This window comes from Butyrivibrio sp. AE3006 (genome assembly GCF_000424165.1).
Classification (GTDB): Bacteria; Bacillota; Clostridia; order Lachnospirales; family Lachnospiraceae; genus Butyrivibrio.
In genome coordinates, this window is sequence record NZ_KE384145.1 from 1 (window position 1) to 230,686 (window position 230,686).

The following is a 230,686-nucleotide window of genomic DNA, read 5'->3' on the forward strand; positions in this document are numbered from 1 at the left end:
AACAAGAGCAGCCTCGCTTCGGGAATAGTTTTCAAATATAAGTGTTTTGAAAGGCTGATTGCGATGCCTGGGCACAGACAGGGTGATTGTACCTATACGCGTATTGAGTTTGCGTTCGCGGGAACCATTCCGGCTATCCATGCGTTCATCGCTGCGCTCGTAACGTTCAGCACCAAGCTGCTCAGTTGATTCAGCAACCAGGACAGCATTAAGGCTGTCAGTTAAAAGCTTACGAAATGCCTCATCATGGTCTGATGACAATAATTGTAGAATTTCATCCTGATTTAAAGTAATATTGAGTTGAGCCATTGTGTTCTACCTCCGGTATTATTTAGGGTTGTGGTGATTCTATTATACCTAAAGGTAAGAGCCAGTGGCTTTTGCTTTTATAATACAATATTCAATTTACACCATTATAAGGACGTTACTATATGATGCACTTTTATATACTTTTTTCTGTGCTTTATAAGTACCCGGGGTGAGTGTTACAGGAAATGCTTATCGAAAAAGTATATAAGTCAAATTATCATTTTCAATTTATATACCGAGCGAAGAAGTTACGGGAGAAATAGGTATATAAATTTGACTTAAGAGCTTTTCTTATATATGTTGTGCAAAAAGGCGCGTTACAAATATTTTAGTAACACTTTTGTAAAAAGACAGAATCGAGATTTGTGGAGGATGTTATGTTAAAAGATTATGAAATAGATAAACCAATTCTTGAAACGGACAGATTGATTATTCGTGTGCTTAACGAAAATGATGTGCCTGATTTAAAAGAGTGGCTTGGGAGAGATGAAATCTATACATATTGGGGCAGAAAAGCAATTAAGAATGAGAAAAATCCTGAGCTTATGTTTATTGATCCCCGCCCTTGGGTAAAAAGAAAACCTTCTCCTGATTTTGATTGGGGAATTGTACTAAAAGAATCCAATAAAGTGGTGGGTATGATTTCGGTATTTAATATCCAAAATTCCAGAATGGGTGATATAGCATACAGAATCAATCCTGAGTACTGGCATATGGGAATTACTACAGAAGCTTTAAAGGAAGTGGTACGGTTCATATTTGAGAACACAGAAATAGACCGTTTGAACGGAAATGCGGATGTAAGAAACATTGCTTCAAATAAGGTTATGGAAAAATGTGGTTTTATAAAAGAAGGGACCGTTCGCCAAGGAAAAATGGTTTCTGTTTATTGTGATTATAATATTTATGGCATGCTCAGAGATGATTATGTGAGCTTGCATAGTATAAACGATTAAATTAATCCCAGGAGTGATATGTACCCCTTTCACTGGTTGTCCAGTAAAAAGGGTACACATCACTCCTGGGATTTTTATTACTCAAAAATATTCACCATAATGATCTCGTCGCGGTAGGTTCCGTCCAGGAGCTTGAAGGCTCTAGGGTTGATGCCGTACTCCTTGAAGCCGCTTTTCTCGTAGAGGTGGCGGGCTCTTTCGTTGTCGCTGTAGACGCCAAGCTCAAGCTGTTCGAAACCGTTGAGTTTTGCCTGCTCGATGGCAAGGGACATCATGTAGCTGCCAAGTCCCATTCCGGTGTATTTCTGACGGATAGACATTCCAAGATAGCCTCTGTGCATATATTTAAGATGAGGGCGAACCATGAACACACCGAGATCGCCGACAATCTGATCTCCGAGGAAAGCATTGATCATGAAATCTGTCTTACTTGCTTCGAACGAATCAAGAAAGCCTTTCATTCTCTCCAGATTGAATGGGCCATCTTCAGGTTCTCTTGCCAAGAAATGAGTCTCTGCCGCAGTGGTCTCCCTAAGGTCTTTTAGAAGCGGCGCATCTTCTGAACGAGCACTTCTTATTATCGCTTCTTCCCCATTTGGAAAAACAAATTTTCTTTCTTCAATCAACATCTCTTATTCTCCCATTTCTCTACCATTCTTGTGTTATGCCAGATTGCATGCAGCACTGCATTTGCCGAATTCTTTTAAGCTGCCTAATTCCTTAGATATCCCACCACATCAATGAGACTCTCAAGCACTGTTTCAGAAAGCTCCTCCATCTCTTCATTAGAAGGCAAAAGATCAGGCACCATGATGGGCCTTAAGCCGCCAGCGTTAGCAGAGCGAATTCCGTTGTAGGAGTCCTCTATAGCATAGGCATCCTCCGGCTTTACGCCAATCTTTTCACAGGCAAGAAGGAAAATCTCCGGATCAGGCTTACTCTTTGAAACCATGTCGCCTGTCACCAGCTCATCAAAATAATCCAGAATTCCTGCATCTCTTAGCTGATTCTCCACGGTCTCCCTTTTGGTGGAGGAAGCAAGCGCTATCTTCTTTCCTTCATATTTAAGAAAATCCAGAATCGCATGTACGCCGTTTTTCATAGGAAGACGGCCGCCATCATATTTTTCGTGGTACATCTTAGAAGCTTCCTTAGCGTAAACATCGTATGGAAAATCATCGCCATAGGCTTTAAGCATTATTTCTCTGGTCCTTTGATCCGTTGTCCCGGTGCAGGCAAGATATGGCTCTTCCATATTTTCAATACCATATTTTTCTGCCAGCTCAAGCCAGCAATTCATAGTTGCTCTTTCTGAATCGAAAATAACTCCGTCCATATCAAAAACAACCGCTTCAAATTTTTTCAAATCCACGTCCTCCCATCAATCCATTTCTACCCACAAAAAGACCTATGCTTTTGAAACAGGTCTGTCACAATCAGTATGGAAAGCCCTTTTCATTTCAGAAATTACACCTGGATCTATCTATTCTTTCTCTAAAATAACCCATGTGTTCTTCATTGATACAATAGATATAACACTTCTTTAGCCCTCTGGTCAGAAGCATTCTGTAGCGGTTCTTAATGAGCTCAATTTCTTTTGTCGCCTTATTCTCCTGCTTAATTTCACTGAAATCCTTACCTATAATGACAAGAACCGTATCATACTCAAGCCCTTGAACCTCAGAAGGATTCAGTACTTCAAGCATGCTTTTTTTCCTGCTTTCATCCACATTTGGATTCAGTTTCCAATAAAACAACTGTTTTCCATCAATCTTGATGTCTTTCTCATATCCACTATCAAATTTATTAGTAGAAACGACCTGCAATTTGGGCTCTTCCCTTGCCACCTTCAAAATATCAGCTGCATTCTCGATCAATTCAACATCAAAATCGAACTCTATGTCGTCATCAAAAGCCAATGTTGAGCGCTCCATGTCAAGCAGGTCTTCAACCCAGCTTAAATAGCCTTCATCCTGATTACACCTGAACTGGGACCATAATCTGAAAACATTTGCATTGGGTTTGTCTGTTGCTGCCACACCCTCATTTTCTATATAGGGAATCACCAATTCTTTGTAGGCTGATTCGGAACGTTCCTTCTTATCAACAACTAAAACGCCCTCATCTATTCCTTTATCTTCCTCTAGAATTTTCTGCTTGCTGTCGTTAAAAAATACTGTGTACTTACTACTGTTTATCAGTCTTTTCAGCTGGTCAGCATCCGTTCCGTTAAAGCAGTGGGCCTCATCAAATATGATAACATCATAGGCAGGAGCACCTTCCTTCGCATTATCTAATTTCTCCCAATACTCCATCGATACACCCTTTTTCTGAAATTCTTCTCTCTTTTCTTCGATCAGACTTTTCAGCATGCCAACGGGTGCAAGCCTCTTATAAACAAACGCAATTTTTATCTTGTTTTCTTCTGAAACAGCATCATTAAAGTCCATACAATATCTTAGAAGAAACATTGCCAAAAGGGTCTTACCACTTCCCGGGCCGCCCTCTATCACATCAACTATTCTCTCATTTTCAGAAGTGATACTCTCCCACAGCTTTACATTTTTATCGTTTTTAAGCTTCTTTAGCGCTTCAGTCTCATCACTTCCAAAAAGGAACTCCAGTCTCTTTTCCAGATAATTGTCGTATTTCTTTTTAATGTTTCCACCTTCAAAATCATATCCACTCAAAAAGAAGGCCTGGTCCGGACGTAGAAATTTCCTGTATTCTATTACCTGATCCGGTTTACAAACAAGGATGTCAGCCAGTTCCGCCGACGATAATATACGATATTTGCTCTTTAATTTTATAAACACATTACGTGCATTTGAAGGAGCCTCATCTGTCCCGGAAAACTCCTCGCATATAAAATCAACTAATCTTTCTTTATCTTCTTTCAGGAATACATGATCAGCTTCGGTTATACCCAGCTCTGCGTCTTTTGGCACCTCCAGATTATGCATATACACACATGAGATGAGCTCTATAAAATCCGCATCACCCGGTATGTTTTTATTTTCCACAGAGCGCATTATATTATTTCTATATGCCGTCACCTGCCCCACAACTGTCTTTAATTCTACAAGTTTATTCCAGGCATTATGAACCCTGAATAGTCCTTCTTTTATTTTGCCTTTGCTATACTGCTTTAACTCAATAAGCAGTATTTTCATTTTATAGCCTGTTGCCTTGTCACCATAATAGCCACCTATCAGCATGTCCGCACGAACACCCGGCTCGCTATTATCACCTTTCATGTCCGTTTCACGATAATATTCCAGACCTACAGATAGATTATCAGGTATTTTTTCATCGCTAAGAACCTCTCTCATATAAAAGCTAACTGACTGGCACCAGGCTCTTATTTCACTATTACTTACAGGGTAGAGATAATTAGCCCTTTTTATATATTCTTCCAGCCACTTTACCACCCTGGATTTCATGCTGCAGTCTTTACACCTTTTATTTTCTTCTTCATTACAGCATTCTGTGTTTTTGCAATCTGACAAAAAGGACTTTTTACTTTTTAGATATGGAAACATATATATCCTCTACGCAAAGAAAGAATCAGAAATTATTGCCATTCCAGCCCCAATCATGGGATGCTGCATATTTAATATACATGTGATCTGGAGCCACTCCCAAAACTTCGCCGTAAATCTTAGTGAGCTCTGCTGTCATTTTCTCGAAAGCAGCGGGATTGGGATCGCCGTAAATATTAACTGCGATAAAAGCAGTGGGGGCATCTCCCTCACCTCTAAAGAACATGTTCTGATCGTCTGCAAGATCGATCATGAGCCAGCTCTCACTTTTTCCGGGAATAAGAGCTATAGCCTGACCAAGTCTCTCCTTAAGCTCTTTTCTCTGCTCGGGTGTTGTCTTAACGCTTACCTTTGAATCAATAAATGGCATAATTTATTCCTCCTTCATATTGTTAAATATCCAGTGCTTTTGCCACGGCGCCTTCAGGGATAGGGCACACATATCCTGAAGCTGTGCGCTTCTCAAATTCCGCTCTTGCTTCCTGCAAAAGATCACTGTTTTCATACAAATCAATCGCTGCCATGCACAAAACTTTTCCCGCATGTATTGCAGCCTTATGTCCTATGGAAGAACCGGCTGATGATACGTTCTGCCAGCTGTGGCCGGGACATCCGTTGGGCCATGCTGCCACGTGAATCTGCGCTGTAGGGCAAACCCAGCTCACATCTCCCACATCTGTGGATCCGGGTTCAAATGCATATCCCATATAGTGAGGAAGTAGAAAATCATTCATGGGACATGCAGCGCCCTCCTGGGTTCCGGTGCTGTTCGCATCATACACTCCAACGCATTCAAGCTTCAGCTCTTCACCTAAGGTCTTACGAAGCGCTTTCACACTATCCGCATACTCTTCGTCAAAATCAGAACCTATTCCCGGCACATCTCCAAAGCCTTCGTAGCTTCTTCCAAGTCTGCCTGCAAAATCAAGTTCTTCCGGAGTATGCTCAGGAACTCCAAGCTCCTCGAAATTACTGTATAAAACCTTCTCAAGACTTCTATTGGTAACCGTATCTGAAAGGCCGTCAATGAACTCTCTGTCATAGGTTGTCTCAGTCATCAGCGCTGCGCCTTCTGCAATCTTGTCGACTCTCTTTTGAAGTTCCACAGCCTCACTTACATGATTGGACCTGACCATATAAAGGACCTGAGCTCTTGGCTGAACCACGTTAGGACTCACACCGCCGCCATCTGTAATGGCATAGTGCACTCTCGCCTTCTCGCTCATGTGCTCACGTAAAAACTGAACGCCCACATTCATAAGTTCAACTGCATCAAGGGCGCTTCTTCCCATCTCCGGAGCTCCGGAAGCGTGGGATGCCTTTCCATGAAAAGTGTACATAACCTGAATGCAGGAATTGGATGAACCAGTAACCACCTCATTGCAGTCTGCCGGGTGCCAGGTAAGAGCTGCATCAAGCTTTTTCCACTCGCCATCCCTTGCCATAAAGGCCTTGGATGCACAGCCCTCTTCTCCGGGGCATCCATACAAAATCACTGTGCCTTCAGAACCCGATTCACTCAGATACTTCTTTATTCCAATAGCCGCTGCCATGGCTCCTGCCCCAAGTAGATTGTGTCCACAGCCATGTCCTGTATTTCCTTTTTCAAAAGCCCCGCCACATGACTCTGCACTGCGATCGCAAGCTGCATCTGAAGCCTCCACGCTCTTAGGAACAAACTCCTTTTTCTCAGCTACACCTCTCTCCTGAGAAAGCCCGGAAAGTGCATCATACTCAGCAAGGATTCCGATAACCGGCTTACCTTTTCCAAAGCTTGCTTTAAATGCTGTGGGAATATTGCAGATGCCCTTCTCCACTTCAAAGCCTTCCTGGGTCAGCTTATCACAGTACAGATCGCATGACTTATATTCCATGAGGGAAAGCTCTGCGTATTCCCAAATCCTGTCTGCCACCTCGCATATTAAAGATGCCTTATTTTCTATTTCTTCAATCGCTGTCTTTTTGTTCTCTTTCATCCCATTTCCTGTTCGTAGTAGGAACTTTTGTAAGTTCATATTATTGAAAAAGCAGTGTACTTATCCCACTGCTTTCTCTTATCACAAATCTAATTTTATACGTTTACAGAACCTTACTCAAAAACTCCTGAAGTCTTGGATGTTTCGGATGTTCAAAAATCTCTTCAGGCGTACCCTGCTCAAGAAGCTTACCGTCAGCCATGAAAAGAACGCGGTTTCCAACTTCTCTTGCAAAGCCCATCTCGTGAGTAACAACAACCATGGTCATGCCTTCCTCAGCCAGCTGCTTCATAACATCAAGAACCTCACCTACCATCTCAGGGTCAAGTGCTGATGTGGGTTCATCAAAAAGCATAACCTCAGGCTCCATCATAAGTGCACGAACAATAGCAATACGCTGCTTCTGTCCGCCGGAAAGCTGAATTGGATATGCATCTGCTCTATCCTCAAGGCCAACTCTCTTAAGGAGCTCAAGCGCCTTTTTCTTTGCTTCTTCTTCTGAAACCTTCTTCACCTTAACAGGTGCCAGAATCATGTTTTCCATAATGGTCTTATGAGGGAAAAGATTGAAATGCTGGAAAACCATTCCCATCTTCTGTCTGTGAAGATCCATATCCACTTTAACCCACTTACCGTTTTCATCTTTATATTTTTTCTTGGTGATATCCACGTTGTCAAAAATGATGGCACCGCCTGTAGGCTCCTCCAGCAGATTAAGTGAGCGGAGGAAAGTAGATTTTCCGCTTCCTGAAGGGCCGATTACAACCATTACATCACCCTTATCGATATCTACTGTCACGCCATCAAGGGCTTTGATGGCACCAAAATTATAATGTTTTTCAAGATCAGTTATCTGAATAAGCTTATCTCTTGTCGCCACGGCTCATCCTCCTTTCAAAATATGCAATCAGCTTACTTGTAGGGAAGCACAGGCAAAAGTAGATTGCCGTAGCCACAAGCAGAGGCTCGATTATGATGAAAGTTGCACCGCGAACAGCGTTTACCGCTGACATAATATCCTGAACACCGATTGTATAAGTGATCGCAGACTCCTTGATGATTACAACGAACTCGTTTGCAATTGCAGGCAGGATATTTTTAATAGCCTGGGGTAAAATGATGTATCTCATATTCTGGAACTGGCTCATACCAAGGGATCTTGCAGCTTCAGTCTGACCACCGTCAATTGACTGAATACCGGATCTCATGATCTCACAAAGATATGCACCGGAGTTCATGCCAAGAGCAACTACGCCGGGGAAAAATCTCTCAAATTTGATGAATCCCAGAAATGTAAAGCTGGGAAGCTCAATAAGAGTACCAAATACGCCATAGTATATGATGGCAACCTGAACAATTACAGGAGTTGATCTGAGGATTTCAACGTATGCTGTCGCAAGAAAACTAATGGGATTAAATTTGCTTAGCGTAACGCCGAATCCCTTTTCCTTTTGATGTCCGTCCTTATCAAGACCAAGAAATGCCAAAGGATAGAATCGTGACATCCTCATGCTTGATAAAATCAGCGCCAGCACAAAACCGATCGCCACTGTAAAAAGTGAAAGCATTACGGTTACTACCATGCCCTGCCAGAAAAGGCTTGAGTATGATGAGATTTTGGGGAAATTCTCCCACTTAATAAAACTGTCCATAACGTATTTTTCTCCGAAATATTGTTAATAGTTTATACTAATATACCATAAAAACAGACTCGGAAATATATGCATTTCCGAGTCCGCATTTTCTTATATGCATCTGGTCATAACGGAATTACTGATCAAGAAGACCCTCAATGATCTCTCCGCTTGCCTGCTCGTTAGCTGTTGCAACAAATTCGTCCATTTTACCCTCTGAGATAGCCTTAGCGATTGCTTCGTTAACGCCTGCCTTAAGAGCATCATTACCCTTGCTTACGCCGATTGCAGAACCCTCTGCTCCGTCATAAGGAACATCAAGTACTACGCAAAGCTCAGGATAGTTCTTAGCATAGCTCTCAGCAACTGCTGTCTCGATGTAAGCACCATCAAGCTTGCCTGCGATAAGCTCAGCAACGATATCTGTAACCTTTGTAAGCTGAATGATATCAGCATCAGGGCTGTTTGCCTGAGCAAGGTCTACCTGGATGGCACCTGTCTGAGCACCGATCTCATACTCAGCATTGTTTGTATCCTCAAGGCTTGTGAACTTGTCCTTGTTAGCCTGTGTGCAAACAAATGACTGTCCGCCTTCATAATAGATATCTGAGAAATCCATGATGGATTCACGCTTCGGGTCAGGTGAAAGTCCTGCAACACCAAGGTCAACTGCCTTGGTCTGAAGCTCCATGAGAACGCCGTCAAAATCAACAGGTACAACTTCAAGCTCAAGTCCAAGATAATCAGCGATGTACTGAGCAAGTGCAATATCAAAACCTGCAAGAGTGGGTGTTCCATCCTCTCCTACTGCATAAAACTCATAGGGAGCAAAGTCAGGAGAAGTTGCTACTGTGAGCTTACCGGGAGTAACTGTTGTGATCTCAGCCGTTGCCTCTGCTGCATCACCTGCATCCTCGCTCTCCTGTGCTGTATCACCTGCTGCCTCTGTCTCCTGAGCTGTATCAGCTGCTGCCTCTGTAGAAGCCTCTGTGCCGGGTGCGGTATCTGATGATGAGCCGCCACATGCTGTCATGCTAAATGTCATTGCTGCTGCCATAATAACTGCCATAATCTTCTTTTTCATAATATGCCTCCTTCTTGGTTATGTTTATTCAAAACCGTGATGTATATTTATTCAATTAATCTTGCATAATATACATACTAATACATAAATAAAATTAATTCAATACCTAATTTGTTGATTTTTTATTTGTTGAAAAAAGCCCGTAAAATAGCACAAAAAAGGAACACCCGCCACAGTAGTGGCAAAGTGCTCCTATATAATTTTCATATCAGATACTGCAAATATGCAAGCATAATCGCATTATGACCTTTTGATCCTATCATCAACAGTACTCATCTCAGATTATCCAAAAAATCTTTTTTGACTTTTTCCTGATAAGCACCATCATAGCTGCCATCAAGAAATTTTGGCAAAACATTCGGAACGAAGTCAGCCCAGGATGCTTCTTCATGATTTACGCAAATAGGATAGAAAAGAACCCCATTGGAATTAGCAGCATCCAGATCACCTACAGCATCGCCGCACATGATTATTTTTTTCTTATCATAACCTTTATCCGCAACACGGCCAATGCAATAAGCCTTACTTCCCATATCCTGAGTGCAAAGAAGATCAACGCTGTCAAGAAGCCCAAATCGCTTCCACTCAGCCTTTACAGCCTCCGGATTAGCACTGGATACTACCACTACATCACAGTGTTTATGTATCTCCAAAAGAGCTTCCTTTACTCCTTCAAAAGGCTTTATATCATCCTCCGGAAGAGCTTCTATTTCTTTATTTACAGCTATGCTCCAGCTTAAGGCCTTGGCAAAGATTTCATTTTCAGTGATCTTTTTTTCTATTGAATTATTACTGAGTTCATCTGCTTTTTCTGCCCAGTCTGAAAACTCTTTGATGCCTTCTATATGTGTATATTTTTCATTCACTTCTTTAAGCGCAATTGCCAGACCCTTGAACCTGTTGATTCCCCTTGTGACTGTATAAAGGTTCACCCTATTCCAGCTTTCAAGGATTGCGTTCTGCCATTTCTCAAGATGCCACTCTTTTATCATGCATGGTCCAAAACATCTTATATGCTTGATATTCATGGTATCCATTGCGCAGCCATCTGAATCCACGCATACCACGAAGTCTTTCTTTTTCTCAAAACTATTCCATTTCATAATTAAAGTCTCGTATCCCATCTTCCGCACCACACAAGCTCGTTGGCACGGCCTTTGAATTCAGATTTTCCTGTGAGCTTGTCCACAAGTGCATGTAAGTATTCCTGAGTATCTGAATAAGCATTTACGAAAGTCTTCATCATTGGTACATCGATAAGATGATTGGTGTAATTAAGTGATACTGCTACCGTAGGCACTTCACCCGCATACCAGGGTATCTGTACTGAATGTGATGCATCATACTTAACGCGCACGTTATTCTCCTGGGCATACCCCTTCATATTGATGACCAAAAGTACAATATCCGTTTCCGCCTTAAACTTTTCTCTGTTCTGATGAACCATCACCTTGAATCTGTTTATGGGACTTGGCTGTTCCATTTCATATTCATAGATATCCTTTGGTGCATTTACGTTAAATCCTGCATCCTCAAGTTCCTTAATGAGCCATGCTTTGGCTTTATCTGCCCCATCTGTAAGAGACACCGGTGCACTTTCCAGGAAAAACAAAGTCAGATTTTTCTTTTCCTTAGGATTTATAGGAAGGAGTCCCTGTGTATCTTTTACAAGGGTAATGCTCTCATCTGCAGCCTTTGATGCAAGGGCGTGATGTTCAGAGCACCCTACAATATCAAGGCCTTCCTTTGAAGGGAACTTATACTCATTAAGATTAAGCATAGCCTTCATCCCAAGAATCCTGTAAACAGCATCATTAAGCCTGTCTTCAGAGATTATTCCTTCCTCAAAACCATTCTTTACATACTGAATATCCTCTGCCGGGTCGTTGAAAAACAGTATCATATCACAACCTGCAGCGATTACTCCCGGAATGTAATCTTTTCTGGGTGCAGCGGCTGTCAGACCTGCCATATGGGTTGCATCAGTTACTATAAGCCCGTTAAATCCAAGTTTTTTTCTAAGAAGATCCTGAAGAAGCTCAGGGGATAAAGTGGCCGGCTTAATATCGCTGTCCTTCATTCCGGGGCAAAGCTTTTTTGAATATGCTCTCTGAGCGATATGCCCCACCATAATACTGGGAAGTCCTGCATCAATAAGAGTCTTGTAAACATATCCAAAACTTTTATCCCACTCTTCTACTGACAGATCGTTGCAGCCCATAACCAGGTGCTGGTCTCTTTCTTCGGAACCATCCCCCGGAAAATGCTTTGCTGCACAGGCAACGCCCCTTTTCATATTCTCTTCCATGTATGCGACTGACCTGTTTGCCACGAGCTCCGGATCATCGCCAAAAGCCCTCGTATTTACAATGGTATTTCTCCAATTGGATACCACATCACAAACGGGTGCAAAGACCCAGTTACAACCTATGGCTTTTGCTTCCACCGCGCCAACCTTTGCCATATCTCTCACGGTTTCTTCTGTCGTGCTTGCTCCGCAGGCAGCTCCGGATGCTACCATAGTCCCTTCAGAAACAGCACCGTTTCCTCCTGCTTCTGTGTTCGCTGCTATGAGAAGCGGCACCTTACTGTTTTCCTGAAGAAATCTGTTCTGCTCATACACTTCTTCCAAAGTCCCGCCCTGCCAGCGAACACCACCGATGTGGTATTCGCTTACAAGCTTCGACAGGGTCTCTTTATCCCGTTTTAGTGTAAGATTGATGAAAAGCTGTCCAATCTTCTCATCTTCAGTCAGAGAATTATAGGTATCTTCCACCCATCTGATCTGTGATTCATTTAAATTAAAGGGCTTTGCCTTAAGATCTATCATTTAATTTATTGCTCCATTCATACTGCTTTTTTATTTAATTCAATGTTCTCAATACTCTGAGATTCTTTTTTTATTTTTGCAATGTCCTCTGCTATCTCTTCCATCTTCTCTTTTGTAAGCGGATAGAAATGCATCGCTATCACATTACATACATATCCAAGAAGGATAATGCCAAACATACAGAAGATACCAACTGCTGCAAGACCTGTTGAATAAGGTGTTTCAGCTGTAGGAAGCTCTGATGATGAGCTTACCATTGCGCAAAGCACGCCTACGATAAGAGGTGCAAGTGAAGATACAAGCTTATCGATGAAACTGAATACTGTTCCGATAAGTCCCGGTACATACTTTCCGCTGCGATATACTTCATAGTCTGTGCAGTCAGCTGTCATAGGATAAACAAGGTTTCCTGCAATCTGCTTAAAGCCTGTATACAGGATCATCAGTCCTACGAAAGCAAGTGAAAATGCGTTCCAACCTGCAAATTTTCCATCACCGGGAAGTGAAAGCGCTGTAGGATCACCGAAAACAAATAATCCGATGAGTGCAAGCATGATAACGATTGATGCATAACTTGAGTATTTAAAGCTCTTCATCTGACCAAATTTTCTTGCGAAGAATCCGATACCAAGGAAAATAATTACAATTGCAGGGATAGTTGTATATGCGCCTACAAGTCCTGCTGCGCCTGCATTTTTACAGATGATCGCATAGATGATTATTGATACAGTAGCGCTGCCATTCATCTGAGTAGCAAGTTTGTCTGTTGATGCACTGATAACAAGCATCTGAAGAGCCTTGTTCTTTTTAAGCACCTCAACATAATCCTTAAATCTGATCTTCTGTGTCTCTGTATTACCTGCGCCATAAAATTCAGGTCTGTCCTTCTGCCTGATAGCAAGATAAGCAATTACTGTAAGTGCAAAGGATGCTACTGCAAATACTTTCCACATCTCCTGGAAGTATCCCATATCAAACTGGTACATGTGCTTCTGCAGAAGATATGTGTAGGAATACATCGGTGCAAAAGTAAAGAACAGTGTTCCACAGATTCCTGAATAGATACCAAAAGTAGGTCTTTGCTTAGGATCACTTGTAAGGCAGGTCTGTGCTGATTTTGTAACAACACACTGGCATGTGTAACCAATGATATATAATGCATAGAAAAGCACGAAAATCAAAAACTGCGCTGCTTTAGGAAACATCGGTGTTACAAAAAACATCAGTGCAGATGTGCCCAGCATCACAAGCTGTCCTAACACAAGGAACGGTCTGTTCTTTCCAAATTTTCCATGAGTTTTATCTAAAATAATTCCAATTATAGGATCTGTTATACCATCCCACAGTCTCATGACTGTTGCCAAGGATGATGCGATAACTACGCCCACGCCAATGATTCCGTTGAGGTAATAAGAAATAAAGATCATTTCCCACATATACAGGTTAGTAGCCACATCATTTAGCGCCAGTCCCGCAATTTGCCACCATTTTGCTCTGTTAATACCTTCTAGTTTCTGTTCCATTTCTTCCTCCTTAGCTGCCCCCAATTGCAGCTCTTACGTTTTTTGATAGTGAAATAATAGAAGGATTTGAGCTTTTCCTCAATGACTATATTATGTTTTAGTAGTACTATATTTTCTTACGCGTGTTTTTAGAGAATATTGTATTATAATAAATAAATATAATATGTTTAGTGCATTAAAAAAGACTACCATAATAAGAATGTTCGGGAGGACCGGTTTTATATGGAAAACACATACCTTAATTTTCTTACCAGCTTCTTCTCAAAACTGAATGTGGGATATCATGTCACGGATATGAACTCGCCTCTGTCTTCTGATATTGACCTGGGTCTTAGAAGCGCAATTACATATGACGCTCCGGAGTGTCTTAATTCTTTTAATGAAATAGAGCATGATTTTGCGACATCACAGATTATCTACCTGACCTGTGACAGGTATGAGTGTCACTACATACTTATGCCAATGCTTGATGAAGCAGGCCACATAATGATTATTGGACCGTATCTAACTGAAAACTCAGGCATTAACAGGACAAATGATATCTGTAAAAGAAATGGCATTCCTGAAGGGTTGGCCTCTTTTTTGCACCAGTATTATGCAACTCTTCCATGCCTTTCGGATTCTTCTGTAGTAGAAAATCTGCTGCTTACGATTGGTGAAAACTATTTCGAAGGTGGTAACTTTAAAATTGAATATATTAAAGAGAGTTCCATTCCGGTGACCACCTATACCACATCGGCAGATTCTGGTACAGGTACCGATGATATAATGGCCCGTCTTGAATACAGATACAGCTTGGAAGAAAAAGTACTGGAGGCCATATCCCGAGGTGACTTTAGCTCAGCCATGCACTATAGCTCTGATCAGGCCCTTAGAAACATCGACAATCGATCCTCAAGCACTCTTCGCAGCAAGAAAAATAACCTTCTTGCCTTTAATACTGTATGCAGAAAAGGGGCTCAGAGGGGAAATGTCCATCCCATCCATCTTGATGAAATGTCCAGACGTATGGCTATAAAAATTGAAAATATGACTGCCCCGGATCAGGACAAGGAAATGCACAGAGAAATTCTAAAAAGATACTGCACAATGGTCCAGCAAAATTCCACAACCGGATACAGTCCCACCATGCAGCGAGTGATAAATCATATATATCAGCATCTTTTTGAGCAGGAGCTCACTCTCCAGAGTACAGCTCTTGGCCTTTCCCTCAATAAAAGCTACCTTGCTACCATATTCAAGAGAGAGACAGGTAAAACTTTCACGGCATATGTGAACTCCAAAAGGCTGGAGCACGCCATTTTCCTGCTTAACACCACAGACCTGCCAATCCAGGAAATCGCCGGTTCCTGCGGTATTCCTGATGTTACTTATTTCACCCGAATTTTCAAAGCAGACAAAGGCATGACCCCAAGCCAGTACAGAAATATGCTAAAAGGGTAAATATCGTTCAAAGTTTAAACCGTTCTGTCTTATAGACAAAACACCGTAACCAGTATGAGTAAATGAAATCTTATGTTCTGTCCGCACGTATCATTGAATGCCAGACTTCATCACATATACCGCAGTTGTTTTTTCCTGCAGCTCTAAGGATTCCCTCCTGCTTCATTCCTACCTTATCCATTACCCGGCCGGATTTCGGGTTATTAGCATCATGGCAGGCCGCAATTCGGTTAAGTCCTACCTCATCAAAAAGATAATCCATAACTGCCTTCAGTACTTCAGGCATGATCCCTTTTCCCCAAAAGGCTTTCCCCATACAGTAACCCATATCCGCAGCTTCTGTGTTTTCATTTAAGTGCACAACAGAGATATTTCCAATAACACTGCCTGTTTCCTTAAGTTCAATTGCCCAGTTAAAATAGCCACCATCCTCGTACTTTGATACCCAGTCGCTTACCAAGGCCTTTGTGGTTTCAACACTGGTATGAGTAGCCCATGTCAGATATTTTGTAACCTCAGGATCAAATGCCCAGTTGTCGAACATATCCTGCGCATCTTCTGCTTTAAATCTTCGAAGAATCACTCTCTGGGTCTCTATGGTCTTTGTCCCAATCTTATTCATACCTGCCTCCTCATCCGCTATATTAAGCGTCTTTTTAATAAAAGATAATAATATGAAAATTGAAAAACGTCCAGTACTCTGATAAATTAACTATAGCCTGCAAGCAAGGCACTTTCAGCAGGTATGAATAATTAAAGGAGAATGTCTGAAATGGTTAAATTTAGTGAGATCGAATATCGACGCCCGGATATCGAGGCGCTTAAGAAAGCTGTGGAAGATGCTACCACAAAGATTCGCGAGGCCAAGAGTTATCAGGAAGTCAAAGATGCATATTATTCCCTGCAGGAGCGTGAGCAGTCGGATGAAACAATGTACACTCTTGCTTATGTGCGCAATACCATCAACATGAAGGATGAGTTTTACGAAGGAGAAGTTAGATGGCTTCAGGAAGCATTTGCCAATACCATTCCTCAATACAATGCTTTTCAGAAGGCTCTTACACAGTCAGAATTCAGACCTGAATTTGAAGCTGAATTTGGTGCCCAACTCCTTAGAAAACTTGATGCTTCTTTAATGACCAGTGACGAGAAGATCATTCCCGAAACAATACGCTGCGAACAGCTTGGCCAGGAATATAGTAAAACAACAGCTGAGGCAGTTACAGATTTCAGAGGAGAAGAATGTAATTTTTACGGACTTCTTAAGCACATGCAAAGCACAGACCGCACAGAGCGTAAGGAAGCCTTTGAAGCCTGGGCTGCACTTTATGAAAAAATCAGTCCCAAGCTCGAGGAACAATATGGAGAGATGGTTAAGCTCCGTAACGAAATGGCTCTTAAAATGGGATTTAAAAGCTTTACTGATATGGCATATATCAGCAGAAACCGTTTTGATTATAAACAGGAAGATGCAGCCAAATTCCGTGAGCAGGTAAGAGAGATAATCACCCCGGCTGTTGCAAAAATACGTAAAGCTCAGCAGGAGAAGCTTGGTGTAGATAAGCTTTACTATTATGACGAAGAGCTGAATTACCCTGACGGAAATGCAGCGCCTATAGGAACTGTCAAGGAGCTCGTAGACAAGGCACAAAAGATGTACCGTGAAATGAGCACTGAGACCGGCGAGTTCTTTGATTTTATGAAGGAATATGAACTCTTTGACCTAGAGACTAGACCGGGAAAACGTATGGGCGGCTATATGACATCCATGCCTCTTTTCAAGGCTCCCTTCATATTCAGTAATTTCAATGGTACATCAGCAGATGTAGATGTCCTTACACACGAAGCAGGTCATGCATTCCAGGGCTTTCTTGCCATGAGATCAATTGATGTGGATGCTCTCCGCGGTTCTACAGCCGAGATCAACGAGATACATTCCATGTCCATGGAGCATTTTGCATATCCCTGGATGGAGCTGTTCTTTGGTGAAAATACAGAGAAATATATTACCTCTCATCTTATGGGAGCGCTCTGTACTATCCCTTACCTTGTAAGCGTTGATGAATTCCAGCATGAGGTTTATGCACATCCTGAATACACCGCTGCTGACTGGAAAAGAACATGGCATGAGATTGAACAGAAATACATGCCTTGGCGCGATTATGATGGAAATGAATTCTTGGAAGCCGGCGGTTTCTGGATGCAGAAGCAGCACATCTTCCTTTATCCTTTCTACTACATCGAGTATGCTATGTCACAGATCTGTGCTCTCCAGTATTATGGTCGCATGAAAGAGGACAGAAAGGCAGCCTGGGAGGATTACCTTAGCCTTTGCCGCGCAGGCGGAACCAAAGGATACCTTGAACTTCTGAAAATCGGAAACCTCCTAAGTCCTTTTGAAGATGGAACAGTTGAAAAAAGTACAAGTCACGTAATCGAAGAACTAGAAAAACGTTACATGGAATAAAATCAGAAAATAAAAAGACCGTTCAGCCAATCGACTGAACGGTCTTTTCTAATGAGACACGTAGGAATCGAACCCACAAGTACTTTTTTAAGAGATTCAGTAAGAAAGGAGCTTCCCAGCATCGGTTGTGTCTCATGGTAATCAAGTTGGTAATCAACCCAAACAAATAAAAAGCCCTCAATTAAGAGAGCTTTCCATGTGCTTTTCAGGGTTACCCCATTTTCAATATTTCTTTATCGTATTCCTCAATCTGCTTAATAAGTTCTTCAGGAACATCCTTATCCTGATTTATCATTACCATCGCCTTAATTCTATACGGATTCTCTGTTTCACCATCCTCATATTCCTCGCTTTTGACAACGGTATGATTTTCACCAATCTTTTCAAGTCTTTCAAATCTAACCTGACGCTTCTTGAGTTCTTCCTCTGTAAGCTTCTTTTCTGATCCAGGTGCGATAAAAGGTTGAGGCTTTGATATTTTATTCTGTTGCTTCTTCATATCTTTTTCCTACCTTTCTTGTACTTCATATTATACTTCTCGGCATTCTTTAAAATATACTTTACAGCCATTGTTGCATTATACTTCTTTCCCTGCGCCTTATACTGTTCTGCAAGTTTACCATATTCAATCAATACACCGCTGGGATCAAAGCCAACATCCTTGACCAATACATATACTGATCCATCATTCCCAACTACGGTCATAATATATAGTGAATCATTATTACAAAAAGTTCTTAAGTCCTTTGCTGAAAATGTACCAGTACTTGGATGATTATGCAACAAAATCAGTGAATTTTTCGTACTCGTATCAAGAATGGCTTTTGCTTCCGGATTATCCTTAATATCTACGATATTGTCCTTCTTTCCTTCAACAATCCAACTGTCCCATGTATGAGTATCCAGCAAAATGACAACTTCCATGCTTTTGCTATTATTCTCTTTACAAAGATCTTTAGCCTTCCTTAATACCTCCTTATGCATTTCCTGTATGAACATGTTCTGTTCATTTGAAAAGCCAAATATATGAGTCTGTGGTACCTTATTTATAGCTACATCTGTTATTGCTATAGGCCTGTTTCTTTTCTTCTGTGCAATAATACTTCTTTGCATTCAAAACTACATCCTTTAAAAAATATTACTACTTATATTATATCATGTTGTGCAAGAATCTAATTGTTTTTGTTAAAATCAAATTGCACTGATATATAATCAGTAATCACAGGGAGCACAAAAAATCATAAATGAATCCAACACATATATATAAACCCGTTCACCATAATCAGTATCGTAAATCGCGATTCTTGTCCTTTAACCATCTTAATATCAACTTTTTCATTGATATAGCCTTCTATATAGCACCAATTTACAAACGTTCTTAAATCTCTTAAATAATGGTTAATTGAAGCAAGATGTAGATTTTCAGGCTTTTGAAGATAATTCATGTAATGAAGCACCATACCTTTGTCTATTTCTTTAGTGCTCATTTCTTCATCAAAGCAAAAGAAGAATTTTTTAAAACTGTTATTATAGCTTTCTATTGTTTGGATAGACCTACCTTCTGCCCTCTTTTCAGAAATAAAGTTCTCCATCAACTCTTTAACTGAATACTCTTCATCTTGCTTTACATTCAGACGCTTACTCATTTTACTTCCTCCTCGATTAGTGTAGTCAAGCAGCATAATCAAGCGCCCTTAATTTAGGCTACTTGATTATTCCACGTTTACGCACATAATCAAGTAAAGAAAAAAAACGCTGAAAGCCTTGTACTTTCAACGTTTTTGCAAAAGTAAATGAGACACGTGGGAATCGAACCCACGACAACTTGATTAAAAGTCAAGTGCTCTACCAACTGAGCTAGTATCTCATATATATGAACTGCCTTAGCAGTGATATATCAAAAACTGGGCTAGCGGGATTCGAACCCACGAGTGCAGCAGTCAAAGTGCTGTGCCTTACCGCTTGGCGATAGCCCATCATACACAGCAGATGTGCTTACTTTATGATAACTCGAATTAAATCTTTTTTAAATATCGAATTACCGCCCTAAATAAAAAAGGGTGGATAGTGGGACTCGAACCCACGGTCTCCAGAACCACAATCTGGCGCGCTAACCAACTGCGCCATACCCACCATATATATAAGACTAAGATTGATCTCTTAGTCTTAAATGTGCCCGAAGGGATTCGAACCCCCGACCCACGGCTTAGAAGGCCGTTGCTCTATCCAGCTGAGCTACGGACACATATTCGCAACTCATAGCGACATCTACAGATTATATATTAGAGATTAAATACTGTCAATAAGTAATTTTGAATTTTTCAAAAAACTTTTATAAAGCTTTTAAAAAGGCACGTAATATGATGCCACGCGCCTTGCAATAATCAGGTCTCCCTCACTTGTTTACTGGCTTCGCAAGATGGATTTTGTTGGTCAACGATTGGTCAACAAATAGAAATTTTGATAAAGCTTATTGATGATAATTAATCTGATTTATGGTGATATGCCATTACTTGATTTCGCAATGCTCAATGGCATAATCAAGCATGATGGAGATCAGCTCATTGCGACTTACGTTTGCTCTCTGGGAAATCTCATCTAATTTATTAACAATCTCATTAGGAACTCTGATACTGAAATTCTTGAAGCCTTCTTCTCCGGCTCTTTTTCTTATTACTAATTTTGATTCTGAATTCATGCGATTATACCTATTTCCAACACCTTTCAAATATATTTTATGACCACATTTGAATATGTTGTATGATAGAAATATGCCATAAACGCAACTACAATATGGCATGGTAAAATCGATAATATAATAGAAATATATTGTAAATATAACATTAATATGTTATTGTGATTTTGGTTTGAAGAAAGAGTTGGTGTAACTATCACTATTTTCATATCATGAGGGAATATAAAATGAACAAGAACAGCAAAAACAACAGAATAAGGAACAGGCTTTTAGCCTTTAGCCTTGCCTTTGCACTTTGCATGGGAGCATTCGCAGGGTTTTCTATTACATCCCATGCATCGGCAGACGCCTATAACCAGCTTAAGGCTGGACTTGAAACTATAAAAAGAAAAGACAGCTATGATACTGAAGATGTACAGTATGTATGGTTTGACAGCTACCTTGTTAACCATCCGTATGAATTATATTGTCTCCTGGAACAGCTTACCGAGGATGAGTACAACCAGCTTGCTAAGGATATGGAGTATAATGCACTATTTCATTACTCCAATGACACTTACAAATGGTCAGACAAACCGGAAGATAAGAAGAGCAACCTATATGAGGAGTATGGAACATACAGTGAATGCATGAAGTATGTTGGCGAGCAAAAAAAGAAGCTCGAAGAAGAGGAAAAGGCACGTCAAGATGCTATATCTAAGGCTATAAGTCAAACAGATGAGGCAATTCCTGGCTATCAAAATAATTCTAACAATAATTCTAATGCAGCTAATAATCAGTCAACATCCAGTTATCGCGAAGGTTCACCAAAATCTATACTCGGAACACCAAACTGGGCAGATGCGGACAGCAAGGAAGCTATGTTTGGAATGATACGTGGCGAAAGCTGGGATTGGACTGCAAAAGAACTTGAAGAAGATGGATGGCTTGCACCTGTTGGAACACAGTTTTGGGAAAAAGGAGATATGATCCATTATCGCGTGACCAAAGCCGGAACAGGAAGCACCTTCGGTGAAGTGCAAATTATCGGATATGAATCATGGGACATACCCAGTGATCTAGAATGGGAAGACGCGAGTGCTTTTAATCTTTGGGCGTTTTCAGGGCCACAAAGAGGTATTGCGTCTAACTCAACAGCGTTCAGCGTTTATGCAATCTCAGATTATATCGATGACAGACGTATGGATAATAGTCGGGCGGGCGGCGGAATGGTCTGGCTGAACGATCCCAGTAACAGATATACGTCTCTTGAAAATAACAAACTTGCAGAGTTTGATTTCAGAATGTTCGCATACTGCCGTTACAACCATGAATGGTTTATTGTAACCAGTATCGCACCCGGAGCTTTCAAGAACAGAAGCGATATACATTATGCGTATATTCCCGATTCTGTAAAGGAAATTCCTACTGACTGTTTCAAAAACTGTAAGAATCTTAAAGTCGTTGCATGGGGATCCAATGCGCTCAAAGCTTATGAAAAAGATGATATCTTCAAAAGAAGCTGCCCCATCACCTCAAAGACCAAGAAACGCATAAGTAAAGGTGCCTTCTCCGGATGTACAAAACTGAAAGAGTTCCAGCTTTACGGAGCTTATGCTGAAATCAAAATCGACAAGAACGCTTTTAAGAAAGACAAAAAGCAGATTACAGTAAAGACTTACGAACAAGGATCTTATGCCAAGAAATTCATCAAGAATATTTCAGCTAAAGGCAAAGCTAAAAAGAAAGCTAAGACCAAATGGGGTGTTCCGATTAGTGAAGGTTGGGATACGGCTACACATGCGGACCCCCTCAAAGGGAAATCTGATAAATCTAAGAAGTCTTCAAAGAAAAAGTAATTCTTACAGAGACAAGGAAACGCTCACCGTTTCCTTGTCTTTTTCTTTACTGAACGACTATTTTTAAGTAAACATGTGAAGCTACAAAAACCTTGAGTGTACTATAAATATAGGCTTTTTCGACTTTAAGTGTGATATAAGTACCCCCGGAGAGTATCACATGATTCGGAGTATTATATGATTATCTAAAGAAGAGCAGATAGTAGCTGATGCACCAGTTTCTATCTGCTTTTCTCTTTGAAGGTATCTGATATTAGAATGTAAGGGGAAACAGTATTTTCTTTATGTTTTTTATTTTGCAATATTGAGCGTGATCAATTGATGTGAGACTTAATAACTGCGATAATGTGAGACTAAAAGCAGGGTTCAGCCACCATTCACATTGGTCAACGCATAAAAAATGCCCTCAAATCCGCATGGATTCTGGGCAAACAAAAAAGCGGGTGATGGGTTGCTGCGTGCCGGTGGCACGCGTTTAGCAACGACCGTTGCTAGAGGTCCGGGGGACCTCTGCTCAGCAACGACCGGAACGGAGTGTAGACACGAAGCGGAGACTCGAACCTTGGGTTCGAGGTTTCTTTTGTTAAGCGGGTGATGGGGCGCTAGAGGTCCGGTGGACCTCTGCTTAGCGCCGACCGGAGCGAAGCGGAGACTCGAACCTTGGGTTCGAGGTCTCCCCCGCTTACAAAAATACTCCTCAGGATAAATCCTGAGGAGTATTTTGTAAGCGGGTGATGGGAATCGAACCCACGTATCCAGCTTGGAAGGCTGGTGTTCTACCATTGAACTACACCCGCATGTATTTAATTCTGCGTTACTCAATCGGGGTGACAGGATTCGAACCTGCGACCTCCTGGTCCCAAACCAGGCGCTCTACCAAGCTAAGCCACACCCCGTCTTGGAAGCGTTCTGTTTACTACCGGACCCGCAACGCAAGAAGAATTATATAATGGATTTGCGTACATTGTCAACACTATTTCCAAAAAAAATTTATATTTTTTTCAAATACTTCGAACATCCAGTAACCATGCGGCTTTCCGACTATGAAATCCTGTTGATTTTTCAGAACAGCTCCAAATATTTTATCTCGTAGGTAAGCTCACCCTCATCATCAATAGTAAGAATCAGATAGGATGGCTTCCTGCCCTCCTGCCTGGGATAAGAAAGGCTTCCGGGATTAAATACATAAATCCCGTCAATTTCAGCCGCTACTGGCTTGTGCGTATGCCCGTAGATCACCACATCAGCGCCACGGACCAAGGCCTCGCGTCTGATATCTGTACTGCCCATATTCACAAGATATCTGTGCCCATGGGTTACAAAAAATCTATGGGGCCATACTTCAAACTCCTGCTCATCGGGAAGGTTGCTGAAAAAGTCATTATTCCCTTTTACTATCCTCATAGGAGCCGTGCTTAACTGCTGCATCTGGGTCTCAGAGCCTTCTGTGTCCCCACAGTGAATTATCAGATTAACATCTTTTTCTATATCTATTACTCTGTAAAAATTCTCGTCCTTGCGATGTGTATCGCTTACTACCAATATCTTATGCATTAAAAGTTTCCTTCAGCTTTTCTTCCATCATTCTAAGAGCCTTGCCTCTGTGGCTAACCGCATTTTTCTCCTCAGGAAGGAGCTGAGCAGATGTTTTGCCATATTCAGGCAGGAAAAAAATAGGATCATATCCAAATCCGTTCTCTCCGGCTATCTCATAACCGATTCTGCCCTCCATGGTACCTCTTACGATAATCTCCTTACCACCGGGAAGGCATGCAGCTATAGCGCACACGAATCTTGCTGAGCGCTTTTCATCGGGAACATCCTTAAGCTTTTCCAAAATGATGCCATTTTTCTCAGGATAAGGTGTCTCTCTTCCAAGATAGCGGGCAGAATAGATTCCCGGCTCTTTGTTAAGAAAATCAATCTCTAAGCCTGAATCATCGGCAAGAACAATTGCATCCTCACAATACTCATGCACAGCCCTTGCTTTTATCATGGCATTTTCTTCAAATGTGGTGCCATCCTCGACGATATCAATATCGATCCCCGCATCCTTCATGGATACGATATCCTCAGTGAATCCGCCAAGGATCTGGCGAATCTCACGCATTTTATCATTATTACCTGTAGCGAATACTATTCTCATAATCTCCTCCATAAAAAGCCAGCGGCTTAATTACCGTTAATAATCCCCTGCAAAGCATCTGTAGACTCTTCTTCAGCCACGGGATTGATTATCTGGAAAGATGCTTTTATGCCGTTTACAATTCCGGCAGCACAATTCTCTATATAAAAATCCTGTCCAAATCTCTTGCTGTCTCCGGGGCTGTTAATATTGCCTATAGACACAAATGCCGATGGGATAACAGAATTCATGATTACCTCATTGTCACGGGACACTTCTTCAAGACCAAGAGCATTGGTTGAAGCAGCTTCCGCAGTGCACCTCTCAAGCATATCGGAGAACTTGATATTTCCAAACTCTCTTATAAAAAATACGCCGTTATAAAATGTACGAATACCCTCATCAGCTGCATCTGTATCCTCTGTACCTATCTGAACATACAGATCTGCCTCTGAATCTGCTATAAGAGCCTCCACCTTTTCAGTAGATGTCTCCTCTTTTGACTGCCTTGTGTAGAAAACCTTGATAGTGTCATCACTGTCCATAATCTTCTTAATATATGGCACAAGCTTTAGTCCGATATCATCCACAGGATCGATTACTACAACATTCTCATATAATCCCTCTGGCACATTAAAAGAAACTGTTATCTCAGAATCACCAAGCTCTGTTTCGTTTTCATAAAGTCCGTCAAGACTGAATTCCAGACAAACATTACCCTTGTCATTTAATGGCTTGCATGTAGCACTCGTTATCATTGCAAGATCAGAGAAAACCTTGTTCTGATGATAAAAATCAGGATTCCTTCCGTTTATAAAAAGAAGGAACTTATGCTCTGAATGCTTTTCTTCAAATGTTATAAGATCTGAGCTGACGCCTGCTTCAAGAGGAATAACAAGTGTTCCCTCTCCTTTTCCGCCCACAGGAGCACTGATATCCAAGTCGAAGGATTCCGTACTTACCGCTGACTGCGCCTGTTCCTGAGTAGCTTCAGCAATAAGAATGCTCTTGGTGGCCGCTCTGTAAAACATGATTCCAAATGATATGACTGCAAAAATAGCCGTATAAATAGCAGTCTTTTTTAATCTGTTCTCAATCAATTCTGTCACCCTTATTCTCGTTTCTTCTGGGAGGCTTAGGTCCCATGTATTGATAAAAATATGTCTTGATCATTCCGTTATATATCTTACGGTTTTTATCTGCTTTTCTTCCGATATCGCGCTCTGCCTTCTCATAGGCTGTAATAAGATACATAGACCATGAATCCAAGGCCTTATAGCGCTCTCCAAGGGTCTTATAAAGCGCAGGAAGCTCAGCCTCTTCACCAATTCTCTCACCATAGGGCGGATTGGTAATGATAAAGCCGTACTTTTTCCTATGGCTAAGATCTGCTACATCCCTTGCCTGGAAATGGATAAGCTTGTCAACGCCTGCCTTTTGAGCATTTATCCTGGCTATTTCAATAACATCCGGATCTATATCGTAGCCCTGAATATCGGTCTCAATATCCATATTGATTTCTTCAGCGCACTCCTCGCGGACATCGCGCCAGTTATCAGGTGTTATTATATGTGTCCAATTTTCAGCTGTGAAATGTCTGTGCATACCGGGTGCTATTCCTGCTGCAATCATAGCAGCCTCTATAGGAAATGTTCCGCTTCCGCAAAAAGGATCAATCAGAATCCTGTCTGCTCTCCAGGGAGTCAGCATTAAAAGCGCCGCAGCAAGGTTCTCAGCAATAGGCGCCTTGGCTTCCAGCTTACGGTATCCTCTCTTATGAAGAGAATCGCCTGTGGTATCAAGTGCTACCGTAACCTCATCCTTAAGCAAAAACACTCTTACAGGAAAGCTTTCACCGCTTTCTTCAAAACGCCTGATATGATAAATGTCTGAAAGTCTGTCAACCATGGCTTTTTTCATAATTGACTGAATGTCGGAAGGGCTAAAAAGCTTACTCTTTACGCTGCTGGCTTTCTTTACCCAGAATTTTCCATCCTTTGGAATAAACTCTTCCCAGGGAAGTGCCTTGGTCCCCTGAAAAAGCTCTTCAAAAGTAGTAGCACGGAAAGAACCCACTTTAATAAGAACTCTCTCTGCGGTTCTAAGTCCGATGTTGGCTCTGACAACAGCATCGGGATCACCTGCGAAGGTTACTCTTCCGTCTGAAACCTCTACTATTTCATAACCAAGGTTTATAATTTCTTTTTTTAAGACTGCCTCCAAACCAAAATGGCATGGCGCAATAAGGTCAAATCTCTGCATTATTATTCTCTTTCATAAAAAACACATGGAAATATATACAATCCGTAATATGATACAATAAAAATCCTTTGCTTGTCCAATTTGAAAAAAATTTAAAATCTTGAAAATCTGCTCTAAAGTTTTTCAGGGTGCTGACGATATAAATAATGTAAAAAAGAAGGACAATCTCCTTTTCTTAATGACCGGTATGGCGTCCCCACCCATGCCGGTCTCCTCCCATTAATAAGGGATTTTTTATTAATTTTTGTGATATAATAATTTTGTGTTGACAATTCTTATTTTGATGTTATAATTATTTTCGTTGCACAGCTAATAAGTGCATACATGTGTGTGTAGCTCAGCTGGATAGAGCGTCTGGCTACGGACCAGAAGGTCGAGGGTTCGAATCCTTTCACACACGCTAATAAAAAAGCAGCTATGGCAAATGCCATGGCTGCTTTTTTGTTCGAGTCTATCGGACTCGAACGGGTTCGATCTCCACTTCGTTTCGGTCAGCGCAAAGCCGAGGTCCCCCGGACCTCGTGCGCCCTTTCACACACGCTAATAAAAAAGCAGCTATGGCAAATGCCATGGCTGCTTTTTTGTTCGAGTCTATCGGACTCGAACGGGTTCGATCTCCGCTTCGCTACGGTCGTTGCTAAGCGTTCGTCCACTGGACGAACAGCAACCTTTCACACACGCTGTAAGGATGGCTGCTTTTTTATTAGCATGTGTGAAAGACCTTACAATAATCGATCTCCACTTTGCGTTTTTATTTTCTCTTATGTCTGTGGCGACGTCTTGCCGCTATTTTCAAGGCTATATTCCTTATTACCAGGAAGCTGCTGACAGCCATGGCGAAGGAGAAGCCAAGGGCTCCAAGGAGAGGTATTCCGAATATTTGGGGCTTCATCTGTGTCAGGCACATTATACTTGAAGAAATCAAAAGTGCCGCTACTCCAAGGCCGATTACCACATTTCTAATGGATGAGTATATGAGCTCGTCCAGTTCCTTTGAAGAATTCAGGGTCAGATTTACCTTACTTTGCCCTGCCAGATATTCCTTCATAGCCTGTGCTGTGAGAGATGGAAGCTCGATGCTCTTATCGGCGGCGCGATATAACGCTCTGCCATACTTCATCAGTTCTTCCCTAAGATCCATATTCTCTATGAATTCATCTGTTATACGGGATGTGGCTATCTGCATCATATTTATGTCGGGGCTGATTGTAGCCAGAACGCCTTGCACATGAGCCAGTCCTCTGCACAGCATCGTCATTCCGTGAGGAAGTGATATGCCGTTTTCCTTCATTATATCCATCAGGCACTGAAGTGCTGCTGCCAAATCGAGACTTCCAAAGGATACTGAACCATACTGATCTATGAAAGCTTTTAAATCCTCATACAGCTTAGCTCTGTCAGGTGTCCCGCTTACTGCACCCAGATCCAGAACCGCATTTTCTACAGCCTGAATATCATGAAGAGCAATTCCTCTGACACCTCGTACCATAAGGCGTCTGTCCTTTTCAGATAGTCTGCCCATCATTCCCATATCAATCCAGATGATCTTTCCATCACGGATCTTGACATTTCCCGGATGTGGATCAGCATGGAAAAAGCCGTCATTCATGACCTGTTTTATAAAGTTATTAACAAACTTTTCACCTATCTCATTAAGGTCATAACCATGTGCCGTAAGGTATTCCACATCATCAATTGAGCATCCATGAACATATTCCATAACAAGGACTTTATCGGTGGAGTACTCGGGAAACATCTTAGGACATCCCACATAACGGATATCCTTGTTGTTACGGGCAAATTCTGCCATATTGCAGGCTTCACGGAAGAAATCCATCTCCTCTCTTGCAACTGCCCACATCTCATCAAGTACCATATCCAGGTCCACAATATTTTTCAGATCACCCACAGGCGGCATAAGCTTTACAAGACGATGAAGAAGACTGATGTCTCTTGACATTATTTCGTAGACACCTCGCCTTTGAACTTTGATTATTACATCATCTATGCCTTCTTTTTCGTCGCTGTTTCTTAGCTTTGCCCTGTGAACCTGAGCAATAGAAGCTGATCCAAGAGTTTCCTCTTCAATCCACTCATAGATGTCCGTATAAGGGCATCCGTAGGACTCCTCGATAACTTCGATCACTTCGCTAAAGGGCATTGGCTGAACATCAAAATTCAGCTTTGCAAGCTCATCACAATAGCGCTTCGGCAAAATGTCCGAATGCATCGACATTATCTGCCCAAGCTTAATATAAGTCGGCCCCAGCTCCTCAAGGATTATCCTTAATTTTTCCGGAGATATGCCCCTTGTTATTTTATTCCTTGCAAGAACAGCGCGGATTTCTTTGAACCTCGCGCTGTCTTCTGCATTTTTCTCTTTACTATTTTCTTCGGAATCTGCGTGTTTTAATGCCTCTGCTTTATCTGCCTGTGCATCGGCAATCTGTCGCATTTTTCCTACCAGATCCGTTAAGTCTGCCATCTGCTCACTCTTTATTCTCAGCAGCTGCTATAAGCTCTTTTAGCTTTGCAAGCTCATCTGCTGAAAGTCCCTCAACAACCTTGGAGAGGTCTTTTTTATCCTCTTCCTTTTTCTCTGTAGTCTCCTTTACCGTGCGCTTAAGCTCCTTATTCAGAGCCTTACCCTGCTCAACGGTAATCTCTCCTTTTTCAACCATTTCGCCAAGAATTTCACCTGCTTTTTCAGCTGAAAGAGCAACAGCTCCAACACTGGCAAGTAAAATTTTCTTAAGTCCGTCTGTAAGAATGTCCATGTTCTTGTCCTCCTTTATATAGCTTCCCGAAAAAGTGGTAATTAAAAAATCAGCACCCACAATTTAGGAAAGAATATTATGCCGCCTATTATTGCGGCCATAATAGCACTCATCAAAACAGCTCCCGCCGCAGCATCCTTGGCTTTCTTGGCCAGTGGCTTGCGCTCCTGTGTCACAAGATCAACCACCGCTTCAAGGGCCGTATTTACAAGCTCAAGGCTCAATACCAATCCAAAAAGCACTATGCAGAAAAGCCATTCTACAAGGGAAATATGAAGAAAAAACCCAAATATCACCACAAGTACAGTGACTGTGCAGTGAATCTGCATGTTTCTCTCATGCAAAATGGTATTTCCGATGCCCTCAAATGCATACCCAAAGCTTTTATATAACTTATTTTTCTTTGATGTATTATTTTCCATGTCCATATTTTCAGTAATCACTGGCTCATCATACCTGCGCCGCCTGCTGCCGCATTAGCTTCTTCCTCAGCCTTGGTTCTTGCAACCATTGCTTCCATCTCAGGTCTTGCAATATCAAAGCAGGCCAGCATCTTGGTCGAAAAGATTCCACTTTCACCGTTTTTTATCATTTCGTATGCTTTGCTGGGAGTAAATGCCGACTTGTAAACTCGGTCACTTACCAGCGCATCATAAACGTCCGCCAGGGATGTGAGCTGTGCTGCGATAGAGATTTCCTCTCCCTTAAGGCCGTCCGGATATCCCTTGCCGTCATATTTTTCATGATGATGTCTGCAGATATCGTAGCTGACTTCCAGGTACTCCTTGTCCTGAAGATCTGCCAGCATCTTAACAATCTCACAGCCTCTGGTGGTATGGGATTTCATGATATCAAACTCATCAGCCGTCAGTCTTCCGGGCTTCAAAAGAATTGAATCGGGAACCGTGATCTTACCGATATCATGCATTGCACTGGCCGTTGTTATTACTTCAATCCTGTGAGGAGTAAGCCCAAACTCGGGATAATTCCTCATGGCCGTATTCGCCAGTATCTGTACAAATCCTTTAATCCTCTTTAGATGATATCCGGATTCCAGATTACGGAACTCTACGATGGTACAGATAGTATCGATAATTCTGGCATTGGTCTCGCGAAGCCTTTCTTCCTGCTTCTTAAGAACCATGAACTGCTTTTTCAGGACTCTTGTCTGATCGTTTACCTTCTGCTCAAGCCCGCGTCTGCTTTCATAAAGCTCAATAGCTCTCAAAACTCTGTGCTTTACAACCATTGGATCGAAAGGTTTATGGATAACATCAGCGGCACCTTTTTCATAGCATTTTCTCTCAGCGTCAGTACTGCCGTCTGCCGTTATCATCAAAACCGGAATCCTTGCGGGAATCTTGTGCTCGGAAAGCTTCTCAAGGAGCCTGTAGCCGTCCATTTCAGGCATTACAATATCCAGAAGGATTGCAGATATCTTATCCTTCTTGGTTGCTATTATCTCAAGCGCTTTTCTGCCGTTTTCGGCTTCAAGAACATCATACTCTTCCTTGAAGATCTCGCTGAGAATCCCTCTGTTTATTTCCGCATCATCTACAATAAGTATGCTCTTATCTGCCACTTTTAACTCCTTGCTACAACTTTCTCGCCATCAAGCATTAATACTGCACCTTCTGTAGCTTTGAAGGTAAATCCTTTTGTCGATTCATAAGTGTCATTTAGCTTCAGCATCCTGCTGCCCATCATGATCACTGTGCCGTCAAATACAAGCCTCGCCACAAGTACCTTAGAGTCCTTAACGGCCGCCATCTCATCTTCAATTTCTTTTTTACGCTTATTGAGCCTCTCAAGTTCCGCTTCTTTTATCGCTGATTCTGCATTTATCTTAATCTTTACCTGAAGGGCCTGTTTATTGGTCGTATCATTAAAGGATGCCAGCTTGGCTCTCTGACTCTCGTATACCTTTATCTCCTGATAGGTTCTGGAAAGGTTCCTCATGAGATTTTTATACTCATAATCAAGGTCTTCAGTGATACCGGTCCTTATAACCGTTTCTTTAACAGTTTTGCTGCCAAGAACGGCTGTCTCAATTCCCTTAAGAGAAGTAACCTTACCACCGTTTACAAGTCCTCTGTCACCAAGCATCAGTACCTTGCCGCCTGCCGATACATTGCAGTTTCGGCAGTCATTGGATATAAGATCCTCTTTGCACTTAATATCTGCATTATCAAGATGCGCAGCTGCCACTATACCGTTTGCATTAATGCTTGTTCTCTCACTTAGATTCCCGACTATGCTCTTACGGACTACAATTCTTCCGCCGGCCGTAAGATCGGCGCAGGTCACACTTCCATCAACTACGATATCTCCCTTTGCCTGGACATAAGCGTTTTCTATATCACCTTTTACCCAGATCGTACCATCATAGTTTATCTTATCCCTTACATTTACAAGAGATTCATAGACCTTAGCCTTGTCTATCCATATTTCTCCGCTATGGATTCTTCCAACTCCTGCATAAGATGAAACATAGGTCTGCTTATCTGCAAGAAGCATGAAGCCGTGTCCCTTTAGGATAGGTTTTCCTCTGCCTGGTTTTGCCTTCAATATCTTGCCCGTAACGTCAAACCCATCAACCCCGGGTGTTGCAGGATGGTATATTGCCAGCTTGTCTCCAAGCTTAACCTCATCAAATATTTTTACTTTGGAAAAATCGGCGCCATCTGAACTTTCCATGTCGGGAAGTATACTCTCACCCAGCTGAAGGAGATATTCATAATAACCATCCTTGCCGTTTTCCGGCTCCCTTCCGGTGGCTACAAGAGTTTTTACACCGAACTTTTTATTTTCAATCATCTCCGCGAGAACCTTTTTGCTGATTCCACGGCGAACCCTGGCCCTATACAGGAGCTTTGCAATATATTCAATTGTGAATTTCGCTGCCTTTGTTCCTACAGGTATCGTGAAATATACCTTCATCATATCTTCCGATATGTCTATGAGGCGCCCTTCCTCTGTCTGTAAAAACTGCCATGCCTTTACTTCTTCGTCGGCAGGCTTAGACATCTCTTCCTGAAGCTGGCCTGTGAAAAGCTTACTCAGGTTGCTTGGAAGGGCCTTGCCGTCTTCCAGCCACTCACGCATGATTCGCATTTCCTGCGCGGGATGAACCATGCTGCTATATTTGCTGACATCCAGATTAGCTTCAAGACCAAGCCTTATCTCGCGCATCTGATCTGCACGGTAAAGAGGCTTAGCATAAACTGAAACATCCACCTGGTGTTCAAGTCCCAGCCTAAGCTCTTTCATCTGCTTCCAGCCATACTGTTCATCTGCATAAATGCTTACATCAAGATTCTGCTCAAGTCCAAGCAAAACCTCATGCATACATTCGCCACGCATGCCAAAAAGAAAATACCTGTCGATATCCTCAATTCCTGCCATTTTGGCTTTTCTCACCTGCTCAAGCTGTTCTGCATCAAAATTCTTTTTTATATATTCATCTATGTCTATTTTATCTTTATAGGCTATATGAATCTGTTCCAGCGTCGCCGCATCCTTGCGTCTTACAAGTGCCTCATCCAGCTCAAGGCCATCCTCAAGGCTCTCCCTTATAACACGCATCTTCATATATGGCATATCAACCCTTGCATAAGAAGATATGTCTGTGCCATTTTCAAGGCCTTTGCGTATTTCTGCCATCTGAAGCCAGTTATAACTTGCGTTCTGATAAAAAATTATGGGAATATCGGCTTCTAATCCAAGCCTGATCTGACGCATCTGATCTGCGAAAAATTCAGGCCTTGCATACTCAGTTACATCAAGTCCCTTCTGAAGTCCCTCGCGAATCTCTGCGAGCTGCATGATGTCAAAACCGGCATCACGATACATGGACATATCTATCCCTGACTGCAGTTCAAGGCGGATTTCTTCCATTTCATTCCATGGAAGCTCAGGGTCCAGATACTCCAATACATCTGCCCCTGTTTCAAGGCCTTTTCTAATCTCTGCAAGCTGATAGATATTAAAACGCTTACCTTCAAGCAGATTGATATCGAAACCATGCTTCTTTATAAGCAGCATCTCATTCGAAATCAGATCAGGTGCATATAAAGTTTTGTCCTCATCTGCAGCAACAACAGCCATTTACGAATCTCCATTACACCTTATCAGTGATAATATATTCCAACACGCAAAAGCCCATTAATATCTACAATAACTCATATTTATTCTAACACTTTGAAATATCACCCTCAACGAAATAGCGAGAATTTATGGATATTTTATAAGTATATAGCTAAAATTCAGATAAGCTTAAACATAAAAGTGCACATCCTGATATCTCTATCTTACAAGGGTGTGCACTGTGTTTTATTTATTTTCGTCGAATATCTTCTTTATACTCTCATCATACGGAGCTCGAAGAACTCCATATTCTGTAACTATACCTGTTATAAGTTCATGATCTGTAACATCAAAGGCTGGATTGTATACCTTAACTCCATCAGGAGCCATACGCTCACTGTACCACATCTCAGTCACTTCTTCAGGCTTTCTCTGCTCAATATTGATGTCATCACCTGTTTTGGTGTTCATATCGATAGTGGATGTAGGTGCGCATACATAGAAAGGAATTCCGTAATGCTTAGCTACAGTTGCCACAACGCTGGTACCGATCTTATTTGCAGCATCGCCGTTTGCCGCAACCCTATCACATCCTACGAATATTGCATCTATAGCCCCGGTCTTCATAAGGGAAGCTGACATGTTATCACAAAGAAGTGTTGTATCGATTCCTGCACTGTGAAGCTCAAAGGCTGTAAGTCTTGCTCCCTGTAAAAGAGGTCTGGTCTCATCACAATAAACTCTGATGTTCATGCCTTTCTCATGGGCCAGATACATGGGAGCTGTTGCTGTTCCATACTTACAGGTTGCAAGCTGTCCCGCATTGCAGTGGGTAAGAAGTCCATAGCCGTCCTTTATAAGGGTAAGTCCGTTCTCACCGATTCGCCTGCAAACATCGATATCCTCAGCCTTTATCTTTTCTGATTCCTTTCGCATAGCTGTGATAAGGAGATCTCTGTCAAAAGCCTCTGCATTTGCTGTGGCTACCTCTCCGCTTTCGCTAAGCTCCATGGCTAATTCTTTTCTAGCAACGTCCTTCACATGCTCTTCCATACGTTTAAGTGCCCATGAAAGATTAACTGCTGTAGGTCTTGAAGAGTTCAGGTAATCACTCTTTTCCTTAAGCTCCTTCATGAACTCATCATAGCTTTCAGCCTTAGAATGCTTCATGAGTACATAAAGCCCGAACCCTGCAGCCACGCCAATAGCCGGTGCGCCTCTCACCTGGAGAAGATAAATCGCATTCCAAATCTCCTCACCGGTGTGAAGTCTTATAATTTCAATTGTTCCCGGAAGCTTAGTCTGATCTATAATCTCTAAAGCGTCATCCTCATCTATAAGTGACACTGTTTCGTAATCTAGTATGCTTTTCATTAGTTCCAAAATCTCCTTATAAATACACTCAAATTATATAGACTATATTTTATCAGAATGCCTCTCTTTTGTCGCTAGCTCATCGGCTTTTACATTAACAGGGCTACCGCGAACAAAGAGTCGCTCGCGACTCTTTGCGCGCTGGTGCGCGCAAGCTTTAGCTTGCAAAATTCATCTGCGCACCAGTCGCATCCTTAGCGGAGCGCTTTTTATTCAATAGGAAATCCGAAGGAATTTCCTATTGAATAAAAAAGGTTGACTACATCAAATCGATTATGGTGCGTCGAAAAGCGTCACCCGAATGATTTGAAGTAGTCAACCCAATATTTTTAGCGGTTGCCCGTACTAATTATTTTGCTGCGAGAGCTGCCTCGAGCTTCTTTGTAAGTGCAGGAACGATCTTGTTAAGGTCGCCAACTACGCCGTAATCTGCTACGTCGAAGATAGGAGCGTTCTCATCCTTGTTGATAGCGATGATGAGATCTGATTCTTCCATACCTGCTACGTGCTGGATAGCTCCGCTGATACCGATTGCGAAGTAAACCTTAGGACGAACAGTCTTACCTGTCTGACCAACCTGGAGATCCTTCGGCTTCCAGCCTGAATCTACAACTGCACGTGAGCATGATACTGTTCCGTGAAGAACCTTTGCAAGGTCATCAAGAAGCTTGAAGTTCTCAGGGCTTCCAACACCACGTCCACCAGATACAAGAATCTTAGCTTCCTGGATATCCTCAACCTCTGAAACTGCCTTAACGATCTCAAGGATCTTTGTATAGCAAGCGTTCTCTTCGAATCCGGGGTTGAACTCAACAACCTCAGCCTTAGCGCCCTTTACAGGAGCGATCTTCTGCATAACGCCGGGACGAACTGTTGCCATCTGAGGACGGAAGTCAGGGCAAGCGATAGTAGCGATTGTGTTACCACCGAATGCAGGACGTGTCATAAGGAGCTGCTTATGCTTCTGCTCCTGGCCCTCAACTGCGTTAAGCGGGAAGTCACCGATATCAAGCTGTGTACAGTCAGCTGTAAGACCTGTGTGAACACGTGAAGATACGCGAGGACCAAGGTCACGGCCGATTGCTGTAGCACCAACCAGAAGGATTTCCGGCTTGTACTCATTGATAACTGATGCAAGTGCATGTGTGTAAGGCTCTGTACGATAATCCTTAAGCTCAGGATCATCAACAACGATTACACGGTCAGCGCCGTACTCAGCAAGTGTGTCTACCAGGTTACCAACCTTGTCACCAAGCAGAACTGCTGTAACTTTTTTCTCATCAAGATCATTTGCAAGATCTTTTGCTTTGCCCAGGAGCTCAAGTGCGATACCTGAGAGCTCATTGTCTACCTGCTGAGCAAATATAAATACACCCTTATATTCTTCTAAAGACATGTTTTGTTCTCCTTTATACTATATTGCTGCTTACGCAGGTTTATTAGATAACGTGCTTCTCCTCGAGCTTGCCGAACAGATAATCAACAGCCTCATCAGCTGAATCAGCAACGATCTTCTCACCAGCGCCCTTCTTTACCTTATCAGAAGCCTTAGCGATCTGAGTAGGTGATCCCTTAAGACCAAGGTTAGAATCCTCAACATCCTTAAGGTCTGCTCTTCCCCAAACGGTTACTTCCTTCTCGAATGCATCGAAGATTCCGCCGGGTGTCATGTATCTGGGCTCGCCCAGCTCTGCAAGAGCTGTGATAAGGCAAGGCATCTTAGCCTCTACCATGTGATAACGATCCTCGAACTGACGCTTAACAACAACAGTCTTAGCCTTCTCGTCAACCTTGATCTCCTCAGCGTAAGAAATTACGGGAAGTCCAAGGTGCTCAGAGATCTGAGGACCAACCTGAGCTGTATCACCATCGATAGCCTGACGGCCTGTGATTACGAGATCATACTCAAGGTTTCTGAGTGCGCCTGCGATTGTAGAAGATGTTGCCCATGTGTCAGCACCACCAAGTACACGGTCTGTAACAAGAACTGCCTTGTCAGCACCCATAGCCATAGCCTCACGAAGAACTGCCTCAGCCTTGGGAAGACCCATGGTTACAACAGTAACTTCTGCGCCGTATTCATCTTTAAGACGAAGAGCTGCCTCAAGACCTGCTTTGTCATCAGGATTCATGATTGCAAGCATTGCTCCTCTGTCGAGTGTTCCATCGGGTTTAAACTTAACCCCGCCCTTTGTATCGGGCACCTGCTTTATGCAAACTACAACTTTCATGTGTATTCTCCTTTATCAAATTAAGATGATTACTTAAGTAATGCTCCAGATATAACCATTCTCTGAACTTCAGAAGTACCCTCATAGATCTCTGTGATCTTAGCATCACGCATCATGCGCTCTACTTCGTACTCTCTGATGTAGCCATAACCACCGTGAAGCTGTACAGCCTTTGTAGTTACATCCATTGCAACCTCTGCTGCAAAAAGCTTAGCCTTAGCAGCTTCGATTCCGTAGTAATCCTTGTTCTTCTTAGCATCTGCTGCCTGATAAACAAGAAGTCTTGCTGCTTCACACTGTGTAGCCATGTTAGCAAGCTGGAACTGTGTGTTCTGGAAAGCACCGATTGCTCTGCCGAACTGCTTTCTCTCTTTTACGTACTCAACTGTTCTGTCGAGAGCGCCTTCTGCAATACCAAGAGCCTGAGCAGCGATACCGATACGTCCACCATCAAGAGTGTGCATAGCGATTGCAAAGCCCTTGCCTCTTGTTCCAAGAAGGTTCTCTGCAGGAATATGGCAATCCTGGAAAATAAGCTCGTATGTGGATGATCCACGGATACCCATCTTGTTTTCCTTTGTACCAAATGTAAATCCGGGTGTATCCTTCTCAACGATGAATGCTGAGAACTTCTTCTGCTTTCTACCCTTCTTATCTTCTACAACATCTGTGTAAGCGAAGATGATATAAACATCAGCTTCCTTACCGTTTGTGATGAAGCACTTGGATCCGTCAAGAACCCATTCTTTTCCATCTTCTGTAAGAACAGCCTTGGTCTGAACACCCTGAGCGTCTGTACCAGCCATGGGCTCTGTAAGACCGAAAGCACCGAGCTTCTCACCCTTTGCAAGGGGAACAAGGTACTTCTGCTTCTGCTCTTCTGTACCGTATGTCATGATAGGATCGCAGCAAAGTGATGTGTGAGCAGATACGATAACTGCTGTTGTACCACAAACCTTTGCAAGCTCCTCTACACACATAACGTATGTAAGAGGATCACAACCCTGTCCGCCGTATTCCTTCGGAACCGGGATTCCCATGAAACCGTACTTCTGCATTAACTTAACAGTCTCTGTAGGGAACTTCTCTGTCTCATCCACGTCAATTGCGTGGGGCTTAACTTCTTTTTCTGCGAACTCTTTGAAAAGAGCTCTCGCCATTTCATGTTGCTGATCTAACTGAAAATCCATGAAAAAAATCCTCCATTCGTATTCTTAATACCCTCATCCGTCAGCTTCGCTGACACCTTCTCCCTCTGGGAGAAGGCTTTATCAGGCGATTTAATTCCTTAATAGGAATAAGTAAGCGTATTATTTCTTGTCAGTGGGTACCTTGCCACCGTCGCTGTAATCGTAGAAACCGATACCAGTCTTAACACCAAGCTTCTTACCACGAACCATCTTACGAAGAAGAGGGCAAGCACGATACTTGGAATCGCCTGTCTCCTTGTAAAGAACGTCCATGATTGCAAGAACGATATCAAGTCCGATGTAGTCACCGAGTTCAAGGGGTCCCATAGGATGGTTGCAGCCAAGCTTCATAGCTGTGTCTACACCCTGGATATCTGAAACGCCTTCTGAATATACGAAGATACCTTCGTTGATCATAGGAACAAGGATACGGTTTACAACGAAACCAGCTGCCTCGTTAACCTGTACGGGAGTTTTTCCAAGGTCTTCAGAGATTTTCTTGATCTTCTCAACATCAGCCTCAGGTGTGTTTGCACCCTGGATAACCTCAACCAGCTTCATAACAGGAGCGGGATTGAAGAAATGCATGCCGATAACCGGCTTAGGAAGTCCTGCACCGATCTCTGTGATTGAAAGAGATGATGTGTTAGATGCAAAGATGCAATCAGGATTCTTTACGATGTTCTCTTCAAGCTCCTTGAAGAGGTTCTTCTTGATATCCATAACCTCAAGAGCTGCCTCAACTACGAGATCAGCATCTGAGCAGATATCGTTAAGACCTGTTGTGATCTTGCCGAGAATAGCGTCAGCCTTTGCCTGATCGATCTTTCCCTTTGTAACCATCTTGTCGATGCTCTTCTTGATCTTTGCAAAGCCGCCTTCTGCGAACTCTGTCTTAATGTCACACAGATAAACCTTGTCTACTGTGTCTGCCTGTGCAAATGTCTGCGCAATGCCTGCGCCCATTGTACCTGCGCCAATTACTGCTACCTTCATTTATATATCCTCCTAATCTTTATTTATCTAATCTTAATCTTCGAATGATGATCATGCATTATGCATTCTTAAAGTCTACTACTTTAACCTTCTTAGGATCATCTTTCTTGCGAAGGAAGTTAGCCATACCTTCACGCTGATCTTCTGTCTCGAAGCAATCGCCGAAGATCTTCTCCTCAAGCTCGATAGCCTTATCGATATCAAGCTGAAGTCCTTCATTTATAGCCTTCTTGCATGCACGAACTGCGATAGGAGCATTAGCTGCGATTGTGTTTGCCATCTTCTCAGCTGCAGGAAGAAGCTCTTCCTGAGTATAAACCGCATTTACAAGACCGATTCTGAAAGCTTCGTCAGCCTTGATGTTACGTGCTGTATAGATAAGCTGCTTAGCCATTCCAGCGCCTACGAGACGAGCAAGTCTCTGTGTGCCACCGAATCCGGGTGTGATACCAAGACCAACCTCAGGCTGACCAAACATAGCATTGTCTGAACAAATACGGATATCACAGCTCATAGAAATCTCGCATCCGCCGCCAAGAGCGAATCCGTTTACAGCTGCGATTGTAGGAATAGGGAATGTCTCCAGCTTTCTGAAAACATCATTACCCTTCTTACCGAAAGCTTCGCCTTCTGCCTTTGTAAGGGTACTCATCTCTCCGATGTCAGCACCTGCTACAAAAGACTTCTCTCCTGCACCTGTAAGAACAAGAGCTCTTACTGTGTTAACATCAATGCTATCAAGAGCAGCGTTGAGGTCATCAAGTACTGCGCTGTTAAGAGCATTGAGTGCTTCAGGACGGTTGATTGTAAGGACAGCGATCTTATCCTTTACTTCAACATTAACAAATCCCATTTTCTTTTCCTCCTTTTTTACGTGTAATAAGCGCTGTGAGAAAATCCCTCACAGCGCTTAATTTATTTAATTGGTAGTTCTGTACTCGGACTCAAGCCCAAGTCAAATGCTTACCTCTCAACGATAGTTGCACAACCCATACCACCACCGATGCAAAGAGTAGCAAGACCACGCTTCTTGTCAGATCTCTGCATCTCGTGAAGCAGTGTAACAAGAATACGGCATCCTGAAGCACCTACAGGGTGTCCAAGTGCGATTGCACCACCGTTTACATTAAGTTTTGAAAGATCGAAGCCAAGATCCTTACCAACAGCTACTGACTGAGCTGCGAAAGCTTCGTTTGCTTCGTAGATATCGAAATCCTCAATCTTGAGGCCTGTACGATCAAGAACCTTCTTTGTAGCTGCAACAGGGCCAACACCCATGATAGAAGGATCAACACCGCCAAGAGCACCGCATACCCATGTAGCCATAGGTGTAACGCCGAGCTCCTTAGCCTTCTCTTCGCTCATAACAACGATAGCTGCAGCACCGTCATTGATACCTGATGCGTTACCAGCTGTTGTTACGCCGTCAGCGTTGATAGGACGAAGCTTTGCAAGACCTTCCATTGTAGAACCGGGACGAGGACCCTCGTCTGTATCAAACATAACTGTTTCCTTCTTAACCTTTACAGGAACGGGAACGATCTCATCCTTGAACTTGCCTGCCTTCTGAGCTGCCTCAGTCTTCTGCTGGCTCTTAAGTGCAAACTCATCAAGCTCTTCTCTTGTGAGCTTCCACTGCTCTGCTACGTTATCAGCAGTCTTGATCATGTGGTAATCGTTGAATGCATCCCAAAGAGCATCGTTTACCATACAATCCTTTAATACACCATTATTCATACGATAACCGAAACGTGCCTTGTCAAGTGCGAAAGGAGCCATTGACATGTTCTCCATACCACCTGCAACTACGATGTCAGCACTACCAGATAAAATCTTCTCAGCAGCCATGTTTACGCAGTTAAGACCTGAACCGCAAACAACGTTGATAGTAACAGCCGGTACCTCAACAGGAAGACCTGCTTTGATAGAAGCCTGACGAGCTACGTTCTGTCCAAGACCAGCCTGGATAACACATCCCATAAGAACCTCGTCAACCTGCTCCGGTTTAACTCCTGCTCTGTTAAGAGCTTCCTTGATAACAATTGAACCAAGATCTGCTGCCGGTGTGTTTGAAAGAGCGCCGCCCATCTTACCGATTGCAGTTCTGCAAGCACCTGCTAAAACTACCTTTTGTGCCATAGATGATACCTCCGTTTCGGGACTTTAAGTCCGCTATTTTATTATAGTTTTGTTGCTTGTTATTTTTTTGTCACAACGAATATATTATAGCATGTTGGCTTTTTTCTGCGCAAGAAAAAGGCACAGATAATATACTATTTTTTTATTAAATTTTCATAAAGCTGTCACAGATGCACATAAATTGAAAAGTCAACATAAAAAATTAATATTTTATAAAGAGATTTTTTAAAAGTTATCCACAATCTTAAAATTATAAATGCCTATTTTACGACTTATACACGAAGTTATCCACATTACCCACAATTATCCACCAAATACACTTGTTTTCTTGTCTCAAAAACAGAACATATTTTTTGTCTATTTTGCACGAAAACAGTGATATCTATGAAAGATTTCTAAACTTATCTCTTATGTTTGATTTAATCTGTCAGAAAATGATATAATTTGTTTATAAAAATATATGGGAAAAGGGGATGATTGCATGAATTTTACGATTATTGGAAAAAACATTGATGTAACACCCGGACTTAAATCCGCAGTAGAAGAAAAGATCGGCAAGCTCGAGAAGTATTTTACTCCGGAGACTAATGTCAACGTAACTCTTACAGCTGATAAGGATCGCCACAAAATAGAGGTGACCATTCCCGTTAAAGGTAAGATTATCAGATCTGAGCAGGTAAGCAGTGACATGTATGTATCTATCGATCTCGTTGAGGAGATCATAGAACGTCAGCTCAAGAAGTACAGAAGCAAGCTTGTTGACAAACACCAGACTGAGATCAGCAACTTCAAAAAAGAGTACATTGAGAATGAACTTGATGATGATGAAGAGATCAGAATCGAGCGTTATAAGAAGTTTGACCTCAAGCCGATGTATGTTGAAGACGCTGCCATTCAGATGGAGCTTCTCGGACACAACTTCTTCGTATTCATCAACGCTGATACAGATCAGCCGAATGTAGTTTATAAGAGAAAGGGTAATACCTACGGTTTGATTGAGCCGGAAGAATAAAACCTGAAACACTTAATGAGGTTATTGCGAATTTAGTGTTTCAGCGTTGTTCCGTCGAGCGAATGCGAGAGCGGAACTTCATTACAAGAATATAAAAAATCGGAAAGCTTACGCTTTCCGATTTTTTATTCTTATTAGAAGATCCTTCGAACTGCAAGTACCTGTCTGTAGCTTGCATCTGAAATCTTAATACCTGTCTTAGCTGTTGAAGCATGTACGATCTGTCCGCCGCCGATGTAGATACCAACGTGACCTGAGTAACATACGATATCACCGGGCTGTGCATTTGCAAGACCATCAACTGCTGCACCAACGCTTCTGTCAGCACCGCTTGAGTGAGGAAGACTAACACCGAAGTTAGCATATACACTCATAACGAAACCTGAACAGTCTGTTCCGTTTGTAAGACTGGAACCACCATATACATAAGGGTTACCAACGAACTGAGTTGCAAAGGATGCAACAGCAGAACCGATGGAACTTGACTGTGTAGTATAGCTTCCTGCTGAATTGTAGCTCTTGGAACCTGATTTATCAGATGAATTCTTTGTACCCTTCTTAGCCTGAGCAAGAGCTGCGAGACGAGCCTCCTCTTCCTTCTTAAGACGAGCTTCCTCTTCTGCCTTGGACTCTGCTTCAACGAACTCTGTAGAAAGATCTACGAATTCTCTTGATACGTATCCTTCACCTTCCTCGATACTTACCTTAACCCATTCTTCTAATTCTTCGGTTACGACAAGTTCATCCTCGATAGGTACGAGACCTAGCACTTCATCATCTGTGCTGGGGCCACTTCTTACTTTAAGTGTTGTGGTATTAACTGTAGCAATTCTCTTACCAACTTCCTTGGCAAGCTCTACTGCATCTTCACCGGTTACGCAATACTCGCCCTTTACATAACCTTCTACTGAACCGGATTTGATCTTGTACCATCCGTCAGTCTCTTCAATGAGAGTACCAACAGAATCGTCATAAAGCTTACCGATGACCTCGCCATCCTCTTCACTCGGGTTATCTCTTACATTTACATAATCATTAACCTGAGCGATAACAAGAGTCTTAAAACGCTCTTCCTCTTTCTCCTCATCAGTCATAGCCTGAAGCTTCTCTTCGTTGGCTTCATCATAATCTGCTATTGAAATGTTTGCACCTGTAGCCTTCTGAATATCATTAAGGATATTCTCCTGAAGTGTAGATGCAAGTGGTGTAGTCTCTGTAATGTCTGCATTGTCATTCTCAGCTACATCAGTGCTGTCAGAATCACCCTGTAAATTAGAAAGTGAAACAGAATCCTGAGTCTGAAGCGCATAGCTGATTCCTGCTGAAGGTAATACGCTTGTTACCTTTGAGGATGAAGCAGATGCATTTATTCCAGTTCCTCCAACTGTTAAAGCAGCAGCAACCCCCATTGCCACAAGCTGCATTCTAGTCTTTCGCAAAATGGACCTCCAAATAATTGTTACGATTTTGTTACATCTTTTACAATATACCCCTTTAATATAATCTTGTCAACCTTTCAGGCCTTTTAGAAGCAAATTTAAACCGCATAAATATCATATTTTTCATAATTGTGCATTCTATTACATCATATTAAAAGCCAGTGTTTTTGCGGACACTGGCTATTTTTTAACAGTTTCCTTATTCTTTTTTTCGAATAATTTTATCTATGAAATCACTTGCCTACCAAAAAATCCTGAACAGCGGTAACGGCATTTGCACCATCAGCTACTGCTGTAACAATTTGACGAAGTCTCTTTTTCCTGGAATCGCCTGCAACAAAGATTCCGGGCGTAGATGTGGCTCCATCCTCTCCTGCAATGATATATCCGGTCTCATCCATTTCAGCAAGCCCTGTAAAAGCCTCTGTAAGGGGATGAATTCCAATTGCTACGAAAAGTGCATCTGTTTCTATCTCTTTTTTTTCATCTGTCTTAACATTTTTAACGGTTATGGAAGAAACCTTGGCATCGCCCTTGACCTCTTCTACGATGCTGTCCCATACAACCTCTACATTAGGAAGTGATAAAAGCTCATCCTGAAGGATCTTGGCAGCGCGAAGCTCATTTCTTCTGTGAACCAGGTAAACCTTGCTACAGCCTCTTGCAAGGAAAATTGCATCCTCAACGGCAACATCACCGCCGCCGTTTACAACAGCTACCTTATTTCTGAAAAATGCACCGTCACAGGTTGCGCAGTAGGAAACACCCTTACCAGTAAACTCTTCCTCGCCCTTGATTCCAAGCTTATTGTGTGATGCTCCAGTTGCAAGGATTATGGTTTTTGTCTCGTACTCTCCATTATCTGTAATTACCTTGAATGTAGGTGCTTTGCTATCACTGCCGGGATCTACGGTCTCTATAGCAGTGACTGTTCCCTCAGCGAACTCTGCGCCAAGCTTATCAGCATGCTCACGGAACTTCATTCCCATATCAAAGCCGTTAATACCCGGAAGTCCAAGGTAATTATCTACTTCATAAGTAATAAGTATCTGTCCGCCGCTTACAGGGTCCTTCTCAATGACAAGAACATCAAGTCCTGCTCTCTTTGCATAAACAGCTGCAGATAAGCCTGCAGGGCCGGAACCTATAATAATCAGATCACGCATATTATTTCCTCCTTTGAAATATATATCTAAAATTAGATTGTGTGCAATTTGTTATAAACAATATACTTCTTTCCCAATAAAATGTAAAGAGTTTTTTGTGGTATGATAAATAAAATAATTATGAACTTTTTGGAGGTAGGGCTACATGCAGACAGATTCTGTAAAAACCTATGTTTTGATAACAGGAGCTTCAAGAGGAATCGGAAAAGCTATCGCAAAGGCATTTGCAAAAAACGGTTACTCACTGATTTTATGCTGCAAAAACCATATAAGCGCTTTAACAGACTTCGCCAGAGAGCTCGAAAACGAATATAAAATAAAGGCGAAAGCCTTTGAATGCAACGTTGGTGATGAAGCCTCCGTAAATGAATTATTCATGACTATCGAAAAGGAAGGTCTTATCCCAGGCATACTTATTAATAATGCAGGTATAGCTCACTACGGACTCCTTACCGATATGCCCGCAGAAGAATGGCACGAGCTTATGGCAGTTAATCTTGATTCTCTTTTCTATACATGTAAAAAAGCCGTTCCACTTATGCTTAGAAACGGATACGGTCGTATCATAAATATTTCTTCTGTATGGGGTAATGTAGGTGCATCCTGTGAGGTAGCCTACTCAGCATCAAAGGGCGGTGTCAATTCCTTTACAAAGGGCCTTGCAAAAGAGCTTGCCCCTAGTGGTATCCCGGTAAACGCCATCGCCTGCGGTATGGTAAATACGGAAATGAATTCATCCCACTTATCGCAGGAAGAGATTTCTGAAATCGCAGCTGACATTCCTGCGGACAGAATATGCGAACCGGAAGAAGTGGCAGACTTTGCAGTTAAGCTTGCCAAGTCGCCCACCTATCTTACAGGTCAGATTATAACAATAGACGGAGGCTGGATTTAAGCCTCCGTCTATTATTTTAGAATCACAAAAGTGCTTCCTCTTCACCATGTCTGGTTGTTACCACATAAAGCAGAGCACCTATAGCAACTATTCCAAAGGAAATAATCTGTGAGGTAGAGAACACTCCAAGACTTCCTCTGTGATCTGCTCTGAAAAACTCTAACAAAAATCTTCCTATTCCATAGAGGATCAGATACATTGCTGCACTTCTTCCTGGCACCTTATTTTTTCCTGAATAATATATAAGGAAGAAACCGATCAAAAAATCTCCCGCAGAAGACATTAACTGTGTCGGAATAAGTGGCACATTGTTAGGTGCAAACTGAGAATGAGTGAAAACAACGTGGAACCAGGAATCTGTCTCAGCACCATAACAGCAGCCGGCGCAAAAGCATCCAATTCTGCCAAAGCCCTGTGCTATGGCCACAGCAGGCATTACCATATCAAAATACGGAAAATACTTTTCTTTCCTTTTCAGCTTAACATATAGCATACTGGTGAGTATTCCGCCGATAATTCCGCCATACACAACATATCCGTTTTTAAAATCCCATAAAATTGAAGGATCTTTCATTATCTGCGGTATTTCTACTATATAAAATAGAAGCCTGCATCCAAGCAGGCCTCCAATAATAGCACAATAGAAAATTCCATAAATAGTATCTTCTGAAAGTCCCCGCTTTTTTCCTCTCCTTAGCACTATCATAAGTGCGCTTAAAAAACCTACAGCTATCATCAGCCCGTACATGTGGAATGTAAGCGGACCGATATGAATATCATTGAACATAAATCCCCATTTCTTATCGGTTTAAAACTTTCTCAATGGCCTCGATAACGACCTTTTCATCCAGAGGCTTTGTAACAAACTCTGCTGCGCCGTTCTCGACAGCTTCCTTAACCTTTTCATTCTGACCCGCTGCGGTTATCATAACAACCTTCGCATCAGGATAAGATCTGTGTATAAGCTTAAGTCCCTCTATGCCATCCATTACAGGCATTGTAATATCCATGGTAACTATATCAGGCTTAAGTTTAACGTAGCTGTCAAAAGCTTCCTGTCCGTTTGTAGCCTCGCCTATAACTTCATGTCCATGCCTCTCAAGCATGTCCTTTAAAACTCTGCGTGATGTTCTCGAATCATCTACCATCAATATGTTTGCCATATCCCGTCCCCTCACTTAATGTCAACTTCACTGTTTATAGAAACAATAAAATAAACTACTTCTTCGCCACTGTAAATAGGAATAACATGCATATCATCCCCGGACAGCTCTGAAAATCTGGTGATAAATGTCGGTGGCTCAAGCTCAATCTTAAGTGCGCTCTTACTCTTATCAGTAGCGTAAAGACCATTGATACAGTTAATAAGCTCGCACATTGCATCAAGTGCATCTTCCTGGGTCTCAATGAACTCTTCTCTCGTATAGCTCTTTGCCATCTTCTGAATTGCGCTTGCTGAACCTGCAAGAGCAACAGTAGCATTGATATCGCCTTTAAATCGCTGATAGCTTACACATTCTTCTTTAAGGTCATGCTTAGTACATGCCTTGTCAATACAGATGTGCGCATCCACAAGTCTGTACATATTCTTTATGCCATACTTGAAAAGTGATACATACTCAGGCTCCAGCTCATCAAGGAAAATAGGAACTATCGCGTCAAGGTCACCTCTTTTCAAGGATTCCATCTGACTATCGTTAAGTCCCTTGTCATGCTGATAATCAGCAATAACCTGATTCACATCCTCAAGAGATAAATAGCCTCTCTCAACAATTGCGGATGTAAAGGTCAAGAATTCATCTCCCTGAAGAGAAAGAAGTCTTCCAACCTGAATATTGGAAAGGTATCCCCTTTCAATGGCAAGATCACCAAAACGCTTATCCATAGTAGCCTGAAGGGCATTAATCTCTTCTGCCTGCGCAACCGTCATAAGCTTTTCAGTAACTGCTATTACACCGAGCTTAGCTCTCTTTGATTCCTGAATCTGATACACGACTGATAACTGGTCTTTGGACAATCTACCCTTACTTACAAGGTATCGTCCCATGATTCGATCAAACATAACCCCTCCATATCCCGTGTGCCTTAGCACTGAAATTATATTAATTCTACTTCATAAATACACCCTTAACAAGATTGAATTACTTGCAACCAATTAATCCTCAGGGGCAAATTCAGATGTAGTATCGCTGTCTGCTCCACCTTCCATAAGCTCGATATTGCTATCATTATCTGCAGGAATATCGGTCATGGAGGAATCCTCTGTAAGCTCTACAAAGCTGTCCTTTTCATCAGGCTCGGCCTTAGCTGCTATTCCTTTTCCCTTCATGGCTGACTGAATTGCTGCTTCTGTCTCGGTGAGCTTTTTCTTAGCGGGCTTTTTACCTGCCTGCTTAGCAATAGCGACCTGCTGAGCAGCCATCTGAAGTGCCAGCATACGGTCCCTGGGAATCATTATCTTTTGGCCGCCCGGATTGATGATAACGCCGTCCTTTTCTCCTACGAACTTAAGGATGTCAGGGAAAGTAAACACAGCACCCTTGAATTCGGAATTGGCAAACATCTTGGTAAATTCCATTCCGTCAGTAAATATAGGAAGGAAGTGCTTTTCATCCTTGCTCTTTATCTCAGGGAAACGGATCTTGGTGTCCTTTGTAAACTTGAATCTGCCATCCTCCATTATGTCCACAGGGCCTTCATGTACCATAGGTACAATATAGGTTGCAGCCTGCGCTGCCTGAGCCATGCGTATTTCCTTTATTGTAAGAATCTCGTTTCTCTTTTCATATTTAACGGGCCATCTTGCCTCTCCAAGGAAATCAAGTATTGCAAAAACAAGCGCCGGGTTCTTGGGTGAGTTGTCAGTTGTTCCACCCCAGTCACCGGGAGCAGCCACTATCTCATTTCTTCTGAAGTGTGCCCTGTAATATCCGTTTTCAATGATAAAGTTCTCAACACCAAGATAATACAGATAATCAAAGAAGCTTCTTCTGTCCTTTGCTGACTCTGCCTCGTTGTCTGCCTTGCAGGGGCGGGCAATGAGTCTTCTGTACTGGGTTTCAAATACCTTTACAGCTGCCTCCGCATGATCCTGATCAAGATAAATGTTGATGTATCCATGATCGATGAAAGGATAACCTGTCAGCTGATCATATAATACATAAAGCATCTTTGCGTCGCGGACTCTTCCAAGAATCTCGTTATAAATCTTTCTGTGGTTTGCTTCAAATCCCGGCAATGCAGCTTTTTTCTGAAAATGCTCCTGTGCAGTAATAAGGAAAAGAAGCTCCTGAAGTGAAAGGAATCTAAGAGAATCCACACTGATCTCATCCTCGTAGAGAATCTCACCAATTTCTTCCTTGCGATCTTCTGTAAGAGGATCGTCTAAAATAGTGTCCTCTTTGCCTGCAACTCTTACAGGATTTATCTTTGAAGGAACAGGCCATCCAAGCTCCATGTGAATCTCTTTAAGCTCAGCCTTTTCCCGTTCTTTTCTTTCAAGCTCCTCCTGCTCCAAAAGAAGAGCTTCCTCTTCTTCACGTTTTTTCTTTCCACCCAAAAAATCAAATAATCCCATTTATACAACTCTCCTCTTTATTGCTAACATAATACGTCTTAATCCGGTCGGATACGCTCCTGCCAAACTAAGTTATAAAGGCATTTTACTCAATAGTGAAATCTGCCTCATAGAATGCCTTTGAAAAATCTATAAGGTAATCCACATCCTTGACACCTGCAGTCTCATAGGGTGAGTGCATTGCAAGCTGTGCCATTCCGATATCCACTGTGTTGATCGCAACCTGAGTACCGGAAATGTTTCCAAGGGTTGAACCACCTGCCACATCAGATCTGTTGGTAAAGGTCTGATAAGGAACCTTTGCTTTGTCACAAACCATTTTGCAAATTGCAGCTGAAACAGCATCTGTAGTGTACTTCTGATTGGCATTGTACTTAATAACGATGCCGCCATTCATCTTAGGTCTGTTTACAGGATCAGCTTTCTCAACATAGTTTGGATGAACCGCATGAGCATTGTCAGCTGATATCATAAAGCTCTCAGACAAGGATACCAGATACTCACTCGTGCTCTTTCCAAAGCCCTCGTTGATCCTAAGAAGCGTATCCTTTAAGAAGGTGGACGCAGCGCCCTGCTTGGTTGTGCTTCCAACCTCTTCATTATCAAATACTACATGCATGATGATATTCTTCTTATTGGTAGCCGCCATAAATCCCTGAAGTGATCCGTATCCGCATTCAAGGTCATCAAGTCTGCCTGCAGAAAAATACTCATTTGCTGCTCCCCATACTGTGGGCTTTACACGATTATACAGGAAAAGATCATGACTTACGATATCACTTTCCTTAACGCCTGCTGCCTTGGCAACCAGCTTCATAAATCCATCCTTACCTGACTCATCACTGAAAACAGGAAGCAGATCCTTTTGTACATTGTACTTATAACCGTCGTTGGCTTCACGATTCATATGAATTGCAAGTGAAGGTATCATCAGAAGATCTCTGTCGATATCAACAAGCCTGCTCTCAATGCCGATTCCTCTGCCGCTCTTTTTGACCATAAGTCTTCCTGCAACTGACAGCGGTCTGTCAAACCAGGGAGCGCAAAGCATTCCACCATATTTTTCCACATTGAGTGTTACATAAGCACCTGCTGCCTCAATTTCAGGGTTCTCCTTGATTTTAAAAGCAGGCGAATCGCTATGACTTGCTATTATTGAAAATCCCTTATAATTTGTTGTTGGAACTTTAAATGAAATGATTGATGATCCATTTCTTGTAACGAAGTATTTTCCACCCTTTTTAAGCTTCCATACTTCTTTTTCGGAGAGCTCCGTAAAGCCCTCTCCAAGCAGCTTTTCTCTAATAAGGTTTACAGCATGGAAAGCTGTAGGACTCCCTTCGATAAAATCTGCCAATCCTTTGATCTGTGTTTTCATGTCTTTATCTCTCCGACTTTCTTCTATCATTTAGGTGATGCTTCTGTTTTTCCTCATACATCAGCCTATCTATATTTTGCTGAAATTCCTCTGCTGACAGAGCCCTTTCAGGATCATAAATACTGTAACCGCTGCTCACGTCTATCATTTCAGGCCAACCGTTGCGCTCTTTAATGTCGCGCTTAATGGCTTCGTGAACCCTGTTTATTTTCTCTTCAACCTCTTCGACTTCGGTCATGTTCGTAACAATGCAGAACTCATCACCACCGAATCTTCCGATATAGGCTTTTGACCCAAATGTATCAACCAAAACCCTTGCTACATCACGGATAGTATCATCACCGGCACTGTGTCCGTAGTGATCATTTATCTCCTTGAAATGATCCACATCCATCATTATTGCAGAAAACCTGTTGCCCGATGAAATACTCTGCTTTACCTTTTCCTCAAGCCTGATATCCAGACCACGCCTGTTGAGTACACCCGTAAGATAATCCACATTTATATCCCTGCTCTGCAATGAGAAAAACAGGATCAGACATCCGATAGAGATACCTGCATAGGTAATATCCATATTTGCCAGGAAAATCTGCAGCACTGCGCCGAGGAATGAAAGTATCGGCAGCATAAGAATAGCATTCTGATATTCCTTATAGATATTTTTTCGGAACATAATCACATACACAGTAAGCAGCACAATAAAAATCATCATCAGCACTGCTCTCACCATGAAATAAGGTCCTCTGAAATACAAGCCATCTTCAAAGAAATAAAACAGCTTAAGATCCAGAACCTCTGAAATGGTGATCATCACAACGTTTACAAAGGCAAAAGCCTGAAATGAATAAGAAAAAATCGCTCTTTTAAACCGGTTCTCCTTATCCATCCAACAATCAATATAAGTAAGCGCAAAAAGAATATCAACAGGATCCAGCAAATAAATCATGAAATATCCTATTTTTGCAAGAAACATCAGGTTATCCGGGTTCGCCTCACCGATTCTTCCAACAGTCTCGGAAGCCAACAGAACAAGCGTCATTATAAGAAGCGCCGAATAACGTCTACCCGATGTGATACTTGATGTACTGCGCTGAAAAATCAGTAACAATACAAGGAGTAGACCACAAAAGAAATTTAGTACTACCCAACCTTCAACTACCATAACATGCTCCTATTATTTTCCGGCTTTTATTTTTTCCTGAAGAGCCTTAAAAACCTCAAGCATTGCTTTCGTGTTAATTAGTTTTCCGCTTCGTAATACAGGTCTCTTGAACCTAAAGTTCTTAATACTTTTGAGCTGATATTTCTGTCTGAAATCAAGCATTTCAGCTGTAGCATTTACTTTTTCTCTAGCTATCTGTACCGCGCCTTCCATCTTCTCATCAAAACCTCCCATGGTCTTTTCGACCATGGTAAGAAGATGATACAGGCTGGATACCGTAAGAACCAAATCCGCTGCGAGATACGCCATCAGTAAAAGTGCTATTACCTCTGCAACATAGGGATTAACTGTCTCGCAAAATCTGAATGAAAAGGGAAGTACGAATCTTGTAACAAGTATGCCCGCTACTCCAAATCCCAATGTAGCAGGAACACATACTCTTCCGTTTATATTCAGCGGCATATCGTTGTAATCCCACCATACCGCGTGAAATCTCTTTTCCAAAAAATAAGATGTTCCATATTCAAGAAAAATACTTCCAACCGAGCAAATAAGAAATATCTGCCATATGGGTATTTCATTTACAGGGACCCTGCTGAAAACCGGAACGTATCCGAATATGATCAGGGTAAGCACGGTACCTGTTCCATAGATGGGACATATAGGGCCAAATAAAAATCCTCTGTTGGACCAGTGTCCCTCCTTCACGGTGCAATATGTACATTCGTATATCCAGCCTATAAAGCTGAACATCACAAATTCTATAAACAGCTTACTGATAAGCATTTTTTCATAATCTCCAGGTTAGTTCTAAGATAAATTTTTCCTGCCGAATTTGCATATCTCTTTTAGGCAGCACTCGGCACAATTAGGTCTTCTGGCAACACAAACTGCTCTGCCATGAGTTACAAATCTGTGACAAAGCATATTTCCCTCCTCAGGCGGAATTATCTTCCAGAGAGCCTTTTCGACCTTGGCAGGTTCTTTAATATTATCCACAAGACCAATAAGGTTACTTAATCTGATACAGTGTGTATCCGTGACTATAGCAGGCTTTCCAAAGACATCGCCCATAATGAGATTGGCACTTTTTCTGCCAACACCGGGCAGAGCAAGAAGCTCTTCCATATTGTCCGGAACGTTACCGTCATATTTTTCCTGCAGCATCTTCATGCATGCGGAAATATCCCTTGCCTTGGAATTGCCAAGGCCGCAGGGTCTTATTATCTCTTCAATCTCAGATACATCTGCTTCAGCCAAAGCTTTAACCGAAGGAAACTTTGCATAAAGAAGAGGCGTAGTCTGATCAACTCTTGCATCTGTGCACTGAGCCGCAAGTCTCACACTTACAAGAAGCTGCCATGCATCCTTATAGTCGAGAGTGCACTTTGCATCAGGATATTCTTTTTTCAGTAATTCTATTACTTCTAGTGCAAGTTGTTTTTTTGTCATATCAAACTCATGTTGTAGTTAATTACCTAGAAAGTCCGAAGAGCATGAACACACACTCTTCGGACCCTGTCATCTTTACTCAGCGATATCGTCTTCCTGATCGCCCTGCTTAAGTGCAGTTCCCACAAGCTTAAGTAGCTCAAGAACACTGCGGAAATATACTTTCTTTTTCCTCTCAGCCCAAAGTACCTGACCCTGCCATGAAGTATTCTGTCTGAACTTCACGTGAATCAAAAAGGTCGCCTTCTCACCCCTGAATGATTTAAGAGTTCTGATAGGTTCTCTTTTTCTGATAGAATTCGGATTGTGATAATCCTTGGTCTTATCCTTTTTGCCAAATGTTCTGTAAGATGTGGTCCTCTGAGGGAAATCCCAATGATCATAGAGATCATCCATCTCCATTATAAGTTCGTATGCACTTCCAAAGCGGATAGCTTCCTCCTCATAGGGAGTCCACATCTCACCCTGAATGTCATCATTTTCAGTACTGTTTACGCAAACACATACAAGATTTTTGCCATAAATTCTAGCTTCTGAATCACTCATTCTTCTTCTTTTTTCCCCATATTATTGTAGTCAGCATCATACATGCTGCCATTACCAAAACTCTTCCATACCAATCGGCCGTAGAATCATCCGTTGCACTGTTTCTGGCTCCCGCTACTGCCTTAGCTATATCAGCGCCTCTTCTTGCACCAAGAACTTCTGCGCCTGTATCGTTTGTAACCTCTGCTGAAGTATTATTTGATGCTGAAGTAGCTGCCGCAGAGCCTGATGAATCACTTCCCGTGTTATCACCTGACTCCTCGGAGCCTGAGCTTCCCTGGTTATTATCAGGTTTCTTATCGGCTTCTTTTACTTTAAGCTTGCCGGGTACTACGGTTATATCGTAGTTACTCTCAAGGGTTCCTTCATTCATGACGTAGGTGAAATAATTGAAACTCTCACCCACTTCCTTCTGCTGTCCGGTGAATTTGTATGTAACACCTTCACCTTCTGCAAAACCGTCACCTGAAACGGTAACCTCATGATTCTTAAGGGCTTTACCGTCATATTTCTTTTTATCGCTTGCAGACTTAAGTGTTACCTCTCTGGGATTGATGGTAAACTTACCTGCAAAATACTCAAACTGGAACTCATCTGTTACAACGGCGCCTGATGAATCTCTTACAACAGGTGCTCCCGATATATTAAGGAAATGTGTTCCTGCATCCTTAGCTGTCACAGAAGCGCTGATACCGCTTACGGTAAATGCAGCATCTCCTATGGTGAATCCTATGCTCTCATTAGGATCACCGCTTGCTTCTATTCTGAACTCTGAGTAGCTTCTTCCATTTACAATGAATCCGCTAAGTGTCTGCTCACTTCCGGTATACTTGGTCTCTCCGCTTACACCTGTTATCGTGAGGATGTATTTAAGATCACCCTCTCTCTCAATAACTGTAAGATCGCCAAAACCAAGATCAACTTCATAATCATTCAGATCAGTGCCTTCCCAGGGTATTACCTCAAAGGTATTAAATGCATGTCCTGTGGTAATGCTGGTTGTAAATTTATAATCAGCGCCGTCACCTTCAAGCCATCCCTCTTCTACTTCAAGAGGCTCATTTCCATTCTCAAGGGGCTTACCATCATAAACCTTGGCAAGACTCTGGGATTTAAGTGTGAGCTTTGGCTTATCAGTAGTTGTCCCCTGTGTGCCTTCTCCTGTGGTAGGATCTGCTGCATCATTAGTTAATGCAGGATCATCAGAAGGATTAGCATTCTCTTCTGGATTCTCTGCCGGTTCGTTCTTTGTTAATGCACCGGTGCCATCTTCAGGGCTTGCAGCATCATCGGAATTCTCATCATCTGAAGGTGTCTCACCCTCTGCCGGTTCTGCAGGTTGTGCAGGTGTTCCTTCATCATCAGGAGTCACTGTAATGTCATCCGAAGCAGGTGCTGCATCATCTGCCGGGGCACCTCCATCATCCGATGTGTTATCTCCGGCTTCCGGTTCTCCCTCATCCCCATTTGTAGCATCAGGATCCGCTATAGGCTCGCCCTCATCATCTGAAGGAGTATTGTCATCCTGTTCGCCTACCGCAGGAGCATCAGGCATCTCATCCGGATTCACATCATCTATATTCTCACCGGCCTCGGCCGTAACAACCAAAGTCGGCAGATTGAATGCTATATTACCGCTGATCAAAGCTGCTGATAATGCTGCAGCTATTACAGCTTTTTTAATAAAAAACTTACTTCTAATCAAAATTAAAACCCTCGATACAAAAAAGACCTATTTCAACACTTTAATTTTAGCCTTTTTTGGTGTTAAAAGCAACTGAAAAAGGGGATTGGCTCCTTCTGCAAAGAGCACTTCTAAAGGTCGCGGAAACGCCCTGTAATCCACACTTGCACAAAAGCTATTTTTGTAATTATTCCCGCAATTATTGATTAGTAGCGCAGCGAAAATAATTCCATAATTTAAAAAGGCCAAAGGATGCGGCTTTGAGGCTTTATCCGACGGTATATTATATCATTTACAAATCGGAGAAATATATGAGAAGAAAAACATTATGGGGAATTATTATGATGACAGCATTACTTACTGCCTGTGGCACCACAGCCAAAAACACTAAAACAGCAGAAGTGGCAGCGGAGGAAGTCTCTGTAGCAGAATCAGCTGAAGCAGAAGAATCCACAGAAGAAACAGATAACGAGGCAGAATCAGCTGAGGCTGCAACCGAAGCTGAAGAAGCCAAGGAACCAGAAGAAAATCAGGATGAGTCTGCAGGTTCCATCGAAGACGCAATTGCACAAGAAACCTCTTATCAGGAAGAAGCCACAGAAGCTGAAGAAACCGATTCTGAGGATGCAGCTGACGACGAAGGGCCAACCGCAGAAATAAGCGAGCATGTTCCGCCAAAGTACACTAACCTTCGCACTGAAGGTGCAGGTACAATCGAGCGCATTTCATACACAGCTCACGATTATGCAGGAGATGAAAGCGAGATAACAAAAGAAGCCAACGTATATCTCCCCGCAGATTATAGCGAGGATAAAAAATATAACGTTCTTTACCTTCTTCACGGAATCGGTGGTGACGAAGATGAATGGGGAATGAATAAGAATACTTCAAGAGTAAAGACAATAATGGATAACCTTGCATATTACGGTGACATTGACGGCTTCATCGTTGTAACACCTAACGGCAGAGCCGGTGCCGAATACAAAAAGGATAGCTCCATGATAGATGCCTTCTACCTTTTCGGTCAGGAGCTCAGAAACGATCTGATTCCCTATATGGAATCCCATTACAGCACCTATGCAGATTATCAGGAAGGTGGCTATGACATGGCTGCCACCAGAGCTCACAGAGCTATTGCAGGTCTCTCCATGGGCGGCATGCAGACCATCAACATCGGCCTTGATGAATGCACGGATCTCTTTGGATACTTTGGTGCTTTTTCCGCTGCTCCCACAAGTAACATCGCATCAAAGACTGCCAGCATTTTAGAAGACAGTGAATATGAGATTTACTACTTCTATAATATCTGCGGTCTTCAGGATAAGGTTGCTTATTCCAGCGCATCAGCAGCTGCCAAAACCCTTCCCGCCCTCAGCGATAAATTCACTGATGGCGAGAACTTCATGTGGCAGGAAATGTCCGGCGGACACGACTTCCACATCTGGTATCAGGGCTTTTACAATTTCGCTCAGATCGCCTTTAAGCACGATAGTGAAAACCTTGCGAATTAGGATGCTCGATTGTATATCTTTTTTACGTGTTTGCTGCTGCCACCGATTATAACGATGGCGGCAACAACACTTACCATTTCAAACACAAGCAGTACCGCTCTCTGATCCAGGTACAGTGTCATCACTCCCGCAAGGAGCTCTGCCACAAGTGAGCCTGACGTACTAAGCACCTGAAAGGCTCCGTTAAATCTTCCCTTTTTCTCATCGGGAACATAGCTCTGAGTAGCTGAAATTCTAATGGTGTAACTGGTCACACCGCCAACTCCCACTACAAAGGACATAAGCATCGCGAGTGGAATCGGAACATACAGATACAGTCCTTCAAACAGGCCGATAATTATGTACACTCCAATTGCCAGACAGTACTTGTATTTTACCGGTATCTTTTTCCTGTAATGGAACATTCCGCCCAGCGCCCTTCCTACAAAGGCAGTTCCAAACACAAGCTGAAACAAATACTCACCGTTTTGAAAATTACTCTTATAATAAGGCAGAGCGATTACGTTTGCTGCACCGCCTGCCATGGTACTGAACAGGAAATAAAGTGCAATGGCAAGAAGTCCTTTTTCTGAAAAGAGGTATTTAAAGCCCTCTTTGATATCCAGGAGCATCCTTGATATCTTGCCCATGTTCTCGCCTTCAATGCTCTTTTTCTGCTTCTCGATGTACTTCTCTTCTGCGCCGATCCTGGTCTCAAGAGTAGCTGCAATTGCAAAGCACACTGAATCAAAGATCATAAGCGGTGCCATTCCAAACTTGTTATAAAGGAATGTTGCAACAGGGATCATGAACATGGACATGGTCTCAAGTACGCTGGCTATGGAATAGGCCTTTGAATAATTACCCTCAGTTATAAGAAGAGGATAAAAGCTGTCATAGGCAACCATATAGATACTTGAAACTGTTCCGATTGTAAGTGAAAATAACGCAAACAGCGGAAAACTAAACCAGCCGCTAAGCACAAATATACCAACAAGCAGGTACAGCGCCCCCATGAAATAATCCAGTGTATATATCATCTTTTTCCTGGAAAATCTGTCCAGGATTGCGCCTGAAATAATAGGCATTATAAGCTGCGGTACAGTGTATGTCATAAGGTAAATGGCATACATCATATTGGATCCCGTGTAGTCAAGAACCATAAGGCTCATTGCAAATCCAGCCATGCTGTTACCAAACATAGACACAACGCTGCCCAGCGTTATTATCGTAAAGTCCCTTGTCCATAAGGGATTTTTAGTTTCTTTTACTTTTTCCATGATGTCCTCCTAAGTTGTCATTAAATCTTGTAAAACAAAAAATCCGCCTGCGTTACGCAGACGGATCCAATAATCTATTAATGCCGCAAATACAGAACTATTCTGCCGGCACTCAGCATATAAAGAGGCAGTACATAAGTTGAAAATATGTTACCGAAAATGCTCTAGATTGATATGATTCATCTTTCATAAGACTTCCTGTTTATGGATAACAAAACAGGCCTTACGAAATAACGTAACGCAGCTCAGCCGATATGGCTGTCAATATGCATTAGAATCAATATCAAAACTTCGTCATCTCCTTAACCTCCGCTTTTTTCAAAAACTACTATTTAGTTTTATCATCCTAACTAAATTACGTCAACTATTTTTTGTTTAAGTTTTTGAAAAATCAATTTGCAAAAACACCCTCAGTTTACAGTTCATAAAAATCAGCATTGATATACTTGGTGTCACTGGACTCTGAAGCATCGGAGCCAGGTCTTCCAAAAATTGAACCAAATACTCCCATTACGCCCCATGGACCGATAAAAGCAACATCCTGTGAAACCTCTGATATTACCGCTTTTTGCTGATCAGCGCAGGTTACCTTTGCACAGTCTTTTATCTTAAGTCTCTCACGGATAAGCTCTGTGGGTATATCATCACCTATGCTTACCAGAGCACAGTCCCTAAGCACCACACCTTCAGGATGATTCTCAAGCATCTCTCTGTCCAGTGATACCATTGCTCTGTCTTCAATTGCAAAGCCGTCAAGAACGACTACCTTTGCGCAGTTCACATTAAGCTGATTGAATCTCTCAAGGCAGGATCTATCGATTTTCACTGTACCGTCCACAGCTAGAGCTGAGAGTTTTTCAAGAGCGGACAGGCTGTCCTTCTTAATTGTCACATCTCCTGACACGTAGATATTGCTACCTGCAGAAGAAATCAGTGCATCATCAAGATGGAAATCGTCACTGTTCATGATTTTACATTCATCCGGAATCTCGACGATTTTTGCTTCAATGTTGAAAAGCTGAAGAGCTTTTTCCAGGTGGCTTTTCCTTATGTATACTTTGTCCGTGTAGAATTTCACGTTCTTTTCAGCAAGCCTGCCAAAGTCCGTCTCAGCATCAACATCAAATATGCAGGTGGATGCGAAATATCCGCTGTTCTCCGCTGCTCTCATAGGGAAATACTTATCAAGTTTATACTTGTTATCAAGCATCACATAATCATCAGGGTAACCCTTTACCATGCCGTTAAGGGAAATGCTGTGCATGGGGAGTTTACCTGTGAGGCTCTTGGGACAAAGTATCACTCCATTTATGCATATCTTCTCATACCTGTTCAATGTCTCTTCGCAGCCTGGCACGATTTTAAGAAAGCCGTTTACATTCAAAATCGTTCCTTCCTTAACCACTGTCTCAGGTCCGATCTCATATACTCCGTTGACATTCTGAACATCCTTCTGAGGTCTGTCCTCCTCATCGCTTCTAATCTCATCGGCCTTGATATTAAAGGGAAGCTTACTGAGAATCTGCTTACTTCTCTCATCCACAATGACCTTGTCGGCGGATATTATGATCTCCTCATACTCCTTGTAGTTGTCTTCGTTAACTTTTCTTGTGTCACATACATCGCAGTTAATCTTAAGTCGCATACCATAATCCCCTTTTCTTTTTATTTCAGTTCATAAATTCCTATAAACATTTCACTGCTTTTGTTTCAAACCAGTAGCGCTTTATTTTAGCAATTCTCTAAGGTGCATTTTCGCATCATGGAGCTTACTTCTGACGGTCCCTGCCGGCATCCCCAGCATCTCTCCGATCTGTCCCGAAGTAAAATCTTCAAGATATCTCAAAACAAAAACTTTGCCCTCATCCTTTGGAAGGGAGTTAATAAGCTGCATCCACTCGGTCTCCGTATATTCTCCTCGAAGGTCTCCGATATCAGGCATATCATCAAACAAATCTTCCCTCTTCTTTTTCCTTAAATCATCTATGAAAAGATGCTTGATTGTCTGATACATCCAGGCTCTTTTCTTAAAAAAATCCATGGATTCCAAAGTCTCAAAGTGATTGATTGCCCTTAGGAACCCTTCCTGCACAAGCTCCTGGGCCTCATATCTGTCCCCTGTCATGGCGCTGCACCAGGATAATAATTCTGCATTCAGTTGTTCATATAATTCTGTTATGTCCCGGTACATTTAAGTCTCTGCTCCCCGTGCTAAGTATACCATTTAAGCGCTTCTGTACATATAACGGATGAGTCATCAAAAGTGTTGGAAATTTTTTAATTTTTTGTGTAAAAAATGCGTACCGCCATTTATAAAGGCAATACGCACTATTTTCTCTCGTTACATATAAACGATTTCCGCATCAAAAATGCTTCTATCATTTCAGCGACATTACATATATCTGGCAGGGATTCGCCTCATCCCACAAAAGAGGGAACATCTCGAACTCCTGAAAACCAAGGCTTATATAAAATCTGTTGGTAGCATCATAGTCATCGTAATGTCCCATCTCGACAGTTTTTACCTGCATGAAGGAATATCCCTTCTTCTGTGCAATTCGCTTTGCTTCATTAAAAAGCTCTCGGCCGATGCCCTTTCTGTGATACTCTGCAAGAACTCCCATAACAGCAAGCTCAATGGTGGCATTACCTGTCTGCTTAAGGCACAAAAAGCCGACTGCCTTGCTACCCGGTTCGCCATCTTTTGCAGGAATATCCTCATCTTCAGCCACAAGCATTATCTGGTCTGCACTCTCTCTAATGTACTGCTCCCTTGATTCCTCAATTCCAAACCAGTCAGGAAGTGCTTCCAAAATCTTTCTGACTACTCTTCTCTTTTCATCCTTATCTTCAAGTAAACGTACCATTATTTTTATCCCGATAATTTTATATTATAAAAACTAATCCCACCAATAACTTCCATAAAATCTGTCTATATGATCCCCTGTTATAGCCACATCGAATATACCCAAAAGCGCAGGGCCGTCATTTGAATAACTGTCAGCATCTTCCTTTGCCAGCTCGTCGTTTTTATTAAACCACTCAAGCACCGACTGACCTTTTTCATAATTTCCAAAAAAGCTCATATTACAGGAGGAATCAAAGGTCGTATCCTTATCAACGATAAGAGTCATCTCTTTTTCATCATCACCCATAAGTGAAGAAGTGCTTACACCGCTGATGACAACTTTATCCTTTGAAAAATCCATAACATCATGGGAATACACTGTGTAGTAAATTCGATGCATCACCCTTTTGCCGGAAAACTTGATATACGCTCCGTCATAGCCCGAGGTTTTTGCATTAACAAGCGCTGCTTCCGCGGAGGACTCCGTCTCAAATCTGTCGTAAGTCACACAGTAAAAGGGCTTCGCATTCAGATTCTCCCATTCTGGTGAGAAAACAACCGTTGCTACAGCTCCCTGATCCTCTATTTTCTGAGCAAGCTCTTTTGCTTCCTCAAGATCCTCATACGCACCGACCCACACACCGTAAAAACCACCATCATAGTAGTCACTTGGCAAAGCATAAGCATCATAATTATAATCGTCAGTCAGCACCTCTCTGACCTTATCTATTGTCACAAAAGGCACGTCATCCTCATCTATTTTCTCAAGAACCATGTGGCTCTTATCATCTTTTGACAGGGAATTATCATATATGAAATCAAGCTCTATGGTATCATCATCCTTCATGCTAAACTCCGCTTCATACTCCATAGGCATACTGCCGCTGCCAAGAACGCTATATGTTCCGCAGAACTTATCCGCATCAATAAAGTGATATTCACCACCTGCAAAGAAAACCTCAATGCCGGGAGTCTCTCTGTAAATCTTGAATATTCCCCTCTCACCGAATTCAACATAAAGAGGACTATCAGAGTCTGTCTCTCGCCATATTCCTATCATTTTTTCTGATGGATTTCCTGAACCTGCTTCCTCACTGAACATATAAGGAAAAGCATCCTCCACTTTGTTATCATGTTCAAAATGAAGTGTCTCCTCTTTTCCGGAGAAAAATGCTCCTGTAAAATCTATGCCCTTATCCGTAAGCATCAGTCTGCAGGATTGCGGCGCACTCTGATATTTTCCCATATTGGACATAACGGAAAAAGCAAGAATGTCACAACTAAAAACATCATCATTCTGATTTTTGGCAACATCTTTATCATCAGGAATAAGCTCGGCGCCCCAGAATGTATATGCGCCAAGATAATCGGAATTCTCATCATCTTCGGAGATTCCCACATGAGCATAGAGATTGTCAGCAAACTCATAGATATCAAGAATATAATATTCACCTTTGCTGCTTTTACAACTGTATTTTCCGCAAAGGCGTTTAGCCAAAGAAAGCTTTACATCCGGCGCTGTACCATCAGGCTCGCCCGGATTCTCCGGCTTATCATCTGTAAAAACGTCATTCCCACCTTCAGATGCGGTCTCATCATCCGGCGAACCCTCCTGGGGCTTATCTGCCAAGGGTTCCTGCTCTGATGTATCCTCCACTACCTTTGAAGGCGCTGCGAAATCACCCTCAGTCCCTGCATTATAGGCAGACTTAGAGCATCCCGCCACAAGTATCAATGACGTCACAAGAAACGACAATAATGCTTTTCTCTTCATTAATCCCCCTACTCGAAAAATACCAGAAACTCCACCTCGATTATAACAGATATACTCTGTTAAAAGTAAAGATAAAAAATGCATTAAACCGGATATCATAAAAAACTTTAATTTTGATAGGAAGGCATAATGAACGAATTATTAAAGATTGATTTTGACAAGCAAACAATATCAGCCAGAGAACTTCATAGAAAGTTGAATATTGCTACAAGGTTTAATGACTGTTTCCCACGTATGTGTGATTCAACATGTCTTTTATGGATGCTTGTGAGTGAATATCCGGCGAAAAACTGACTAATAGGACCAGACGCGCTTTTGCTGTAGCTGATATCTCTACCTCTTCGCCGAGGTCGTTAGTTCCTTTTAAAACTCTGCCTGTATATCTGATGTTTTTACTTTACTCGACGGATTTTATCTCGCTTTCCAGATCCTCTTTAAGAGAATAGGTATCAAAAGCCGCTTCTTTTGGAAGATTTATGTGGATACTGGTAATCTTATCTACTCTGGCTGCTCCTTTGATTATACTTGCATCAAAAACATGCCCGCCTTTCGTTCTGTCCTCGGAAAGAAAATGAAGATGCCAGCCCGGTATCATCATGCTGAATTAGTTTGTCTACATTTATCACCGTCCGGCTGTACCCAAGAATTAGCGCCTGAAGTGTCGACACCTGATACATAGTATTTTCCATTTGGTATTTTTCCTCGTATGATCAGTTTTGTAGTCCTCCTATAGAGGCTACTGACTTATCATTTTTTGTTGTGTAGATATTGCTTTTAATTCCAGATTTCAGTTGGCTTTTTATTATTTTTGCTTCCCCATAGATAAACTTTAATACAACTTACTATTAAAAGTGCTATAGCTACTATTGTAGCTTCAACACCAAATCCTACGTCATATGCAAAACTACCCCTGGCTGTAGATGCATCTAGTTTAAAGATTGAAACTGGCGATACGTTACCACTGTTTGGAAGTCCAAATATAATGTTCTGGGTGAAATTCCAGGCTGCGTGTGCTGCCATCGGCATCCATATTGAATCGCAATAATAAACCATAAGTGAATAGATAAGTCCAGCAAAAAGGATACTAAGAAGAGCAAGTGGAGACACTCCCGGATTAGCTGCATGCAGCAGTGAAAACAGCAGAGCATTTCCTACAACCGCTATAGCAGGATTTTTATATCCCCTTCTTAGTCTCTGATACAGAAAGCCCCTGCAAAGTAATTCTTCTGCACTGGACTGTATAAATACAACTATAAAAAGTGGTATTACCTTCGATAGATTTAATGAATCAAAAGAAATATAGATATCTTTATGCAGCAAAGCCACCATAATGCAAAATGCATTTTGGGCAAAACCAATTAAAAGACCTAAAAGCAGGTATTTCACTGTATTTCCTTTGCAAAAAGGTGTTAAAGCATTAATTATTGGTCTGTTTTTTTTGGTAAAGTAGCAATAAAGTAAAGCTATAATCCAAATTCCCGTGAAGGTGAAATATTGTTGAAATATTGTTAGAAAATCGACATTGTTATCGTTGATAATCGGTTTCATTAGAATTCCAGAGATTACGAGAACTCCCGTCTGCCCGACAAACATCATCACAATTGTCACTATAAGCGGAATAAGAAAGAAATCATTCCATTTATACTGATCCGTGTGCAGGTTCTTAAAAAAGTTTTTCTGTTCGTTGCTTCTTTCTGCCATATTAAGATCCTCTCTTCAAGTGAATCATTTCTACATATATAAATTGTAACACATAATACCGTTAAAAAATTAAATGTTTTTCCGCCTAGATAAGCGCGATTAAACTTTTAAGATTACTGTTCAGAGGTTAGCTTGAGATAAGAATACCGGTGATCTAGACTGAAATCAGCCAGACCACCGGACGCTCAGATTCCTCATCCACCATCTTTTGTACGCAGTATTCTAAAAAAGACTGGATCAAAAAGCTGGGTGAAGGAGTCTATGCGGAGGCGATAGTAGACAGATTTGCTTATACAACAACCTGGGTAGAAACAGGAAAGACAAACATGCGCAGATACTGCAGTAAACGCGAATAATCTGCCAAGTGGGGCTGAATTGCGAACCGGTGGTTCGCAATAAAAAAAACAATGGTGCTGAGCGATGCTCAGCACCGGTGCCCTTGGCACGAAATAATCAGCTTTAGCCTGATATAAAGAAAGCTCTGGGGAATTAATCATCTTTCCTGTCATAAAGAACCTCCCCATTATTTATATCGTTAATAAGAATACCAGTATAATCATTTCCTGTCTTAAAATAGAGCAAATCATAAGACTGATTAAAATCATCAAATGAATATAGTTCCTCAGCAAAACGTCTATATTCCTTTGAATTTAAACATTTATACTTGGTTTGATTACCGAATATTGCCAGGTCAATGTCAGAATCATAGGTACATCTATCTTCAATACTTGAACCAAAAAGGATTATTCTGTCGATAAAAGCACACTTTTTTTGCAGCATCAATAATATTACTGATATACTTTTGCTTTATATCAGCAACATGAATTGTTCTGTTATCTATGCGCATTTCTTTAACCTGACACATATTCATCAATCCTTCCATAGTTTTACTAATTGCTTATATTATACCATTTTTATCTGATTAAATGAGCAAAATACTTTTCTCATTTTATATAATCCGCAAAAAACTTTACATCAGCTTGAACAACTTCAAAGTCATCAGGTAAAAATGCATCTGGAATCATTTTCAAATTATGTATCATTTTAAAATACTGATCATCATTTCTGGCGGGCTGCTCTTTGTTATAATCATCATCCCTAAGTACTATTATGTGCTCTGGCATTACGATGTTTTCAGTCTTCCAATATGGCAGAGATGAAGCCTTGCATGGATCAGTAATATAGTCATTGGCATTCATATGTCGTCTCCTCAAAGTAATATGCTAAGATAATACCTTTTAAAAATCTATATCCATTTATTTGATATGTTCCCTAATTTAGCTTGGATTGATCATTTTATGATTACTTCAATTATTCTGCAAGTAAAATAATTAAGAGGGCTGGTAATCAGCCCTCTCAGAGTTTAAGCTTTCCCACTTATATGGCAGGGACTCTCCCGAGTTGAAACTTCTCCACTTATATGGCAGGAGCTCTCCCGAACGATCTTATTGTAACATTAGTAATCCATTTGTCAAAACGCATGTCTGCATGAGGTTATAAACCTCCTTTCAGACTTATTATTCTGAATTGAAATATATTATAATACGTGGGTGTGTTTGAAGCACCCACGTGCTATAATTTAATTATTATAATATGACTGAATTTCTATTGATGTGATAGACGCTCTATCATCCGCATAACACAGCTTACCATCTTTTATAATAAGTGATGGACTGTCTTCTGTATCCCAATAGCATTTTAAATCATCACCATGGTTTGCATCTGTGACGTAGATATAATTATTATTCACATTTGTAACAACAACTGCATGCCCTGCACTATCATCATCATTTCCCCAAGTATAAATAATTATATCCCCAGCTTTTAATTTTGATAGGTCTTGATGTTTTGCTATAGGAAATGACATTATACCATATAGTTCTTGCGCTATTAAGCTTGTATAAGCTGAACAAATACCTACTTTTGTACCTTCTGGATATTTCTTTTTGAGTTCAGCTAATTTGTTTTTAACTTCTGATTCTGTTAACCCTGCAGTTGCAGGATTAGTATATCCTGATGAATCATTGTTAGAATCACCTTCATCATCAGATTCTTCTTCATCTTCATCATCAATTATAGGAATTTCTTCATGTTCAGTCTCAAAGCCACATACTACGCAAACCTTACACTTTTCTCCACTCTTCCTGCTTGTGGCTTCTCTAATTATTTTCTCTTCAAATTGATGCTTATTGCAAATAACATTAACTACACACTTTAATGTCTTTTTACCAACTTTTGCTTTAACTATTGTCTTGCCAACTTTCTTAGCAGTAACAACACCTTTCTTAGAAACCTTAGCAATCTTTTTATCAACAGAAGACCACTTAACCTTATTGCTAGTTCTTTTGACTTTGAGTTTATAAGTTTTACCTACTTTAATCTCAATCTGTTTCTTATTCAGTTTTGGAGCTGCTGATACTTTCATCGGAGTCACAAAACTTATAAGCATCACAAATACTAATGCAAAGAATACACTTATAAAATTTATTCTTTTAAGACTATTCTGCATAAACTTTTCCTCTCCAATCATACATTATATGATTCAATCATGATACCTGAGAATCCATGTTGCTACTTGATACTTATTCTGGTCTGTAAACACCAAATATTTTTCCCCATTAGAATTATATATTTTAAATGTTGGATACCCTTCTTCATCCCAACATGCTACTTTGTAATCACCTTCCTTGTTAGCAACAACATATACATTATCACCATCAACTTTTGTAATCATATAATTTCTATGATAACCAGAGACATCCTGATACGTAAAATCTACACTGATTATATCACCAGCTTGTGCTGCAGATGGGTCCTCAATAACTGCTTTAGACCCTAAATCACTATCACCAAATAACATTCCCTTGGCAAAGTCAACATAATAAGCTCCTTTAGCACAGACAACCCCTTCCCAGTAAAATTCTTTTGTTTCCGGATAGTACATCTTAAGTTCTGCCAGTCTAGCCTTAATCTCTTGTTCAGTTAGTCCTTCAGTTCTAGGTACATAACCTGAAGGGTTGTATCTTATATACTCTTCACGCTTCTCATTCTGCCTAGTCAATTTTGGGATTTCTTCATGTTCAGTCTCAAAGCCACATACTTTGCATACTTTACATTTCTCACCAGCTCTCTTATATGTAGCTTTTTTAATTATCTTCTCTTCAAACTGATGGTGTCTACAAAGAACAGTGACTTTACATTTTAAGGTCTTTTTACCTACCTTAGCTTTAATTGTAGCCTTACCTGCTTTCTTTGCTGTGATAACACCATTCTTAGAAACTTTTGCAATTTTCTTATTAGAAGTTGACCACTTAACTTTACCACTTGCCCCTTTAACTTTTAGCTTACAGGTTTTCCCTATTTTTAACTCAACCTGTTTTTTGTTAAGTTTTGGTGCCGCTGATGCTTTGAGTGGTGTGAAACCAACCAGAATCATCATTGCGAGTGTAATTATAACACCCATAAAACTTGCTCTTTTGAAATTAATTCTCATAATCTTTTCTCCATTTTTGAACTTTTGTTTCAAATGTTAAGTCATGTATTATTTTTTCTAGCACAAATACTATATCGCGTTTTGTTGATTTTTCCAACAGTAAACGATTAAATTTTTATACGGAATTTCTTACGATATTATAAACATCAAGGAGGTCGCATTCTTTGCAAGACACAGATCTTTGTTTACAACAAATCGGAGAACGTATAATTGAACGTAGAAGGAAAATGGGATTGACGCAGGAAAAGCTTGCTGAAATATGCGGTGTCACCACTCAATTTGTATCTTACGCTGAATCTGGTAAACGTGCCATGAGACCGGAAAACCTATCTAAACTTGCTGAAGGTCTTGAAGTTAGTACAGATTACCTCCTCACTGGAAGTATTATTGACAAGGATCAATTATATTTGTCAAAGAAGCTCACCAGTTTAACACCTAATCAATTCCGACTTATAGAAAATATCATAGATGACTTCATTAAATTCAATAATAATGAATCAGAATAGCAAAATGGTTTTGAGCTTTCTTGGCTCAAAACCATTTTAATTATCTACACAAAATCAGATTTTGGAGTGTATCTGAACTTGCAAGAGCTACAGGTGGTGATCTGCAAACTGTTATGTATGTAGCAGGTCATGTGGACAAAACACTACTCTTCACTACATCAGAGCTGTTCAGAAGGATACAAAGCTTGACGTAATTCGGTCATGTTTTGGTTGAAATTACGAAAAAGACCACTCGAAGACCACTCATTTTAGACATAAAAAATCCCTTAAACCCAGATAAATACTGGATTTAAGGGCGAGCTGGCAACGGGAATCGGACCCGTGACCTCCGCACTACCAATGCGACGCACTACCGACTGTGCTATGCCAGCAATCCGTGACTTCATCAGTCACAACGAATATAATACCAAGCACTTAAGCGCTTGTCAATCACTGATTTTATATTATGTAAATATTCTGCAGGTTATCTAAAATACTATCTCAAACATAGTAGAATGGCCGCTTTCAGCCTTATCCATCAATCTGATCGTACCGCCGTGAGATTCCACTATTATTCTTGCTATAGAAGATCCAATCGCAGCTCTGTTTTTACCGTAAAATGGCGTATTGCCACCGGCATAGGGTTCGAAAAGATATTTGGTCGCTTCCTCAGGAATGCCTTCTCCATCATCTCCAATATGGATCACGACCTTATTTGAGCTGGCTGATATATCAGCATATAACTTAGTGCCACGCGGATTGAGACTGAGAGAATTTGAAATCAGGTTCTCAAACACACGCTTTATCTGAACTCTATCGAAGGATTTATACATACTCTCATCCGGCACATTTACATCCATGAAAAATCCTAGAAGCTCTACCTCTTCTTTCTTTGGCAGGAAGTAATTTCTGAAAAATTCGAATATATCATCATTGGACTTATCCAGCTTAAACTCTGCTTCCTCCAGGTCTGCATAATCACCAAGATCATCAATGAACTCTGTCAGATCGTCTGTATGAAGAGCTATAGCTTCGATGTACTTTCTTCTATTTTCCTCCGTTGCATTTCTATCAAGAGCAAAATTGGTGTAGCCCTTAATAGCTGTAATAGGTATGTTCAGATCATACGAAAGGTATGTAAGCATCTTCTGACGCTCATTTTCAAGATGCTCCCGAGCTTTCTCTGTCTCATGAAGCTTATCTGCCATATCATTAAAAGCATCTACGATCTGTACGAATTCCTTAGGCCCTGAGTAGGAAATAGCCACATCTTTCTTTCCTTCCGTAAGATCATCCATGGAATTCTTAAGCATATCCATAGGACGTTTAACCGATATGATAATTCTCAATACAAATATTAAGAGAAGGACCGCGAATATACCAAGAAAAACAAATAATCCCGTCGTATAAATCTTTTTCTCTTCTTCGTCATTCGATATTGCATAGGCTGAATGAAGCAGCATTACTCTCTCTTCACCGTCCGCCGTCACGAAAGAAAATCTCTGCAAATATGTCCCATCTGCTGTATTTTCCATGGCGTAGGCCAGCTCGTTCTCAGACAGATAGCTGCGTTCCTCATCATAATTGCTATATATAATATTTCTGTCCTTATCAAGGATCGCGGTCTCAGTAGCTCCATAAAAGGCTCCATCCCTACTCCCATCGCCATCCTTAACGTAGTTGTATTTTTGAAGTATATATCCGTCTACAACATTATCCTTATAAATCTTTCCGACATAATAATATGAACTGCCTGAAACAGGTGGAATAAATGAAAGCTCATCCATGTTGTACACATTCGACACACCGGATTTGCTTATAAATATTACATTAGCTTTATTGTCAAGAATCTCGAAGTAACCGTCTTTACCTATTACCTTTTCAAGATTCAGCCTATAGTATCGTTCATTCTCTAAATCCGTCATCTGGCCGGTTATGACTTCACTGCTACTAAAAAAATCCACATCATACATGGCTTTTTGCGTAAAATACTTTACACCGTATGCAAGCAGCAATACTGCAATTGCAAACAGCACATAATATTTTGAGACAAGGGAATAAATACTGCCTTTTTCCCTCCTCATGCTGTCTAAGAACTTAGCCATTTATACGCCCCTCAAAATGTGCATCAAAATTCATTACATAAGCTCTTTTATAAGATATTGATAAATACTTTGATTCTTCTTTTTCCAATTCTCACAGATGGACTCCGCCATTGATTCAGTCCATACAGGAATAGACATCTCGATAAGAGAACTGTTTCCTTCAGAAGCCGAAAGATATGCCACATATTCATTCTCACCGGTCTTCTTGAAATGAGCATTTATCGCAGAATCATCCCGGATCTTCATGCCATTTTCCTTGAAGTATTCATCTATCTGCGTTCTGATATCGGGATTGATCCTATTCTCGAAAAATCCCAGGGCTTCATCTCCCTCTTTAGTCATTCTCAGATAGGTCCTGCTGCCCTCATTGGACTCGGTTATAAGCCCCGAATCTGCAAGCTCGCTGAAAACCTCCTGCAACGTAAGAAAATTGGTGTATTCATTTTCCAAAATAAAATCATAGATCTGCGCCTTGCTGAGTCTGTCACCGGACTTCTTAAGCATGTACAGCACGATCATCTTATATAAAGTAAGATACTGTGAACTCATAAAACTTCCACCGTTTATCTTTATTTATTCGCAAATCTCTTAACCGCTTCCGAAACCGCCTCTGCGCATCTGGGATCAAAGGCTGCAGGAAGAATATTCTCATCTGACAGCTCCTCATCAGAAATAAGGTCAGCCAGTGCATTTGCAGCAGCAAGCTTCATATCCTCTGTAATCTGAGGGACTCTAGCCTCTAAAGCACCTTTGAAAATACCGGGGAAAACAAGAACGTTATTAACCTGGTTAGGGAAATCCGAACGTCCTGTTCCAACAACCCTTGCTCCTGCTTCCTTGGCAAGATCAGGCATGATCTCAGGTGTAGGATTAGCCATTGCAAAAAGGATTGCATCCTTGTTCATGCTTCTGACCATATCCTGACTGACAATGCCCGGTGCTGATACTCCTACAAAAATATCTGCTCCAACCAGCGCATCTGCAAGCTTTCCGGATACGTCCTTTTTATTTGTCTGCTCAAGCATCTTCTTCTGCATCCAATTAAGATTGGGATATCTGCTGCAGATAATTCCTTCCTTATCACACATTGTAACGTCTGTAAAGCCATATCTGAGAAGGAGCTTTGTGATGGCAATTCCGGCACTTCCTGCACCATTTACAACTACCTTGCATTCTTCCTTCTTCTTGCCTGTTACCTTAAGAGCATTTATAACACCTGCAAGTACAACTATGGCAGTTCCGTGCTGATCATCATGAAAAACAGGAATATCAAGAGTCTCTTTAAGTCTCTCTTCGATTTCAAAGCATCTGGGTGCAGCGATATCTTCAAGATTGATTCCGCCATAGTTGGGCGCAAGATATGTAACTGCCTTTATTATCTCTTCCGTATCCTGAGTATCAAGACAGATCGGAATAGCATTAACTCCCGCAAACTCCTTGAAAAGAACTGCTTTACCCTCCATAACAGGCATACCTGCTGCAGCTCCGATATTGCCAAGTCCCAAAACCGCACTTCCATCTGAAATAACAGCTATAGTATTGGCTTTCATAGTATATTTGTAAGCAAGTTCTTTATCCTCTGCAATCTTCTTACAGGGCTCTGCAACACCGGGGGTATATGCAAGAGCCAGATCTTCTCTGGACTTTACTTTTGCCTTGGAAGATATCTCCAGTTTACCGTTCCATTTCTCGTGAAGCTCAAGTGCTTTTTCTGCATTAGTCATAATATTTTACTCCTCCTCTGTAAACTACAGTTTATACCTCACCGGGTGATCACTTAAAAATTGACACCTACAATCGACCTTGCAAAGGAAATATATTCTTCCCTCTGTGGTGTGTCCATGTATTTGAAAACATTATACGAATATTTATGTCCGCCGCCTGCATCACAAAGTCCCATGGCAAGACCATCATGAGCAATCTCTTCAGCAGCATCCGTCTGCCTTGAAAACATAATGGCATGAATACTTCCGTTAGCTGCAACCTTACTGTATGCATATGCAATCGCTGCTGCCTGTAATGTATCTCCGTTGGTTGAAGTATAACCCACTTCACTTAATATGATTGATCTGACTCCGCCATTATACAGCATCGCCTCGCTATTCATGTAGCTCGTCAGAACATTTATATTTTTCATGGTTATAAAAGAAGTATCTGCGGAATCCGTAACAAGCTTATTGCCATTCCAAAATGCCGTCTCATAAAGAGGTACTGTATAAGGATGATGAGCAAGTCCCCATCCTATATCACCATAGTTTCTAAGGGAAGTTGCAAAAGCATCAAGCATATCCCTTCCGTCATAGTCGGGATTTCCCTTAAGATTCCTATCCCACTGCTGATCCAGAGATATATAAACATTGGCTCCTGCATTGGTACTCTTTATAGCATTGTAGAATACTCTGAATGCTCTTGTGTAAGCAGCAGTATAGGTCGCAAGATCTGTCTGCTGCATATAATTCCATTCTTTTCTGGCATTGACTTCGTTTCCGAAGATCCACATAGCCACATTTCCATGTCCTGCGCCTGAATATCTGCCTGCAAGAAATGAACCGATGGCGGCAACTGCATTAACACCGCTCTCATCAGATGCATTGAACATATAATATGGAGCTGTTGATCCGCCCCTTGCGCTTGGATGAGTCACTTCAGGGAAAGTTGAAGGTGATACGTCATTCAAAACAATCGCTGCAACATCAATTCCCTTAGCATTAAGCGTAGTAAAAAGATAATCGTATTCCTGAAGAATCCTTCCATTGAAATGATAGGTCACTCCGTTATAGGAATATGATACAGAGCCCTCTGCACTTGGCGAAAGAAGTCTGTTAAGCGGAATATTGTAGGTTGCATAATTCACTCCAAGATCCACTGCATCATTAAGTCTTGAAGGATCGATCAAAAGTCCCTTCTTGGAACTCTGCTGCATTCCGCCGTAATTATATGAAGCAACCGCTTCAGGATTTGTCACATAGCTTGCATGAGAAACAGGTGTGAAAACACCATCCTTCTTAACTGCTACTGTGAACTTCCTGTAAAGTCTTGACCCCGGTGCTCCTTTATTAAGAGATGCATCAAGTCGTATCTCTTTATCCTTATAGACCTTGGATATTGGTTCTGCTTCACTGTTGAAATCGTCTTCATAAGTGGCAGCATCAAACAGATAATAATATTTATCATCGGAAGTGGGGATTGCTTCTGCAAGCCCCTTTACCTCTACTGCACCGCTTTCCACTATAGTGCAGCTGTCTATTTTTACATACTCCGATAGCTGTTCTGTCGGAACATCCACCGTAGCAGGCCTTGCATCAAGCGCATTTTTTACCTGTTCACCTGAACCTGTGATAGTTTTTAATATGTCAGGATCAAGGTAGCTCTTTTCCTTCTCTGTCTCCTTAACTTCAAAAACAGGCTCTTCCTCTACTACTTCTTCCGGCTCTTCCTTTTTATCAAAAGCTCCTGAAATACCTGCCACAGTCATAACAAGTGCCATTATGGCCACAAGACTGCATACAATACTTATTCCTTTAATCTTGTCAGACAGCTCCCTGTCCATTTTTTCAAAAAACTTACCGGGTAAGAGTTTCTTCAAAATCCTATCCTCTTGCCTTTCTAACTTATTTATTCTTCTGATTCTTTAGCATTTTCCTTAAGGAACTTCATGTGCTCCTTGATTTTAACCTCATAGCCGTTACCGGAAGGGCTGTAAAACTCCTTTCCATTCAACTCATAAGGAAGATACTGCTGTTTCACATAATTATTGGGATAATCATGGGCATATTTGTAACCGATTCCATGGCCGAGCTTAGCAGCTGACTTATAATGTGCATCCTGAAGATGTGTGGGAATAGGAAGATTTCCTGTGTTTTTAACTGTATCCATAGCTTGAAAAATCGCCTCCACCGCTGCGTTACTCTTAGGTGCTGTTGCTATGTAACTTGCTGCCTGGGATAGATTGATCTGACACTCAGGCATGCCGATTCTCTCTGTTGCAAGGAATGCTGCAACTGCTACCTGCAGCGCCTGGGGATCTGCATTACCTACATCCTCGGATGCACAGATGACCATACGCCTTGCAATAAATTTAGGATCCTCTCCTGCATTGAGCATTCTCGCCAGATAATAAACCGCAGCATCAGGGTCTGATCCTCTCATGCTTTTAATAAATGCAGAAATCGTATCATAGTGATTGTCGCCATCCTTATCGTATCTGGCAACTCTCTTCTGAATGCACTCCTGCGCCACCTCTCTTGTAATGTGTATCTTACCGTCCTCACTTCTCTCGGTGGTAAGAATACCAAGCTCTATGGCATTAAGCGCATGCCTTGCATCTCCTCCCGCTATGTCCGCAAGAAAATCTGCAGCATCAGGTTCAAGAACAGCATTATAAGAGCCCATACCGTTTATGCTGTCGGTAACGGCTCTCTCCATCAGTATCCTGATATCATCTTCAGAAAGGGGCTGCAGTTCGAAAATAACTGACCTTGAAATAAGAGCCCCGTTCACCTCGAAATAGGGGTTCTCGGTAGTTGCTCCTATCAGAATAACCGTTCCATCCTCAACAAAAGGTAGGAGATAGTCCTGCTGCCCCTTATTAAAGCGATGTATCTCGTCTATAAAAAGAATAGTCTTCCTGCCAAATCCTCCAAGATTCTGCTTGGCCTTGGCTACTACCTCCTCCATATCCTTTTTTCCGGATACGGTGGCATTAAGCTGCATAAACTCTGCCTTGGTTGTATTGGCTATTACCTTGGCCAGTGTGGTTTTACCGGTTCCCGGCGGGCCATACAAAATGATAGAGCTTATCTTATCTGCCTTTATTGCACGATAAAGGAGCTTATCCTTGCCGATGATATGCTGCTGCCCCACAACCTCATCCAAAGTCTTGGGGCGCATCCTTGCGGCAAGGGGCGACTCCTTTTTCATGCTGTTTTCTCTTGCGTACTCAAATAAATCCATAATTATCTCTTAAAACAAAATCTTAAACCTGCTAAAGTAAATCTCACTTGCAGGCATCAATTGCGAGCTTTACAGCTCCCATAATACCCTGATCATCATTAAGACTTGCGGGAACAATGTAATTATCGAGATCTTCCATCTCTTTAGTCACAATGTAACCATTTACAAGTTCCTTGAACTTTTTCCTGATAAGAGGGAATAGCTGTTCCTGATGCATAACACCGCCACCAAGAATTATCTTCTGGGGGCTTAAGATAAGAGCATAGCTCATAAGTGCATTAGCAATGTATTCACTCTCAATCTCCCATACTTCTGCTCTGTCTGCCAGCTGATCAGCGCTGACACCCCAGCGTGCCTTGATTGACGGACCTGCCGCAAGACCTTCAAGGCAGTTGTCATGGAAGGGGCATACACTCTTACCCGGATCTCCCTCTACTCGTGGAAGTCTGATATGACCAACCTCCGGGTGCAGCATTCCGTGAAGAAGTTTACCATTTGAGATAACTCCGCCGCCTACACCTGTTCCAATAGTAAGATAGATGGCATCGCTTACTCCCCTGGCACATCCCCATGTCGCCTCGCCAAGCATGGATCCGTTAACGTCTGTGTCAAAACCTACAGGAATTCCCAGCGCCTTCTTTGTCTCTTCTACGATATTATAACCGGACCAACCCTTTTTGGGGGTAGAAGTGATACTTCCGTATGTCTTGGAATCCTTGTTTAAATCTATAGGTCCAAAACATGCAATACCTATAGCTGCTATACCCTTATCTTTGAAAAAATCAAAAATCGGGGGCATAGTTTCCTCAGGAGTAGTAGTAGGAATTTTTGTCCTCTCAAGAATCTTACCGTTTTCATCCCCAATAGCACAAACCATCTTGGTTCCGCCTGCTTCTAACGCTCCATACAACATAGCTTAAACCTCCTCAAATATTATGTTATTTATTGTCACGATTTTGACCTGATACCTATTTGCCTTACATTATCTTCTGCTTAAACCGCAATATAGTAATTATAGACCAAAAACACCAAAGATTAAAATAGATTTTCGCGCAGAAATAATGACAAAATGGCCACCGCTAAATCTGCGGTGGCCAAATCTACATGTATAATAATTATATTTAAAATACTTTATCTCCCTTAGTCCTCATCAGTGCTGATTCCGGCTGTACGAATAATGAACTGTACTGAGCTGGGTTCATCTTCATTTGCACCGGAGAATGATGTATAACTCTGTGAAGCTTCATCAACTGCTCTGAGTCTGTCCTTTACTGAAAGAAGATCCTCATCAACTGTGCTTGTTAGCTTCTGGATTCCATCCTCATCAAACTCTACCATTCCGTCTGCAAGCTTCTTAGCACCATCATTAAGATCTACAGCGCCATCCTTTAATTCGTTGGCACCATCATTAAGCTTACCTGCGCCGTCATCAAGCTCAATAACACCATCATTTAGCTCTCCTACGCCGTTATCAAGTTTGATTGTTCCATCTGAAAGCTCTGTAGCACCGCTTGCAAGCTTGCCTGCTCCTTCAGAGAGCTGGTATGCGCCGTTCTTAAGCTCATCTCCCTTGCTGCTAAGAAGTGCTGCACCTGATGAAAGCTTCTTGCTTCCATCCTTGAGAGACTTGATGCCCTTATTGAACTTTGTACCGCCCTTATCAAGCTTCTTAAGACCGATATATAAATCATCTGTTCCCTTAGCAAGTGTCTCAGCGCCGGTCTTGATATCCTTAAGTCCGCCTGCTCCTACTCCGTTGTAGAGCTGATCAAGCATGGTCTTTGATGTTGAAAGTGAGCTGTACGCCATGTAAATTGTCATAGCATACTGTGTTGCATTCTGTGCAGGAGTAACAACATTCTGTGAAAGTAAAGTCAGGGCCTGTGTATAGCATGTCTTAGCCTCAGTGGCTTTCTGCTGTGCCTCTGCCTGCTTTGCCAGAAATGTATCACGATCTCCTGTGGCTAATGCCTGCTTTGCTTCCTCACCAGCTGTAGATGCTGCCTTCTTAGCTGCTTTTCCCTGAGTTATAAGGGTGCCGGCAGCTTCAAGAAGATTACCAAGCTGTGTAACCTGCTCATCGCTTCCGCTTGCAGCCTTGGCCGTAATTACTGCCTGATACATAGCATCCCATTTTGCTTTAGGAATCTTTGTGAGGCTTTCTACTGCTGCCCAGCCGGCATCATTTGCATACTCTACAGTTCCGTCTACTGTTTCCTCTGAAGATGCATCAAGACTTACTGCCTCAGGGCTCTCTACTGATTCCTCAGGGCTCTCTACTGATTCCTCTGTGCTCTCGGCAGAAGAATCACTTACCTCTTCGGTATTCTGAGAAGCCTCTTCATTACTTCCATTATCATCTGATGAGCTGTTATCAGCAGCTTCTGTACTAGAACTATTATCCTCTGTGCTCTCAGCACTCTGGGCGCCATTGTCTGATGCGTTATTTTCATCTGAAGCAGTGTCAGGCTGTGTGTTCTGCTCATCACTGGCGTTCTTTGCATCCTGATTATCATTCTGAGAACTGTCCTGACTGTTCTCATCTGATGCATTATCGGAATCGTCTGCTGCATCTGAAGAAGGTGTATCTTCTTCATTTATCTCATTCAGAGCCTTTTCAGCATCATTTGCACGAGTCTCTGCTTCTTCTGCTCTGTTCTCTGCCTGCTCAGCGCGATTCTCAGCTGCCTGCGCTCTTGCAGCTTCAATATCTGCTTCTATTGCATATACGTCAGCCAGTTGATCTGTAATACTTGATATAAGAGCACTTACATCTGTACCATTTGAATTGGTAGTTGCTACTGTAGGAGAAGATGCTGATGTATCTTGATGTGCAACTTCATCTATTACAGCTTTGTAAGCGGAATAGAAAGTACTCTCTGCCAAAGTAACAGCTGTAAGATTTGTATTAACCGTTTCAGCTAATGTACCAATTCCCTTACTAAGCTGATTGGCACCTGATGAAAGCTGCTCGGCGCCATCCTTCGCTGAAGTGATTCCTCCTGTAAGATCCTTTGAACCTTTTGCAAGAGTAGCAACACCATCTTTAAGGTCTGATGCACCGCTTGCTACTGTGCCAACGCCATCTGTGTATGCTTTTACACCTGCGCTTAAGGTGTTCGTTCCGTCAGCCAGTGTACCTGCACCTGATGCAAGTGTTCCTGCACCATCGCGAAGCTGTGTTGTTCCATCCTTAAGCTCTGTAGTTCCATCCTTAAGCTTCTTTGTTCCATCCTTAAGATCTGATGTACCGTTTGCAAGCTCTGTTGTACCATCCTGGAATTTGCCTGTGCCGTCTGCAAGATCGCCTGTTCCGTCACGAAGCTCTGTAGAAGCATCAGAGAGCTTATCCATATCATCATTAAGAGTATCTACTTTATCTGAGTTATAAATCTTATCAAGGCCAAGGTCTGATACTACGTTTGCACTTGCCATAGAAATTGTCATGGGAAGTTCAAAATCATTTACATCAGCTGTAATTTCCACATAATCGGGAATACTAACATCCTCTTCATCGATGTCGTTTTCTTTAAGCTTTTCATCATCGATCTTGAGTGATTCCTTGAGACCAGGCATTGCAACACCAACTACTACGTAATTGTTGGCATCTGATATAACCTTACCGTTAGAAACCTTTACGTTGGCGAACTTATCGCTGTCAAGCATTGTTCCGGAAATCATTGTAAAAGGAACATCAATGTTTTCTTCCTGACCATCGATATTTACTTCCTTTTTGAGAGTGTTTGTATAATCAAAACGGATCTTCACACTTCCGCTCTGACCTGCGATCTCATCGGCAGTCATCTCTTTTCCGTTAAGTGTATAGGTAACTTTCACACCGATGGGAACTTGCTCTGTAGGTGTTCCCTGATAGTAAATATCTGAACCCTCTGCGTCCCATGTAACTGTGCCATCGGAATTCTCAGTGTAGGTCTCTTCACCCTTTACATTTACAATATCTTTAAGATTGGTCTTATCTGTAAGTGTCTTACTGCCATCCTTGTTCTTAAGCCAGTTGCTTACAACAACATCATCAACGTTACCACTGGCATCTGTCATTACATATACAGTCTCTTCTTTTCCACTCTCGGCATTTTCGGATGAACCTGTGTAGGCTGTCTTGGTCATTGTATCTACAAGCTCATCTGCCTCTGCGTTTTCTACTGTATCTTTTCCTGTCTCTGCCTGAGTCTCTACAGCAACTGTATCTTCTTTTTTATTAAGGCCGCATCCAGACATTGCCATTGTAGAGCACGCAAGAGCAAATGCTGTGAATACTGATGTGGCTTTGAGTAAATTCTTCTTATACATAACATAACCTCTTTTCTATGATTATCTCTATAAACCCGAACGCTACTTTATTAGCTTAAACAGCTTTAAAATGGACAAGCTTATGTTTCTGATCGTTGTCCTGTTTCTTATCCTGATTCTTCCTGTCTTTATCCATCCTGATGCATTCGCGCATTCCCCATGTTGAACGAATGATAAGTCCATCAAAGATCATATACATTGAAGGAAGAACAAGTATAACAACTGCCATTGAGATAAGGGCACCTCTTGCCATCAGGAAGCAAAGGGATCCGATCATATCAACGCTTGATACAAGTCCTACGCCGAATGTCGCAGCGAAGAAGCTAAGTGCGCTGACAATAACTGACTTCATGCTGGTGGAAAGAGCAATTCGTGTAGCCTGTTTCTTACTCTGACCATCCTTTCTCTCTTTGCAATAACGTGTAGTCATCAGGATAGCATAGTCGACTGTAGCTCCCAGCTGGATGGTACCGATTACAACCGATGAAATGAACGGTATTACTGTACCTGTAAATCCGGGAATACCCATATTGATGAAAATCGCAAACTCGATTACCGCTACAAGTATAAACGGAAGTGATATTGACTTCATAACAAGAGCGATTATAAGGAATACACATCCTATGGATACTATGCTGACAGTCTGGAAATCCTTTGCTGTGATATTGATAAGATCCTTTGTACAAGGAGCTTCACCAACTACCATCGCGCCGCTGTCATATCTTTTTACTATTTCATTTATTGATTCTATCTGTGCATTGACTTCATCTGATGCTGTCTTATATTTACTTGTAACCATCAGCATCTGGTAGTCATCGCTTGTAAGCTCCTCTCGAAGCTTCGCAGGGATCATTTCTTTAGGAAAAGTAGGTCCTATTAGTGCTTCAACACCAAGAACTCCGTCAACGCCCTTTACTTTCTTTAATTCTCCGATCATGCCCTGCATGGTTGCAGTATCTATATCGGCATCTGCGAGAATCATATAAGTCGTATTTGTCTCAAAGTTTTTCTCAAGCTCTATCATCGCCTGTCTGCTTGAAAGATTCTCAGGCAATGTCTCTGAAAGGTCATAATAAACTGCTGTGTGCTTGTATCCCCATATTGCGGGAGGAAGCAGGCACAGGAAGATAAGTCCGAATATAAGTGCATGCTTGGAAATCCATCTGGGAGTCTTAACAAACTCCTGAATAACCGGCTTATGCTTGGTCTTTTCAATAATCCTGTCAAATACGAGGATCATTGAAGGAAGGACTGTTACACAGCTTATAACGCCGAAGATAACACCCTTTGCCATAACAATTCCAAGATCCAGACCGATTGTGAAGCTCATAAAGCAAAGAGCTACGAAACCGGCTATTGTCGTAATGGAAGATCCAAGTACTGACTGGAAGGTTGCTGTGATGGCATTCGCCATGGCTTCCTTCTTATTTTCTTCTCCCTTTTCAAGCTCTTCCTGGTAGCTGTGCCAGAGGAAAATCGAATAATCCAGTGTAACACCAAGCTGAAGAACCGCACTTAAGGACTTTGTAAGGAAGGATATCTGCCCAAGGAAGATATTCGTTCCCATATTAAACATTATAGCAATACCGATACTTGCGAGAAAGAAAAACGGTACTAAATATGAATCCATTGTCAGTGAAAGAACTATTGTGGCAAGGAGTACTGCCATACCTACATATATAGGAGTTTCTTTCTCTGTAAGGTTCTTGGTATCAAGGACTATTGCTGCCATTCCGGAAAGGAAACATTTCTCATTGGCTATCTTCCTTATATTAGTGATGGCTTCCATGGTACCGTCACTTGAAGTCGTATCATCAAATATGATGAACATCAGCTGCGTATCGCCTTTTCCAAGAGCTTCCTGTATTTCATCGGGAAGCATTTCCTTAGGTACTGTGTAATCCATGAAGGTGTCATACCAGATGACCTTCTTTACATGCTCAACCTTTTCAACTTCCGTCTTCAAGGCTGCGATGTCTTTATCAGCCATTCCCTCAACCACAAAAAGGGAATAGGCTCCGGTTCCGAACTGATCCATCAGGATGTCCTGACCCTTCATAGTCTCAATCTCTCCCGGCAGATATGAGAGTATGTCGTAATTAACTCTTGTAGCTGCCATACCTGCAAAGCAGGGAATCATGAGTGCTATGCTGGCAATCAGTATTATGAACCTTGATTTTACTATTGCCTTAGACAAATACTTCATAACAATCACCTCATTAAAAAATAATTATGACCGGTAGTCATTTTTTACACTTTATGTTATACTCTAAAAATGACCGGTAGTCAATATTTCAAAATGAGAAAAGTGAAATAATTTATAAAACAGGACGAATGCTCGCATTCAGGCCTGATTTTATAAATTATTTCATTTGGCGAACCGCCAAAGCGAGGAAAAATCTTTGATTTTTTCGAGCCTTTTCTCATTATGTAAGATGTATGTGTGATGCAATTAAGTTGCATGTATGATATATGTAAATGAATGTAGTTGTGATAGGATAAAGCTATGGGAAAATGGGATGCTAATAAGAAATTAAAAAGAGATTCTTTGTTAAACACCTCCTTTGAGTTGTTTACTTCACAGGGAATCAATCAGACTTCAATATCTGATATTGTAAAAAAAGCCGGTGTGGCAAAGGGTACCTTCTATCTGTACTTCAAGGACAAGTATGATATAAGGAACAGACTTATTGCCAAAAAGTCAAACCAGCTTTTTAGTGCTGCCTATGATGATCTGTTAAAAGAAGACCTTCATACTGCCGAGGATAAGATCATTTTTATGATGAAGCATATCCTTATTGAGCTTGCTGAAAATCATATGCTTCTCACTCTTATATATAAGGATCTTAGCTGGGCACTGTTCAAGGAAGCTATGACTACTGACGGAGAGGATACCGAAACAGATATCCTACATATAATGACAGAGATGTTTGAGGAATCCGAGGTTAAGTATCATAATCCGGAGCTCATGATGTTCATGATAGTAGAAATGGTAAGTTCTGCCGGATACAGCTCCATCATTCACAAGCAGCCTCTTCCTCTGGACGAACTTTTGCCCGAGCTCGAACAGTCAGTTCGAGGTATTATGCACGCACACGAGTTATAATTAAATAAGGAAGTTCGACTCTCGCTTAGCTCGATCGAACTAAGTTATTCACCAGGCTCGAAAACACCTCGCCAGGTGATCACTTAAAGAAAACCCGCGTTGGCAAGACGCGGGTTTTTCAGGTAGGAGATTTCTTATGACTATATATATGTCATCTATTAACAGCATAACCTTTTGTCTTGGTTAGCTACTGCTAACATGGTTATATTAGCATAGGCTAACAGGTTATGCAAGTGCTTTTTTATATTTTTTAATTATTGGCATAAAGAAAGCGCTACAAGCAGCATAATTACTGCCTGTAGCGCATATTACTGATTTAAATATTCTGATTGAAGTTATCTCAGATTGCCAAAAAAAGTATCCCCGGAATTACCATTTCTGTCATCATCATCCGGATAATCGTCGTCGCCTTCAAAATCATCATCTTCATCTTCGAAGTCGTCGCCATCTTCATTGTAGTCATCATCCTCATCATCGAAGTCTTCATCAGGATCTTCTTCGTCTTCGAATTCGTCATCATACTCATCATCATATTCGTCTTCGAAGTCCTCATCATAATCCCCAAGGAGTCCCTCTTCCTCAAGGCGCTCTCTGACATCATGATCAAAATCCAGATCGAACTGATTAGGATCTACTCCGGCTTCTTCCAACATTTCACGGCGGCCTTCTACATCCTCTACAAGAAACTGATTGAAGTCAAGGCCCGCATTGCAAACAGCCTCAACAAGCTCAGCATCAACATAGACCATGTAATCTGAATCATCGCCTTCAAAGTCGTCGTCCATATACGGAAGATTCTCAGGGAAAAGCGAGAAAAATCTTCCATTTTCATCAAAATCCAGGGGACCAAAGCCTCGTCCAAGATTAACCTTCATAAAACCTCTTTAATCACGCTCAACAATTGCAGCAGCACCCATTCCGCCGCCTACACAAAGTGTAGCAAGTCCCTTCTTCGCATCGCGTCTTTGCATCTCATATAAAAGAGTTACAAGGATACGACATCCGGAACATCCAACAGGGTGACCAAGAGCGATTGCTCCACCATTTACGTTGAGCTTACTAAGATCAAAGCCCAACTCCTTACCTACAGCAACTGACTGTGCAGCAAATGCTTCATTTGCCTCGATCAGATCAAAGTCAGAAATCTGATATCCCGCTTTAGCCATGGTCTTCTTAGTAGCTGCTACAGGTCCGATACCCATTATGCGAGGTTCAACACCTGCAAGCTCACCTGCAATCCATGTAGCCATAGGCTTAACACCAAGCTCCTTGGCTTTCTCCTCACTCATTACAACTATAGCTGCAGCGCCATCGTTGATACCTGAAGAGTTAGCAGCAGTAACCATTCCATCAGGCTTGAAAGCAGGGCGAAGCTTGGAGATACTCTCCTTGGTAACACCTGCTCTTGGGCCCTCATCCTTTGCAAAGAGAACTGTTTCCTTCTTAACCTTTACCTCAACAGGAACTATTTCCTCATCGAACTTTCCTTCAGCCTGAGCCTTTTCACATTTTTGCTGTGAATTTGCAGCAAATTCATCAAGCTCATCTCTGGTAAGTCCCCACTGATCACAGATATTCTCAGCAGTAATACCCATGTGGAAACCGCCAAAAGCATCAGTAAGAGCGTCTTTGATCATTGTATCGATAAGCTCGCCGTTGTTCATGCGATATCCAAATCTCGCATTCTGAAGTGCATAAGGAGCTCTGGACATATTCTCTGTGCCGCCTGCAACGATAATATCAGCATCACCCATTGAAATAAGTTTTGCTGCAAGATTAACACAATGAAGACCTGATCCACAAAGTACATTTATTGTTGTAGCAGGTACTTCTACAGGAATTCCTGCATTCACTGCTGCCTGACGGGCTACGTTCTGTCCTGTGCCTGCCTGGATTACGCATCCCATGTATACCTCATCCACCTGTTCCGGCTTAACACCTGAACGCTTTAATGCTTCCTTAATAACAATTGTACCAAGATCAGGAGCAGAGATGTCTTTAAGAGCACCTCCCATAACACCAATTGCTGTTCTGCAAGCTCCCGCTAAAACTACTTTTCGTGCCATGAACTTTTTCCTCCTTAAGAAAATTGTGATTTTAAACGTATTTTAATTATATCATAATTTGATCAGACCTCTTCAACATAAGTGACATAATCAAGCTTATTAAAAAGCTTTAAAATCTCATGATGAGATGCCGAGCTATCCAGTTTTAAATTGATGATAAGCCCTGTATCCGACGGAAGTATGGTCTTATCCTTACTCTTATTCATACTCATTACCACAAATCCCTTTTCGGAAATAAACCTGTGAAGCTCAGTGACACCGCGTTCCTTACTTACTTCTATATAAATGCTCAGGTACTGACTATGGGATTCAACACTGTTACTTAGATGAAGAAGGACTATATTTGTAAAGACAATAAGTATAAATGCTGTGATTCCAACTGCCAGGTATCCGGCACCTATTGCCATGCCCATGCAGGCTGTTACCCAAAGTGTAGCAGCGGTGGATAATCCTTTTATCTGTTTTCTGCCGGTTACAAGAATCGTTCCTGCGCCAAGAAAACCTATTCCATTTACAACCCCTGCTGAAATTCTGGCTGCATCAGAGGTTAGTCCGGGCATCATTGCAAGATAAATATTAAGTGAAGTCGCAACAGCGGACCCAAGACTTACAAGAGAAAAAGTCTTGATTCCTGCGCTATGATGGGTGGCGATTCTCTCCCATCCCACAAGGCTTCCGAGAACAGTTGCAAGAATAAGTCTAAGGGCCACAGCAATATCACTTGTTCCCTGCAGATAATTCAAAATTTCTCCCATGCTCATAAGAAACCTCCGTTTCTACGGCAAATTATAAAATCATCTACCGTTAACAATACTGTTTCTTACTTATATTATAATGCACATGGCTTCATTTCTCTTATGAATTTACTATAAACAAATAGCCCGCAAACCATTATTCAAAATGATTTGCGGGCATATAGATCAAATAATTATCTGAGCTTCCAGATATCTCTGTTGTACTCTTCAATTGTTCTGTCTGATGAGAAGAATCCTGCCTTAGCAATATTCTTAAGCATCATTCTCTTCCACTTATCACGATTTTCATAATCAGCAAAGATAAGATCCTTTTCTCTGATATAATCCTCAAGATCAATAAGTGTCATGAACCAGTCCTTATTAAGGAGCTCGTCCTGGAGACGCTTTAAGTTCTCCTTGTGGCCTACTGCAAGGCACTGCTTGGAAGTAATGAAGTCTACAGCCTCCTTAACAACCTTGCTCTTCTTGTAGTAATCCTTTGAGACATAATCAGCCTTCTTGTAGTGCTCAATAACCTCATCTGCACTGATACCGAAAATGTAGATGTTTTCATCACCAACAAGATCATGAATCTCAACGTTAGCACCATCATCTGTACCAAGAGTAACTGCACCGTTAAGCATGAACTTCATGTTACTTGTTCCTGAAGCTTCCTTAGATGCCAGTGAGATCTGCTCTGATACATCACAAGCAGGAATGAGCTTCTCAGCATAGCTAACATTATAGTTCTCAACCATGATGACCTTCATGTAAGGAGATACATCGGGATCATTATTCACGATCTCCTGCAGGCAAAGAAGCAGGTGGATGATGTCCTTAGCGATTACATAAGCAGGTGCAGCCTTTGCTCCAAAAATAAATGTGATAGGACGTACAGGCTTTTTACCACCCTTGATCTCAAGGTACTTATGAATGATGTAAAGAGCGTTCATCTGCTGACGCTTATACTCATGAAGTCTCTTAACCTGAATATCAAAAATAGAGTTAGGGTCAACTTCTACATTCTCTTTTTTCTTAAGATAAGCTGCAAGCTCTTCCTTTTTCTGGAACTTGATATCAGCGATCTTATCAAGTACTTCCTGATTATCCATGAACTTCAGGAGATCTTCAAGCTTATTGGCATCCTTCTTAAAGCCATCACCGATTTTTTCAGAAATGAAATCTGCAAGCGGATGGTTACAGGAAAGAAGCCATCTACGGAAGGTTACGCCGTTTGTCTTGTTATTGAACTTTTCAGGATAAAGCTTGTAAAAATCATTAAGCTCAGAGTTCTTAAGAATCTCTGTATGGATAGCAGCAACACCATTTACTGAGAAGCCATAGTGGATATCAATAAATGCCATGTGTACTTTCTTATCCTTGTCGATGATCTGTACATCAGGATTCTTAACCTTTGCACGGATTCTCTTATCGAGCTCCTTGATATAAGGAACAAGCTGAGGAACAACCTTCTCAAGATACTTAAGAGGCCATGTCTCAAGCGCTTCTGCAAGGATTGTGTGGTTTGTGTAAGCACAGGTCTTAGATACTACATCGATAGCATCATCCATTGAGAATGCCTTCTCTTCAACAAGGATTCTGATAAGCTCAGGGATGATCATTGTGGGATGAGTGTCATTGATCTGAATAACTGCATGCTTGTAAAGCTCGTGAAGGTCATACTGACGTTCCTTCTGCTCTCTCAAAATGAGCTGTGCTGCGTTGCAAACAAGGAAATACTCCTGATAGATTCTAAGGAGGTTACCTGCCTCATCAGAGTCATCGGGATAAAGGAAAAGAGTAAGGTTCTTCTCGATTTCCTTCTTATCAAAAGTGATGCCCTTCTCAACAAGGCTCTCGTCAACTGACTCAACATCGAAAAGTCTGAGCTTATTAACACCTGTGTCATAGCCCACAACGTTCATATTGTAGAGTCTTGAAGTAACCTTCTTTTTGCCGAAGCATACATCAAAAGTGGTGTCTGTCTTCTCAAGCCAGGACTCATCCTCGATCCATGAATCCTTCTCTGCTGTCTGAAGGTTATCCTTGAATACCTGGCGGAAAAGTCCGAAGTGATAGTTAAGTCCGATACCCTCTCCTGCAAGTCCAAGTGTAGCTATTGAATCAAGGAAGCATGCTGCAAGTCTTCCAAGACCGCCGTTACCAAGTGAAGGTTCCGGCTCGCACTCTTCGATCTGTGCAAGATTCTTACCGTTCTTTTCAAGAATCTCATTCACCTTGTCATATACTCTAAGGTTAATAAGGTTATTGGAAAGAAGCTTACCAATAAGAAACTCCATTGAAATATAATAAATCTTCTTCTCACCTGCTTCGATAGGTGCAACCTTCATAAGACGGCTTGTATACTCAAGAAGAACATAATAGGTCTCCTTATCTGTTAAGTCCTTAAGGCCCTTTCCATATTTCTGATTTGAAATCTCAGAAATAGCTTCTTCCATGTTAGTAACAAGTACATCCTGCTGTAAATTTGTATGCTGACTCATACTTTCTCCTTTTCCGCCATAATTATTTCGGATATGGCTTTTAAATATATTCCTATCTTCCAACCCTGCATAAAAAATGCAGAAAACGTTTTCTCTGCGATATGAAAAATCATAACACAAGAAAACGTTTTCCGCAATCCCTAATTTTCCACGACCTGCTATCGCACTGCTCCTAATATGATAAAATTATATAGTCAGTTAAATGAAAATCTTATGTGGGAGGGATATTCATAATGATCTGTTATGTGTGCGGACGCAAAATGTTTCCATTATGTTCCAAGGAATTCCAAACCAGGAATCTAAAGGTCTGCGAGTACGTAAAATGTCCTGATTGCGGCCTGGTTCTGGCAAAAACAATCTATGACATGCCCTCGTCACAGTATTCAGACTTAAATGCCGAAATACATATTCCCAAGCAGGGAATTGATGAGGATTCCGATGACCCTCACTGGATAAAAAGAATTAATGCACAAAAAGATATGCTGGTAAGCATTTTCAGATCCGGTCTTTTTAGCATGGATAAAAAGTGTGTGGATTATGGGTGCGGCGATGGCCGACTTGCAGATTATGTTAACCGTGAGCTGTCCGGGGATATTACTTCAGAAACGTCCTTATCTGACAATGATAATTCTACATCTCTTGCTATTCTAAAAAAGTACGACAAATACCTGGATCTAGACAGGCCCGATTACCTGACAGATGCAGAAATGTCTGCAACAAAATTTGACCTTGTACTTTCTTCCGCAGTTCTTGAGCATCTCCGGGGCAAAGGCGAGCTGCTTGAAGTGCTCTCTTTTCTAAATGAAGGTGGAATCTTTGCGTTTCATACTCTCATCTGCGAAGAAGTTCCTCATGATCCCGAATGGTTCTATTATCTTTCAACTCATTGCACCTTTTATTCAAATGAGGCAATGTCCAGGCTTTATAACGAATTTGGTTTCAAGGGCTGCATTTACAACGTAGATGCCCAAATGTGGTTTTGCTTCCGCAACAGATCACTTTATGAGCAGTTTCTCCATAAAAAATCATCTTTATCCGGAACTTTGGTGTTTGGCGATGGCTTTGTAGACTATTGGAAAAACTATCCAAGCCGAAATAATCCCTAATCCAGACACCTACTTTGTAATTATTACTGATCCTGCCACATCCGCTATTGGAACATAAGAAATACAATAACTATCACAATATTCCTGCACCGCCTCCCATGTCGCCAATATTCATGGTACATACATAATATTTTTCATCATTAAATATACTCCCCTGCTGTGATTCTGAATTCACTGCCTGTCATCATACTTGATGCATCAGATAACATATAGATTATTGCGTCAAGATAATCTGTTCGCTCAAGCATACGGCCCATTGGAAGTATGCCAGCTGCTTGCTGCCTCAGTTCAGCCTCAGTCATTCCCTGGCTTTTCCTAAGTGCAACCTCTCCCTCTGTGGGAGTCCAGCCAAGAGTCAGATAATTGCACCTGATCTGCTCAGAAGCATAATTATGTGCTATATGGGACATAAGAGTGAGAAGTGCACCTTTTGAACATGCATAAGCTGCCCTGTCCTTCTGGCCGCCCCAGGCATGAGCCGAACCAACCAGTATAATGGAGCCGCCTCCATTTTCCCTCATACACTCAATTGCAGCCTGACAGCAGAAAAACGCCGCCCTGAAATTGACATCAAAGACATGATTAAATGTTTCTTCCGTGCATGTATCAAGGGGTGATACCGGCGTAACACCTGCATAGTTCAAAAAGCCGTCCACCTTACCATATTTTTTCATGGCTTCCTCAAACAGCTTCCTGCAGTCTTCTGTTTTTTCAAGCTCCGTATAAACAAATATAGCTTCACTGCCAAAAGCCTTAATGGTTCGAATAGTCTTTTTGGCAGCTACTTTATCACGTCCTCCGATGACCACTTTGGCGCCACATCTTCCGCACTGTTCAGCTGCAGCACGGCCGACGCCCTTGGTTCCACCGGATATAACAATTACTTTGTCATCCAGTCTAAGCTCTGACATATATCCCCTCATTGTTCTGACTAATTATTCCCTGGTACCTGACTGCTGATACATTCAGTTTACCCGGCTTTTAATTATAGCTGCAGCGCTTTATCCACATCAAAGCCCTTAAGCAGCATATTATTACCATTTATATCGGTTACTTTTACTGTATCCTGATAGTACTTTATTTTCTCGGCAAGCTCTTCCTTGCTGTTACAAACAAGATATAATCTGGCAAGAACCTGTCTCTCTGTGCCAATCCACTCAGGCAATACCTCATCGCCCTCGTTGAATCTTTTGCCTATTGCAACTACAACCTCATCCTCTTTTTCGGGAAGTCCTTCGATTTTACCTATGGTTCCTTCCTTAAGAAGATACCAGATGGTTGCAGCCCATTTTCCGCCATACCTTGGATCATCAACCTTCTGAAGATCAACGTCTCCCATTTTTCCTGTAAGGGCAAAATCTATAAGCATTTTCCTCTGGTCGTATCCATGTATAGCATTAAGTAAAAGATGCGGTGCCTCTCCCTGAAGTCTGAAGCCGGTATCATAGACATAAAACTCACCATCTTTATAGAAAGCAGACAGCATAAGGATTCCGTCCCTGATTCCGATTCCATGGAACATCCTCACCGCATTGTCGTGCATGCGCTGATAGTATTCATCTATATGCTTGGAAGGATAGGTTCCGCCAAGACAGACTCTCGATACTCCGGCCTGCTCGGTGCTGGCATAGCGGTCGTAAACACATGATGCACTGCAATATCCATCCTTGAAGGTGTAATAAATACCCATATCATCGCAGTCCATATATCTTTCCACAATAAATCTTTTGCTCTTGGAAAAAGATAATGCATACTCAACAGCACTTTTTAGCTCAGCCTCAGATTCCACCTTAACTATTCCTTTGCCGCTGGAGCTGTCCACAGGCTTCACCATTACGGGATACTTTATCCTGTCCAGATCCTCTCTTTTAAAGGACTCATCAAGATAGTAATCAGGAATTCCGTGTATGCCATATTCTTCGCAGGTAGTCTTGAAAATATCTTTATATGAAAAAACATCCACGATGGACTGAGTTGCATAGCAGGGAAGTCCAAGGGCATCACAAACCTTGCAATAGTATGGAACCAGGGTATCAGCAACACCCACAAGCACGCCATCAACCTTCTCTTCATTGGCAAATGCAATGAGAGCAGGTGCATCCATTCCATCAACATCAGCTGCCTTCCATGCGATTTTCTTGGAAGGCTCATCCAGTACATTGCTGGTAACAATGGTTTTTATGCCAAGGTTATTGGCACATTCTACAAGCTGCATGGTCTCAAAGTTACCACCAAGTATAAGCAGCTTTTTATTTTCATAAGTTTTCATACACATCTACTCCTGTCATTGTAAATGTATTATCAGGCCTCGCAAAACGCATACCTGCAAAATAAAAATCATATTTCTATAAGCTCATCCTCTGCAAAATCCCGGATCGCACTTGTACCTGTTACTTCATTCCATTTCATGGGCGATATACCGTTACCTGGTCTTTTGGTGGTGAGATTATCTTCAGTTAAAAGTTCACCCTTTTTTATGTCTCTTGCCGCAATTATGCTCTTTCTTGCAACCAATCTGTTTTTAAGCTCCGCTTCTGTCGGTTCCTTTTCTCCGGTTCCAAGAGCTATTTCAATATTCCGTACAGCCTGTACCATATCGCGAAGCTCATCAGGTTCAAGACTTGCTTTATGGTCAGGGCCTTCCATATTTCTATCCAAAGTAAAATGCTTCTCGAGAACTGTTGCTCCAAGAGCTGCCGCAGCTATCGGTACTTCGATACCTCTCGTATGATCCGAGTACCCGACATCACACCCAAAACGCTCCTTAAGTGTGAGCATGGCTTTTAAATTCACATCCTCCATTGGGGTAGGATAATTTGTAGTACAATGCAAAATTGTGATTTTTCCTGAACCATTATCTTGTAATACTTTAACTGCATCCTCTACTTCCCGCATCATGCACATTCCGGTGGAAAGTATTATGTCTTTCCCAGTCTTTGCTATCTTTACAAGATATGGATAATTGGTAATCTCACCGGATGGAATCTTCCAGATTTCAAGAAGGGGATCAAGGAACTCTATACTCTCAACATCAAATGGAGTTGATAAAAACTTTATGCCCACCTCTTTGCAGTAATCAGACAGAACAATATAATCATCAAAAGGAAGGAGCAGCTTTGAAAGCATCTCCTTCTGTGACTCCTCTTTTCCAATATTCTTTTTCTGGTACTCAGCCATTGGCGCTATCTTAGAAACCAGACTTGATATCTTCGCAGTCTGAAATTTCACTATATCCGCGCCGCACTCCTTTGCAGTATCTACAAGTCTTTTGGCAAGTTCCAGGGAACCGTTATGATTAACTCCTGCCTCTGCAATGATCAAAACTCTATTTGCCATCCGAACCTCCAAAGCTATCTTATTCATGGAAAATCCACTGCCAGCCCTGCTTTATTTTGAGAATCTTTCTATAATCTGATTCACCTCTTCCAAATCTATCCTGAGTTTGCCATCAAAGATATTCATTGGATAATCTCCTTCAAGTGGCATAATCTCAGGTGTAACGTCTTCATCCTTAAAGTTGTATACGATCAAAACCCTCTTCTTAGGATCTATCATCCAATACTCCTTCACACCGGCATTACAATATTTCTCAGATTTGATGAACATATCTTTTCTACGCGTAGATTGTGATAATATCTCCAAAACAAAATCCGGCGCACCATAGATTACCCTATCCCTAATCTTATCTTCATCACAAACAATTACCACATCCGGTTGAACCATGGTCCTGTCATCACAATCCAGCTGCACGTCAATGGGGGAATACAATGGTATGCAATCGCCCTTATTGGATCGTATGAAGTTATATATTGCATTAAACACAGCACTGCTAATTATCTGATGAACAGGTCTTGGTGCTGTCATGTCATAGAAAACACCATCTATCAGTTCAACCCACTGATCTTCTGGTAGCGCATAATAATCTTCCACAGTATATTCACCATTTTTCTTACTCCCATAAGATGGTGAACTCTCCGCCAGATCTGATGACTTCTCACACCTATCGGAAAAAATAACGCTACTTTGCTCATAGGAATATGCCTTGCCAAAATATTTGGATTCATCTCCCTCAAGCACCTTCTCAATAGCATCAAGTGTAGCCTTCCTGGGATTTTTGGTATTGCCGGAAAAAATTCTCTGCAGTGTAACCACCGGGACCCCGGTGTAATCCGAAAGTTGGGTAAAACTATATCCCCTTGAATCCTTGATCCTGTTCATCTCTTCGATAGTCATGGAAGCCTCCTGCATCTGCTATAAAACTGATAGGCAAATGATAATGATTTGCATCACTGCATATCAATGCCAATCATTATATATATCTTAATATCATATTATATCATTAAATATCATTCGTCAATATCAGTTCCAGCCCCTTAGAATTCTGGCAGGCATTCCAACTGCAGTACACTGGGTCCCTACATCCTTTAGAACAACTGCACCTGCGCCGATGATCGCATCGCTTCCAACCTTAACACCCTGAAGAATAGTGGCACCTGCTCCTACTAAAGTATTGGCGCCTACATTGCATTCTCCACAAACCTTTGTCCCCACAGCTACGTGAGCAAAATCACCGATCACACTGTCATGCTCAACTATGGCACCGGTGTTGATTATCACGTTATCGCCTACAGTTGCACCTGCGTTTATAACTGCATTCTTGCCAACAAATATGCCTGTTCCAAGCTTTGCATTGGCAGACACCACAGCTGAAGGGTCAATAATATTGGGAAAAGAAAATCCCATATCCTTAGCAAGATAGAACAGTTTACTTCTAAGGCCGCTGGGCTTTACAAATCCAACCGTAATAAAGGCCTTGGTGGTTCCCTCCTCAAAAAGCTTTGGAAGAACATCATCTGTGCCCACAACCTCACATCCAAAGATTTCATCTCCGGGCTTAAGGTTTACATCCGTTATGAAAATTTTTCCAAATCTCTTTGACCGTAGCGCCGCATCTATCACCGATTTACAATGACCACCGCCGCCAATCATAACTATGTTTTCCATCGCGATCCCTCATAAAAAAGTAAACACTACATATAATTATAAACGGAATTACGAATAATTTAAATAGAAGAGGCACCCTCCGGTTTTGGAAGGTGCCCCTGAAGTTTTGATTTTGATTATCAGTTTTATTATTAGCCCTGAAGGAGTGACATAACACCCTGTGTACTCTGGTTTGCCTGAGCCAGCATTGACTGTCCTGCCTGTGCGAGGATGTTGTTCTTGCTGTAGGTAACCATTTCTTCTGCCATGTCTGTATCGCGGATTCTGGACTCTGCTGCTGTTGTATTCTCTACTACGTTGTCCAGGTTCTTGATTGTGTGCTCTAATCTGTTCTGGATAGCACCGAGTTCAGATCTCTGTTCTGATACTACCTTGAGAGCATCTTCGATGGCGTCTATTGCGTAAGTAGCTGAAATTCCAAGGCTGTCGGTTACTGTAAGGTTCTGGATTCCGAGGTTAGCTGCGTTCATAACCTGTACGTTCATCATGATCTTGTTTGTCATGTCTGCGTCAGATCCTACATGAAGCTGAAGACCGAGATCCTTAGCTACCTTAGCTGTTCCCTTTGAGATGGAGAAGGTATATTTCTTCTCGTCATTGGTTACACCATTAAGTGTAGTAGAAGCCTGAATTCCTACCTTAACCATGCCTACTTTGTTATTATCTACACCGATCAGGTTAGCCTGCTTAAGAGCTTCTGTCATCTTAGCGATAGCTACTGATACTGTGATGTTTGTAGATATGGATGCATTTGCTGCTACTCTGGTACTTCCTGTTCCGTTCTGGATACCTGCAGGGATTCTAACCTGAGCACCATCTACTACCATTGCCTTTATCTCTTCAAGTGTGTATTCCTGATCGCCAACCTTGAATACATCTGTTGTAGTATCGTATGAGCTTGTTGCTCTTACGTATGTTGTTCCGTTGATTGTTACGGATGATCCTGCTGCCAGTGCTGCTGAAATTCCGCCCTGGAGATATCCGATTGTATCTGTATTCTTGTTGTACATGTGATAGTTGATACCTGCAATCTTGATATCCTCACTGGACTTAATGTATGTTGTGAATGTTGCGCTTACGCCAAGATCTGCAACTGTTCCGTTCAAACCTGCATCATGTGCAACCATGTATTTGTTATAGTTTCCGGTACCACCTTTAAGAAGGAAGGTCTCGTTAAACTTTGTGGTCTCTGCAACTCTGTCGATCTCAGTTGTAAGCTGTGTGATCTCGTTCTGGATGGCATCACGGTCGCTCTTACTGTTTGTACCGTTGGCTGCCTGTACTGCCAGCTCGTTCATTCTCTGCAGCATATCGTGTACTTCTGTGAGTGCACCTTCAGCTGTCTGAACTGCGCTTACACCATCGTCAGCGTTGGTTGATGCTCTGTCAAGACCTCTCATCTGCTTTCTCATCTTTTCACTGATGGACAATCCTGCTGCATCATCTGCTGCTCTATTGATCTTGTAACCTGAGGAAAGTTTTTCTGAAGATTTTGCCTGGGTACCTGTTGTAATGCCAAGCATTCTATTAGAATTCATCGCCGTCAAATTATGCTGGATAACCATATTATACCTCCATGTGGGTGCAGTCTCTCCCTCTAATCCGTAGAGCCCGAGCCTGCTGCTTGATACTTTGTTTCAAAATAATAGTTACTTATTAAGTTGAGTGCGCTCCCACATCGATCATCCTTGACGATGTTTTTTATTCTTTACACTTTATATATCGTTCGCTTTTTTGTTTCCTTAACCCCTTTTTTGAAATTTTTTTGAATTTTTATTTCAAATTGTTTCCGAAATTGATGAAAAAGGCGAAAAAGCGCAGTATTTATGCGCATCTTCGCCTTGAATAATTTCTTCAAAAAAATATTTTATTCTTCAATTTTTACTATATTTCGATAATCAACCGGCCTGTTTGCCATTTCTTTTTCTATACTTTTATTATAATGAAGAGTCAAAAGAAGCACATCGTCTTCGCTCAGTACTCCACGTTCCTCTAATTCATCAGCCAATTTTCTATATAAGTCATTGATCTTATCACATGCTGCATCCCAGGTATATAGCTTTTCCATCTCCTGATAGTAATATCCGTAGGCTATTCTTACCCTCATATACAGATTCAGAAAAGTACTCAAAATACCATTAAGAATTTCCTCTATCGTCAGATTCATACCTATAAGTATTTCAATCAAAGCTTTTGTCTGCTCCAGTCTGTTATCCAATGTTACATGTTCAGGAGGAGTTGTTAGCTTTTCTCTTTCTTTATTGTGCAAAACATCACCCACACTGTCATAGAAACAGGGAATATTTGGCGTATATATGCCGCTCTTATGACCAAGATAAGCCGTATAAACACAGTGTGTGTAATATACATAATATATATTTTCTTTATATTTGCTGAACTTCTCGATAAGCTTGTCTTTCCTTACATCGTCCGGTTTTAGACATATGCCAGTCAGATATGTACATCCAAATCCTGACTGCAGTCCATTGACACCAGGCACTTGGTATAGTTCTTTATCAAGATAATATCCTACGCCAACAACGCCAAAACAGATAACCCCCTGATCACGATTTTTATTTATTACCTCAAGCACATACCCGAAATTCTCGTGAATAAGATAATCCTCATCACTACAGAACAGAGAAAACTCAGCATCATCGAATTCAAGTACATTTATGAGGCTGTCCCTAAAACACTCCGATGATTTAACACAATATTTTATTCTTGAGTCCGTATGTGATAATTTCTCAATCTCCTCATAATATTCAGACTCTTCTTTTGAAGAATTATTACATATAATAAACTCTACTTCTTCATCATATAGAAGCCCCTGTAATCTCTTAACATTTTCAAGCGCAATCTTTCCTCTATTAAAGGTCGGAATCGTTATAGCTACCAGTGGCTTATTTTTCTTTTCTTCTGATATACGTTTCTTATGAAGCCCGGACATATCTTCCGCATAGTCGTAGCCGGATGCAGATTTAATCGTACGCGGGATATAATTTCCCGTCTCGTACAGATAATCAATCAACTCCTGCCTGTCCAAAAAAATCATAACAGCATCATCAAGCTGCTGTGCAACTCCCGGAATCATGAAAAAAGAAAAGAATCCGTTCCTGCTATCTGCATCATCAAGCACTATGTATTCATGCTTAAATCTTTCTTTTGTCGTAACGTCCAAAATCATTTTCAGATTGGAGAAACCATCTATTATTATTGAATCTATGGATCTGTATACATCACTGGTATCTTCAACAGTAAAATCATAATGCTGTCCGCTGTAGAATTTATTTTCAGGTTTACTCCAAACATAATATGTAGTGTCAGATACGGGCACCATTAAAAGAGAATTATTGTCAAAATCCGGAACATCTTCCTTTTTAAGTATTCCACGTTCTATAAGAATTTTCATATTCTCGGAAAATGCATTTTTAAATTCTTCTTCGTTGGGCTTTATGAAGTTTTCATAGACTACCTCAAAAATGTCTGCTTTCTGTCCAATATCTTCTGATGCAATATGCGCTGCAATAAAGGCTTTTACAGCCTCGTCATAGTTGTTCTCATCAAACCTGTCAAACGCATATTGTAATAAACTCTCAACAGACATCTCTAACCCCCAATTCTTCCTGATAACCTTATGCGTTATCTGCTATACCTACATTTATAGCTGCAACGATTTCTTCCTTTAAAACCGCGCAATCATTCTGAAAAGCAGAAAAGTATTCTCTTTCTCTGCCAATAACAATTTCACCTTCCAAATTATTTCTTATAATTATCTCATGATCAGGTATAGAATCAGTATTCTCTATCCAAAGTTCCTCCATCATAAAATTAACAACGGATGAAAATATTTCTTCTCTCAGATCTGCAAGATATTTTATAAGTTTTTTGTTATATTCATCTGCAACATCTGATCTTGATATTGATTCCAAAAACAAATTGCATACCTTCACGATTTCTTTTGCATTATCTACAAATATATCCAAAACCTTAAGCCAAACCTCAAGCATACTCTTAGTTTTTAGATATTCTTCAACTGTCTGTGCTTTTGGAATAACATCATTACTGATTTTCATTTCAAAACCACATTCAGAAAATTCATCCGCTACACTATCAAGCGTTCTTATTTCACTCCCTTGAATTAAAGCCCCTCCCTCTGTGGCATCTATAACTCTGATCTCCGGATGGGCTTTTATCTGTTCTTCAAAAAAATGGCGGAAAGTGTTCCAGGCAACAGTAGTCGCAATCTCTTTACCATCTATTCCTTCTACCATTAAAACATCCATATTCCGTTCGCCAGTGTCCGTGTCATCCGCATGCGTTTTACCATCAAGATATGCAAGATCCTGCCCAATCAACACAATAGTTTTTATCCCAATATCCCTGCATGCGCAAAATGCCGCTCCAGCAACATTTCCACCATAATCTATACCGCTTAGGGTTGCACCGGACTTCTCTCCTATAAGCCCATTCTCATAAACAAGTCCCTGAAAATATATAATTCTGTTCTTAAATAGTTCCTGTACATCTATACATGCCTGATATGAAGCAATCAAAGGCACGTTCCGAGCTATGTCACATTTAAGAAAAGAAACATCTATTTCAGGATCCACAGATACTATAGTGTCAGGAACAATTCCATACTCATTCAAAACTCTAATAGCTCTGTCTACACAGACAATAAACCCATGTCCTTTTATTCTTTTAAGCACTTCAATATTTTTATGTAGAGATGGTCCCGCAGATACTATTATAGCAGGAGTTCCTTCCGGAATTAGTTTTGCAAAATCCGGAAAAAGGAAAGCAAAACGCATATGATTCCAAGCATATAATCTTGCCTTCAAGGCACTTCTGCCCATTTCTCTAACAAAGGAATTATCGTAGCTTTTACTTATCTGAAGCTTATCGCACGCTTCTCTAAAAGCTTCGTTTCTAATGTAAAAAGGAGTTACAATTACTTTAAGCTCTGATTTAAACTGCACAAGTTCTTTGTGAACATCCCTGAAATAGCAGGCTTTCTGTTCCTCCTTAATATATAGTTTCACCTTAGGATTACGTATGATTTCCGTAAGATCCACGTAGGCACATACAAAGGAAAAGAAATCTTCTAAGGGCTCATACAAAAAATATTCGATATCAGGTCTTAATGAACACGTCAGTGCTCTTAGATATACGCCTGTCGACATTCCATAAATTGCCACTGCGCATCTTCTGCAGCCATCGCTAAAATCTCTACTCCACCTGTCTGCTTCGTATGAGGGGCTGTACAAACTATTTACTCTGACCCAACCAGTATTGCCCGCAAAAACATAAGCTACCGGTTCACCGAAAGCCCCTTCTCTCATCTGGTAGTGTGTATCCTCTTCTTCATCTGCACTAAGCATGAAACCATATTTTAATTCGAATTCATGAAAATTCCTTTGCCGCAATTCTTCATCCGGCTTAAGTAATTCATTAAGCATTCTCTGCCTTTTCCTTCTCCCAGTCAGCTTTTCCTATATCTATTGCTTCCTGAAGTTCCTTCTTCAAGCTCCTGCAATCCTCCGGAAAATGCTCAAAGAACTTAAGAGCACTTTCAAATACCGATGCAGCCTCCTCGTTATTACGAACCATAAAGGTATAATCAGGGATTGAATATAAGTCTTCAATCCAAAACTCTTCCATCAATGTATTGATTAGCGTGCCGTATATTTCACTTCTAAGTGCATCCATTTTATTTAGCTTTTTCTTGTGTTTAGGATCCGTAATATCTTGATATTTGCTTATTCTGAGGAGCTGTTTGCTAAGTAAAGCAAGTTCTTCCGAGTTCCCAGCTATCATATCAAGGTCCTCAATCCACTTTTCCTCTCTCTTTACTGTCTCCAAATACTCTTCATCTGTTTCTGCTATTGGCAGATCGTCAAATATCTTTCTAAGATCGTAGTTGCCGGTGCAGACTTTTTCTGACACCTCTTCCAGTGTCATTATCTCTGTTCCTTCGATATATGCTCCGCCTTCAGTAGCATCTATCACTCGCATTTCAGGATGCATTGCTATCTGACGCTCGAAGAAATTTCTGAAGCCAATCCACATATCATTACTCTTTACCGTTCCGCCGTCTATACCTTTGATCTCTTTGACATCAAGCTGAGGAACACCGTCGTTTTTACCGTCTGCATGATGTTTGCCATCCAGAAAAGCAAGGTCCTGTCCAATGAAAATGACAGTCTTTATTCCCAGGAATTCGCATACAGTAAACGCTCCTCCCGCTACATTTCCGCCCTGATCAAGGCCGTTTTGTGCCACAACCTTTTCACCTATAAGGCTTCTCTCATAGGCAAGTGCATGGTAAAAAATTCTTCTGTCATTAAAAAGTTTCTGACTACCGATATTTAACTGGTAAGAGCATATTACCGGAATATTCTCAGCAACCTTAACCCGCATATAATCCGGACTTTTCTCAGCGTCCAGGGAAATACATGCATCAGGAACAATGCCATATTTTTCAAGTACCAGCAATGCTCTGTCAGTACACAGAATAAATGCATGGCCCTTAACCTTGCGAAGTACTTCTACGTTTTTCGCAAGAGAAGGTCCTGCAGAAACTATGATCACCGGTATGTCACTTGGGATTCTGTCCCTTAAATCTCCAAGCAAATAAGCATTTCTCATATGATTCCATGAATACATCCTGCAGCGAAGAGCATTTCTCCCCCTATCCTTCTGATAGTTGGTGGTAGAATCCATCATTATTGCGATTTCCTCGCAGAGCTTCTCAAACTTCTCATTAGTTGAATAAAATGGAGTAATAATTCCCTTGGTCTCCGGTCTGAATGTCGCAACATCATGGATCATGTCATCAGCAAGATGATTCTTCTGTTTTTCAGTTATTGCAAAATTGATTCTTCCCTCTGATAAAAATGGAGTCATATCAACATATGCACAAACAAAAGCAAACAGCGACTCTATAGGCTCTGTTACAAAGAAAACCGTGTCAGGACGAAGCTTTTTCATAAGCGCCTTAAGGAAAACTCCTGTGGAAAATCCCATAAGAGCTATAGTGGTCCTACGATGTTCTAGTTCCTGCTTTTCAGCCCATCTTTCAGCTTCATATGAGGGATTGTAGGTACTGTTTAATCTAAGATCAGCGCCGCCAGCAGCACCAATTATATACAGCACAGGCTCTCCGTTTTCTGCGCGTTCCATTCTGTATTTCTTATCTTCATCCGGATCTATCTGAATTTCCTCATCAAATCTGGCTTTAAAAAGCGTAAGATTTACTTTTCTTAACTCTTCGTTTTTTTCAAAGGTGTTATCTACTACATTTCCCATAGAATCTGTCCTCTTTACATTATTGATTCTTCAAGACATTTTTTAAGACTTCTGCAATCTTCCGGCAATGCTTCATAAAACTTCATTGCTGAATCCAATACCGGAATAGCCTCTTCATTGTTTCTCAAAAACAAAACCATATCAGGTATGCTGTACTGATCTCTCACCCAACAATGCTCCAGCATTGAATAAGCAACTGTCCGATGTATTTCTATCTTTAGATCGCTTAGCATCTTCTTTTTCTTTGAATACTTAAGATCGTTTATATCGTGATACTTGGCAGCCTTCAGGAGCTGACTGCATATCTCTGAAAGTGCCCCCGCATTTTTCGATATCATGTCAAGATCGTCTATCCAGGATTTGATTATCTCTCTCATCCGGGTATATTCTTCATCCGTCTGGGCTTTATTCATTCCATCAAATACAGCTTTTGGATCAAAAGTCTTATCTTTAAGAATATCGGCAACCTCGCTAAACTTCATTATTCCGGTTCCCTCTATCTTTGCACCGCCCTCTGTAGCATCAATCACATTCAGTTGCGGATTCATTCCTATTTGTCTTTCGAAGAAATCCCTGAACCCTATCCACATCTCATTTGTTTCCACAGGGTTACCATCTATTCCGGGCACTAACCTTTTTTTGATATCAGGATTCCCCTCATCTTTATCATCTGCGTGATGCCTGCCTCCTGTAAAAGCCAGATCCTGTCCGATAAGTACTATATTTTTAATTCCAAGCAGCTGACATATAACAAAACATCCGCCTGCCACATTGCCACCCAGATCAGCAACGCTTGTACCTGCCTTTTCTCCAAATAGTGTCCTCTCATATCTGAGGGTATGAAAATAAATGCATCTACCGTCAAATATTTTTTGCGTTTCGCTATTTGTCTGATATGAACAGAGAAGATATGCGTTCTTTGATACATCAGCTCTTAGATAATCGGGACTTTTCTCCGCATCCATAGAGACAATTACATCCGGCTCTATACCATGCTTATCAAGTACGCTAAGTGCTCTGTCGGTGCACATGATAAACCCGTGCCCTTTTACTTTCTTAAGTTCCTCGACATTCTTATTAAGAGACGGACCGGCAGAAACTATGATTGCCGTAATATCAGAAGGTAGCCTCCCCTTTAGTTCTGTTAGCAGCATGTTGTTTCTCATGTGATTCCAGGCATACATTCTGCACTTAAGAGCAGTTCTGCTTCGTTCTCTCTGAAAATCCCCTGCCGAAGCCATGGCTGCTTCAAGTTCATGACATATATGATCAAACTCTGCGTTATTTGAATAAAACGGAGAAAATAGGCAGATCGTCTCCGGTTTAAAACTACCAAGATCTTTTATCATTCTATCCGCCATAGCTTTATGCTGTTCATTATTTATAAAAAATTCCACACGATTGTGTCTGATGATGTCTGTAATATCTATAAATGCACAGACAAAAGAGAACAATGATTCTTCCGGCTCATATACGAAGAACATTGTATCAAGGCGAAACTTGTCAATCAGTTTCCTTAGATATATTCCATTACCAAATCCCATAAGGGCAATTGTAGTGCGCCTTTTGGGAACTTCCTGTTTATCAGCAAGTCTCCCTGCTTCATAGGATGGATCATAGCTACTGTTTAACCGAAGATCTGCACCGTTCAAAACACCTCTTATCTGCAATACAGGCTCCCCGTTTCTTGCTGTATCCATGAGGTACTTATTATCTTCTCCCGGGTCAATCTTTGGTCTTACTCCATATCGGGCTTCAAATGCTGAAAAATTCAGCTCCCTTATGCCTTCATCCTTACGTAATTTACTAATCATGCTCCCCTCATAAAACATATTAGGTTACCTAAAGTTTTCGATTTTATACAAAAAATTATACCATATACCATTAACTGTGTAAGCATTCGATTTTTCAGTGATTGGTATTCATTCTTCAAGTGCCTGTCGCAAACTTAAAGCATCTTCTTTCAAAACCTTATAGTATGCTGCTGCCTCGCTGAAGGTTTCCAATGCTTCCTCATCAGTTCTTACATAGAACACTTTCGGAGGAATTAAATACATATCCTCCACCCAGTATTCCTCAAGCAGATTATTCATTTCCATTTGAAATATCTTTTTTCTTAGTTCATCCAGCCTTGTAAGCTTATCTCCGGCTTCCTGTGATTTTATCCCCTGTTGCCTTGTTATTTCAGATAACTGTTCACAAAGAGCATAAAGCTCCCCTGATATTTCACTTATCTCACCCAGCTGCCTTGTCCAATCGCTAATAATTTCTCTGATTCTGTGTCCCGTTTCCGGTTTTATCGCAGGCGGAAGGTCCTTAAAATGCCTCTCGAAGTCAGCCGCTTTACCACTTTTCTCAATATCATAAACCACTTCACTTAAGGTCATGATCTTCGAGCCCTCAATAAGAGCACCGCCTTCCGTGGCATCGATCACCTCTATCTCAGGATGCATTTTTATCTGCCGCACATAGAAATCTCTGTATTTTATCCACATCCTGGTACTTTGAACAGTATCACCGTTTATACCTGGTATCTCTTCAACATCATTTATTTCATCCATGCCATCACCCCTGTCATCAGAGTGATGTTTCCCTTCAAGGTATGCCAGGTCCTGTCCCACAAGGATAATTTTTTTTAAGCCCATTATTCGAAGCACACTGTATGCAGCACCCGCCACATTACCGCCCATGTCTATGGGAGATGATGAAAAACTCCTGCCAAGCAGACTCCTCTCATAGCTTATTTCGTCAAAGAAAACAAGCTTCTCTGATAACTTCTCCTGTGCATCAATATTTAACTGGTACGAAGAAATCACAGGTATGTTTTCTTTTATGGCATATTCCAAAAAATCTGCACTTTTCTCAGCATCAACAGATATAGCCGCATCCGGAATAACTCCGTTTTCTTTTAGAGTATCAAGTGCTCTGTCGGTAGATAAAATAAGAGCTCTGCCCTTTAGTCTCTTAAGCAGATATGCGTTTTTCTTAAGTGAAGGACCTGCTGCAACAATAACCGCCGAATAATCTGCTATGTTTTCCATCTTAAAATCGGATAAAACATGCTCTTTTTCCAAATGATTCCAGGCATGTATTCTGCATCTCAGGGCATTCCTGCCTCTTGTCATCTTATAATTTCTAAGTGCTATGCTAAGATCACCTATCTGCGTACAGATACTGTGAAATCTTGTATCTGCAGCATAAAATGGCGTTACTATTCCTATAATCTCAGGCTTATTGCTGATTACCATATTGTGAATGACATCTGTCATTGTATTTATTTGCTTTTCACTTATAAAAAGATGAATTCTTGGATTCTCGATCAGATCAGATAAATCTGTATAGGAACATACAAATGAAAAAAGAGACTGATTGGGCTCATAGACATAAATTTCCGTATCAGGGCGCATCTGTTTTACAAGAGCTTCAAGAAACACTCCCGTAGAAAATCCGCACAGAATTATAATGGTTCTTCTGGACTGCTCATCCCGTCCTCTAGCCCAGACCATCGCCTCATAGGTCGGCGAATAGGAACTGTTAAGCCTTAAGTCTCCCGAGGGCATGGCATTCCTGATAAAAAGAACAGGCTCCCCATCAGAAGCCTCTTCCATTCTGTATAAAATATCCTCTTTACTGCCTTTCTCAGGTTTAAAGCCGTACCTTTCCTGAAAGACCGCGAAATTTCTATTTCGCAAGGCTTCTTCTTTGTGAATCAAGTCAGTCTCCCCCATAAAAATATGACTTACTTCTTAATCCATTCCTCAATTTCACGATTCAGATCATGATGAAGAATATCTGCAACCAAAATGAAATCCTGCTGCTGATTGGCTTCTGCAAGCCTTGCAAAATCTGTCTGCCATTCCTGCATCTGTTTCATATGCTCAGCATCTGCCTTGCCGCTCTGAACCAGAAGCTCGGTAAATGTCACAAGAAGCCTCATAACAGGAGCAATCATCTCCGGACCGCCCGGCTTTCTCTGATAGATTGTATCAGCGGTCTTTTCATTATTGGCAATTACCTGTCTACCCATATCCTGTAACTGACTCATGCTTCCCCCTCCAAATAGTCAAACATCTTGTCTAATATACTGATAATTATATCATGTAAGCACACCCCAGCAAAGTAAGGAACGTTTTTATTTCATAGGAAAGCTATTTTCTATGAAATAAAAAGAGCTCTCCCCTTTTGGGGAAGAGCCCTTTTTATGGTTGTACTTAAAGTACTCTAGTATTTCGCTAACGTGATTAGCCGAGGAGTGAAAGAACACCCTGGTTGGACTGGTTAGCCTGAGCAAGCATTGACTGGCCTGCCTGTGCAAGAATGTTATTCTTGCTGTAGGTAACCATCTCTTCAGCCATGTCTGTATCACGGATACGGGACTCAGCTGCTGTGGTATTCTCTACTACGTTATCAACGTTCTTAATTGTGTGCTCTAATCTGTTCTGAACAGCACCGAGTGCGGATCTCTGAGCAGATACTGTCTTGATAGCATCTTCAATAGCGTCGATTGCATATGTTGCAGCTGTACCGGAGCCATCAACTACGTTGAGGTTCTGGATACCAAGATTTGCAGAGCTCATTACCTGAACACCTACAGTAATCTTGTTGGTCATGTCTGCATCAGCACCAACATGGAGCTGAAGTCCAAGATCCTTAGCAACATGTGCTGTCTGCTTGGTAATTGAGAATGTGTATCTGTTTCCTGCACTGGCTGTAGCTGTACCTGAAGCAGCTGTAGCGGGACCATTAACAGCAACCTGGCTCTGCTTGTCAGCATCAACACCGATTGTGTTAGCCTGTTTAAGAGCACCCTTCATCTTATCAAGAGCTGCAGAAACTGCAATGTTCTTGTCAAGAGTAGCATCAACTGCTGTACGAGTTGTATTGCCATTTACACGAACCTTAGCACCATCAACTACCATAGCCTTGATCTCATCAACGCTATACTCGTCCTCACCATACTTGAAGACCTTAGTTGTGCCATCCTGTGTGCTTGTGCCTGATACATAAGTTGTACCATTGATTGTTACAGAAGATGCACTTGACTCTCCGATGGAAGCCTGCAATTTGCCAATTGTATCTCTTGTCTTATCATAAATATGGTACTCTTTACCAGCGATAGTCTTGTCAGTATCTGTGTTAACGTATGCTGTGAAAGTAGCTGTACTTCCAAGATCAGCAATCTTTCCATCAAGACCTGCATCATGTGCTGCCATGTACTTGTCATGGAAGCCCTGTCCGCCTTTAAGCAGATATGTCTCGTTGAACTTTGTTGTCTCAGCAACACGGTCGATCTCAGTTGTCAGCTGATCAATCTCGTTCTGGATTGATGTACGATCAGATTCACTGTTCGTTCCGTTAGCAGCCTGAACTGCAAGCTCATTCATTCTCTGCAGCATATCGTGTACTTCTGTGAGTGCACCTTCAGCTGTCTGAACTGCGCTTACACCATCATCTGCGTTGGTGGATGCACGATCAAGACCTCTGATCTGTTTTCTCATCTTCTCGGAAATTGAAAGACCTGCTGCATCATCTGCTGCACGGTTAATCTGATAACCTGAAGAGAGCTTCTCTGCTGATCTTGACTGAGAACCAGTTGTTACTCCGAGCATTCTGTTAGCGTTCATCGCTGTGACGTTGTGTTGTACTACCATAATATACCTCCTTGTTTGTGTACGCCGCAAATCCTTTTGCGGTAGTTAAAATATTTGATTGTGTTTCGATTCGGATATCCGGTGAGCGGAGTTCCTAGGCTGCTCTCTCCCTGCTATCCTACTATATCCACATGTACATTATTGCCGTGTTCCGTGCCACAGAATTAATGCACATTGTGTTTCCTACATTCATTATATCGGACCTACTATCATAAAGTTAACCCCTTTTCTCAAAAAAAATATAAATTATTTATAAACTTATGATAGCAGTCTAAAAAGCGCCATTTTATGCGTTTTTCAACAAAAATTCGGCGTATTTAAAATCAAATATCGTATCTATATCCACGCTGTTTCGCTTATCCATAACGCAGGCATAGCATCCTGCCCTGTATAGGAACCGGTCTTTTCTAAAGTTTTCTATATCTGCTAAATAAATTGCTCCGTTTAATCTATATGTGATACCCATTTTCTGTCTTTGAGAGGTGCCGGCTCTTTCAATAAAACCGTCCATACTAAGATCATCTTTAATCTCTCCGCACCAGGACAGAGGGTGTTCAACTTCACATACAGACACCACAGCCTTGGCACTTTTCTCCTTATATATATTGAAGGCCTTTATTATGTCATCAGAATTTCTTAGCGGCGATGTGGGCTGAAGAAGGCAAAAAGCATCAAATACTTTACCATCCTTTTCGTACCGTCTTAAAACCTCTTCCACTACATCCCAGGAGCTGGAATTATCCGCCGCATTCTCGTTGCTTCTAAGAAAAGGCACCTCTGCGCCAAATTCTTTTGCTATCTGAGCATACTTCTCGGAATCTGTAGATACAAATATCTCATCGAACTGTCCGCTTTGTTTTGCTGCCTCGATAGTGTATGCCATCAGCGGCTTTCCGCAAAGCTCTTTTATGTTTTTATCAGGGAGCCCCTTTGATCCACTCCTTGCAGGAATTATTGCTATGCTTTTCATGGCTTCTTCCTTCTTCATTTTTCCCGGCGCTACTTATTTATCCGGAAGATCATAAAACTTTTTCTTCAAGTTAAAGCTGTTTTCCAACATATACTTTTTCGTTATTTGAACTATCTTATCCGATGTATTACCTGCTCCATATGGATTTACGGCATCCTTTATACTGTCCAAAAACTCTTGGGACATAGCTTTATCAATAGCCCTTTTTATTTCTTCCTTAACAGGCTCACAGTTTATCACTGTTTTTCCGGCTGTCCTTCCTTTTTGCCTGTCACCTATATTTATAGTAGGAATTCCAAAAGCCGGTGCCTCAATAATACCGCTTGATGAATTACCAATCACAAAAGCCGCTCCTTTTAGAGCGCTCATATATCTGATAACTCCAAGAGAACCCACTAAATGGAAATTTTCATGGTCAGCGGCAAAATCCTCCAGGCTCTTATTGATCACGTCTCCGTCACTATCAAGGTTTGCCTTGGTAAAAATAAAATGTATATCCTTATACTCTTCTATTGAAGATAGAAGCTCATTTATCTGTTCCGCTGCAGTACTATTTTCCAATGTGACAGGATGGAAAGTACCGACCGCATATTTTTCGCCAAGCTCAATGCCGATACTCTCTTCCAGCTCCCTGTAGGACATGGTCTCTATGTTCCCTGCATTTTCTACGCCCAAAGCACCTACACAGTAAACATTATCAGGATTCTCTCCCAGCTGGATTATTCTTTTTCTGTACTCACTTGTAGCAGGAAAATGGAGCTGACTCATTTTGGTTATGGAATGTCTGTAAGCTTCGTCAACAGCTCCTTCCGTTGTCTCGCCACCATGAATATGTATTATTGGAATCCTTCTGTTATATGCAGCTATGCATATAGCCATGGTTTCAAACCTGTCCCCCAGCACCATAAGTGCTTCCGGTTTTTCCGTGGCAAAATACTCAGAAAAACTTTTAAGAGCATTGGCCATAACCACGGACGTATCATCACTATCGCCGCTTAAGATAGATATTCTTTTATCTATCCCTATTCCATCCTTTTCAATATCGGAAACAGTATTTCCCTGGGCTGCGCAAAGATGTGCACCTGTCACCACCAGACTAAGTTCAATATCCTTATCTTTCCGAAATTTCTCTATGACAGGCTTAAGTAACCCGTATTCGGCTCTTGTCGTTGTCACTATCGATAACTTTTTCAATTAAGTGTCCCCATATAACAAAACTCTGTTTTAATTAATAAAATTACATTTTAGAATCAAGAGATTTACCTGTTTCAATATGCTCAAAATTAGGCAGATACTCTGATATTCTTTCAACAATCTGCGTCTTATCCGCATTCCCCGACTCGAAAATCCTATCCAGATCTTCAATAAGTTTAGAAACCGCCTCTTTATCGCACATTTTTTTACCTGTTATAACAGAAAGTGATGTGAACCTGTCACTGTCCACTGTTTCATCATCTGTATAGAACTCCTCGAAAGGCTTTTCTCCCGAGGTATCCGATTTAGAAAAATGAACAGGATATTTTCTGCAACCCGGATCCTTTTTAAGTTCCATGGCAGCGTCAATTGCTTCCTCATCACTGCCACATTTAATCACTTCATACCCCTGCTCTTTTAAAAGCTCCTCAGCAATTTTGTCAAAGGTCATCATCTGAACTTCTTTAAGCTTTGGGAAAAATATCTCTCTGTTTCCACCGAGCATGCAGGAAAGCATACATATCTGTCCGCTCTCTTCAGGAGAGACAAAGTATCTCTTTACATCAAGAGGTGCTCCAAGTGGCTGCAATTTCTGTATTCTGGCAAGGAACCCTGCAGGCAGAGATCCATTTGAGAAGGCCACATTTGCAAATCTTGCTGTCTTAACAGGGAACCTGTCTGAATATGAAAATATCAGATCCTCCATTATTCTTTTGGATGCTCCCATTATATTTACAGGGTTTGCAGCTTTATCAGTGGACACACAAAAATAAACTTCCGGCGGGTATTCACTCATTAGATCCAGAAGCTTTTTTGCATTTATCACATTATTTCTTACAAGGGCTTCTACTGAGAAAATATCCTTCTCAGATCTCACATGCTTATGGGCAGAAAAATTAGCCACCACATCGAAGCCCTTATGCCCTCTGAACATTCGGGCAAAAACTGCGGATGCATAATCCATAGGATATGAAAGGTATGTATCCGGCATCTTTATTTCTTTGGTTGACCTTAAATCTCTTGTCTGCTCTGCAAGAGCATTTTCGTTAATATCTGCAATTACCAGTTCTGCCGGCTCAAAAGGAAGCACCGCTTTTACAAAGCTGCTTCCGATACTCCCTGCGCCTCCAATAACAAGAATACTCTTGCCTTTGATCCTGGCACTGAGCTCCTGTCTGTTTTTATCTATATCAGCAAGGAACATGCTCTTATCACGCATTGTTACATGCTTGCTTATAAACCTTTCAAGTTCAAACATTACAGCACCTCGTTTATACGATCTTCCATTCTCTTCATTTCCTGGAATTCACCCATATCAAGGAATGACATCTCGCTGATTGGATACATTCCGACTCTTCCGCCTTTTTTCATATAATCTTCTGCAAGATCCGTCATATGGTACATGGTATCATCGGGAATCATCTTAAACAGTTCAGGGTTAACCACATACATTCCGGTGTTTACAAAATATGAAAGATGAGGTTTTTCCCTGATTGCAGATACCAGCCCTTCTTTTTCGGCTTCAAGAACGCCGTAGGGTATGGAGAAATTCTTAAGAGAAGAAACTATGGTAAGTCCGTTTTCTGCAGCTACATGATGACGCAGTATACTGTCATAATCTGCATCGATCAAAATATCGCAGTTTGTGACAATTACAGGGCGGTTGAAATTCTCTTTGATGAGTTTAAGGCTTCCTGCGGTACCAAGAGGCTTATTCTCTTCGACATACTTTATGTCATAAGGCAGCTTTTGCTCAGCGAAATAGGATTTGATCATCTCCTTCTTATAATTCACGGTAAGAAAAATTTCCTTTGCCCCATACTCGTAGAAACGATTCATTATCCTCTCAAGAATAGGAATATCGCCGATAGGAATAAGGGGCTTTGGCAGAATCTTGGTATACGGATACAGTCTTGTTCCCTTACCTCCTGCCATAATAATTACAGGTGTATCTGTAAGAGCCAGATCTGTGGCTTCCATATACACCAGGTCATTCTTATCCCTGAAGATAATATCAACTATTTTATTTTCATCATCTAAAATTGGGATAGATTTAAGAAGCGCACTATCCATAAGGAAAGTGCTTTTATCGATTTCGTTCTTATGTAGACTTCTTGTTTTGGTGAATGTTGCGTTAATTACAGGCGCATTAAGATCTCCTGATTTCAATATCCATCTTCTGATATCTCCATCAGTAAGACTGCCAAAAAGCGTCCCGTCATCTTCTATAATATACAGGATGTTTTTGGCATTCTTATCGATTTTCTGCATCGCCTCAAGAACAGTGATATCCTTTGTGGCAATAAACTTATCTAGACTCTGAATATTCTCGCCCAGCATAGTCCCCCCCAGGCTTACGCTCTGACTTTCTTTAAATAATCATAGATAGGATACTTTGTAATATACTCTTCTTTGCCCCATACAATCTCAATCTGAGCACCCTTACCGGTATCCACATTGATAAGGATTGGAGCATTGAGGTTTGCTGTCATGTTTGTAATGTCCTCAGGCACCGTTATGGTAACTAGGATAAGCAGATTCTTGTTGGTAAGAGGTTCAATAATCTCAATGTCATCCTCACTTATCTGGGGATTGTAATCCTTTTTGATGGTAAGCGGATCTATAACAGGAAGCGCAACATCAGGATCATCCATGGACTGAAGATACCAAAGAGCACCAATAGGCTTGTCCTTGTCGTGAATCAGTGCGAATTTCTGAAGATCAGGAAATCCCACAAGTCCAAAGGGCATTGTTATGATCTTCTCATCCTCAATGTCAACTTCGCCAAATATCCTGGTATTTACTTTCATTGCTATACTCTCCCTCTATTTTGAGAATCAGCCCCATTGCTGAAACTTAGATCTTCTCACCCTGTTGGATACGAAAACGTATCTGCCAAAATCTCTTCTCCTCTATCATCCTTCTGTATTCGAGGATATTTTCTCTGATCAGCTGTATATCATCCTTAGGTGCTATCTCATGTCCCGGTATCACAGGAACAATTCCGGATGCTAAAGATGCTGTAATGGAATGATCTCCACAGCTGATGATATATTCCGGTCTCATTTCTCTAATAGTAGATAGTATTACTTTAAGTGGTCTTTCCGAAGGCATATCGCCACAGCATTGGAAAAACGGAACCGATAACCCTCTTATGAAAACATTGTTGGAGTTATCCAAAAATTGCAATGAATTATGTCCTTCTATTCCAAAGAGCGGAACAACATTGCTCACAGGAAGAAGGTCGTTTGTATTAATTATCATAACATTCTGACACATACTTACAAGGATTTCCTGAGCAATAAGATTTGTCATATGCGTTTCCCTGTGAGTATCGGTCAGATACTGCTGCGTCAAAATAACAACCTGTCCACAGTTTCTGTCTTTTAGCTTTATAAAATCGCCAACATCACCAACAAGATCAGCATAATATCTCCTGCTTCTTAAGTAGATATTATGGAACATCCTGTCGGACTCAGCTGATATGATCTGCGGCTTAAGATATGAAATATACCTTGTCTGCATTAAAAGGAAAAACCTGTATCTTTCCTCGATACGGATTCCCTCTATGTAATGCAAAAGCTGCATAAAATATTCTCTGCTCTCAGTAAGTCTAACCATCAGATGCAGATATGCCACATGTCTTAGCATATCTGCCATGGTCTCTCTTGGAAAGAAATACATGTTCCTGCGAAGTCTCTCTGCCAGCTCCCTCTTACCTTCGGGAGAAAGTGCACCGCTTATTATCCTTGCACCTATCTGCAGCATCTCATCGAAATATTCAGTGATATCTTCGCTTGAGAGAATATCCAGTATTCTGTTTTCATATTCCCTTACAATCGGAAGTTCATTCACTTAAAAACCTCACTCTAGTGAAGTTATCCCGTGATCTTCAGGGCTTTCAAACACACTTCACTAGTTCTTAGTGTCGTAGAACTGAGGCGGTGTGATCTTGGACTTGTTCATTGTCAGGTAATAATCAAGTGCTGCCTTGGAGGATTTGCGTTTGGTATTTATCTGGTCTCTTGTCTTATTTACATGAGTAGCAACAAGATTCCTGTTTCGCAATTCTCCAACTTCTATAGAGTTAGACAGGTCAGTTATCCTTCTGATCTTGTCCTGGTAAATATGGATTCTGTCCTTATACTTTTCTCTATTATTATCAAGTTCTTCTTTTACTCTGGCAAATACAGTCTCAAAGCCATCATTCAGGCTTTCAACGCGCTTAATCAGTTCACTTTTACGGTTGAGTGTCTCATCAAAACTTTCTTCATCAAACCCCTCTTCGTTCTCAAGTATGTCCTTCTGAACCAAGTTCTCTTTCTCTATCTCTTCGAGAACCTGAATTTTCTGATCCAGACTTTCTTCAAGCATATCAAGATAAGACTCTGTCATCTCTCTTTCCCCCACTACCTTTTCTTAATTGATTTTCCTTAGGCCGGTGCAGCCCCCTGCGGCACCGGTGCAGGCATCTGTCCCCTTGCGATCTTCATTGCATCAGCCCAGGTATCTCTCATGGTATGAAGATGCTTGTTAACTTCATTCATGATTTCCATGGACTCATCCCTGTGAAGATCTGCCTCTACAAGTCTCTTCATAAGATAGTTATATACGTTTTCAAAATCCTTTGCTACAGGATATTTCATATCCAGTGTATTGTTGAGATAATCAACGATATTCTCCACCTTAAGAAGATATGTGGTAAATTTTCTCTCATCATCAGCCTCTAGTCCCATTATAGCAATATTGCAGAATTTAATGGCACCATCATAGAGCATAAGTGTGAGCTCTTCCGGCTTAGCCATCTGGATCTTTGTATTCTGGTATTGATTCATCTGCTTAGCATATGGATTTCTGGCAATAGGCATAGAATTAACCTCCGTGGTATGTGCTTAATAACCTTTTCTTACATCTGACAGCATCAGCCTGTTCCTAGCATTCCCGAAAGGGAACTTGTCTGCTCATTAAGCTTTGTCATAGCTTTTTCCATCTGAGCAAACTTGTCATAATATTTATCTTCCATCTTACCCAGTTTATCCTGAGCATCCTTAAGCTGAGTCTTGTATGTATCAACCTGTTTCTTCATCTGCTTATCTTCATACAAAGTGTAAGCGCTTGAGAAATCCGTTGACTTCATAAGATCGCCAAGTTTGGAATACATATCAGATGAAATGGTTTTAAAGAATTTGCGAACCAGTTCAGGATCCTTTTCGATCTTAGCTTTCAACTTATCCTCTTTACTGCTGGAAAAATCATCATCCTCATCACCATATATATGCCACTTCATTCTGTCAGCTTCTTCGCCTTCAAAATATCCGGGAGTAGCTATATGGAATGACCAGAAAGAAGTCTTTACCTCAACCCATTCATCCTTTTCCTTGTTGTAGTCAAGCTCACCCCAGTCGAAGGACTGCATCATGATATTCTTCATCTCGGTCATAGCTCTGAAAATAGTAGGATCTTTTGCAAGAAGACCTTCATCTATCTTCTTGTTCCAATCCTCTATCTCATCATCAGTCATCTCATCCTTCTGCTCTTTGGTGAGTATAGCGTAATCCTTGGCATCATCCGCATTATAAAGCGTGTACATTTCACCGATAAGGTCGTTATATTCTTTCAGGAAATTCTTTACCATATCGTAAATGCCACTGGTGTCATCTTTTGTCTGAAGCGTTATGTCAGATGCAACCTGCTTTGCGGTAATGGTAAGCCCATTTACATCAAAAGTATTGCTGTTTGATGTATAAACTGCTCCATTTAATGTTATCTGGGCATCTCCTCCTTCAGTATGAATCGCATCTTCGTTGGTATCATAATCAAGCCCCAGTGCACTTACAACTCTCATGTCACTATGGTCAAAATCAATCGAAAAGCTTTCATCTTCTCCTTCTGCAGTAGAAGTTACATAAACTCTTCCCTGCCCCGCATCCAGACTAGCGTTTATACCATATCCGCTGGCAGATTTAGCCTGCTTAAGCTCTGCAAGGGCTTCAGTAATAGATTTATCCGGATCTATTTTAACATCCACATATTCTCTGGTATCTTCTTCACCCTCTGCCGGAGCCTTGCCAAATTTAACTCTTATTATTCCCCTGTAATCATCATCAGTTACAGCAGGCTTTATTTCGTTACCTTCTTCATCAAGCTCAGCTTCTTTATGAACCCCTGCGGTTCCTGAATACCCGGAGAGATTAGTAATGGAAGTGGTAGCTTTGAGTTCTCCGGTCTTTGAAGAAATCTTTCCACCTGTCAGATAAGCACTGCTTGCAAGTTTATCAACCGACAGCTTCTGGCTACTGTTCATAGCCGTACCGGAAGTTGAGATTGTAACAGCGTTTTCATTGGAAACACTTGTTGTCTTTTTGATATATGATGAATCAAAACGCAGACTACTAAGTGTCTTGTTGTAGAAGTCCACAACCTTCTTGTTGAGTTCCTTCCACTTATCCATCTTCATATCATGCTTTTTCTGATCACTTTTTATCTTATCAACTTTATTGGACTGTACTTTCGTCAGCTCTGTAATGATACTTTCTGTATCAAGGCCGGAAGCAAGTCCGGTTATTCTCATGGTCATAAGTTGCTCCTTTCCATGGGATTTTTTGCCTTATTTTGGCGCAAAATACCCCTTGCACTAGAAAAACGTACTTTCAGAAAAGCTCGTTATTAACCTCTTTCGTCGACCATAAGGCCTGCAAGTTCCCAGGCTTTTGCTATCATATCGAGTGTCTTTTCGGGCGGCAGCTCTTTGATAGTCTTCTTTGTGGTCTTATCCACGATCTTGATAGTGATACGGTTTGTATCCTCGTGGATGCCAAAGACTGCCTCAGAGTTGTTGAACATCTTCTTGTTCATCTCGCTGATAGCTTCCTTGACGCGCTTATTCTCCGCATCAATCTGTTCCTTGGTTCTTTCCTGCCTCGTAGGAGTAAAGCTGAATCCATTGTCTTCACTCTGCTGGGTGTCGGGTTTTGACTGAGAAACACTCTGACTAGGCTGTGTTCCCACAGTCAGATCGGGGCGTTCCTGTCCCTGTGCACCGGTATCAGCGGGCTGTACAGCTCTCTCCTGCTTTTGGATTTCGGGAATCTGTGTTACAGCTCCCACATTGCTAATAGCTTCCATAGCCATCTCTTTCACCTCCTTGTGTCATCTTTAAGCGGCTATCCTTATCCGCACTTCTTTTGTTCAAGCTATGCATAGTTACGCATAGTTGTAGTCTCTTCTATCAATTATATCGGATATGGATTACGGATATTTAGCATGTTATGAAAATTTAATAAAATGTTTATCCTAAGTAAATATTTGATGGTATAAAAAAGAGCTTCGGGCGTTCCCCAAAGCTCCTGTAAGCAATTTATTATTTAGTTTATTTAAGAAGATCGGCAAGTGCGGAGATTCCATCCACATTGGTAGCTGCCTCATTCTCAGCCTGAATCTGGAGATAAACCTCCTTACGATAGATCGGGACCTCCTTCGGTGCGGCAATTCCGATTTTAACCTGGTCTCCCCTGATATCCAGTATAGTGATCTCTATATTGTTATTAACGATGATTGACTCGTTCTTCTTTCTAGATAATGCTAACATATTCACCCTCTTTTCTTATTTTTCTACCTTTTCCCCTCGCAGATAAAATGTCTTATTTTCCGGCCTGTTCTTTCTGCTTCTGTAGATAATCATATATAGGGTATTTTACAGGGTAATCATCATCGTCAATAATTACCTGAGCAGCAACGCAGCTGTCTGAATTGATAATAATAGGTCCCTTTAAATTAACTGTCATCTTGGTAAGATCCTGCGGTACTGTAACAGTTACAAGTACAAGCATATCCTCATCAGCCATGGGAAGAAGATCCTGAATTACATCCTCTCCTACTACCGGATTAAAATCAGGCTTTACATAAAGCGGATCCATAACAGGCATGGCAAATACCGGATCGTCCAATGACTGAAGCCATCTGATGGCATTGGAATCCTTGTCCTTATCATGCATAAGAGCAAACTGAGTCATATCGGGAAAACCGATAATACCCTTCGGAAATGTTATGATTTTGTCGTCTTCAATCTCAATTTCTCCGAAAATCCTGGTTGTTAATTTCATTTTGATACCCCTCCATATCGAAATGTGAGCAGTAAAAACACCTACTATTTATTGTAGTAAAATTAGCGATTTTTAGCAAGGATTAAATATAGTTCATCAGTGAATCCTTGCTGATTTTTCCTGTAGCCATAAGTGCTGCCTGATAGGTCAGCTGAGCGGTTGCAAGCTTGGTTGCAGTCTCTGCAAGATCCGCATCCTCATTATCTGACTGAAGAGTCTTGAAGGTTGTTGTCTGATCCTGAAGTCTTGTATCTATAAGCTCAAGTCTCTTACTTCTTGCACCGTTGTCTGTTACTGCAACGTTCGCTATATCAAGAGCTTTCTGGATACTGGAAATCTTATGCTCAAACTCCTCCTGAATATTCTGTCTTAGATAATCATAGGATTTCTGGCAGGCGTCTATCTCGTTCTGAACTGCCCTTCTCTCCTTTTCATCAGTGAGAGTTTCAAGCTTTTCCTTGAGAGTTTTCATTGTTGTGTTAACGACCTTAATGTTTGATGCCATCTGTGTAAGATCGTAAACATCTCTCTTCATTGTGGTTGTGAAAACTGATGTTGCTGTGGTATTTATTGTGATCTTCTGAGCGTATCCGACATCATACTGGATCTCATGATCACTTGAACCGCCATTGTAAATAACACCGTTACTGTCGACACAGGCGAACAGATTCTGAGGTCTGATATCACCTTCAAGCCATTCCTTTTTATCATAAACAACATCTATGGAATTAGCATTTTTAATAAACGGAAGTGAAGCGAGCTTTTCTTTTAACTGATCATTAAGAAGGACTTCTCCTGTCTTGGCATTAAGATAAACAACAGTGCCTGTATCATCATTAGTAAGATCCTTATATGCTGCATCTATCTCATCTTCTGTTGAAGTGCTATAGATTATATGGCTTGAATCTATTTCCATGGTAGTCTCCTTATATGAGGAATGCATACTACCATTGCCTGTTACCTGGAGAACAGTCTTTACGCGATTACCGTTTTCATCCGGGTCTGTATCCTTAGTAAGTGTATAGGTTCCATCGCCGTTTACAGTCATCATGAATCCGTGATCTGTCTCAACCTTGTACTGCTGCCCGACAGGTCCAAGAAGAGGTGCTGTAACTGATGTATTCTCACCATCTGAGAAAGCAAGTGTAGAAATACTTGTTGAGGACATTGATACTATAGCCTGCTGGATTCCTTCGGGAACATCTACATTGCCATCTCCGTCATCATCTGTGAGAACTCCGTCCTTACTTACTTCAAACTGATAAATATCATAGGTCCTGTTATCTGTTACATTCAGAATGAAGCCTCTCTCGGGATGTCTTTTGCTGGCATATTCTGCTGTGTATGTATAGTCCCCGATTGTAACTGTATATTCGTTGGAAAGAGGAATATATGCCTTCTGTTCCTCACCATCTGCATTAACAAAAGTGAGATAAAAATATGTAAGATCTGTATCTGTTATTGATGATGTTGCGGTCTGAGTGAGATTTTCTCTGAACTTAAGCTGCGCTGTATGTCCGTCACCAACTGTATAATCAAGGTTGTCATAGGAAAGTCTTACTCGTCCCACCTCTATCTGGTGGATGTCATTTTCGGTGTTTGAATTTGTATAAAGTCCCTCGTAAGGAGTTTCAAGAACATTTCCTGCATCCAGATACTGAAGATTCAGTGTTCTTATGGACTTATTGATGTCCTCTGCATTGAACTCATCGTTGATGTCTGAGAAAGTCTCGGTTGTGGGACCGTCATAGGAGAGTGTGGTATCTGTGCGATATCCTGTGAAAATATATCTTCCTGCGAAATCCACATTACCGGTAGAATAATACTCCTTGGAAAGAGCATTCAGCTGGGTGATTATGGTCTCAAGATCGTCCATTGTAAGATCCTTGTTGGCTCCCCTTGTGGCCTGCTGAATGGCATCAGTAAGTACCTCCGTGACTGTTGAAAGTGCATCCTCAGTTACGTCCATCCAGCTCTTTGCATCCTTTGAATTTTTCTGATAATACTGATCAAGCTGAGTGACTGTTGATCTCAGCCTCAAAGACCTTATAGCAATAACAGGATCATCAGAAGGGCGATTTATCTTTTTGCCTGTAGCCATCTGAGTATTTACTTCATCCTCAGCTATCTTGTTATTGTTGATGTTGTAAAGGGAGTTGTTGCTCATGATCTTATTGGTGATTCTCATGGTTTTTCCTCTTGTGCGAATGAATCACGAATCCTTTCCGATCTGTCCGCATAAGCTATTACCTGACGCTCCCTGTCCGGCATTTAGTTATTACTTTATACTCCTGTTTCCAGGATCAGTCTGTCGTAGACTTTTGTAAGAGTGTTAATCATCTTCGAGTTAAGTGTGTATGAATGCTCAAACTGAACAAGTGCTGATGCTTCTTCGTCTGAGTCAACGCCCATAACCGAAAGTCTCTGATTCTGGATAGTATTCTCCAGTGCTGTATAAGTCTCTTCCAGGGTTGTGGAATTACTTGTATTAAGAGCCACATCTCCGAGAACCTTATCAAGGAACTCTCCGCTTGTTGCTCCTCTGAACATCTCTTCTTTTGTAAGGTACTCATACAGATGCTTGATGTTCAGATATTCTGATTCGCCTTCCGTTACATCCATCTTGGTTGCAAGAAGAGAGGCGTTTGCTTTTACTTCTCTTGCTACTACAAAATTACCTGCTGTAATCTCGTAATATCCCTTGTTGTTGGAAAGGGTTGTAAGGGATTCATAGGAAAACTGTGCACTTGAATCCATGTTGCTGGTACCTGTCAGAATGTACTGACCTTCCAGCGAATCAGAGGTATAACCCTTTGTCATAATGTCATTAACACTTGCAGAAAATCTTCTGATCCAGTCGTTCATCTGCTGCATGTAATATGGGATGCCCTGATAATCAAATGCTCCGCCTACCTGCGCAGTCCTTCCTGTGGGAGGAATAGTGGATCTTGTACTCTCAGGTGTCAGCTTGAATGTATAGGTATCTCCGCCGTCATAAGCCCATTCCTCGTAGGAATAGATCTTACTTGCAACCTCCAGCTTACCTGCAGCGGGAAGTGTACACTTATTCATATCCATCAGATCAGGATCCGTTACCTTGATTGTTACTGTTGTAACACCGGTCCGATCATCCTTTATGGCTTTAACAACTTCGCCATTGAAGTAGAAGTTGTTATTACCCTCTCTCATATCGATAAGCCCCTGAAGCTCTCCTCCAATGAGTTTATTGTCGAGATCGAATACGTCAAACTTGGATGTATTATCGCCGTCTTTGTAATTTGATGGTGCCCATTTAATATCATAAAGTCCTACAAGATCACTTTGATTTACATTCTCATTTGCTTCTCTTGCTTCGCATATAAGCTTTCTGTATGCATTTGTATCAAGAAGCTGCTGTCCGCCTGCGATCGTTACGCGAAGTCTTGTCGCACCGGTTTCTCTTTCAGGCTGATTCACGTCTACGACCTTTGTCTCAGACACATCGATTTCTACAATCTTGGAGAGCTTATCAAGAAGCTCATCTCTTTGATCTCTAAGCTCATTTGCTTTTGATCCCTGCATCTCGATGACATTGATCTGTTCGTTAAGTGAACATATCTGAGCTGCGTATGAGTTTATGGTATCGCAGTTCATCTTTATCTCCTGGTTTATATCATTCTGAAGATTCTGAAGAGATGTGGACATATGATTAAAATAATCTGTAATCTGAGCAACTGATGAAACAAAAGTCGCCTTTGATTCTGCGGTTCCGGATGCCTTCATAACATCCTGAAGTGCTGATTCCATTTTAGAGAACAGACTTGAGAATCCTGTAGTTCCATCATCCTTTAAATATTGCTCGGTAAGCTGATTAAAGTAATTTCTCTGGCTTACTCTTCCAAGAAGGGATTCATTATCTCTGTACTTATTGTCATAGAACTCATCTCTGACTCTCTCTATGGCGATGGTATCTACTCCGGCACCTGCTGTTCCGTAGGTGGTAAAAACTCTCAGCGCATCGGATGCCTGCTGATCTACCTTCTGACGGGAATAGCTATCCGTATTTGCATTTGCAATATTATTGGCAGTGGTATTAAGTGCTGCATTAGCTGCTCTTAGTCCCGATGCTGCAATGTTTAATCCAAAAAATGTTGAAGGCATAGACTATTCCTTTCTTAGGAAGTATTTATGAACCAAGTGCTGTTACGACATGCTCAAGCATTTCGCTTACTACATTTATGTATCTGCTGGATGCATTGAATGCGTTTTGGAATTCAATCATGAATTCAAGCTCTTCATCACTTGATACTCCAACGATCTGCTCCCTGGCATTTTCAACTGCATCAACTGTAAGTTCCTGATTTTCTCTTATTCCCTTGTAAACATCACCTGAGTTTGCAACCTGGCTCACCAGCATGTTGTAATATCCAAGGAAATCTGTTTTTGTTGCTACATTTGGATTTATTAAGTAATCGGCCGTTGTGAACGCTTTCTTTAGCTTTTCAACGGTATCATTATCTTCGCTTCCATCCTCTAAAATGAATTTCATGGATGTGGGCTCTTCCAAATACATGGGATTTACGCCCAAGTTGGTGATGATATATCCCTTCCTGTTTTCTCCTGCCAGATGATTTTCATCTATGTCGTAGTTGAGACAATCTTCTTCATTAAGTACTTTGAAAAGATCATAATCTGAAGCGTTGCCTTCCACCTGTCCAAGGTTTACGGGATTACTTCCTGCTTCTTCGTATATCTTATTTATGGCCTGACAGATGTTCTTTACCATCTGATCGAATTCTGCTTCCACATTCATGATCACTGACTGAGCAATGTTCTTGTTGTAGAATGATCCGGTTGAGTCATCTGATATATCATGGTATGTTGCGTGATGATCGCCTCTTGCAAGGAGTGTGGATCTGAGCTTTCCTATATCTGTATTCATGGAAGTTGCAATTGTCTGAGTAAGGTCGTAAACCTTTGCACCTCTTATATCTGTAACTTCCCACTCACCCTTTACTGAGTTGTATTCCTTCTTTGCTGCAAATTCCCAATAGGGAGTATTGTAATTTACAGGGCTTCCGCCTTTGTCAGCGGTAAGTACGTTATCGCATGCCATGTGATTTACATGGTCTGTAGTTACAAACTGAACACCTTCAAACTGTACAAGAACGTTTCCGAAAACATCCTCGTAATAGCTTATGCGGCCCATCTCACCCAGCTTATCGAGAAGAAGATTTCTCTCATCTCTAAGGTCGTTGGCATGTTCCTGATGTCCTGACTCTATCTCAACAATCTGAAGATTCAGATCCTTTATTCTGTCGCCGATCTTGTTAATCTCTTCCACCAGATCAGGAATAGTCTTATCCATGTTGTCCTGATAATTGGTAAGGCCTTCATATACGCTCTGAGCTCTTGTGATGAACTCATTTGCTCTTGTTACCATCATGCTCTGATTTACAGCGGAGGTAGGATCCTTACTAAGCTCCTGTACAGCAACCCACAGATCATTAAGAGATTCTGCAAACTCGTTGCCGTTCATCTCCTGAAGCTGATCTTCAATTTCTTCAAGGGTAGTAACTGAGACATCATAGAATGATTCTCTTCCTGTTTCCTGCCTGTAGCTCTGATCCAGGAAATAGCTTCTGACCTGCTTACAGTTATTGTAAACAACACCAAGGCCTGTCTGTTTCCAGGCGATGACCCTGTGATCCTTCTCGGTGGTAATATAGGGCCTTGTACCCTGTGATACCTGCTGTCTTGTATAACCTTCGGTGTCTATATTCGCCATATTATGCGCTGTGGTATTAAGAGCAGACTGTGATGTCTGTATTCCGGATGCGCCTATGTATAAACTTCCCATTAAAGATGCCATAAAAATACCTCCGACTAATATTTATATCGGAGGTTTTAGAAGTTTCTTTATGCTTTTGTAAATGGTTTTTTGCCTATTTTTCAAGGTTTTTACTTACTGTTTTGCGTCAAAACGCCCTGTCATGGCAACACCTATCCTGTCGCCTCTTGTTCCCGCAAATCTTGTATAATTTGCAGTTTCCGGTGCTCTCCTTGCGGACTGGATGATATTCATCTCATACTGAACCATCTCCAGTGAACTCTGAAGCAGCATCTGATTCTGATCATTTACCCTCTGAACGTTGGTTGCAACTTCCTTAAGCCTGTCTCTTTTTGAAGCCAGAGCTTTCTGTTCATTAGGTCTTGAATTAAGCATTCTGACAAGATCTGTGAGCTTTAGGTCATTACCCTTTTCACCGATCACATCAGCTATGCTGTCCATAGCACTCTCGCGTTCCTTATCAACAGCATTTATGAATGACACAACAACCTGTTCATCCTCTGTGATCTTGGCAAGAGTCTTAAGATCTCTTTGAATGATGATTGGAGTTTTTCTGGATGAAAGTTCCAGAAGCTTTTCATATAGCGCACATTCTCTGTCTAGTACTTCCACTAAATTCTCTAACAAACTGGACACTATAAAGCCCTCCTTTCATCTATCTCAAGGCATAACAAAAGAGCCCGCTTCACCCCTGGAGCTAACCACTTAAGTTAAGCCGGCTCTATTAGTTCTTTATTAAATTGGACATTAGCCAAATGATTCGCTGAGTTTAGCGAGGAGCTTATCTGCAAAATCCTCTCCGCTAACGTCATACGTTCCGTTTTGAATAGCAGCCTTAATAGGTGCCGTTACGTCCTCCCTGACATCCGGAGCTTCTTTCACAGCCTGCTTGGCGATCTGAATATCCTTACCGATTGAAGATATCTTAAGAGTGTCAGAAACACTATTAGTCTTCTCAGTCTTAGCGGTCCTATTCACTTTGCCTGTGCCATAAACCTGTTGAATCTGGCTGTAAGCTTCTATACGCATATTCTTGTCCTCCTTCCTTGGAGAATTTCTTCAGTTCTACTACTTTTATCGGCGTATTCTGATTTTACTTTAGATGTATTTGGAAATTTTTTCAAATTTACTTAAAAAATTTTTCTCCCGCACACAATCTTGTTGATAAAAAAATCATCATACTCTATATTGTAGTATCCTGTAGGAAAACCCAAGGTATTGTACTTTTCTTCCCCACCGATAATAGTATCGGACAGGAATTAAAAAAACTTAACCCCTTTTTCAAAAAAAATTTTATTTTTTTTTTAGATTTTGAATTACAATAGTAGATAATTGTAAAACGATTTAGGAGGTCATATGAGCAAACTAACAAAAGAGGATATATTCAGGATTGTCGATGAAGAGGATGTGGCTTTCATCAGACTTCAATTCTGCGATATCTACGGAACTCCCAAAAATATAGCAATCACTGCGAACCAGCTCGATGCTGCTCTTAATAACGAGTGCTTCTTTGATGGTTCTGCAATAGAAGGTTTTGGTCAGGACCACGATAGTGAACTGTATCTGTATCCGGACCTGGACAGCTTCCAGATATATCCCTGGCGCCCTCAGAGCGGCAAGGTTGCCAGAATGTTCTGCAACGTATACTCCTCTGACAGGAAGCCCTTCGAAGGTGACCCCAGATATATTCTGAAAAAGGTTCTGTCCCGTGCAGAAGATATGGGCCTTTCATTTAAAGCAGATCCTGAGCTGGAATTTTTCCTGTTCGATCTTGATGATGAAGGTCAGCCTACCACCAATACCCATGAGAGAGCAGGCTATTTTGATCTTGCCCCTGCTGATCAGGGCGAAAATGTCCGCCGCGACATCATCATGAACCTTGAAGAGCTTGATTTTAATATAACCTCATCCCATCATGAGATTTCTCCTGCTCAGCACGAAATAGATTTTACTGAGGACAACGCTGAGATAATGGCAGATAAGATCATGACCTTCAAGATGGCTGTAAAAACCATTGCCAAGAGGCACGGTCTGTATGCAACCTTTATGCCAAAGCCCAAGGAAGGGATCAACGGTTCAGGTATGCATATAAATATTCTCTGCGAGGACAATTCCGGAAAGGACGTCTTTGCTGATGGCAGCGAGTTGTCAGGTACAGCAAAGAGCTTCATCGCAGGTATTTTGCAGCATATAAAGGGTATGGCCCTGGTAACCAATCCACTTGTAAATTCATATAAGAGACTTGTTCCGGGATACGACGCACCTGTTTTCATTTCCTGGTCATCATCTTCATCTAACCGCAGTGCCCTTATCAGAGTACATTCTGCAAAGAGTAGCGGTATCCGCATAGAGCTCAGGAACCCTGATGCTACCAGCAATCCCTATCTTGCACTGGCTCTTATCCTGGCTGCAGGTATGGATGGTATTGAGAAAAAGCTCACTCCTCCCGATGAACTTGTAGCAGGACACAGCGAAGGTCTCACAACTCTTCCCGAGACTCTCGGCGAAGCAATTGAAGCATACAGCAATGATTCTTTTGTTAAGAATATTCTTGGAGAGACTGTTTACAGTAAATTCCTTGATTCCAAGAAAAAGGAATGGAAGAATTTCAGAACCTGCGTAACTCAGTGGGAGCTGAAGGAGTATTTAAGAAACCAGTAACTTCGGGAGATTTTAGAGCTTGCAGAACATCATTGTCGCATTTGCATCGCAGACTGATGCCGGAAATTTCAAAAGCATATTGATGCGTGGCGGTTTTGAGCCGGCGTATGTGTGTACCTCCGGTGCCCAGGTCCTCTCTGCTATGGAGAATCTGGGTAGTGGAGTAATTGTGTGCGGCTATCGTCTGGGTGACATGCTCTACAATGAACTTGCAGAAAACATGTCCGAATATTTCAGCATGCTGCTGATCGCAAGCCCTTCCAAAACTGACGAAGCAGTCTTCCCGGAAAACATAATCTATCTGCCCACACCCCTTAAAAAGAACGACCTGATTTCCACCTTAGAGCTCATGGTAGAGGGTGTCACAAAACGCAGAAAAAAGATCAAAGAAAAGCATCGTTTCAGAAGTGCCGAGGACCAAAAAGTCATAGACTCAGCCAAAGCTCTCCTAATGGATCGTCACAAAATGACAGAACCGGAGGCCCATCGTTACCTCCAAAAATGCTCCATGGACTCCGGTACCTCCCTCCTGGAAACCGCCGAAATGATCATCTCCCTTGGATAACTAGCATCTGCGCTTTTTATTATGCAAAAGGTCCATTGTCAGCGATTATATGCGAGCGCTCGTTTTCTTATACCTACTATTGGTTTTGAAAACAAGCGAGCATAACGAGCTGTCAATGGACCATTTTGATAATCTAAAGGCGCAGATGTTCTGCTAACCGCAGCATAGGTCAGCGTCTTGTTTCGCCATCGATGAGGTCAAAGTCGACGCAGTCGATGACGCGGCCGGTCTGGTTGTTTATGACTGCAAAGTGAAGACCTTTACGTTGGATCATACGGTCAGTGTCATCCACGATGATGCCAAAGCTGCCTTCGTCGGAACCGTTCCAACTGCCCTTTACGAGGTAGGTGGTTCCATTGGGTATTGTGCCGGTGATTTCAACGTAATCTTTTGTTACGTGGCTCTCGGAGCTGTCCTTGGAAAGTGCTGCAACTATTGTCATATCTTCACCGGATACTATATCATCGGTGATTCCGATTTCATTAAGTGCTGCAATGTTGTCCTTGGTAAGACGGGCCGTTGCGTTCTTACGAGTAGAAATCAGAACTGTGTAGTTACCGGTTTCAAGGTAGTCTTCGATGGCAGAAAGGTATTCTGCAAAATCTGTCTGCTTGAGATTCATGTCACCCCTTTGAGCAAATACCTGCCATCTTGAACCAAGGGCACTGTTTACATAAATATTGAAATCTGTATCGTCCACATCTATGTCTGCCAAAGACACTTCAGAAACATAAGACCCATCCGGTTGTTTGTCCATATTCAGGACTATCTTCCTTGATGAATCCCCATCCGGAACACAGTTAAGCTCAACACTTGTGATCTGCTCATTTACATTCTGGATATCAGAAACAACAATCCTTACTGTTCCGTCATCTTCAATCGAAATATCTGCAGCTGCTGTAGGATCGCTGTAATTCTGCATGGCGATGTCATATTCATCCATCTCTGCCAGCTCATCCATGAAAGCAGACCTTCTTGAAAGCTCCTCGAACTCATGCTCCATACCATATTTTTCAAGGAGCGTATCCTCAGATGAAAAGAGGTTTGTTCCAAGTCCAAGTCTGTCACCTTCAATCTTTACGCCCATAGCTGCAAGGGTTGTGGGGAACATGTCAAATGTAGTGTACTCTCTTCTCTTGCCTGTCTGCTGTACACTGGCATCTGCATTTAAGTAGCAGGTATATACTCTTCTGACATAATCCTCGTCTATCATGGCGCAGAAATCAGCATCCATTGTGGGATGATCTCCCACAAGAACTACAGTGGTATTTTCATAGAAATCCTGCTCTTTTATCCACTTCACAAATTCAGTTACCTGTCTGCTTGAGCAGGCATAAACATTTGAATACTGATCCTCAAACTCGTTCTCGCAAAGTCTGCACACATAACCATCCTCAAAATGGGTATCCGCAGTAATAATTGTGAGATTGAAGGGGTCATCGCTCTTTGACAATTCCTCAAGTCTCTTTTTAGAAAACTCAAAAAGCTTCTCATCTTCATAGCCCCACCACACGCCGTAGTCCTGAGGAATCCATCCCTGCTCCTTGGCATAGGGGTAATCGCAGATATCATAATTACCATGAGATTTGAAAAACAGCTCTCTTCCGCCAAAGCCCGCTTCCGATCCGCAGACAAATTCATTGTGATAGCCCTCTGCTTCAAGGATATCTCCTATTGCACAAACGCTGGGGAAGAATTTCTCCTGGCTTGACATGCTGTTTGCTTCAATTCGAATCTGCAAAGGAAGGCCTGATGACTGAGCAAATATAGCACCCATAGTCCAGTCAGTCCCGGGCATGGAAAATCCGCCATCAAGAGTTTTATTATCACCGCTGAAGTTCTCATTTTCGTGAGAAAGCTGAGTAAGCTCGGGTATCCGGCTCTTCTCAAAGGATCCGCCGTTTTCTTTATCTGCATCCGTAACCTCTACAGACTCCAGATAAACATAGATAAGATTTCTTTTCTTTACAGGGAATTCCAAGGTCACGTCATTGGGATTCACATAGTTTTCTTCGATGAATTTTGATGCATTTATCTGCTGCTCGATATACTTTGTCATATCAAGCATAACCCAGGTATAAGCAATGGCTGCTATCAAAACCGCTATATCAACCAGGATCAGAATAAGTCTCTTTTTGCCGCCAAATACCTTGTTGCCTGCAAAGCTTATTATCAGATACAGGATAATTCCTGCCACAATCGTAGGAAGCAGAGCCTCCATCAAAAACAGCTTTATCATGGCATGTGATGCACCTGACATCGACATCTTTATATTGAATACAAGCTCATTAACCGTCATGGTGCTCCAGGTATGGAAAAACCACCAGGCAGTAAAAAACAATAAAAACGGTATCGTCATGATAAGCGTTACCGGTATATTTCTAAAAACTAATTTCTTTTTCTTACCCATTAAAAACTCCCAAAAATGATATAATCAAAAGCAGCAATATTATAACATGGAGTGCAAACAAAATCATGAAAAGCTTTATTTTACGCGTGGCAGCATGTTTTTGCATGCTTTCTTTTCTGACAGGCTGCGGAGGCGCAAAAAGAACTGCAAAGGTGGATGCCATGCGAGAATACTTTGCAGAAAACAAATATATTATTCATGCATGCGGCGAGATAGCTGATGAAAACGGCAATCTCTATACCTATACCAATTCAAAGGAAGCCCTGGAAAACAGCTATAATGCGGGGAACCGCATAATTGAGATGGATTTTCATTATACCAGCGATGATCATCTGGTACCGGGCTATGCCTGGGGTGATCTATATAAGGGCGATGAGCAGATGACTCCCGGAGTTGCTCCTTCACTGGCAGATTATCTTGAATGCAAAATTGATGGATGCTTTACTCCCATGACCTTTGAGGATGTGGCAGAATTTATGCGAGCTCACGAAGACCTTCTTATTGTCACTGACACAAAGGAAGAAAACGAGAAATTCTGCAAAATGGTATCCCATGATTACACGGATCTAGAGGACCGCTTTATAATTCAGATCTACCATGCAAAAGAATACGAGCCTGTAATCCGCTCGGGATTTGACCATGTGATCTACACCCTCTACGAAACAGAAGAATCTGAGCGAACTGAAAAAGCCCTTATGGATATCGCAAAAAAGCACCTGGTAGGCTTTACTGTTTACGCAGAGTGGGCTGATGATCCGCAGTTTATGGAAATCCTGAAAAAAACAGACACCCCCATTTATGTTCATACAGTAAATGAGGATGCCGCCATCGCATCATATTTTGATCTTGGAATAAAAGGCATATACACAGACAGAACCGATCTTAGTGAGAATAAAGTTCGGTAACTACAACGGGTGCTGCGGGAATATCTCCCATGGCATCCGTTTTTATTTCCAGTTTGCAGCTATCGCCGCTCATAAAATATCCAAGACATATAACCTTCTGACTTGAAGCATTTCCATAGCCTGATAGGAATTCTCCGTCAAGATAAAGCTCTAAGCTTCTCTCAGTAACCTTATCTCTGGCCATATAAAAATACAGAGCACCATCTTCTTTTGCGGTAATATCAAGACTTACACCATCCTTAGATTTTGCACTTACCACGTCTGCCTCTGCAAAGTTTTCGCAAACATTACCGGTCAGCTTTTCATACAAAATCTTCTGAACCTCAAACGGATTATCTGAATCCGAAGCAGTCTCAACATATTTAATGCATTCCTTCACATTTTTTTCCTCAATATACTTATCAGAAGAAAGCACCTTTTCATTCATAAGGACATTCTGTGCGATAAGCTGCTGCCCTTCTCCAGCCTCAGTACTGCCGTCAGTAATAATATATTTTATTCCAAGAAGTTCATCCGCAAGCCTGGTATTTCCTTTTGTATACTCAGTATAAAGACCGTTATCATTAAAGCCAAGCTTATAAAGCAGAACTCTGTCCTCCACCTTCAAAAGGCTGTTGTAGGTAGATACACTGTTGTATCCAAAATGTATTCCGTCATTGGCTGTTCTACCCGCATAGGTCTCTATCCTGTAGTCGTCATTCCGGCTGTCCGCACCTGTCTTTTCATGTTCATCAATCACATCAAGAGCTGATCTTATTCCTTCTATCTGACTTAGATAATCACCTCTTGATGTTGCATTAACCGACTGATGTCTGTAGATCCATATAAAATTAAGCGAGAGCTCTGCTGCCAAAACAGCTAAGGAAAATACCACAAGACATCTTCTTAATGCAGCTTTGCCCTTACATACAACAGATAAAATTATCGACCCTGAAATGCTGATTATAATTGCAGTGTTTATGACAAGCACCTTAGCAGTGATAAATCTCACAGGAAGCACATACGAAGCAATCAGCAAAATCTCTGCCATAGCGCCACTTATAATTGCTCCTCCAATGGTAATTCCATCCCCATTGCACAGACATACAAATCCAAGTATCAGACAAAAGAATGAAAAGATTACAGAGTATCTGTAAAGGTAGCCGTAAGCATCAGTCCCAAAATGAGCAAGCTTATTAAGTGTATCCGCACAAAAAAACGCCATCGTAATAAGCATAAAAGTAAATGCTGCCATCTTTTTCCTGAAATCTATCCTGATATTCAAAAAGAAAAGAATCACAACAACAAAAACAGCCGTGCCCACATAGATATTTGGAAGCCCGTCCATTATCTCTATACTGTCGTAGCTCATGGAAAAGAGCTTTGAGACAACGCTTAAGGGTGAGATATTTTTACCTGCAGCTTCAGATGATGGCAATATATTCTGAAATGCTGCTGACAGGCCTTTACTGTGATCCTTGTTGCTGCCTCTCAGAGTTAAAACAACAGGGATCAAAAACCAAAGATCAAGTATCACTGACAGCAGTGAATAAAGGGCAACTCGCAAAAAGCTCTTGCCATCAATGAATCTGAATACCAGCAGCAAAATCGTAAAGATCACAAAGAATAACGCCATCATAAAAGCAATGTAATAATTCAGAAAAATCATAACCATCGCACTTATGACATAAAGGACCTTAACTCTCTTTTCATTTCGAAGAAGCTTTAGATAAAGCATAAAAACTAAAGGAAGAATAGCTGCCACGTCAACCCACATGGTATTTGTCATGTTGGATACCATCCAGCCGCTAAAGGCATAAGCTGTACCAAAAACAGCCTTTAATACAGTGCCTGCAGCGCCTTCATCAAAGGAGCTTTCCTCCACGGTTTTGGAGAGATAGTTCATAAGTACTCCCATTGAAAAAGCTGCCACTACCATCTTTGCGCAGATAAGAAGCGTAACCGCAGTGGGAATCATTTTTTCAGATATAAAGATAAAGGGTATTAGAAAAGGACTTGTCAGGTAATATGTCCAGATACCCGTCATGCTACTTCCAAGTCCGCAGTTTTCAGACCACAAAAAGCCGTCCTGACCATGGAAGACGGCTTTGTAATAGGAATAGAAATCAACATATTGCTGTTTCATATCCAGATATAAAAATGTTTTGTCACCAAAAGGAGCTATTCTTTCTATCATGCAAATAGCCATGAACAACGCTGCCGTTAGCAGCGCTGCCACACATCCTGTCATAGCTCCTTTTGAAAAATCATTACGTTTGTTCATCAATATTTATTTCTTTTTACCCTTTATGTATTTAGCAATTTCAGTCCTGATGGGTTTAAGAAGCATCTCATCTACAGGCATATCGCTTCCTGCAGGAAGTGTTTTAAACTTACTGGGAAGTTCGACATTATCGCCCTCGAAGGGATGTATAACTCCTGCTTCATCTCCGCAGATTACTGCTCCGTCACTAAAGGCAGTCAGTTCACCGATCTGCGCATCGGTCATGTTTGCACCTGCAAAACCTGCAAGGCACATACACATTTTTTCACGAACACCGCCATAGCCCTCAGCTGCGTTGTAGACTTTTCCTTCATTTACAATATCGCTGTATTTCTGAACTATTCCTGCGCTCAAAGAAGGATATTTCCTGTCGCTCCTGCCATAAGTTCCAAACGGATTAAGGCTTACATGCTGTCCGTCGCCGTCAGTAACAAGTCTTCCGGGACATACCGCCATGCTGCCAAGAACCTCTCTTGCAAAGCTTATGGTAAGACCTGATAAAGCGCCTTTTAATCCCACAAGTCCTGCTGTCAGCTGATGATTAAATGAGCTGACATTTGAGTTCTCCCTTACAGTTTTTGTAAAACCTGACACGGGATAATCGGAGATTTCTCCGGCAAAGCCCTTCCTGATAACAGAAACGCCGGCTCTGTATAAAGGTGAAATCTGGAAGGGTGCGACTTCCTCGTACTTCTTTATTCCAAGACCTGACGGATCAGGATATTTTACATCCAGATAAACGAAGATTCCATCAGCACCTTTAAGTGCAGGAGAACTTATAAACATAAGGGTATAGTTACCGGGTGCACTTCCAAAGGAATCATGAACTTCCCCTGTTATCCTTACGCCTTCACCTCTTCCTGCAATCTCTACATCCTCAATCTTCTTACACTCAAATTCTTTTACGACACCATTTGACTTAAGGTATGAAGCAAGGAACTGATCATCACCGATTTTCTCATCGCCGTAAAATACTTCACGTACTTTACCCTTGGTGGCACCTGTTCCTGTGATCACTATTCTGAGGTTCCTGCTTCTGCTTTCTACAACATAGGATTCTTTTTCAGTAACCGCATTTGCTACTGCAGCACGTCCTACAGAAGCCGCATCATTCATGGCAGCTATTCTGTCAGCAACAGCCTTGTTCTCATCCTGCTTGGGTTCTTCGGGTTTCTTAAGTTTCCCCTGGGCCTCAAGAAGTCTCTTCATGGCACCTTCTGCATGGAAAACAGGAATCTCTTCAGGCTTTACCTCGATCAAAGGCTTATGAACTTCTTTAGGAAGATCGGATCTGTCAAAGTGATAATAGATCTTATAGGTATTCTGAACCTCCACAAATCTCATCATCACAAAGGCGCTTACAACAAAGCGTCCGTCGAAATCCATAGGGATGGCGGTATAGCTGTCTATCTGACACTCGTCGCATTCAAGCACAAGTGTACCGATCTTGGGACACTGCCCGCTTTCTATAGCAAGCTGGAAGGTCATGGTTTTCTGACCTGCTGTATTCATTATGATAAAGGAATTTCTCTCTTCATCATCTTTTCTTCTGGAGTAAAGATGTTTGCCAATAGCGCTGTTATTAAGCCTTTGACGGCCACTGGTACGCATGGACATCTCTTTTTCGTTGACTGCTTTTCTCTCTGTCTCCTGAATTTCACGTGAAAGCTTATCAGCAGCATCAAATCTCTCTCTTACAGGAGCGGGACTTGCTCCTGAAAAACCTATTCCGGATAAAAGCTTAACTCTTGAAGACAATGTCTCGGATGCCTTATCTGCAGCATATGTTTTGCTGTACATTCTGGCTCTCTCCGCCCTTGTATGGAAAAGTCTTTCATAGGGAAGTTCACCTATAGCTGACAGATCTCCCGCACCTGAAATATCCCCTGCAAAAGAAAATTCAGAAACAGCGGGGTGATCCTTCAAATATCCTGAAGGGGTATTATAAGCCACATAATCAAGCTTCCTTAAATCCTTAAGGAATCCTGCAAGGCCTTCTGTTCCTGTTACAGGTGTAAACAAAGAATGAATGCCAAGGCTCTCCCAAAACGGGCTACTAATATCCTCACTAATAAGAATGAAAAGATCACTCTCAATATCTCCTGACAGCTGTTTTTCTCTAAGCTCCAAAAGAAGATTTTTAAGTGCTCCCGCATCCACAAGATCTGCCGGTGAATATGATGGCATTACCGTGATGGATTCATTGCCATGTCTGTAGGTTGTGGGATTATATTGAACATATGCTGATTTTCTAAGTTCAGGTGCTACTGTGGAAAGTGCATCGGGACCGACACTACTGTTACCAAGAACCACAGTGCCCACCCCTGTTTTTTTCAGAAGGCCGATCTGTGTTGGTGAAAAGATATTTTTATAAGAGCACAGGGTATCGGATGTATCCCCCAAAATATTGTTTGCTCCCTTGACCGCTACCTTTAGCTCTTCTCCAGTCATGGCAGCCAAAATATCCGCATGACTTCCGGAGATCATAAGCTCATCGCCTCTCTCCCTCAGTCTTGCTTTTACGCCCTCAATCACATCAGGCCCCAGTGATGGAAGAATTCTTCCAAGAGTATATTCATTCTCAAAATCCCATGCTGCACGCACAGGCTGCCCTTCATTATTTGCTTTTCCAAGTATCTCAAGGATACTGCGAATCTGGGCAAGGTCTCTGCCAAATCCGTTATTGTCATTGGAATCACCACGATCAGCGTGGCAGAAATTTACATGAAAATTCAAGCCGATATGAATCCTATGATTCATCCCCATAAGTCAACGTCCCCCAAACAAAATTTTCTTTTCATATTTTACCACAATTCAGAGTATAATATGAACATAGGATGTCGATAAATAATAATATATGCACACTTTTTTACGAGAGCTTTGATGAGGGGGAAACATGAAAAGCTTTGAAAACCTGTGTGACAGGGTTTTGGCTGTAATTAATTCGAACTATCCTGAGCGCACTGATGACTACGAATCCAATATCGATGCGCTTACTTCTGAAATAAAGAATTCCGGTTGGAGTCCTGATGAACTCCTTTCTCTTTCTGACCGGGCTTTTTCCGATGATGTACAGTTACATATTCTTTTTTTGTCTGCGGTTTATCTTAGCACCTCTGATCCTGAATACCTTGTCAGGATTGAGAATATTATGCTAACTGATCCCCTCGATATTAAGCTTACGTCGGCTCTTCTTTTTCAAACAAGATATTATCGTTTTGCCGGCGGAAAAAGAGATGACTACCCTTTCATGAGAAAATTAAACAGGCATCTCTCCGAGAGATTTATCCGCGAGCTTAATGTTTCCATCGACATGATTCCGTACGAGCAGCGCAATCATAACCTTATTTTTGTTGTAACAGGCCAGCTTCTTGGCGAGAGACATGCGCCCTCAAGACTTGTGCTTTCCCTTTGCTGGTATCTGCAAAAATACTTTGGCTATCTTGTTCAGCTCCTTGTTATGGGAGAACCTGTTGATATTAATTCCACCGCTGCTTACTGGGCAGGCGATATAGTCACTCCTAACTATTTTCCTGACTGGGGTGATCAGGTATATCGTTTTCATGATGAGGACATCCATTATTATCAGATTGATTTAAACAGCGCATCACGCGACAAGCAGATTGAAGTTATCGGTGCACTGTATTACAAACAGCCTGAATTCATACTTCAGTTTGGCGGTTTTCCCCGCACAGACCTGTTATGGCGGTCAATGTCCACCTTCATCTCGATTCCTGCAGGAAATAACTATGACATATCTGATGCTCACCTGCTGGTGTCCTATCAGAAAAATCAGGCAGAGGAAGAGGAGGAATTTATACATTCCCAGGGTCAGGAGACTCTTTATATCAATCTTAAGTCCCTGCCTCTTACAGAAAATGCCACGGAAAAAAAGTATTCAAAAGAAGCTTTTGGAATAGACAAAGATTCCTTTGTTATATCCATAATAGGAAATCGTCTTGATGATGAGATCACTGATGAATTCAAAGCTGTTATGAGCAGAATACTTGCAGAAAATGAAAATGTAGCCTTCGTAATAATCGGAATTTACGAGCTTCCACTTCCCGAAGACATCGATACTCACACAGTAAGACTTGGTTACAGAGAAGACTTTGTTCAGACAGTTCGTATCACCGATCTTTTCCTGAATCCCAAAAGATCAGGCGGTGCAGGAGGCGCATTAAGATCACTTATTAACGGAATTCCTGTGATCACACTTCCGGACTGCGACGTAAGTGCTTTTGCAGGTGAGGATTTTATATGTAAAGACTATGAAGAGATGATATCCCTTGCTCATAGGTACATCACAGATAACACCTTTTATAAAGAACAGTCAGACAAAGCCAGGGCATCTCAGAAGAACAAAACTGCAGACGTTGATATCAAAGCAGAACTTCAAAAGCTCATCGACAAAGCAGTCGAGTTAGGGAGAGCACAATGAGTAAAATATTTATCACCAAATCATCCATGCCATCTTATGAAGAATACATCGAAGCCATAAAGCCTCTATGGGATACCCACATGCTCACAAATATGGGTCACTATCACAGAGAGCTTGAAGACAAAATGAGAACATTTTTAGATGTCCCCTTTGTCTCCCTTATGGTGAATGGTCACATGTCCTTGGAGCTCACGCTCCAGTCCTTTGGATTTCCTGAGGGCAGCGAAGTTATTACTACACCCTTCACCTTTATTTCCACGACTCACGCCATCGTAAGAAACAGGCTTGAGCCGGTATTCTGCGATATAAAGCCGGAGGATGGCACAATTGATGAGAGCAAAATTGAAGATCTGATAACAGAAAAAACCGTGGCTATCATGCCTGTGCATGTTTACGGCAACATCTGTAATTATGAAAAAATTGAAGAAATTGCCTATAACTATGGCCTTAAGGTCATTTATGATGCAGCCCACGCCTTTGGTGAAAAAATCATAATGAAGTCTTCTTCCGGAAATAAAGAGGAATCCGTCGGAGTTGGCAATCTCGGTGATGCCTCAATTTTCAGCTTCCATGCCACCAAGGTATTTAATACCATCGAGGGCGGCGCGGCAGTATTCTCCGATCCTGCCCTTTATGAAAAGCTCTACAACCTTAAAAACTTTGGGATTCGCGGCGAGGAGCGGGTTGTAGAGGTTGGAGCAAATGCCAAGATGAATGAGTTCTGCGCAATAATGGGCCTTTGCAATTTAAAGCATATAGATGCCGCTATTGAATCCAGAAGCCAGTGCGCAAAAAGATATGATGATGCATTAAAATCCGTGACCGGCATCAGCTTCCTTAATCAGCGAAAGGATGCCACAAGGAACTATGCTTACTATCCCATAATTCTTGAGGATGACTATGCCATTACCAGAGATATGCTTTACACCAAGCTAAGGGAGAAGGATATTTATACCAGAAAATATTTCCATCCCGTAACCTCCGATCAGAGCTGCTTTAAAAACAAATATAAGAACTGCAGCCTTGATGCAGCAAGAGACCTTTCCAAAAAAGTTCTTGTCCTTCCAATATATGAGGATATGCCTACAGAAAGTCAGGATATGATAATAGACATAATTATGAATCCTGAAAAATAATGCTTGCCATTAATTGCTTCGAGTGTTATATTAGCATACGCTACATTTTTAATACGAGTGTTTACGACTTATTTATATGTAAGTCTTCCTTCCCACTCGCAAAAACCTAAAGGAGACAGAAATGAAAAAGAATGTATTATTTATGACTCAGGCAGCCATTATAGCTGCTATCTATGTTGTGCTTACCATGATGGTAGCAACAGTCAACCTTGCAAGCGGCGCTATTCAGTTCCGTATTTCCGAAGCACTTTGCGTACTTCCATTTTTCACACCTGCTGCAGTTCCGGGCGTTATTATCGGATGTTTTCTGAGCAACGTTCTCACAGGCTGTGCACTTCCCGACATCATATTTGGAACACTTGCTACAGCAATTGCCGCGGTAGCTTCTTACAAGCTTAAGGATCACAGATTCCTTGTGACTCTTCCGCCTGTTGTTTCAAATGCACTTATTATTCCTTTTGTACTTAAGTTTGCGTATGGTCTGGAAGGTACCATTCCTTTCTTTATGGTTACAGTTGCTGCCGGTGAAATTCTTGCATGCGTAATCTGTGGATCAATTCTGATCACAGCACTTATGCCTGTTCGCAAGTATGTTTTCACTCCTTCAGTATCAGAGTAAGTAGAAATTTAATCAAGCAGGAAAACGCAGCGGAATGAATACAAATTCCGCTGCGTTTTTATTCTCAGGATATCTTGGCCATATCTATCTGATGGACCACTCCCGCTTCACCCGTCGATTCCTTTAGAAATACTCCGCTTGATCTAAACTGAGCATTGATCATGAAATCACTTCCCCTGGATGTAAAATCTGTATCTGCTTTTCCAAGATAAATAGCTCCAACGTCTGCCTCCTTTAATGTCAAAAGAGTTTCTTTGCCATTCTCATCATGGCACCATACCCGGAGCTTTTCATAGATCTCATCATTTTCATCAATCCAGTTATTATTGTCCTTATCAAACTCAGACAGCTCTGCAAAACCATCACCGCTCCTTGCACCAAATAGCTCAGTTCCGTTGTTTATGACACCGTCACCATTTCTGTCATAGGCTAGAAATCCGCTTCCGGGGCCAAGCTTTTTTATCTCATCCTCTTCTCCATCAGCATCAAGATCAAAGGTAAAGGACTGATCAGAAATACTTGTAACGCCGCTTCCCACATTTATTACAAGTGGGTCAATTAGCTGTGCCGGCTGCATATGTGTTACTCCTATGGACTCGCAGAACCTGCTTGTCATGGAAACATTTATTCCAAAATGAAGCTCCCTTCCATCCTCTGTCATGGCAATGCCACTAGCCTCAAACGCTGTGTGTTCCTCTTCTATACGAGTGTATGTAGAAGTAGTTACACTCATTAGCTGATATGAACCTGCATTCATTTTGGAGGTTAACTCCTTCATATACTCACTGGTTCTACTGTTTTTACCTTCGCTACCTCCGAATAATATCTGCATAATATTTAGAAGCTTTTCAACGATCTGCCGCCTTAGCTCATCTATCTCCGACACCTTCTTATCTTCCGGAGTGTCGCTCATAACAGCAAATTCTCCTTCCGCATTATAATTGGTAAACAGTACATCCCTGAAATCTGCTACCCCTTCACTTTTGTTACTGATGGAAGTCATCCCTTTCTCCATTCGAAATTCAGAGCGTGACACATATTTTCTCTCTGAAATCAGGTTGATGTTACTACTGGCAATTCTCATAAGCAGCCCTCCATGTTAACACTAAAAAACACAACACTTAACTAAGCTATGCCCATTTTGAGAATTACTTTTTGGAATAAAAAAGAAACCGGGCATAACTATTTAAGCTCTGCCCAGCTTCTAGTTCTTATATCGTCATTTATCTCGTATTTTATTAGCGTTGTGGTATAATATTTCTATGAAACTCAGTGACGTAATGAAGGGCTCCAAAATAAAAATTCACGCTAGTATTAACGGGCATGGGATTCTTCTCATAACCAAGGCTGCCATCGGTGTTCGAGACGGCCTTTTAGTTGAGTCCTTAACTTATTTCGATCACGATCTCACATTCCGTGAGCCCTGCAAAATTGTTGCAGTCAACAAAAGAGACGGCAGAAGCTATCAATTTGAATCTCAGAGCATTGGTCCTGTAGAAACCAAATATGGAAAATTTCATCTTATAAGATGTCCCGAAGATGGCATCGTGATGAACAGAAGACAGGCTGAGCGCTATGATATTGATAAGCTCGGTGTTATTCGCATAGGTAATAAAGGCGATATCAGAAATGCCCTTGTCTATGACATTTCAATGAAGGGTATTGCTTTTATTCTGGACAACGACGCTATCTGCAAGGTTGGAGATCACATCACCGCATCCTTCAGATATGATCCCAATTACTTCCACTTCTATGCCTGTGAAGCCACCGTTGTAAGAGTTTTCACCATTGAAAATCAGTTGGCCATCGGATGTACCCTTGATTCTATGGGTGCAGATCTCGTTACCCTTATTTCAAATAAGAAAAAAGAGAAGGCCGGTATCAAGATAAATGATATTCTGAACATCTCAGAATCATCAGATTCAGCCATTGCATCTGGCGATAAGATACCTGTAAATTACGTACCTCCGACTCAGAATTCATCCGCAGCCAAAGCGGCTTCTTCAGCGCCTTTACCGGCACCTGCCAAGGCTCCTGCTACGCCTGCTGCCCATGAAGAAGACGGAACTGCCATGAACCTGTTTGAACAGCTGCTGTCTCCTGATGCCGCAGCGGATCTTATTCCCGAGCGCAAAGAGTCCGATATTATGAAATCAAGAGCTGAGCGTGTTGCGGATATTGCTGATATTCCTGAGCTTGAAGGTATACGGGAAGGCAGAGCTCCGATTCCTTCATCCAAAGCAGAACACCCTACAGCTTCACCTATAGAGCAGCTGGTAGACTTGAATGACCTTGCTGAGCTGCAGTCCATAGAAGACAGGACTCCCGCAAAACAAAAAGCAGCTCAGAAACCGGCTCCTGCGCCCGCAAAAAAACAGGCAAGCTCTTACGATCCTGCCCGTTCTCTTGCAAATGCAGCTAATGCCGATAATGCCAAGGTTCATCTTAAAAACGCAGCCTCTTCTGATTTTGATGGATACTTCAACCAGAAGGGTAATGCCGTTGATGAAAGCCTCTTCATTAAAGGTAAAAAGGAAGATGGCTTCCTGACTCCCGAGCAGATAGCTGATATCATCGATCTCGAGAGAATAAATAAAAGTGATTTTTAAGCCATTGCCGGTGGCATTCCATCGGTAGATGTAATGAAGAACTGCTCTACACGAATGCCTGCTGACATAGCATAATACCTCAGGGTATGCCTTCCGTTTCGAAGCTTCACGTCCACAAGCGGTACCCAGCGCCAGATATTTTCAGCAGAGAATCTCCAGATTCCCTGGCCGCCATAGAGATCCTGCTCTGAGTAGATCTTGTCATCAATGCCGATTGTGAAGTGCGATTTTGCAGCATCCCACATAAGAACCCTTGCCCAGATGCGATAGGTTCCTCCCCTTGCTTCAAAAACATAATGAAGTGAAGGGGCTTTTTTTATGGCACTTGTTCCGCCCCATTTAGTCTTGTGGAAATTCTCAAGCCCGGCTTCATCTCTTATGTACATAGCAAGACCTGTCTCTCCGTGAGATGGTGCGTTGCAGTAATCCCAAAGATCAGTCTCGGTATAAGCAGCTCTTGAGTTGCAAAGAGCAGATGCCGCTTCAATAAGTAATCTTCCATCCTTCTCCTGCATAGGATGAAGGCCCTGTGCCAGAATCTCAGAAGCAGGAATCGGAGTTCCATAGTGGCTAAGGAACTCCATGTGCTCTCCTATTCCGTCGCCCTTCTGTTTCCTGAGAGCATAATATACAGGTCTCGGCGGAAGTTCGTAAGCTTCCTTACCATAGAAATCCCATGAAAATCCCGCAGCATCAAAGGAAAGCGGAAGTCGCAGATCACCGCCGCGGATTCCTAAAGTATTCTCTCTTCTTTCCTTGGTGTAAATAACAAATCTCGAGAATGCAAAATACTTATCCACTGCGTGGAATATGATTCTGTGGGCACCGGCTTTAATGTTAGGAAGACGCAGATAAAGCTTATCTACGTTGTTTCTCACATTGTTTTTCCAGTCACCCTTATACTCATCTATGGATTCAGATTCGATCATCTCTGCAGGGTTTTCATCCACGGATACACCTATCCTGATTCTGCCCATTGCATTAAGAGACGGGAATCTGTGCAGCTCTAACAGGAAAGCGCCTTCACTTGTCACCGTAACTTCATAGGTAAGTGTCGCCCTTTCCATTCTGGCTTCAACCAAAGATCCTCTGTTTCTTCCAAGATTCGGAATACGTATCCAGGCACCAGAAAGGTCTCTGACCATGTCTGCCTCAATACGAAGCATTCCGTCATCTTCCATGTGAGGCGGGAAAACAATATTGTTTTGTCCGAGAAGAGTGATGCCTCTGAAAAGTTTGATCTCAACAGGAATCACACAGCTTTCACCTGTCATGAGAGCCATGATATGTATTTCATCCTTGATGGAAACAATCTTATCCTCAGGCTTAACGTCTCCTCTTTCGGACATCTGTGCGATCATCTCAGGCACAGACTCCCAGTCTACCTCCAGAAGGATTCTCTCTTCGCCTTTTATTCTGATATCGCCGTGGCCTTCAAAGCCCACGATACTATCCTCAGCAATCCTGAGCCATCCCGGCAGATCAACCGTTACCACGATCTCATTTTCTCCGGCATTGGCTATTTCAAACCACTTCTCAACAGGCTTTACAAAGGTAATGCCGCTGTCATCATTCTGACAGGTGATTATTAGATGATCCGGTGCCTTCTCAAGAGGCGGCTTACATGCCGGATACATGGCGGTTCTTGGCGGCGGAAAATCTTCAGGTGTAAGGATTCCGTCCCATTTGCCATTTGCCATAACATGGTTGTAGAAATACAACATACCCCTTCTTGCATGATCAAAGGACAGGGCTTTTTCAGTGTAATCAGCGGCACTGTGGGTTTTACCCTGTTTCATGCAGAGGTTACTTCTATCCGCATAATAATACATTGTATAGGTATAATATGCGGCATGAATTTTCATAAGTATTAACTGGAAAAACGCATCCTTTTCATTATCGGGTAGAGAGTGATAGATACGATTTCCGGTTTTGAACATGTATTCATAGCGATGGATTCTGCTAACCGCCTCATCGGTATATGCAGTCTGCGAGAAAGCATCCACATCCATCTGCTCTACTTTGCGTACATTTGTAAGCTGATCAAACTCAACCAGGAGCGGTGCCAGCTTTTTGCCATGCCTTCCACTGAAGGTCTCGTCTATCCACTGGGCAAGAAACTGTATTTCATCGCCACAGATAGTATTTTCTTTTCCTATATCCCATGCAAGCTGAGCATAGTAAGTAATTTGCTGTTCAAGAGGTTTTATGGCACCAAAATTTGTCACCCAAAGCTTACGTATTCCCTCTTCATAAGCTTTTTTCAGCTCATTTCGGGTCTGTGCAAGAGGCACTGAACAAATGAAAAGATAAGACTGTCCGGGCGGTGCCCAATAGGAATTGTGGTAATAGATACCATTGCCGCCGGGGCGTCTCTTTTCCTCCTCATTGGGATATCTTCTGACATGTCCGTAATTATCGTTTACCCATATAAGGGTATAGTCATCTGGAACATGCAGACCATTGTCGTAAAGCTCCAGAACTTCCTTATAGGGCACAAATATCCTCATGGGCTTATAGTCCAGTGTGGTGTCCAAAATCTCCTGCTGGATCTCCATTACCTCTTCAAGGAGCTCCATCTTGCCTCTTATAAGGTCATCACCCTGAAGCCCGGAAAGGGCCATGGTCTCAAAGCCTGAATCATGTATTCCGCGCATTCCAAGGGTATAGGTAACTTCGTAATCCTTGTTCTGTTCAACACTCTCACGCCAGTATTCAATTATGGCATCACGGCTCTTATCTGATGCAGTAATATCATATCTGACATCATTGTAACCCTTTTTCTCAAGCCAGGGTCTCCATTCCTTATTGTTACTGCGCATAAGCATATCGCAATGGGATGATCCCACAACAATACCCATCATATTTGCCAGAGCGCCATTTTGTTTGTCTGCATTAAAAGAATTCACATGCATGGCAGGCCAGATATAGTTAAGCCTCAGCCTTAGCATGAGTTCAAATATTTTCTCATAGGTTCTTACGCCAATGGTGGTCTCCCCCATGTAACGCTGAACCCACTGTTCAAGTTCTTCCTCGTCGTTTATGAAAATCCCTCGATACTCGATACTGGGATGATCAGAAACATGATAATCATCCGGAAGTACCACTTCCGTCTTAGGTCTTATGGGAACATCAGCCATGAAATACCAGGGCGATACTCCCAGTATGGTTCTGCAAAATTCATAGATACCATAAATAGTTCCGCGCTTGTCTGATCCGGCAATGACCAGCATTCCGCGCCTGTCGCGTATTACATACGCTTCCTTTCGTCTTCTTCCGGACGTGCTGAAAAGACCTGTAAGATCTTCCTCTTCAAGGTCATCACACACTCCGACAGTTCCTACCAGTACTCGCTGGCAGTCTGGATCTGCAGCTTCAGTATTAATTTGTAGCACACGTTTGAAGTCCCGGATCAGATTCGATACCGCAATTTTGACTGCTTCCGATTCTCGCTCGCTGATTGTCACCACAACCGATGAGTACTGCCTGATTGTTATCCCCATTTTTCTCCCCCTCGTGAGATTTTTAGTCAAGCATATAATCTATTTTACCAATTTTTTATAATTATGTGCTATAGCAATTTTACGAAATTTTTATAATTAATTGTATAAAATGCCAATGAATGAATAAAGCGAAATAAATGCTTGTCTTAGCAGTATATTTGTTGCAAAATAAAGATTGTACCGATAGTGATGTATTTTCATATCAGAAAATGGGCTTAAATATGCAGAATTACAACTTACTGGACAGGTTCATTCAGGCGCTGTCAGCAACTGAGAACACTGTTGGTTCCGCACAGGAAGCATTTTATGAGATTGCTCCTGCCTACAGCATTACTCGAATAACATTGGATATGAATATTCCTGAAACGCGCCAGTCTCCCACAGGAGAGGTGCGTCATTTATCTGTGTATGAGGGAGAGATTTCCGATGACACCGAAGCCGAAATAGTATGGCTTGAGGAATCATACAGAACCTTTGAAAATGGCATAATCACTGCCAAGGTTTATGCTCCCATAAGTACTAACTGGAGCCCGGAAGATCGGCAGATTCTTCTGTCGATTATGAAAGTATTTCTGATTCATATAGGTCGCTGCAGACTGGTCGAGCTTGTACAGAGAAGCGTTCTGACTCAGTATCTAACAGGTCTCCCCAACTCAGGAGGATTCCTGTCCTTTGCCACTCAAAAAATGTTGGCAGGTGAACTCAAAAAATACAACTCCTACTATTTCAATCTTAGAGGCTTTGGCCTTATAAACAGACGTTATGGACCTGAAGAAACTGATAATATCATTGTCAGATATTCGAGGATCCTTTTGGAATTCACGTCTGAAGATGAACTGATAGGTCACCTTGGCGGCGATAATTTCGTTGCACTTATAAGAAAAGAAAAAACAGAAGCCTTTCTCAATCTTTTGCAGAAAACAGAGACCTTCGGAATTAAGGACGGCGCAAAGGTGCCCATCACCATAAGTGCTGTTGCGGGCGTTTTTGATATCGATGATTCCGTAAAAAATCCCGGTCAGGTAATCGGCAGAAGCTCCATTGCCTGCAGCGTTGCCAGGTCCTTATCAAATGAGCCCTTCCTCTTCGTAACAAAAGAAATGAGCACCAGGGTTTACCGTGAAAAACAGATTGAAGATCGTTTTGAAGAAGGACTTCAGCAGAAGGAATTCAAGGTTTACTATCAGCCCAAGGTAAACACTCAGACTGGCGAGCTTGTTGGCGCAGAAGCCCTCTCCCGCTGGCTGTGTAAGGGCGAATATGTTTATCCTGCAGAATTCGTACCTGTGCTTGAGCGAAACAGCTATTCAATCGGTCTCGATATATATGTCATGGAAGATGTATGTCGTACCTTGAGAGAATGGATTGATCATGGAATGGAGCCCGTTCCCATATCTGTTAACTTTTCAAGGAGCGATCTGACAGACGATCAGCTGGCTGATCAGATCCTTAAGATTATTCATAAGTATGATATCGATCTTGATTACATACAGATAGAGGTTACAGAAACTGCTACCTCCAAGGAAAAGAGCCTTATTACCGATTTCCTTCACAAGCTTAAGGGCATGCACATTGCAAGCTCCATTGATGATTTTGGTACCGGTTATTCATCCCTTGGAATTCTAAGGGATCTGCCTGTAAATACCATAAAAATAGACAAATCCTTTATCGATGCTGAGGTACTCACATCCAGGGATGAAACCATTCTTAAGAATATTATCAGAATGGCACAGGAGCTTGATATTGAGGTTATTACCGAGGGTGTAGAGAGAAAAGATCAGATCGACCTGCTTCATAAAGTAGGCTGCGATCTGGTACAGGGCTTCTACTTTGATAAGCCCCTTGAGAAAGCAGAATTTGAAGATCGATTAAAGACAAAAAAATATGAAGTATAAAAAATTTGCGGCATTATTTCAATGCCGCAAAAATTATGCTTACAACTATTTGAAGAATCACAAATCTGATAACAACCTGTGTATCTGACCATTCCATGTTTTTACGAACATGATCATGGATAGGTGTGCGAAGGTTAGTCATAATGTGAATTTTACAAAAACGAATCAGTGACACCTTGATAAGTCCAAGTCCTCCGTCAACTATCAGGACAATTGACAGAATAATATATGCAAAGGGATGCGCTGACTTCATGGCAAGTATCGCAATAAAGAATCCAAGGGCTCTTGAACCGGCATCTCCCATGAGCATGCTGCTGGGTGAACAGTTGAAATACAGATATGCCAAAAGTACTGCGCATAGTATCTGACCAGCAGTCGCCATACTTCCAAGTGTTTCAGAAAACAGTATCGCAAATGACATCACAGTAATAACTACAAGCGATCCGCAAAGACCGTCAACTCCATCGGAACAGTTAGTTACATTTACCGCTATCCATATAAGAGCTACACCCAAAATGAAATAAATCACGTAAGGAATTTTGAACTGAAGTGTGAAAAAGGATACTTCAGTTCCGTTATATTTAAGGAATGTAACCATGGTCAAAACTGAAATGACAAGGTCAATAAGACCTTTCTTATACTCATTCCATGGTTTTTCAGCTGCATCATCCAAATATCCGCTAAGCATCATCAAAAACAGAAATATCAGATACAGTATGTACTCAAAGGAAAGCGGAAGGAATAATAAGGATGCTATGATAAAGTCGATAACAAACACTATGCCAACGCCACGAAGTTTCCCCTTGGAAAGTGCTCCGTTAATGGCAAACGCCCTTCCCTGATCCTGCGGAAGAAAGCCAAATCTCATATTCAGTGTAATGAAAGTCAGCAAAAATGCCACTGCCATAGCTATGGCTGAGGTTTGAAGCGGCGTAAAATAACCAAATAAAATATCATATAACATAAACAAACTCCTTTAAATTTATAATAATATGTTATAATTTTACTCATGTTTACTGATTATAATAACGAAGGAATTAAATAATGGCAACTTTTTCAAATAAACTAAAGGACCTTTTTTCACCATATATCCATCCCTCAATAAGAGAGAGTATCTATCATATAAATTTGCAGGCCACCAAAATATTCGCTCTTTTCATGTCTATTCTCGAGTCCGCAATTTTTTTATTTATGATTTTCTTTGAAAAGGAAATCTTTGGCGAGCCTTTTGTGCTTCTGATGTGCTTATATGCGATTTTCTCAAGCCTATTTTTTCTGTTTATAACTAACTATGCTCTAAGAAAATCACATAAGCCCTATAGCAGATACAGATTTATTTACATAGCCTACTACTTCTCTATTCTGGCATTTGGTATGTTTACTTCTTTTTATCATTATTCGCACGGTAAGCAGATGCTGGCTTTCTTTGCTACAGAATTCTGTGTTGCAAGCTTTCTTATTTTGCCGCCCTGGTGTTCTATTTTGCTGATCCTGGGCTCATATATTGGTTTTTATGGCATTTTGTTTGCTTATGACGGCGCACCTACCGTGAATCTGATCAATTATACTGTATTGGCTTTTCTGACTACAGCAGGCTCTGTCCGCAAATATCGCACTCAGGCTACTGAGCTTGAGCGAATACATCGTATTGAGACCATGAATGAGATGATGCAGAATCTCCCGGTTCATGATGCCACCACCAATTTAAAGAGCAGATATGCTCTTCGTGATGATTTTACTTCATATCAGAATCATCCCATTATCGTCATCATGCTTGATATCGATGACTTCAACTCAATCAATGAAGCTTACGGAACAAAAACCGGCAACGAGGTTCTCAGCAATATTGGCGAACTTATAAGCAATCATCTCACAGAGAATGCTGCTTACAGATATGGAGATGACTCATTCCTGATCATTTTGCAGGATGTTGATGTGGATGTTGCCATGCAAAAACTCTCCAGATTTGAGAGGAGTCTTGCTACGCTTAAGGTTCCGGGATCAGAAACAATAGTTCACTGCAACAGCGGATATTCTCATGGAACTCCCAGAGATGAAGAGGACTTAAGACTCCTTATAGATGCTGCCGCAGTAAAGAGAAGAGAGTTTTTATAAAAGGCATATAAATTAGAATTCTTGCGCAAATTTGAATTTATACTTTTGTCATAATGCCTTTTCTGTTAAAATGGTAAAGGCGTTTTCTTGCGCCGCATAATAAGGAGGATTATATTATGAAGTTAAATAAGAGATTTATGAGCATAGTTCTTACTTCAGTTATGCTCACAGCTGCTGTTGGATGCGGCAAATCTACTGAAACAGAAGATTCTTCAGAAGGCCTTTCATGGGAGTCAATCGAGGATAACACATCAAATGATGCATCTTCAGAAGAAAGTGTCGAAGAGGAAGTAGTTACCGAAGAAGAGCCTGTAGTATCTGCTGAAGTTCCTGCCGGAATGTATCTCAGCGAGCTCACAGGTGAGCCTATAGACGAAGCACTTAAAGATCAGCGTCCTATCGCTGTTATGGTTGATAACGAATCAATCGCTCTTCCCCACTATGGAACATCTGAAGCAGATGTTGTATATGAGATGATGAACAGTACACAGAACGGTCGTATCACACGTCTCATGTGCCTTGTAAAGGATTGGGGTACAATCAAGCAGATGGGTTCAATCAGAAGTACAAGACCTACAAACATTATTCTTGCAGCTGAGTGGAATGCAGTTCTTTGCCACGATGGCGGTCCTGCAGTTCATATCAATCCTTACCTTGCAAAGGAATGGGGAACTAACCACTTCTCAGGTACATTCTCTCGTGTAGATAACGGTAAGAGCCGTGAGTATACAGAGTACATCCTTCCCGGAGATCTTGAGAACAACTTCTCCAGCAGCGGATTCTCTACTACATACAATGAGTTCACACCCGACGGAGTTAAGGATAATCACTTCAACTTCACAACATGGGGTAACGAAATCAATCTTGAGAACAAGGGCTATGCTAAGTGTCTCGATGCTACAACAATTGACATCGCTTCATTTACACACAACACTTCAAAGCTTGTTTACAACGAGTCAACTAAAGAATATGAGTATTATGAATATGGCAAGCAGCACCTTGATGCTGAGGACAGCGCTCCTCTTTCATTCAAGAATGTAATTCTTCAGAAGTGCACATTCAACCAGCTTGATGATCACGGTTATCTGATCTACAACTGTATCGATATCAACCAGCCCGGTTATTACTGCACAAACGGTAAGGCTACTGATATCGTATGGACAAAGGTTGGTGAGCTTAACAAGACTCAGTACTACGATTCACAGGCTAACGAGCTTGAGATCAACACAGGTAAGACCTACATCGCTCTCGTACCTGCTGATACATGGGACACACTTGTAATCGAATAATTACAAATCATACCAGATATATAAAACCTCCGATGAATCACCATCGGAGGTTTTAATTATTTAATCATCTCTTTGAACTTATCAGGAGACACGGGCCGCGAGAAGTAATATCCCTGAATCATATCACAGCCTATTCCTTTGACGTACTCGTACTGGCCTTCTGTTTCAACGCCCTCTACCACAATGGGCATATCCAGCTTATTTGCCATCTCTACGATGGTATTGATAACAATCTTGCCTTTATCAGAGCTCTCGATTCCATCCATGAAACGCATATCAGCCTTAAGAACATCCACATGAGCATCCTTGAAGGTGTTAAAGCTTGAGTATCCGGAGCCAAAGTCATCCATAAGAATTCTAAAACCCACTTCCTTAAGCACTTCGATGGTGTTAAAGAAACGCTGATTGTCTGCCACGAATGCACTCTCAGTAATCTCCAGCTTTATATCAAGGGGCGACAGGTGATATTTCTTGATAAGGTCTACGATTATCTCATAGAGGTTATCCATCTGAAGATCTCTTCTTGAAATATTTACTGATACCGGAGGCACCAGAATTCCTTCTTTTCTCCACTCAGAAATATATTTGCACACCTGCTCCCACACGTAAACATCAAGCTTATTGATAAATCCGTTTTTCTCAAATATGGGAATGAAGTCTCCGGGGCTGATGAGTCCGTACTGCTTATCCTTCCATCTGACCAAAGCCTCTGCGCTGCATATTTTTTTGGTATTGGCATCATAGATTGGCTGAAAATATGGAACAAATGCTTCCTCATGGATAGCTCTCTCACAATTGTGAAGCATGTATGCCTGCATCTCAAAAGCATGATCCTGACTCATATCATAAACACATTCATGCTTGTCATAGTCATACCTGATAGACTGCATCGCAAATCTGGCTCTGTCGCACATAAGGATAGGATTCATGGTCCTGTCTTTTATCTTATAAACACCAGAGTATAACGAAAGATTGTAATCCATGTCCTCGCCCGGATACATTTCATCCAGCGACAGGATTCCCTGAAGCATCCAATATGTGCCCTCCGGGAAAAGACCTACAAAATTATCTTCGCCTAAATATCCAAGCTCAACTTCCCAGGAAAAGCTCTTTCTCATAGCGGCTGCAACTCTTATGAGGATATCATCACCTCGTTCAAAGCCGAACCTTTCATTAACATCCTGAAAATTTCTGATATCAAGAACACAAAGCTGGTAGTTTGTATCGGGATTAAGTGCCAGATCCTCCTCTACTGCTCTGAAGAATGCTTCTGACTTATAGATACCTATCTTGGGATCAGTGGGATTATCCACGATATACAACATTATCAGGTTGAAGGTTACAAAGGTAGCAAATACCGCTCCCATGAATTTAAAATCTGATATTTTGTAATTCAGCGCCGTTATGCAAAATACAAGCACCACTATCGCTGCTATTGTGGAAGAAGCAAGTACACCCAGTCTCCTTCTGTGTCTGATTACCAGATAAGCAATCGTAACAACATAGCCAAGCAGAATAACTGTGGAAATAAAAATAAATGTCAGTTTTTCAAGTGTGATCTGCCCCCTGACTTCAGGATAATATGCCACATGATTAATAGGATTTATAACCAGCAAGAAAATCATTTGCAATACGCAGGGGAATATAGAAAGCAATGGACTTTTTTCTTTAGCACGAACAAGACCTATGGTAATCTTCATAGCAAACAGGAGATACGATGTCAGTGCAAGAGTAAAAGCAGATATATTAAAAACATATATCTTATCTTCGCTTAACGATACGAATCTCGAAACAAAATCACTTCCCCATACCAGGAGGATATATAAGATTGTTACAATGATTTCCAGATCTATCCATAGCTTTCCTACACTACGGCTTATACTTCTCGCCCTTATTGCAAGAATACCTATGGTCAGGATTCCAAAACTTAGCAGTGTAATCATGGACAATCTCCCACTTTCATATATACCCATTATACACAAAAAAATCGGCGAACCATTAGTTCACCGATTTTTTCAGATTTTTTTTATATCGTTTTTATTTTTTCGAATTACAGAAATTTGAAAGCGTGAATGATAGGCAGTTCCTTAGCCTTACCATTGCATGCATTTACAAAACCGATAATCTGTACAACGAAAAGAACAATTCCGAATACACCCGCTACGATAGGAACAATGATTGTCCAGCAAAGAACAAGTGCAACGATTGCAACAAGTGACTCAAGAACTAAGAGTCTTAAAACCTCACGAAGGTGGAATCCAACAAACTTAGAATCTCTTGCAGCAAGTAATGCAATGAGCATACCTGCCCAGCTAAGAACATAAATAGCGATAGCAAGAATCTTATTCTCTGCGATATCAGCAGGATCCATCTCTGCTGTGTGATCTGAAGGATCTACAACATATACAGGCTGATAGCCGGGTGCTGCAGCGTAAGGCTGTGTTGGCTGCTGCATATTAGGTGCCGCGCTGGGTGCCGGATTAGGTGTTGCATTAGCTGCTCCTACCGGTGTTCCACACTTAGGGCATACCTGAGCATCCTCTTCTAAGCTCTCTCCACAATTTGTACAAAACTTCATACCATACACCTCCCAAATGTATTTTTATTACTTTTTTGCATCCCTATAATAATACACGATTTTACGCAAATATGCTATATTAAAGATATGTCGGACTCAAATATTATTGTATCGTTAAAAAATGTCACACGTTCGTTTAAGTCCGGTGACAACAGACTTGAAGCCCTGAAGAATATAAGCCTTGAGATTTATGAAAAAGAGTTTGTAGTGATACTTGGTGAAAGTGGATGTGGCAAGACTACCATTCTGAACATCATTGGAGGCATGGATCACATGTCAGATGGAAGCCTTTTTATCGATGGAAAAGATTACTCCAATCCAACTAATCAGGAACTCACTGCCTACAGACGTAATTTCATTGGTTTTGTTTTTCAGGATTATCATCTGATGCCTAATTTAACCGCTAAAGAGAATGTTGATTTCATTGCAGAACTCCTGCCTGACTCCATGGATTCAGACGAAGCCTTGAAGCTAGTAGGCCTTACCGACAGAGCAGATAACTATCCATCACAGCTCAGTGGCGGTCAGCAGCAGAGAGTTTCAATTGCAAGAGCAATCGCCAAAAAGCCTCGCCTTATTCTTGCGGATGAACCCACAGCTGCTCTTGATTTTACCACCAGCATTGAGATACTTTCTGTATTTGAGAACATTGTCAAATCTCAGGGCACAACTGTTGTGATGGTCACACATAATAACGAGATAGCTAAAATGGCCAATCGTATTATAAAAATAAAAGACGGTCAGATTGATAGAATAATCACTAACGAGAACATAGCGAAGGCAACTGACCTCTCCTGGTAGCTATAAAGTAGATTTCCACCAAGGCAGCACAGCTTGCATTTTAAGCTTGTACGTGGCCTTTTAAACCGGGTATTTATATGGCTAAAACAGGTCGAAAGGACACTCTTAGGAACATTCGAAAGCAGCTGGTTTCCTGGCTGTCCATAATTATCATCACCTCATTTGCTATCACTGCATATCTGGGGCTTTCTTATTCTGCGTTTTCTATGTCCCGAGAAGGCAAACGCCTCTATGATTCCACAAACTTTCATGACATCCAGATATCTTCCAACTGTCTCTTATCAGAGGATGATCTTGCTGCAATCTCAGGGCTTGACGGAATAAAAGAAATTGAGGGTATTCTAAGGACATCCGTCCGAATCACTCAGGGCACAAAAACAAAATCCGCTTACATCACATCCCTCGGAAGCAATATCGATATCCCCATGCTTCAATCAGGCGCTCTTCCCGTCACAAAGGATGAGTGCGCTATTGAACAAAGCATCGCTGACGACCTGAGTCTGTCTATCGGAGATAAGATCAGTCCACTGGATGCTTATAACGAAAAGCTTCCGGAGCTCTCTGTAGAAACGCTTACAATCACAGGAATTTTTAAACATGCCGAACACATGAGTTATGACTTAGACGAGCCCTATTGCATACTTGTAACCAAAGAAGCCTTTGATGTAGAACGTTTTGACGGATGCTATGCTTTGGCGAATATTGTTCTTGAAAAGCCGTATTATTCCAAAGCCTACGATAAAAGATATTTCTCTCTGGTTTCAAAAAGGTGTGATGCCATAAAAGAACTTTCTGATCTTCGTTCTCAGGCTAGATATGAAGACTACACTCTCTTTCTTGAAGATCAGATTGTGGACAGTGAAAAGGATCTGCAAAACGCCAAGCATGACCTTGCTCTTGCAGGTCGTATGATACCTTCCATGTCAGGCAAAACCGGTCAGGTAATGGCTGATCTTGGAAATATGCTCTCTGTAATAATCTCAAAAGAACCTTCTGAGTACAAAACCGCTCCTGAACAAATATCAGACTATGACAAAGCGCTGATTGAATATAATAATGCGCTTCTAAAACTGGAAGACTCTAAAAAGCGCCTTGATAAGCTGCAAAATCAGGGTGAATGCGACTGGTATGTCTTAGACAGGAATTCAAATATCTCTTACCTGTATCTTAAAAACAACTCCGAAAACCTTAATAAGCTAACATCTACTTTCTCCATATTGTTTGTGATCATTGCAATTATGGTAATTTTTGCATCCCTGTCGAGAATGCTCTACTCTCAGCGCACTCTTATAGGCGCTTCAAAGGCACTTGGGCTTACTAACGCAGAGATATTTTCAAAATACATAATCTTTGGCTTATCAGCCACGGTAATTGGAAATATACTTGGCATTTTAATGTCCGCACTTATCGTGGAATACGTTATTGCCATCGGCTATGATAATCATTTTATTTATGGCCGTTATCCCTGTACCATATCTATCCTGCCAAGTATCATAATATCCGCTCTGGCTATTGCCACCGCATTCCTTGCAATTTACGCCTCCTGTTCAAAGCTTATGAAGCAAACTGCCAAAAAGCTTATGTCCCCACTTGCTCCGGATAGCAAGCGTGAGAGCCTGAAAAACAATAAATTCCTCTCTAAGTTAAGCCTTTACAGCAGAATGATCATTCTGAACATGCAAACCGATATCCTAAGAGTACTGGTGACAATTATCAGTGTTGCCGGATGCTGCGCTTTGATTGTAATCGGTTTTTCCCTTAGGCGCTCTATATCAGGTTCTCTTGACGGTCAGCTTACTGAAATATCTACTTACGACGGAAAGATCACTTATAATGCAAATATTTCAGATTCTATCGAGGAGGAAATCACTAAAGAAATATCTGACAGAAATATAGAATATGTAAATCTATTAGATAAATACGGTAGCCTCCAGATAGATGATATGATGGAATTTACTGAATTTTTCATCACTGATGATATAGTTGCTCTTTCAAAATTCCACAATGTCCTCGATTATTCTACAGGAAGGTCTCTTTTTGATGGTAATTCGCAAGACATATCAAAACTTTCCGATGGAATAATCATAACAAACAGACTATCAGAGCTCTATAATCTATCTGTTGGTGATAATATCGAACTGATTGATGATATGGGAATACCGCACAATACTAAAGTGTCAGGAATAATGAAAAATTACATCGGTCGTTTCGCCATTATTTCAAAATCATTATATGAAAATCTTGTAGACGACAACTTTGCCAACAATACATATCTCATAAGAACCGGAAACTTATCACAGGAAGATTCAATAGATAGCATTATTGCTAATATTTCTGAGCTTCAGGGCTTTGACAATTACTCTCCATCCTCAGAACTAACAGACATGTTCCGTAACGTTATGATAGTATTAAATCTGATTGTATGGCTGCTGATTGTTTTATCAGGAGTTCTTTCAATGTTTGTACTCTTAAACCTCGCAAACATGTATCTGATATCCAAACATTCAGAACTTACGATAATGCGAATCAATGGTTTTACAGTTAAAGAAACCGTTATTTACGCAATAAGGGAGGTCATTCTTACTACTTCCATCGGCATCTTCTTTGGAATCATTTTCGGTGCTGTTATGGTCTATTCCATCATTAGAAAAATGGAACAGGTTCATCTAATGTTTGTACGTACACCGGATATATCTGCATGGATTATCAGTGCACTGATAACAATTGCCTTTTCTGCAGGCATCTATTATATACCCATGTCAAAAATAAAAGACCTGTCATTGACAGACCTTTTCTGAATTTATATGCGGATCTGACTTATCCCAAACCGGCATCATAATATGTCCTAAACAAGCGAAATGGCAGCCATTACAGCTGCCATCTCTTATAGATATTTTTATTTAGAAGTTTTCATATTATTTGTCGTCATATAAGTGACATCTTACAACATGTCCGTTACCCATATCCTTGGCCTTAGGATCCTGCTCCTTACAGATTCCCATGCAATGAGGGCATCTTGTATGGAACTTACATCCCTTAGGCGGATTAGCAGGTGAAGGGATATCTCCCTCAAGGAGTACTCTTTCCTTCTTGATATCGGGATCCGGCATCGGAATAGCACTGAAAAGCGCCTTTGTGTATGGATGAAGCGGATTTGCGAAAATATCCTCTGTCTCACCTGTCTCAACAAGATTACCAAGATACATAACACCTACTGCATCTGAAATATGCTCAACGACAGACAGATCGTGTGAGATAAACAGATATGTAAGATTATTCTTTTCCTGAAGTTCCTTAAGAAGGTTGATGATCTGTGCCTGGATAGAAACGTCAAGCGCTGATACAGGCTCATCACATACAACGAACTCAGGCTTTACAGCCAGTGCTCTTGCAATACAGATACGCTGTCTCTGTCCACCGGAGAACTCATGAGGATAACGATCCTTGTGATACTCCTGAAGACCACACTCCTTCATAACCTCGGTAATATAGTCATCAAACTGTTCCTTGGGAACAAGACCGTGCTCACGTACAGCCTCACCGATAATCTCACCGATAGGAAGACGGGGAGACAGTGAAGAATAGGGATCCTGGAAAATGATTTGCATCTTTGTACGAAGCTCACGAAGCTGCTTCTTATCAAAAGTGCTTATATCCTTACCATTGAAAATGATATCACCTTCAGTTTTCTCAATAAGTCTGAGGATAGTTCTTCCTGTTGTAGACTTACCACAGCCTGACTCTCCAACGAGACCCATTGTGGTTCCACGGGGAATTGAAAAAGTAACATCATCAACTGCCTTTACATTGCCGGTAACACCACCAAAGAACCCTCCCTTAATAGGGAAATACTTTTTGAGGTGCCTTACTTCAAGAATGTTATCTTTTATTTCATTTGTCTTATCACTCATTAGTTTGCACCTCCTTCCTCAGTTTTCTTACCGATAAGCTCCTCACATCTGTAGCAGCTAACCTCATGAGTAGGTGACACCTTGTAAACTCCGGGATATTTGCCGCTGCACTTCTCTACACACATTTCACATCTGTCCTTGAAGTAGCAGTAATCGGGCATATCGATAGGGTTAGGAACATTGCCGGGTATGCTATAAAGCTTGTCAACGTGCTTACCTACAACGGGCTTTGAATTCATAAGTCCGATAGTGTAGGGATGTCTGGGATCCTTAAATATCTCTCTTGCAGTACCTTTTTCAACAACACGGCCTGCATACATAACAACAACATAATCAGCCATCTCTGCTACAACACCAAGGTCGTGAGTGATAAGCATGATTGATGAATTGATCTTGTCCTTAAGGTTTCTAAGAAGGTCAAGTATCTGAGCCTGGATTGTAACGTCCAGCGCTGTTGTAGGCTCATCGGCGATGATAAGCTTAGGATCGCAGGCAAGAGCCATAGCGATCATAATACGCTGTCTCATACCACCTGAGAGCTCATGAGGATACATTGAATAAACACCCTCTTTGTTGGCGATACCAACCATCTGAAGCATCTCAATTGTTCTTTCCTTAACCTGTTCAGGTGTCATCTCGGGATTGTGAAGTGCGATAACCTCATCTACCTGTGCGCCAATTCTGAAAACAGGGTTAAGTGATGTCATGGGCTCCTGGAAGATCATTGACATCTTGTTGCCGCGAAGCTTCTGCATAACAGAAGCGGGAGCATTAACAACATTTATTGTTCTCTCGCCATCATTAAAGCGAATCTCGCCTTCAACTGTCTGACCTGAAGGTCTCTGAACAAGCTGCATAAGTGAAAGGCTTGTCACAGACTTACCGCAGCCTGACTCACCAACGATACCAACAGTTTTTCCCTGAGGTACCTCGAAGGATACACCGTCAACTGCCTTAACTGTACCTATATCTGTAAAGAAATATGTATGTACATTATCAAACTCTACACAGTTGTCAGGATTCTTCATCTGTGTAACATATTCACTTTCAGGAATATGTTTTCTATTTCTCTTTTTCTCAATCTCGGAAGTAATCTTTCTGTTCTCTCTTGAGATTTTTCTGGACTCCCTGGCCGAGATATAATTTGAATTCTTTGCCATCTTAGTCTCCTTATCTCTTCATTTTCGGGTCAAACGCATCACGAAGACCATCACCAATAAAGTTGAATGCAAGAACTGTAAGAAGGATAAGTGTTCCTGCAGGAATCCATACAAAGAGGTAATTGGTCATAACGTATGAATCTGTAACTGCGTTGATAATACTTCCCCATGAAGCAGCAGGGTACTTGATACCAAGACCAAGGAAACTAAGTGAAGCCTCTGAAAGGATAACCTCACCAAGACCCATACTTGCAAATACAATAAGCTGAGGAATTACATTCGGTATAAGGTGCTTGAAGATTCTGCGGTATGTGCTGATACCAAGTGCTTCAGCAGCAACCATGAACTCCTGCTCACGAAGTGAAAGGATCTGACCTCTTACAATACGAGCAATTCCAACCCAACCGATAACAGCCATTACGATACAGAGCAGATAAATACGTGCTCTTGGGCTTGCCTGATAGTAGTCCATGATAGAACCAAGGATCAGGTAAAGGGGCATCGCAGGGATACAGTAAACTACGTCTACAAGTCTCATGAGAAGGTTATCAACCCATCCGCCAAAGAAACCTGCTACACCACCGATAATCATGCCAATAAATACTTCGATAAATATTACTACGAAACCGATCAAAAGTGAGATTCTGCCACCATACATAAGACGCGCAAGAAGGTCCATACCGTTTGCATCTGTTCCTACAAGGTGCTCCTTGGAAGGTGATGCATAAGTATCTATAAGTCTTGTCTGCTGGAATCTCTTAATAATGTACTGGCTGGTCTTCTTATCCAGACGATACTCGATCATAGTACCGTCTTCATCCGGAAACTCGAATGATGAAGCACCGGATGCGAAAGCCTCAAGTGCAGCTGCCTTATAATCAGGACTAAGGAATACACCTGATACAGCAGCATTGAAGTTCATGTTGGAAACAACTGCATAGCCTTCACCATTAAGTGAAATAAGACCATCTTCAGTAATGTCATAAGTATTGCCATCAGCCTCAAAGCTGCTCTCTCCTGTAGCAGAAGCTACAAGTGCATTTCTGTAGAACTCGTAAGAGAACTTTGTATCCTTTGAATAACCAGTGAAGGATTTCTTGCTGGCTACTGCAATCTCTGTTGCCTCAAATACATCAGCTTTGAAGTCTTCTCCCTTATACATGTAGAGAACCCCGTCCTCTTCGAAATAAGGAAGACCTGCTTCCAATGCTTCATTGAAGCTCTTTACGTTCTTAAGGAACATCTTGATGGGTTCAAGTGAATAAACAAGATAAACATCTGAGCCTTCAGCTGCAGGTGTCATACCCATCTGTGAACCATCTCTTGTCTCAAATACATACTTTCCTGATGAAGCTGCAATAAGCGCCTTTGAATAAATATCTGAAGGAAGCTCAACACCTTCAACATTCTGGAACTGGAACTGATCTATCTCTGTAGCACCGGCATAATCCTTAAGGACTTCATCAGTCTTATAGAATACCTGGCTCTCAGAATATGGATAAAGGGCACCACCTAAAAATGCAAAGAGGAACATGGCAACAATGATTACCATTCCCACGATAGCAAGTCTGTTTCTAAGGAATCTCTTAAGGACCATCATTCCCGGAGAGAGGACACGGACTCTGTTTGCGTCATCGAGATGCATTTCGAGTTTAAACTCTACTTCTATGCCTTTTCCGTCTTTTTTATCTTTAGCTGCTTCGTCATTTACTACTTCAGTAATCTCGTCTTTTCTTTCGTCTGACATTTAATCCTCCTCCTTTCCTTAGTTTACTCTTACTCTCGGGTCAACAACCGCATAAAGAATATCTGCGATAAGGTTACCCAGCAAAATAAGTACTGCCATAAATACCATATAGAACATTACGAAAGGAATATCTCCCTGCACAACGCACTGATATGATGTATATCCGATACCGGGGATCTGGAACAATGTCTCAGTGATCATAGCACCGCTGAAAAGTCCCGGAAGCGATCCACCGAGAAGTGTAACGATGGGAATAAGTGTGTTTCTGAAAGCATGATAGTTAACTACCCTATCCTCAGACACACCCTTAGCTCTTGCTGTTCTGATATAATCAGCGTTCAGAACTTCGAGCATATTGGTTCTGGTATAACGCATAAGAGAACCTACACTAACAACAGTAAGTGTGATTACAGGCATGATCATGTGCTTAGCCATATCCAGGATCTTGCCCATCTGAGAATATGACTCGTGATATCTGCCAACAATTCCGTAAAGGTCAAGCCAACCAAGTTTTACGGACAAAATGTATTTCAAGATCGTCGCAAAGAAAAAGCTCGGAAGTGAAATTCCGATAAGTGCGATTACCGTAACTGTGTAGTCGGTTGCAGAATACTGTCTTCTTGCTGCTGCTACACCTGCAGGTATTGCGATCACAATTTCCAAAATAAAAGTTACAAGTCCAAGTGCAAACGAATACCAAATAACGTTGCTGAATTTTTGTAATACTGGTTGATTCCAAAACCATGAATCGCCAAAGTCAAGTGCAATTGCTCTTGATGCCCACTTAAAGTAACCCTGGATTACCCCCGTGTCCAGACCGTACTGGGCATTTAACTGGTCAACCCATTCTGCATAGCTCTTGGCACCAGGCTTTGTTGATAAAGCCATTGCCTGCTGCTCAACGTATGAAATGGGCATACATCTCATGATCGCATAAATGATCATTGATACGAAAAACAGTAAAACTACCGATATGAGCAGACGTTTAATGATGAATTTCCTCATTGCTGCTTATACTCCTTCTAAATAAAATATCTTCTGCCTGAAAAAGTTTCTTTACATAGACTTGTCCGCGGAGGCAAAAGCCCCCACGGACTAAGTCACACGTATTTATGTAATTATTACCAAATACGAATTACTTTGTCTTAAGTGACTGGATCTGATCAAATCCACTTGTGTTGCTGTAGAAATTGTAATATGTTGTCTGATCCTGAAGCATTACAGAGTTGTCAACGTCTACACGGTCAACAGCGTAGATTGAGCACTGCTGTCTCTGATATGTAGGAATCTCAACTGCGTAATCAACGATGTAGTCAAGGCACTCCTTGTAGATAGCCTTACGTACAGCCTGATCAGTTGTTGAACGGCCTTCCATGATAAGGTCATCAAGTTCCTTCTGGTTGATTCTGTACATGTAAGCAGAACCACCGTCTGTATGATATACCTGGAACATATCAGGATCGATTGATGATCCCCAAGCTGCACACCAGATCTCTGCTGTACCGCCCTGTGTAGCAGTCCAAAGAACTGAAGAATCAGAAAGGTCATTGATTACAAGATCAAAGCCAATCTTCTCAAGATCTTCACGAGCTGCTGTAAGGATACCAAATGCAGGGTGATCACCTGAACCATCTGCAGGGATCATAGCCTCGTATGAAAGCTTAGCACCTTCAGGAGCTGCTGTAAGCTTACCATCTGTTACTGTGTAACCAGCTGCCTCGAAGAATCCAAGTGCAGCCTGAAGAGCTGCCTCATACTTCTCATCCTCGCTCATGCCGTCTGTGTAAATATCATTTCCGTCAACATCAACTGAGAAAGCAACCTTGTAATCAGGATCAGATGCCTGAGGAGCTGCCCATGATGTGTTAGAAATAGGATAGTTGATAACGTTAGCTGCATCACCATAGTAAGAATCGATAACTACGTCACGATGTACAGCAAGTACTGTTGCGATAGCCTTACGAAGGTTCTTGGATGCATCACTTGAAGGATCATCGCCAACCTTAACGTTCTCAGAGTTCATACCGATGTAACCATAACCCTGGTTATCAACAAGTGCTGTGTAAAGAACATCACCTGAAAGCTCACCGTTTGAGTTCTCGCCAGCAATCTGCTCAAGAGAAGCCTTGTTAGCCTGAGGCTCTGCGATATCAAGAGTACCCTGAACTACACCGGGCTCTTTATCTGCATCAGTTGTAACCTTCATCTGTACGTCCTTGATAATAGGAGCACCCTGATAGAAGTTCTCGTTAGCCTTGAAGTAAACGATCTTGTTCTCGTACTTATCGAATACATAAGGGCCGGCACCAAGAGGCTGAGTTGTCTTAGAACGAACAACTGAAAGGTCACCCTTGTCAAATCCGAACATGTTGTTGTCATAATCATACTTGGACTCATCACCATAGTAGTGAAGAGGAGCAATTACAACACCGATATCATAGATAGCTGTAGCATCGAGCTTGTCCATGTGGATACGAAGTGAATAATCACCGGTCTTCTGGATACCTTCGATGTTCTTAGCTGATTCTCCGGTCTCGATAGCGTTCTTGTACTCATCTCCAAGGATGTCAAGGAAGCTGTCGCCAGCCTTTTCAGCATCAGTAGCTGCTGCAACGTCTCCGTCGTAAGCTGCTAAGAGCTCTGTCCAAAACTCTTCTACGCCGAACTCATCGCCGCCCTTGATGTCATAAGCCTTACCTGAAGAACCTGTTACCTTACCGTCTTCAGCTGAAGCGAGGTTCCATGAAACAAGTGCGTTTGCAAAAGCGTTAGCTGCAACATCAGCATCATCGATCTTGCTGTCGCCGATATAATCAACGATATCCTGAACAAACTTAGCCTTAGCTGCGGGATAATCTGTCTCCCAGAACTTCTTAGCCTGATCTTCTGTAAAGTATGTGAAGTCTGTGTTGTCCTCACCTGCACTCACAAGGAGGTTGAAAAGTGTGTCAGAACCCTTTCTGTATGCTTCCATACCGGTGATAGGAAGAGCATAGAATGATGATGATCCATCATATGAAGGATCTGCAAGTACATACATTGAGAAGATAACATCATCGATAGTAGCATTCACACCATCGGAGAACTTGATGTCATCGCGCATTGTTACGTCGTAATCAACTGATCCGTCTTCATTCTCAGTAACAACAACGTCAGATGTTCCCTTGTACTCATAGCTGTTACCGTCGTACTCTTTGGTCTCACCCTCGATGCCGTTGTAAACAATCTCACCAAGACGGTCTGTCATAAGAAGACCAGCCTGTGTAAGAGCTGATACATTCATGTCATAAGCTGTTGTGTTGAAGAAAGGACTGAATTTCTCAGAAAACTCAGATTCTCCAATAACGAGCGGTGCGCCGCTTCCTGTGCTCTCAGCAGCATCTGTAGCCTCTTCTGTGGATTCAGCTTCTGTTGCTTCTGCAGTTTCAGTGCTCTCCTCAGTTGAAGCATCTGCAGTAGATTCTGTCTGATCTGCAGACTCTGTAGTTGCAGTATCTGAGCCTGTGTTTGTAGCGCCGCCACAGCCTACAGCTGATGCAACCATTGTTCCGGCAAGTCCAAGTGCCAGAAGTTTGCCTAACTTTTTCATAGTGCCCTCCATTCCGGGGTTCTCCCCAAAGTGATATATGTGCATCCACTACAGTGGTTGTCACCTCAATAACTCAAAACACTTATGTATTCTTTTCTATAGTAATGTCAGCAAAATGTCTGTTGTAATATCTTCCAAATAAAACTGCTATTAAAATAACCGGTATGTGCAAAGCCAAATAAATAAGCTCTGTTCTTAATTCATACTGCCCTCTTCTGATGATCAGATAAAGGAGTTCGCATAACGAGCTTATAATCGCAAGTACCATCACTGCTATTCCGCAAAAATGCATACGTCCGATACCTTTGTCGTACTGCGGTCTTGTCATTCTGGGAGTCGACCAGGCATATTCCAGAATTCCTACCATATAATAAAGTACAGGTAAAAACTGAAAGAAATATGGAACAACAACCCATAAAGTATGTGATGACGTCTGATTTACCATTCCTTGCAGAATTACAGCCGCAAACATACCAAGGCCGTATAAAACACACGGCAGATAGGTTTTCCTTTTAACATTCTCATCAAATGGAAGTAGATAGATATCCCCTTTATAGAAAAATCTGTCTCGGAACCTACCCCTTTTATCCAACTCAGGAGCATGATCAAAGTCTCCCTTGTACGGATTTCGTAAAATACTCATTAACTAAAAACCCCAGAAATAAAGCCTTATCCAACAGCCGACAATAAATTATATCAAATGATTAAAAAAAGTCAAGCTTTGGCGTACTTTTGTCTTTGCACCGCGGACACTCACACGCTTTAAAGCAGCATAGCGGAAACGCAAAAAAACATACACTGTTTCATTTCCTCAGAAAAAAGACTTTCCAAATAAACTTTGCATTTGACTCAAGGTATCTCTTGAAAAGACGTTTTGGATCCTGAAACAGTCTGTAGAGCCATTCCATACCGAGCTTCTGAATCCATACAGGCGCTCTTTTGATATTCCCTGCAAAGAAGTTAAATCCTGCACCGACACCAAGCATAACTCCGCTAAGCTGACCCTGATGTGCAGCCATCCATTTTTCCTGTTTGGGAGCACCAAGTCCTATCCATATAAGATCTGCTCCTGATGAGTTGAGCATATCGATTACTTCTTCGTCTTCTTCCGGTGTCAGCTCTCTGTATGGTGGTGAATAGTATCCTCTTATATCCATACCGGGGAATCTGGCAGGTAGTTTTTCTTTCAGAAGCTCTATGGTCTCCTCGGAAGCGCCATAGAAAAAGTGTGAAACCTTTCCATCCATTGTGGATTTGAACATGGCTTCCATGAAGTCAGGTCCGGCAATTCTTTCAGCTTTGACGAATCCCGCTTTTTGGATCAGATTAACGATTGGCTGTCCATCGGGGAATGTCAGTACAGAGCCGTTCTGGATACTCATGTAATCCTCGTTTTCACTTGCTTCAACTGTCGTATGTACATTACAAAAGCAAATGTATTTTCCAATAAGAGACTTAATATGACTTCTTACATATAAGACGGCATTCTCTACATTTGATACTGCAAAGTTCACTCCGAGAACTCTGCATCTTTTCACCATAGCTGAATAATATGCTGCCTGATAATAACCGATATCTCTTATAAGATTTCCTGTAATCCAAATACCGTCGAGAGAAAGACCAAAGTAGGTATTCACACCTATATCGCAAAGTCTTCCTACGATATCTTTTCTTATATAATCTGCCGTATCATTCATAGGCTTATTGGGAATGCATACAAATGCATCGCTGCAGCCAATCTCCTTTATACGGCTGATGAGCTCGTTTCTGTTTTGTTCTATGTTATCATTCTCAGTTCTGACTGATTCTCTCGGATACGCTGCATCCAGATTCAATATACCTTCAAGCTCATACTCAATTCCAAGTTCATTAAGATGTCCCTGAAGTACTTCCCTGTCTGACTCATATACCAAAGCCACAAGCTTTCTTCTGTGCCTTTCTGGATTCCCCTTCTTTCTAAGAATGAATCTGTAGATAAGCCTGCCGGCAAGAACAAATATGACATTGAAGATCACCAGATAAGCCATAGCCAGTCGTGACATATAGTAGGTGTTCTGAGTTATCATCAGCACAACCAGCAGAAAGGCAAACTGAAGTATCTGATTCTCAAAAACAACTTTGAATACCTCGACAGGGTCACAGTCTTCAAGGTTCCTGTAATTCTTGCGTCTGCTTCTGTATACATCCACAAGCACTACAAACATAACCTCTACTACAAAGATCATGCCATAAAGAGGCGCCATCCATTTCTTGGTAAAATGCCAGTTGAACCTCAAGGTGATCATAGCGATGTAAGCAATGCTTAGTGATACAAAATCCACAATCAGCAATATTCTGTTTCTCTTATGCGAGCGGGAAAGGCTCATATTATCGAATTCCTCTTTACTTAAAGCATCTGTGTATTATGTCAATTACAATATCCTGATCATGCTCGGTCATCTTTACATCTGAAGGAAGGCATAAGCCTCTTTCAAAGATATCCATACTTACATCAACCGCTTTACCTTCATCTATGTAAGCATTGCTTCTGCCTCGCAGGAGTCCCTGGATGGTAACGAAGCTGTTTGTTCTGTAAATAGGTTGCATGTGCATGGGCTTCCAGATAGGTCTTCCCTCTACATTAAACTGCGCCATGCTGTTTAATATCTCAGTAGGGCATGATTTTCCGGGTTCTGAGTTATAAAGCGCTTTTCTCTCAGACCTTACCTGAGGACACATCGAATCCTCATCAATTATCATGCAGCTGAGCCAGTAGTTAGGCTCAGTGTTATTCGGTATAGGATTCATGGATACCGGAAGATCCTTAAATCCATCCCTATATCTTTCGTATATTCTCTTTTTAGCAGCAATATGCTCATCCAGATAAGGAAGCTGACCTCTGATAACACCGGCAACAATATTGGACATGCGATAATTGTAGCCAAGCTCTTCATGCTGGTACCAGGGCGCATCTTCTCTGGCCTGTGTGCTGAGCTTTCTGACCTTGTGGCAGTCAGCTTCAGAATCAGTAAGGAGCATTCCACCTGAACTACCGGTGATGATCTTGTTTCCATTAAAAGAAATTATACTGTAGTCACCAAATTTTCCTGTCTGAACACCCTTGTAGGTAGCACCGAAAGACTCGGCAGCATCTTCAACAATAAGAGCTCCATGTTTATCTGCTATGCTTCTGATCTCATCTATCTTACCGGGAGTACCGTAAAGATATGCAACCACAATAAGCTTTACATCCGGAAAAATCTCAAAGGCTTTTTCCAACGCTTCAGGACTCATGTTCCAGCTGTCTTTTTCTGTATCGATAAAAACTGCTTCGCCACCTTCGTAGGCTACAGGATTAACAGTGGCATCGAAAGTCATGTCAGAGCAGAAAACCTTCTGTCCTGCAAGTGTGCCCACATTTGCAGGCTTTGTTCCATAGAGCCTTTCGCCGGCAAGTCTGATCGCAAGATGGAGAGCCGCTGTTCCGGCGCTAAGACCAATGGCATATTTTCTGCCGATCTTTTCCTGAACAAGTCTCTCTACTTCATTTATGTTCTCGCCAAGAGTAGTAACCCAGTTGGTCTCAATGGCTTCATTTACCCACTTGCTCTCATCTCCATGCATGGTAGGTGTTGCAAGCCATACCTTATTTTCAAATCTTTCAATTCCCTCAAATCTGTTATCCATATTTTTACTCCGATTCATTTATGAGCTGCGCAGCACGCTCAAGCGCTTTCTGATGCTCTGTCGTATGATCCTCGGCATTATCCTCAGGATGATATGTAACTACTATCCTCTGAACAATCTCTCTTATCTCGTCTGCGTGCTCTGCCTTAGCAGCTCCGTTAAGTTCTTCAAGCTGAGCAAAGAATCTCATATCGTCCATTGCTATGGGTTTTCCGATATGGATCATTCTGTTGGCTGTTTCCTGGAGTCCCTCTTCATCCATGAGCATCTCTTCATAGAGCTTCTCACCGGGACGAAGACCTGTGAACTCGATCTTGATATCCTCGCCTACCTTGTAACCTGAAAGCTTGATAAGGTTCTCTGCAAGATCAAGAATTCTTACAGGCTCTCCCATATCAAGAACGAATATCTCGCCGCCCTTGGCATAAGCGCCGGCCTGCATCACAAGACTTACGGCTTCCGGAATGGTCATAAAGTATCTGATGATATTAGGGTCTGTTACAGTAACAGGTCCTCCTGCTGCAATCTGCTTTTTAAAAAGCGGAATAACAGAGCCGTTGGAACCAAGAACATTACCAAAACGAACCGCAACAAACTCTGTATCATAATGCTTGTTAAAGGTCTGAACTATCATCTCGCAGATACGCTTACTTGCACCCATGATGTTGGTGGGATTAACCGCCTTATCTGTTGATATCATTACAAACTTGCTACAGCCGTTCATAGCTGCTGCCATGGCTGTCTTAAATGTACCAAATACATTGTTCTTGATAGCTTCTCCCGGGCTGTCCTCCATAAGCGGTACATGCTTGTGAGCCGCTGCATGGTAAACAATATCCGGCTTATAGGTCTCAAAAATCTTATTAATTCTGTTGGTATTTCTGACAGATGCAATAAGAACCTCAAGATCCAGCTCAGGATGCCTTGTTTTAAGCTCCTGCTGAATATCGTAGGCATTGTTCTCATAAATATCTACTATTATAAGCTTGCCCGGCTTGTGGTTAGCAATCTGTCTGCAAAGCTCGGAACCGATGGATCCGCCACCGCCTGTAACAAGTACGGTTTTACCACTGACATATCCTGCAATCTGTCCAAGATCAACCGCAATGGGATCACGGCCAAGAAGGTCCTCTACCTCAACATCGCGGAGCTTTGAAACATTGACTTCACCGTTAACAAGCTGATAAACACCTGGAAGTGAACGAAGCTTACAGTTGGTCTCCTTACAAAGATCAAGAAGCTTTCTCATATCACTTCTTGAAAGAGAAGGAATCGCAACTATTATCTCTTCTATATCATAGAGATCCGCGCACTCGATAATCTTATCGCGTCCGCCCACTACTCTGATACCCTGAATGTAATGTCCCCACTTACTGCGGTCATCATCGATGATACATCTGATAACCATTGTGGAATAGTTACTGTTAACAATCTCTTTTATGATGACATTACCCGCTTCACCGGCACCAATCACCATTACAGAGGTGGAATTCTTCTTATTCTCAGACTTATGCTTAACACTTCTTAAAAATCTGTAACTAAATCTGCTTACAAAAATGAAAGACATAAGCCAGAAGAAATACAGAAAATAATAGCTCTGCGGAACAGGCTGTCTTCCCACCCTGAAAAACTGAAGTCCTATGGCGCTAATAACAGCTGAGGACGCACAGCCCATTACAAGGTTCTGCAGCTCTGTCTCACCTGCATAAGCCCATAAGCTGTGATAGAGTCTGAAAAAATAAAATACAATTATAGTGAGGACTATATTTATCCCCATAAACTCCGTCACCGGAACCATAAATTCCGTGGGCACCAGATCTATGTTGAACTCGTATCGCATAAGCAGCGCAATATAGCCGGCTGCTATTATGCTGATAACGTCATAAACGATAAGACCTGCTCTTCTATAAAATTTTGCATAGTTAAATGGTTTCTTTTCTGAATTCATAATAGTCTATAATACCACAATTTTATTTTTTCTGCTCTTTCATGCAAAGAGGCATAAGTGACAGCATAAGAGCAATAGTCATTGGATTGCTGAGCTGGAATACCCATTCGGATATTGAAGCTACCGCAAAACATACTGTCATGGCACCGGGAAGAAGGGCTCCCGGAATTTCTCCCTTATATCTCCTGTAATACAACCATCCTGAGACAATGGAAATGAGGACAAGCCCTGCAAAAAGTATTCCCGTAATTATTCCATTATCATACATAACCTGAAGATAAGTATTATGGGCATGAACAGCTATTTCACCGGAAGGAAGCTCAGCTCCCATTTCCTCATGTCCCCACAGATTCATCTGCTGCAGGTATGATTTGAAAATAGTGATTCTTCCGTTTGAGAACTCTTCTATACCATCTGAAAGATTCTGCTCCTGTGGAGCTTCCTCTGTTACTTCTACAGTCTCTACTGTTTCTTCCTCTTCCTGCGGCTGATCGAGCCCAAGCTCGTAGCCCGCTGTATCAAGAAGATACTGTTTGTCATCTTCAGAAGTAAGCGCTGATTCAAGAAGATCTTTGATTTCAACCTTACAGAATTCAGCCTGAACCTCTGTAAGCTTTACACCGTTCTGGCCATAGATTGGTCTTCCCTTTTCGTCGTAATTGTACTTATCCTCCGGATAGTTGTAATTAATGAGGTCTGCGCCAAGTATCTTTTCACAAAACAGATCAGCGAATCTCTCAACATTCATAAAAAGTGTGCTGCCCGGATTGCCACCACCGTTTAATCCGGGATTCGAACCCTCAATAATAAAGGTCTTGGGATGAGCCGAAATCGCAGGGAGTATTCTCTGCATGGTAAATGCCGCAGGGAAACACAGGATAACAGCAAAGGCCATGGTTACAACCTGCCTTAGGAAATACATAAGCTTTCCCTTTTTATTATCCGCGGTAGTTACTATACAAACAAACAGAAACATCACGATACATGCAAGGTATGAGGTTCTTGAAATAGTAAATATCATGTATGCGCTTACAAAGCCAAACAGAATGAATTCCTTCCAAAGATATCTGAATCTGTCACCGAACCGCTTTATATCCCTGGTATCATAAATCTTGTATGCCAAAAGCACCATAGACACGCATTCCATAGCAGTCATATACTCTGCTGTTACCGTAACAGTGTGGAAAACAAAAGGAAATCTTCCGGTATTAAACGCAGGGAACATTCTGTAAGCCCAGCAGTATAGCATGGATACCACAAAATTCAGAAGGAGACCTCCCATAACAAGCTCGGGATATCCTTTTCTGCTCTCTTTATCTGCATGACAAAATCTTCCATAACAGAACATCAAAAGAAGCACAAAGGCTGCCAGTACTACGCCCCACCACCTGGTGTTTCTGAAAAGTGCCATGGCTGCAAAAAGCAAAACAGTGATGAAAGCCATAACCGTCAAAGAAGTCTTTGTTCCTTTCTTTGAACCTCTATCCTTAACCATGCGAACAATTTCAATAAGGATATTCAAAAGTAAGAATCCAAAGAGAATTACGATTACAACACCGTAAGTCGTTGCTGCGTTGTGAAGGTCATATTCCTTCTCGGTGTCTGCCATCAGATGAGTATTTCTGTAAACAGCTCCTGCAACAACAGCAACCGCGCAGTAGATAAGATTGTATATCTTAAGCACCTTTTCTCTTGGAATAAACAGACACAGGAAAATAAGAAGGCAAATAATCTCCTTGCGCTCTGCTATACTTTGGAAAATAGTATAAAAAGCATTCATATACTCACAGCAGAACCACACCGCTGCTGCGATCGTACTCATTTTTATGAAGTTTAAAGCATTGTGCCAAAGCTTTACATCAAGAGTCGCATCGTTTTCATGGTTGATAGCATACAGCATGAAAAAGCCGCAGATTAAAACTCCGACCTCATAAAACACAATGTCTATCATTCTCTCATCAAATATCTTAAGCGGAAATATCATCACCATAAGAATAGCTGTGATAGCAACCGCTATGGGATTACCCACAAATCTGATAACTCTGTGAACCGTAACAAGCTTATTTCTCTTGCCGCCATATACCACTGATACCAGGAGACATAAAATAGCTGCAACAACTATGGTTGCAAGTATTATAAGTAGTGACGCCTTTTTAGTAATCGGCTGCTCATAATTATAAACTGCTGTAAGACTTACTCCGCCTACTTCAGTGTCATGATATGCAAAAGAAAGCACATAAGGAAATCTTGCGGGATCGTAGGTGCTATATCCCACTTTGTATGAAGAAAAGCATCCATTTAAAAGAATGGTATAGGTCTCCCCAACCTCAAGATCCAGTTCCAAAGGGATAGTAACATATCCCGGAATAGTCTTATCCCCAAGATAAACATATCGTTCGTAAAGCACTTCCATGGTAGGCTTGTATACTACCACAGACATATACTGACCTCTTTCAAGCTCATTTACAAATACATCTATTGATTCAATCCTGTCGTACTGTGCAATAAATTTCTGCACCACATCATGATAATCATTTACCCTGTCTGAAACTGAAGTAACCTCAGCATCACTATGCTCACTGATGGTCCTCTGCCAGATTCTAAAAGGAAACACAGATAGCACTGTAAGCAAAGCAAAAAGTATAATAACAGCTCTTGCAGCCGTCTGTTTTGTCACAACCGTTCTTCTCATAATTCCTCCACCTGCAATGCTCCAATCTGAAACAAAACAGGAATAATATACCACAAATATACAACGTATCTAACCAGATATGTAGGTCCAAGAAGCACTGTAAGCCACACCAGCATAATAAGCAGATATGGGTAGAGCAGGTTCTTTTTCCTGTGCTGGGCAGTCAAAAACAAATAAAGACATCCAAAGAAGTATGCAGCAGGTGAAAATAAAAGTGATATCACAGGTATATTCTGCTGAAACTTCTCAATTGAAAGCTTCCTGTAAAACTCATCAATAATGGGAATAAATGACGTTCTCTCCCCCGGAAGTTCAACCTCATATCCAAAATATGAGCTGTCTTTGTAAGTAAAAGTAAAAACCGTATTCCCCTGATATACGTTTATTACAGCCCCCGGATACCAATATCCGTAAGACGTCAAAAACCATGCATTAACATAGCACATGGGATGCTTAATAAAAAGTCTGCCCCAAAGCTTCCAAAAGCCTAATCTGTCACTCTCATACAAAGAATTATCAAAATACATCTTCAATATATCAGATATTCTGGGCGTGTAGTGTGACAGACCTTCTTCGCTTATATAACTGACAATCGCATCCTTATCTTCCTGTGAAAGCTCATCGCCCTCATATACATAAGTCCTTGCCAGCTGCTGAATTGGCACCGTAAGCATCTCCTGATGCTCACCGCTCTCTGCCTTAAGCGCAGCCCCCATCACAGTATTTATAGCAAGATACAGAATAATCGGAAGGATCAAAAAGAACCTTCTTCCATTCTTAACTGTGTTCTTTCTATGCTTCTCCCTGCCTGCTATCAGCACAAACACTGCAAATACAAGGTAGGCATACATGCCGTTATGCCTAAAGAGCATCATAAGAAGAGCACTTACTACTATCTGTCTCTGCTTGCATTTCCTTTTATCATTACCTGTAAGCTCTTCCCACTCCAGAATCAGAATAACCGTAAGCACCAGAAATGCCGAAAAAAGGCCGTCCTTACTGGAGCACAAAGTGTACATAACAACTGTAGGAAAAACACCAAAAAACAGTGCTGTAGCAGTTCTTAGCTTTCTGCCTGCGCCATGCCTTTTCATGAAGCTGATAATATAGGTAAAAATCCATGTCATTATAAGCATCTGAAGGACGGTATAGACAAATATTCCCACATTGTAGCTGCCTGTCAGCTTGTGAAAAAATGCAACGCTGCCTCCAAGCATAAGCACATGCAATAGCGGATGATGCGTATTAAAGCTCCTTGTCAGAACCTCAGTAACCTCTGTCTGGGCATCATATACAAAGAAGCCCGGGTAAACGCCAAGAAGCACAATGAAGCTGAATAAGGCGATGGCAAACCATACCGCAAGAAAACAGCCTCTGTCGTATCCCTTGTATTTACTCATTTCCTTCTTATGAACCACATGTATCTGTTCTTCGCTGTGACTTAGTCTGGCATCTCTTTTGTCAAGGCGACTCCAGCTAAACTGAACCAAAAGAGCAAACAAAACCGCAAGCGCTGCAAATATTCCGGCGCTCTTTATATCCGTAAGAACGATATGATCATAGTGTTCAAGCTGATATCCCCAGGTTATTGAAAGGGACAGCAATACGCCAAATAAGACCGGCAATTGCCAGGTCTTATTTCTATTACTTTGATTCCTCATGTGTAACCTCGTCGCGAATCACGTACTGCGGATTATTATTCTGAGAAATATATATTCTTCCAATGTATTCGCCCACCAGTCCGAGCATTATCATTATCATTCCGCTCATAAATGTCATCATAGACATCAGAGCACTGAATCCGACAATCGGAAGGTCAGGATACAAAAGCTTCTTGATTATGGTATATATTCCGTATAAAAAGCCAAAGCATGCGATCAGGCCGCCCATCATAGTCCCAATTCTAAGGGGCTTGATGCTAAATGCCGTAAATCCGTTAATCCACAGAGCCAAAAGCTTGGAAAAAGTATATCCGCTGCTGCCTACAGTCCTCGCTCTGTGAGTCACATCCACATTCACGATATTTCTGGTAGTTCTAAGAACAAGACCTATAACATAAGGATACGAGCTCTTATACTTCACCATCTCATCAACAACAAATCTTCTGGCTGCAAAATAGCTGGATACAAACAGATCCTTGGGCTTACCAAGCATCACATGAGCCATCCATTCATTCATGGCTGTGCCAAAATTTCTGAAAAGATTGTGCTGCTTATGTCCATATCTGGCATAAACCACATCAGCTCCCATCTCTATCTGATATAAGAGCTTACCGACTTCATCGGCAGGCGTTTGTCCATCATCATCAAGGCAGACAATAATATCCCCCTTAGCCTCATTAAAACCGGCCATAAGAGCTGCGTGCTGACCAAAATTCTTCGCCAGATTATAGCCGCGAATCTCATCATGCTCCTTTACAAGCTCACATATTTTCTGCCAGGTATTATCCGGAGAACAGTCATTCACAAGAATGATCTCGTAGCTGTAAAGCACAAGCATGTCCATTGCGCCTTCAATCTCGTTTATAACATCTTCAATTGTCTTCTCCGAGCGATAGCACGGAATAATAAAACTTACTAATTTATGCATAGAATTATTCTACCATATCTGCCAATTTCTTTTCCATCAGAATCATGTCCCTGACTTCGCCATCAGAGCACTCTACACCGGGGAGGTCCTCTGTCTTAACAAACCCGGCATGCTCATAGCTCTTTCTTGCAGGCTCATTATCCGTGAAAACTCTGAGGATAAGTCTCTTTAACCCAATTTCCCTTGCAGCATATTCACACATAAGGGTGGCTGCTTCGTTGCCATAGCCCTTTCCAAGCGCATCGTCTTCGCCTATAAAAATGCCGTACTCAGCTTCCTTAAGGTCCATATCCACATCGCGAAGATAGACACTTCCGACAGGTCTTCCGGTCTCCTTCTCACATATAATCAGCTGAATAACTTCTCCTGTCTCAACCTTATTCTTCATCCAGCTGTTATGACCTTCTTCGGTAAAGACTTCCCTGTAGATAAAATTGTTCCTTACCCTCTCATTATTTCGCCACTTAACTATAAAGGGCGTATCATCATATGTGATTTTTCGTAAGAATACCTTGCTTCCTTCTTTTACCATATTCCAAATCCCAAGCGTCCCAACCAAAAATATGTTGGACTCCAATTTTCATTATCCATTCACCATGTAAATAACAAACTCACCTGCAATTTCATCAACCGCTTTCAAAGAAACACTGATACCTTTTGCTTCGTAATAGCCGGTAAACCACTGCATATCAGTATCTTTATCAGCAGCAATAAAGCTATTAGGTGCAAGCACAGCATCCTGCATGTTTTCAGAAAGTCCGTGAGCTGCCAGCTTCTTTTTTTCAATAGGACTCTTGCTGGCCCAGCCGCCCATCAAAATACTGTTAGAGCCTTTATTCCCATGGGTATCAAACATCTTCTGAGAATAGGTATAACCGTTATCCTCGTAAGCTACAGAGGAATACACATCCACAAAGTAGAAATTCTCTGAGTGCTCCTCAAAATAACTCTCAAGGATCTCATATACTTCGTTATACTCTCGCCTGCCCGTACATTCCCTGCCGGTAACTCCTGCCTGAAAAGGTATGTAAATAAGCATAACAACCGCCAAAATGGCAGCAAGAATATTTAACGGCTTTTTATAAAACGGCTTGCTTTCTGATTCCTCAGTACCATCGCCTGCATGAATACCTGCTATAACAGTTACCAGCACAATGATCTCCAGCATATAAAGAGAGTGGGTAATCCTTATGGGATCTCTTCCTCTGACAAGGATATAAAGCCATAAGCTGCTCCTTCCAAGGAAAAGAACTGCCGCCTTGCCAAGTAAAATAACGCCATCCCTTACCCCTGACTTTTTCATGGCCATGCATCCCATTATTATCACGTACAGATAGAGCAAAAACGTGACAATGTTCCAGGGTGAATCCGTCATGGGATACTCAAAGCTCTTTGGAAGCGATACGCTTCTTAACCTGTAGAAATACTTTGGAAGAGCCGTCTTAAGCCTTGATAATATACTCTCCTCATGCTTGATGGATGCAGCATACTCAGCAATTTTCTTCATGGTATCTGCGTTTATCTCATCATCAAGTCCGAAATTGTAATTTATTAAAAGCTCATACTCAGTCTTATCAAGACCAATCGAATCGTAGAACTCTTTGTTTTCATCATAATCAGGCACCTGATAAAAATCGTAAACCTCAGTCCTGCTGTCAAAAAATGAATTAAACTCCCTCCAGCCCGCTGAGCTGTAGCCTGCAAAATGCAAGCCTTCCGACACAAGGAGCCCTGCTACTATCATTAAAAAGCAGGTAAGTGCCTTCTTAAACGCGCCGCTTTCCCTGAAATTATCAATGAATCGAAAAAACAAAACCAGCATAACCATAGGCAGCATCAGAAGCGTCATCTCTGATCTTGTAAGAAATGCCACAACAATAAATGCCATCGCCATCTTATCCCTGCCTTCGGCAATCAGAACCGCCGCAGCACCGCACATCATGGCAACGGCGAAGGTATACTGGACTATAACAAAATGCCCCAGCATCAAGGATGAGCAGATAAGAAGAACAAAGGCTGCTGCCTTAAGAGTCTTCTTTGTTTTACCTGCTACAAAATCTATGATCAGCGAAAGGCTCAGATACTGACATACCAAAAGGTATAATCCATACCAGTCCGCTGCCCGAATTATCCTGTAGAAAATACTTATAATAAGACTGACAGGATAAAGCATCTGAATATTATGTCCTTCAGGCTTTCCTGTATAAACACCTGACAGAATATCTTTCATGAGGACATCGTCGTTAAGATCATAGAAATAACCGTACAAAAGTCCCACAGCTACCGCAAATGCAGTAACCATGAGACCTGTGCTTATATAATTACGTTTTCTGTTTTCACTAAAATTATTCATACTATCAGTCTTTTCTCCGATTTCCCCATTATCTTCAAAACGACTTATCAAACTGCCTTGTAGAATTCCTTAACTCTCTGAATTACTTCACCTTGATCTTCCTGAGTAAGCTTGTAATACATAGGAAGACGAAGGAGCCTTAGACTCTCTTTTGTGGTGTACTTATCTTCACCATGGAATCTTGAAAACTTAAGTCCCGCAGTAGATGTATGAAGCGGTACATAATGTGAAGCCGGCAGGATATCATTGCTCTTTAAATAATCTATGAGATGACCTCTCTCCTCGCCATCTTTGCACTTGATATAAAACATATGCGCATTGTGTACGCACTCCTTGGGTACATAAGGAAGCTCTATAAGTCCTGCCTCTTCAAGAGGTTTAAATTCTTCTATATATCTGTTGTAATGTGCAATTCTGTCATTGTTTATCTCATCAGCCATTTGAAGCTGAGCATACAGATAAGCTGCGTTCATATCACTGGGAAGATATGATGATCCGGGCATAAGCCAGGTGTACTTATCAACCTTACCAAGCTGATAAAGAGTTCTGTTGGTACCCTTCTCTCTGATGATGATCGCATCATTGACAAAATCCTCATCACGAAGAAGGAGGGCTCCTCCTTCACCCATACTGTAATTCTTGGTCTCATGGAAGCTGTAATTACCAAAATCGCCGATGGCACCAAGTGCTTTGCCCTTGTAGGTAGCCATAACGCCCTGAGCAGCATCCTCAATCACAAAAAGATTATGTCTCTTTGCAATATCAAGAATGGTATCCATCTCACAGCCAACACCTGCATAATGCACGGGAACGATTGCCCTTGTCTTAGGTGTAATAGCATCCTCGATAAGCTTCTCATCAATATTCATGGTATCCGGTCGGATATCGACAAATACTACGGTTGCGCCACGAAGCACGAATGCATTGGCAGTGGACACAAAGGTATATGAAGGCATGATAACTTCATCACCTTCCTTGATACCTGCAAGAATAGCAGCCATCTCAGTGGCATGAGTACATGAAGTTGTAAGAAGGCACTTGCTTACGCCTGTTTTCTCTTCAAACCACTCATTATCCTTCTTTGTATAAATGCCGTCACCGCAAATCTTCTGGTTCTCTACGCATTCCCTTATGTATTCCATTTCCTTCCCTGTATAGGGAGGTACATTAAAATTTATACGCATAGGTTAATCCTCTTTTTTCTTAAATACTATCAGCTTACTGATAAAATAGTTAAGAACTATAACAACAAAAGTCGCTGCCAGCTTTACAGGCATCTTGGCAAATCCCAACAATGTTATGAAGATAAATATCAACAGATCCTCTACTACAAGTGTAAATAACCTTCCTGCAGTGAAAGATCCTGCCTGCTTTAAGAAATCTTTTTTCGTATCAACTTTACCGTCAAACACCCAGGTCCTGTTAGTAAAGAACTGAAATGCCACACATATAACCCAGTCAATGGTGTTGTTTAGCACCTCGTTCATGTGCATCACACTATCCATAAACCAAAAAAGAAAAATACTTAAAAAGAATGCCAGTCCTCCAAAGAATAAATACAATAATCCTTCTTTATACTTTTTATATAAAGGTTCAAATATATTCAGAACCGGCAGTGACATGATCTTGTCAAAGATATCCTTCTTTGGTGTTTCATTTAATTCCATAATTCCTCTTTTCTTCCTTCCGTCTCTGAAAAACTGTGCCTTTAATCATTCAGAAACTGCATAAACAATAAATCGACCGTTATCAAAGACATTATTATACTTAAAACTATGAAGGAAGTCCAATAAAAGGTCACACTTTTCTTCTGCCAGCACTTCACCCTCGAGATCGGGGTTCACGATAACAACAGGAAGCTCATCAACATCTGCGCCTCCATAGGCTTCAAGTGCCTCTTCGAATTTTGCGACAGTATTGGAATCAAGGTCGGGCCATGTACTGAAAATAGCAGGTTCCATTCTAAATAAATATGAAAGTCCGGGAGCTTTGCCAAACTGCAAAAGCTTCTTATTCTGAAGGCCGTTATCACACAAAAACTCATAGAGATCAGAAAGAGTCTGTGCATTGGTCTGTGTCGTATGCATGCCTGCTGCCCTAGGAATATCCTGTGAACCCACAAGAGCACTTCTCTTTTCACCATCTGTTCCATCCACAAAGCTATGGCAGATATGGAAAAGACCTCCCTGAATACACAATACGGTAAGTAGTGTTACAAACACGGCTTTCCATGTAAAATTAAGTTCACTTACACCTGCTGCCTGCCTTACACGTCTGAACATCCACAGAATTACAGGCGCCACAATGAAAAGATTGTTGAGAACAGGATAGGTATAATTGTTACTTCCAAGAGGAGTAATCAATATGATAAGTATCGAAGCAAGGCAAAATGATCTTTCAGAAGCCTGACCATGAAGGAGCGGAGTAACACCAAGTACCAGGAAAACAAGACCGGCAATAAGGAACATCATTGCAGGCTCAAACATACTGTCATAGTAGAAATAGCTTCTGGTAATGATTCCGCTCTTAAAGAAATATCTTACAAGCACGAGAAGCCCAGCCACATACAGTAATCTCTTAATCCAGTAATACTGTCCCGGCTTAAGCAAAAGAAGAATAGCAGCAGCCATCATGAACGGCATAATTATAAGCATGTGTCTTAAGCTGTTAAGCCATGCGGAGAGAATTGATGTTACCATTCCCGCACTGGAATAATCACTGGCACCTTTGGACATTGCAAACAATGATCCAATCATCTGCGGATATGCACTAAATCCGTAAACTATGCAGATGATAATAAACGGAACCAAGAATCCAATACAAAATCCCAGAACGCAAAGTCCGAGCTTTTTCAAGATTACTTCCTTCTCTCTCTTATGAAGTATCTCGTAATACAAAAGGGTCAAAATCAAAATGACTTCAACAATATTGGGAAATCTCACCATGACATTGAGACCAAAGAATACTCCTGCAAGGACAAACTTATATGCCTTTTTCTCGTAATCGGTCATTGCACGAAGAAGTGTAAGAATCCCCAGTGTAAAGAACATGTATGTCATGTAATTATATAGAATAACTCTGGGACACCAGCAAAGGCTTATTGCTATCATCTCGCCAAGGAATGACATCCATCCGGGAATCCATCTCTGCAGCATATAGTAAGATGCAAGAGCAGTTATGCAGATGAAAATCGTGCAATAGATATTCATTCCAAGCATTCCGTCTCCACCAGGAAGAATCGTAAAGAGCTTTCCTATAAGATTCGGAATAAATGTAGCCAGAAACCACATGGGATCTATGGTACCGGAATATACATAATTACCAAGGCTGTAGGTGGTATCAGTCACATCTACGCCCTGGGCAACTCCTATAAAAGGATAGAAAAATATGATCAGTGGAAACAGCCACTTCTCCATGGGTTCCTGATATTTTTTAAGTCTGAAAATCTCGTTTCTAACAGCTGTCAGTGTCAGCATTCTGTTTCCCCCAAGTCTGTTATCTTTCTTGTGTAACCTTCTGACCATTTACTCTGTATACCATATCGCACTTCTCAATGGTCTGAAGTCTGTGTGCGATTATTACAAGTGTCTTCTTGCCATGGAGTCTGTTAATGGATTCCATGATGGCAGCCTCGGTCTCGTTATCAAGAGCACTGGTTGCCTCGTCGAGAACCAGTACCTCAGGATCCTCAAAAAGCGCCCTTGCAATACCGATACGCTGTCTTTGTCCGCCGGAAAGTCTTATACCTCTTTCTCCGATTGTAGTATCAAGTCCATCCGGAAGTCCCTTTACATATTCATCAAGCTGAGCTTCCTTAAGAGCAGCCCAAACCTTGTTATCATCAATATCCTCATCCGGAATTCCAAAGGCCACATTTTTCCTGATAGTGGAATCAAGCATAAAAATAGTCTGAGGAATATAACCGATATTCTTAAGCCACTGAGGATAATGCTCTCTTATCTCAACGCCGTCAGCAAGAATCTCACCTGTCTCGATTTTCAAAAGGCCAAGCATAATATCAACTATGGTGGTCTTACCTGCTCCTGACGTACCTACGATACCTATAGCCTTACCTACAGGTATCTCCATATCCGCATTCTTAAGAACATAGGTCTCTGAATTTGGATAGTGATAGGTGATGTTTTTAAGCTCTATAGTCTTATGAACAGGAAGCTTTTCTACTTCCTTCATTTCCCTGTAATCTTCTGCATTGTATGAAACAGAGCCATCGTTTATCTCCTGCTGGAGATTATCACTTACATTCATAAAAAAGGGCTCAAAATATGCGATTGAAGTAAGATAATTGTTAATTCTGTTGGCACTTGGAATAAGCCTTGTGGCAGCGGCACCCATGACACCTACAAGAGCCACCATATCCTTCAAAGCTTCGCCCCTTGTGATTACAAAGAGCATATATCCAACCATTCCCGCAACACTTATGGTCTCAATAAGGAGTCTTGGAGTTGAATTGTAGAGATTATATTTTTGTACCGCATGAACATAACCGGCACCGCAATCCGCATAACCGTTTATGAAATAGTTTTCCTTGTTGGCGATCTTAATTTCCTTGATACCCATTACAGACTCCTCAATCCATTTGAAAAGTCCGCTGTAATAATCCTGGTTATCCTGACCTGCCTTAACCATGATGGGCTTAATAATAAACTTTATTATCAAAAGCACCGTCACCAGCAAAACTGCGATAGACAGTGTCATCTTGGCATCAATATAAAGAAGCATGATAACAAGACATGCAAAAACAATCATCTCTGAAGTGAGCTGAAGGCAGCTCAAAATGAGACCGTACATATTGTTTACATCAGAGGTTATGTTTCTCTGAATAACAGAAGTGTCAGCATTTAAATAATACTCATAAGGTCTTTGCATGAAGTTGATCATCATGCGTCTTGATGTGGCAAACTGATTGGTATAAACGAACCTGAGCTGAACCACATTTATAAAAAACAGAACAATGTTCTTTACAATGAAAACCACTATCAGGGCCACAAAGATAATTATTGCAAATTGCGTGATGCTGGTGCAGCCAAGTATGTTATAAACTGCTGAAAGCTTCTCATTCTCCGATACCTTATCGGGATCTATTACTGTTGTCATTGCAGGAAGCAGCATGGCAATTCCGAGAGTCTCAAGAAGGCCTCCCAAAAGCATCATTAATACAATAAGCACCATCTGCTTTTTCTGGCGCTTATCCAAAAGCACCATCATCTTTTGATAAATCTTTTTCATGTTTCTCCCATTTAATCATCTATTATCTGTTCATTTAAACGGTGAATCTCAGGTGCTTCATACTTATCCATGAAATCATCACCAAGGAACAGCTTTTCGTCCACAAACTTTATTGAATCAACAACTGTATATACAGATACTAGTCTATCAAATTTGAGCCCTTCGATAAAGTTGAGCATCTCCATGGGGAATGTGCCCGCAAGCAGGATCACATCCGGGAACTTTTCTTTGTAATCAAGATAATCCCTTGGATGCTGTTTGATCATAACAACAGCGTCCTTACCGTTAACCTTGCCGTACTCATTCACCAGGTCTCTAAAGAGTCTTTCCCTGGTCTCAAGATCGCATAAAGGCTCAGATAAAATAAGCACCCTTGGCTTATCCTTACCCTCTTCAAGCTGGGAAGTAAGCTCATCCATATTTTCCACAAAAAGCTTAAGCATCAGCTCCTTATCGGACCTAGTCAGCTCCTCAACAAGGGGCTCTCTTGGAACCTCAATATACTTGGGACATGGATAATCCAATATGGATATATCATTTACTTCCATGTCTATGCAGTATTTTCCCCAGCCGTTCTGTATAAAAATAAGTCCCGTGGAAGCAAGCCAGGCCTTAAACCTGAAATGTCCGTTATTGTCATATCTAGCCTGATCGCCGTATTTAATACAGTTAAGACCATCCTCAAGGGCATGGTATTTTATCTTCTTGTAATTCAGATAATAGCCTATTGGATCCGAATCACAGAACACATAAATATCCTTATATTTCTTGAAATTAACAGGCACATATTTCTCCTGAAGCTGTGCAAAGCGCTTACAGAACTTAATCCTGTTGATCATGTTCTTGGCAAGGCTTCCCGTATTGGTGCGAAGAGGCTTAAGCTCAGGGAAAAAGGTATCAACCTTCTCATCATACTCTATTACCTCTTCAAAAAGTCCGCACTCCCTTGCTCTTTCTACCATTGAGCCGAACTTGTTACTCATTTTGGAGAGCACAAGGGTGGCACGGCCTGCCATATCACTGCCAATTCCAGCCTTTTCCTTTGCAAAAAAGCCGTCCTCGCTTCTCATTACCTCATGTAAAATATGAAATTCCTTAAGGCATGCCACATACACATGATAAAAGGTGTGGCACACATAAATTCTCTCGTACAAATTAACTCCTTATACCCTCATCCGGCGCTCCGCGCCACCTTCCCCCAGAGGGGGAAGGCTCTTTTTTATCTTCCCCCTTTGAGGGAAGGCTCTTTTTGTCTTCCCCCTTTGAGGGAAGGCTCTTTTTGTCTTCCCTCAAAGGGGGAAGATGTCAGCGAAGCTGACAGATGAGGGTTCTATTTTCTTAAGCCTCTATACATCCACAAAAGCCTGTAATATACATAGAATAGCAAATGTGACTTCATCTGCATTGAAATAAGCTTTTTCTCCTCAGGATGAATTCGCTCCTTATAATAAGGATTCTCCTGAAAGTCTGGGAAAGCATCCTTCATTTCCTTAGCCATTTTCTTTGTGAAATTGTAGCAACCCTCGATATGCTGCTCTTTTGGCATTGCTGAAAACAGCGTATTTACATAGAAAAGCACAGTATACATGAATTCTATTTCAGGCTTGTAGGTTTCAAGATAGCCATTCTCCTTAGCTTCCGCAAGGATCTGCCGCCCTGCAGTCATTCTGTCCTCGAGATTTTTCTTTGAAACAGTATGTACCGTGGAAGCGTTATGCTGATAATAAAAATACAGCGGCTCCTCTATGTACTCAAAGTGCTTAACCCTAAGCATCCATGTGTTACTTACTGCATTGTCTTCATAGAATATATCTTCAGGAAAAATCTTCCTGCTTTCACAGGGCTCATTTCCAAAAACAATATTTCTCTTATAGATTTTTACAACGAGACTTCCGGTATCAAGAAGAAGCTTTCTGTATTTCTCCTGGTCCATTACTCCTGTCTGATCTGCGTTGTTATTATGAACTATCTGTCCCGGCTCAAAGGTGTAGTGATCAACAAGACTATAATCACAGCCAACCATATCTGCACCGGTTTCATCTGCCTTCCCAAGAAGTCTCTCATAGTAATCGGGGACAACCCAGTCATCGGCATCTATAAATCCGATCCACTCACCCTTGGCAATCTGAAGCCCCATATTCTTGGCGCCGCCCTGATGGTGATTCTGGGGAGAATGAAGAGCCTTGAATCTATTAGGATAACTCTTTTCATATTCCTGCATTATGGCAAAGGAATTGTCCGTGGAGCAATCATCCACCGCAATTATCTCTATGTCTCCATTAGGCATTGTCTGCTGCACAAGCGAATCGAGACAGTGCTTTAATTTATCATCACCTGCCATATTGTAGACAGGTACTATCACGCTAAGTCGCATTAGTCTTATCTTCCGTAATCTCTATAGTTATCAGAGCCTGCTCAGCTCTTCATCAAAAACTCCTGCTGCCTGTTCCATATCGAAACGGTTATAGCGATGATCGATCCAGAACGCCAGCATATTATTGGAGAATTCTGCTGAAACCTCACATACCTTTGCGGCTTCATCAGATATAGGCCAAAGTACAGGCGCATATATTCCGCGAACTGCAAGTCTTCTCTCAAAACCGTCTCTTGTGATATTCTTGCCTTCTTCAGTAATTGCGCTTCGTCTCATAAAATCTATATCTAGAACAATAGGCAACATGAAGGGTGTATATGCATAATCTATACCGTACTCGGAAAGCTCAGTTTCTGTGAGGAGTCTGAAGGCTTTGCCGCAAAGAGGCAGGCTTTCAAGTCTCTTATAGAGATTTCTGTAATTCACATTTCTCCTTGCTTCCAATGTTCCGGCATCAATATCACTCAAAATATCTGCACTCATGTCAGAGATGTGATAAGGATCAAGGCCGTCACTTAAGGTATCCTCTGCATCAGAAAGAAGCTTTCTGTAGTGATCCTTAAGCTCATTATCTCCGTTTTCAAGATACTCTGTCTTTTCCTTTAAAGCCTCATATCTCATGGCAGAAAAATCTGTTTCTCCTGTAAGTGCACCCATTATGAATTCTTTTTTGCTGACAGCAAAGGCTCCGTCGGGAACACCAAGCCACTTTCTTATGCTGCCCACCTGGTAATCCGGAACATACTCATCTTTTCCATAAAAAGCATTATCCAGATATTTTTCGGGATTAAAAAGAATATGTGTCACATCCTCAATCAAAATCGCATCAGGATATTTATCCCTTAACGCTTCAATGGAGCCTCTTACTTCTGCAATTCCATAGAAATTCATAAGAAGCACTACAGGCGATTTTACATCACCGATGGCATCAATTAAGCTGTCTGTATGAACGGTCAGATTGTCATTAAGCCTGTAATATACCACCTTAAATCCGCGGACCTCAAAGGGTCTTACCATGGAGTCGCAGGAAAGTGCAGGCATAAACACTGTCTTCTTATCATCAGACAGATCATCAGCAATAATATCATCCGCAACAAAACCTATGGCATCTCTGCCGCATCTCAAAAACTCTATATATTTACCGCTCTTTTCAGCCTTGTCTGTAAAAAAGCTGATAAGATTCTTTCTGTCGTAATGCTCGGTTAAATTAAACTCACTTCCGATTTCATACATATCAATAATTCCTCCAGACAGATTAATTACATGATATACGAATTGCTTCGTGTCCCATGGCCTAGCAAGCATGTACGCATTTTTGCCTTTTGACACCTATATCATTATACATATTCAATACGAATGCGGGCAAGGGCGCTCTCTGCGTTCCTGGCTGCTTCGTCAGCATCCTTGCCGGTTGCGATAACATGTCCAAGTCTGTCACCGCTGTTTTTCAGACGCTCAGCTTTATCACCCGGGGCTTTGTACATAACAATTTCTTCTACGCCCGGCATTTTAAGCGCATCCTCCACACCCTCGATGGATTTGATGGTACGTACTTCATCATCTGAATCCTCTGCAAAAATGAATCTGATGGCGCTTCCGTTTTCCTTAGTTCTCTGCCACTTTACTTCTTCTCCAAGAGTAGATGCTATGCAGCAATCTATCATATCAACTCCCGTTGAAAGAGGCACAAGTCTTGAAGTTATATAATCTCCGCCAAGGCGTGCAGCTATCTCAACAAGCTTAGCTCCGGAAGGAGTAACCTTTATCTCAGTATGTGTAGGTCCGTCCTTTACACCAAGTGCCTTTATGGCCATAAGTGCAACTCTTCTGATGTCCTTCTGCTGTTCATCACTGAGTCTTGAAGGCTCTGTGTGCCCGGTTTCAACAAAGAAAGGAACCTCTGTAACCATCTTATCCGTAATGGTGATGATATGTGTCTCCCCTCCTACTGTAAAGGACTCCACGCTGACCTCGGGACCTGTCATGAACTCTTCAAGAAGGACTTCGCCGTTTCTTGAGTATTCATGGGTATATTCATATATTTCTTTGAGGGATTCCCTTACACTTTCATCACCTGCAAGCTGTCTGATGCGTCCCTTATTAACAAGAACAACGCCTCTGCTTGCTGCGTTATCAGCAGGCTTACTTATGAAAACATCCGGAAAATTCTCTGCCTTTTCAAAGAACTCCTCAAGAGAATCTGCCACATAAAAAGCAGGAATCGGTACTCCGCTTTCCTTCATTCGTTTTCTCATAGCAGCCTTATCTGTGGCGCAGATTGCATCCTCATAAGCTATATCACTTCTTTTTCCAAGCTGCTCATTTACCCATGCCACAGTTCTCACAGGCATGTCACTGGTGGAAGTGATGATATAGTCAGGCTCATACTTTTTGGCTGCTTCAAGAACAGCCTCTTTATCGATGGTGCTGATACACAAAAACTCATCCGCATCCTTAATTCCAACAGCCTCCGGATCGTAATCAAGAGCATATACATACAGCCCTTTTTCCTTAGCCTTTCTTATGGCAGGCACCTGCAATGCACTGGCACCTAAGATAAATATTTTTTTCATAATGTCTCCTTAAATGAGGTCAAAGTTCGATTAGCGCTTCTGCTATTCTGTCAGCGCCCTGTCCGTCTATAACCGCCTTAAGTCTCTCTCCAATCTCTGCTCTCTGATCTATGCCCATCTCGGAATATTTCCTCAGGGTAGTCAGGATATTCATGATGACAAGATTCTCATCATTTCTGAAGTCGCCGGCATAGGGAATCAGCTTTTTCTTTGAAAAATAAAGTGCATCCGGCTCCATGTTCTCCGCAAATACATAGCTCACAGAGGGAACACCCACAGCACAAAGCTCATATAATGTGGTTCCCGCAGGAGTTATGGCAACGTCGCAGCAGCCCATAATATCTGCCACATTGTCGACGTTCTGATGCAGGATCACATATCCGTCTTCGATATATCTTTGAACCTTATCTGACACTCTGTAGTATCTGCCAGCCAGAACATGAATCTTTTTCTTATCCTTATCTCTAAAGCCAAGCTCCGGCTCAGACAAAATCGCGGCGATCAAAACCTCCGACAATCCCCTTGAATCTGCGCCTCCTGTTGTAAGGAAAATATTGCTAAGACCTTCATCAAAGCCGTAAGCTCTGTGGGCTCCGGCGGAAGCCTCCTCATTTTCTCCTGCAACAAGATCGATATTCATAAGAAGCTCACCATCTGTTCCGTAGCGCTCTTCTTTTTGTTCCTCAGTCATTCCTGCCGCAAATGCCCTTCGCTTCCAGAACTGTTCACGAAGAGGAATGTATTTGGTTCCAAGAAGAAGCATCGGCATATCATCCGCATACTTTTCCTCATATCCAAGCTCCGGAGCTCCCGGGCTGTAATTGACGATAGCCTTAACGGGATATGTCTCCTTTAGCATATCGTCCATGTACATGATTCTGATGCCGCCATTTCGCAGCATCTCAAAATAAGGCACTGTAACCTGATAGCTGTCCACCAGAAGAGTTTTTATCTCCTCTTCCCTAAGGAGTGCCAAAAGAGCAGGTACTTCCCTCTCCATTCGTCTCCAGTTTGAACCAAGTACCACAACCTCATAGTCATCCCCGATATAAGGCAGAATATTGTCATCTGCGGACACAAAAACGACAGCGCACCCCATCTGCTTCAAACTCGCTGCTATGGTTCTGCAGCGCATGATGTGCCCTGTCGCCACTATTTCATTTGCATCTACACGAATCGCAATCTTATTCAAATTGGCTCCAATCCAGCGGCGTTCCGCGTGTTAGCTTAGTCTTAACTTTTTTGCCAAGCACCTCTTCATAGTACTTAGGCTTAATTCCCTGAATATTGTAGGAGCGGATACTTCTCACATTCTTATCAGTGAGTTCCTCGCCCTCTTCCACATCCTCAACTATAAAAAGTGATCTGCGGTTGGTATATTCACCTGCCTCAGCCTCGGTAGGACCATAGAAAACCTTACCAAGTGCAAGCTCAGCATCGTGAACACCCTTTATCATATCTGCAAACTCAGCAGGCTCCATTGAAAAAGCAGAGTCAGCTGAAGGAATATCCCTGCTAAGGCAGAAATGCTTCTCAATAACTACTGCCCCAAGAGCTACTGCCGCAATAGCAGCCGTACTTCCCATGGAATGATCGGAAAGACCTACCGGCACTCCGAATTTCTCACGCATATCTGTGATGGTCCTGAGGTTTAAATCCTCTGAAACTGTGGGATAAACGCTGCAGCACTTAAGCAGTATTATCTGATCGTTCCCCTGTGATCTAATGGCTTCAACAGCCTCTCTTATCTCTTCCTCACTGCCCATACCACAGGACATGATGATAGGCTTACCTGTAGCTGCAATATACTTAATAAGCGGAATGTCCACAAGCTCGAAGGATGCGATCTTGTAAAACTCCTCGCCGATATTCTCAAGATAATCAACAGACGTCTTATCAAAAGGTGTAGAGAGGAAATCAATTCCAAGCTCTTCGCATTTTTTCTTAATGGGCTCCATCCACTCCCAGGGAGTATAGGCCTCCTTGTACAGATCATGGAGATTGTAACCGTCCCACAATCCGCCGTGAATCTTAAAAGCCTCTGCATCACAATCTATTGTAATGGTATCAGCGGTATAGGTCTGTGTCTTAAGACAGTCAGCCCCTGCCTTGGCAGCCGCCTCAACTATAGCAAGCGCATTCTCAAGAGATCCGCCGTGATTGGCACTCATCTCTGCTATCATGTATGCTCTGTGATTATCTAAACATTCTTGTAATCTCATATTTCCTCATCCGTCTGCTTAGCAGACATCTTCTCCTGAGGGAGAAGGCTTTTATCGTAGTATTCCCTGCTCCGTAAGGAAGCGGTACTTAAGCTCTGCAAGTAACCAGTCGCTCTCATTATCAATATCCTGAGATTCCACAGGACTTATGATATAAGGAATCGACTTCTCCATTGTAGTATCCTTCTGGATACGGAATGCATCATTTCTGAAAATATAAAACTGTCCGCACTCATGGTACTGAGTCTGAAGATCCTGGCTTCTGGTCTCGGCATATTCCGGATGAAGCATCTTCACAAGGCCCTTATCATCTATGAAAAGACCACGCTGTGGAGGATAGGAAAACTCCTGCATGGGAACGATGGACTCCGCGCCAGACTTAACAAGCTCGTCCATGGCTTCTCTGAGCTTCCTTGCTGTTATAAAAGGTGCTGTAGGATAAATACAGCAGCCATATTCAAAGCTCTGTCCTCTCTTTTCATACTCATCAAGGACCTCTAACAAAACGTCTGCGGTGGTGGCTGTATCACTTGAAGTCTCCGCCGATCTGAAAAATGGCACCTTTGCACCTGCTGCCTTAGCTATCTCTGCGATTTCTTCATCATCTGTAGATACCATGACTTCGTCAAATATTCCGGACTGTATGGCAGCCTCTATAGAATAGTGAATGATAGGCTTCCCACAAAATACCTTGATATTTTTCCTGGGTATCCTCTTACTGCCGCCACGGGCTGTTATTATAGCTATTGCACTCATGTATTAACTCCGAATATATCTTATTTTCTGTAATAGCTTACGATCTTTTTAACCGCCTCTATTACATCCTTAGCATCATCATCCGACATTCCTGAATAAAGCGGAATTGTAATCATCTCATCATAGAGCTTCTCGGCATTAGGGCAAAGTCCCTTCTTATAACCAAGCTTCTCATAATAAGGGAAATAGTAAGTCGGTATATAATGCACATTGCAGATGATATTCTCAGCAGCAAGCGCATCGAAAAACTCCCTGCGGCCTATCTTAAGCTTTTCGGGAACTATTCTCAAAATATAAAGATGGCGTGTACTGTCACAGCCTTCTGTTTCCTTCTGAACGAATAACTCAGGCATCTGAGAAAAGGCTTCATCGTAAAGCTTCTTGATAGCCTTTCTTCTGGTCATGAACTCAGGAAGTCTGTCCATCTGACTGGAAATAAGACCTGCCTGAATATCTGTGATCCTGTAATTGGGAGCAAGCATAAGCTGCTCATAATACCAGGGGCCATCGGATTCGTGCTCCATCTGGGCTTCGTTCCTTGTTATTCCATGAGCTCTTAAAAGCATAAGCTTATCGTAGAACTCCTTATTGTCGGTAACAATCGCACCGCCTTCACCACCTGTAACAGTCTTAACGGCATGGAAGCTGAAGGTACTCATATCAGCAATGGTTCCAACATGGGCACCCTTATATTTGGTACCGACAGAATGAGCCGCATCCTCTATCATAACAAGGCCGTGCCTGTCACAGATCTCTCTGATCTTATCAAGATCACCGGTCTGTCCTGTGTAATCAACAGGAATAACAACCTTGGTCTTATCAGTGATCTTCCTCTCTATATCCTCGGGATCAATCTGATAAGTCTCGGGATCAATATCCGCAAATACAGGTTTTGCACCACAATAGAGCGCACAGTTGGCGCTGGCTGCAAAAGTAATGGGAGTGGTAATAACCTCATCACCCTCTCCAACACCTGCTGCAAGACATGCTACATGAAGAGCTGCGGTGTCATTGCTTATGGCTACTGCGTATTTGGCGCCCGTAAGCTCACACAGTTTTTTCTCCATCTCAGTTATTGCAGGGCCTGTTGTAAGATAGTCGCTTTTTAATACATCTACTACAGCTGCAATATCCTTATCATTTATGTCCTGGTGCGAATAGTATAATTTTTTGTCCCTAACGGGCGAACCCCCGCAAATTGCAGGGATTCCAATATTTTCATTATTCATTTATGCCCTTATCTGTCAGCTAAGCTGAACTTACATACAAATTAGTGATCTACTGCCTCGTGAAGTCTTGCTCTGATGTCATCTACGCTCATCCACTCTGTGTTATTGCCTGAGCTATAGACGAATCCATCTTCAACCTTCTTACCTCTGGGATCAGGCTTCTGTCTGTCATTGAAGGTAACCTGAGGATAAACAATATAGTGCTTATCAAATTCATAGGTAAAAGGTGAATCCTCAGCAGTAACCATGCATTCATCAAGCTTCTCACCGGGACGGATGCCAACCTCTCTAGTAGCAATTCCGGGACACATAGCTTCAGCCAGATCCTTAACATTGAAGGAAGGAATCTTGCTGATGAAGGTCTCGCCGCCCTTAGCCTCATCCAATGCCTTGAGAACCAGCTCAACGCCCTCCGGAAGACTGATCCAGAATCTGGTCATTCTGTAGTCAGTAATAGGAAGCTCCTTCTCACCCTTCTCAATAAGACTCTTGAATAACGGAATAATTGATCCGCGGCTTCCTGCCACGTTACCATATCTTACAATTGAGAAGTTAATATCTTTATTACCTGCATATGCATTAGCTGCAATAAACAGTTTATCGGAAACCATCTTGGTTGCACCGTAGAGATTAACAGGATTTACAGCCTTGTCGGTACTAAGAGCAACAACTCGCTTAACTCCTGTATTAAGTGCTGCATTGATTACATTCTGCGCACCATTAACATTAGTCTTAATAGCCTCATCAGGATTATACTCACACGCAGGAACCTGCTTAAGAGCAGCAGCATGGATAACGTAATCAACGCCCTCCATGGCACGCTCCATACGAGCGCCATCTCTCACATCACCGATGAAAAATCTCATCTGATCAGCATGTTCCCTATAAACCTTCTCATTGGACATAGTGAACTGCTTGTACTCATCACGTGAATATACAATGATCTTCTTAGGGTTGTAATGCTCAAGAAGATACTCTGTAAAGCAATGTCCGAATGAACCTGTTCCTCCTGTTACCAGTATGGTTTTATCATCTAATTTCATTTCTTACCTCTTTTCAAAGCATAATTCTAATAGATTATACTATAAAATAAGAAATAAATGGATACCTTTATTAAAAATAGGAAAATATGTGGCTAGTTTTCAGCAATATCTTCAGGCTTGCAGGAAAGAACGTCAGCCAGTTTTTTCACAATTCTATACTGAGCACGTGAAATATCACGCTTACCTTGCTCATAAGCGCAGATTGTCTCCACTGAGATCCCGGCCTTTTCTGCAAGCTCCTCCTGAGAAAGTCCCTCGCTCTTCCTATACTTGGCAAGCTTTGTCTCCAAATTATCTGCACTTTTTTCTTCAAAAAATTCTGAAAGCGTAATTCCAAATGCTATGCACATTTTCTCTATAGCGTCCGTTGGTGGAACAATCCCTCGGCCATACCATGTCGCCATAGACGACTGCGGAATATTCGCATTTTTAGCCAATCTGTATACAGACCAGCCCCTCTCATTTCTAAGCTCAGTTACTCTATTCAAAACATCAAACATGTTATACCTTCGTATGCAAATTTTTATTGGACATTAAAAATATTTTTATTGCGAAAGAGCGGGCAAAAATCGCCCGCTCCTTCTAAAAGTTATTGAGGAAAGTAATTCTATAAGAGAAATCTCTCATAAAGATCGGATTATTAAGGATATTACTTCTTAACCTTAACCTTAACTGACTTAGGCTGTCCGCCCTTAGCCTCAACGTTCTTCTTGGTATCCTTGTCAGCTACAAAAATCTTAGCCTTCTTGTTGATCTTCTTGAATGCGTTCTTTCTGATGATTACGTCCTTACCCTTGATAGTAACCTTCTTAAGCTTGGAAGCACCATTAAATGCATTCTTTCCGATTTCGGTAATGTTAGCCTTTACAGTAATCTGCTTGATGGACTTATTCTTCCTGAATGTATTGTCCTCAATCTTTGTAACTGTGTACTCTTTACCGTTAACTGTGATCTTCTCAGGAACTTCGTACTTGCCGTTCTTGATTGCTGTTGCAGGAACTTCCTTAATGACAGCTGTTCCATCTGCCTTGGTATCAACCTTCTCACCGGATACTGCATTAACGTTATTCTCTGCCTTCGGAGCCTTTGCAAGTTCAGCCTTAGCTGCGTCTGCATCTGCCTTAGCTGCATCTGCATTTGCCTTAGCTGTTGCTGCATCCTGGTTAGCCTTGTCAGCTGCTGCCTTCTGGTTTGCTGCATCTTCCTTAGCTGCTGCTTCGCCTTCCTTAGCTGCTTCAGCCTCAGCCTCAGCTTCATTCGCAGCATCTCTAGCAGCTTGCACGTCTTCAGGAAGTACCCATACACCATACAATGTAATGGAATCTCCGTCTTTAGCTTTAACTTTTTCGATAACCTCAGCTACCGGATGACCTGCTAAGAAATCAGGCTCTTCAGCTGTTTTTGAAAGTGCCCATCCTAAGAAGCGATAGCCTTCAGGATAGCCATCACCTGCCCATTCATTATCAGGATCAACCAATCCTGTTGTTGCTATATATTCATCCTGTACACTAACACTAGGAATCGCGCTACCAATATCACAGTTCTTATTATAAACTATAATATACTCAGACTCATTGGGTTCCCACTGTGCTATAAGTTCTACAGCCGCCGTTGTAGTAATAGTTGCTTCATCTGCATATTCTGTGTCGCTACCATCTACTTTCCAGCCCTTGAATGTCTTACCAGCAAGTTTATATGTATTCTTGGGAAGTTTTGTTGCAACACCAGAATCTACGATAAATGCTTCCATAGGAGTTGCAGTTGCTCCTCCACCATTAAAGGTTACTGTTACAGTTGCCTTTGATACAGCATAGAACGTAATCTCACGTTCGCTGATATCTGCAGTCTGAGGTTTATATGTAGAACCAGCTGCATATATAGTTGCTCCAGCTGCTTTTGCAGCTGCCTCACTACCATAAACCTTTCCTAGTGTCCAACCAACCAGTGCTTTATCAGCTCCAGGGTTATAACTGTCATTTAGAGTAACGTTTCCGTTCTTTGATACAGTACTTGTAGCTACATTTTCTCCATCTTTAGTTGTTTTATAATTTATATCAATGGTATCATCAGTACTTGCAAAAATTGCATAAAGCTTAACTGTAGCGTTCTTTGCCGTAAATAAATTCTTGACCTGAGTTGTAGCTAAATATTTGGGATTTACAGCTGAACTATTTGTATCCCAGCCCAGAGCAGTTTTGCCATTAACATCTGGTAAAGCTCCTATATTACTAATATCATCAGTACTATCATACGGTTTTACTTTGCTTCCAATTTTTGTACTTCCGTTATATAGTTCTACGGTAAATGTATCTTTTTCCCACTGAGCATAATATTCAGCATTTGTAGCTATAGTTTCTTGGAAACCATCTGCCTTTGCTATTCCGTTGCCATTAGCAAGTGTATTCCATCCTTTAAAATGATAATTCTCAGGAGCAGCAAAGCTATTGGTTACAGTAACTTTTTTACCAACTTCGTCTTTCATTTTAATATCATCTGGTTCATTTGATGCACCAGCTGGATAATTGGCTTTAAGAGTAACGGTAGCCTCAGCTTTTGTGCTATTCTCGAATACAGCAAAAAGATTTATGTTTTGGGGATCTGCCTTATCAATACTAATCACATCGCCTGTATTATACTCAACTTCGCCATCTGCTGTAGTAGACCATCCTTTAAACTCATAGTCATCTGCATTTGCAAACTGAATTTGATTTCTTGTGTTCATAGCAGTTTTAACTACTGAAGGCAAGGTAACACTACCGCCATCCACCTTTAATGAAACTGTATTATTGTCATCCCAAGGATTTCCTGTCTTAACTATCGAAATACCGGCAGTATTAACTGCTAATGATACTTTATTTGTATCTGCAACCCAATTGTAATACAAGGTTGCTTCTCTATCTTCTCCTATTTTTGCCAGAACATTATCTACATTATCAGCATATTTAAAGGTAAATCCTGTACCATCAGCTTTTGTATTCCACTCATAACCTTCTTTAAGAGTATAATACTTCTTAGATACTACAACGCCATAGTCCTGCGGAGATGCTAATGTAGTACTGGATATATCACTATATTTTCCCGTAATTGCTGAAGGCACCTTGCCTGTTGTAGCACCATTCTTATCAAATCTGATGGTATACATCTGTTCTTCATATACCGGTGTAAATACTATGGTTGCATTATCATAGTTAGTATCTTTATAAGCAAGATCTATCGCAGCAGACTGCTTTGCAGCACTATCACCAGCCTTGATTTCAAGTTCAGGGTCAGAATCCAGATTCCATCCTTTAAACACTTCATGAGGTTTAGTAGGTTCTTCAATTGCTGTCTCCAAAGCTTTTTCGTAGGATTTAGTTGCCAATGTTGTATTATTGGAATCTTTTATCGTAAGTATATTTCCTACATAATTACCAGTCAGCGTAGCTGTATTTCTTGGTACCGTTATATTTCCATACTTCATTGTGCCTGGAACCAAATCATTCTTTCCATCGTTCCAAACAAAACGATACCCGCCAGGTAAGTTCTTTGCGTTTTCAATAATTTCACCCTGACCCGGAAGGGGAGCGTCTGTGTCACTTATAGCAATCGGATTAGCTATCGTACCCTTCAAATTTCCACCAGTATTACCAACAGCAAAAGTAATCATATCGTCTTCTTCTGCATTACCTATAGGAGACGACGCCATAGCCGTTAATGGACTAACCACCAATGACAAATTACTTACGGTCAATGCACCGGCCAGTGCAAGTGACCACACTCTTCCATGTTTCTTCAACATAATATTCTATTCTCCCTTCATAAAAAAATTTTTCGTGCTAAAGATAATCTTTTATGTTAAATTCTTATCTTTAGCATATTTTATGTTCAAAAAAATGTTAATGTCAATATATTATTCTGATTATTAACACATTTTTAATAAAGTGAGTAACTATATTATGAAAATTTATGAATTTAACGGCAGAAAAAATATTTGCGGGGAAAGAATAAAGGAAGCGAGAAAGGCAAAAAGACTGACGCAGACTGATCTTTCAGCTCAGATTCAGACCAGAGGCATCTTTATGGATCAAATATCTCTTAGTCGTATAGAGAATGGCGCCCGTTTTGTTTCTGACTTTGAACTTAAGTGCATTTCAGAATTATTAGACTGTAGCATATACTGGCTACTAACCGGAAAAAAATAACGAACTATGCTGCCATAGCATAATTCGTTATCTTTTAACTCATATTAATTATTTGTTATCATTTTTGTGCCTTCACTATCTCACTGTTTTATTACGGGGAAAATATTGTTTTTCTTTTTTCATCCCCGTAATTTTTAGCCATTTTTCCGCCATTCTTACGTGGATGAATCTCATTTCTCTAAGCACCCCCGTAATCCTGAGCCTTTTTCCCGCCAATCTTACGTGGATAAATCACATTTTCCCATTCATCCCCGTAATCCACTTCACCATTTCCTGATTTTCTTACGTGGATAAATATTGTTTTTCACGATACCCACGTAATTCAAAACAGCAACTGTAAAAAACTAAAAAGCAGCTAATGATTGACCGACCTTCCATAAATCATTTGACACTACCATATTCCTCAAGCAATTTCTTATAATACAGCACGTTTGTTCGGGCAAAATCTTAAGATTTTCAGACCATTCGCAGCATAAGCCGTTTTCTTTCTTATCTCATAAGGGACTTGCTTTAACTTAAATTATTAAATTTTTATTAAACCGCTCCATTCTTATCTTTAGCACATTTTTACGGAATAAAGATGATACTTTTCCATTTGACGATGAGAGTCGCTCCATATTTTCTCATCACTAATACGAATGGAAGGTATCTGAGTATGAAAATTTATGATTTCCAGGGAAAAAAGAATATTTGCGGACTTCGCCTAAAAGAAGCAAGGAAAGAGAAAAAGCTCTCGCAGTTAGAGCTTGCTGAAGAGATGCAGGCAAGAGGTATCACACTTGAACGTGATTCTATCAGCCGCATCGAGATTGGCACCAGATTTGTTGCGGATTATGAGCTAATGATATTTTCACAGATATTAGAAAAAGACGTGGATTGGTTTCTAAGTTGAAGCCAATCCACGTCTTTATTTATATAGCAGCCGTAACTTCATAAGCTATGCCGGGGAACATATCCCTTATTATTCTTGATATTCTTCTATTTCAATTCATATACTGTCCACATGTCTTTTGCAGAAATCTTCTCGCTCTTTTCACTCTTTGAATTACAGCTTTCTATGATAGACAAAATCTCATCACGGTTATCATGGTCTGCTGCATACACAATGACTGTGTCTGCTTCTGTAAGCTCTGCATCGCTTATTGCCTCCGTGTCTGCCTCATTGACATAGTACAGCTTATCATACTCTAACAATTCATCCGTAATTCTCCATATGTTATCCGGAGTCGCATCATTGTACATAACCACCGCTTTTGCACCGGCCTCATTCATTTGCCTTGCATAAGCTATTCTCGAAGCATCCTCCGGATACAGGAAAAGTACGTTCCGATCAATAACAAGTCCCTTCACGGTTATAAGTATGAAAATCAAAAACGTAACAAGCGTAGGAATACCGATTTCCATGAGCTTTCTATGTCCCACAATAGCCCTTATTCCGACTTTAATAAAATATACTGCCAAAAGAAGGATTATAGGATAAATCGGCATCTCATAGCGATTCGAAGTATTACCAAGAAGCAGCGCTGTTTTGGCAACTATAAGAAAATAACCGGTAGTAGCCGCCACAAGAATTCTTATATGGGCTATATGAAGTTTATCCTTCTTATTCTTCATTCTTACGAAAAAGAATAATCCGATAAGAGCTATTACACTGATCGCAATAACAAGCCATGCAAATCCCGAAAGCAGGTAATCATCCGCAAGTCCCACAAAGAATCTAAATCGCTCCCATATATTGGAACTGTCAGTAAAAGCAGCCTGGGCTTCCTGTCCTCTGTAGCCTCTGAAAATATGCGAGAAGGATGCAGGATATAATGCCACAGCTCCTATAAGAGCCAGTGCGCAGCCACATCCATATACCAGCAAATACCCAAATCTCTCTGCCATGGAAGCTGCCTGCTGCGTGAACTCCTCATCACCAAGCAGTTCGCCGATTGACATATTCATAGGGCTCCTGTCAGGAGCTTCCGGCATTCCTGATGAATCAAGTTTCTTCTTTTTCTTCTTTGGCATCATGAAAAGGAACCATAATCCAAAGGAAAGCGACATCATTCCCATATAAATCAGGAAATAATACTGGGTACTAAAACCTAAAAAGCTGACAACCGCAATGCCCAGAACAATATTTACAAACCCTTTTTTGAATTGTTTATCAAAGGGCTTAGAAAGAACATAGCCCGTAATCTCATTTCCAACATAATATCTTTTTATAAGACTTATGAGCCTCATGTGGCAAAGAGCATAAGCAAGCACAAACACAGTGAGCCACATATACATTCTGATAAACAACACACAGGAAATGGTCATTGGATTAAAGCCGTAGGCAAACATCAGCACAAGCCTTTCACCATCAGCCATTCCGATGCTTCTTGCAAGCTTATTAAGAAGTAAAAAACTGATTGCAAAGCCTATCAGATTCAGCAAAATACCCTGCCACTTGGAAAATACACCTGCCGATATTGAACAGATTGTATGGAGCATATCGTAAAACAGCGGGGGATGCACATCCCAGGACTGCACAATGTGCACCAGTCCGTAATTAAATCCTTCCCCCGGCAAAACCACAAACTCATTTCTTATAGTCTCAGAATCCACCCACTCCCTGTCTGGATAATAGAAACCAAGACTTCTGTTTGTTGAGAAAAAGGAATAGTACTCATCCTGATGAAAGCCCGCTTTTTGCACACCAAAAACACAGATCGTTATGATCTGCATTGCCAGCATTATGATAAGTATTAAAGTGACTTTTTTTGAAAGTGTTTCCTTCATAGTTCTGCTTAATAATCTATTCCTTTTAGTTTTGCGTGGAGCTTTCTGATCCCCTTTGGCGCCACTGCCAGCATGATCAGATATGCCTTATTTTTCCCTGTAAGATATTTATTCGAAAGTATATCTCCAAAGTGTTTTCTTAAAAAGGCCACGACTTCTTTATTATAAAAAGCATTGTCTCCGGTCATCCTGCTGATCGGAATATGCAAAAGATAATCAAGTCTCTGGAAGAGGCAAAATCTCACAGCCACTTCTTTAAGCTCAGGAAAATCATTCTGTACAAGTCTGTAGGCCACATCGGAATTGCGAACTATATCAGTAAATACCGGAGGAAAATAATCCTTCTGATCGTTCTTTTTCCTGGTGTTGCTGCCTGTTCTGTAGAAGACATGATAATACTGTCCGGGAAGAATGGCCAGTTTTTCAACCTTCTTTAACATGTGTATCATCAGATAAAAATCTTCATTCAGTTCATCCTCGGGAAAGCCCCTGCAGACTCCTGTAAAGAGTTCTCTGCTTGTAAGCTTCGTGCAAAATGAAGCATCTCCCGTATGCATAAGAAGCGTTCTAAGATGCTCCTGTCCTGTTATTATCTTCTTGGCAGAAGGCGGGATACACACATCAGGAAGCCTTTCTCCGGTCTCTGCAATCTCATCTCTTGAAGCCTGCACCATAAGGAGCGGCACTCCATCATCGTCTCCCTCAAGAGCTGCCTTCATAAGCTCCTCATACATGGCAGGATCAATGTAGTCATCGGCATCAACAAAACCCACATAATCACCTGTAGCAACGCTAAGCCCGTGATTCCTTGCCTTGCTGCTTCCTCCGTTTTCCTGATGGATCACAACTATATTGTCATGGTTTTTAGCAAACTCCTGTATCTTAGAAAGTGTGCCATCAGTAGAGCCGTCATCCACAACAATAATCTCCATAAGCTCCTTCGGATAGGTCTGAGCACATACGGATTCAAGGCATTTAATTATAAGTTCCTCTATGTTATAAGCAGGAATTATTACGCTTATTTTCTTGGTAAACAAATACTTACTCCTCTATCTATTCCAGATGATTATCTTCCAGGAATCCCCTCCAAAATGGCGGCGCTTTTATAACCTCTGCTTCACTCATGGGCCCTTTTGCAGGGGCTGCAACGCTTCCTCCGGACATTATCTGATTACAGAAGGACAACAATCTTTTTGCTGCATTCTCTGCATTCCAGGAAGATACAATGGTCTCATAAGCGGCATTTTGAAATCTTCTTATCATGGTATCGCCACTATCTCCCGTCAGCATCAAAAGCTTATTCTTAAAATCCTTTTTGCTGCAACCATCAAAGGTAAGTCCGTTTTCTCCATCTCTTATAAGATAAGGGACAGCGCCGGCTTCTGAGGATGCAATAACAGCGCATGCACTGTTCATTGCTTCATTAACCACAGCTCCCCATCCCTCAAGATAGTTACTTGCAAAAATAAATACATGGCTTTTTTCCATGACCTCTCTTACTTCTTCCGGACTCTTTGAACCGCAAAGGGTTACACATTCAGTTAATCCAGCTCCCTTTATCCTACTCTCAAGCTCTGCAAAAAGTGGTCCGTCTCCGACCACATCTATATGAAAATCTATCTTTTCCTTTTTCAAAATACCTGCGGCATACAGTACAAACTCCGGATGTTTAAGCTTAATCAGTCTCGCAGCAAAGCATATTCTAAGCTGCTCTCCCCTCCTGTAAAGCATTGATGAAAGTTCATGATCATCATATCTTTTTAGCGGCGGGAAATATCCCCACTTAAACATCTTGTCAGGATATGCACCGATAAGTTTAAAATCTCCCGAAACGTAAGCTCCTGCACACAGCATGTATACAGGACCGTTTTTATATCTCACATGCTCATCATATTTCGCCATAAGTCCTCTTGGCGAAATAGCCTTCCATCTGCCTTCTCTGTATATCCTCTCGCTGACTCTGATAACAGGTCTGCCGGAATCCATTCTCTCTCTTATAAGCCTGTCCTCATTGCTGTCCTTGCTAAGACCTGTCCAGCCCAGCATCAAAACATCGCAGTTTTTTATATAATCAGCGCAGACATTTTCTTCTTCATATAACCTGTGCACATAGGGAAGGCTCTCTGAATCATCGCTCCATCCCATGGCCTTTCGCCCCTGCTCCATAGGCACAGCTTCAATAAACCTGAAGGAATCTCCAAGGTTTTTGTACATCTCATCACAGAAAGGAATCTGATGATGATTTATGAAGTTCGAAACGAAGGTTACACTTATCATTCTCTCGTTATTTCCTGATATATTTCTATAAGTCTTTTAAAATTGGCATCCCCATCATGGGTAATAAGTGCATGTTTTCTGGCATTATCACCGTAAACAGCAGCTATCACGGGCTCCCTGAAAATCTGAATCACACATTTTGCAAGATCATGTGGATTGCCTTCTTCAAACAAAATTCCATCAACGTTTTTCTCAAGCATACTTGGAATACCGCCCGTATTGGATGCAACAACAGGCACTCCAAGAAGCATTGCTTCTGCAAGGGAGTTAGGTGAATTCTCAATGGTTGATGGACAAATGAAAAGATTACTCTTAAGGAGCTGCTCCTTCATCTGCTCAGCTGAAAGCTTTCCAAGCATTATTACTTTTCCGCCAAGGCGGTTTCTTCTTATCAGTTTCTTTAGATATTTACCGTATCCTGAAATGCGAATGGCAAGAGGATACTTACTTTTCCCGGAAGCATCCTTCTGCTCATCGGGCACTGTTACTGTCTTACGTTTTATCTTGCCTATAACGCTGTTACCAGCAACATAGATTTTCGTATCCGGGAATTCAGCAAGGATCTCAGGCATTGCTTCCAGCACAAAATGGAAGCCCTTTAAGGGATAGTCACCCTGAGATAAAAAGATACTGTGAGTAACTGTATTCACAGATCTCCAGGTACCTTTATAGAAGGTCGATCTCATGGTTTCATTCATATGATGATAAACCGCAGACGGATTTATTTCAGAAGTAACCCGTTTATCAAACTCGGTTCTTCCTGTGATGTGTCCCGCAAGTGAAATTGCTTTTTTCTCAGTCTCGCCCCTTAACCTGAATTTCTCCATCTGTTGAACGAGGCCATCATTTTTATATTTATCCCTGAAGGTCAGATCATTCTGAACGGACTCCGGGAGATGCGCCATATATACCTTCGCTATCTCACTGCATACACCCTGAATTCCAAGAAGTGTTCTGTCCGGTCTTCCAAAGGCCTTTTCTGCAGCAAGATTGTGTGGAAACTCTGTTCCAAAAACATGGATCATGTCAGGCTTAAAGTCGTCAATTATCTCCTTAAACCTGTCTTCCAATTTTTCATCATATACCTCAGGTGAATTCAGATTCTCATTAAAGCCATAGAATCTGACACCATCAATTTCTTCCATACCAAAATCGCCCGGAAAACTAATTCCGAGCTGAATTTTAACTGTATTCCTGCCTGCCTTTAGCTTCTCATAGGCACCTGAAAGCCATCCCTCTCTGTCTGACCAGGGAAGCCCCTTTGCCTTTGCAAAAGCAGGCAGCATTATATTACATACCCACAAAACTCTCATACTAAGACTCCTTCGCTATAGCAAGCGGCATAGCATTGCTGCTTACTACATGAGCGATTATTTTCGCCCATATATAAGGCTTTTTATTTTATTATAAAAACCTGCGGTCTTAGGATTCTGCGCTATTTTTGTACGGACAGGAGCCAAAGTAAGTGCTCTTATCATATCGTACTTCTGAATCTGTGACCTGCTGAGATACAAATGAATGATCTGTTCTCTCTCCCTCTCAGAAATCTTCCTGTTCTCCACAGTTTCCGAAAATCCGCCGCCCTCATAATCTGCTATAAGCATCCTGAGATATACGGTCTGAGCCTTCTCCACATACACACATCTGAGAAAATGCTCATAGTCCGCACGCACTTTCCAAACAGTATCGAACTGATATCTGAACATAAGTCTCATATCATAAAAACAAGCCTGATGCGAAGGCACATTTCTATAGCAGGCAAAATCATTTATCTTAGGAACAGATGAAACCCTCTGTCCTGTCTGCATCTCAAAAATATCACCATAGTATATGGCAGGAAGCGTAGTGCCAAGGCTCTTTATCGTATTCGTTATCTGCTCGTATACCTTGGACAAAACAAGAGCGCTTGAAAAAATATCTCCGCAGTTAAGGAAATAAATGAACCCCGGGACTTCTCCGGCACTTATCTCTGTGCCATAGTCTTCTTTTATATTCTCTACAGCAATATTCATGGCATCATAAATACCATGATCCTTGCCTTTAATGATCTTTGCCCTTCTATCAGGGGATTCTCCCGAGGCTGTAATTCCCAGCATCTGGGCAGCTTTTTCAAGAGATCCGTCAGTTGAACCGCCGTCTTTTATCACGATCCTGTAATCGTCAAAGCTCTGCATTTTTATGCTGTCTATGGTTTTTATAAGATCATCACCTGCATTATAGGCAACAACTATTATTGTAAAAAATGGTCTTTTCATATTCATACCTCAATAAACAGGGTTTAAATCAGCCAAAGCCTCTCTCTGATAAAGTCGCAGGGAGCTCATGGAAAAAGATTGTCTCATAGGGCAAAACTCTTACTCCGTCATCAGCTGCCCTTCTCATGTACATAACAAAATACAATGCGCAAAAGACTATGACAGCGATTTTTGCAAGAAGCTTCATGTTAACTCTGGACCTGATGTCCTCCTTCATCCTAAGAAGAAGTGCGGGTACAAAGAGAATCTGTGTAACTGTAAGGTAATATGCGATTCTGGAAACAGTAGGCAAGAATGAGCAAAATACATACAGTGCAAAAGCGCCGAAATTGCACATAAAGTAAAATCTCATACGCTTGTCGTCAAACAAATCTTTTCCAAGAACGTAAATCGCAAATACCATAACGGCAAGGCATCTTAATATACTTACTTTGCTGGTACCGCCGCTTAAATACTCTGTACCTTCATAGGAAGGATAAATCTTAATTGCAATCTTTAAATATATGTCCTTCAGAAACAGTGTCGAGATACAAAGCACTCCAAAAGCACCGTACATCCACCTCTTCCATCTGTATGCTGCCAGCGGATAAAGCACCAGAATCACCAGTAATGACTTGTGAAAAAGTGATCCCAAAAGCACCACCATCACAAATGCCGGCCAGTCTCCTTTAAGGCAAAATCTCATGGCCATAAGAGCTGCTCCAAGAGCAAGGTAATATCTCACCGTGCTTATGGACTGAAAATAATACCCAAGCAGCATGAACATCATAAAGGACATCCAGAAATCTTCTGATTGTCTGTATATCTCGCCAAGAAAAAGTGCTACCGTAACTGCCGCAAAAATTGCGAATACCGCCACATAATTCTCAAAGCCCGAAAACCTGTAAACGATCTTCGTCAGGGCATTGAATCCCCACTCTGTGGGAACAATGGCATCACTGTAAGCTCTGTGCATAATTTCCACATACTTACTGTAGTCATTACCCACATTCAGTCTTATGGCGGATATTCCCGTAAGCAGCACAAAAATGGCCAAAAGCCCCATACGGCTTTTTAGCTGGCTTCTGGTAATTCCACAATATACATAATTGTAATCATCCCTCACCAGGGCCGGTGTCAGCTTCTGCTTTGACTTTACAGTTAATGCTATAAGCAGAACCGAAACCGTCAGTAACAGGTAAATAATCATAGGTTCACCACAATGATGTTGAAGCTTATCTACGCGCGTCCTTTACGCCTCTTCTCATGATCAAAAAGCACCTTGGCAGCGATATCTCTTTGCACAGCTGCTTTTTATGCGCCACCAAAAATCTCATGCACATAGGTACGGCAAGCTGTCCATACAGGTAGTGATACAGATATCCTCTGTCATAGAAAAACTTCTCGTTATATCCCGAAAACCATGTGGAAGGACGACCTCCCTCCTCATGTCCAATCTGGATATTTGTTTTATAAATCCTGATTCCCTTATCAAGGCAGTCCTTTATAAAAAGAGAATCCTCTCCGTTACTGAATTTAGCACCGCCTCCAAAAAGAAGTGAAAAGGTAATCGAATGCTTGTGAAGCTTCTCTCTCCTTGCGATTATGGCATATGCAGGATATCTTCCGTAATTCTTATAGGTCACTCTGGCAAACTGGGAATTGTGATAGGTTTCTCTCCCCTTGGCCTGCTTCACATTAAACATGATCATATCGGCCTCGGGATGAGCATCAAACTCCTTCTCCACAAGAGCAGTATATCCATCATCAAGGACAATATCTTCATCACAAAACTGCACAAGCTCATGATCAGCGCGGAGTAGCGCAAGGTTTCTTGATAGCCCCACACCCTTCTCGTTGCAATTAAAAATCTTAATCTTATGCCCATTATAGCTTTGCTCTAAATAGCCGAATTTCATCTTCTGATTGATGATGATGGCATCGGACTGAATATTCATTTTTACCGGCAGTCTGTCCGTATCCTCAGACAGCGCCGAAACTAAAAGCTGAATTCTTGACATATCAAAGCCCCAAATATTGTTCCATAAACTTCTTATCCGCATCTACAAGTATCATACCAAGTACGGGACATCCAAGCTTTTTAAGCTGTGATATCAGATGCGCAGTCATAGCTCCGTTTCGCTTTCCGGCACGAATCATGATAAGTGCACCGCCCACAGTCTTCAGACTGCCTTCCGCATCTTTGTTATCTCCGGGAAGCGGCATGGGAACATACTTAATTTTCTCGGAAACAGTGCTTCCAAGAATTCCTTTAAGTTTATCAGTATTCCTGGTGGCAAGCTCAGCGTTACCTCTGTCATCGACACAGAAAACCGCTGCTTCGGATATACTTTTCATGTTAGCTTCATAGGCTGAGAGCAGCTCATTTCTGAAAAATGAAGGCTCCTCCTGGCCATCCCTTGTGATCACTCCAAAAACAGGCAGACGATACCTTCTCTCTGCATCCTCAGGAATATATATGGCATCATTCATAGACTCAAGAACAAGCTCTGCCAGTACAGCTATAATAAATCCTATAACTGCGCCAAGAATTATTGCTGTAAAAATCTTATCAGATACGATCTCCAACTTTACCTCAGACCTTCCAAGAAGCTTTATCTGATCAAAAGCCGTGTTGACCTTACCATAGTTTACAAGTGCATCATTCATGGCTACGGTCAGAGCTTCGGCAAAATCCTTATCTGTATTTTTTACTGTCAGCACCATAACCCTGACATCAGATGGAATATCCGCACTTACGCTGTCAGCCACAACATCGGCAGTGACATTGTCATAGCCTGCTGCCTTGAGCCCCTGGATAGCCTCACCAACTATAGACTCATCTGTCTTTATGAGAGTGTTCCAGGTAAAGGCATTGTAATAGTCCACCTGAGTTCCCTTATTCTCATCATAAGCAAAATAAATATAAAGTGTGGAATCCGTATAATAATTCCTGGGAGCAGCAAAAACAACGTTAGCCAGAAAATATATAAGTCCGCCTACAGCAGCTCCTGCCACTGCAGCCATGATAACAACCCAAAGTCTTGATATTAATCTTAAATAGAATGCTCTAAGGTTTATAATCTCACTGTCGTAATTCTCAGTTTTTCTACTCATAGTCAGGCGACTCCTGTCACGTAGCGTTAAGATCAGTTATTCTCACTGTCCTGTTTGAGAGCAGTAATCTGCGTCTCTTCAACACCCTCTGTGGCATCAGGTGTAAACAGTATTTTAAGTGTCAAAAGCATAAGTTTAAAATCGAGCCATACTGAATAATTCTCTATATATGCAAGATCGAGCTTCAACTTGTCATAGGGCGTAGTATTGTACTTACCGTATACCTGCGCATATCCTGCAAGTCCTGCTTTCACCTTCATTCTGAAAGCAAACTCCGGCATGGTCTCCATGTACTGCTCAATGATCTCCGGTCTCTCGGGTCTTGGTCCTATAAATGACATATCTCCGCGAAGGATATTGAACAGCTGCGGAAGTTCATCAATTCTGACTGCTCTTATGAACTTACCGATAGGTGTGATTCTGGAATCGTTCTTGGTGGCGAGTCTTGCAACACCGTCCTTTTCAGCATCCACACGCATGCTTCTGAACTTCATGATCTTGAACTGTCTCTGATTCTCTGTGCACCTTATCTGCTTATACAGCACCGGGCCACCGTCATAAAGCTTGATTATGATAGCTGTGATCAGCATGACAGGTGAAGAAAGCACAACAAGTATAAGAGCGCATATAACATCTACCATTCTCTTGATGGCACGTTCTTCAATCTTAAGGTAATACTCTCTAAGAAGAAGTACCGGAGTATCAAACAGATGCATCTGAGTTGAACCCTTTACCAGAACATCCGTAATCTTGGGCATCAGATATACCCTGATTGAATGTGCGTACAGGAACTTAAGAAGCTTGTTTCTGTCCTGGGTGGGAATATCCCAAATAACAACCGCATCATATCTTTCAAGGCTTTCCTTCTCGATCTTTTCAATGCCTTCCTTGATATTCATGCACTTTACAATATTATATTTATCTTTTCTGGAATTGAATTTCCGAAGGATATCATCAACCGGGTATTCCCCGCTTACAAGAAGCATCTGTCTTGCAGGGAAAATCGAACGGTACAGCCAGTTGGTACAGACAGCCCATAAAAATGAGATGATCAGCTGAATAGCCAAAAGCTCAAGCATAGGAACAATCCTTACCAGCTGAAGTCCAAACAATGATATCTGGAAATATGAAATTACATTTACCATTAAAAGGGCAAATATCTGAGAAAGGAAAATATCCATTGATTTCAGATATCCTATCTTCAGCCCTCCGTAGGTATTAGATAAAAAGAGTAATAAAACAAAATAGATCGCTATTACAAGCAGGTGTCCACGAAAATAAAGATGGAGTCCGGGACCTACATAATAACCGCCAGCATATCTTGGTTCATGAACCAGCGGATAATATACTTTAAGCCAAAAGAAGGCATATACTGCCGTCTGCATGGAAAGACCTATGAGTCCAAGACATAACACAAAAATTCTCTTTATGGATTCAACCTGTTTCATACAATATCCCTTTAGATTCCTGTCACAGTCTCCTCAGTGTAGCACGCAGCCCCCATGCCACGAGATAAAAAACACTGGAAACAGCTGACAATTCTGCAATATTTCTGTATAAACCCCAAATACGTTTAACTGCTTTCAGCTTATTGGATGAAAGTGACTTGACAGGTCTTCTGTAGACCACAAGAACCTCATCCAAACCGTAAGCCGTAATACCACTTTTTAATATTCTCCACCAGGTGGCTGTATCCTCACTCTCAATAATGGGCATGTGGATCAGCTCATCCGGAATAACTCTCCTGTCCATCAAAACCGTGGACGTAAAAATAATAGTCCTTGATAGAGCCTGCTTATAAGCTAAGGTCTTTGGAACATGCACCACCTTACCGGTAGGCTTTGCGTTTTCATCGCCAAATTCATAAGCTGTAAAAACAAAGCCTGCATTGTTCTCCTTCATAAAAGCCAGCTCTTTTTCGAGCTTACAAGGATCCCAGATATCATCAGCATCAAGAAATGCTATATATCTGCCCTCCGCAGCATCTATGCCTGTATTTCTGGCAGCCGCAGCACCTTCGTTTTGCTCCTTGCAAATAAGCTTAATACGCTGGTCATCTGCTGCCTTCTCCCTAATGATGTCTTCACTTCTGTCATTGGATGAATCCAGCACCAGTATCAGCTCAAAGTCACTATAGGACTGCTTCTGAACCTGTTCTATGGTCTCACCGATAAAAGCCTCTGCTTTATAAACAGGAACGATTATACTGACTTTTGTCTCTGAGGTGATTGCCCTGCTCATCAAATCTCTTCCTTAACAATGTAAATAGGTCTTTTCTTAACCTCAAGGTAGGTCTTACTGAGGTACTGTCCCAAAATTCCAAGGCAAAACAGCTGCACACCACTTACAAGACTGATAATACATACAAGTGACGGCCATCCGCTGGTGGGATCTCCGTATACTGCCTTTCTGACAATGGTGACTATAATAAGCACCGCTGCAAGGAAGCAGAAGAGAACGCCAAGAACTGAAGCCACTGCAAGCGGAACAGTTGAAAATGCTGTAATTCCATCCAGTGCGTATATGAAAAGCTTCCAGAAGGACCACTTGGTCTCTCCCTTCTTGCGCTCAATATTCTCATACTCAAGCCACTTGGTCTCAAAGCCGACCCATCCGAAAATGCCCTTGGAGAATCTGTTGTACTCCTCCATGGAAAGGATAGCATCAACAAACTGTCTGGTCATAAGTCTGTAATCTCTTGCACCGTCTACGATCTCAGTCTTGGACATTCTGTTGATAAGACTGTAGAATCTTCTGGCAAAAAATGATCTGATCGGCGGCTCGCCTTTTCTGGTCACCCTTCTTGTGGCAACAGAATCAAAACCATCATTTACGATATAGCCGTACATCTCAGGCAAAAGAGCCGGTGGATCCTGCAGATCGCAGTCCAGCATAACGACATAGTCACCCTTTGATTTCTGAAGGCCTGCATAAATCGCAGACTCTTTTCCGAAATTCCTTGAAAAGTTAATAAGGTGTACTCTCTCATCACGCTCATGAAGCTTCTTCACTTCGGCCACAGTGTGATCTTTTGATCCATCATTGACATAGATAATCTCAAAGTCCACATCATGCTGCTTAAAGAAGCTCTCTGTCTTCATAAGCTCATCATAGAAATCTGTTATATTTTCTTCTTCGTTATAGCACGGAACTATAATGGTAAGCAGTTTCATCTTATCTCTCCGCTCTCATTGGATTATTAAGGAAATCGTCGTATGCAAGTCTAATACCATCTTCAAGCTCTGTCTTATATGTCCAGCCAAGTCCTGCTGCCTTAGACACATCAAGAAGCTTTCTGGGTGTTCCGTTGGGCTTTGTAGCATCCCACTCAATCTCACCTTCATAACCAACAACCTTAGCGATGGTCTCAGCAAGCTCTTTAATAGTGAGCTCTTTACCCGTTCCGGCATTGACTGTCTCATTACCGCTGTAGTTATTCATAAGGAATACACACAGGTTAGCAAGATCATCAACATAGAGGAACTCCCTTAAAGGTGATCCGTCACCCCAGCAGGTTACCTTTTCAAGTCCTGCCTCCTTAGCCTCATGGAATCTTCTGAGCATAGCAGGAAGAACATGAGAATGTGTAGGATGATAGTTATCGTTTGGACCATAAAGGTTTGTAGGCATTACTGAGATATAATCTGTTCCGTACTGTCTGTTCAGGAACTCGCAGTATTTAAGACCTGATATCTTGGCAAGTGCATAAGCTTCATTGGTCTTCTCAAGCTCGCTTGTAAGAAGGCAGCTCTCCTTCATGGGCTGAGGTGCCATTCTGGGATAGATACATGATGAACCAAGGAATTCAAGCTTCTTACAGCCATTTCTCCAAGCTGCGTTAATAACGTTCATCTCAAGGATCATGTTGTCATACATGAAATCTGCAAGCGCACTCTGATTAGCTTCAATTCCGCCAACCTTAGCAGCTGCAAGGAACACATACTCAGGCTTCTCCTTTGCAAAGAACTCTTCAACCTGATCCTGTCTTGTAAGATCAAGCTCCTTATGAGTACGTGTGATTATATTAGTATAGCCCTGCTTCTCAAGCTCTCTTACAATAGCTGAGCCAACCATTCCGCGATGTCCTGCTACATATATTTTTGCATTCTTTTCCATATCTGTATTTCTCCATATAAAAATAATTCAACACATTATTTTACCTTATTTTCGCATTTATTTCCACTTACCCGGGATCTGCCGGCTCAAAGCCGGCACGGATATCGCTTCCTATGAGCTTAAACCCGTCAAGACTCGGCGCTGACGGAAACGCATCATAACCTGTTCTGTCACCGCTTACAGGATAGTAGAAGGCAATTCCTGAAATCTCCTTTTCCTCTACCTCATAGCTATTGTAATCCTGCTGCTTTACAAGGTATGAAGGATTGAATCTGCGGGCATCCTCAATTCCGAAATAAATGCTCTTATAGGTTATGAAAAGTACAAACAGCGCAAACACAGCCTTGTGCATGTACTCATATTTCGCAAGTCCCATCCTGTCATAGATAAAACATGCAAACCGCCCTATAAGTATCACAGCAGGAAGCCAGAGATAAACACATCCATATCTGATAAGCGGAGATGAGAAAAGCCAGTAGCAAAGTGATAAATAGGCGATGCCTTCCAAAAACAGGAAATCAGATAGAGCCACCGCCTTCCTGTGACTTAGCTTAAATACATTGCTTCCGCCTTTTCCTTTCCCGGATGTTCTGCCCACAAGCATATAATATATACAGCAGCCTGCATAAACAGGAAGGCAAAGAGTATCAAGAAGTAGCATCAGTTTGTTGAAGGTCCCAAGGGATGACACCCATCCAGGAAACCATTCCTTAAATGGTACTGCGTAATCTGCCACATTTGTAAAGCCTCTGCCGTATGCAATTATCTCATGGGCATCCGAAACAGCCCTGTCAATTGGCACCTTCCAGGCAACCGTAAAAATATCAATCGCCGTAAATGGATAAACCAACCACCCTGTCAGAATCATACTCCTAAGTACAAAAGGGAAAGAAATAAAGAATCCTATAAGCACAAAGTACAGGATAGGTCTTACTGCCCCTGATTTCCTTCTGGTAATCAGTCTGTGGATCGGATAGATCGCCAGTAAAAACAGCGGAGCTGCCGACAACTTTATGGTTGCTGCATACAACGCAGTCATACTCAAAAACGCATGTGGCAAAAAGGATCTTTCATGAATCGAGTAAAGATCAAGCCAGTGGATCACTATGTAGAACACCAGCGTAGTCATGTAATAATCGGACGCAGGTGATACCATCTCATCAAATATTGTGAACAGATAATAGATCGCAAGAATCCTTGCAAAATCAGGAAGTATAGGATAGCGCCTTCTCACTATCTGCACGATATCCGCACACTTTATCGCAAGGAGCAGCGCAAAATAACCTGCCATGGTATGAAGGGATTGTCCCATGAAGCTCATACTAAAAAGCGCAGAAAGCGCAAAAGAAGAGCTGTTATAGCCAAGTCGCAGATGCAGATTGCCAAGACCTTTTATTACACCGTATTCCTCAATCCATCTGATGGCCTGAGCGTGATACAGATCGGTGTCATAATGCATAAGACCGTGGGAGGTTGCATAAGCAAGAACCAGCGTTATAACAGCATAGATTACTACTATTTTTCTGTCAGCCAGCTTTGAAAATAGGTCCGTTAAACTTGAAAAAAGTTTATCCTTTTTCAAAAAAACAATAAGCAGGCAAATGCCAATATATAGAATATTGGCAATGATGCCCACTTTATAAACAATACTAAAAAGCTGCGCATAAGAAGTCGCAGCTATTATACCCGCAATAAGATAACTCTCATGATACCTAACCTCATATATGCTCTGCTTTTTACCTTTAAAAGTGAACATATGAGGATTATTTACGACAGACTGTAATATTGCGAATCCCCAAATATATGTAGTTACTATTACATAAATCCAGTTAAGTAAAACCGACAGCATTCACTGTCTCTCCCTTATTTTAAGATGTATTCCTTCATGTATTTCTCAATTGCATCGTGCCAGTCAGCAAACATGAAATCGGAAGTAAGCTTAAGCATATAGTTCTCAAGAATTGAATATGCCGGTCTCGGTGCAGCCTGAGGATTCTTCTGAGCGTACTCAGCACTTGTAACATGATTAACATGTGTGCTCTTTCCGGCGATGCGGAAAATCTCCTCTGTGAAATCAGCCCAGTTGGTATCTCCTTCACAGGTACCATGGAAAAGACCGTAGTTCTCTGTTTCAAGAAGGAAATGAATCGCTCTTGCAAGCTCGTAGGTGCTTGTAGGTGTTCCAAGCTGATCGCATACAACGCTTACTTCATCAAGCTTCTCAGAAAGCCCCATCATAGTCTTAACAAAATTCTTACCATCACCGTAAAGCCATGCTGTTCTGATGGTGAAATATCTGCTTGCGAATTTCTCAACAAACTGCTCTCCGGCAAGCTTGGTAATACCATACTTGCTGACAGGGCCCGTCTGATCAAACTCTGTATAAGGACGTGTTCCGTTTCCCGCAAAAACATAATCGGTTGAAACATGCACAAGCTTTGCACCAACTTCACTTGATGCTATAGCAAGGTTTCTGGGACCGATGGCATTGATCTTATATGCCAGATCAACATCCTTCTCCTGTGCATCAACAGCAGTATATGCAGCGCAGTTGATAATAGCGTAGGGCTTTACCTCTCTTACGAGACCTGCAACCTTATCAACATTTGTGATGTCAAGGGGAGTTATACCCTCGCCTTCAAATACATCAGTATTTACCAGCTCATACTCTCCTGACTTACCAAGCTCAAGATTTATGGCTCTTCCTAACTGTCCATTACAACCTGTAACTATAAGCTTTTTCATATCTTACCCTTTCGATTCAAACTATACGGACGACAAAGCTGCCGTCCGTCAAATTTCAAAAATATTATTCTCCAAGACCACTCTCTATAGCAGCTACAAGAGCATCAAGTGCTTCCTGCTCATCAGGGCCTTCACATTTGAATTCAAGCTCATCTCCACACTTAATACAAGCTCCAAGTACACTAAGCACACTCTTTGCATTAGCAGAGTTGGGACCATACATAAATGTGATATGCGATTTGTAGTTCATCGCGACTTTACATAAATTCCCGGCAGGTCTAAGGTGCAGACCTGTAGGGTTCTTAATAACAACTTTTCTAGTAACCATAGTATAACCTTTTATAATCAGAGCATTACATTCTGTATAAGCTCAGCCAGTTTCTTTGCTTCTTCTTCAATTATCTTCTGATCCTTGCCCTCGATCATTACGCGGACAAGGGGTTCTGTGCCTGACGGTCTGATGAGAACTCTTCCGTCTCCGGCAAATTTCATCTCAAGAGCATCGATTGCATCTGCAATTTCAGGATACTCCATGTAGTGATCCTTCTTATGTGTAGGCACAGTAGCATTGTAAAGTGCCTGAGGCATAACCTCCATGACAGATGCAAGCTGTGAAAGCTTCTTGCCTGTATCCTTCATAACCTTAAGCAGGTGAAGGGCAGAGAGAAGTCCGTCTCCTGTAGTATTATCATCAAGGAAAATGATATGTCCTGACTGCTCACCGCCAAGGTTCGCACCAATCTCTTTCATTCTCTCAAGAACATATCTGTCTCCAACCTTAGTCTTCTCAATAGTGATGCCTTCGCGCTCACCCATCTTGAAAAATCCCAGGTTACTCATTACTGTAGCAACCACAGTATTATTCCTGAGCTCGCCGTTATCCTTCATGTGCTTTCCGATGATAGCCATAATCTCATCACCGTCGACCATCTTACCGTTTTCATCAACAGCAAGGAATCTGTCAGCGTCACCGTCAAAAGCAAGACCGATGTCAGCCTTTTCTGTAACTACGCGGCCCATAAGCTCTTCCATGTGAGTGGAACCACAGTTGGCATTGATGTTGGTTCCGTCGGGATTGGTGTGAATAGCGATAACATCAGCTCCTGTCTGTCTCAAGGTCTCAACAGAAGTATATGAGCTGGCGCCTTCAGCACAGTCCATTACAATCTTAAAGCCGTCGAGGTGAACATCAACACAGTGAAGGTTGTGATTTATATACTCTTCTTTTGCATCGGGACGGTTCTTGATCTTACCAATGCCTGCTCCTGTAGGCATCTTAACGCCTTCCATATTGTTGCGGATAAGCTCTTCAATCTCATCCTCCATGGCATCGGGAAGCTTAAAGCCCTGTCCGTCAAAGAATTTGATACCGTTGAATTCCATAGGGTTATGTGATGCTGAGATAACAACACCTGCATCTACCCTGTACTTCTTGGTAAGATAAGCAACTGCGGGAGTCGGAAGAACTCCTACGTTAACTACGTTAGCTCCTACTGAGCATGCGCCTGCCATAAGTGCTGCAGCAAGCATATCACCTGACAATCTTGTATCGCATCCAACCATAATAGTGGGTTTATGCTTATTCTCCTTAGACAGAACATAAGCTCCTGCCTGTCCAAGCTGCATAGCAAGAAGTGGTGTAAGCTCATCATTAGCTACGCCTCTTACTCCATCTGTACCAAATAATCTAGACATACTACCTCCAAAAATTACTCTTCTTTAGTCAATCTGACTGTTACTTCCGCAGAATCACTTGTGGTCACACCACCGGGCAGTGAAAGTGCAATAGTCGCACTATACTCTCCGGACAGATCATCCTGATCCTCTGCGTCATCTGTGAGACTTGAAACATCTATTGTTCCTGTAACCTCAGAGGCTCTTGTTCCTCTGATTGTTGCCTCAAGTCCTTTTATCTTGATTTTAAAGCTCTCAGTTTCATCTGATACTATCTCTGCCTGATAGCCTTCAGGAACATTCATAAGCTCTACCTGACCAAAAGGTATCTCGAGCTCATTTTCAAGGGTTGCTTCGATATGTGCAACAACTGTAGCTATTCCGTTGAAGTCCTCATCACCAAATGATACGTTGCCGGGCAGATATCCGGACAGATCTATGGTAGCTGTAAGGTCTCCTGTAAGTCCTGTAATATCAAGTGATGTATCTGCTACAATGATTTCTTCAATCTTGTTAAGCACCGACTGTCTGCCTGCAAGGAGAACTGATTCCGGATTGGCTTCAACTTCTCCTGTAGCAGCATAACCATCAGCTGCAACTCCTGAAACCTGATAAATTACAGGTACTCTCTTTGTAGCAAGGATAGTTACATTAACACCTACCGATGTACTGCTGAGCTTCAGATTATCCTTCGGAATCTCCTCACCGTCTGCATCATAAAGATGAATCTCGGCATTGGTTCCGATGTTGGTGGTATAACCAGTAACCTCTACATTAACCGATGCTGTGGCAACACTTCCAACTACAGATTCTGCTCCCGTGATTCTGATCTGGTTCTGATCAGTAACAACATCTCCAATTATATACCCATCAGTCAAGCTACCCGTTGTAGCCGCAGAAAGAGCTATTGTCTTTGAAGCGCGATTCTCTATATTCAGAAGCACCTTATCGCTGCTTCCGGCAATGCTCTGTATCTGATTGCTGTACTTATTGGTGGAGAGCTGAATCTGAACTTCATAAGCACCGTCGACACTTTTGGTCTCCTCAAGATCCGCAACAGCCACAATATTATCTCTGTTAAGTGAATCAACAATTGACCTTGGAGCATAAACAGTAACGGTAGATAGAAGATCGGAATCCTCAAGTATCTCGTACACCTTGTTTTCATCGGTAATGCTGTTGGCATTCCGTAGCTGTACGGATATATTACTGAATCTGACCGAATCTACCGGATCATTGATATTTGTAACCAGGAACCAAAGTAAAGCGGCAAAGAGCAGCGAAGCAATCTTTAGGCCCCAGTTGGCTGTCAAATTGAACTTCTTCATTTCGCCTTTCCTTTCCCCTTTTTGCCCGGCATTATCTTTTTCTTTTTATCCTTTTTACCATCAGCTGCCTTATTCTGAATCTGTCTGAGTCTCTCTTTGAGAGCATCACTATCGAGAGCTCTCTCAAGCTCACCCATATAAGCCACGCTGATCTTACCTGTCTCCTCAGAAACTATGATAGTCAGGGAATCTGTAACCTCAGATACGCCAACGCCTGCACGGTGTCTTGTTCCAAGCTCTTTTCCCAATTCCATATTGTCTGAAAGCGGAAGGTAACATGTGGCTGATGTGATCCTGTCGCCCCTTATGATAACTGCACCATCATGAAGCGGTGTGTTATGCTCAAAAATATTGATAAGGAGCTGACTTGTAACTATGCCATCCACATCAATACCTGTGCGCTCATATTCACTAAGTGATGAAAGCTGCTCTATAACAATAAGGGCACCTGTTCTGACCTTGGCCATCTCAACGCATGCTCTTACTATCTCATTTATGGTCTTGTCCGAAAACCTGCCTTCTTCAGTTGCTTCTGAAAAATTGAACAGTCCGTGGAAAAAATTTCTCCTTCCGATTCCTTCAAGTGCTTTTCGCAGCTCAGGCTGCAGGATAACAACCATGGCTGTTACGGCAATTCCGAATACATTCTGTACGATCCACAAAATAGTGGTCATATTGAAGGCTGCCGCAATAACGATAAACACAATAATAACTACGACCCCTTTTAGAAGGGACCATAGTCTCGTTGTTTTCGCCCAAACCAAAATATGATAGATCAGGAAAGCTATGATCAACATCTCAATGACGTCGAGAGCTCTCACTGTCGGCATATGCAAGCTGGTCAGATTATTTTCAAGGAAAAATCCTATCTGTTGCATTTAAATTCACTCGCCTCTGTCTCTACCTCTGTAATCACGACTAACATTTGACTGGTTAATCTTTTTTACCTGCGGAGCCGGAGTTGAAACCGAAACCTTCGGAACCGCTTTTACATAATAATAATATTCATCATCCTCAAACTGGACTTTCTCAATTCTGGTGTAGTCCAGATTAAATGCAAAGAACTGAATAACAAAAAGTATAAGCACTGCGATTATGGACTTAAGTATAATGCCAAGGAATGAAAGCTCTGTAGTATAGATAAGATCAGCTATAAGAAGAGCAATCACATCTGTGATGGCACCTGCGATGATGGCAATTGTCCAGGAATAATCGACAGACATTCTTCTGATAATGTAAACAACCGCAAGGGTAAGTGCAAAGCATGCCACATACATCCACATCTGCTTATTGGCAAGAAGCTCGGATATGATAGCCTGGAACTGAGTAGCCTTGGCCTCCATATCAGATGCAGTAAGCGCAGTTGCATTCCCCGAAAAGTATGAAATCATAAAAGCTACGATTACACCAAATGACATGGAAATAATGGATACGGGTGATCCGAGAAGTCCAAGAGCTATGGGCATCACATAGGGAAGTCCCAAATAAAAAGCCATTGGTGTAAGCATTACTGCGAGAGTGTCCTTCGGTGAAAATCTGAAATACAGAAGGAACATCATAAGAAAAACAATAAGTGCCACTACCGCACAGGGAAGTGAAAGCTTATATAAATGTGCAAGTATAAAGCCTGTTGACAACAAAACCATGAAATTCGACGGCATTATTGAACACAACAAAGAAGCCATCAAAAGAATTGGCAGCTTCATGAGACTAGTCTGATATCCGATCTTATTGCCTATCATTGTGAAGGCCATCAGTGCAAGGAAAAACTTCCAGACATAGGTAATATAGATTTCAAATTTTATGTAGAAACTCTTGATATATTCTCGTAGTTCAAGTAAAGACGTCATTTTATTATTCCTTTTCGTACATTCTTCCTAATTTTTTGAGGCAGCCGTAATATGCCCTCATGCTTCCACGCATCTTACGATACCGGATGGAATATATGATGAACGAAATCACTGAATATATAACTACAAGAGCAATGTAGTACACAAGATATTTCTTGGCTGTAGCCATAATGTCCGTGTTATAAATATCCTGTAATACATCAGAAAAATGATACATCACATAGGCAGCGACCAGTATCAGATATACAATAGTGGCACTCAAGATTGATTTAAGTACCTGAAATCCAACATAGTCGCTGCGAAAGTATGTATTTATTGCGTTATTCTTTTTCCCCTCATGCTGCTGATATGCAGCCATCCTGGTCATCAGGATCACTCGCTCCTCGTTTAGCATAATCTCCTCACGTCTTCAGGAACTTCATTCCTGAGGTTGAATCAGAAGGCTTCTGCTTCTTGGCAAGTTCTGCTGCCAAAGCCTGCTGACGCTGCTGAACCGTAGCATTCAGTGCATTGGTAACAGTAGCCTTGCACTTCGCGCAAAGTCTTCCTGTCTGAATCCTTGCTCCACAGTTCTCACAGGTAATCTGAATGGGTGAATTCTCTGTAAACATGAGTCTCTCTTCAAGAATCCACTTCTTAAGCTGTTTTGTAGCAACTTCGCAATCTTCAGAAATCTGCTTAAGGCCGCTTCCGGGATTTTCTTCGATGTACTTCTTAACTTCCTGGAATTTCTCCTCGATCTCTTTCTTGCAGACATCACATATCACTTCGCCTGCAATGTAATTGAACATCTTACCGCATCTGGCACAATTCTTGATATTACTCATATTAACCTCCTACTGTGGTGATTATATAATTACACAACCTGGCCTATCGCAAGTGTTACAAAATAGATCCGTTCGACACCCATTCGTCGGAACTCTTTTGCTACAGCATCGATGGTACTGCCTGTTGTATAAATGTCATCAATAAGGATAATACACTTAAATTTTACATCATTTCTTCTTATATTAAAAGCTTTTTTCAAATTGGAACGGCGTCCCTGCTGGTCCAAAAGCTTCATGGGGACTGTGTTTCTGGTCCTAATTATAACATTTTCATAAACTGGTACATTGCATGCTTTGCCAATCGCCTTTGCAAGAACTGCCGCCTGATTGTATCCTCTTTTTCTCATCTTGGCAGCATACATCGGTATCGGAATTATGGCATCCGGGTTAATGGCTTTTATGGTACTGCCAAGATACTTCTTTGCTTTCTCTGCATAGAAATCCGCATACTCCCTTCTGCCTGCATATTTAAACCTGTATATTGAACCCGAAACAGATCTGTATCTGAAAATCGAATAACCTCTGTCAAAACAGTGGGTAGTCTTTACACAATCATCGCAAAACTCCCCGGTCTTATCCTTTATGGGCTTACCGCATTTCATGCAGGTGGTTCTGCCAACGGGCCTTATCTTCTTTTCACATCTCTCATGAATCAGCTTCTCGCCGCGGCGAAGTACATCATCGCACACGGGACATCTTCTGGGATACAGCAGCGAAACAACAAAATCTGCTGCTTTATTCATGTATCTTCATCGCCTCCTCGATTCTGGTCCGCAGCCCTGTATATCTCTTTAGCTGCTCTTCGTTATCTATCATCTCCTGAACAGTGCTGTCACTTCCAAGTACCACCACGCAGCTCCTTGCACGGGTCACTGCAGTATAGAGAAGATTCCTGTTAAGCAGCATCCTGGGGCCTCCAAGGAGCGGCAGAATAACAGCCGGGTACTCAGATCCTTGGGATTTATGGATTGTGATGGCGTATGCAAGCTCCAGCTCGTCAAGCTCAGAAAAAGGATAGGTTACGCATCTTCCCTCATCGAACTCAACTGTCAGCTCACGCATAGGGTTATTGATCTCTTTAATAAATCCCATATCGCCGTTAAAAACACCCATACCGCTGTCCGTAGGAATGCCGTATTTTCCAAGCACTTCCCACTCTGCCTGATAGTTGTTTTTTATCTGCATTACCTTGTCGCCTTCTCTGAAAAGGCGCTCACCGTAGGTGTACTCTCTCTTTTTGTCATCAACAGGATTAAGGTATTTCTGCAGAACAACGTTCAGTGTTTCCGCACCAAGTGAACCTCTCTTCATGGGCGTAAGCACCTGAATATCCCCGCTTGTGGCATTCACATAGCCCGGCAGCTTTTTCTGGATCAGCTCAAGCATGTGCTTGTATATGACATCCGCATTATCTCTTTTTAGGAAAAAGAAATCCTTACTCTTATTGTCCATTGTGATATGCTCGCCCTTTTTAATGTGGTGAGCATTCATTACAATATCGCTCTCCTTGGCCTGTCTGAATATCTTCTGAAGTATAAGCGTAGGAAAAGCTCCTGTGGAAATAATGTCCGACAGCACCTGTCCGGGTCCCACACTTGGAAGCTGGGAGCTGTCGCCCACAAGGATAAGATGAGTCCCGGGAATTACTGCCTTTAAAAGCGCATTAAAAAGATGCATGTCAACCATAGACATCTCATCAATTATGATTGCATCCGCTTCAAGGGGATTCTCCGCATTTTTATCAAAATGAATCCTGTCTCTGCTCTTTTCTCCGTTGTCGTCAGATGCAGGCATTCCGCCCACTCCCAAAAGTCTGTGTATAGTCTGGGCTTCATACCCTGTAGCTTCTGTCATGCGCTTTGCGGCTCTTCCTGTGGGAGCTGCCAGAAGAATATCCATCTGCTCCTGAGCATAATACTGAATAATTGTATTTATTGTGGTGGTCTTTCCTGTTCCAGGGCCTCCCGTTATGATAACAACGCCGTTTTTGGCACTAGCCATAACAGCTTTTCTTTGAAGTTCATCAAGCTCTATGCCTCTGTCCTTCTCGATAGACTTTATCCTTTTTATCAAAGCAGCATCATCTGATGTGACTTCACTTGTAAGATCAAGATTAAGACCTGAAAGCATGGCAGCTATGGACTGCTCCTCATAATAATATGTGGATGCATATACCGCATCATCCCTTAGCACAAGCTTTCTCTCAACCATAAGGTTGTCTATCTGGGTATCGATCAGATCCTCTTCCACCTTAAGAAGCTCCTTGCTTTTACTAAGAAGCATTTTTCTTGGAAGATAACTGTTTCCGTCGGAAGCAGCTTCAAGAAGCGTATAAAGAATACCGCTCCTTACACGATAATCCGAATCTACACTGATTCCCACTCTTGATGCGATCTCATCTGCTGTTTTAAATCCGACGCCTTCGATATCATCTGCCAGTCTGTAGGGATTCTCCTTCATAATCCTATAGACCTGATTGCCGTATTTATCAAAAATCTTCACCGACAAAGTATTGGAGATTCCGTAGCCTGCAAGGAAAACCATGGCTTCGCGCATGTCTCTTTTATCTGCCAGCTGAATTGCAATATCTCTTGCCTTCCTCTCGCTGATACCCTTAATTTCAGCAAGTCTCTCAGGCTCGTCTTCTATTATTCTGAAGGTATCGGCGCCAAACTTTTTCACGATACGTCTTGCCATTGTCTCTCCGATACCCTTGATCGCACCTGAGCCAAGGTATCTCTCTATTGACTCTGCATCATCCGGCACAGATACTTCGTAAGAGCTTACTTTTATCTGCTCTCCATATACAGGATGCTCTGTAAGCTCACCCTCTATCTCGAGGGTATCACCTGTATCCACATCCAAAAATGTGCCGACACAGGTAATCTCCTCACCATCCGAGATAAATACCATTACCCCATAGCCATTCTCGCTGTTCCTGTATATAAAATGGTCTATATATCCTTTTATTTTTTCCATACTTTCTTCCCTGAAAATTTATCCTGTAACATAAAACGAGCTGCCACTTTTTCTAAAAAACATGGCAGCCCGTGGATTATCTTTGAAATGAATTATAAATTGTAATTCCTCTTCATATTCTCATACAACATCTGTGCAAGGCCCGTGCTCTGCTTGTCTGACTGAAGTGAAGATACTTCCTGAATGGTCACATCCTTAAAGTAGTCTACAAGCGTGCCCATTGAACCGGACTCATCCTTGCTGAATACCTTTGCTGTCTTTTCATACCCCTTATAGATCTGCTCCATAAAATATGCTTCAAACTGCTTACAGGCATCCATAAGTTCCTTGTCAGCCTGAGCCTTGTCCTCATCGGTCTTGATCGTTCTGATCCTGGAAGCTGCTGAATTGACTTTATCAACCTGAGCCTGACCGCTGGCATATTGTGATATTCCCGACAGATTCATTGAATTCATGTCTAATGCCATATCATCATCCCCTTAGATTATCTCTTGAGCTGGTTAGCTGTCTGCATCATCTCGTTAGTAGTTGTGATTGCAGTTGAATTCATTTCATATGCTCTTTGTGCAACGATAAGATTAACCATCTCGGTAGCAACGTTTACGTTTGATCCTTCAAGGTATCCCTGAACGATAACACTTCTTCTGATTCCCTGGGTGGTTGCCTCCGGAAGAGGATCACCACTGGCGGGTGTTACTGAGAAGCTGGTGTCACCTGTTCTCTCAAGACCTTCCGCATTTCTGAACTGGAACAGAGCTATCTGTCCAACATCCACACGCTCCTGATTGGCATCAAGATAATATAATGCACCTTCCTGATCGCAGGTGATATCTGTTGCCTTTACGGTCTCATCTGTTACAACAATAGGACCGCCGTCTATTCCAAGAACCGGATTACCTTCTGAAGTTGTAAGCTCCAATGTATTCTGCTCTGTAAGAGCCCAAACGAAATTACCGTTTCTGGTATATCTCGTATTTGCTTCGTTGATATTCTGAGCATCTACGGAATATGCAAAAAATCCGTCACCCTGAATTGCGAATGCAGAGCTTGAATCATTATCCTGCAAACTGCCCTGTGTGAAAAATGAATTGATAGATGATACTCGTACACCAAGACCTACATCTGAATTAACCGGAGATCCTGTATTCTGAACTGTCTTTGTCTTAAGCTCCTGGTAAAGAAGTGACTTAAACTTTGCACTCTGTGCCTTATAACCTGCCGAATTAACATTCGCCAGATTGTTGGCTATAGTATCAACATTTGTCTGCTGCGCATTCATTCCTGATGCAGCTGTCCATAAGCTTCTTACCATATCGTTGCCTCCTAGTTCGTGTATACCCTCAAAAAAACACGCACCTTACCGTTTATTATTTCGTCACATTATTCTGAAATCTTTAGCCTTTATCCATTAATTTTTCCAAGCTGTGTAACAGCAATATTAAGGGTATCATCTTCAGCCTGCATCACTTTGGAATTAGTCTCATAATTCCTTTGAATCGAAATAATGCTAACCATCTCATCAACAACGCTGATATTAGATTTTTCCAAAAATCCCTGATTAACGGTAGCATTAGCCTCGGCTGCTGTGAGGCTCACCACCTGCGCAGGACCGTCGCCTATAATAAAGGCATTATCCTGGTATCTCTGCAAAAATTGGGGATTATCAAATCTTGCAACCTGAATAGTAGTGATGGTATTTCCGTTCTGAGAAATATTACCATCCTGCAATATTGTAGTTTCTTGTGTTGGATCAACCTGAATGGGATTGTTGTTGACATCCAGGACATTGTTACCCTCACTGGTGACCAAATAGCCATCCTGTGTAAGGGTGAACGTTCCGTCTCTGGTATATTTGATAAGTGCTTCTCCCTGAGTAAAGTCAGATGCATAGGAAGTAGCAAAAAAGGCATTTCCTCCGGCTCCCATATTATCATTAACGTCAGCCGAATTCTTATCAGGGAGATTATTATTAATCGCCAGGTCAAAGGTATTGCCTGTGGATTCGAGGCCTCCCTGTTCAAAGTTAGTATATGATCCGGCAAGCTTAACACCGGGATTTATAAGGCCGAGTCTACGCGCGGTCCAGGGCGCATCAGTATAATCCTTGATCTTAAGTCCTAAAAGATCACGGAAAGACCTACTGACTGAGCGTTCCTCCTTGAAACCTGTAGAATTCGCATTTGCAAGGTTGTTCGTCTGGATGTCCATGCGATTCTGCTCGTTAACCATACCTGTATACGCCGTGTACAGCCCTTTTACCATATACTCTTACCCCTATTAAATTATTTTTTAGGTAGTTCTGCTCTCGCTAAGTGTTCAGTTTTCTCTGTAACCAGCAAGGAACTCAACATATCTGCCGGTGCCGATGGCAACTGCTGTCATGGGATCCTCTGCAGTTACAGTGTTGATGCCTGTCTTGGAAGCGATAAGGTCATCAAGTCCTCTAAGAAGACTTCCGCCACCTGTAAGCACAATACCTCTATCTGCAATATCAGCAGCAAGTTCCGGAGGAGTCTTCTCCAAAACGCTGTGAATAGCTTCTACGATCTGAGCTGTTGTCTCTCTGAGAGCTTCCTCTGTCTCTTCTGAAGATACCTTAACAGTCTTGGGAAGACCTGTTACAAGGTTACGTCCTCTTACATCGAGATAGTCTGCCTCTGCTCTGGGATATGCTGCACCAATCTTAATCTTGATATCCTCGGCTGTTCTCTCACCGATAAGAAGATTGTGCTTCTTACGCATATAGCGAACAATAGCTTCATCAAAATCATCACCGGCGATCTTAACTGAAGTACTTACAACAGTTCCGCCAAGTGAAATAACAGCGATATCAGATGTACCGCCACCTATATCTACGATCATGTTGCCGCAGGGCTTTGTAATATCAATACCTGCGCCGATAGCTGCCGCAATAGGCTCCTCAATGATACGAACATCTCTGGCACCTGCCATAAGAGTCGCATCCTCAACCGCCTTACGCTCTACTTCTGTAACTCCACTGGGTACACATACAGCGATAAGAGGCTTTCTGAAGGTTCTGTGTCCGATAGCCTTGGTGATGAAATACTTCATCATCTGCTCTGTTACTTTATAATCTGAAATAACGCCCTGTCTGAGCGGTCTAACTGCAACAATATTACCGGGTGTACGACCAAGCATAAGTCTTGCGTCTTCGCCGATAGCCTTAATCTTCTCAGTGTCTCTGTCATAAGCTACAACTGAGGGCTCTTTAAGCACAACACCCTTTCCACGGATATATACAAGAATGCTGGCTGTTCCTAAATCGATTCCTATATCTGTATACTGCATTTACTCTATTACCCCTTTCTAAAGGTCAAAAGCGCATAATCGCTCACATTAACTGTCATCAAACCATAATTCAATGCAATTATAAACCAAAGGGCAATATTTTGAAATACCAAACACAAAAAAATCATATTAAGGCTAAACTACCTCATAGAGAGTATCGACAACTCTTTATAAAAACTTTATACTTTATATGATATTTTTTTAATCCTTTTCCAGCATTCTTTTGATGTATGCCCCGGTATAGGATTCCTTGCACTTCGCAACCTTCTCCGGAGTTCCGCAGGTAACCACGGTTCCGCCTCCGGATCCGCCTTCAGGTCCCATATCGATGATGTAATCACCGGTCTTAATAACATCCAGGTTGTGTTCGATGACAACCACAGTGTTGCCTGCATCTACAAGATCGTGGAGAATCTTAACCAGCTTCTGGACATCAGCAAAATGAAGTCCTGTTGTGGGCTCATCGAGAATATAAATAGTCTTACCGGTGCTGGCCCTTGAAAGCTCTGTTGCAAGCTTGATTCTCTGCGCCTCACCACCTGAGAGTTCAGTAGAGGGCTGACCAAGCTTTACATAACCAAGACCCACATCATAGAGTGTCTTTATCTTGCGCTTGATGGTCTTAATATTTTCAAAGAAAGGAAGCGCTTCTTCTACTGTCATATCAAGGACATCATAGATGCTCTTTCCCTTATATTTAACCTCAAGAGTCTCCCTGTTATATCTCTTGCCTCCGCAGACCTCGCAGGGTACATAAACATCAGGAAGGAAGTGCATCTCTATTTTGATGATACCGTCACCGCCGCAGGCTTCGCAGCGTCCGCCCTTTACATTGAAGGAGAATCTGCCCTTCTTATATCCTCTTGCCTTGGCATCGGGAGTTCCTGCAAAAAGATCTCTTATCATGTCAAAGACACCGGTGTAGGTAGCAGGGTTAGACCTCGGTGTTCTTCCTATAGGAGACTGGTCAATAGCTATAACCTTATCAAGCTGATCTATACCATCAATACCCTTGTGCTTGCCGGGGATACATCTTGCTCTGTTAAGATCCCTTTCAAGATGCTTATAGAGAATCTCATTTACAAGAGAACTCTTACCGGATCCTGAAACACCTGTAACTATGGTAAGTACTCCCAAAGGGAACTTTACATCGATATTCTTAAGGTTGTTTTCCTGGGCACCCTTTACAGTAAGCCAACCAGTGGGCTTCCTTCTGGTACCCGGAACCTCTATTTTCAAATTACCTGAGAGATACTTGCCTGTTATGGACTCAGGGACCTTCATAATATCCTCTGCCGTACCAACAGCAACGATCTCACCGCCATGGGAACCCGCTCCCGGTCCCACGTCTACAATGTAGTCAGCGGCACGCATGGTATCTTCATCATGCTCAACCACAATAAGTGTGTTTCCAAGATCTCGCAGATTCTTAAGTGTATTAAGAAGCTTGTCGTTATCTCTCTGATGAAGACCGATACTTGGCTCATCCAGGATATAGCATACTCCGCAAAGTCCCGATCCGATCTGAGTAGCCAGACGAATTCTCTGAGCTTCACCACCTGAAAGAGTTCCTGTAGCTCTGGACAGAGACAGGTAATCCAGACCTACATCTATAAGGAAACCAACTCTTGCTCTTATCTCTTTAAGAACCTGGGCACCAATCATCTCCTGCTGCTTTGTAAGAGATAGATTCTGAAGATAATCACTGAGTTCACCTATGGACATGGAAGTGATCTCAAAAATATTCTTATCGTCAATGGTAACCGCCAGAGATTCGGGCTTAAGTCTCTGACCCTTACAAACAGCACAGGGAGTTATTCGCATGTACTGTTCATACTCTGCCTTTTGCTGCTCGGAATAGGTCTCGCGATATCGCTGCTCGACATTTTTTACAAGTCCGTCGAAGGTTATGGGATATTTACCCTCACCTCTCTGACCCTTATATTCAACGGTAACCTCTCTGTCGGCGCCGTTTATCAGCATATCCTGAACCTTGGCAGAGAGCTTTTCAAAAGGAGTATCAAGCTTAAACTTATATTCCTTGGCAAGAGCCCTCAGGATAGCATTGGTAAAGCTTCCTTCCTTCGAAGAAGATGCCCAGCCAGTCACCTGAAAGCACCCTTCATTAATAGAAAGACTCTTATCAGGGATCATGAGGTCAGCGTCAAATTCCATCTTGTAGCCAAGACCTGTACACTCAGGGCAAGCGCCAAAGGGATTATTGAAGGAAAAACTTCTGGGTGCTATCTCCGGAATACTTATTCCGCAATCAGGGCAGGCAAAATTCTGGCTAAAGCTCATGGTCTTGCCATCTATTACATCAACATCAAGAAGCCCCTCTGCAAGATTCAAAGCACTCTCAATTGAATCCGTAAGTCTGCCTCTCATCTCATCTGGATTATCTCTTATGATAAGTCTGTCCACGATGATCTCTATGCTGTGCTTAATATTTTTATCAAGCTTGATCTCTTCCGAAAGGTCGTACTGGCTACCATCAACACGTACACGTACAAAACCCGCGCGCTTAGCTCTGTCAAAAACCTTGGCATGTTCACCCTTCCTGCCACGGACAACCGGTGCAAGAACCTGGAACTTGGTTCCTTCAGGAAGAGAGAGAATCTGATCTGCCATTTCATCAACGGTCTGTCTTCTGATCTCACGACCACAATTAGGACAATGAGGTATACCTATACGGGCATATAAAAGTCTGAAATGATCATAGATCTCCGTTACTGTTCCCACTGTGGATCTGGGGTTCCTGTTGGTGGATTTCTGATCGATGGAGATCGTGGGAGATAGTCCGTCAATCTTCTCAACATCAGGTTTATCCATCTGTCCAAGGAACATTCTTGCGTATGAAGACAGTGACTCCATATATCTGCGTTGTCCCTCAGCGAAAATAGTATCAAAGGCAAGGGATGATTTTCCCGAGCCCGAAAGACCTGTAAAAACAGTAAGAGTCTCCCTTGGAATATTTACATCAACGTGCTTTAAGTTGTGCTCATTGGCGCCTCTTACCCTGATATAGTCATGGATATCCGTAGGTAAAATACGCTTGGATGAGGTGTTTTCTTTTGTCATGTGTGAATTATCTTCTCTCATAATGCTCCTTATGGCATCTCATTTAGCCTGAAAATTCTGTAAGTTCCGATTGGGCGTCATTTTCCGCCTGTAAGCTCAAGTAAGTTCTTCTTAAGATCAATCATCTGATCACGCAACATTGCTGCTGACTCGAAGTCCAGCTCAGCGGCTGCCTTCTTCATCTTCTTCTGAACTTCTCCAATAAGCTTCTCCAGCTCATCTCTGTTCATGGACTCAGGATCCTTCTCAAACTGTACCTCCTGTTTTGCAACAGCTTTGCTGATACTGATAAGATCTCTGACTGCCTTCTTAATAGTCTGAGGTGTGATACCATGCTCATCATTGTACTGCTGCTGAATCTTCCTTCTGCGCTCTGTGATCTCTATGGCGTTCTTCATGGAGTCCGTCATATTGTCCGCATACATTATAACGCGGCCTTCAGCATTTCTCGCAGCTCGTCCGATGGTCTGAATAAGTGACGTCTCAGAACGAAGGAAGCCCTCCTTGTCGGCATCGATTATGGCAACAAGTGAGATCTCAGGAATATCAAGTCCCTCCCTCAGAAGGTTGATTCCCACAAGAACATCAAAAACATCAAGTCTCATATCCCTGATGATCTCTGCTCTCTGAAGAGTATCTATATCGGAGTGCATATACTTTACTCTGATTCCTGTCTCTGCCAGGTACTCAGTAAGATCCTCAGCCATCTTCTTGGTAAGCGTCGTAACAAGAACCTTGTTCTTCTTATCAGTCTCTTTATTGATCTCCGTAATAAGATCATCGATCTGACCTTCCACAGGTCGTACCGAAATCTCAGGATCAAGAAGTCCCGTAGGTCTTATTACCTGCTCTGCTCTAAGAAGCTCGTGCTCCTCCTCGTAAGGGCCGGGCGTCGCAGAACAGAAAAGCATCTGATCTATACGTGACTCAAATTCTTCAAAATTAAGAGGTCTGTTATCTAAGGCTGACGGAAGTCTGAAGCCATAATCCACCAGCGTATTCTTACGGGATCTGTCTCCGTGGAACATAGCACCTATCTGCGGAATCGTCATGTGGGACTCATCCACTATAATAAGGAACTCTCCGTCAAAGAAATCCATAAGCGTAAGAGGCGTTGCTCCGGGCTCCATGAAATTCAGATGTCTTGAATAGTTCTCAATACCGGAGCAGAAGCCTGTCTCTCTTAGCATCTCCACATCAAAATTAGTGCGCTCCGCAATACGCTGAGCCTCTATAAGCTTATCCTCGCTCTTGAAAAATCTGACACGTTCCTCAAGCTCAGCTTCTATATTCTTGCAGGCAAGATTGATCTTCTCCTGAGGCACAACATAGTGTGACGCAGGATAGATCATTACGTGAGAAAGTTCTTTTTTTACAACTCCCGTTACAGGCTCTATCTCGCAGATTCTGTCTATCTCGTCGCCAAAAAGCTCTATTCTGATCAGATAGTCATCTGCCTGAGCAGGGAAAACTTCTATGGTATCTCCGCGAACCCTGAAATTAC

189 protein-coding genes and 8 tRNA genes (1 of these 197 cut by a window edge) are annotated in these 230,686 nt (G+C 41.7%); 25 read left to right on the forward strand and 172 right to left on the reverse strand.

The annotated features are described in order from the left end of the window. The coding region (locus tag G603_RS20890; protein WP_035793858.1) for a transposase at positions 1 to 309 on the reverse strand (309 nt) is incomplete at its 3' end. A 377-nt stretch (positions 310 to 686) separates the two neighbouring features. Here G603_RS20890 and G603_RS0116985 point away from each other — a divergent pair. Beyond that, positions 687 to 1,265, forward strand: coding sequence for a GNAT family N-acetyltransferase (locus tag G603_RS0116985; RefSeq protein WP_035793860.1), 579 nt, complete (start codon positions 687 to 689; stop codon positions 1,263 to 1,265). Positions 1,266 to 1,342: 77 nt separating this feature from the next. Here the strand turns inward: G603_RS0116985 and G603_RS0116990 are convergent, their stop codons facing one another. The 11 genes from G603_RS0116990 to G603_RS0117040 all read right to left on the reverse strand — a co-directional run bounded on the left by G603_RS0116990 (position 1,343) and on the right by G603_RS0117040 (position 13,854). After that, the gene (locus tag G603_RS0116990) at positions 1,343 to 1,894 is read right to left on the reverse strand and encodes a GNAT family N-acetyltransferase (protein WP_026670962.1); all 552 of its coding nucleotides are present in this window, start codon (positions 1,892 to 1,894) and stop codon (positions 1,343 to 1,345) included. An 83-nt stretch (positions 1,895 to 1,977) separates the two neighbouring features. Continuing rightward, positions 1,978 to 2,631 (reverse strand): HAD family hydrolase, encoded by a 654-nt coding sequence (locus G603_RS0116995; RefSeq protein WP_026670963.1) that lies wholly within the window; start codon positions 2,629 to 2,631, stop codon positions 1,978 to 1,980. Positions 2,632 to 2,725: 94 nt separating this feature from the next. Continuing rightward, positions 2,726 to 4,708 (reverse strand): DNA/RNA helicase domain-containing protein, encoded by a 1,983-nt coding sequence (locus G603_RS0117000; protein ID WP_196808097.1) that lies wholly within the window; start codon positions 4,706 to 4,708, stop codon positions 2,726 to 2,728. A gap of 124 nt (positions 4,709 to 4,832) precedes the next feature. Beyond that, positions 4,833 to 5,177, reverse strand: coding sequence for a phenylpyruvate tautomerase MIF-related protein (locus G603_RS0117005; RefSeq protein ID WP_026495368.1), 345 nt, complete (start codon positions 5,175 to 5,177; stop codon positions 4,833 to 4,835). 22 nt (positions 5,178 to 5,199) lie between these two features. Further along, the gene (locus tag G603_RS0117010; protein ID WP_026670965.1) at positions 5,200 to 6,783 is read right to left on the reverse strand and encodes an amidohydrolase; all 1,584 of its coding nucleotides are present in this window, start codon (positions 6,781 to 6,783) and stop codon (positions 5,200 to 5,202) included. Positions 6,784 to 6,886: 103 nt separating this feature from the next. Then, positions 6,887 to 7,663, reverse strand: coding sequence for an amino acid ABC transporter ATP-binding protein (locus G603_RS0117015; RefSeq protein WP_026523515.1), 777 nt, complete (start codon positions 7,661 to 7,663; stop codon positions 6,887 to 6,889). Next, positions 7,647 to 8,435 (reverse strand): amino acid ABC transporter permease, encoded by a 789-nt coding sequence (locus tag G603_RS0117020; protein WP_026523514.1) that lies wholly within the window; start codon positions 8,433 to 8,435, stop codon positions 7,647 to 7,649. The genes G603_RS0117015 and G603_RS0117020 overlap by 17 nt, the downstream gene beginning before the upstream one ends. A 118-nt stretch (positions 8,436 to 8,553) precedes the next feature. Then, the gene (locus tag G603_RS20895) at positions 8,554 to 9,501 is read right to left on the reverse strand and encodes a transporter substrate-binding domain-containing protein (RefSeq protein WP_051208057.1); all 948 of its coding nucleotides are present in this window, start codon (positions 9,499 to 9,501) and stop codon (positions 8,554 to 8,556) included. Positions 9,502 to 9,773: 272 nt separating this feature from the next. Beyond that, positions 9,774 to 10,604 (reverse strand): HAD family hydrolase, encoded by an 831-nt coding sequence (locus tag G603_RS0117030; protein WP_035793864.1) that lies wholly within the window; start codon positions 10,602 to 10,604, stop codon positions 9,774 to 9,776. Between the two features lie 2 nt (positions 10,605 to 10,606). Then, on the reverse strand, positions 10,607 to 12,331 hold the full coding sequence (locus tag G603_RS0117035; RefSeq protein ID WP_026670967.1) for a glycoside hydrolase family 3 protein: 1,725 nt from the start codon (positions 12,329 to 12,331) through the stop codon (positions 10,607 to 10,609). Between the two features lie 17 nt (positions 12,332 to 12,348). Further along, complete coding sequence (locus G603_RS0117040) at positions 12,349 to 13,854, reverse strand: MFS transporter (protein WP_026670968.1); 1,506 nt, start codon at positions 13,852 to 13,854, stop codon at positions 12,349 to 12,351. Between the two features lie 222 nt (positions 13,855 to 14,076). Here G603_RS0117040 and G603_RS0117045 point away from each other — a divergent pair, with 222 nt between their 5' ends. After that, positions 14,077 to 15,297, forward strand: coding sequence for a helix-turn-helix domain-containing protein (locus tag G603_RS0117045; protein WP_026523510.1), 1,221 nt, complete (start codon positions 14,077 to 14,079; stop codon positions 15,295 to 15,297). Positions 15,298 to 15,367: 70 nt separating this feature from the next. On the opposite strand, the gene G603_RS0117050 is transcribed toward G603_RS0117045, so the two are convergent. Beyond that, complete coding sequence (locus tag G603_RS0117050) at positions 15,368 to 15,919, reverse strand: GNAT family N-acetyltransferase (RefSeq protein WP_026523509.1); 552 nt, start codon at positions 15,917 to 15,919, stop codon at positions 15,368 to 15,370. Positions 15,920 to 16,069: 150 nt separating this feature from the next. Here G603_RS0117050 and G603_RS0117055 point away from each other — a divergent pair, with 150 nt between their 5' ends. Further along, the gene (locus G603_RS0117055) at positions 16,070 to 17,764 is read left to right on the forward strand and encodes a M3 family oligoendopeptidase (RefSeq protein WP_026670969.1); all 1,695 of its coding nucleotides are present in this window, start codon (positions 16,070 to 16,072) and stop codon (positions 17,762 to 17,764) included. A gap of 211 nt (positions 17,765 to 17,975) precedes the next feature. Here G603_RS0117055 and G603_RS0117060 read toward each other — a convergent pair whose 3' ends face one another. The 8 genes from G603_RS0117060 to G603_RS0117095 form a co-directional block, all read right to left on the reverse strand. Then, complete coding sequence (locus G603_RS0117060; protein ID WP_026523503.1) at positions 17,976 to 18,263, reverse strand: hypothetical protein; 288 nt, start codon at positions 18,261 to 18,263, stop codon at positions 17,976 to 17,978. Further along, complete coding sequence (locus tag G603_RS20900) at positions 18,260 to 18,877, reverse strand: hypothetical protein (RefSeq protein WP_035793867.1); 618 nt, start codon at positions 18,875 to 18,877, stop codon at positions 18,260 to 18,262. The genes G603_RS0117060 and G603_RS20900 overlap by 4 nt, the downstream gene beginning before the upstream one ends. 125 nt (positions 18,878 to 19,002) lie before the next feature. Further along, positions 19,003 to 19,410, reverse strand: a complete 408-nt coding sequence (locus tag G603_RS0117070) for a phage integrase SAM-like domain-containing protein (protein WP_026670970.1) — start codon at positions 19,408 to 19,410, stop codon at positions 19,003 to 19,005. A gap of 148 nt (positions 19,411 to 19,558) precedes the next feature. After that, positions 19,559 to 19,631, reverse strand: a tRNA-Lys gene (locus tag G603_RS0117075). A 37-nt stretch (positions 19,632 to 19,668) separates the two neighbouring features. After that, positions 19,669 to 19,740, reverse strand: a tRNA-Gln gene (locus G603_RS0117080). A gap of 83 nt (positions 19,741 to 19,823) precedes the next feature. Next, positions 19,824 to 19,897, reverse strand: a tRNA-His gene (locus G603_RS0117085). A 38-nt stretch (positions 19,898 to 19,935) separates the two neighbouring features. Next, positions 19,936 to 20,009, reverse strand: a tRNA-Arg gene (locus G603_RS0117090). A gap of 264 nt (positions 20,010 to 20,273) precedes the next feature. Beyond that, positions 20,274 to 20,462: a ribbon-helix-helix protein, CopG family gene (locus G603_RS0117095; protein WP_026523501.1), complete on the reverse strand. Its 189-nt coding sequence runs from the start codon at positions 20,460 to 20,462 to the stop codon at positions 20,274 to 20,276. A gap of 224 nt (positions 20,463 to 20,686) precedes the next feature. Here G603_RS0117095 and G603_RS0117100 point away from each other — a divergent pair, with 224 nt between their 5' ends. After that, positions 20,687 to 22,297 (forward strand): leucine-rich repeat protein, encoded by a 1,611-nt coding sequence (locus tag G603_RS0117100; RefSeq protein ID WP_026523500.1) that lies wholly within the window; start codon positions 20,687 to 20,689, stop codon positions 22,295 to 22,297. Between the two features lie 726 nt (positions 22,298 to 23,023). Here G603_RS0117100 and G603_RS0117105 read toward each other — a convergent pair. The 6 genes from G603_RS0117105 to G603_RS0117130 form a co-directional block, all read right to left on the reverse strand. Next, positions 23,024 to 23,094, reverse strand: a tRNA-Gly gene (locus G603_RS0117105). A gap of 25 nt (positions 23,095 to 23,119) precedes the next feature. Beyond that, positions 23,120 to 23,193: transfer RNA gene (locus tag G603_RS0117110), tRNA-Pro, on the reverse strand. 166 nt (positions 23,194 to 23,359) lie between these two features. Next, positions 23,360 to 23,851 (reverse strand): metallophosphoesterase, encoded by a 492-nt coding sequence (locus G603_RS0117115; RefSeq protein WP_026670971.1) that lies wholly within the window; start codon positions 23,849 to 23,851, stop codon positions 23,360 to 23,362. Further along, the gene (locus tag G603_RS0117120) at positions 23,844 to 24,443 is read right to left on the reverse strand and encodes an XTP/dITP diphosphatase (RefSeq protein WP_330367671.1); all 600 of its coding nucleotides are present in this window, start codon (positions 24,441 to 24,443) and stop codon (positions 23,844 to 23,846) included. The genes G603_RS0117115 and G603_RS0117120 overlap by 8 nt, the downstream gene beginning before the upstream one ends. 26 nt (positions 24,444 to 24,469) lie before the next feature. Next, complete coding sequence (locus tag G603_RS0117125) at positions 24,470 to 25,531, reverse strand: N-acetylmuramoyl-L-alanine amidase (RefSeq protein WP_026670972.1); 1,062 nt, start codon at positions 25,529 to 25,531, stop codon at positions 24,470 to 24,472. After that, a complete protein-coding gene (locus tag G603_RS0117130) occupies positions 25,515 to 26,684 on the reverse strand; it encodes a THUMP domain-containing class I SAM-dependent RNA methyltransferase (protein ID WP_026523496.1) in 1,170 nt (389 codons plus the stop codon). Before G603_RS0117130 ends, G603_RS0117125 begins: the two co-directional genes overlap by 17 nt. A 326-nt stretch (positions 26,685 to 27,010) precedes the next feature. On the opposite strand from G603_RS0117130, the gene G603_RS0117135 reads away from it, so the two are divergent. After that, positions 27,011 to 27,084 (forward strand) — tRNA-Arg (locus G603_RS0117135). A 351-nt stretch (positions 27,085 to 27,435) separates the two neighbouring features. Here G603_RS0117135 and G603_RS20910 read toward each other — a convergent pair. The 12 genes from G603_RS20910 to G603_RS0117195 form a co-directional block, all read right to left on the reverse strand. Beyond that, entirely contained in the window at positions 27,436 to 29,169 is a 1,734-nt protein-coding gene (locus tag G603_RS20910) for an ABC1 kinase family protein (RefSeq protein WP_242834905.1), read from the reverse strand. A gap of 4 nt (positions 29,170 to 29,173) precedes the next feature. After that, positions 29,174 to 29,461: a hypothetical protein gene (locus tag G603_RS0117145; protein ID WP_026670973.1), complete on the reverse strand. Its 288-nt coding sequence runs from the start codon at positions 29,459 to 29,461 to the stop codon at positions 29,174 to 29,176. A gap of 41 nt (positions 29,462 to 29,502) precedes the next feature. Continuing rightward, entirely contained in the window at positions 29,503 to 29,883 is a 381-nt protein-coding gene (locus G603_RS0117150; RefSeq protein ID WP_026523494.1) for a diacylglycerol kinase, read from the reverse strand. Between the two features lie 17 nt (positions 29,884 to 29,900). Continuing rightward, positions 29,901 to 31,043, reverse strand: a complete 1,143-nt coding sequence (locus G603_RS0117155; protein ID WP_026523493.1) for an HD domain-containing phosphohydrolase — start codon at positions 31,041 to 31,043, stop codon at positions 29,901 to 29,903. A gap of 2 nt (positions 31,044 to 31,045) precedes the next feature. Beyond that, positions 31,046 to 33,568, reverse strand: a complete 2,523-nt coding sequence (locus tag G603_RS0117160) for a DUF342 domain-containing protein (RefSeq protein ID WP_026670974.1) — start codon at positions 33,566 to 33,568, stop codon at positions 31,046 to 31,048. Positions 33,569 to 33,793: 225 nt separating this feature from the next. Next, the gene (mtnA, locus tag G603_RS0117165; RefSeq protein ID WP_035793875.1) at positions 33,794 to 34,921 is read right to left on the reverse strand and encodes an S-methyl-5-thioribose-1-phosphate isomerase; all 1,128 of its coding nucleotides are present in this window, start codon (positions 34,919 to 34,921) and stop codon (positions 33,794 to 33,796) included. 349 nt (positions 34,922 to 35,270) lie between these two features. Then, a complete protein-coding gene (locus G603_RS0117170) occupies positions 35,271 to 36,317 on the reverse strand; it encodes an electron transfer flavoprotein subunit alpha/FixB family protein (RefSeq protein ID WP_026523490.1) in 1,047 nt (348 codons plus the stop codon). Between the two features lie 43 nt (positions 36,318 to 36,360). After that, positions 36,361 to 37,152 (reverse strand): electron transfer flavoprotein subunit beta/FixA family protein, encoded by a 792-nt coding sequence (locus tag G603_RS0117175; RefSeq protein ID WP_022762769.1) that lies wholly within the window; start codon positions 37,150 to 37,152, stop codon positions 36,361 to 36,363. A gap of 29 nt (positions 37,153 to 37,181) precedes the next feature. Continuing rightward, entirely contained in the window at positions 37,182 to 38,342 is a 1,161-nt protein-coding gene (locus G603_RS0117180) for an acyl-CoA dehydrogenase (protein ID WP_026670975.1), read from the reverse strand. A gap of 120 nt (positions 38,343 to 38,462) precedes the next feature. Beyond that, positions 38,463 to 39,338, reverse strand: coding sequence for a 3-hydroxyacyl-CoA dehydrogenase family protein (locus G603_RS0117185; protein WP_026523488.1), 876 nt, complete (start codon positions 39,336 to 39,338; stop codon positions 38,463 to 38,465). A gap of 58 nt (positions 39,339 to 39,396) precedes the next feature. Continuing rightward, complete coding sequence (locus G603_RS0117190; RefSeq protein WP_026496733.1) at positions 39,397 to 40,191, reverse strand: enoyl-CoA hydratase-related protein; 795 nt, start codon at positions 40,189 to 40,191, stop codon at positions 39,397 to 39,399. Between the two features lie 110 nt (positions 40,192 to 40,301). Then, a complete protein-coding gene (locus tag G603_RS0117195) occupies positions 40,302 to 41,477 on the reverse strand; it encodes an acetyl-CoA C-acetyltransferase (RefSeq protein ID WP_026523487.1) in 1,176 nt (391 codons plus the stop codon). A gap of 481 nt (positions 41,478 to 41,958) precedes the next feature. Here G603_RS0117195 and hpf point away from each other — a divergent pair, with 481 nt between their 5' ends. Further along, a complete protein-coding gene (gene hpf, locus G603_RS0117200) occupies positions 41,959 to 42,489 on the forward strand; it encodes a ribosome hibernation-promoting factor, HPF/YfiA family (protein WP_026523486.1) in 531 nt (176 codons plus the stop codon). 134 nt (positions 42,490 to 42,623) lie between these two features. Here hpf and G603_RS0117205 read toward each other — a convergent pair whose 3' ends face one another. Continuing rightward, the gene (locus G603_RS0117205; RefSeq protein ID WP_026670976.1) at positions 42,624 to 43,928 is read right to left on the reverse strand and encodes an NlpC/P60 family protein; all 1,305 of its coding nucleotides are present in this window, start codon (positions 43,926 to 43,928) and stop codon (positions 42,624 to 42,626) included. A 233-nt stretch (positions 43,929 to 44,161) separates the two neighbouring features. Continuing rightward, a complete protein-coding gene (gene trxB / locus G603_RS0117210) occupies positions 44,162 to 45,094 on the reverse strand; it encodes a thioredoxin-disulfide reductase (RefSeq protein WP_026670977.1) in 933 nt (310 codons plus the stop codon). A gap of 145 nt (positions 45,095 to 45,239) precedes the next feature. Between trxB and ymfI the strand changes: the two genes are divergently transcribed. Next, positions 45,240 to 45,989 carry an elongation factor P 5-aminopentanone reductase gene (gene ymfI, locus G603_RS0117215; RefSeq protein ID WP_026670978.1) on the forward strand — a complete coding sequence of 250 codons (750 nt, stop codon included), beginning with the start codon at positions 45,240 to 45,242 and terminating at the stop codon, positions 45,987 to 45,989. 22 nt (positions 45,990 to 46,011) lie between these two features. Here ymfI and lgt read toward each other — a convergent pair whose 3' ends face one another. The 10 genes from lgt to G603_RS0117265 all read right to left on the reverse strand — a co-directional run bounded on the left by lgt (position 46,012) and on the right by G603_RS0117265 (position 55,809). Continuing rightward, on the reverse strand, positions 46,012 to 46,776 hold the full coding sequence (gene lgt / locus G603_RS20915; protein ID WP_035793880.1) for a prolipoprotein diacylglyceryl transferase: 765 nt from the start codon (positions 46,774 to 46,776) through the stop codon (positions 46,012 to 46,014). A 13-nt stretch (positions 46,777 to 46,789) separates the two neighbouring features. Further along, positions 46,790 to 47,152, reverse strand: a complete 363-nt coding sequence (locus G603_RS0117225) for a response regulator (protein WP_026523482.1) — start codon at positions 47,150 to 47,152, stop codon at positions 46,790 to 46,792. 11 nt (positions 47,153 to 47,163) lie between these two features. Continuing rightward, on the reverse strand, positions 47,164 to 48,051 hold the full coding sequence (locus tag G603_RS21770) for a chemotaxis protein CheX (protein ID WP_051208060.1): 888 nt from the start codon (positions 48,049 to 48,051) through the stop codon (positions 47,164 to 47,166). Positions 48,052 to 48,144: 93 nt separating this feature from the next. Beyond that, positions 48,145 to 49,566: an SseB family protein gene (locus G603_RS0117235; protein ID WP_026670979.1), complete on the reverse strand. Its 1,422-nt coding sequence runs from the start codon at positions 49,564 to 49,566 to the stop codon at positions 48,145 to 48,147. An 85-nt stretch (positions 49,567 to 49,651) separates the two neighbouring features. After that, complete coding sequence (locus G603_RS0117240) at positions 49,652 to 50,944, reverse strand: M18 family aminopeptidase (RefSeq protein ID WP_026670980.1); 1,293 nt, start codon at positions 50,942 to 50,944, stop codon at positions 49,652 to 49,654. A 4-nt stretch (positions 50,945 to 50,948) separates the two neighbouring features. Continuing rightward, entirely contained in the window at positions 50,949 to 52,106 is a 1,158-nt protein-coding gene (locus tag G603_RS0117245; RefSeq protein WP_081669970.1) for a GGDEF domain-containing protein, read from the reverse strand. A 12-nt stretch (positions 52,107 to 52,118) separates the two neighbouring features. After that, on the reverse strand, positions 52,119 to 52,892 hold the full coding sequence (locus tag G603_RS0117250) for a putative ABC transporter permease (RefSeq protein WP_026670982.1): 774 nt from the start codon (positions 52,890 to 52,892) through the stop codon (positions 52,119 to 52,121). A 24-nt stretch (positions 52,893 to 52,916) separates the two neighbouring features. Then, positions 52,917 to 53,558, reverse strand: a complete 642-nt coding sequence (locus tag G603_RS0117255; RefSeq protein WP_026670983.1) for an endonuclease III domain-containing protein — start codon at positions 53,556 to 53,558, stop codon at positions 52,917 to 52,919. Between the two features lie 75 nt (positions 53,559 to 53,633). After that, the gene (locus tag G603_RS22135) at positions 53,634 to 54,104 is read right to left on the reverse strand and encodes a hypothetical protein (protein ID WP_081667143.1); all 471 of its coding nucleotides are present in this window, start codon (positions 54,102 to 54,104) and stop codon (positions 53,634 to 53,636) included. Continuing rightward, positions 54,097 to 55,809 (reverse strand): hypothetical protein, encoded by a 1,713-nt coding sequence (locus tag G603_RS0117265; protein WP_026670984.1) that lies wholly within the window; start codon positions 55,807 to 55,809, stop codon positions 54,097 to 54,099. Before G603_RS0117265 ends, G603_RS22135 begins: the two co-directional genes overlap by 8 nt. 290 nt (positions 55,810 to 56,099) lie before the next feature. On the opposite strand from G603_RS0117265, the gene G603_RS21775 reads away from it, so the two are divergent. Next, positions 56,100 to 57,299, forward strand: a complete 1,200-nt coding sequence (locus G603_RS21775) for an alpha/beta hydrolase (RefSeq protein WP_026670985.1) — start codon at positions 56,100 to 56,102, stop codon at positions 57,297 to 57,299. Here G603_RS21775 and G603_RS0117275 read toward each other — a convergent pair. The 12 genes from G603_RS0117275 to G603_RS21780 form a co-directional block, all read right to left on the reverse strand. Continuing rightward, positions 57,296 to 58,558, reverse strand: coding sequence for an MFS transporter (locus G603_RS0117275; RefSeq protein ID WP_026670986.1), 1,263 nt, complete (start codon positions 58,556 to 58,558; stop codon positions 57,296 to 57,298). The genes G603_RS21775 and G603_RS0117275 overlap by 4 nt on opposite strands. A gap of 415 nt (positions 58,559 to 58,973) precedes the next feature. After that, positions 58,974 to 60,203, reverse strand: coding sequence for a hypothetical protein (locus G603_RS0117280; protein WP_026670987.1), 1,230 nt, complete (start codon positions 60,201 to 60,203; stop codon positions 58,974 to 58,976). Positions 60,204 to 60,284: 81 nt separating this feature from the next. Continuing rightward, a complete protein-coding gene (locus tag G603_RS0117285; protein ID WP_026523471.1) occupies positions 60,285 to 60,749 on the reverse strand; it encodes an RNA polymerase sigma factor in 465 nt (154 codons plus the stop codon). A gap of 187 nt (positions 60,750 to 60,936) precedes the next feature. Continuing rightward, positions 60,937 to 61,425, reverse strand: coding sequence for a GNAT family N-acetyltransferase (locus G603_RS0117290; RefSeq protein WP_196808098.1), 489 nt, complete (start codon positions 61,423 to 61,425; stop codon positions 60,937 to 60,939). A 33-nt stretch (positions 61,426 to 61,458) separates the two neighbouring features. After that, on the reverse strand, positions 61,459 to 63,180 hold the full coding sequence (locus tag G603_RS0117295; RefSeq protein ID WP_026670989.1) for an SPOR domain-containing protein: 1,722 nt from the start codon (positions 63,178 to 63,180) through the stop codon (positions 61,459 to 61,461). A 397-nt stretch (positions 63,181 to 63,577) separates the two neighbouring features. Beyond that, a complete protein-coding gene (locus tag G603_RS0117305) occupies positions 63,578 to 63,778 on the reverse strand; it encodes an acetolactate decarboxylase (RefSeq protein ID WP_026523468.1) in 201 nt (66 codons plus the stop codon). 176 nt (positions 63,779 to 63,954) lie between these two features. Then, positions 63,955 to 64,881, reverse strand: a complete 927-nt coding sequence (locus G603_RS22675) for a CPBP family intramembrane glutamic endopeptidase (protein WP_196808099.1) — start codon at positions 64,879 to 64,881, stop codon at positions 63,955 to 63,957. Between the two features lie 194 nt (positions 64,882 to 65,075). After that, positions 65,076 to 65,390 (reverse strand): hypothetical protein, encoded by a 315-nt coding sequence (locus tag G603_RS22680; protein ID WP_155830935.1) that lies wholly within the window; start codon positions 65,388 to 65,390, stop codon positions 65,076 to 65,078. Beyond that, the gene (locus tag G603_RS23340) at positions 65,371 to 65,661 is read right to left on the reverse strand and encodes a nucleotidyltransferase domain-containing protein (protein ID WP_026523466.1); all 291 of its coding nucleotides are present in this window, start codon (positions 65,659 to 65,661) and stop codon (positions 65,371 to 65,373) included. The genes G603_RS22680 and G603_RS23340 overlap by 20 nt, the downstream gene beginning before the upstream one ends. Positions 65,662 to 65,825: 164 nt before the next feature. Beyond that, entirely contained in the window at positions 65,826 to 66,080 is a 255-nt protein-coding gene (locus G603_RS0117320) for a hypothetical protein (RefSeq protein WP_026523465.1), read from the reverse strand. 380 nt (positions 66,081 to 66,460) lie between these two features. Then, complete coding sequence (locus tag G603_RS0117325) at positions 66,461 to 67,390, reverse strand: Ig-like domain-containing protein (RefSeq protein WP_026523464.1); 930 nt, start codon at positions 67,388 to 67,390, stop codon at positions 66,461 to 66,463. 33 nt (positions 67,391 to 67,423) lie between these two features. Further along, complete coding sequence (locus G603_RS21780) at positions 67,424 to 68,374, reverse strand: Ig-like domain-containing protein (protein WP_026523463.1); 951 nt, start codon at positions 68,372 to 68,374, stop codon at positions 67,424 to 67,426. A 164-nt stretch (positions 68,375 to 68,538) separates the two neighbouring features. Between G603_RS21780 and G603_RS0117335 the strand changes: the two genes are divergently transcribed. Continuing rightward, positions 68,539 to 68,880, forward strand: coding sequence for a helix-turn-helix domain-containing protein (locus G603_RS0117335; RefSeq protein WP_022760911.1), 342 nt, complete (start codon positions 68,539 to 68,541; stop codon positions 68,878 to 68,880). Positions 68,881 to 69,178: 298 nt separating this feature from the next. Here G603_RS0117335 and G603_RS0117340 read toward each other — a convergent pair. The 9 genes from G603_RS0117340 to G603_RS20940 form a co-directional block, all read right to left on the reverse strand. Beyond that, positions 69,179 to 69,251, reverse strand: a tRNA-Thr gene (locus G603_RS0117340). A 96-nt stretch (positions 69,252 to 69,347) separates the two neighbouring features. After that, the gene (locus G603_RS0117345; protein WP_026670991.1) at positions 69,348 to 70,964 is read right to left on the reverse strand and encodes a sensor histidine kinase; all 1,617 of its coding nucleotides are present in this window, start codon (positions 70,962 to 70,964) and stop codon (positions 69,348 to 69,350) included. Positions 70,965 to 70,997: 33 nt separating this feature from the next. Continuing rightward, positions 70,998 to 71,513, reverse strand: coding sequence for a DUF4364 family protein (locus G603_RS0117350; RefSeq protein ID WP_026670992.1), 516 nt, complete (start codon positions 71,511 to 71,513; stop codon positions 70,998 to 71,000). A gap of 20 nt (positions 71,514 to 71,533) precedes the next feature. Next, a complete protein-coding gene (locus G603_RS0117355; RefSeq protein WP_026670993.1) occupies positions 71,534 to 72,688 on the reverse strand; it encodes an NAD(P)-dependent malic enzyme in 1,155 nt (384 codons plus the stop codon). 53 nt (positions 72,689 to 72,741) lie between these two features. Continuing rightward, positions 72,742 to 74,550, reverse strand: coding sequence for a DUF5722 domain-containing protein (locus tag G603_RS20935; protein WP_051208063.1), 1,809 nt, complete (start codon positions 74,548 to 74,550; stop codon positions 72,742 to 72,744). A gap of 29 nt (positions 74,551 to 74,579) precedes the next feature. Next, positions 74,580 to 75,917: a replication-associated recombination protein A gene (locus tag G603_RS0117365; protein ID WP_026523451.1), complete on the reverse strand. Its 1,338-nt coding sequence runs from the start codon at positions 75,915 to 75,917 to the stop codon at positions 74,580 to 74,582. Between the two features lie 43 nt (positions 75,918 to 75,960). Then, positions 75,961 to 76,830: an ROK family protein gene (locus tag G603_RS0117370; RefSeq protein ID WP_026670994.1), complete on the reverse strand. Its 870-nt coding sequence runs from the start codon at positions 76,828 to 76,830 to the stop codon at positions 75,961 to 75,963. Positions 76,831 to 77,057: 227 nt separating this feature from the next. Then, on the reverse strand, positions 77,058 to 80,228 hold the full coding sequence (locus G603_RS0117375) for a hypothetical protein (RefSeq protein ID WP_026670995.1): 3,171 nt from the start codon (positions 80,226 to 80,228) through the stop codon (positions 77,058 to 77,060). A gap of 55 nt (positions 80,229 to 80,283) precedes the next feature. Further along, the gene (locus G603_RS20940) at positions 80,284 to 82,434 is read right to left on the reverse strand and encodes an efflux RND transporter permease subunit (RefSeq protein WP_051208067.1); all 2,151 of its coding nucleotides are present in this window, start codon (positions 82,432 to 82,434) and stop codon (positions 80,284 to 80,286) included. Between the two features lie 300 nt (positions 82,435 to 82,734). Between G603_RS20940 and G603_RS0117385 the strand changes: the two genes are divergently transcribed. Continuing rightward, positions 82,735 to 83,334, forward strand: a complete 600-nt coding sequence (locus G603_RS0117385) for a TetR/AcrR family transcriptional regulator (RefSeq protein ID WP_026670996.1) — start codon at positions 82,735 to 82,737, stop codon at positions 83,332 to 83,334. A 335-nt stretch (positions 83,335 to 83,669) separates the two neighbouring features. On the opposite strand, the gene G603_RS21785 is transcribed toward G603_RS0117385, so the two are convergent. The 4 genes from G603_RS21785 to G603_RS0117405 form a co-directional block, all read right to left on the reverse strand. Then, positions 83,670 to 84,209: a hypothetical protein gene (locus G603_RS21785; RefSeq protein WP_051208070.1), complete on the reverse strand. Its 540-nt coding sequence runs from the start codon at positions 84,207 to 84,209 to the stop codon at positions 83,670 to 83,672. A 9-nt stretch (positions 84,210 to 84,218) separates the two neighbouring features. After that, complete coding sequence (locus G603_RS0117395) at positions 84,219 to 85,400, reverse strand: acetyl-CoA C-acetyltransferase (protein WP_026670997.1); 1,182 nt, start codon at positions 85,398 to 85,400, stop codon at positions 84,219 to 84,221. A 62-nt stretch (positions 85,401 to 85,462) separates the two neighbouring features. Then, positions 85,463 to 86,161: an MgtC/SapB family protein gene (locus G603_RS0117400; RefSeq protein WP_026670998.1), complete on the reverse strand. Its 699-nt coding sequence runs from the start codon at positions 86,159 to 86,161 to the stop codon at positions 85,463 to 85,465. Positions 86,162 to 86,328: 167 nt separating this feature from the next. After that, positions 86,329 to 88,638: a glycogen/starch/alpha-glucan phosphorylase gene (locus tag G603_RS0117405; protein WP_081669972.1), complete on the reverse strand. Its 2,310-nt coding sequence runs from the start codon at positions 88,636 to 88,638 to the stop codon at positions 86,329 to 86,331. A gap of 233 nt (positions 88,639 to 88,871) precedes the next feature. On the opposite strand from G603_RS0117405, the gene G603_RS0117415 reads away from it, so the two are divergent. Then, on the forward strand, positions 88,872 to 89,744 hold the full coding sequence (locus G603_RS0117415) for a methyltransferase domain-containing protein (RefSeq protein WP_026671000.1): 873 nt from the start codon (positions 88,872 to 88,874) through the stop codon (positions 89,742 to 89,744). Between the two features lie 140 nt (positions 89,745 to 89,884). Here the strand turns inward: G603_RS0117415 and G603_RS0117420 are convergent, their stop codons facing one another. The 30 genes from G603_RS0117420 to flgM form a co-directional block, all read right to left on the reverse strand. After that, positions 89,885 to 90,655: an SDR family NAD(P)-dependent oxidoreductase gene (locus G603_RS0117420; protein ID WP_026671001.1), complete on the reverse strand. Its 771-nt coding sequence runs from the start codon at positions 90,653 to 90,655 to the stop codon at positions 89,885 to 89,887. A gap of 74 nt (positions 90,656 to 90,729) precedes the next feature. Further along, positions 90,730 to 92,013, reverse strand: coding sequence for an ATP-grasp domain-containing protein (locus tag G603_RS20950; RefSeq protein ID WP_051197472.1), 1,284 nt, complete (start codon positions 92,011 to 92,013; stop codon positions 90,730 to 90,732). 68 nt (positions 92,014 to 92,081) lie between these two features. Continuing rightward, entirely contained in the window at positions 92,082 to 93,080 is a 999-nt protein-coding gene (neuB, locus tag G603_RS0117430; RefSeq protein ID WP_026671002.1) for an N-acetylneuraminate synthase, read from the reverse strand. A 51-nt stretch (positions 93,081 to 93,131) separates the two neighbouring features. Beyond that, complete coding sequence (locus G603_RS0117435; RefSeq protein ID WP_026671003.1) at positions 93,132 to 93,977, reverse strand: Uma2 family endonuclease; 846 nt, start codon at positions 93,975 to 93,977, stop codon at positions 93,132 to 93,134. 126 nt (positions 93,978 to 94,103) lie between these two features. Continuing rightward, positions 94,104 to 94,748, reverse strand: a complete 645-nt coding sequence (locus G603_RS0117440; protein ID WP_026523440.1) for an acetyltransferase — start codon at positions 94,746 to 94,748, stop codon at positions 94,104 to 94,106. 131 nt (positions 94,749 to 94,879) lie between these two features. Next, positions 94,880 to 96,313 (reverse strand): flagellin N-terminal helical domain-containing protein, encoded by a 1,434-nt coding sequence (locus G603_RS0117445; protein WP_026671004.1) that lies wholly within the window; start codon positions 96,311 to 96,313, stop codon positions 94,880 to 94,882. 302 nt (positions 96,314 to 96,615) lie between these two features. Further along, on the reverse strand, positions 96,616 to 98,355 hold the full coding sequence (locus G603_RS0117450; RefSeq protein ID WP_026671005.1) for a hypothetical protein: 1,740 nt from the start codon (positions 98,353 to 98,355) through the stop codon (positions 96,616 to 96,618). Positions 98,356 to 98,383: 28 nt separating this feature from the next. Next, positions 98,384 to 100,210 (reverse strand): motility associated factor glycosyltransferase family protein, encoded by a 1,827-nt coding sequence (locus G603_RS0117455; protein ID WP_026671006.1) that lies wholly within the window; start codon positions 100,208 to 100,210, stop codon positions 98,384 to 98,386. After that, on the reverse strand, positions 100,203 to 102,059 hold the full coding sequence (locus G603_RS0117460) for a motility associated factor glycosyltransferase family protein (RefSeq protein ID WP_026671007.1): 1,857 nt from the start codon (positions 102,057 to 102,059) through the stop codon (positions 100,203 to 100,205). Before G603_RS0117460 ends, G603_RS0117455 begins: the two co-directional genes overlap by 8 nt. 14 nt (positions 102,060 to 102,073) lie before the next feature. Further along, positions 102,074 to 103,873 carry a motility associated factor glycosyltransferase family protein gene (locus G603_RS0117465; RefSeq protein ID WP_026671008.1) on the reverse strand — a complete coding sequence of 600 codons (1,800 nt, stop codon included), beginning with the start codon at positions 103,871 to 103,873 and terminating at the stop codon, positions 102,074 to 102,076. A gap of 108 nt (positions 103,874 to 103,981) precedes the next feature. Next, entirely contained in the window at positions 103,982 to 105,772 is a 1,791-nt protein-coding gene (locus G603_RS0117470) for a motility associated factor glycosyltransferase family protein (RefSeq protein WP_026671009.1), read from the reverse strand. 26 nt (positions 105,773 to 105,798) lie between these two features. Beyond that, positions 105,799 to 106,104: a hypothetical protein gene (locus G603_RS0117475; RefSeq protein ID WP_026671010.1), complete on the reverse strand. Its 306-nt coding sequence runs from the start codon at positions 106,102 to 106,104 to the stop codon at positions 105,799 to 105,801. 196 nt (positions 106,105 to 106,300) lie between these two features. Continuing rightward, positions 106,301 to 107,710: a flagellin N-terminal helical domain-containing protein gene (locus tag G603_RS0117480; RefSeq protein WP_026671011.1), complete on the reverse strand. Its 1,410-nt coding sequence runs from the start codon at positions 107,708 to 107,710 to the stop codon at positions 106,301 to 106,303. A gap of 286 nt (positions 107,711 to 107,996) precedes the next feature. Beyond that, on the reverse strand, positions 107,997 to 108,680 hold the full coding sequence (locus G603_RS0117485; RefSeq protein WP_026671012.1) for an acylneuraminate cytidylyltransferase family protein: 684 nt from the start codon (positions 108,678 to 108,680) through the stop codon (positions 107,997 to 107,999). A gap of 33 nt (positions 108,681 to 108,713) precedes the next feature. Continuing rightward, positions 108,714 to 109,874 (reverse strand): UDP-N-acetylglucosamine 2-epimerase, encoded by a 1,161-nt coding sequence (neuC, locus tag G603_RS0117490; protein ID WP_026671013.1) that lies wholly within the window; start codon positions 109,872 to 109,874, stop codon positions 108,714 to 108,716. A gap of 43 nt (positions 109,875 to 109,917) precedes the next feature. Next, positions 109,918 to 111,132, reverse strand: a complete 1,215-nt coding sequence (locus G603_RS0117495; protein WP_026671014.1) for a polysaccharide biosynthesis protein — start codon at positions 111,130 to 111,132, stop codon at positions 109,918 to 109,920. Then, a complete protein-coding gene (locus tag G603_RS0117500) occupies positions 111,132 to 112,214 on the reverse strand; it encodes a nucleotidyltransferase family protein (protein ID WP_051208073.1) in 1,083 nt (360 codons plus the stop codon). The genes G603_RS0117495 and G603_RS0117500 overlap by 1 nt, the downstream gene beginning before the upstream one ends. Positions 112,215 to 112,228: 14 nt before the next feature. After that, complete coding sequence (gene fliW, locus G603_RS0117505) at positions 112,229 to 112,684, reverse strand: flagellar assembly protein FliW (RefSeq protein WP_026671016.1); 456 nt, start codon at positions 112,682 to 112,684, stop codon at positions 112,229 to 112,231. A 46-nt stretch (positions 112,685 to 112,730) separates the two neighbouring features. Beyond that, positions 112,731 to 113,729 (reverse strand): hypothetical protein, encoded by a 999-nt coding sequence (locus G603_RS0117510; RefSeq protein WP_026671017.1) that lies wholly within the window; start codon positions 113,727 to 113,729, stop codon positions 112,731 to 112,733. A gap of 60 nt (positions 113,730 to 113,789) precedes the next feature. Then, positions 113,790 to 114,269, reverse strand: a complete 480-nt coding sequence (locus G603_RS0117515; protein ID WP_026523424.1) for a hypothetical protein — start codon at positions 114,267 to 114,269, stop codon at positions 113,790 to 113,792. 38 nt (positions 114,270 to 114,307) lie between these two features. Continuing rightward, entirely contained in the window at positions 114,308 to 114,742 is a 435-nt protein-coding gene (gene fliS / locus G603_RS20955; RefSeq protein ID WP_242834906.1) for a flagellar export chaperone FliS, read from the reverse strand. Between the two features lie 53 nt (positions 114,743 to 114,795). After that, the gene (gene fliD / locus G603_RS0117525; RefSeq protein ID WP_026671018.1) at positions 114,796 to 116,451 is read right to left on the reverse strand and encodes a flagellar filament capping protein FliD; all 1,656 of its coding nucleotides are present in this window, start codon (positions 116,449 to 116,451) and stop codon (positions 114,796 to 114,798) included. A gap of 89 nt (positions 116,452 to 116,540) precedes the next feature. Beyond that, complete coding sequence (locus tag G603_RS0117530; RefSeq protein ID WP_026671019.1) at positions 116,541 to 117,005, reverse strand: flagellar protein FlaG; 465 nt, start codon at positions 117,003 to 117,005, stop codon at positions 116,541 to 116,543. A 238-nt stretch (positions 117,006 to 117,243) separates the two neighbouring features. After that, positions 117,244 to 117,462, reverse strand: coding sequence for a carbon storage regulator CsrA (csrA, locus tag G603_RS0117535; RefSeq protein ID WP_026497347.1), 219 nt, complete (start codon positions 117,460 to 117,462; stop codon positions 117,244 to 117,246). 52 nt (positions 117,463 to 117,514) lie between these two features. After that, positions 117,515 to 117,976 carry a flagellar assembly protein FliW gene (fliW, locus tag G603_RS0117540; RefSeq protein ID WP_026671020.1) on the reverse strand — a complete coding sequence of 154 codons (462 nt, stop codon included), beginning with the start codon at positions 117,974 to 117,976 and terminating at the stop codon, positions 117,515 to 117,517. Positions 117,977 to 118,058: 82 nt separating this feature from the next. Then, the gene (locus G603_RS21790) at positions 118,059 to 120,164 is read right to left on the reverse strand and encodes a flagellin N-terminal helical domain-containing protein (protein ID WP_051208077.1); all 2,106 of its coding nucleotides are present in this window, start codon (positions 120,162 to 120,164) and stop codon (positions 118,059 to 118,061) included. Positions 120,165 to 120,259: 95 nt separating this feature from the next. After that, the gene (gene flgK / locus G603_RS0117550) at positions 120,260 to 122,116 is read right to left on the reverse strand and encodes a flagellar hook-associated protein FlgK (protein WP_026523420.1); all 1,857 of its coding nucleotides are present in this window, start codon (positions 122,114 to 122,116) and stop codon (positions 120,260 to 120,262) included. 25 nt (positions 122,117 to 122,141) lie between these two features. Beyond that, positions 122,142 to 123,827 (reverse strand): flagellar hook-associated protein FlgK, encoded by a 1,686-nt coding sequence (flgK, locus tag G603_RS0117555; protein WP_026671021.1) that lies wholly within the window; start codon positions 123,825 to 123,827, stop codon positions 122,142 to 122,144. Positions 123,828 to 123,920: 93 nt separating this feature from the next. Continuing rightward, complete coding sequence (locus G603_RS0117560; RefSeq protein WP_026523418.1) at positions 123,921 to 124,442, reverse strand: flagellar protein FlgN; 522 nt, start codon at positions 124,440 to 124,442, stop codon at positions 123,921 to 123,923. A gap of 111 nt (positions 124,443 to 124,553) precedes the next feature. Continuing rightward, positions 124,554 to 124,835 carry a flagellar biosynthesis anti-sigma factor FlgM gene (gene flgM, locus G603_RS0117565; protein ID WP_026523417.1) on the reverse strand — a complete coding sequence of 94 codons (282 nt, stop codon included), beginning with the start codon at positions 124,833 to 124,835 and terminating at the stop codon, positions 124,554 to 124,556. 327 nt (positions 124,836 to 125,162) lie between these two features. On the opposite strand from flgM, the gene glnA reads away from it, so the two are divergent. Together glnA and G603_RS0117575 are read left to right on the forward strand one after the other, a co-directional pair. Continuing rightward, a complete protein-coding gene (gene glnA / locus G603_RS0117570) occupies positions 125,163 to 126,467 on the forward strand; it encodes a type I glutamate--ammonia ligase (RefSeq protein ID WP_026671022.1) in 1,305 nt (434 codons plus the stop codon). Between the two features lie 19 nt (positions 126,468 to 126,486). Continuing rightward, positions 126,487 to 127,032, forward strand: a complete 546-nt coding sequence (locus tag G603_RS0117575; protein ID WP_026671023.1) for an ANTAR domain-containing response regulator — start codon at positions 126,487 to 126,489, stop codon at positions 127,030 to 127,032. A gap of 169 nt (positions 127,033 to 127,201) precedes the next feature. On the opposite strand, the gene G603_RS20965 is transcribed toward G603_RS0117575, so the two are convergent. After that, complete coding sequence (locus G603_RS20965) at positions 127,202 to 129,442, reverse strand: LTA synthase family protein (protein ID WP_051208080.1); 2,241 nt, start codon at positions 129,440 to 129,442, stop codon at positions 127,202 to 127,204. Between the two features lie 65 nt (positions 129,443 to 129,507). Here G603_RS20965 and G603_RS0117585 point away from each other — a divergent pair, with 65 nt between their 5' ends. Next, a complete protein-coding gene (locus G603_RS0117585; RefSeq protein WP_026671024.1) occupies positions 129,508 to 130,347 on the forward strand; it encodes a hypothetical protein in 840 nt (279 codons plus the stop codon). Here G603_RS0117585 and G603_RS0117590 read toward each other — a convergent pair. Both G603_RS0117590 and G603_RS0117595 read right to left on the reverse strand, forming a co-directional pair. Continuing rightward, a complete protein-coding gene (locus G603_RS0117590) occupies positions 130,325 to 132,610 on the reverse strand; it encodes a YfhO family protein (RefSeq protein WP_026671025.1) in 2,286 nt (761 codons plus the stop codon). The genes G603_RS0117585 and G603_RS0117590 overlap by 23 nt on opposite strands. 6 nt (positions 132,611 to 132,616) lie before the next feature. After that, positions 132,617 to 135,376 carry a hypothetical protein gene (locus G603_RS0117595; RefSeq protein WP_026671026.1) on the reverse strand — a complete coding sequence of 920 codons (2,760 nt, stop codon included), beginning with the start codon at positions 135,374 to 135,376 and terminating at the stop codon, positions 132,617 to 132,619. Positions 135,377 to 135,506: 130 nt separating this feature from the next. Here G603_RS0117595 and G603_RS0117600 point away from each other — a divergent pair, with 130 nt between their 5' ends. The 3 genes from G603_RS0117600 (at position 135,507) to G603_RS0117610 (ending at position 138,806) form a co-directional block, all read left to right on the forward strand. Beyond that, positions 135,507 to 137,051 (forward strand): hypothetical protein, encoded by a 1,545-nt coding sequence (locus tag G603_RS0117600; RefSeq protein WP_026671027.1) that lies wholly within the window; start codon positions 135,507 to 135,509, stop codon positions 137,049 to 137,051. Then, entirely contained in the window at positions 137,048 to 138,187 is a 1,140-nt protein-coding gene (locus tag G603_RS0117605; RefSeq protein WP_026671028.1) for a DegT/DnrJ/EryC1/StrS family aminotransferase, read from the forward strand. The genes G603_RS0117600 and G603_RS0117605 overlap by 4 nt, the downstream gene beginning before the upstream one ends. Before the next feature lie 121 nt (positions 138,188 to 138,308). Further along, on the forward strand, positions 138,309 to 138,806 hold the full coding sequence (locus G603_RS0117610) for a QueT transporter family protein (protein ID WP_026671029.1): 498 nt from the start codon (positions 138,309 to 138,311) through the stop codon (positions 138,804 to 138,806). 64 nt (positions 138,807 to 138,870) lie between these two features. Here the strand turns inward: G603_RS0117610 and G603_RS21795 are convergent, their stop codons facing one another. Further along, on the reverse strand, positions 138,871 to 139,890 hold the full coding sequence (locus tag G603_RS21795) for a hypothetical protein (RefSeq protein ID WP_051208083.1): 1,020 nt from the start codon (positions 139,888 to 139,890) through the stop codon (positions 138,871 to 138,873). 178 nt (positions 139,891 to 140,068) lie between these two features. Between G603_RS21795 and G603_RS0117620 the strand changes: the two genes are divergently transcribed. Continuing rightward, the gene (locus tag G603_RS0117620) at positions 140,069 to 141,415 is read left to right on the forward strand and encodes a PilZ domain-containing protein (protein WP_035793892.1); all 1,347 of its coding nucleotides are present in this window, start codon (positions 140,069 to 140,071) and stop codon (positions 141,413 to 141,415) included. Here G603_RS0117620 and G603_RS20975 read toward each other — a convergent pair. Then, positions 141,412 to 144,918, reverse strand: coding sequence for a glycosyl hydrolase 115 family protein (locus G603_RS20975; RefSeq protein ID WP_051197462.1), 3,507 nt, complete (start codon positions 144,916 to 144,918; stop codon positions 141,412 to 141,414). The genes G603_RS0117620 and G603_RS20975 overlap by 4 nt on opposite strands. A gap of 221 nt (positions 144,919 to 145,139) precedes the next feature. Here G603_RS20975 and G603_RS0117630 point away from each other — a divergent pair, with 221 nt between their 5' ends. Next, a complete protein-coding gene (locus G603_RS0117630) occupies positions 145,140 to 146,813 on the forward strand; it encodes a putative bifunctional diguanylate cyclase/phosphodiesterase (protein WP_026523407.1) in 1,674 nt (557 codons plus the stop codon). A gap of 13 nt (positions 146,814 to 146,826) precedes the next feature. Here the strand turns inward: G603_RS0117630 and G603_RS0117635 are convergent, their stop codons facing one another. Beyond that, a complete protein-coding gene (locus G603_RS0117635) occupies positions 146,827 to 147,777 on the reverse strand; it encodes a phospho-N-acetylmuramoyl-pentapeptide-transferase (protein WP_051208088.1) in 951 nt (316 codons plus the stop codon). Between the two features lie 80 nt (positions 147,778 to 147,857). On the opposite strand from G603_RS0117635, the gene G603_RS0117640 reads away from it, so the two are divergent. Further along, positions 147,858 to 148,928 carry a diguanylate cyclase domain-containing protein gene (locus G603_RS0117640; protein ID WP_026671032.1) on the forward strand — a complete coding sequence of 357 codons (1,071 nt, stop codon included), beginning with the start codon at positions 147,858 to 147,860 and terminating at the stop codon, positions 148,926 to 148,928. A gap of 116 nt (positions 148,929 to 149,044) precedes the next feature. Continuing rightward, positions 149,045 to 150,217, forward strand: a complete 1,173-nt coding sequence (locus tag G603_RS0117645) for a DUF3048 domain-containing protein (protein WP_026523404.1) — start codon at positions 149,045 to 149,047, stop codon at positions 150,215 to 150,217. Positions 150,218 to 150,273: 56 nt separating this feature from the next. Here the strand turns inward: G603_RS0117645 and G603_RS0117650 are convergent, their stop codons facing one another. Both G603_RS0117650 and G603_RS0117655 read right to left on the reverse strand, forming a co-directional pair. Then, positions 150,274 to 152,160 carry a putative bifunctional diguanylate cyclase/phosphodiesterase gene (locus G603_RS0117650; RefSeq protein ID WP_026671033.1) on the reverse strand — a complete coding sequence of 629 codons (1,887 nt, stop codon included), beginning with the start codon at positions 152,158 to 152,160 and terminating at the stop codon, positions 150,274 to 150,276. A gap of 107 nt (positions 152,161 to 152,267) precedes the next feature. Continuing rightward, entirely contained in the window at positions 152,268 to 152,795 is a 528-nt protein-coding gene (locus tag G603_RS0117655; protein ID WP_026671034.1) for a zinc-ribbon domain-containing protein, read from the reverse strand. A gap of 87 nt (positions 152,796 to 152,882) precedes the next feature. Between G603_RS0117655 and G603_RS0117660 the strand changes: the two genes are divergently transcribed. Together G603_RS0117660 and G603_RS0117665 are read left to right on the forward strand one after the other, a co-directional pair. Next, positions 152,883 to 153,596, forward strand: a complete 714-nt coding sequence (locus tag G603_RS0117660) for an ABC transporter ATP-binding protein (protein ID WP_026671035.1) — start codon at positions 152,883 to 152,885, stop codon at positions 153,594 to 153,596. A gap of 77 nt (positions 153,597 to 153,673) precedes the next feature. Continuing rightward, on the forward strand, positions 153,674 to 156,394 hold the full coding sequence (locus G603_RS0117665; protein WP_026671036.1) for an ABC transporter permease: 2,721 nt from the start codon (positions 153,674 to 153,676) through the stop codon (positions 156,392 to 156,394). A 117-nt stretch (positions 156,395 to 156,511) separates the two neighbouring features. Here the strand turns inward: G603_RS0117665 and G603_RS0117670 are convergent, their stop codons facing one another. From G603_RS0117670 to G603_RS21810, 29 genes are all read right to left on the reverse strand, one after another. Beyond that, a complete protein-coding gene (locus G603_RS0117670; protein ID WP_026496377.1) occupies positions 156,512 to 157,507 on the reverse strand; it encodes an ABC transporter ATP-binding protein in 996 nt (331 codons plus the stop codon). Next, positions 157,507 to 158,667 (reverse strand): ABC transporter ATP-binding protein, encoded by a 1,161-nt coding sequence (locus G603_RS0117675; RefSeq protein ID WP_026496378.1) that lies wholly within the window; start codon positions 158,665 to 158,667, stop codon positions 157,507 to 157,509. Before G603_RS0117675 ends, G603_RS0117670 begins: the two co-directional genes overlap by 1 nt. Positions 158,668 to 158,677: 10 nt before the next feature. Then, the gene (locus tag G603_RS22140; RefSeq protein ID WP_026523398.1) at positions 158,678 to 160,414 is read right to left on the reverse strand and encodes an ABC transporter permease; all 1,737 of its coding nucleotides are present in this window, start codon (positions 160,412 to 160,414) and stop codon (positions 158,678 to 158,680) included. An 18-nt stretch (positions 160,415 to 160,432) separates the two neighbouring features. Beyond that, on the reverse strand, positions 160,433 to 161,419 hold the full coding sequence (locus G603_RS0117685) for an ABC transporter permease (RefSeq protein ID WP_026523397.1): 987 nt from the start codon (positions 161,417 to 161,419) through the stop codon (positions 160,433 to 160,435). A gap of 130 nt (positions 161,420 to 161,549) precedes the next feature. Next, the gene (locus G603_RS0117690; RefSeq protein ID WP_026523396.1) at positions 161,550 to 164,003 is read right to left on the reverse strand and encodes an ABC transporter substrate-binding protein; all 2,454 of its coding nucleotides are present in this window, start codon (positions 164,001 to 164,003) and stop codon (positions 161,550 to 161,552) included. A gap of 82 nt (positions 164,004 to 164,085) precedes the next feature. Then, positions 164,086 to 164,646, reverse strand: a complete 561-nt coding sequence (locus tag G603_RS0117695; protein ID WP_026523395.1) for a hypothetical protein — start codon at positions 164,644 to 164,646, stop codon at positions 164,086 to 164,088. A gap of 160 nt (positions 164,647 to 164,806) precedes the next feature. After that, on the reverse strand, positions 164,807 to 166,369 hold the full coding sequence (locus G603_RS22965) for a WecB/TagA/CpsF family glycosyltransferase (RefSeq protein WP_242829598.1): 1,563 nt from the start codon (positions 166,367 to 166,369) through the stop codon (positions 164,807 to 164,809). Positions 166,370 to 166,385: 16 nt separating this feature from the next. Continuing rightward, the gene (locus G603_RS0117705) at positions 166,386 to 167,669 is read right to left on the reverse strand and encodes a DegT/DnrJ/EryC1/StrS family aminotransferase (RefSeq protein ID WP_242829597.1); all 1,284 of its coding nucleotides are present in this window, start codon (positions 167,667 to 167,669) and stop codon (positions 166,386 to 166,388) included. 4 nt (positions 167,670 to 167,673) lie between these two features. Further along, positions 167,674 to 169,617, reverse strand: coding sequence for a polysaccharide biosynthesis protein (locus G603_RS0117710; protein WP_026671037.1), 1,944 nt, complete (start codon positions 169,615 to 169,617; stop codon positions 167,674 to 167,676). A gap of 22 nt (positions 169,618 to 169,639) precedes the next feature. After that, the gene (locus G603_RS0117715; protein ID WP_026671038.1) at positions 169,640 to 172,309 is read right to left on the reverse strand and encodes an O-antigen ligase family protein; all 2,670 of its coding nucleotides are present in this window, start codon (positions 172,307 to 172,309) and stop codon (positions 169,640 to 169,642) included. Beyond that, complete coding sequence (locus tag G603_RS0117720; protein ID WP_026523391.1) at positions 172,306 to 173,970, reverse strand: DUF6020 family protein; 1,665 nt, start codon at positions 173,968 to 173,970, stop codon at positions 172,306 to 172,308. Before G603_RS0117720 ends, G603_RS0117715 begins: the two co-directional genes overlap by 4 nt. Beyond that, a complete protein-coding gene (locus tag G603_RS0117725) occupies positions 173,954 to 174,898 on the reverse strand; it encodes a glycosyltransferase family 2 protein (RefSeq protein ID WP_026523390.1) in 945 nt (314 codons plus the stop codon). The genes G603_RS0117720 and G603_RS0117725 overlap by 17 nt, the downstream gene beginning before the upstream one ends. Before the next feature lie 4 nt (positions 174,899 to 174,902). After that, on the reverse strand, positions 174,903 to 175,430 hold the full coding sequence (locus G603_RS20980; protein ID WP_051197460.1) for a GNAT family N-acetyltransferase: 528 nt from the start codon (positions 175,428 to 175,430) through the stop codon (positions 174,903 to 174,905). 51 nt (positions 175,431 to 175,481) lie between these two features. Beyond that, entirely contained in the window at positions 175,482 to 177,251 is a 1,770-nt protein-coding gene (locus G603_RS0117735; protein WP_026523389.1) for a hypothetical protein, read from the reverse strand. 47 nt (positions 177,252 to 177,298) lie between these two features. Then, the gene (rffA, locus tag G603_RS0117740; RefSeq protein ID WP_026523388.1) at positions 177,299 to 178,435 is read right to left on the reverse strand and encodes a dTDP-4-amino-4,6-dideoxygalactose transaminase; all 1,137 of its coding nucleotides are present in this window, start codon (positions 178,433 to 178,435) and stop codon (positions 177,299 to 177,301) included. Between the two features lie 3 nt (positions 178,436 to 178,438). Then, entirely contained in the window at positions 178,439 to 178,918 is a 480-nt protein-coding gene (locus tag G603_RS0117745; RefSeq protein ID WP_026523387.1) for a GtrA family protein, read from the reverse strand. Positions 178,919 to 178,963: 45 nt separating this feature from the next. Then, positions 178,964 to 180,775: a hypothetical protein gene (locus tag G603_RS0117750; protein WP_155832712.1), complete on the reverse strand. Its 1,812-nt coding sequence runs from the start codon at positions 180,773 to 180,775 to the stop codon at positions 178,964 to 178,966. Beyond that, entirely contained in the window at positions 180,747 to 182,498 is a 1,752-nt protein-coding gene (locus G603_RS0117755; protein ID WP_026523385.1) for an ABC transporter ATP-binding protein, read from the reverse strand. Before G603_RS0117755 ends, G603_RS0117750 begins: the two co-directional genes overlap by 29 nt. Positions 182,499 to 182,509: 11 nt before the next feature. Further along, complete coding sequence (locus G603_RS0117760; RefSeq protein ID WP_026671039.1) at positions 182,510 to 183,652, reverse strand: glycosyltransferase family 52; 1,143 nt, start codon at positions 183,650 to 183,652, stop codon at positions 182,510 to 182,512. Between the two features lie 176 nt (positions 183,653 to 183,828). Continuing rightward, complete coding sequence (locus G603_RS0117765) at positions 183,829 to 184,872, reverse strand: glycosyltransferase family 2 protein (protein WP_026523383.1); 1,044 nt, start codon at positions 184,870 to 184,872, stop codon at positions 183,829 to 183,831. 30 nt (positions 184,873 to 184,902) lie between these two features. Further along, positions 184,903 to 186,105 (reverse strand): hypothetical protein, encoded by a 1,203-nt coding sequence (locus G603_RS0117770; RefSeq protein WP_026523382.1) that lies wholly within the window; start codon positions 186,103 to 186,105, stop codon positions 184,903 to 184,905. Positions 186,106 to 186,209: 104 nt separating this feature from the next. After that, positions 186,210 to 187,445, reverse strand: coding sequence for an ATP-grasp domain-containing protein (locus G603_RS0117775; protein WP_035793903.1), 1,236 nt, complete (start codon positions 187,443 to 187,445; stop codon positions 186,210 to 186,212). 19 nt (positions 187,446 to 187,464) lie between these two features. Further along, on the reverse strand, positions 187,465 to 188,637 hold the full coding sequence (locus G603_RS0117780) for a PseG/SpsG family protein (protein ID WP_026523380.1): 1,173 nt from the start codon (positions 188,635 to 188,637) through the stop codon (positions 187,465 to 187,467). Continuing rightward, positions 188,630 to 189,667 carry a pseudaminic acid synthase gene (gene pseI, locus G603_RS20985; protein ID WP_026523379.1) on the reverse strand — a complete coding sequence of 346 codons (1,038 nt, stop codon included), beginning with the start codon at positions 189,665 to 189,667 and terminating at the stop codon, positions 188,630 to 188,632. Before pseI ends, G603_RS0117780 begins: the two co-directional genes overlap by 8 nt. Positions 189,668 to 189,718: 51 nt before the next feature. Further along, a complete protein-coding gene (pseF, locus tag G603_RS0117790) occupies positions 189,719 to 190,423 on the reverse strand; it encodes a pseudaminic acid cytidylyltransferase (RefSeq protein ID WP_026523378.1) in 705 nt (234 codons plus the stop codon). A 20-nt stretch (positions 190,424 to 190,443) separates the two neighbouring features. Beyond that, a complete protein-coding gene (gene pseC / locus G603_RS0117795) occupies positions 190,444 to 191,652 on the reverse strand; it encodes a UDP-4-amino-4,6-dideoxy-N-acetyl-beta-L-altrosamine transaminase (RefSeq protein ID WP_026671040.1) in 1,209 nt (402 codons plus the stop codon). Between the two features lie 41 nt (positions 191,653 to 191,693). Continuing rightward, positions 191,694 to 192,695 carry a UDP-N-acetylglucosamine 4,6-dehydratase (inverting) gene (gene pseB / locus G603_RS0117800; RefSeq protein WP_026523376.1) on the reverse strand — a complete coding sequence of 334 codons (1,002 nt, stop codon included), beginning with the start codon at positions 192,693 to 192,695 and terminating at the stop codon, positions 191,694 to 191,696. A gap of 92 nt (positions 192,696 to 192,787) precedes the next feature. Beyond that, on the reverse strand, positions 192,788 to 193,195 hold the full coding sequence (locus tag G603_RS22970) for a helix-turn-helix transcriptional regulator (protein WP_051197458.1): 408 nt from the start codon (positions 193,193 to 193,195) through the stop codon (positions 192,788 to 192,790). A gap of 149 nt (positions 193,196 to 193,344) precedes the next feature. After that, positions 193,345 to 196,473, reverse strand: coding sequence for an InlB B-repeat-containing protein (locus tag G603_RS21810; protein WP_081667126.1), 3,129 nt, complete (start codon positions 196,471 to 196,473; stop codon positions 193,345 to 193,347). A 157-nt stretch (positions 196,474 to 196,630) separates the two neighbouring features. Between G603_RS21810 and G603_RS0117820 the strand changes: the two genes are divergently transcribed. Beyond that, positions 196,631 to 196,876 carry a helix-turn-helix domain-containing protein gene (locus G603_RS0117820; RefSeq protein ID WP_026523374.1) on the forward strand — a complete coding sequence of 82 codons (246 nt, stop codon included), beginning with the start codon at positions 196,631 to 196,633 and terminating at the stop codon, positions 196,874 to 196,876. Between the two features lie 655 nt (positions 196,877 to 197,531). After that, positions 197,532 to 197,768: a helix-turn-helix domain-containing protein gene (locus tag G603_RS0117830; RefSeq protein ID WP_026523373.1), complete on the forward strand. Its 237-nt coding sequence runs from the start codon at positions 197,532 to 197,534 to the stop codon at positions 197,766 to 197,768. Between the two features lie 86 nt (positions 197,769 to 197,854). Here the strand turns inward: G603_RS0117830 and G603_RS0117835 are convergent, their stop codons facing one another. From G603_RS0117835 to uvrB, 29 genes are all read right to left on the reverse strand, one after another. Further along, complete coding sequence (locus G603_RS0117835) at positions 197,855 to 199,645, reverse strand: hypothetical protein (protein ID WP_026523372.1); 1,791 nt, start codon at positions 199,643 to 199,645, stop codon at positions 197,855 to 197,857. 8 nt (positions 199,646 to 199,653) lie between these two features. After that, a complete protein-coding gene (locus G603_RS0117840; RefSeq protein ID WP_026523371.1) occupies positions 199,654 to 200,682 on the reverse strand; it encodes a glycosyltransferase family 2 protein in 1,029 nt (342 codons plus the stop codon). Positions 200,683 to 200,698: 16 nt separating this feature from the next. Then, on the reverse strand, positions 200,699 to 201,922 hold the full coding sequence (locus G603_RS21005; protein WP_051197456.1) for a glycosyltransferase family 4 protein: 1,224 nt from the start codon (positions 201,920 to 201,922) through the stop codon (positions 200,699 to 200,701). Continuing rightward, positions 201,919 to 203,235 (reverse strand): glycosyltransferase family 4 protein, encoded by a 1,317-nt coding sequence (locus G603_RS0117850; RefSeq protein WP_026523370.1) that lies wholly within the window; start codon positions 203,233 to 203,235, stop codon positions 201,919 to 201,921. The genes G603_RS21005 and G603_RS0117850 overlap by 4 nt, the downstream gene beginning before the upstream one ends. A gap of 57 nt (positions 203,236 to 203,292) precedes the next feature. After that, positions 203,293 to 204,177, reverse strand: coding sequence for a glycosyltransferase (locus G603_RS0117855; protein ID WP_026523369.1), 885 nt, complete (start codon positions 204,175 to 204,177; stop codon positions 203,293 to 203,295). Between the two features lie 28 nt (positions 204,178 to 204,205). Next, entirely contained in the window at positions 204,206 to 205,366 is a 1,161-nt protein-coding gene (locus tag G603_RS0117860; protein ID WP_026523368.1) for an EpsG family protein, read from the reverse strand. A 25-nt stretch (positions 205,367 to 205,391) separates the two neighbouring features. Then, a complete protein-coding gene (locus G603_RS0117865; RefSeq protein WP_035793907.1) occupies positions 205,392 to 206,177 on the reverse strand; it encodes a glycosyltransferase family A protein in 786 nt (261 codons plus the stop codon). 1 nt (position 206,178) lies between these two features. Continuing rightward, entirely contained in the window at positions 206,179 to 207,273 is a 1,095-nt protein-coding gene (locus tag G603_RS0117870; protein ID WP_026523366.1) for a hypothetical protein, read from the reverse strand. Positions 207,274 to 207,305: 32 nt separating this feature from the next. After that, positions 207,306 to 208,721: a sugar transferase gene (locus tag G603_RS0117875; protein ID WP_026523365.1), complete on the reverse strand. Its 1,416-nt coding sequence runs from the start codon at positions 208,719 to 208,721 to the stop codon at positions 207,306 to 207,308. A gap of 22 nt (positions 208,722 to 208,743) precedes the next feature. Beyond that, complete coding sequence (locus G603_RS0117880) at positions 208,744 to 209,514, reverse strand: glycosyltransferase family 2 protein (protein WP_035793910.1); 771 nt, start codon at positions 209,512 to 209,514, stop codon at positions 208,744 to 208,746. Further along, entirely contained in the window at positions 209,514 to 210,446 is a 933-nt protein-coding gene (locus tag G603_RS0117885) for a glycosyltransferase family 2 protein (RefSeq protein ID WP_026523363.1), read from the reverse strand. Before G603_RS0117885 ends, G603_RS0117880 begins: the two co-directional genes overlap by 1 nt. A 1-nt stretch (position 210,447) precedes the next feature. Continuing rightward, the gene (locus G603_RS0117890) at positions 210,448 to 211,389 is read right to left on the reverse strand and encodes a GDP-L-fucose synthase family protein (RefSeq protein ID WP_026523362.1); all 942 of its coding nucleotides are present in this window, start codon (positions 211,387 to 211,389) and stop codon (positions 210,448 to 210,450) included. 67 nt (positions 211,390 to 211,456) lie between these two features. Further along, entirely contained in the window at positions 211,457 to 213,238 is a 1,782-nt protein-coding gene (locus G603_RS0117895) for an LIC_10190 family membrane protein (protein WP_026523361.1), read from the reverse strand. A gap of 14 nt (positions 213,239 to 213,252) precedes the next feature. After that, on the reverse strand, positions 213,253 to 214,134 hold the full coding sequence (gene rfbD / locus G603_RS0117900) for a dTDP-4-dehydrorhamnose reductase (protein ID WP_026523360.1): 882 nt from the start codon (positions 214,132 to 214,134) through the stop codon (positions 213,253 to 213,255). A gap of 64 nt (positions 214,135 to 214,198) precedes the next feature. After that, on the reverse strand, positions 214,199 to 214,462 hold the full coding sequence (locus tag G603_RS0117905) for an HPr family phosphocarrier protein (RefSeq protein WP_026523359.1): 264 nt from the start codon (positions 214,460 to 214,462) through the stop codon (positions 214,199 to 214,201). Positions 214,463 to 214,479: 17 nt separating this feature from the next. Next, complete coding sequence (gene glmM, locus G603_RS0117910) at positions 214,480 to 215,829, reverse strand: phosphoglucosamine mutase (RefSeq protein WP_026523358.1); 1,350 nt, start codon at positions 215,827 to 215,829, stop codon at positions 214,480 to 214,482. Between the two features lie 14 nt (positions 215,830 to 215,843). After that, positions 215,844 to 217,136 carry a CdaR family protein gene (locus G603_RS0117915; RefSeq protein WP_026671041.1) on the reverse strand — a complete coding sequence of 431 codons (1,293 nt, stop codon included), beginning with the start codon at positions 217,134 to 217,136 and terminating at the stop codon, positions 215,844 to 215,846. Further along, positions 217,133 to 218,014 (reverse strand): diadenylate cyclase CdaA, encoded by an 882-nt coding sequence (gene cdaA, locus G603_RS0117920; RefSeq protein ID WP_026523356.1) that lies wholly within the window; start codon positions 218,012 to 218,014, stop codon positions 217,133 to 217,135. The genes G603_RS0117915 and cdaA overlap by 4 nt, the downstream gene beginning before the upstream one ends. Positions 218,015 to 218,020: 6 nt before the next feature. Further along, entirely contained in the window at positions 218,021 to 218,986 is a 966-nt protein-coding gene (locus G603_RS21010) for a hypothetical protein (RefSeq protein ID WP_035793915.1), read from the reverse strand. A 4-nt stretch (positions 218,987 to 218,990) separates the two neighbouring features. Continuing rightward, entirely contained in the window at positions 218,991 to 219,380 is a 390-nt protein-coding gene (locus G603_RS0117930) for a hypothetical protein (RefSeq protein ID WP_026523355.1), read from the reverse strand. Between the two features lie 7 nt (positions 219,381 to 219,387). Next, entirely contained in the window at positions 219,388 to 219,813 is a 426-nt protein-coding gene (locus G603_RS0117935) for a flagellar protein (protein ID WP_026671042.1), read from the reverse strand. 29 nt (positions 219,814 to 219,842) lie between these two features. Continuing rightward, a complete protein-coding gene (locus G603_RS0117940) occupies positions 219,843 to 220,556 on the reverse strand; it encodes a ComF family protein (RefSeq protein ID WP_026671043.1) in 714 nt (237 codons plus the stop codon). Beyond that, positions 220,549 to 222,792: an SF1B family DNA helicase RecD2 gene (gene recD2, locus G603_RS0117945; protein ID WP_026671044.1), complete on the reverse strand. Its 2,244-nt coding sequence runs from the start codon at positions 222,790 to 222,792 to the stop codon at positions 220,549 to 220,551. Before recD2 ends, G603_RS0117940 begins: the two co-directional genes overlap by 8 nt. Before the next feature lie 92 nt (positions 222,793 to 222,884). Next, positions 222,885 to 223,259, reverse strand: a complete 375-nt coding sequence (locus tag G603_RS0117950) for a hypothetical protein (RefSeq protein ID WP_026523351.1) — start codon at positions 223,257 to 223,259, stop codon at positions 222,885 to 222,887. Positions 223,260 to 223,276: 17 nt separating this feature from the next. Then, positions 223,277 to 224,104, reverse strand: coding sequence for a flagellar hook-basal body protein (locus tag G603_RS0117955; protein ID WP_026523350.1), 828 nt, complete (start codon positions 224,102 to 224,104; stop codon positions 223,277 to 223,279). 89 nt (positions 224,105 to 224,193) lie between these two features. Beyond that, positions 224,194 to 225,054, reverse strand: coding sequence for a flagellar hook-basal body protein (locus G603_RS0117960; RefSeq protein ID WP_026523349.1), 861 nt, complete (start codon positions 225,052 to 225,054; stop codon positions 224,194 to 224,196). 54 nt (positions 225,055 to 225,108) lie between these two features. Then, positions 225,109 to 226,101, reverse strand: coding sequence for a rod shape-determining protein (locus G603_RS0117965; protein WP_026523348.1), 993 nt, complete (start codon positions 226,099 to 226,101; stop codon positions 225,109 to 225,111). A 201-nt stretch (positions 226,102 to 226,302) separates the two neighbouring features. After that, the gene (uvrA, locus tag G603_RS0117970; RefSeq protein WP_051197495.1) at positions 226,303 to 229,182 is read right to left on the reverse strand and encodes an excinuclease ABC subunit UvrA; all 2,880 of its coding nucleotides are present in this window, start codon (positions 229,180 to 229,182) and stop codon (positions 226,303 to 226,305) included. 77 nt (positions 229,183 to 229,259) lie between these two features. Continuing rightward, on the reverse strand, positions 229,260 to 230,686 hold the 3' portion of the coding sequence (uvrB, locus tag G603_RS0117975; protein ID WP_026523346.1) for an excinuclease ABC subunit UvrB. The gene runs 565 nt beyond the window's last position; 1,427 of the gene's 1,992 nt are visible here — the last part of the coding sequence; the start codon falls outside the window, past its right edge — the gene reads right to left on this strand; its stop codon occupies positions 229,260 to 229,262.

Excerpts from the sequence above, each read along its gene's own strand:
- G603_RS0116985 (WP_035793860.1), top strand. The coding sequence starts at position 687 with ATGTTAAAAGATTATGAAATAGATAAACCAATTCTTGAAACGGACAGA.
- G603_RS0116990 (WP_026670962.1), bottom strand. The coding sequence starts at position 1,894 with ATGTTGATTGAAGAAAGAAAATTTGTTTTTCCAAATGGGGAAGAAGCG.
- G603_RS0117000 (WP_196808097.1), bottom strand. The coding sequence starts at position 4,708 with ATGAAATCCAGGGTGGTAAAGTGGCTGGAAGAATATATAAAAAGGGCT.
- G603_RS0117005 (WP_026495368.1), bottom strand. The coding sequence starts at position 5,177 with ATGCCATTTATTGATTCAAAGGTAAGCGTTAAGACAACACCCGAGCAG.
- G603_RS0117010 (WP_026670965.1), bottom strand. The coding sequence starts at position 6,783 with ATGAAAGAGAACAAAAAGACAGCGATTGAAGAAATAGAAAATAAGGCA.
- G603_RS0117020 (WP_026523514.1), bottom strand. The coding sequence starts at position 8,435 with ATGGACAGTTTTATTAAGTGGGAGAATTTCCCCAAAATCTCATCATAC.
- G603_RS20895 (WP_051208057.1), bottom strand. The coding sequence starts at position 9,501 with ATGAAAAAGAAGATTATGGCAGTTATTATGGCAGCAGCAATGACATTT.
- G603_RS0117030 (WP_035793864.1), bottom strand. The coding sequence starts at position 10,604 with ATGAAATGGAATAGTTTTGAGAAAAAGAAAGACTTCGTGGTATGCGTG.
- G603_RS0117035 (WP_026670967.1), bottom strand. The coding sequence starts at position 12,331 with ATGATAGATCTTAAGGCAAAGCCCTTTAATTTAAATGAATCACAGATC.
- G603_RS0117040 (WP_026670968.1), bottom strand. The coding sequence starts at position 13,854 with ATGGAACAGAAACTAGAAGGTATTAACAGAGCAAAATGGTGGCAAATT.
- G603_RS0117045 (WP_026523510.1), top strand. The coding sequence starts at position 14,077 with ATGGAAAACACATACCTTAATTTTCTTACCAGCTTCTTCTCAAAACTG.
- G603_RS0117050 (WP_026523509.1), bottom strand. The coding sequence starts at position 15,919 with ATGAATAAGATTGGGACAAAGACCATAGAGACCCAGAGAGTGATTCTT.
- G603_RS0117055 (WP_026670969.1), top strand. The coding sequence starts at position 16,070 with ATGGTTAAATTTAGTGAGATCGAATATCGACGCCCGGATATCGAGGCG.
- G603_RS0117060 (WP_026523503.1), bottom strand. The coding sequence starts at position 18,263 with ATGAAGAAGCAACAGAATAAAATATCAAAGCCTCAACCTTTTATCGCA.
- G603_RS20900 (WP_035793867.1), bottom strand. The coding sequence starts at position 18,877 with ATGCAAAGAAGTATTATTGCACAGAAGAAAAGAAACAGGCCTATAGCA.
- G603_RS0117070 (WP_026670970.1), bottom strand. The coding sequence starts at position 19,410 with ATGAGTAAGCGTCTGAATGTAAAGCAAGATGAAGAGTATTCAGTTAAA.
- G603_RS0117095 (WP_026523501.1), bottom strand. The coding sequence starts at position 20,462 with ATGAATTCAGAATCAAAATTAGTAATAAGAAAAAGAGCCGGAGAAGAA.
- G603_RS0117100 (WP_026523500.1), top strand. The coding sequence starts at position 20,687 with ATGAACAAGAACAGCAAAAACAACAGAATAAGGAACAGGCTTTTAGCC.
- G603_RS0117115 (WP_026670971.1), bottom strand. The coding sequence starts at position 23,851 with ATGCATAAGATATTGGTAGTAAGCGATACACATCGCAAGGACGAGAAT.
- G603_RS0117120 (WP_330367671.1), bottom strand. The coding sequence starts at position 24,443 with ATGAGAATAGTATTCGCTACAGGTAATAATGATAAAATGCGTGAGATT.
- G603_RS0117130 (WP_026523496.1), bottom strand. The coding sequence starts at position 26,684 with ATGCAGAGATTTGACCTTATTGCGCCATGCCATTTTGGTTTGGAGGCA.
- G603_RS20910 (WP_242834905.1), bottom strand. The coding sequence starts at position 29,169 with ATGGCAGACTTAACGGATCTGGTAGGAAAAATGCGACAGATTGCCGAT.
- G603_RS0117145 (WP_026670973.1), bottom strand. The coding sequence starts at position 29,461 with ATGGACATTCTTACAGACGGACTTAAGAAAATTTTACTTGCCAGTGTT.
- G603_RS0117150 (WP_026523494.1), bottom strand. The coding sequence starts at position 29,883 with ATGGAAAATAATACATCAAAGAAAAATAAGTTATATAAAAGCTTTGGG.
- G603_RS0117160 (WP_026670974.1), bottom strand. The coding sequence starts at position 33,568 with ATGGCTGTTGTTGCTGCAGATGAGGACAAAACTTTATATGCACCTGAT.
- mtnA (WP_035793875.1), bottom strand. The coding sequence starts at position 34,921 with ATGAAAAGCATACTAGATTACGAAACAGTGTCACTTATAGATGAGGAT.
- G603_RS0117170 (WP_026523490.1), bottom strand. The coding sequence starts at position 36,317 with ATGTCTTTAGAAGAATATAAGGGTGTATTTATATTTGCTCAGCAGGTA.
- G603_RS0117175 (WP_022762769.1), bottom strand. The coding sequence starts at position 37,152 with ATGAAAGTTGTAGTTTGCATAAAGCAGGTGCCCGATACAAAGGGCGGG.
- G603_RS0117180 (WP_026670975.1), bottom strand. The coding sequence starts at position 38,342 with ATGGATTTTCAGTTAGATCAGCAACATGAAATGGCGAGAGCTCTTTTC.
- G603_RS0117185 (WP_026523488.1), bottom strand. The coding sequence starts at position 39,338 with ATGAAGGTAGCAGTAATTGGCGCAGGTACAATGGGCGCAGGCATTGCG.
- G603_RS0117190 (WP_026496733.1), bottom strand. The coding sequence starts at position 40,191 with ATGGGATTTGTTAATGTTGAAGTAAAGGATAAGATCGCTGTCCTTACA.
- G603_RS0117195 (WP_026523487.1), bottom strand. The coding sequence starts at position 41,477 with ATGGCACAAAAGGTAGTTTTAGCAGGTGCTTGCAGAACTGCAATCGGT.
- hpf (WP_026523486.1), top strand. The coding sequence starts at position 41,959 with ATGAATTTTACGATTATTGGAAAAAACATTGATGTAACACCCGGACTT.
- trxB (WP_026670977.1), bottom strand. The coding sequence starts at position 45,094 with ATGCGTGATCTGATTATTATAGGTTCCGGCCCTGCAGGCTTATCTGCA.
- ymfI (WP_026670978.1), top strand. The coding sequence starts at position 45,240 with ATGCAGACAGATTCTGTAAAAACCTATGTTTTGATAACAGGAGCTTCA.
- lgt (WP_035793880.1), bottom strand. The coding sequence starts at position 46,776 with ATGTTCAATGATATTCATATCGGTCCGCTTACATTCCACATGTACGGG.
- G603_RS0117225 (WP_026523482.1), bottom strand. The coding sequence starts at position 47,152 with ATGGCAAACATATTGATGGTAGATGATTCGAGAACATCACGCAGAGTT.
- G603_RS21770 (WP_051208060.1), bottom strand. The coding sequence starts at position 48,051 with ATGTTTGATCGAATCATGGGACGATACCTTGTAAGTAAGGGTAGATTG.
- G603_RS0117235 (WP_026670979.1), bottom strand. The coding sequence starts at position 49,566 with ATGGGATTATTTGATTTTTTGGGTGGAAAGAAAAAACGTGAAGAAGAG.
- G603_RS0117240 (WP_026670980.1), bottom strand. The coding sequence starts at position 50,944 with ATGAAAACACAGATCAAAGGATTGGCAGATTTTATCGAAGGGAGTCCT.
- G603_RS0117245 (WP_081669970.1), bottom strand. The coding sequence starts at position 52,106 with ATGGTAGTTGAAGGTTGGGTAGTACTAAATTTCTTTTGTGGTCTACTC.
- G603_RS0117250 (WP_026670982.1), bottom strand. The coding sequence starts at position 52,892 with ATGCTTATCAGTAAGCTGTTTATAGAATTTGTGATGTTCAGCTTTATA.
- G603_RS0117255 (WP_026670983.1), bottom strand. The coding sequence starts at position 53,558 with ATGACAAAAAAACAACTTGCACTAGAAGTAATAGAATTACTGAAAAAA.
- G603_RS22135 (WP_081667143.1), bottom strand. The coding sequence starts at position 54,104 with ATGAGTGATTCAGAAGCTAGAATTTATGGCAAAAATCTTGTATGTGTT.
- G603_RS21775 (WP_026670985.1), top strand. The coding sequence starts at position 56,100 with ATGAGAAGAAAAACATTATGGGGAATTATTATGATGACAGCATTACTT.
- G603_RS0117275 (WP_026670986.1), bottom strand. The coding sequence starts at position 58,558 with ATGGAAAAAGTAAAAGAAACTAAAAATCCCTTATGGACAAGGGACTTT.
- G603_RS0117280 (WP_026670987.1), bottom strand. The coding sequence starts at position 60,203 with ATGCGACTTAAGATTAACTGCGATGTATGTGACACAAGAAAAGTTAAC.
- G603_RS0117285 (WP_026523471.1), bottom strand. The coding sequence starts at position 60,749 with ATGTACCGGGACATAACAGAATTATATGAACAACTGAATGCAGAATTA.
- G603_RS0117290 (WP_196808098.1), bottom strand. The coding sequence starts at position 61,425 with ATGGTACGTTTACTTGAAGATAAGGATGAAAAGAGAAGAGTAGTCAGA.
- G603_RS0117295 (WP_026670989.1), bottom strand. The coding sequence starts at position 63,180 with ATGAAGAGAAAAGCATTATTGTCGTTTCTTGTGACGTCATTGATACTT.
- G603_RS0117305 (WP_026523468.1), bottom strand. The coding sequence starts at position 63,778 with ATGATGATACCGGGCTGGCATCTTCATTTTCTTTCCGAGGACAGAACG.
- G603_RS22675 (WP_196808099.1), bottom strand. The coding sequence starts at position 64,881 with ATGGCAGAAAGAAGCAACGAACAGAAAAACTTTTTTAAGAACCTGCAC.
- G603_RS22680 (WP_155830935.1), bottom strand. The coding sequence starts at position 65,390 with ATGACAGGAAAGATGATTAATTCCCCAGAGCTTTCTTTATATCAGGCT.
- G603_RS23340 (WP_026523466.1), bottom strand. The coding sequence starts at position 65,661 with ATGCTGCAAAAAAAGTGTGCTTTTATCGACAGAATAATCCTTTTTGGT.
- G603_RS0117320 (WP_026523465.1), bottom strand. The coding sequence starts at position 66,080 with ATGAATGCCAATGACTATATTACTGATCCATGCAAGGCTTCATCTCTG.
- G603_RS0117325 (WP_026523464.1), bottom strand. The coding sequence starts at position 67,390 with ATGCAGAATAGTCTTAAAAGAATAAATTTTATAAGTGTATTCTTTGCA.
- G603_RS21780 (WP_026523463.1), bottom strand. The coding sequence starts at position 68,374 with ATGAGAATTAATTTCAAAAGAGCAAGTTTTATGGGTGTTATAATTACA.
- G603_RS0117345 (WP_026670991.1), bottom strand. The coding sequence starts at position 70,964 with ATGGCTAAGTTCTTAGACAGCATGAGGAGGGAAAAAGGCAGTATTTAT.
- G603_RS0117350 (WP_026670992.1), bottom strand. The coding sequence starts at position 71,513 with ATGAGTTCACAGTATCTTACTTTATATAAGATGATCGTGCTGTACATG.
- G603_RS0117355 (WP_026670993.1), bottom strand. The coding sequence starts at position 72,688 with ATGACTAATGCAGAAAAAGCACTTGAGCTTCACGAGAAATGGAACGGT.
- G603_RS0117365 (WP_026523451.1), bottom strand. The coding sequence starts at position 75,917 with ATGGATTTATTTGAGTACGCAAGAGAAAACAGCATGAAAAAGGAGTCG.
- G603_RS0117370 (WP_026670994.1), bottom strand. The coding sequence starts at position 76,830 with ATGTTGTATGGAGCGTTAGAAGCAGGCGGAACCAAGATGGTTTGTGCT.
- G603_RS0117375 (WP_026670995.1), bottom strand. The coding sequence starts at position 80,228 with ATGTATAAGAAGAATTTACTCAAAGCCACATCAGTATTCACAGCATTT.
- G603_RS20940 (WP_051208067.1), bottom strand. The coding sequence starts at position 82,434 with ATGAAGTATTTGTCTAAGGCAATAGTAAAATCAAGGTTCATAATACTG.
- G603_RS0117385 (WP_026670996.1), top strand. The coding sequence starts at position 82,735 with ATGGGAAAATGGGATGCTAATAAGAAATTAAAAAGAGATTCTTTGTTA.
- G603_RS21785 (WP_051208070.1), bottom strand. The coding sequence starts at position 84,209 with ATGAAGGTTAATCTTGGACGAGGCTTTGGTCCCCTGGATTTTGATGAA.
- G603_RS0117395 (WP_026670997.1), bottom strand. The coding sequence starts at position 85,400 with ATGGCACGAAAAGTAGTTTTAGCGGGAGCTTGCAGAACAGCAATTGGT.
- G603_RS0117400 (WP_026670998.1), bottom strand. The coding sequence starts at position 86,161 with ATGAGCATGGGAGAAATTTTGAATTATCTGCAGGGAACAAGTGATATT.
- G603_RS0117405 (WP_081669972.1), bottom strand. The coding sequence starts at position 88,638 with ATGAGTCAGCATACAAATTTACAGCAGGATGTACTTGTTACTAACATG.
- G603_RS0117415 (WP_026671000.1), top strand. The coding sequence starts at position 88,872 with ATGATCTGTTATGTGTGCGGACGCAAAATGTTTCCATTATGTTCCAAG.
- G603_RS0117420 (WP_026671001.1), bottom strand. The coding sequence starts at position 90,655 with ATGTCAGAGCTTAGACTGGATGACAAAGTAATTGTTATATCCGGTGGA.
- G603_RS20950 (WP_051197472.1), bottom strand. The coding sequence starts at position 92,013 with ATGAAAACTTATGAAAATAAAAAGCTGCTTATACTTGGTGGTAACTTT.
- neuB (WP_026671002.1), bottom strand. The coding sequence starts at position 93,080 with ATGGCAAATAGAGTTTTGATCATTGCAGAGGCAGGAGTTAATCATAAC.
- G603_RS0117435 (WP_026671003.1), bottom strand. The coding sequence starts at position 93,977 with ATGACTATCGAAGAGATGAACAGGATCAAGGATTCAAGGGGATATAGT.
- G603_RS0117440 (WP_026523440.1), bottom strand. The coding sequence starts at position 94,748 with ATGGAAAACATAGTTATGATTGGCGGCGGTGGTCATTGTAAATCGGTG.
- G603_RS0117445 (WP_026671004.1), bottom strand. The coding sequence starts at position 96,313 with ATGGTTATCCAGCATAATTTGACGGCGATGAATTCTAATAGAATGCTT.
- G603_RS0117450 (WP_026671005.1), bottom strand. The coding sequence starts at position 98,355 with ATGTCTGTTGAGAGTTTATTACAATATGCGTTTGACAGGTTTGATGAG.
- G603_RS0117455 (WP_026671006.1), bottom strand. The coding sequence starts at position 100,210 with ATGCTTAATGAATTACTTAAGCCGGATGAAGAATTGCGGCAAAGGAAT.
- G603_RS0117460 (WP_026671007.1), bottom strand. The coding sequence starts at position 102,059 with ATGGGAAATGTAGTAGATAACACCTTTGAAAAAAACGAAGAGTTAAGA.
- G603_RS0117465 (WP_026671008.1), bottom strand. The coding sequence starts at position 103,873 with ATGATTAGTAAATTACGTAAGGATGAAGGCATAAGGGAGCTGAATTTT.
- G603_RS0117475 (WP_026671010.1), bottom strand. The coding sequence starts at position 106,104 with ATGAGTCAGTTACAGGATATGGGTAGACAGGTAATTGCCAATAATGAA.
- G603_RS0117480 (WP_026671011.1), bottom strand. The coding sequence starts at position 107,710 with ATGGTAGTACAACACAACGTCACAGCGATGAACGCTAACAGAATGCTC.
- G603_RS0117485 (WP_026671012.1), bottom strand. The coding sequence starts at position 108,680 with ATGAAAAGCATAGCAATAATTCCTGCAAGGAGTGGATCAAAGGGGCTC.
- G603_RS0117495 (WP_026671014.1), bottom strand. The coding sequence starts at position 111,132 with ATGTTTGAACTTGAAAGGTTTATAAGCAAGCATGTAACAATGCGTGAT.
- G603_RS0117500 (WP_051208073.1), bottom strand. The coding sequence starts at position 112,214 with ATGCTGGGCGAGAATATTCAGAGTCTAGATAAGTTTATTGCCACAAAG.
- fliW (WP_026671016.1), bottom strand. The coding sequence starts at position 112,684 with ATGAAAGTAAATACCAGGATATTTGGCGAAGTTGACATTGAGGATGAG.
- G603_RS0117515 (WP_026523424.1), bottom strand. The coding sequence starts at position 114,269 with ATGACAGAGTCTTATCTTGATATGCTTGAAGAAAGTCTGGATCAGAAA.
- fliS (WP_242834906.1), bottom strand. The coding sequence starts at position 114,742 with ATGCCTATTGCCAGAAATCCATATGCTAAGCAGATGAATCAATACCAG.
- fliD (WP_026671018.1), bottom strand. The coding sequence starts at position 116,451 with ATGACCATGAGAATAACCGGACTTGCTTCCGGCCTTGATACAGAAAGT.
- G603_RS0117530 (WP_026671019.1), bottom strand. The coding sequence starts at position 117,005 with ATGGCTATGGAAGCTATTAGCAATGTGGGAGCTGTAACACAGATTCCC.
- csrA (WP_026497347.1), bottom strand. The coding sequence starts at position 117,462 with ATGTTAGCATTATCTAGAAAGAAGAACGAGTCAATCATCGTTAATAAC.
- fliW (WP_026671020.1), bottom strand. The coding sequence starts at position 117,976 with ATGAAATTAACAACCAGGATTTTCGGAGAAATTGAGATTGAAGACGAC.
- G603_RS21790 (WP_051208077.1), bottom strand. The coding sequence starts at position 120,164 with ATGAGAATCACCAATAAGATCATGAGCAACAACTCCCTTTACAACATC.
- flgK (WP_026523420.1), bottom strand. The coding sequence starts at position 122,116 with ATGCCTTCAACATTTTTTGGATTAAACATTGCAGCATCGGGACTAAGA.
- flgK (WP_026671021.1), bottom strand. The coding sequence starts at position 123,827 with ATGGCATCTTTAATGGGAAGTTTATACATAGGCGCATCCGGAATACAG.
- flgM (WP_026523417.1), bottom strand. The coding sequence starts at position 124,835 with ATGCGTATAGAAGCTTACAGCCAGATTCAACAGGTTTATGGCACAGGC.
- glnA (WP_026671022.1), top strand. The coding sequence starts at position 125,163 with ATGAGCAAACTAACAAAAGAGGATATATTCAGGATTGTCGATGAAGAG.
- G603_RS20965 (WP_051208080.1), bottom strand. The coding sequence starts at position 129,442 with ATGGGTAAGAAAAAGAAATTAGTTTTTAGAAATATACCGGTAACGCTT.
- G603_RS0117585 (WP_026671024.1), top strand. The coding sequence starts at position 129,508 with ATGAAAAGCTTTATTTTACGCGTGGCAGCATGTTTTTGCATGCTTTCT.
- G603_RS0117590 (WP_026671025.1), bottom strand. The coding sequence starts at position 132,610 with ATGAACAAACGTAATGATTTTTCAAAAGGAGCTATGACAGGATGTGTG.
- G603_RS0117595 (WP_026671026.1), bottom strand. The coding sequence starts at position 135,376 with ATGGGGATGAATCATAGGATTCATATCGGCTTGAATTTTCATGTAAAT.
- G603_RS0117600 (WP_026671027.1), top strand. The coding sequence starts at position 135,507 with ATGAAAAGCTTTGAAAACCTGTGTGACAGGGTTTTGGCTGTAATTAAT.
- G603_RS0117605 (WP_026671028.1), top strand. The coding sequence starts at position 137,048 with ATGAGTAAAATATTTATCACCAAATCATCCATGCCATCTTATGAAGAA.
- G603_RS0117610 (WP_026671029.1), top strand. The coding sequence starts at position 138,309 with ATGAAAAAGAATGTATTATTTATGACTCAGGCAGCCATTATAGCTGCT.
- G603_RS21795 (WP_051208083.1), bottom strand. The coding sequence starts at position 139,890 with ATGAGAATTGCCAGTAGTAACATCAACCTGATTTCAGAGAGAAAATAT.
- G603_RS0117620 (WP_035793892.1), top strand. The coding sequence starts at position 140,069 with ATGAAACTCAGTGACGTAATGAAGGGCTCCAAAATAAAAATTCACGCT.
- G603_RS20975 (WP_051197462.1), bottom strand. The coding sequence starts at position 144,918 with ATGGGGATAACAATCAGGCAGTACTCATCGGTTGTGGTGACAATCAGC.
- G603_RS0117630 (WP_026523407.1), top strand. The coding sequence starts at position 145,140 with ATGCAGAATTACAACTTACTGGACAGGTTCATTCAGGCGCTGTCAGCA.
- G603_RS0117635 (WP_051208088.1), bottom strand. The coding sequence starts at position 147,777 with ATGTTATATGATATTTTATTTGGTTATTTTACGCCGCTTCAAACCTCA.
- G603_RS0117640 (WP_026671032.1), top strand. The coding sequence starts at position 147,858 with ATGGCAACTTTTTCAAATAAACTAAAGGACCTTTTTTCACCATATATC.
- G603_RS0117645 (WP_026523404.1), top strand. The coding sequence starts at position 149,045 with ATGAAGTTAAATAAGAGATTTATGAGCATAGTTCTTACTTCAGTTATG.
- G603_RS0117650 (WP_026671033.1), bottom strand. The coding sequence starts at position 152,160 with ATGATTACACTGCTAAGTTTTGGAATCCTGACCATAGGTATTCTTGCA.
- G603_RS0117655 (WP_026671034.1), bottom strand. The coding sequence starts at position 152,795 with ATGAAGTTTTGTACAAATTGTGGAGAGAGCTTAGAAGAGGATGCTCAG.
- G603_RS0117660 (WP_026671035.1), top strand. The coding sequence starts at position 152,883 with ATGTCGGACTCAAATATTATTGTATCGTTAAAAAATGTCACACGTTCG.
- G603_RS0117665 (WP_026671036.1), top strand. The coding sequence starts at position 153,674 with ATGGCTAAAACAGGTCGAAAGGACACTCTTAGGAACATTCGAAAGCAG.
- G603_RS0117670 (WP_026496377.1), bottom strand. The coding sequence starts at position 157,507 with ATGAGTGATAAGACAAATGAAATAAAAGATAACATTCTTGAAGTAAGG.
- G603_RS0117675 (WP_026496378.1), bottom strand. The coding sequence starts at position 158,667 with ATGGCAAAGAATTCAAATTATATCTCGGCCAGGGAGTCCAGAAAAATC.
- G603_RS22140 (WP_026523398.1), bottom strand. The coding sequence starts at position 160,414 with ATGTCAGACGAAAGAAAAGACGAGATTACTGAAGTAGTAAATGACGAA.
- G603_RS0117685 (WP_026523397.1), bottom strand. The coding sequence starts at position 161,419 with ATGAGGAAATTCATCATTAAACGTCTGCTCATATCGGTAGTTTTACTG.
- G603_RS0117690 (WP_026523396.1), bottom strand. The coding sequence starts at position 164,003 with ATGAAAAAGTTAGGCAAACTTCTGGCACTTGGACTTGCCGGAACAATG.
- G603_RS0117695 (WP_026523395.1), bottom strand. The coding sequence starts at position 164,646 with ATGAGTATTTTACGAAATCCGTACAAGGGAGACTTTGATCATGCTCCT.
- G603_RS22965 (WP_242829598.1), bottom strand. The coding sequence starts at position 166,369 with ATGAGCCTTTCCCGCTCGCATAAGAGAAACAGAATATTGCTGATTGTG.
- G603_RS0117705 (WP_242829597.1), bottom strand. The coding sequence starts at position 167,669 with ATGGATAACAGATTTGAGGGAATTGAAAGATTTGAAAATAAGGTATGG.
- G603_RS0117710 (WP_026671037.1), bottom strand. The coding sequence starts at position 169,617 with ATGAATTCAGAAAAGAAACCATTTAACTATGCAAAATTTTATAGAAGA.
- G603_RS0117715 (WP_026671038.1), bottom strand. The coding sequence starts at position 172,309 with ATGAGAAGAACGGTTGTGACAAAACAGACGGCTGCAAGAGCTGTTATT.
- G603_RS0117720 (WP_026523391.1), bottom strand. The coding sequence starts at position 173,970 with ATGAGGAATCAAAGTAATAGAAATAAGACCTGGCAATTGCCGGTCTTA.
- G603_RS0117725 (WP_026523390.1), bottom strand. The coding sequence starts at position 174,898 with ATGCATAAATTAGTAAGTTTTATTATTCCGTGCTATCGCTCGGAGAAG.
- G603_RS20980 (WP_051197460.1), bottom strand. The coding sequence starts at position 175,430 with ATGGTAAAAGAAGGAAGCAAGGTATTCTTACGAAAAATCACATATGAT.
- G603_RS0117735 (WP_026523389.1), bottom strand. The coding sequence starts at position 177,251 with ATGAATAATTTTAGTGAAAACAGAAAACGTAATTATATAAGCACAGGT.
- rffA (WP_026523388.1), bottom strand. The coding sequence starts at position 178,435 with ATGCGTATAAATTTTAATGTACCTCCCTATACAGGGAAGGAAATGGAA.
- G603_RS0117745 (WP_026523387.1), bottom strand. The coding sequence starts at position 178,918 with ATGGAATTAAATGAAACACCAAAGAAGGATATCTTTGACAAGATCATG.
- G603_RS0117750 (WP_155832712.1), bottom strand. The coding sequence starts at position 180,775 with ATGGTCAGAAGGTTACACAAGAAAGATAACAGACTTGGGGGAAACAGA.
- G603_RS0117755 (WP_026523385.1), bottom strand. The coding sequence starts at position 182,498 with ATGAAAAAGATTTATCAAAAGATGATGGTGCTTTTGGATAAGCGCCAG.
- G603_RS0117765 (WP_026523383.1), bottom strand. The coding sequence starts at position 184,872 with ATGCGACTTAGCGTGATAGTACCTGTCTACAATATGGCAGGTGATGAT.
- G603_RS0117770 (WP_026523382.1), bottom strand. The coding sequence starts at position 186,105 with ATGTATGAAATCGGAAGTGAGTTTAATTTAACCGAGCATTACGACAGA.
- G603_RS0117775 (WP_035793903.1), bottom strand. The coding sequence starts at position 187,445 with ATGAAAAAAATATTTATCTTAGGTGCCAGTGCATTGCAGGTGCCTGCC.
- pseI (WP_026523379.1), bottom strand. The coding sequence starts at position 189,667 with ATGAGATTACAAGAATGTTTAGATAATCACAGAGCATACATGATAGCA.
- pseF (WP_026523378.1), bottom strand. The coding sequence starts at position 190,423 with ATGAGTGCAATAGCTATAATAACAGCCCGTGGCGGCAGTAAGAGGATA.
- pseC (WP_026671040.1), bottom strand. The coding sequence starts at position 191,652 with ATGAATAATGAAAATATTGGAATCCCTGCAATTTGCGGGGGTTCGCCC.
- pseB (WP_026523376.1), bottom strand. The coding sequence starts at position 192,695 with ATGAAATTAGATGATAAAACCATACTGGTAACAGGAGGAACAGGTTCA.
- G603_RS22970 (WP_051197458.1), bottom strand. The coding sequence starts at position 193,195 with ATGTTTGATGTTTTGAATAGAGTAACTGAGCTTAGAAATGAGAGGGGC.
- G603_RS21810 (WP_081667126.1), bottom strand. The coding sequence starts at position 196,473 with ATGTTGAAGAAACATGGAAGAGTGTGGTCACTTGCACTGGCCGGTGCA.
- G603_RS0117820 (WP_026523374.1), top strand. The coding sequence starts at position 196,631 with ATGAAAATTTATGAATTTAACGGCAGAAAAAATATTTGCGGGGAAAGA.
- G603_RS0117830 (WP_026523373.1), top strand. The coding sequence starts at position 197,532 with ATGAAAATTTATGATTTCCAGGGAAAAAAGAATATTTGCGGACTTCGC.
- G603_RS0117835 (WP_026523372.1), bottom strand. The coding sequence starts at position 199,645 with ATGAAGGAAACACTTTCAAAAAAAGTCACTTTAATACTTATCATAATG.
- G603_RS21005 (WP_051197456.1), bottom strand. The coding sequence starts at position 201,922 with ATGATAAGTGTAACCTTCGTTTCGAACTTCATAAATCATCATCAGATT.
- G603_RS0117850 (WP_026523370.1), bottom strand. The coding sequence starts at position 203,235 with ATGAGAGTTTTGTGGGTATGTAATATAATGCTGCCTGCTTTTGCAAAG.
- G603_RS0117855 (WP_026523369.1), bottom strand. The coding sequence starts at position 204,177 with ATGAAAAGACCATTTTTTACAATAATAGTTGTTGCCTATAATGCAGGT.
- G603_RS0117860 (WP_026523368.1), bottom strand. The coding sequence starts at position 205,366 with ATGATTATTTACCTGTTACTGACGGTTTCGGTTCTGCTTATAGCATTA.
- G603_RS0117865 (WP_035793907.1), bottom strand. The coding sequence starts at position 206,177 with ATGTCAAGAATTCAGCTTTTAGTTTCGGCGCTGTCTGAGGATACGGAC.
- G603_RS0117870 (WP_026523366.1), bottom strand. The coding sequence starts at position 207,273 with ATGAGTAGAAAAACTGAGAATTACGACAGTGAGATTATAAACCTTAGA.
- G603_RS0117875 (WP_026523365.1), bottom strand. The coding sequence starts at position 208,721 with ATGAAACAGGTTGAATCCATAAAGAGAATTTTTGTGTTATGTCTTGGA.
- G603_RS0117880 (WP_035793910.1), bottom strand. The coding sequence starts at position 209,514 with ATGAGCAGGGCAATCACCTCAGAGACAAAAGTCAGTATAATCGTTCCT.
- G603_RS0117885 (WP_026523363.1), bottom strand. The coding sequence starts at position 210,446 with ATGAAACTGCTTACCATTATAGTTCCGTGCTATAACGAAGAAGAAAAT.
- G603_RS0117890 (WP_026523362.1), bottom strand. The coding sequence starts at position 211,389 with ATGGAAAAGAATGCAAAAATATATGTAGCAGGACATCGCGGAATGGTT.
- G603_RS0117895 (WP_026523361.1), bottom strand. The coding sequence starts at position 213,238 with ATGCTGTCGGTTTTACTTAACTGGATTTATGTAATAGTAACTACATAT.
- rfbD (WP_026523360.1), bottom strand. The coding sequence starts at position 214,134 with ATGAAAAAGCTTATAGTTACAGGTTGTAATGGACAGTTAGGAAGAGCC.
- G603_RS0117905 (WP_026523359.1), bottom strand. The coding sequence starts at position 214,462 with ATGGTTACTAGAAAAGTTGTTATTAAGAACCCTACAGGTCTGCACCTT.
- glmM (WP_026523358.1), bottom strand. The coding sequence starts at position 215,829 with ATGTCTAGATTATTTGGTACAGATGGAGTAAGAGGCGTAGCTAATGAT.
- G603_RS0117915 (WP_026671041.1), bottom strand. The coding sequence starts at position 217,136 with ATGAAGAAGTTCAATTTGACAGCCAACTGGGGCCTAAAGATTGCTTCG.
- cdaA (WP_026523356.1), bottom strand. The coding sequence starts at position 218,014 with ATGCAACAGATAGGATTTTTCCTTGAAAATAATCTGACCAGCTTGCAT.
- G603_RS21010 (WP_035793915.1), bottom strand. The coding sequence starts at position 218,986 with ATGACGTCTTTACTTGAACTACGAGAATATATCAAGAGTTTCTACATA.
- G603_RS0117930 (WP_026523355.1), bottom strand. The coding sequence starts at position 219,380 with ATGCTAAACGAGGAGCGAGTGATCCTGATGACCAGGATGGCTGCATAT.
- G603_RS0117935 (WP_026671042.1), bottom strand. The coding sequence starts at position 219,813 with ATGAGTAATATCAAGAATTGTGCCAGATGCGGTAAGATGTTCAATTAC.
- G603_RS0117940 (WP_026671043.1), bottom strand. The coding sequence starts at position 220,556 with ATGAATAAAGCAGCAGATTTTGTTGTTTCGCTGCTGTATCCCAGAAGA.
- recD2 (WP_026671044.1), bottom strand. The coding sequence starts at position 222,792 with ATGGAAAAAATAAAAGGATATATAGACCATTTTATATACAGGAACAGC.
- G603_RS0117950 (WP_026523351.1), bottom strand. The coding sequence starts at position 223,259 with ATGGCATTAGACATGAATTCAATGAATCTGTCGGGAATATCACAATAT.
- G603_RS0117955 (WP_026523350.1), bottom strand. The coding sequence starts at position 224,104 with ATGGTAAGAAGCTTATGGACAGCTGCATCAGGAATGAATGCGCAGCAG.
- G603_RS0117960 (WP_026523349.1), bottom strand. The coding sequence starts at position 225,054 with ATGGTAAAAGGGCTGTACACGGCGTATACAGGTATGGTTAACGAGCAG.
- G603_RS0117965 (WP_026523348.1), bottom strand. The coding sequence starts at position 226,101 with ATGCAGTATACAGATATAGGAATCGATTTAGGAACAGCCAGCATTCTT.
- uvrA (WP_051197495.1), bottom strand. The coding sequence starts at position 229,182 with ATGACAAAAGAAAACACCTCATCCAAGCGTATTTTACCTACGGATATC.